The organism is Cellulosimicrobium cellulans (assembly GCF_006539945.1).
In the GTDB taxonomy this organism is placed as follows: domain Bacteria; phylum Actinomycetota; class Actinomycetes; order Actinomycetales; family Cellulomonadaceae; genus Cellulosimicrobium; species Cellulosimicrobium cellulans.
Genome location: NZ_BJNZ01000004.1, coordinates 1 through 230,686, shown reverse-complemented (window position 1 = coordinate 230,686; position 230,686 = coordinate 1). Strand labels below are relative to the sequence as shown.

Annotated in this window: 200 protein-coding genes, 4 tRNA genes and 2 riboswitches; of the genes, 62 read left to right on the top strand and 142 right to left on the bottom strand. The window is 73.5% G+C overall.

The annotated features are described in order from the left end of the window. Positions 1-213: 213 nt before the first annotated feature. The 5 genes from CCE02nite_RS05035 to CCE02nite_RS05015 form a co-directional block, all read right to left on the bottom strand. A complete protein-coding gene (locus CCE02nite_RS05035; RefSeq protein ID WP_255318640.1) occupies positions 214-705 on the bottom strand; it encodes a GNAT family N-acetyltransferase in 492 nt (163 codons plus the stop codon). Between the two features lie 157 nt (positions 706-862). Further along, entirely contained in the window at positions 863-7,054 is a 6,192-nt protein-coding gene (gene pulA, locus CCE02nite_RS05030; RefSeq protein ID WP_176599506.1) for a pullulanase-type alpha-1,6-glucosidase, read from the bottom strand. A 282-nt stretch (positions 7,055-7,336) separates the two neighbouring features. After that, positions 7,337-10,981 (bottom strand): ATP-binding cassette domain-containing protein, encoded by a 3,645-nt coding sequence (locus tag CCE02nite_RS05025; RefSeq protein ID WP_141388569.1) that lies wholly within the window; start codon positions 10,979-10,981, stop codon positions 7,337-7,339. 159 nt (positions 10,982-11,140) lie between these two features. Further along, positions 11,141-12,127 (bottom strand): malate dehydrogenase, encoded by a 987-nt coding sequence (locus CCE02nite_RS05020; RefSeq protein WP_141388568.1) that lies wholly within the window; start codon positions 12,125-12,127, stop codon positions 11,141-11,143. Positions 12,128-12,235: 108 nt separating this feature from the next. Further along, positions 12,236-13,453: an NADP-dependent isocitrate dehydrogenase gene (locus CCE02nite_RS05015; protein WP_141388567.1), complete on the bottom strand. Its 1,218-nt coding sequence runs from the start codon at positions 13,451-13,453 to the stop codon at positions 12,236-12,238. 370 nt (positions 13,454-13,823) lie between these two features. On the opposite strand from CCE02nite_RS05015, the gene CCE02nite_RS05010 reads away from it, so the two are divergent. Continuing rightward, complete coding sequence (locus CCE02nite_RS05010) at positions 13,824-14,906, top strand: MIP/aquaporin family protein (protein ID WP_255318639.1); 1,083 nt, start codon at positions 13,824-13,826, stop codon at positions 14,904-14,906. 70 nt (positions 14,907-14,976) lie between these two features. On the opposite strand, the gene CCE02nite_RS05005 is transcribed toward CCE02nite_RS05010, so the two are convergent. Next, positions 14,977-15,402: a DUF3017 domain-containing protein gene (locus CCE02nite_RS05005; RefSeq protein WP_141388565.1), complete on the bottom strand. Its 426-nt coding sequence runs from the start codon at positions 15,400-15,402 to the stop codon at positions 14,977-14,979. Between the two features lie 54 nt (positions 15,403-15,456). Between CCE02nite_RS05005 and CCE02nite_RS05000 the strand changes: the two genes are divergently transcribed. Next, positions 15,457-16,812 (top strand): NAD(P)/FAD-dependent oxidoreductase, encoded by a 1,356-nt coding sequence (locus CCE02nite_RS05000; RefSeq protein ID WP_141388564.1) that lies wholly within the window; start codon positions 15,457-15,459, stop codon positions 16,810-16,812. Positions 16,813-16,874: 62 nt separating this feature from the next. On the opposite strand, the gene purH is transcribed toward CCE02nite_RS05000, so the two are convergent. Together purH and CCE02nite_RS04990 are read right to left on the bottom strand one after the other, a co-directional pair. After that, entirely contained in the window at positions 16,875-18,557 is a 1,683-nt protein-coding gene (purH, locus tag CCE02nite_RS04995; protein WP_141388563.1) for a bifunctional phosphoribosylaminoimidazolecarboxamide formyltransferase/IMP cyclohydrolase, read from the bottom strand. A 62-nt stretch (positions 18,558-18,619) separates the two neighbouring features. After that, positions 18,620-18,708: riboswitch (ZMP/ZTP riboswitch) on the bottom strand. 3 nt (positions 18,709-18,711) lie between these two features. Continuing rightward, positions 18,712-20,121 (bottom strand): MFS transporter, encoded by a 1,410-nt coding sequence (locus CCE02nite_RS04990; RefSeq protein WP_141388562.1) that lies wholly within the window; start codon positions 20,119-20,121, stop codon positions 18,712-18,714. A 103-nt stretch (positions 20,122-20,224) separates the two neighbouring features. On the opposite strand from CCE02nite_RS04990, the gene CCE02nite_RS04985 reads away from it, so the two are divergent. Then, positions 20,225-20,815 carry an ArsR/SmtB family transcription factor gene (locus tag CCE02nite_RS04985; protein ID WP_141388561.1) on the top strand — a complete coding sequence of 197 codons (591 nt, stop codon included), beginning with the start codon at positions 20,225-20,227 and terminating at the stop codon, positions 20,813-20,815. Here the strand turns inward: CCE02nite_RS04985 and purN are convergent. Continuing rightward, complete coding sequence (gene purN / locus CCE02nite_RS04980) at positions 20,812-21,453, bottom strand: phosphoribosylglycinamide formyltransferase (RefSeq protein ID WP_047233091.1); 642 nt, start codon at positions 21,451-21,453, stop codon at positions 20,812-20,814. The genes CCE02nite_RS04985 and purN overlap by 4 nt on opposite strands. 138 nt (positions 21,454-21,591) lie before the next feature. Here purN and CCE02nite_RS04975 point away from each other — a divergent pair, with 138 nt between their 5' ends. After that, a complete protein-coding gene (locus CCE02nite_RS04975) occupies positions 21,592-22,215 on the top strand; it encodes a hypothetical protein (protein WP_141388560.1) in 624 nt (207 codons plus the stop codon). Between the two features lie 13 nt (positions 22,216-22,228). On the opposite strand, the gene manA is transcribed toward CCE02nite_RS04975, so the two are convergent. The 6 genes from manA to CCE02nite_RS04945 all read right to left on the bottom strand — a co-directional run bounded on the left by manA (position 22,229) and on the right by CCE02nite_RS04945 (position 29,246). After that, a complete protein-coding gene (gene manA, locus CCE02nite_RS04970) occupies positions 22,229-23,398 on the bottom strand; it encodes a mannose-6-phosphate isomerase, class I (RefSeq protein ID WP_141388559.1) in 1,170 nt (389 codons plus the stop codon). A 2-nt stretch (positions 23,399-23,400) separates the two neighbouring features. Beyond that, on the bottom strand, positions 23,401-24,900 hold the full coding sequence (locus CCE02nite_RS04965; protein ID WP_255318638.1) for a phosphohexomutase domain-containing protein: 1,500 nt from the start codon (positions 24,898-24,900) through the stop codon (positions 23,401-23,403). Between the two features lie 10 nt (positions 24,901-24,910). Then, on the bottom strand, positions 24,911-25,990 hold the full coding sequence (locus CCE02nite_RS04960; protein WP_371861897.1) for a glycoside hydrolase family 130 protein: 1,080 nt from the start codon (positions 25,988-25,990) through the stop codon (positions 24,911-24,913). 76 nt (positions 25,991-26,066) lie between these two features. Then, on the bottom strand, positions 26,067-26,957 hold the full coding sequence (locus tag CCE02nite_RS04955) for a carbohydrate ABC transporter permease (RefSeq protein ID WP_141388556.1): 891 nt from the start codon (positions 26,955-26,957) through the stop codon (positions 26,067-26,069). Further along, complete coding sequence (locus CCE02nite_RS04950) at positions 26,957-27,928, bottom strand: carbohydrate ABC transporter permease (protein ID WP_141388555.1); 972 nt, start codon at positions 27,926-27,928, stop codon at positions 26,957-26,959. Before CCE02nite_RS04950 ends, CCE02nite_RS04955 begins: the two co-directional genes overlap by 1 nt. Positions 27,929-27,953: 25 nt before the next feature. Next, on the bottom strand, positions 27,954-29,246 hold the full coding sequence (locus CCE02nite_RS04945; RefSeq protein WP_255318637.1) for an ABC transporter substrate-binding protein: 1,293 nt from the start codon (positions 29,244-29,246) through the stop codon (positions 27,954-27,956). A 346-nt stretch (positions 29,247-29,592) separates the two neighbouring features. Here CCE02nite_RS04945 and CCE02nite_RS04940 point away from each other — a divergent pair, with 346 nt between their 5' ends. Beyond that, entirely contained in the window at positions 29,593-30,684 is a 1,092-nt protein-coding gene (locus CCE02nite_RS04940) for a LacI family DNA-binding transcriptional regulator (protein ID WP_141388553.1), read from the top strand. Between the two features lie 25 nt (positions 30,685-30,709). Here CCE02nite_RS04940 and CCE02nite_RS04935 read toward each other — a convergent pair whose 3' ends face one another. Both CCE02nite_RS04935 and CCE02nite_RS04930 read right to left on the bottom strand, forming a co-directional pair. After that, positions 30,710-32,416 (bottom strand): endonuclease/exonuclease/phosphatase family protein, encoded by a 1,707-nt coding sequence (locus CCE02nite_RS04935; RefSeq protein WP_176599505.1) that lies wholly within the window; start codon positions 32,414-32,416, stop codon positions 30,710-30,712. Positions 32,417-32,541: 125 nt separating this feature from the next. Beyond that, positions 32,542-36,648 carry a polysaccharide lyase family 8 super-sandwich domain-containing protein gene (locus tag CCE02nite_RS04930; RefSeq protein ID WP_141388552.1) on the bottom strand — a complete coding sequence of 1,369 codons (4,107 nt, stop codon included), beginning with the start codon at positions 36,646-36,648 and terminating at the stop codon, positions 32,542-32,544. 546 nt (positions 36,649-37,194) lie between these two features. Here CCE02nite_RS04930 and CCE02nite_RS04925 point away from each other — a divergent pair. Together CCE02nite_RS04925 and CCE02nite_RS04920 are read left to right on the top strand one after the other, a co-directional pair. After that, positions 37,195-38,535 (top strand): M20/M25/M40 family metallo-hydrolase, encoded by a 1,341-nt coding sequence (locus CCE02nite_RS04925; protein WP_141388551.1) that lies wholly within the window; start codon positions 37,195-37,197, stop codon positions 38,533-38,535. A 59-nt stretch (positions 38,536-38,594) separates the two neighbouring features. Further along, positions 38,595-40,085 (top strand): MFS transporter, encoded by a 1,491-nt coding sequence (locus CCE02nite_RS04920; protein WP_141388550.1) that lies wholly within the window; start codon positions 38,595-38,597, stop codon positions 40,083-40,085. Between the two features lie 795 nt (positions 40,086-40,880). Here CCE02nite_RS04920 and CCE02nite_RS20395 read toward each other — a convergent pair. Continuing rightward, positions 40,881-42,155, bottom strand: coding sequence for a cell division protein PerM (locus CCE02nite_RS20395; RefSeq protein WP_170227219.1), 1,275 nt, complete (start codon positions 42,153-42,155; stop codon positions 40,881-40,883). Positions 42,156-42,236: 81 nt separating this feature from the next. On the opposite strand from CCE02nite_RS20395, the gene CCE02nite_RS04915 reads away from it, so the two are divergent. Continuing rightward, entirely contained in the window at positions 42,237-43,082 is an 846-nt protein-coding gene (locus tag CCE02nite_RS04915; protein WP_141388549.1) for a patatin-like phospholipase family protein, read from the top strand. Further along, positions 43,079-44,137 carry a 1-acyl-sn-glycerol-3-phosphate acyltransferase gene (locus CCE02nite_RS04910; RefSeq protein ID WP_255318636.1) on the top strand — a complete coding sequence of 353 codons (1,059 nt, stop codon included), beginning with the start codon at positions 43,079-43,081 and terminating at the stop codon, positions 44,135-44,137. Before CCE02nite_RS04915 ends, CCE02nite_RS04910 begins: the two co-directional genes overlap by 4 nt. Before the next feature lie 103 nt (positions 44,138-44,240). Here CCE02nite_RS04910 and sucD read toward each other — a convergent pair whose 3' ends face one another. The 3 genes from sucD to CCE02nite_RS04895 form a co-directional block, all read right to left on the bottom strand. Then, positions 44,241-45,131, bottom strand: a complete 891-nt coding sequence (sucD, locus tag CCE02nite_RS04905; RefSeq protein ID WP_047233084.1) for a succinate--CoA ligase subunit alpha — start codon at positions 45,129-45,131, stop codon at positions 44,241-44,243. Positions 45,132-45,168: 37 nt separating this feature from the next. After that, a complete protein-coding gene (gene sucC / locus CCE02nite_RS04900) occupies positions 45,169-46,338 on the bottom strand; it encodes an ADP-forming succinate--CoA ligase subunit beta (protein WP_087471387.1) in 1,170 nt (389 codons plus the stop codon). Between the two features lie 175 nt (positions 46,339-46,513). Beyond that, the gene (locus CCE02nite_RS04895) at positions 46,514-46,960 is read right to left on the bottom strand and encodes a hypothetical protein (protein WP_141388548.1); all 447 of its coding nucleotides are present in this window, start codon (positions 46,958-46,960) and stop codon (positions 46,514-46,516) included. Between the two features lie 43 nt (positions 46,961-47,003). Between CCE02nite_RS04895 and CCE02nite_RS04890 the strand changes: the two genes are divergently transcribed. The 3 genes from CCE02nite_RS04890 (at position 47,004) to CCE02nite_RS04880 (ending at position 48,636) form a co-directional block, all read left to right on the top strand. After that, complete coding sequence (locus tag CCE02nite_RS04890) at positions 47,004-47,225, top strand: helix-turn-helix domain-containing protein (protein ID WP_141388547.1); 222 nt, start codon at positions 47,004-47,006, stop codon at positions 47,223-47,225. Position 47,226: 1 nt separating this feature from the next. Then, positions 47,227-47,802: a Clp protease N-terminal domain-containing protein gene (locus CCE02nite_RS04885; protein WP_141388546.1), complete on the top strand. Its 576-nt coding sequence runs from the start codon at positions 47,227-47,229 to the stop codon at positions 47,800-47,802. 123 nt (positions 47,803-47,925) lie between these two features. After that, the gene (locus CCE02nite_RS04880) at positions 47,926-48,636 is read left to right on the top strand and encodes a DUF6518 family protein (protein WP_255318635.1); all 711 of its coding nucleotides are present in this window, start codon (positions 47,926-47,928) and stop codon (positions 48,634-48,636) included. Between the two features lie 59 nt (positions 48,637-48,695). Here CCE02nite_RS04880 and pcrA read toward each other — a convergent pair whose 3' ends face one another. After that, positions 48,696-51,476 carry a DNA helicase PcrA gene (gene pcrA, locus CCE02nite_RS04875; protein ID WP_141388545.1) on the bottom strand — a complete coding sequence of 927 codons (2,781 nt, stop codon included), beginning with the start codon at positions 51,474-51,476 and terminating at the stop codon, positions 48,696-48,698. A 118-nt stretch (positions 51,477-51,594) separates the two neighbouring features. On the opposite strand from pcrA, the gene CCE02nite_RS04870 reads away from it, so the two are divergent. Further along, entirely contained in the window at positions 51,595-51,975 is a 381-nt protein-coding gene (locus CCE02nite_RS04870; protein ID WP_141388544.1) for a VOC family protein, read from the top strand. Positions 51,976-51,981: 6 nt separating this feature from the next. On the opposite strand, the gene CCE02nite_RS04865 is transcribed toward CCE02nite_RS04870, so the two are convergent. From CCE02nite_RS04865 to CCE02nite_RS04850, 4 genes are all read right to left on the bottom strand, one after another. Next, the gene (locus CCE02nite_RS04865) at positions 51,982-52,464 is read right to left on the bottom strand and encodes a DUF456 domain-containing protein (protein WP_174774886.1); all 483 of its coding nucleotides are present in this window, start codon (positions 52,462-52,464) and stop codon (positions 51,982-51,984) included. Between the two features lie 73 nt (positions 52,465-52,537). After that, positions 52,538-53,368 carry an alpha/beta fold hydrolase gene (locus tag CCE02nite_RS04860; protein ID WP_170227218.1) on the bottom strand — a complete coding sequence of 277 codons (831 nt, stop codon included), beginning with the start codon at positions 53,366-53,368 and terminating at the stop codon, positions 52,538-52,540. Next, complete coding sequence (locus tag CCE02nite_RS04855; protein ID WP_141388541.1) at positions 53,365-53,925, bottom strand: PadR family transcriptional regulator; 561 nt, start codon at positions 53,923-53,925, stop codon at positions 53,365-53,367. The genes CCE02nite_RS04860 and CCE02nite_RS04855 overlap by 4 nt, the downstream gene beginning before the upstream one ends. Before the next feature lie 104 nt (positions 53,926-54,029). Next, on the bottom strand, positions 54,030-54,395 hold the full coding sequence (locus tag CCE02nite_RS04850) for a hypothetical protein (RefSeq protein ID WP_141388540.1): 366 nt from the start codon (positions 54,393-54,395) through the stop codon (positions 54,030-54,032). 446 nt (positions 54,396-54,841) lie between these two features. On the opposite strand from CCE02nite_RS04850, the gene CCE02nite_RS04845 reads away from it, so the two are divergent. The 5 genes from CCE02nite_RS04845 to cobA all read left to right on the top strand — a co-directional run bounded on the left by CCE02nite_RS04845 (position 54,842) and on the right by cobA (position 61,295). Beyond that, positions 54,842-56,590, top strand: a complete 1,749-nt coding sequence (locus CCE02nite_RS04845; RefSeq protein ID WP_141388539.1) for a nitrite/sulfite reductase — start codon at positions 54,842-54,844, stop codon at positions 56,588-56,590. 173 nt (positions 56,591-56,763) lie between these two features. After that, positions 56,764-57,477, top strand: coding sequence for a phosphoadenylyl-sulfate reductase (locus CCE02nite_RS04840; RefSeq protein ID WP_371861899.1), 714 nt, complete (start codon positions 56,764-56,766; stop codon positions 57,475-57,477). A gap of 8 nt (positions 57,478-57,485) precedes the next feature. Next, on the top strand, positions 57,486-58,496 hold the full coding sequence (gene cysD, locus CCE02nite_RS04835; protein ID WP_141388538.1) for a sulfate adenylyltransferase subunit CysD: 1,011 nt from the start codon (positions 57,486-57,488) through the stop codon (positions 58,494-58,496). Then, a complete protein-coding gene (locus CCE02nite_RS04830) occupies positions 58,496-59,884 on the top strand; it encodes a sulfate adenylyltransferase subunit 1 (protein WP_141388537.1) in 1,389 nt (462 codons plus the stop codon). Before cysD ends, CCE02nite_RS04830 begins: the two co-directional genes overlap by 1 nt. A gap of 10 nt (positions 59,885-59,894) precedes the next feature. After that, on the top strand, positions 59,895-61,295 hold the full coding sequence (cobA, locus tag CCE02nite_RS04825) for a uroporphyrinogen-III C-methyltransferase (protein ID WP_141388536.1): 1,401 nt from the start codon (positions 59,895-59,897) through the stop codon (positions 61,293-61,295). Between the two features lie 74 nt (positions 61,296-61,369). On the opposite strand, the gene CCE02nite_RS04820 is transcribed toward cobA, so the two are convergent. Further along, entirely contained in the window at positions 61,370-61,987 is a 618-nt protein-coding gene (locus CCE02nite_RS04820; protein WP_141388594.1) for a LuxR C-terminal-related transcriptional regulator, read from the bottom strand. A 77-nt stretch (positions 61,988-62,064) separates the two neighbouring features. After that, positions 62,065-63,495 (bottom strand): ATP-binding protein, encoded by a 1,431-nt coding sequence (locus CCE02nite_RS04815; RefSeq protein WP_141388535.1) that lies wholly within the window; start codon positions 63,493-63,495, stop codon positions 62,065-62,067. A 136-nt stretch (positions 63,496-63,631) separates the two neighbouring features. On the opposite strand from CCE02nite_RS04815, the gene CCE02nite_RS04810 reads away from it, so the two are divergent. After that, the gene (locus CCE02nite_RS04810; protein ID WP_141388534.1) at positions 63,632-65,461 is read left to right on the top strand and encodes a PspC domain-containing protein; all 1,830 of its coding nucleotides are present in this window, start codon (positions 63,632-63,634) and stop codon (positions 65,459-65,461) included. Next, positions 65,461-65,991, top strand: coding sequence for a hypothetical protein (locus tag CCE02nite_RS04805; RefSeq protein ID WP_141388533.1), 531 nt, complete (start codon positions 65,461-65,463; stop codon positions 65,989-65,991). The genes CCE02nite_RS04810 and CCE02nite_RS04805 overlap by 1 nt, the downstream gene beginning before the upstream one ends. 183 nt (positions 65,992-66,174) lie before the next feature. Here the strand turns inward: CCE02nite_RS04805 and CCE02nite_RS21210 are convergent, their stop codons facing one another. Further along, positions 66,175-66,948, bottom strand: a complete 774-nt coding sequence (locus CCE02nite_RS21210; protein ID WP_308463680.1) for a hypothetical protein — start codon at positions 66,946-66,948, stop codon at positions 66,175-66,177. A gap of 180 nt (positions 66,949-67,128) precedes the next feature. Here CCE02nite_RS21210 and CCE02nite_RS04795 point away from each other — a divergent pair, with 180 nt between their 5' ends. Next, positions 67,129-68,289 carry a glycosyltransferase family 4 protein gene (locus CCE02nite_RS04795; protein ID WP_141388532.1) on the top strand — a complete coding sequence of 387 codons (1,161 nt, stop codon included), beginning with the start codon at positions 67,129-67,131 and terminating at the stop codon, positions 68,287-68,289. A gap of 4 nt (positions 68,290-68,293) precedes the next feature. Here CCE02nite_RS04795 and guaA read toward each other — a convergent pair whose 3' ends face one another. Both guaA and thiE read right to left on the bottom strand, forming a co-directional pair. Beyond that, positions 68,294-69,907, bottom strand: coding sequence for a glutamine-hydrolyzing GMP synthase (gene guaA, locus CCE02nite_RS04790; RefSeq protein WP_304363325.1), 1,614 nt, complete (start codon positions 69,905-69,907; stop codon positions 68,294-68,296). Between the two features lie 43 nt (positions 69,908-69,950). Further along, positions 69,951-70,667, bottom strand: coding sequence for a thiamine phosphate synthase (gene thiE / locus CCE02nite_RS04785; RefSeq protein WP_141388531.1), 717 nt, complete (start codon positions 70,665-70,667; stop codon positions 69,951-69,953). A 52-nt stretch (positions 70,668-70,719) separates the two neighbouring features. After that, a riboswitch (TPP riboswitch) is annotated at positions 70,720-70,799 on the top strand. Positions 70,800-70,803: 4 nt separating this feature from the next. On the opposite strand from thiE, the gene thiO reads away from it, so the two are divergent. The 3 genes from thiO to CCE02nite_RS04770 are packed head-to-tail and all read left to right on the top strand — an operon-like array spanning position 70,804 to position 73,220. Then, complete coding sequence (gene thiO, locus CCE02nite_RS04780; protein ID WP_141388530.1) at positions 70,804-72,129, top strand: glycine oxidase ThiO; 1,326 nt, start codon at positions 70,804-70,806, stop codon at positions 72,127-72,129. Between the two features lie 5 nt (positions 72,130-72,134). Further along, positions 72,135-72,368 (top strand): sulfur carrier protein ThiS, encoded by a 234-nt coding sequence (gene thiS / locus CCE02nite_RS04775; RefSeq protein ID WP_141388529.1) that lies wholly within the window; start codon positions 72,135-72,137, stop codon positions 72,366-72,368. Positions 72,369-72,377: 9 nt separating this feature from the next. Beyond that, complete coding sequence (locus tag CCE02nite_RS04770) at positions 72,378-73,220, top strand: thiazole synthase (protein WP_255318634.1); 843 nt, start codon at positions 72,378-72,380, stop codon at positions 73,218-73,220. A gap of 441 nt (positions 73,221-73,661) precedes the next feature. On the opposite strand, the gene CCE02nite_RS04765 is transcribed toward CCE02nite_RS04770, so the two are convergent. Then, on the bottom strand, positions 73,662-74,930 hold the full coding sequence (locus CCE02nite_RS04765) for a ThiF family adenylyltransferase (protein ID WP_141388528.1): 1,269 nt from the start codon (positions 74,928-74,930) through the stop codon (positions 73,662-73,664). Continuing rightward, positions 74,927-75,367 (bottom strand): DUF3817 domain-containing protein, encoded by a 441-nt coding sequence (locus CCE02nite_RS04760; RefSeq protein ID WP_141388527.1) that lies wholly within the window; start codon positions 75,365-75,367, stop codon positions 74,927-74,929. The genes CCE02nite_RS04765 and CCE02nite_RS04760 overlap by 4 nt, the downstream gene beginning before the upstream one ends. Positions 75,368-75,491: 124 nt before the next feature. Between CCE02nite_RS04760 and CCE02nite_RS04755 the strand changes: the two genes are divergently transcribed. Genes CCE02nite_RS04755 through CCE02nite_RS04745 form a run of 3 tightly spaced genes read left to right on the top strand, consistent with a single transcriptional unit; the run spans position 75,492 to position 80,082 of the window. After that, positions 75,492-77,288, top strand: a complete 1,797-nt coding sequence (locus CCE02nite_RS04755) for an ABC transporter transmembrane domain-containing protein (RefSeq protein ID WP_141388526.1) — start codon at positions 75,492-75,494, stop codon at positions 77,286-77,288. Continuing rightward, entirely contained in the window at positions 77,285-79,018 is a 1,734-nt protein-coding gene (locus tag CCE02nite_RS04750) for an ABC transporter ATP-binding protein (RefSeq protein WP_141388525.1), read from the top strand. The genes CCE02nite_RS04755 and CCE02nite_RS04750 overlap by 4 nt, the downstream gene beginning before the upstream one ends. A gap of 26 nt (positions 79,019-79,044) precedes the next feature. Then, entirely contained in the window at positions 79,045-80,082 is a 1,038-nt protein-coding gene (locus CCE02nite_RS04745; protein WP_170227216.1) for a GNAT family N-acetyltransferase, read from the top strand. 63 nt (positions 80,083-80,145) lie between these two features. Here the strand turns inward: CCE02nite_RS04745 and CCE02nite_RS04740 are convergent, their stop codons facing one another. Beyond that, positions 80,146-81,003 (bottom strand): SURF1 family protein, encoded by an 858-nt coding sequence (locus CCE02nite_RS04740; RefSeq protein WP_141388523.1) that lies wholly within the window; start codon positions 81,001-81,003, stop codon positions 80,146-80,148. 270 nt (positions 81,004-81,273) lie between these two features. Between CCE02nite_RS04740 and CCE02nite_RS04735 the strand changes: the two genes are divergently transcribed. The 5 genes from CCE02nite_RS04735 (at position 81,274) to CCE02nite_RS04715 (ending at position 89,081) form a co-directional block, all read left to right on the top strand. Then, positions 81,274-83,775 (top strand): phosphoketolase family protein, encoded by a 2,502-nt coding sequence (locus CCE02nite_RS04735; RefSeq protein WP_141388522.1) that lies wholly within the window; start codon positions 81,274-81,276, stop codon positions 83,773-83,775. Beyond that, positions 83,772-85,985 (top strand): phosphate acetyltransferase, encoded by a 2,214-nt coding sequence (gene pta / locus CCE02nite_RS04730; RefSeq protein WP_141388521.1) that lies wholly within the window; start codon positions 83,772-83,774, stop codon positions 85,983-85,985. Before CCE02nite_RS04735 ends, pta begins: the two co-directional genes overlap by 4 nt. Continuing rightward, positions 85,982-87,241, top strand: a complete 1,260-nt coding sequence (locus CCE02nite_RS04725) for an acetate/propionate family kinase (RefSeq protein ID WP_141388520.1) — start codon at positions 85,982-85,984, stop codon at positions 87,239-87,241. The genes pta and CCE02nite_RS04725 overlap by 4 nt, the downstream gene beginning before the upstream one ends. Before the next feature lie 16 nt (positions 87,242-87,257). Further along, positions 87,258-88,235, top strand: a complete 978-nt coding sequence (locus CCE02nite_RS04720) for a DUF4031 domain-containing protein (RefSeq protein ID WP_141388519.1) — start codon at positions 87,258-87,260, stop codon at positions 88,233-88,235. 309 nt (positions 88,236-88,544) lie between these two features. Next, positions 88,545-89,081, top strand: coding sequence for a SanA/YdcF family protein (locus tag CCE02nite_RS04715; RefSeq protein WP_255318633.1), 537 nt, complete (start codon positions 88,545-88,547; stop codon positions 89,079-89,081). Between the two features lie 31 nt (positions 89,082-89,112). Here CCE02nite_RS04715 and CCE02nite_RS04710 read toward each other — a convergent pair whose 3' ends face one another. Genes CCE02nite_RS04710 through CCE02nite_RS04695 form a run of 4 tightly spaced genes read right to left on the bottom strand, consistent with a single transcriptional unit; the run spans position 89,113 to position 93,553 of the window. Further along, positions 89,113-90,756 carry a succinic semialdehyde dehydrogenase gene (locus CCE02nite_RS04710; RefSeq protein ID WP_141388518.1) on the bottom strand — a complete coding sequence of 548 codons (1,644 nt, stop codon included), beginning with the start codon at positions 90,754-90,756 and terminating at the stop codon, positions 89,113-89,115. 9 nt (positions 90,757-90,765) lie between these two features. Then, on the bottom strand, positions 90,766-91,830 hold the full coding sequence (locus tag CCE02nite_RS04705; RefSeq protein WP_141388517.1) for a GNAT family N-acetyltransferase: 1,065 nt from the start codon (positions 91,828-91,830) through the stop codon (positions 90,766-90,768). Continuing rightward, positions 91,827-92,420 (bottom strand): GNAT family acetyltransferase, encoded by a 594-nt coding sequence (locus tag CCE02nite_RS04700; protein WP_255318632.1) that lies wholly within the window; start codon positions 92,418-92,420, stop codon positions 91,827-91,829. The genes CCE02nite_RS04705 and CCE02nite_RS04700 overlap by 4 nt, the downstream gene beginning before the upstream one ends. 8 nt (positions 92,421-92,428) lie before the next feature. Beyond that, complete coding sequence (locus CCE02nite_RS04695) at positions 92,429-93,553, bottom strand: GuaB3 family IMP dehydrogenase-related protein (RefSeq protein WP_141388516.1); 1,125 nt, start codon at positions 93,551-93,553, stop codon at positions 92,429-92,431. Positions 93,554-93,698: 145 nt separating this feature from the next. Here CCE02nite_RS04695 and CCE02nite_RS04690 point away from each other — a divergent pair, with 145 nt between their 5' ends. Next, on the top strand, positions 93,699-94,400 hold the full coding sequence (locus CCE02nite_RS04690) for an exonuclease domain-containing protein (protein ID WP_141388515.1): 702 nt from the start codon (positions 93,699-93,701) through the stop codon (positions 94,398-94,400). Between the two features lie 159 nt (positions 94,401-94,559). Continuing rightward, positions 94,560-96,095 carry a helix-turn-helix domain-containing protein gene (locus CCE02nite_RS04685; RefSeq protein ID WP_141388514.1) on the top strand — a complete coding sequence of 512 codons (1,536 nt, stop codon included), beginning with the start codon at positions 94,560-94,562 and terminating at the stop codon, positions 96,093-96,095. 53 nt (positions 96,096-96,148) lie between these two features. On the opposite strand, the gene CCE02nite_RS04680 is transcribed toward CCE02nite_RS04685, so the two are convergent. Continuing rightward, the gene (locus CCE02nite_RS04680) at positions 96,149-96,787 is read right to left on the bottom strand and encodes a Rid family hydrolase (RefSeq protein WP_141388513.1); all 639 of its coding nucleotides are present in this window, start codon (positions 96,785-96,787) and stop codon (positions 96,149-96,151) included. 356 nt (positions 96,788-97,143) lie between these two features. Here CCE02nite_RS04680 and CCE02nite_RS04675 point away from each other — a divergent pair, with 356 nt between their 5' ends. Next, positions 97,144-98,757 carry a flavin monoamine oxidase family protein gene (locus CCE02nite_RS04675; RefSeq protein ID WP_141388512.1) on the top strand — a complete coding sequence of 538 codons (1,614 nt, stop codon included), beginning with the start codon at positions 97,144-97,146 and terminating at the stop codon, positions 98,755-98,757. Between the two features lie 132 nt (positions 98,758-98,889). Here the strand turns inward: CCE02nite_RS04675 and guaB are convergent, their stop codons facing one another. Both guaB and CCE02nite_RS04665 read right to left on the bottom strand, forming a co-directional pair. Then, the gene (gene guaB, locus CCE02nite_RS04670; RefSeq protein WP_141388511.1) at positions 98,890-100,419 is read right to left on the bottom strand and encodes an IMP dehydrogenase; all 1,530 of its coding nucleotides are present in this window, start codon (positions 100,417-100,419) and stop codon (positions 98,890-98,892) included. A gap of 82 nt (positions 100,420-100,501) precedes the next feature. Beyond that, positions 100,502-101,635, bottom strand: a complete 1,134-nt coding sequence (locus CCE02nite_RS04665) for a MerR family transcriptional regulator (RefSeq protein WP_141388510.1) — start codon at positions 101,633-101,635, stop codon at positions 100,502-100,504. 276 nt (positions 101,636-101,911) lie between these two features. On the opposite strand from CCE02nite_RS04665, the gene CCE02nite_RS04660 reads away from it, so the two are divergent. Beyond that, positions 101,912-102,202 carry a WhiB family transcriptional regulator gene (locus tag CCE02nite_RS04660; RefSeq protein WP_141388509.1) on the top strand — a complete coding sequence of 97 codons (291 nt, stop codon included), beginning with the start codon at positions 101,912-101,914 and terminating at the stop codon, positions 102,200-102,202. Between the two features lie 164 nt (positions 102,203-102,366). Here the strand turns inward: CCE02nite_RS04660 and groES are convergent, their stop codons facing one another. Beyond that, on the bottom strand, positions 102,367-102,663 hold the full coding sequence (gene groES / locus CCE02nite_RS04655) for a co-chaperone GroES (protein ID WP_047233053.1): 297 nt from the start codon (positions 102,661-102,663) through the stop codon (positions 102,367-102,369). 243 nt (positions 102,664-102,906) lie between these two features. Here groES and CCE02nite_RS04650 point away from each other — a divergent pair, with 243 nt between their 5' ends. Continuing rightward, a complete protein-coding gene (locus CCE02nite_RS04650) occupies positions 102,907-103,584 on the top strand; it encodes a JAB domain-containing protein (protein ID WP_174774885.1) in 678 nt (225 codons plus the stop codon). A gap of 15 nt (positions 103,585-103,599) precedes the next feature. Here the strand turns inward: CCE02nite_RS04650 and CCE02nite_RS04645 are convergent, their stop codons facing one another. The 5 genes from CCE02nite_RS04645 to hsdR form a co-directional block, all read right to left on the bottom strand. Further along, positions 103,600-104,736 (bottom strand): restriction endonuclease subunit S, encoded by a 1,137-nt coding sequence (locus CCE02nite_RS04645; protein ID WP_141388508.1) that lies wholly within the window; start codon positions 104,734-104,736, stop codon positions 103,600-103,602. Beyond that, the gene (locus CCE02nite_RS04640; protein WP_218027025.1) at positions 104,733-106,241 is read right to left on the bottom strand and encodes a class I SAM-dependent DNA methyltransferase; all 1,509 of its coding nucleotides are present in this window, start codon (positions 106,239-106,241) and stop codon (positions 104,733-104,735) included. Before CCE02nite_RS04640 ends, CCE02nite_RS04645 begins: the two co-directional genes overlap by 4 nt. Beyond that, the gene (locus tag CCE02nite_RS04635) at positions 106,238-107,113 is read right to left on the bottom strand and encodes a nucleotidyl transferase AbiEii/AbiGii toxin family protein (RefSeq protein ID WP_141388507.1); all 876 of its coding nucleotides are present in this window, start codon (positions 107,111-107,113) and stop codon (positions 106,238-106,240) included. Before CCE02nite_RS04635 ends, CCE02nite_RS04640 begins: the two co-directional genes overlap by 4 nt. Continuing rightward, a complete protein-coding gene (locus CCE02nite_RS04630) occupies positions 107,110-107,697 on the bottom strand; it encodes a type IV toxin-antitoxin system AbiEi family antitoxin domain-containing protein (RefSeq protein WP_141388506.1) in 588 nt (195 codons plus the stop codon). Before CCE02nite_RS04630 ends, CCE02nite_RS04635 begins: the two co-directional genes overlap by 4 nt. 68 nt (positions 107,698-107,765) lie before the next feature. Beyond that, the gene (gene hsdR / locus CCE02nite_RS04625; RefSeq protein WP_141388505.1) at positions 107,766-110,231 is read right to left on the bottom strand and encodes an EcoAI/FtnUII family type I restriction enzme subunit R; all 2,466 of its coding nucleotides are present in this window, start codon (positions 110,229-110,231) and stop codon (positions 107,766-107,768) included. Positions 110,232-110,357: 126 nt separating this feature from the next. On the opposite strand from hsdR, the gene CCE02nite_RS04620 reads away from it, so the two are divergent. Both CCE02nite_RS04620 and CCE02nite_RS04615 read left to right on the top strand, forming a co-directional pair. Then, positions 110,358-111,647, top strand: coding sequence for a class I SAM-dependent methyltransferase (locus CCE02nite_RS04620; RefSeq protein ID WP_141388504.1), 1,290 nt, complete (start codon positions 110,358-110,360; stop codon positions 111,645-111,647). Positions 111,648-111,652: 5 nt separating this feature from the next. Continuing rightward, positions 111,653-112,801 (top strand): glutamate--cysteine ligase, encoded by a 1,149-nt coding sequence (locus CCE02nite_RS04615; RefSeq protein ID WP_141388587.1) that lies wholly within the window; start codon positions 111,653-111,655, stop codon positions 112,799-112,801. 17 nt (positions 112,802-112,818) lie between these two features. On the opposite strand, the gene CCE02nite_RS04610 is transcribed toward CCE02nite_RS04615, so the two are convergent. Continuing rightward, a complete protein-coding gene (locus CCE02nite_RS04610; protein WP_141388503.1) occupies positions 112,819-113,871 on the bottom strand; it encodes a hypothetical protein in 1,053 nt (350 codons plus the stop codon). After that, complete coding sequence (tsaD, locus tag CCE02nite_RS04605) at positions 113,868-114,929, bottom strand: tRNA (adenosine(37)-N6)-threonylcarbamoyltransferase complex transferase subunit TsaD (RefSeq protein ID WP_141388502.1); 1,062 nt, start codon at positions 114,927-114,929, stop codon at positions 113,868-113,870. The genes CCE02nite_RS04610 and tsaD overlap by 4 nt, the downstream gene beginning before the upstream one ends. A gap of 100 nt (positions 114,930-115,029) precedes the next feature. Here tsaD and CCE02nite_RS04600 point away from each other — a divergent pair, with 100 nt between their 5' ends. Beyond that, the gene (locus CCE02nite_RS04600; protein ID WP_255318631.1) at positions 115,030-115,650 is read left to right on the top strand and encodes a malonic semialdehyde reductase; all 621 of its coding nucleotides are present in this window, start codon (positions 115,030-115,032) and stop codon (positions 115,648-115,650) included. Between the two features lie 112 nt (positions 115,651-115,762). Here the strand turns inward: CCE02nite_RS04600 and CCE02nite_RS04595 are convergent, their stop codons facing one another. The 7 genes from CCE02nite_RS04595 to CCE02nite_RS04565 form a co-directional block, all read right to left on the bottom strand. Next, positions 115,763-116,596: a sulfurtransferase gene (locus tag CCE02nite_RS04595; protein WP_218027027.1), complete on the bottom strand. Its 834-nt coding sequence runs from the start codon at positions 116,594-116,596 to the stop codon at positions 115,763-115,765. Between the two features lie 71 nt (positions 116,597-116,667). After that, a complete protein-coding gene (rimI, locus tag CCE02nite_RS04590; RefSeq protein ID WP_141388499.1) occupies positions 116,668-117,219 on the bottom strand; it encodes a ribosomal protein S18-alanine N-acetyltransferase in 552 nt (183 codons plus the stop codon). Then, complete coding sequence (gene tsaB, locus CCE02nite_RS04585) at positions 117,216-117,947, bottom strand: tRNA (adenosine(37)-N6)-threonylcarbamoyltransferase complex dimerization subunit type 1 TsaB (protein WP_141388498.1); 732 nt, start codon at positions 117,945-117,947, stop codon at positions 117,216-117,218. The genes rimI and tsaB overlap by 4 nt, the downstream gene beginning before the upstream one ends. A gap of 46 nt (positions 117,948-117,993) precedes the next feature. Beyond that, the gene (tsaE, locus tag CCE02nite_RS04580; RefSeq protein ID WP_141388497.1) at positions 117,994-118,545 is read right to left on the bottom strand and encodes a tRNA (adenosine(37)-N6)-threonylcarbamoyltransferase complex ATPase subunit type 1 TsaE; all 552 of its coding nucleotides are present in this window, start codon (positions 118,543-118,545) and stop codon (positions 117,994-117,996) included. Further along, positions 118,542-119,867 carry an alanine racemase gene (gene alr, locus CCE02nite_RS04575; RefSeq protein ID WP_174774884.1) on the bottom strand — a complete coding sequence of 442 codons (1,326 nt, stop codon included), beginning with the start codon at positions 119,865-119,867 and terminating at the stop codon, positions 118,542-118,544. The genes tsaE and alr overlap by 4 nt, the downstream gene beginning before the upstream one ends. A 79-nt stretch (positions 119,868-119,946) precedes the next feature. After that, positions 119,947-120,855 (bottom strand): pseudouridine synthase, encoded by a 909-nt coding sequence (locus CCE02nite_RS04570; RefSeq protein WP_308463679.1) that lies wholly within the window; start codon positions 120,853-120,855, stop codon positions 119,947-119,949. Between the two features lie 31 nt (positions 120,856-120,886). Beyond that, positions 120,887-122,626: a bifunctional ADP-dependent NAD(P)H-hydrate dehydratase/NAD(P)H-hydrate epimerase gene (locus CCE02nite_RS04565; protein ID WP_141388494.1), complete on the bottom strand. Its 1,740-nt coding sequence runs from the start codon at positions 122,624-122,626 to the stop codon at positions 120,887-120,889. Between the two features lie 110 nt (positions 122,627-122,736). Here CCE02nite_RS04565 and CCE02nite_RS04560 point away from each other — a divergent pair, with 110 nt between their 5' ends. Beyond that, positions 122,737-123,786, top strand: a complete 1,050-nt coding sequence (locus CCE02nite_RS04560) for a TIGR03560 family F420-dependent LLM class oxidoreductase (RefSeq protein WP_141388493.1) — start codon at positions 122,737-122,739, stop codon at positions 123,784-123,786. An 85-nt stretch (positions 123,787-123,871) separates the two neighbouring features. On the opposite strand, the gene CCE02nite_RS04555 is transcribed toward CCE02nite_RS04560, so the two are convergent. Both CCE02nite_RS04555 and glmS read right to left on the bottom strand, forming a co-directional pair. Continuing rightward, positions 123,872-124,222 (bottom strand): holo-ACP synthase, encoded by a 351-nt coding sequence (locus CCE02nite_RS04555; RefSeq protein WP_141388492.1) that lies wholly within the window; start codon positions 124,220-124,222, stop codon positions 123,872-123,874. 142 nt (positions 124,223-124,364) lie between these two features. Further along, positions 124,365-126,242, bottom strand: coding sequence for a glutamine--fructose-6-phosphate transaminase (isomerizing) (glmS, locus tag CCE02nite_RS04550; RefSeq protein WP_141388491.1), 1,878 nt, complete (start codon positions 126,240-126,242; stop codon positions 124,365-124,367). 126 nt (positions 126,243-126,368) lie between these two features. Here glmS and CCE02nite_RS04545 point away from each other — a divergent pair, with 126 nt between their 5' ends. Beyond that, positions 126,369-127,277, top strand: coding sequence for a DUF72 domain-containing protein (locus tag CCE02nite_RS04545; protein ID WP_141388490.1), 909 nt, complete (start codon positions 126,369-126,371; stop codon positions 127,275-127,277). Between the two features lie 141 nt (positions 127,278-127,418). Next, entirely contained in the window at positions 127,419-128,408 is a 990-nt protein-coding gene (gene coaA, locus CCE02nite_RS04540; protein ID WP_141388489.1) for a type I pantothenate kinase, read from the top strand. Between the two features lie 61 nt (positions 128,409-128,469). Here the strand turns inward: coaA and CCE02nite_RS04535 are convergent, their stop codons facing one another. The 9 genes from CCE02nite_RS04535 to CCE02nite_RS04495 form a co-directional block, all read right to left on the bottom strand. After that, a complete protein-coding gene (locus CCE02nite_RS04535; RefSeq protein WP_218027024.1) occupies positions 128,470-129,321 on the bottom strand; it encodes a DedA family protein in 852 nt (283 codons plus the stop codon). Positions 129,322-129,579: 258 nt separating this feature from the next. Beyond that, the gene (hrpB, locus tag CCE02nite_RS04530; protein ID WP_174774883.1) at positions 129,580-132,126 is read right to left on the bottom strand and encodes an ATP-dependent helicase HrpB; all 2,547 of its coding nucleotides are present in this window, start codon (positions 132,124-132,126) and stop codon (positions 129,580-129,582) included. 59 nt (positions 132,127-132,185) lie between these two features. After that, positions 132,186-132,821, bottom strand: a complete 636-nt coding sequence (locus CCE02nite_RS04525; protein WP_255318630.1) for a peptide deformylase — start codon at positions 132,819-132,821, stop codon at positions 132,186-132,188. Continuing rightward, a complete protein-coding gene (gene glmM, locus CCE02nite_RS04520; RefSeq protein ID WP_053369630.1) occupies positions 132,818-134,179 on the bottom strand; it encodes a phosphoglucosamine mutase in 1,362 nt (453 codons plus the stop codon). The genes CCE02nite_RS04525 and glmM overlap by 4 nt, the downstream gene beginning before the upstream one ends. A 146-nt stretch (positions 134,180-134,325) precedes the next feature. Then, the gene (rpsI, locus tag CCE02nite_RS04515; RefSeq protein WP_047234563.1) at positions 134,326-134,814 is read right to left on the bottom strand and encodes a 30S ribosomal protein S9; all 489 of its coding nucleotides are present in this window, start codon (positions 134,812-134,814) and stop codon (positions 134,326-134,328) included. A 45-nt stretch (positions 134,815-134,859) separates the two neighbouring features. Further along, complete coding sequence (gene rplM / locus CCE02nite_RS04510) at positions 134,860-135,303, bottom strand: 50S ribosomal protein L13 (RefSeq protein WP_047234564.1); 444 nt, start codon at positions 135,301-135,303, stop codon at positions 134,860-134,862. A 170-nt stretch (positions 135,304-135,473) separates the two neighbouring features. Continuing rightward, positions 135,474-136,418: an oxygen-dependent tRNA uridine(34) hydroxylase TrhO gene (trhO, locus tag CCE02nite_RS04505; protein WP_141388488.1), complete on the bottom strand. Its 945-nt coding sequence runs from the start codon at positions 136,416-136,418 to the stop codon at positions 135,474-135,476. Between the two features lie 46 nt (positions 136,419-136,464). Then, positions 136,465-138,159: an ABC-F family ATP-binding cassette domain-containing protein gene (locus tag CCE02nite_RS04500; RefSeq protein WP_141388487.1), complete on the bottom strand. Its 1,695-nt coding sequence runs from the start codon at positions 138,157-138,159 to the stop codon at positions 136,465-136,467. Positions 138,160-138,268: 109 nt separating this feature from the next. Beyond that, entirely contained in the window at positions 138,269-138,832 is a 564-nt protein-coding gene (locus CCE02nite_RS04495) for a DUF937 domain-containing protein (protein WP_141388486.1), read from the bottom strand. Between the two features lie 138 nt (positions 138,833-138,970). On the opposite strand from CCE02nite_RS04495, the gene CCE02nite_RS04490 reads away from it, so the two are divergent. Continuing rightward, the gene (locus CCE02nite_RS04490) at positions 138,971-139,372 is read left to right on the top strand and encodes a DUF5709 domain-containing protein (RefSeq protein WP_141388485.1); all 402 of its coding nucleotides are present in this window, start codon (positions 138,971-138,973) and stop codon (positions 139,370-139,372) included. Between the two features lie 19 nt (positions 139,373-139,391). Here the strand turns inward: CCE02nite_RS04490 and truA are convergent, their stop codons facing one another. After that, a complete protein-coding gene (gene truA, locus CCE02nite_RS04485) occupies positions 139,392-140,270 on the bottom strand; it encodes a tRNA pseudouridine(38-40) synthase TruA (protein WP_218027026.1) in 879 nt (292 codons plus the stop codon). A gap of 217 nt (positions 140,271-140,487) precedes the next feature. Here truA and CCE02nite_RS04480 point away from each other — a divergent pair, with 217 nt between their 5' ends. Then, a complete protein-coding gene (locus CCE02nite_RS04480; protein ID WP_141388483.1) occupies positions 140,488-141,258 on the top strand; it encodes an ROK family protein in 771 nt (256 codons plus the stop codon). Between the two features lie 5 nt (positions 141,259-141,263). Here CCE02nite_RS04480 and CCE02nite_RS04475 read toward each other — a convergent pair whose 3' ends face one another. The 43 genes from CCE02nite_RS04475 to CCE02nite_RS04265 all read right to left on the bottom strand — a co-directional run bounded on the left by CCE02nite_RS04475 (position 141,264) and on the right by CCE02nite_RS04265 (position 179,462). Continuing rightward, positions 141,264-142,091 (bottom strand): alpha/beta fold hydrolase, encoded by an 828-nt coding sequence (locus tag CCE02nite_RS04475; protein ID WP_255318629.1) that lies wholly within the window; start codon positions 142,089-142,091, stop codon positions 141,264-141,266. 228 nt (positions 142,092-142,319) lie between these two features. Next, positions 142,320-142,883: a 50S ribosomal protein L17 gene (rplQ, locus tag CCE02nite_RS04470; protein ID WP_141388482.1), complete on the bottom strand. Its 564-nt coding sequence runs from the start codon at positions 142,881-142,883 to the stop codon at positions 142,320-142,322. Positions 142,884-142,957: 74 nt separating this feature from the next. Continuing rightward, a complete protein-coding gene (locus CCE02nite_RS04465; RefSeq protein WP_021479760.1) occupies positions 142,958-143,977 on the bottom strand; it encodes a DNA-directed RNA polymerase subunit alpha in 1,020 nt (339 codons plus the stop codon). Positions 143,978-144,194: 217 nt separating this feature from the next. Continuing rightward, positions 144,195-144,599 carry a 30S ribosomal protein S11 gene (rpsK, locus tag CCE02nite_RS04460; protein WP_021479759.1) on the bottom strand — a complete coding sequence of 135 codons (405 nt, stop codon included), beginning with the start codon at positions 144,597-144,599 and terminating at the stop codon, positions 144,195-144,197. 113 nt (positions 144,600-144,712) lie between these two features. Beyond that, on the bottom strand, positions 144,713-145,087 hold the full coding sequence (gene rpsM, locus CCE02nite_RS04455; protein ID WP_021479758.1) for a 30S ribosomal protein S13: 375 nt from the start codon (positions 145,085-145,087) through the stop codon (positions 144,713-144,715). 237 nt (positions 145,088-145,324) lie between these two features. Then, positions 145,325-145,438, bottom strand: a complete 114-nt coding sequence (rpmJ, locus tag CCE02nite_RS04450) for a 50S ribosomal protein L36 (RefSeq protein WP_003956441.1) — start codon at positions 145,436-145,438, stop codon at positions 145,325-145,327. Between the two features lie 95 nt (positions 145,439-145,533). Beyond that, positions 145,534-145,755 carry a translation initiation factor IF-1 gene (infA, locus tag CCE02nite_RS04445; protein WP_012867920.1) on the bottom strand — a complete coding sequence of 74 codons (222 nt, stop codon included), beginning with the start codon at positions 145,753-145,755 and terminating at the stop codon, positions 145,534-145,536. A gap of 277 nt (positions 145,756-146,032) precedes the next feature. Then, the gene (gene map / locus CCE02nite_RS04440) at positions 146,033-146,869 is read right to left on the bottom strand and encodes a type I methionyl aminopeptidase (protein WP_141388481.1); all 837 of its coding nucleotides are present in this window, start codon (positions 146,867-146,869) and stop codon (positions 146,033-146,035) included. A gap of 40 nt (positions 146,870-146,909) precedes the next feature. After that, positions 146,910-147,521: an adenylate kinase gene (locus tag CCE02nite_RS04435; protein WP_255318628.1), complete on the bottom strand. Its 612-nt coding sequence runs from the start codon at positions 147,519-147,521 to the stop codon at positions 146,910-146,912. Further along, positions 147,518-148,816 carry a preprotein translocase subunit SecY gene (gene secY / locus CCE02nite_RS04430; RefSeq protein WP_047233820.1) on the bottom strand — a complete coding sequence of 433 codons (1,299 nt, stop codon included), beginning with the start codon at positions 148,814-148,816 and terminating at the stop codon, positions 147,518-147,520. Before secY ends, CCE02nite_RS04435 begins: the two co-directional genes overlap by 4 nt. A 308-nt stretch (positions 148,817-149,124) precedes the next feature. Further along, positions 149,125-149,691 carry a 50S ribosomal protein L15 gene (rplO, locus tag CCE02nite_RS04425; RefSeq protein ID WP_082141382.1) on the bottom strand — a complete coding sequence of 189 codons (567 nt, stop codon included), beginning with the start codon at positions 149,689-149,691 and terminating at the stop codon, positions 149,125-149,127. A 2-nt stretch (positions 149,692-149,693) separates the two neighbouring features. Beyond that, positions 149,694-149,876 (bottom strand): 50S ribosomal protein L30, encoded by a 183-nt coding sequence (gene rpmD / locus CCE02nite_RS04420; RefSeq protein ID WP_021480439.1) that lies wholly within the window; start codon positions 149,874-149,876, stop codon positions 149,694-149,696. Further along, positions 149,876-150,532, bottom strand: coding sequence for a 30S ribosomal protein S5 (gene rpsE, locus CCE02nite_RS04415; protein WP_021480438.1), 657 nt, complete (start codon positions 150,530-150,532; stop codon positions 149,876-149,878). The genes rpmD and rpsE overlap by 1 nt, the downstream gene beginning before the upstream one ends. Before the next feature lie 40 nt (positions 150,533-150,572). After that, positions 150,573-150,944 (bottom strand): 50S ribosomal protein L18, encoded by a 372-nt coding sequence (gene rplR, locus CCE02nite_RS04410; protein ID WP_047233819.1) that lies wholly within the window; start codon positions 150,942-150,944, stop codon positions 150,573-150,575. Positions 150,945-150,946: 2 nt separating this feature from the next. Beyond that, positions 150,947-151,483: a 50S ribosomal protein L6 gene (gene rplF, locus CCE02nite_RS04405; RefSeq protein WP_141388480.1), complete on the bottom strand. Its 537-nt coding sequence runs from the start codon at positions 151,481-151,483 to the stop codon at positions 150,947-150,949. A gap of 18 nt (positions 151,484-151,501) precedes the next feature. Then, positions 151,502-151,900, bottom strand: a complete 399-nt coding sequence (gene rpsH, locus CCE02nite_RS04400; RefSeq protein WP_021480435.1) for a 30S ribosomal protein S8 — start codon at positions 151,898-151,900, stop codon at positions 151,502-151,504. A gap of 82 nt (positions 151,901-151,982) precedes the next feature. Further along, a complete protein-coding gene (locus CCE02nite_RS04395; RefSeq protein ID WP_021480434.1) occupies positions 151,983-152,168 on the bottom strand; it encodes a type Z 30S ribosomal protein S14 in 186 nt (61 codons plus the stop codon). A gap of 1 nt (position 152,169) precedes the next feature. Further along, on the bottom strand, positions 152,170-152,739 hold the full coding sequence (gene rplE / locus CCE02nite_RS04390) for a 50S ribosomal protein L5 (protein ID WP_087471317.1): 570 nt from the start codon (positions 152,737-152,739) through the stop codon (positions 152,170-152,172). Then, positions 152,739-153,080 (bottom strand): 50S ribosomal protein L24, encoded by a 342-nt coding sequence (gene rplX / locus CCE02nite_RS04385; protein WP_021480432.1) that lies wholly within the window; start codon positions 153,078-153,080, stop codon positions 152,739-152,741. Before rplX ends, rplE begins: the two co-directional genes overlap by 1 nt. A 2-nt stretch (positions 153,081-153,082) precedes the next feature. Continuing rightward, on the bottom strand, positions 153,083-153,451 hold the full coding sequence (gene rplN / locus CCE02nite_RS04380) for a 50S ribosomal protein L14 (RefSeq protein WP_021480431.1): 369 nt from the start codon (positions 153,449-153,451) through the stop codon (positions 153,083-153,085). Positions 153,452-153,656: 205 nt separating this feature from the next. Next, positions 153,657-153,947, bottom strand: coding sequence for a 30S ribosomal protein S17 (gene rpsQ, locus CCE02nite_RS04375; protein ID WP_047233816.1), 291 nt, complete (start codon positions 153,945-153,947; stop codon positions 153,657-153,659). A gap of 11 nt (positions 153,948-153,958) precedes the next feature. Then, a complete protein-coding gene (gene rpmC, locus CCE02nite_RS04370; protein WP_021480429.1) occupies positions 153,959-154,195 on the bottom strand; it encodes a 50S ribosomal protein L29 in 237 nt (78 codons plus the stop codon). After that, on the bottom strand, positions 154,195-154,614 hold the full coding sequence (gene rplP / locus CCE02nite_RS04365) for a 50S ribosomal protein L16 (RefSeq protein WP_047233815.1): 420 nt from the start codon (positions 154,612-154,614) through the stop codon (positions 154,195-154,197). The genes rpmC and rplP overlap by 1 nt, the downstream gene beginning before the upstream one ends. 3 nt (positions 154,615-154,617) lie before the next feature. Continuing rightward, positions 154,618-155,463 (bottom strand): 30S ribosomal protein S3, encoded by an 846-nt coding sequence (rpsC, locus tag CCE02nite_RS04360; RefSeq protein WP_141388479.1) that lies wholly within the window; start codon positions 155,461-155,463, stop codon positions 154,618-154,620. Then, positions 155,463-155,834, bottom strand: coding sequence for a 50S ribosomal protein L22 (rplV, locus tag CCE02nite_RS04355; RefSeq protein ID WP_021479879.1), 372 nt, complete (start codon positions 155,832-155,834; stop codon positions 155,463-155,465). Before rplV ends, rpsC begins: the two co-directional genes overlap by 1 nt. A gap of 58 nt (positions 155,835-155,892) precedes the next feature. Then, positions 155,893-156,174, bottom strand: a complete 282-nt coding sequence (rpsS, locus tag CCE02nite_RS04350) for a 30S ribosomal protein S19 (RefSeq protein WP_021479878.1) — start codon at positions 156,172-156,174, stop codon at positions 155,893-155,895. Positions 156,175-156,189: 15 nt separating this feature from the next. Next, positions 156,190-157,026: a 50S ribosomal protein L2 gene (gene rplB, locus CCE02nite_RS04345; protein ID WP_087471313.1), complete on the bottom strand. Its 837-nt coding sequence runs from the start codon at positions 157,024-157,026 to the stop codon at positions 156,190-156,192. A 31-nt stretch (positions 157,027-157,057) separates the two neighbouring features. Continuing rightward, positions 157,058-157,348: a 50S ribosomal protein L23 gene (rplW, locus tag CCE02nite_RS04340; protein WP_021479876.1), complete on the bottom strand. Its 291-nt coding sequence runs from the start codon at positions 157,346-157,348 to the stop codon at positions 157,058-157,060. Then, positions 157,345-158,049, bottom strand: a complete 705-nt coding sequence (gene rplD / locus CCE02nite_RS04335; RefSeq protein WP_141388478.1) for a 50S ribosomal protein L4 — start codon at positions 158,047-158,049, stop codon at positions 157,345-157,347. Before rplD ends, rplW begins: the two co-directional genes overlap by 4 nt. 5 nt (positions 158,050-158,054) lie before the next feature. After that, entirely contained in the window at positions 158,055-158,717 is a 663-nt protein-coding gene (rplC, locus tag CCE02nite_RS04330; protein WP_141388477.1) for a 50S ribosomal protein L3, read from the bottom strand. 14 nt (positions 158,718-158,731) lie between these two features. Further along, positions 158,732-159,040: a 30S ribosomal protein S10 gene (gene rpsJ / locus CCE02nite_RS04325; protein ID WP_012867945.1), complete on the bottom strand. Its 309-nt coding sequence runs from the start codon at positions 159,038-159,040 to the stop codon at positions 158,732-158,734. A 490-nt stretch (positions 159,041-159,530) separates the two neighbouring features. After that, the gene (gene tuf, locus CCE02nite_RS04320; protein ID WP_053369624.1) at positions 159,531-160,727 is read right to left on the bottom strand and encodes an elongation factor Tu; all 1,197 of its coding nucleotides are present in this window, start codon (positions 160,725-160,727) and stop codon (positions 159,531-159,533) included. 128 nt (positions 160,728-160,855) lie between these two features. After that, positions 160,856-162,958, bottom strand: coding sequence for an elongation factor G (fusA, locus tag CCE02nite_RS04315; RefSeq protein WP_141388476.1), 2,103 nt, complete (start codon positions 162,956-162,958; stop codon positions 160,856-160,858). A gap of 117 nt (positions 162,959-163,075) precedes the next feature. Then, the gene (gene rpsG / locus CCE02nite_RS04310; RefSeq protein ID WP_047233808.1) at positions 163,076-163,546 is read right to left on the bottom strand and encodes a 30S ribosomal protein S7; all 471 of its coding nucleotides are present in this window, start codon (positions 163,544-163,546) and stop codon (positions 163,076-163,078) included. Beyond that, positions 163,546-163,920, bottom strand: a complete 375-nt coding sequence (gene rpsL / locus CCE02nite_RS04305) for a 30S ribosomal protein S12 (RefSeq protein WP_021479869.1) — start codon at positions 163,918-163,920, stop codon at positions 163,546-163,548. The genes rpsG and rpsL overlap by 1 nt, the downstream gene beginning before the upstream one ends. A gap of 453 nt (positions 163,921-164,373) precedes the next feature. Beyond that, a complete protein-coding gene (locus CCE02nite_RS04300; RefSeq protein WP_141388475.1) occupies positions 164,374-168,255 on the bottom strand; it encodes a DNA-directed RNA polymerase subunit beta' in 3,882 nt (1,293 codons plus the stop codon). 116 nt (positions 168,256-168,371) lie between these two features. Continuing rightward, positions 168,372-171,884: a DNA-directed RNA polymerase subunit beta gene (rpoB, locus tag CCE02nite_RS04295; protein WP_141388474.1), complete on the bottom strand. Its 3,513-nt coding sequence runs from the start codon at positions 171,882-171,884 to the stop codon at positions 168,372-168,374. 523 nt (positions 171,885-172,407) lie between these two features. Next, positions 172,408-172,797, bottom strand: a complete 390-nt coding sequence (rplL, locus tag CCE02nite_RS04290; RefSeq protein WP_021483444.1) for a 50S ribosomal protein L7/L12 — start codon at positions 172,795-172,797, stop codon at positions 172,408-172,410. A gap of 114 nt (positions 172,798-172,911) precedes the next feature. Then, positions 172,912-173,442 (bottom strand): 50S ribosomal protein L10, encoded by a 531-nt coding sequence (gene rplJ / locus CCE02nite_RS04285; RefSeq protein WP_021483443.1) that lies wholly within the window; start codon positions 173,440-173,442, stop codon positions 172,912-172,914. Positions 173,443-173,700: 258 nt separating this feature from the next. Continuing rightward, positions 173,701-176,307: a CHAT domain-containing protein gene (locus CCE02nite_RS04280; protein WP_141388473.1), complete on the bottom strand. Its 2,607-nt coding sequence runs from the start codon at positions 176,305-176,307 to the stop codon at positions 173,701-173,703. Between the two features lie 33 nt (positions 176,308-176,340). Next, positions 176,341-178,167: a S8 family serine peptidase gene (locus tag CCE02nite_RS04275; RefSeq protein ID WP_141388472.1), complete on the bottom strand. Its 1,827-nt coding sequence runs from the start codon at positions 178,165-178,167 to the stop codon at positions 176,341-176,343. A 165-nt stretch (positions 178,168-178,332) separates the two neighbouring features. Continuing rightward, positions 178,333-178,830 (bottom strand): hypothetical protein, encoded by a 498-nt coding sequence (locus CCE02nite_RS20390; RefSeq protein WP_170227215.1) that lies wholly within the window; start codon positions 178,828-178,830, stop codon positions 178,333-178,335. After that, complete coding sequence (locus CCE02nite_RS04265; RefSeq protein ID WP_141388471.1) at positions 178,827-179,462, bottom strand: RNA polymerase sigma factor; 636 nt, start codon at positions 179,460-179,462, stop codon at positions 178,827-178,829. The genes CCE02nite_RS20390 and CCE02nite_RS04265 overlap by 4 nt, the downstream gene beginning before the upstream one ends. A 453-nt stretch (positions 179,463-179,915) precedes the next feature. Here CCE02nite_RS04265 and CCE02nite_RS04260 point away from each other — a divergent pair, with 453 nt between their 5' ends. Next, entirely contained in the window at positions 179,916-181,166 is a 1,251-nt protein-coding gene (locus tag CCE02nite_RS04260; RefSeq protein WP_218027023.1) for a glycosyl hydrolase family 18 protein, read from the top strand. 100 nt (positions 181,167-181,266) lie between these two features. Here the strand turns inward: CCE02nite_RS04260 and rplA are convergent, their stop codons facing one another. The 5 genes from rplA to CCE02nite_RS04235 all read right to left on the bottom strand — a co-directional run bounded on the left by rplA (position 181,267) and on the right by CCE02nite_RS04235 (position 184,107). Further along, positions 181,267-181,983 (bottom strand): 50S ribosomal protein L1, encoded by a 717-nt coding sequence (gene rplA / locus CCE02nite_RS04255; RefSeq protein WP_141388470.1) that lies wholly within the window; start codon positions 181,981-181,983, stop codon positions 181,267-181,269. A 170-nt stretch (positions 181,984-182,153) separates the two neighbouring features. Beyond that, positions 182,154-182,585 carry a 50S ribosomal protein L11 gene (rplK, locus tag CCE02nite_RS04250; protein WP_047233799.1) on the bottom strand — a complete coding sequence of 144 codons (432 nt, stop codon included), beginning with the start codon at positions 182,583-182,585 and terminating at the stop codon, positions 182,154-182,156. Between the two features lie 113 nt (positions 182,586-182,698). Next, complete coding sequence (gene nusG / locus CCE02nite_RS04245; protein ID WP_141388469.1) at positions 182,699-183,529, bottom strand: transcription termination/antitermination protein NusG; 831 nt, start codon at positions 183,527-183,529, stop codon at positions 182,699-182,701. A 117-nt stretch (positions 183,530-183,646) separates the two neighbouring features. Continuing rightward, positions 183,647-183,874, bottom strand: coding sequence for a preprotein translocase subunit SecE (gene secE, locus CCE02nite_RS04240; protein WP_052877722.1), 228 nt, complete (start codon positions 183,872-183,874; stop codon positions 183,647-183,649). Between the two features lie 160 nt (positions 183,875-184,034). Beyond that, positions 184,035-184,107, bottom strand: a tRNA-Trp gene (locus tag CCE02nite_RS04235). A 206-nt stretch (positions 184,108-184,313) separates the two neighbouring features. On the opposite strand from CCE02nite_RS04235, the gene CCE02nite_RS04230 reads away from it, so the two are divergent. From CCE02nite_RS04230 to CCE02nite_RS04190, 9 genes are all read left to right on the top strand, one after another. Beyond that, a complete protein-coding gene (locus tag CCE02nite_RS04230; protein WP_141388468.1) occupies positions 184,314-185,327 on the top strand; it encodes an ABC transporter ATP-binding protein in 1,014 nt (337 codons plus the stop codon). After that, positions 185,324-186,196: an ABC transporter permease gene (locus CCE02nite_RS04225; RefSeq protein WP_141388467.1), complete on the top strand. Its 873-nt coding sequence runs from the start codon at positions 185,324-185,326 to the stop codon at positions 186,194-186,196. The genes CCE02nite_RS04230 and CCE02nite_RS04225 overlap by 4 nt, the downstream gene beginning before the upstream one ends. Continuing rightward, the gene (locus CCE02nite_RS04220; protein ID WP_255318627.1) at positions 186,183-187,508 is read left to right on the top strand and encodes a histidine kinase; all 1,326 of its coding nucleotides are present in this window, start codon (positions 186,183-186,185) and stop codon (positions 187,506-187,508) included. The genes CCE02nite_RS04225 and CCE02nite_RS04220 overlap by 14 nt, the downstream gene beginning before the upstream one ends. Then, positions 187,505-188,176 carry a response regulator gene (locus CCE02nite_RS04215; RefSeq protein WP_141388466.1) on the top strand — a complete coding sequence of 224 codons (672 nt, stop codon included), beginning with the start codon at positions 187,505-187,507 and terminating at the stop codon, positions 188,174-188,176. Before CCE02nite_RS04220 ends, CCE02nite_RS04215 begins: the two co-directional genes overlap by 4 nt. 101 nt (positions 188,177-188,277) lie before the next feature. After that, entirely contained in the window at positions 188,278-189,297 is a 1,020-nt protein-coding gene (locus CCE02nite_RS04210) for an adenosine deaminase (protein WP_141388465.1), read from the top strand. Positions 189,298-189,348: 51 nt separating this feature from the next. Further along, the gene (locus CCE02nite_RS04205; protein WP_141388464.1) at positions 189,349-189,681 is read left to right on the top strand and encodes a hypothetical protein; all 333 of its coding nucleotides are present in this window, start codon (positions 189,349-189,351) and stop codon (positions 189,679-189,681) included. Next, positions 189,678-191,372, top strand: a complete 1,695-nt coding sequence (locus CCE02nite_RS04200) for a sensor histidine kinase (RefSeq protein ID WP_255318626.1) — start codon at positions 189,678-189,680, stop codon at positions 191,370-191,372. Before CCE02nite_RS04205 ends, CCE02nite_RS04200 begins: the two co-directional genes overlap by 4 nt. Further along, complete coding sequence (locus tag CCE02nite_RS04195) at positions 191,369-192,037, top strand: response regulator transcription factor (RefSeq protein ID WP_141388463.1); 669 nt, start codon at positions 191,369-191,371, stop codon at positions 192,035-192,037. The genes CCE02nite_RS04200 and CCE02nite_RS04195 overlap by 4 nt, the downstream gene beginning before the upstream one ends. A 40-nt stretch (positions 192,038-192,077) precedes the next feature. Further along, positions 192,078-192,593, top strand: a complete 516-nt coding sequence (locus CCE02nite_RS04190) for a hypothetical protein (RefSeq protein WP_141388462.1) — start codon at positions 192,078-192,080, stop codon at positions 192,591-192,593. A 9-nt stretch (positions 192,594-192,602) separates the two neighbouring features. Here CCE02nite_RS04190 and CCE02nite_RS04185 read toward each other — a convergent pair whose 3' ends face one another. Beyond that, entirely contained in the window at positions 192,603-193,964 is a 1,362-nt protein-coding gene (locus CCE02nite_RS04185) for an aminoglycoside phosphotransferase family protein (protein ID WP_141388461.1), read from the bottom strand. Positions 193,965-194,093: 129 nt separating this feature from the next. Between CCE02nite_RS04185 and CCE02nite_RS04180 the strand changes: the two genes are divergently transcribed. The 3 genes from CCE02nite_RS04180 (at position 194,094) to CCE02nite_RS04170 (ending at position 196,682) form a co-directional block, all read left to right on the top strand. Continuing rightward, the gene (locus CCE02nite_RS04180) at positions 194,094-195,074 is read left to right on the top strand and encodes a hypothetical protein (protein WP_141388460.1); all 981 of its coding nucleotides are present in this window, start codon (positions 194,094-194,096) and stop codon (positions 195,072-195,074) included. Then, complete coding sequence (locus CCE02nite_RS04175) at positions 195,061-195,462, top strand: GntR family transcriptional regulator (RefSeq protein ID WP_170227214.1); 402 nt, start codon at positions 195,061-195,063, stop codon at positions 195,460-195,462. Before CCE02nite_RS04180 ends, CCE02nite_RS04175 begins: the two co-directional genes overlap by 14 nt. 359 nt (positions 195,463-195,821) lie before the next feature. Beyond that, positions 195,822-196,682, top strand: a complete 861-nt coding sequence (locus tag CCE02nite_RS04170; protein WP_304363323.1) for a L,D-transpeptidase family protein — start codon at positions 195,822-195,824, stop codon at positions 196,680-196,682. Between the two features lie 86 nt (positions 196,683-196,768). Here the strand turns inward: CCE02nite_RS04170 and CCE02nite_RS04165 are convergent, their stop codons facing one another. The 3 genes from CCE02nite_RS04165 to CCE02nite_RS04155 all read right to left on the bottom strand — a co-directional run bounded on the left by CCE02nite_RS04165 (position 196,769) and on the right by CCE02nite_RS04155 (position 201,048). Further along, positions 196,769-198,016, bottom strand: coding sequence for a UDP-N-acetylmuramate dehydrogenase (locus CCE02nite_RS04165; protein ID WP_371861898.1), 1,248 nt, complete (start codon positions 198,014-198,016; stop codon positions 196,769-196,771). Positions 198,017-198,094: 78 nt separating this feature from the next. Continuing rightward, positions 198,095-199,402, bottom strand: a complete 1,308-nt coding sequence (locus tag CCE02nite_RS04160) for an MFS transporter (RefSeq protein WP_141388459.1) — start codon at positions 199,400-199,402, stop codon at positions 198,095-198,097. Then, positions 199,399-201,048 carry an MFS transporter gene (locus CCE02nite_RS04155; protein WP_176599504.1) on the bottom strand — a complete coding sequence of 550 codons (1,650 nt, stop codon included), beginning with the start codon at positions 201,046-201,048 and terminating at the stop codon, positions 199,399-199,401. The genes CCE02nite_RS04160 and CCE02nite_RS04155 overlap by 4 nt, the downstream gene beginning before the upstream one ends. 72 nt (positions 201,049-201,120) lie before the next feature. Here CCE02nite_RS04155 and CCE02nite_RS04150 point away from each other — a divergent pair, with 72 nt between their 5' ends. Beyond that, entirely contained in the window at positions 201,121-202,263 is a 1,143-nt protein-coding gene (locus CCE02nite_RS04150) for a LacI family DNA-binding transcriptional regulator (RefSeq protein ID WP_141388458.1), read from the top strand. A gap of 19 nt (positions 202,264-202,282) precedes the next feature. Here the strand turns inward: CCE02nite_RS04150 and CCE02nite_RS04145 are convergent, their stop codons facing one another. The 7 genes from CCE02nite_RS04145 to CCE02nite_RS04115 all read right to left on the bottom strand — a co-directional run bounded on the left by CCE02nite_RS04145 (position 202,283) and on the right by CCE02nite_RS04115 (position 205,704). After that, positions 202,283-203,815, bottom strand: a complete 1,533-nt coding sequence (locus CCE02nite_RS04145) for a YyaL domain-containing protein (protein ID WP_141388457.1) — start codon at positions 203,813-203,815, stop codon at positions 202,283-202,285. A gap of 197 nt (positions 203,816-204,012) precedes the next feature. Next, entirely contained in the window at positions 204,013-204,459 is a 447-nt protein-coding gene (locus CCE02nite_RS04140) for a MaoC family dehydratase (protein ID WP_141388456.1), read from the bottom strand. Further along, complete coding sequence (locus CCE02nite_RS04135; RefSeq protein ID WP_141388455.1) at positions 204,456-204,917, bottom strand: FAS1-like dehydratase domain-containing protein; 462 nt, start codon at positions 204,915-204,917, stop codon at positions 204,456-204,458. The genes CCE02nite_RS04140 and CCE02nite_RS04135 overlap by 4 nt, the downstream gene beginning before the upstream one ends. A 28-nt stretch (positions 204,918-204,945) precedes the next feature. Then, entirely contained in the window at positions 204,946-205,116 is a 171-nt protein-coding gene (rpmG, locus tag CCE02nite_RS20385) for a 50S ribosomal protein L33 (RefSeq protein ID WP_021482899.1), read from the bottom strand. 86 nt (positions 205,117-205,202) lie between these two features. Beyond that, positions 205,203-205,279, bottom strand: a tRNA-Met gene (locus CCE02nite_RS04125). Positions 205,280-205,341: 62 nt separating this feature from the next. Then, positions 205,342-205,414, bottom strand: a tRNA-Thr gene (locus tag CCE02nite_RS04120). A 208-nt stretch (positions 205,415-205,622) separates the two neighbouring features. Then, positions 205,623-205,704, bottom strand: a tRNA-Tyr gene (locus CCE02nite_RS04115). Between the two features lie 128 nt (positions 205,705-205,832). Between CCE02nite_RS04115 and rarD the strand changes: the two genes are divergently transcribed. Genes rarD through CCE02nite_RS04100 form a run of 3 tightly spaced genes read left to right on the top strand, consistent with a single transcriptional unit; the run spans position 205,833 to position 208,384 of the window. Continuing rightward, a complete protein-coding gene (rarD, locus tag CCE02nite_RS04110) occupies positions 205,833-206,858 on the top strand; it encodes an EamA family transporter RarD (protein ID WP_141388454.1) in 1,026 nt (341 codons plus the stop codon). 57 nt (positions 206,859-206,915) lie between these two features. After that, on the top strand, positions 206,916-207,410 hold the full coding sequence (locus tag CCE02nite_RS04105; RefSeq protein ID WP_141388453.1) for a YajQ family cyclic di-GMP-binding protein: 495 nt from the start codon (positions 206,916-206,918) through the stop codon (positions 207,408-207,410). A gap of 14 nt (positions 207,411-207,424) precedes the next feature. Beyond that, on the top strand, positions 207,425-208,384 hold the full coding sequence (locus CCE02nite_RS04100) for an HAD family hydrolase (protein WP_255318641.1): 960 nt from the start codon (positions 207,425-207,427) through the stop codon (positions 208,382-208,384). Here the strand turns inward: CCE02nite_RS04100 and CCE02nite_RS20380 are convergent. From CCE02nite_RS20380 to CCE02nite_RS04025, 15 genes are all read right to left on the bottom strand, one after another. Continuing rightward, on the bottom strand, positions 208,356-208,742 hold the full coding sequence (locus CCE02nite_RS20380) for a hypothetical protein (protein WP_170227213.1): 387 nt from the start codon (positions 208,740-208,742) through the stop codon (positions 208,356-208,358). The genes CCE02nite_RS04100 and CCE02nite_RS20380 overlap by 29 nt on opposite strands. 69 nt (positions 208,743-208,811) lie before the next feature. Then, entirely contained in the window at positions 208,812-209,696 is an 885-nt protein-coding gene (htpX, locus tag CCE02nite_RS04090) for a zinc metalloprotease HtpX (protein ID WP_141388451.1), read from the bottom strand. Between the two features lie 197 nt (positions 209,697-209,893). Next, the gene (locus CCE02nite_RS04085) at positions 209,894-211,306 is read right to left on the bottom strand and encodes an FAD-dependent oxidoreductase (RefSeq protein ID WP_141388450.1); all 1,413 of its coding nucleotides are present in this window, start codon (positions 211,304-211,306) and stop codon (positions 209,894-209,896) included. Between the two features lie 219 nt (positions 211,307-211,525). Continuing rightward, positions 211,526-211,999, bottom strand: coding sequence for an LpqN/LpqT family lipoprotein (locus CCE02nite_RS04080; RefSeq protein ID WP_141388449.1), 474 nt, complete (start codon positions 211,997-211,999; stop codon positions 211,526-211,528). Between the two features lie 179 nt (positions 212,000-212,178). After that, a complete protein-coding gene (locus CCE02nite_RS04075) occupies positions 212,179-212,451 on the bottom strand; it encodes a WXG100 family type VII secretion target (protein WP_021482523.1) in 273 nt (90 codons plus the stop codon). A 135-nt stretch (positions 212,452-212,586) separates the two neighbouring features. Next, entirely contained in the window at positions 212,587-217,071 is a 4,485-nt protein-coding gene (locus CCE02nite_RS04070) for a type VII secretion EssC family protein (protein ID WP_141388448.1), read from the bottom strand. A gap of 125 nt (positions 217,072-217,196) precedes the next feature. After that, positions 217,197-217,898, bottom strand: a complete 702-nt coding sequence (locus tag CCE02nite_RS04065) for a hypothetical protein (protein ID WP_141388447.1) — start codon at positions 217,896-217,898, stop codon at positions 217,197-217,199. After that, positions 217,895-219,694: a serine/threonine-protein kinase gene (locus tag CCE02nite_RS04060; protein WP_141388446.1), complete on the bottom strand. Its 1,800-nt coding sequence runs from the start codon at positions 219,692-219,694 to the stop codon at positions 217,895-217,897. Before CCE02nite_RS04060 ends, CCE02nite_RS04065 begins: the two co-directional genes overlap by 4 nt. Beyond that, complete coding sequence (locus CCE02nite_RS04055; protein WP_141388445.1) at positions 219,691-221,352, bottom strand: FHA domain-containing protein; 1,662 nt, start codon at positions 221,350-221,352, stop codon at positions 219,691-219,693. Before CCE02nite_RS04055 ends, CCE02nite_RS04060 begins: the two co-directional genes overlap by 4 nt. Beyond that, positions 221,349-222,206, bottom strand: coding sequence for a PP2C family protein-serine/threonine phosphatase (locus tag CCE02nite_RS04050; protein WP_141388444.1), 858 nt, complete (start codon positions 222,204-222,206; stop codon positions 221,349-221,351). Before CCE02nite_RS04050 ends, CCE02nite_RS04055 begins: the two co-directional genes overlap by 4 nt. Then, on the bottom strand, positions 222,203-223,825 hold the full coding sequence (locus CCE02nite_RS04045; protein WP_141388443.1) for an RDD family protein: 1,623 nt from the start codon (positions 223,823-223,825) through the stop codon (positions 222,203-222,205). The genes CCE02nite_RS04050 and CCE02nite_RS04045 overlap by 4 nt, the downstream gene beginning before the upstream one ends. After that, entirely contained in the window at positions 223,822-226,323 is a 2,502-nt protein-coding gene (locus CCE02nite_RS04040) for a transglutaminase-like domain-containing protein (protein WP_141388442.1), read from the bottom strand. Before CCE02nite_RS04040 ends, CCE02nite_RS04045 begins: the two co-directional genes overlap by 4 nt. Further along, entirely contained in the window at positions 226,323-227,660 is a 1,338-nt protein-coding gene (locus CCE02nite_RS04035; protein WP_141388441.1) for a DUF58 domain-containing protein, read from the bottom strand. The genes CCE02nite_RS04040 and CCE02nite_RS04035 overlap by 1 nt, the downstream gene beginning before the upstream one ends. A gap of 109 nt (positions 227,661-227,769) precedes the next feature. Then, positions 227,770-228,744 carry an AAA family ATPase gene (locus CCE02nite_RS04030; RefSeq protein WP_170227212.1) on the bottom strand — a complete coding sequence of 325 codons (975 nt, stop codon included), beginning with the start codon at positions 228,742-228,744 and terminating at the stop codon, positions 227,770-227,772. Between the two features lie 51 nt (positions 228,745-228,795). Continuing rightward, positions 228,796-230,686, bottom strand: a 1,891-nt coding sequence (locus tag CCE02nite_RS04025; protein ID WP_141388440.1) for a fibronectin type III domain-containing protein, incomplete at its 5' end; no start/stop codon positions are given.

Genomic DNA, 230,686 nt, shown 5'->3' with positions numbered 1-230,686 from the left:
AGCGCCGTCCGAGCGGGCCCGACGTTATGCCGGTCGCGTTCTTGGCGTCAACTCCTGAACGCAAGGATCGGCAGAACCGTGACCAAACAGCGACCTTGGTCCCATGACAGCGCAGACATACGCCCTGTGATGTGAGCGCAAACACGCGGGAACGCTCCCAAGCGGTCACGACCTGAATACGTGAGAGCGCTCCAGTGCGGCGCCGCCCACGGACTAGCGGGGTGTGAGCGGGAGCTTGAAGCCCTCGTGCGACTGCTCGTAGCCGAGCGACCGGTAGAACCGGTGGGCGTCGGCCCGCTGCTTGTCGGAGGTGAGCTGGGCGAGCGTGCAGCCTCGCGCGACGCCCCAGGCGTGCGCCCACGCCATCATGGCGCGGCCGACCCCCTGCCCGCGGAGCCGGCGGTCCACGCGCACCGCCTCGACGACGAGCCGCGACGCGCCGTTCCGGGAGATCCCCGGGATCACGGTGAGCTGCATCGTGCCGACGACCTCGTCGTCGAGCTCGACCACGACGAGCGCGTTGTTCGGGTCGGCGTCGACCGCGGCGAACGCCGCCTCGTGCGCGGGCCCGACCTCCCCCGTCCGGGACCGCGCGATGGCGTCGTCCGCGATGAGCGCGACGACCCGGGGCAGGTCGGCGGCGACGGCCGTACGGAACGCGAGACCCGCCGTCGGGCCGACGGCGGGCAGGGGCGAGGTGGTCACGGCCCGCGACCGTAGCACCCGGCAGCCCGAGGGAGAACCCGATCCTGTCGGAGCAGAACCGGGCTGAGCCGAGGGAGAACCGGGGTAGGCCGAGGGAGAACCCTGGTCCTCCCAGGGTTCTCCCTCGGCGAACCAGGGTTCTCCCTCGGCGGTCGGCTCAGGAGCAGGTGAGCTCCTCGTGGGCGACGGTGAAGGTCGAGGTGACCTCGTCGCCGTCGACCACCGCGGTGGCCGTGACGACGGCCTCCCCCGCTGCGGCGGTCTTCGCCCGCGTCGCGAACGACTGGTAGGCGTTCTTCCCGGGCGCGACCTTCGAGAAGCCCTTCTCGCCGAACGGCGTGGAGAGCGTCAGGTCCACGGGGACGGCGCCGTCGTTCGTCGCGCGGACGGCGACGTAGGCCTTGCCGGCGAGGCAGCGGGGCTGCACCTCGACCGAGACGGGCAGCTCGCCGGCCGCCTGCGGCTCGACGAGCACCGCGACGGTGCGCGCCGGGAGCGTGACGGTCCCGGAGGCCGCGTCCCACGTGGTGCCCTGCACGACGGCGTCGCTCCCCTCGGCCTGGACCGGCGAGAGCACGTACTCGCGGCCCGCCAGCGCGGTCAGCGGGACGGTGACCTCGTCCGGCGAGGCGTTGAACACCGTGAGCAGGCCGTCGAGGGCCGGGTCGACGTCGGTGCCCACGGTGTCGTCCACCGACATCGCGACGACCCCCGGGACCTGGTCCGTCCCGGCACCCGGGAAGGTGACCTTCTCCCGGATGAGGTCCGCGTCGCCGAGCCGGAAGAGCTCGGTCGAGTGCCGCAGCCGCAGGAGGTCCTGCGCCTGCGCCGACGCGGTGGCGATGTCGTCGGGCGACGGCTCGAGCGCGGGGTCCGCGAGGAGCGGGGCCATGAGCGGCCACTTGTCCTCGTTGTCGGCCGCCATCGGCAGGCCCTTGCCGAAGCCGTTGTCCTGACCGGTCCAGTCGATCGCGTTGAACCAGTCGCCCGAGTCGTAGCTGTTGCGGTCGAGCGACTTGGACCGCAGCAGGTCCGTCCCCGCGTGCCAGAACGACGGCGTCTGGGAGAGCGCGGCGGTCGCGAGCGAGACCGTGTTCATCCGCACGCGCTCGTCCATCGGCGTGTCCGCCGGGAGCTTGAGCGTGAGCAGGTCGAACAGCGTCTCGTTGTCGTGCGCGTCGACGTAGGTCACGACCTCCTCGGGCGAGTCGGCGTAGCCCGCCGGTGCTCCGCGGTAGTCGATCTCGTCGCCCCGCTTCTCCTCGCCCGTGGACGTGAGGAGCGTGTAGTCGCGCAGGTTGCCGGCGAGCCCGAGCCGCACGAGGTCGGTCTGGTGGCCGAGGTCGGCGAGCTCGTCCGCGGAACCGTCGTTGACGGTGCCCGGCTCCCCCGCCCGGGCGGGCTGCCCGTTCGGGTCGGTCGCCAGGCCCGTGCCGAAGCCCTGCGTGAACGTCGAGGCGCCGTCGACGGGCGAGCCGCCGTGCACGGCGTCACGCAGCCGGTCGGAGAACGTCCCGATGCCCGTGCCGCCGAGCTGGCCCTGCGTGGCCTGCTCGAACAGCGCGTTGCCCGCGACCTCGCCGAAGTCCCAGCCCTCGCCGTACAGGTAGACGGACTTCCCGTCGACGCCGTCCTCGGCGAGCGTGAGCTCGTCGAGCGCGGCCCGCACGTCGAGCATGTTCTGCTTCGAGTGGTGACCCATGAGGTCGAAGCGGAACCCGTCGACCTTGTAGTCCTGGGCCCAGGTGACGACCGAGTCGACCATGAGCTTGCCCGCCATCGCGTGCTCGGTCGCGACGTTCTGGCAGCACGTGCTCGTCTCGACGGAGCCCGTGGTCGGGTTCAGCCGGTGGTAGTAGCCCGGCACGACCTTGTCGAGGACCGACTTCGCGTCCTGCCCGCTCGCCGCGGTGTGGTTGAACACCTGGTCGAGCACGACCTGGAGCCCGGCGTCGTGGAGCGATCCGACCATGGTGCGGAACTCCGCGACGCGCGCGCCGCCGTCCGCGTCGAGGGCGTACGACCCCTCCGGTGTGCTGAAGTGCCACGGGTCGTAGCCCCAGTTGAAGCCGTCCTCGCCCTGCACCGCCGCGACCGCGGCCTGCTGCTCGGTCGAGTCGGGCGCGAGACCGGTGAGGTCGCCCGTCGTCTTCTGGGCGGCCCGGTCCTCGGGGATCGACGCGATGTCGAACGTCGGGAGCAGGTGCACCGTGGTGAGGCCCGCGTCCGCGAGCTCGCGCAGGTGCGTCATCCCGGCCGAGTCCTGCTCGGCGAACGCGAGGTAGGTGCCGCGCCGCTCGGCGGGGACCGTCTCGTCGGAGATCGAGAAGTCGCGCACGTGCAGCTCGTAGATCGTCTGGTCCACCGCGCGCTCGACGACCGGGGCGGGCGTGCCCTCCCAGACGCTCGGGCGGAACGCGGGGTCGTCGAGGTCGACGGCCACCGAGTGCGTGGAGTCGAGCGTCAGCCCGACCGAGTACGGGTCGGTGACGACGTTCGTCTCGACCTTCCCCATGCTCGGGACGTAGACCCGCACCTCGTAGAGGTAGCGCGCGCCCTTCCACCCGACGTCCGCGCCGCCGAGCTTCTTGTCGGCCGCCTTGCCGTCGAGCGTCCACGTGCCGTCGGACTGGCGCGCGGCCTCGAACCGTCGCGGGTCGTCGTCGAGCGACGCCCCCGCGGGCCAGGCGAGCACCGAGACCGCCTGGGCGGTCGGTGCCCAGAGCGCGAACGACGCCCACTTCCCGTTGGCGTGCCACGAGACGCCGAGCTCGCGCTCGGCCGCGTCCTCGGCGAACAGGTCGTCGACGACGCCCGGCACCTGGACGCCGGTCGCGGCCGTGAGGACGCTCTCGTCGGCCCGGGTCACGAGGAGCTGGCCCGTGAGCGCGGCCTCGGCCGCGGCACGGTCGAGCGGTTCACCGTCGTCGAGCACGCGCAGCGCGGTGTGGCCGGCGAGCGCCGGGAACTCGGCGGCGACGTCGTCGGGCAGGCCCGCCGGGTCCACCTCGAGCGTGTACGACGCCGTCCCCTCCGGTGCCTGCACCTCGCCGTCCGCGCTGCCCGGGGCGACGGAGATCCCGCCGTCCGGCGCCGCCCACAGGGTCCACTCCGACCCGGCGCCGAGTTCCGCGGGCCAGGCGACCAGGTCCTCACGGACCCAGTGCGCGGCCTGCTGCCCGGTCCCCGGCAGCGGCGGGTTCGCCACCTCGACGGTCAGGACGTGGGTCGCGAGGTCGTAGGAGAACGTGACGTTCTCGCCGTCACCCACGGAGAACTGGTAGTTCGCGCCGTCGGGCGCGCCGCCCACGCCGTAGTTCTCGGCCCAGCTCAGCCCGTGCGCGACCTTGCCCTCGTACGCGCCGGCCGTGAGGCGGTCGGTCGACCAGGTGTAGGTGCCGTCGCCGTCGGGGTCCTTGAGCCAGGACGCGAGGCAGTCCGGGGCCCACGAGGCGGGGCAGCCGACCTGGTCCTGGAACGAGCCCGGGAGGGTGACGATCGGGCCCTGTGCGGTGCTCGAGAAGTCCTTGCTCACCGGGTCCCAGTAGAACGTCACCGGGCCCCCGGTCGTCGTGTACGTCGCGTTGCCGCCGTCCTGTACGCCGCCGACTCCGTAGTTCACCGTCCACGACCCGTTGAGCGCGACCTTGTACTCGTACGTCCCGGCCGGGACCTCGAACGTGCCCGCGTAGACGCCGTCGGCGCGCTGCGTGAGCTTGGCCGCCTCGCACGCCGGGGCCCAGTCGCCCGCGCAGCCCATGGCCGCGTTGTGGCTCCCGGGCACGGTCACGAGGTCGATCTCGGGCTCCGGCTCCTCGCCCACGACCCCGCTCACGTCGATCCCGACGCTCGCGAACGTCGACGCGGCGGCGCGGTCGCCGTCGGCGTCGGTCGTCACCGCGCGGTACTCGACGAGCGTGCCGTCCGCGAGGCCCGCGACGTCGTGGAAGACGCGCGGCGCGGTGTCCTCGGCGGTGCCGAGCGGGTGCCACTCGGCGCTCCCGACCTCGCGCCACGCGAACGACGTCTCGGCCCATGCGTCCGCGTCGACCGTGGCCGTCACGGGCGCGACCCCGGTGACCGCTGCGCCGGCGCGCGGCACGGTGACGGCGATCTCGCCCGACGAGTCCGCGCCGACCTCGCGGTCGGCCCGCAGCACGACGGTGCCCGTCGCCGGGACGGTCAGCATGACGACGCCGTCGGCGTCGGCCGTCACGGGCTGGGCCGACTCGCCGTAGAGCACCTCGTACGAGGCGCCGGGCGTGAGGGTCGTGAAGGTCGCCGTCCGCTCCTGCGCGGCGTTGTTCAGCGCGACGAGGTGCTCGACCTTCTCCGCGCGGTCCACGCGGCTGAAGGCGTACACGCCCGCGCCGTTCTCGACGTAGCGCTCGACCTGCGCGCCGTCGGCCAGCGCCGGGTGCGCCTCGCGCAGCGCGGCGAGCTCGGCGATGTGCGCGTAGAGCGGCGCGTCCGTGCCGAAGCGGTCGACGCTGCCCGCCTGCTCGCCGGTGACGAGAGGCTGGTCGGCGTACTCGTCGACCTGCGTCGCGAACAGGGTCTGGCGCGCGTCCTTGTCGCCGCCCGTCCCCGCGAAGCCCTGCTCGTCGCCGTAGTACACGACCGGCTGCCCGCGGGTCAGGTACATGAGGTCGTGCGCGAGCTCGTCGCGCGCGAGCGGGTCGTCCGTGCTCGCGAGCATGTACCCGACGCGACCCATGTCGTGGTTGCCGAGGAACGTCGGCAGCGCCTGCGCGTTCGTCGTGGGCGTCGTGTACATGTCGTCGCTCGCGAAGAGCGACGCGAGGCCCTTGGCGCTGTTGCCGCTCGCGAAGCTCGTCGCGGCGGACTGGAACGTGAAGTCGAGCGTCGAGCTCATGTCGGTCTTGCGCACGTAGGGCGAGAGCTTCGCCGCGTCGGCGTCGTACACCTCGCCGAACATGAAGAAGTCGTCCTTGCCCTGCGCGTGCGCGTAGTCGAGGACCTCGGTGGTCCACGTCTCCCAGAACTCGAAGTTCACGTGCTTGACGGTGTCGATGCGGAAGCCGTCGATCCCGAGGTCGATCCAGTCCTGGTAGACGTCGACGAACCCGTCGACGACCGTCGGGTGCTCCGTCATGAGGTCGTCGAGGCCGTCGAAGTCCCCGTACGTCACCGACTCCCCGGTCCACGTCGAGTTGCCGCGGTTGTGGTAGAGCGTCGGGTCGTTGAGCCAGGACGGGACCTTGAGGTCTTCCTTGTCCGCAGGGACGACCGGCGTGTACGGGAACGACGTCGCGGCGTCCAGCGCCGGGAAGTCTCCCGTGCCCGCGTGATCCGCCGGGTCGAACACGGTGCCCTCGGCGTCGCGGTACGGCGACGTGGCCTGGTCGACGTACGAGTACTGCTTCTCCTCGTAGTCGATCACGTCGGCCGTGTGGTTCGTGATGATGTCGAAGTAGACCTTGATGCCGCGGTCGTGCGCCTCGTCGATGAGCGCCTCGAGCTCGGCGTTGGTGCCGAGGTGCGGGTCGATCTGCGTGAAGTCGGTGATCCAGTAGCCGTGGTAGCCCGCCGACGCGTCGGCGCCCGTGCCCTGGACCGGCTGGTTCTTGAACGACGGCGTGAGCCAGATCGCCGTCGTGCCGAGGCCCTCGACGTAGTCGAGGTTCTGCCGCAGGCCCGCGATGTCGCCGCCCTGGTAGAAGCCCTTGTCCGTCGGGTCGTACCCGGAGACGAGCGGGTCGTCACCGAGCCCCGCCGTGTCGTTCGACGGGTCGCCGTTCGCGAACCGGTCGGTCATGACGAAGTAGAAGCGCTCGTCCGACCCGGGCTGGCGCACGGGGGGCACCACGAGGTCGGCGTCCTGCGCCTCGTCGTAGGCGCCTGCGAGCCCGAGCGGCGTGAGCGCGATGCGGTGGGTCGACTCGTCGAACGTGACGCGGACCGTCGCGTCGCCGCCGAGCACGAGCGGCGCGTTGTCCTGGCTGCCGTAGCGCCCGTACGCCTCGTCCCAGGCGTCGTCGAACGCGACCTTGTACTGGTACGTCCCGGCGGGCAGGTCGAAGTCGGCCGACCACACGCCCGCGGCGTCGGTGGGTGCGAGCTCGGTCGCGTCGCACGCGGGGTCCCAGTCGGCCGCGCAGCCGAGCTCGGACTGGAGGTCGCCCACGAGGGCGAGCGTGCGCTCGTCGGCCCCCGCCGCGGGGGCGGCGAGCGCGGCGAGCGTGACGCCCGCCAGGCTGGAGGTGGCGAGCGCGACGGCGGTGACCGACGCCGTCGTGCGGGACCCGCGCGAGCGACGGGCCGACGGGTCGGATGGGTGGGGCGACGGGGTGCGCGGAACGCGGCGACGTCGCGGCGTGGAGGTCATGAGGACTCCCTCGTCCGGTGGCTGGTGCGGGGCCGCAGGCATGAGCTGGCACGAACCGGTGGACGCGGACGACGGGGACCGACAGCGGACGACGTCGACCGCGGCCTCTCAGCGTACGGCTGAGCCGAACTGTACTGCTTGCAGAAAGTTGCAGCAAGGTTCGGTAACCAGGGCTCGGCGCACCTCCGCCGTACGGCCTCCTGGAGACGACGAACCCGGGGTCGCGCCTCACGGAACACGTCCGGTGAGGAGCGACCCCGGGTTCGACGGGGCGAGAGAAGGTCAGCCCGCCAGGTGACCCCAGCGCGGTGCCAGGTCGCGCCACGGCCCGACCTCGGCGACGCGGCCCTCGTCGAGCACGACGACGCGGTCCGCCCGCGCGAGCGCGGCCCGCTTCGACGTCGCGCCGATCACCGTGGTCCCGCGCTCCCGGAGCGAGGTCCACAGCTCGATCTCGGTCGCCGCGTCGAGTGCGCTCGAGACGTCGTCGGCGAGGAGGAGCTCAGCGTCGGTCGCGAGCGCTCGCGCGAGGGCGAGCCGCTGCACCTGTCCGCCCGAGAGCCGGACGCCGCGGTGCCCCACCAGGGATTCGTGGCCCCCGGCCTCGACGACGTCGCGCTCCAGGCGCGCGGCCGCGACCGGTCCGTGCACGTCGCGCTCGTGCCCGAGGCGCACGTTGTCGGCGAACGATCCCGAGAGCACGCGCGGGACCTGCGCCACGTGGGCGACCTGACCCGGCCGCAGGAACGTCTGGGCGTCGACGACGTCGGTCCCGTTCCACCGGATGTGGCCCGTGTGCTCCATGAGGCCCGACAGCGCCGAGAGCAGGCTCGACTTGCCCGCCCCGACCTGCCCGAGCAGGAGGACGAGCTCGCCGCGACGCACTGCGAGGTCGACGCCCTGGACGCCGATCGTGCCGTCGTCGTGCAGCGCGGTGACGTCGGCCAGCTCGAGCCGCTCGAGCGGCTGGCGCGGGCCCGGGTCGGGCACGGGGGCCTCGCCCGTGAGGAGGTCGACGCCGGGCGGCAGGTCCATGAGGTCGGTGCCCGCCGCGAACCGGCTCGTGGCGCGCTGCCACGAGCGCGTGCCGGGGGCCTCGGTCACGACCGCCCCCGCGACCACGCCGAACCAGCCGAAGCCGGTCACCGCGTTGGCGACCAGGAGCGCGGTCGCGAGGTCCCACGTGCCGGCGAGCAACCCGGCCCACGCCGCCACGACACCGAGCTGGATCATGACGAGCGGGACGCCGTCGAGCGCGGCCTGCACCCGGTGCTCGAAGATCGCGGCCCGCACGCGCCCCCCGTCGACGTCGCGCAGGTGCGCGTGCACCTGCGGCGTCCGGGCGGCGAGCTTGACCGTGCGCGCCGAGTCGAGCGCCGAGACGAGCGCACGCCCGAACCGGGCGCGCGCCGCCGACGACCGCGTGGCCGACCGCCCGGCGATCGGGCGCCCGAGCGCGGAGGCCGCGGCGGACACGACCATCACGGCGAGCAGCACCGCGCCCGCGAGCCACGACCCGCTGAGCAGCGCCGTGACCCCCGCGATGACGAGGCCGTTGACGAAGTCGACCCAGCGGTCCGCGTACCGGACGAATCGGTCGGCGTCCATGGCGCGCGCGACGACCTCGCCCGGGGGCGTCGCCGTGAGCCGGTGCTGGCGCGTCTGGCCGGCCATGACGGCCATGCGGACGCGCAGCAGCACCTCGATCCACCAGCGCGGGTAGACGTACAGCGCCCAGGCGAGGCACAGCGGCGCGAGGACGAGGAGCACCGCGAGCGGCACGAGCAGCTGCGCCGGGAAGCCGTCGTCGAGGTCCTGCACCGCGCGGCCCCAGAGGAAGCCCGTGACGGCGCCCTGCGCCGACACGAGGCTCGTCGCCAGGAACAGCAGCGCGCCCACGACGCCCCACGCGGGGCGCACGAACAGCGCGTGCAGCACCCCGCGCGCGAGGCTGGGCCCGTCGCCCGGGTCCGCGAGGACCGGCGGCGCGCCCCGCCGTCGGCGACCTCCGACGGACTCGGCCGCGCGGCCCGCGTCCGCGCCGTCGCCGGGTCCGTCCGACGCGCCCGGCCCGGGGGACGCGTCGCGCGCGCCGTCGCCGTCGAGCAGGGCCCCGCCGGCACCCGGGCGCGAGCCGGCGGCGCCCGTCGCGGCCTCCTCGGCGACGCTCGCCGCGAGGAGGTCGCGGTACGGGCCCGCGACGCGGGCGAGCGCCGCCCGCTCCCCCTGCTGCACGACCCGCCCGTGGTCGAGGACGGCGAGCAGCCCCGCGCGCTCGATCGTCGTCAGGCGGTGCGCGACGAGCACGCCCGTGCGCCCGGCGAGCAGCCGGTCCGAGGCCGCGACGACGCGCGCCTCCGTGAGCGGGTCCATGCGCGCGGTCGCCTCGTCGAGCACGACGACCTGCACGTCGCGGACGAGCAGTCGCGCGAACGCGACGAGCTGCTCCTCCCCCGCCGAGAGCGACGTCCCACCCGGGCCGAGCAGCGTGTCGAGGCCGTCGGGGAGTCCGGCCACCCAGTCGTCGAGCCGGAGCTCGCGTACGGCGGCCTCGACGTCGGCGCGCGGCACGTCGGCGAAGAGCGCGACGTTCTCGGCGAGCGTGCCCGCGAGGATCTCGGTGCGCTGCGTCACGACCCCCACCGCGGCGCGCAACGCCTGCAGGTCGAGGTCGCGCACGTCCACGCCGCCGACGAGCACCGCGCCGCGCGGCGGCTCGACCGCGCGCGAGAGCAGCGACGCCAGGGTCGACTTGCCCGACCCCGTCCGCCCCACGAGCGCGACCGTCTCGCCCGCGGGCACCCGCAGGCTCACGCCGTCGAGCGCGAACGTGCCCTCGGCGTACGAGAAGTGGAGGTCGCGCAGCTCGATCCCCACGGGACCTTCGGGCAGCGCCCTCCCGCCCGCGGGCTCCGGCTCGACGGCGAGCATCTGCCGGATGCGCGTGAGCGCCCCGATGCCCTCCTGGATGTCGGGCAGGTGGTGGACCAGGTTGTCCACCTGCCCGACGAACATCGCCGTCACGAGGAACAGGGTGACCAGGCGGTCCACGCCCAGGTCGCCGTCCGCGGCGAGCGCGGCGCCCGCGACGGCGACGCCGGCGAGGAGCGCCGCCAGCACGAGGCCCGCCCTGCGGAGCATGCGCGACTCGACGACGAGCACCGCCTGGAACTTTCGGTGCACCTGGGCCGAGCGCTCGGCGAGGCGCCGGACCGCGAACGACTGGCCGAGGCTCGTGCGCAGGTCGTCCCGCGCCGCGACCGACTCCTCGAACGCGGCGGCGTGGTCCGTCCACGCGGCCTCCTCGATCACCTTGCGGCGCGCGATCTCGCCCAGCATGGGACGCACGATCACCGCGGCGACCGCGCCGAGCGCCGGGAAGAGGATCCAGGCCGGCCACCAGGTCAGGCCCGCGACGACCCACATCGGCAGCACGCCGACGACGGTGCGGCCCGCGCCCCAGAGCTGGCGGCGCACCAGCGTGCCGACCGCGTGCGTGTCGTCGTCGACGCGGTCGAGCACCTCGCCGACCGCCTGCTCCGTGAGCGTGGCGAGCGGCTGGTGCAGGGCCGCCGTGAGCAGGTCGCCGCGCAGCCGGCCCTCGGCCCGGTCCACGACCCCGGCCCACACGACCTGGCCGGCGGTGTCGAGCAGCGCCGCGCCGACGACGCAGGCCGCGAGGAGCTGGAGCGTCGCCGTCGTCGGGTCGTCGGCGAGCCAGCCCGCGATGACGGTCCCGAGCGCGGCACCGACCGCACCGAGCGTGAGCGCGAGCAGTGCGACGACGGCCAGCGGCCCGCGCAGCCGCCGCCAGTCCAGGCGGCGGGCCGGGTCGGCGGGCGCGCGGGAAGCGCCCGCCGACGCCGTGGTCTCGGGGGCGGTCGGGGGGTTCGGGGGCTGCTCGGTCGGCAGGGTGGCGTCGATCATGGCGCGTCGACCCTACGGCGCCCCACCCCCGCGGGCGCAGCGATTTTCCGCCCGGTCACCCGCCCCCGAACGCCCCGCACCGTCGCTCCCGTCCGGCCCCCGGACCGTCCCCGGTCGCGCGGTCGGGACCGTGCCTCGGACCGCGCGACCGGAGTCGGCTCAGACGAGCCCGAGCTGTTCCACGGCCTGCCGCTCCTCCTGGAGCTCCGCGACCGACGCGTCGACGCGCCCGCGCGAGAAGTCCGACAGCTCCAGCCCCTGCACGATCTCCCACGCCCCGTCGCGGGACACCACCGGGAACGACGAGATGAGGCCCGTCGGGACACCGTACGACCCGTCGGACACGACGCCCGCACTCGTCCAGTCGCCCTCCGGCGTGCCGTGGACCCAGTCGCGCACGTGGTCGATCGCCGCGTTCGCGGCCGACGCCGCCGACGACGCGCCGCGCGCGTCGATGATCGCGGCGCCGCGCTTCGCGACCGTGGGGATGAACGTGCCCTCCAGCCACTCGCGGTCCTCGGCGAGCTGCGCACCCGGGGTCCCCGCGACGTCCGCCTGGAAGATGTCCGGGTACTGCGTCGCCGAGTGGTTGCCCCAGATCGTCACCTTGCGCACCTCCGACACCGGCACGCCCGCCTTCTTGGCCACCTGCGTCAGTGCGCGGTTGTGGTCCAGGCGCGTCATCGCGGTGAACCGCTCCTTCGGCACGTCCGGCGCGTTCGACGCCGCGATGAGCGCGTTCGTGTTCGCCGGGTTGCCGACGACCAGGACGCGGACGTCGTCCGCCGCACCCGCGTTGATCGCCTGGCCCTGCGGCTTGAAGATCCCGCCGTTGGCCTCCAGCAGGTCGCCCCGCTCCATGCCCGGACCGCGCGGGCGCGCGCCCACGAGCAGCGCGACGTTCGTCCCCTCGAACGCGGCGGTCGGGTCGTCGAAGATGTCGATGCCCGCGAGCAGCGGGAAGGCGCAGTCGTCGAGCTCCATCGCGGTGCCCTCCGCGGCCTTCACGCCCTGCGGGATCTCCAGGAGGCGCAGGCGCACGGGGGTGTCGGTGCCGAGCATCTGGCCCGACGCGATACGGAAGAGCAGTGCGTAGCCGATCTGACCGGCAGCGCCGGTCACCGTCACGTTCACGGGGGAAGTCATGCGCTCACTCTCCCACAACGCGGCCGGCACGGACGCCCCGGCGGGGACGACGACGGCGGCGTCCCCTGCGCGAGGGGACGCCGCCGTCGGGCGTGCGGAGCGGGCCGGTCAGCCCAGGCGCGCCTTGAGGTTCTCGTCGAGCGCGGCGAGGAAGTCCTCGGTCGTCAGCCACTGCTGGTCCGGGCCGACGAGGAGCGCGAGGTCCTTGGTCATCTGGCCGGCCTCGACGGTCTTGATGACGACGTCCTCGAGGGTCTGCGCGAACTCGGTGACCTCGGGCGTGCCGTCCAGCTTGCCGCGGTGCATGAGGCCGCGGGTCCAGGCGAAGATCGACGCGATCGGGTTGGTCGACGTCGGCTTGCCCTGCTGGTGCTGGCGGTAGTGACGGGTCACGGTGCCGTGCGCGGCCTCGGCCTCGACGGTCTGGCCGTCCGGGGTCATGAGGACGGACGTCATGAGGCCGAGCGAGCCGAAGCCCTGCGCGACGGTGTCGGACTGGACGTCGCCGTCGTAGTTCTTGCAGGCCCAGACGTAGCCGCCCTCCCACTTCATGGCCGAGGCGACCATGTCGTCGATGAGGCGGTGCTCGTAGGTGAGGCCCTTCGCGGCGAACGCCTCGGCGAACTCGGCGTCGAACACCTCCTGGAAGATGTCCTTGAAGGCGCCGTCGTACGCCTTGAGGATCGTGTTCTTCGTCGAGAGGTACACGGGGTACTCGCGCTGGAGGCCGTACGCGAACGAGGCGCGCGCGAAGTCGCGGATCGACTCGTTGAAGTTGTACATGCCCATCGCGACGCCGCCCTCCTCGGGCATGGTCACGACGTCGAACTTCTGCGGCTCGGAGCCGTCGGCCGGCTCGAACGTCATCGTGATCTTGCCGGGGCCCGGGACCTTGAAGTTCGTCGACTTGTACTGGTCGCCGTGGGCGTGACGACCGATGATGATCGGCTTGTTCCAGCCGGGCACGAGGCGCGGGATGTTCGAGATGATGATCGGCTCGCGGAAGACGACGCCGCCGAGGATGTTGCGGATCGTGCCGTTGGGCGAGACCCACATCTTCTTGAGGCCGAACTCCTCGACGCGCGCCTCGTCGGGCGTGATCGTCGCGCACTTGACGCCCACGTTGTACTGCTTGATCGCGTGGGCGGCGTCGATCGTGACCTGGTCGTCCGTCGCGTCGCGGTTCTGGATCGACAGGTCGTAGTACCTGAGGTCCACGTCGAGGTACGGGTGGATGAGGCGGTCCTTGATGAACTGCCAGATGATGCGCGTCATCTCGTCGCCGTCGAGCTCGACGACCGGGTTGACGACCTTGATCTTGCCCATGCGCAGATCGCTCCAACTGTCGGGGACTGGTGCCCCCGGGAGCCGGACGGCGACCGTGCGGCCCGTGGGGCCCGGTCCGTCGCACACAGGGGCGTTGCTGACCGCGGTCCAGGGTACTCGACTTCTCGACGTCAAGATACTTTCGCCACCCCTCTCGGCCGACCGCATGCTGAGACGACACGTCCGTTCTCAGGTGGAGCACCGCCGATTTCCACACTTCTCCCGGGTGGTGGTGGCAGGATGCCCCCAGATGCCGGAATGGCCGGGCACTCGGTCAGGCATCGTGCCGTCGTCCCGACCGCGCCCCGGTGCCGCACCGTGGCGGCCGGCGGGACTGCCCGACGTACCCACCGAACCAGACAGGATGATCATGTCCCAGGACACCACCGCTCCCGGCGCACCGGAGGGCACCGTCGACGACCCGCGCCTCGCGCCGACCGAGGCCGTCGCCGTCGTCCAGCCCAGCCTCCTCGCGCGCCTCGGCGCCGAGGTCTTCGGCACGTTCTTCCTCGTGCTCGCGATCGTGGGCGTGGCGCTGTACACCTTCGTCAGCCAGCAGAACGCGCTGGCCGTCGGCCTCGCCGGCGGTATCGCGGTGATCGCGGGCGCCGCGGCCGTGGGCAACGTGTCGGGCGGCCACTTCAACCCCGCCGTGACGCTCGGCGCCGCGATCGGTGGCCGCACCGCGTGGCGCGACGTCCTGCCGTACTGGGTCGCCCAGCTCGTGGGTGCGATCCTCGCCGGGCTCGTGCTGCTCGCGACCGTCCCGGCCTCGCTGCCCGAGCTCCTCGGGCAGGACGGCCGCGGGGGCGTGTTCGTCGCCACCGCGAACGGGTACGGCAGCTTCTCCTCGCTGGCGACGGCGTCGCAGGGCGGCACGGAGTTCGGCCTCGTGCAGGCGCTGCTCATCGAGACGATCGTCACCGCCGTGTTCGTGGGCGTGATCCTCGGCGTCACCGACAAGCGTGCGAGCGTCCAGTACGCGCCCGTCGTCATCGGCCTCACGCTGACCGCGCTCATCATCGTCGCCGCGCCGATCACCAACGCGTCGCTCAACCCGGCCCGTTCGATGGCCTCGGCGGTGTTCGCCGGCGACGGCGACCTGTGGAAGCAGCAGTGGGTCTTCTGGGTCGCGCCGCTCCTCGGTGCCGCGATCGCGGGCCTGTTCTACCGCGCCTTCGCGTTCGCCCCGAAGCAGGACGACCTCCTCGGCGAGGACCGCGTCGTCTCCCTGACCGACGCCGACGACGAGGCCACCGCCGCGTACGCCGCGACGGCCGGCGCCGCGGGTGCCGCCGGTGCGGGCGCGGTCGCCGCCGTCGTCGAGGAGGAGGTCGTCGTCACGGACGAGAACGGTGACGTCGTCGCGGTCGAGGAGGTCGTCGAGGTCCTCGAGGCGGACGAGCCCGAGGCGGGCGAGGCTCCCGGCACCGACGAGGCCCCCAAGGCCTGACGTCCGCACGCCCGACGGGCCCGGACCGCGACCGCGGTCCGGGCCCGTCGTCGTCTGCCCTACGCCGGGGTCAGATCTCGCCCTGGTCGAGGCTCAGCGCGAGGAACGCCATGACGACGGCGGGCGCGAGGAAGAAGAAGACGTCCAGGCCGCGCGAGCGCACGGTGATCCCGACGGGGCCGGGGCCCGGGATGGCCGCGCGGCACACCCCCGCCACGGCGAGCAGCCCGGCGAGCGTGAGGCAGCCGGCGCGCGCACCGACGAGCACCGCGACGAGCGTCGAGACCGCGACGCCCGCGAGCACGAGCCACATCGCGGGCTGGCGGGACGGGGCCAGGCTCGCGGGAGGCTCCGGCACCGGCGGCCGGGCCTCGTCGTCGGGAGCACCGGCCGAGGGCTCTTCGTCGCCCGGCTCGTCCTCGACGTGGTGCCACGCCGGCACGAGCGTCGGCGGCGGCCGGTGGCGCGTCCCCCCGTCCGCGGTGACGTCGGTCACGCTGCTGCACCTTCCACGCCCGGAAGCCTACCGTCGTGGCCTAGCGTGACGTGCATGTCGTCCGCCGAGCCGCCGGTCCTCCCACCCCCGTCTGCGCACCGTGGGGACCGCCCCGCCGCGGCCCCGGCGCCCCCCGCGTCGGTCGTCGTCGTGGGCGCCGGCCTCGCCGGCGCCCAGACCGTCGGCGCGCTCCGCCGCCGGGGGTACGCCGGGCGGGTGACGCTGCTCGGCGCCGAGGGTGTGCCTCCCTACGACCGGCCCCCGCTGTCGAAGGAGCTCCTGAGCCGCCCGCGCCCGGCGTGGCTGGCCGAGGACCTCGGCCTGGACGTCGAGGCCCTCGCCGACGAGGTCCGCCTCGCCGACGCGGCGGTGCGGCTGGAGCGTCGCTCCGCGCCCGAGGGCGGCTCGTGGGAGGTCACGACCCGGTCGGGCGAGCGCCGGACCGCCGACGCCGTCGTGCTCGCGGTCGGTTCCACGCCCGTGCGGCCCGTCGACTGGGAGCACGCCCGCGTCCTGCACACCGCGCGGGACGCCGAGGACCTGCGCGAGGCGTTGCGGCCGGGGATCCGCCTCGTGATCGTCGGCGCGGGCTGGATCGGTGCCGAGCTGGCGGGGGTCGCGACCGGCGCGGGCGCGCGCGTCACGGTCCTCGAGGCGGCGCCGACCCCGCTCCGGCGCCAGCTCGGACCGGCCGTCGGCGCGCACCTCGCGCCCTGGTACGCCGCCGTCGGCGCGGAGCTCGTGACCGGCGCGGCGGTCGCGGAGGTCCGTCCCGACGGCGTCCGGCTCGCCGACGGACGCGAGCTGCCGGCCGACCTCGTGCTGGCCGCCGTGGGCGCTCGCCCCGCGACGGACTGGCTCGACGGCGCGGTCCCGCGCGACGTGCGCGGCAGCGTCCCCGTCGACACGACCGGCGCCGTGCGCGGCCTGGACGGGCTCTGGGCCGTCGGCGACTGCGCGACCCGCGAGCACCCCGCGCTCGGTGCCGTCCCCGGCGGCCACTGGTCGGCCGCGCTCCACGACCCCGACGCGACGGTCGCCGCCATGCTCGGCGACGAGGACACCGGCCCGGGGCACGCCCCGTACGTGTTCTCCCAGCAGCTCGGCCACGACCTCGCCCTGTTCGGCGTGCCCGACGAGGCCGACGACGTGCTCTTCCGCGGCGACCCGTCGGGTGGGCCTACCGGCCACGAGGGCTGGGCCGCGTTCTACCTCGCCCCGGGGTCGCGCGTCGGCGCGACTCCGGGCGACGGCGACGGTCGGGTCACCGAGGTCCGGGCGGTCCTCCTGGTGGACTCGCCGCGCGACGTCGGCCCGGTCCGCAAGGCCATGAACCGCACCGGCCGTCTCCGCGTCGACCTCGACGTCGCGCTCGACCCGACCCGCCGCCTGCGCGACGCGCTCGCCTGACGCCCGGTGCACGACGGCCCCGCCGGTCCGAGGACCGGCGGGGCCGTCGAGCGAGGGTCGTGTCAGTGCGCGAAGTGGCGCGTCCCCGTGAAGTACATCGTCACTCCCGCCGCCCGCGCCGCCTCGATCACCTCGGCGTCGCGGATCGACCCTCCCGGAGCGACGACGGCGCGCACGCCCGCGTCGAGCAGGATCTGGAGGCCGTCGGCGAACGGGAAGAACGCGTCGGACGCCGCGACGGCGCCGCGTGCCCGCTCCTCGCCCTCGGCGAGCGTGTTGGCGCGCTCGACCGCCAGACGGCACGAGTCGACACGGTTGACCTGCCCCATCCCGACGCCGACGGCGGCGCCGTCGTTCGCGAGGAGGATCGCGTTCGACTTCGCGGCGCGGATCGCGCGCCACGCGAACGCGAGGTCGGCGATCGTCGCGTCGTCGGCGGCCTCGCCGGTCACGAGGTTCCAGTGCTGCGGGTCGTCCCCGCCGGTGACGTTCCCGTCGGCGTCCGTCACGACGGCGTCCACCCGGTCGGCGCTCTGCACGAGCAGTCCCCCGCTCACCGGGCGGGTCTCGACGGACGTCGTCGGCGGGGTGTCGACGACGAGGAGGCGGATGTTCTTCTTCGCCTGGAGGACCTCCAGCGCCTCGGGCTCGAAGCCCGGCGCGACGACGACCTCGGTGAACACGGGCGCGATCTGCTCCGCGGCCGCCCGGGTGACGACGCGGTTCGCCGCGATGACGCCGCCGTACGCGGAGACGGGGTCGGTCGCGTGGGCGCGCGCGTGCGCCTCGGCGACGTCGGCGCCGACGGCGATGCCGCACGGGTTGGCGTGCTTGATGATCGCGACGGCGGGCGCGTCGTGGTCGTGCGCGGCGCGCCACGCGGCGTCGGCGTCCACGTAGTTGTTGTAGCTCATGGCCTTGCCGTGGAGCTGCGTCGCCTGGGCGAGGCCGCTCGCGCCGTGGCCGTCGGTGTAGAGCGCGGCACGCTGGTGCGGGTTCTCGCCGTAGCGCAGCACGTCGGCGCGGTCCCACGTGGCGCCGATCCAGGCGGGGAACCCGGTGCTCACGGTCTCGCCGTCGGTCTCGACCTCGTCCGTCGGTGCCACGACGTTGCCCATCCACGACGCGACGGCGACGTCGTACGTCGCGGTGTGCACGAACGCGGCGGCCGCGAGCGCCTTGCGCTGCGCGTAGGTGAAGCCGCCCGCCTGCACGGCCGCGACGACGTCGTCGTACCGGCCCGGGTCGACGACGACGGCGACGCTCGGGTGGTTCTTCGCCGCCGCGCGGACCATCGAGGGCCCGCCGATGTCGATCTGCTCGACGACCTCGTCCGGGCCCGCACCCGACGCGACGGTGGCGGCGAACGGGTAGAGGTTGACGACGACGAGCTCGAACGGCGCGATGCCGAGCTCGTCGAGCTGCGCGAGGTGGTCGGCCTTGCGCGAGTCCGCGAGGATGCCGGCGTGCACGCGCGGGTGCAGCGTCTTGACCCGGCCCTCGAGGCACTCGGGGAACCCGGTGAGGTCCTCGACCTTCGTCACGGGCACGCCCGCGCCGGCGATCGTCGACGCGGTGGAGCCGGTGGAGACGAGCTCGACGCCCGCCGCGTGGAGCGCCGTGGCGAGCTCGACGAGGCCGGTCTTGTCGTAGACGCTCAGGAGCGCACGCCGCACGGGGCGCTGGGAGTCGTCGGCGAGCTGGACGTCGGGGGCGGCGGGGACGTTCGGGGCCGGGTGGGACATGACGAGGGGCTCCTCTGGGTCGCGGTCGCGGTCCGGCGGTGCACCGGTACCGAGTGGCTGAACCCAGGCGCCCAGGCGGTCGACGCACCAGCAGGTTGATCCGGCCGCTCCCCGGTGGTCGTTCCCACCCTCGCCAGTCGCGGCCGGGACGAGTCTACCGGCCCGGCCCGGCCGGCACGGGCTCGCCCGGCACGACGCCCGACGCGGCGAGGGCGGTCGCGTCGTCGGCCCAGGTGTCCGGGGTGCCGACCCGCCAGAGCGACCGGACCGTGCTGAGGACCGCGACGGTGACGACGAGGAGCCCCGCGAGCACCACGAGCGCCGTCCCGAGCCCGAAGCGTTCGAGGAGCCCGCTCCCGACGAGCGGCACGAGGGGACCGGCGGCGAGGCCGGTGAGCCCCAGGACGGACGAGAGCCTCCCCTGGAGCTGCGGCGGCGTGATCGCGGCCGCGTACCCGGACAGGCAGGCGTTCGCCGCGGGGACCAGGAGGAGCGCCGGCGGGAGCAGGAGGACGTACCCGACGTACGCGTTCAGGGCCGCCATCGCGACGGCGCCCGCCGCCAGCGTGCCGAGCGCGCCGACGACGAGGGCGCCCGCCCGGAACCGTGCGACGAGCCGGGGCGCGAGGACCGCGCCGACGAGCACGCCCAGGCCCACCGCGAGGTCGACGAGACCGATGAGGAGCGGTGACGTGCCCGTGCGCACGAGCTCGAGGTTGATGCCGACCATGAGGCCGCCGAACGCGACGTTGATGACGACGAACAGTCCGAGCAGCGCCCGGAACAGCGGCACGGACCACACGAACCGGAGCCCCTCGCGCAGCGCCTCCGCGGGGCGGGTCGCGCGCGCCGCGGCGACGTCGCCGTTGAGCGGCTCGCGCACGAACCACGTGCAGACGGCGGTCGCCAGGTGCCCGATCGCGGCGCCGGCGAGCGGGACGGCGTGCGCGACGGCGTAGAGCACGCCGCCCAGGGGCCCGGCGAGGAGGCTCGCGACGGCGTCCCGACCCTGCACCGCCGCGAGCGCCGTCGGCAGCTGGGGCACGGGTACGACCGACCGGAACGCCCCGCTCGTGGCCGGGTCGACGAGCGCCCCGACGACCGACGCCCCGAAGAGCACGGCCGCGAGGTGCCAGGCGGAGAGCGACCCGAGCCCCGCCGCGAGCGCGACGGTCGCCCACAGCGCCGCCCCGACGCCCGCGGACACCGTGATGAGCCGGCGCCGGTCGACCCGGTCCGCGACGACGCCGGCGGGCAGGGTCGCGAGGAGCGCCCCGAGCTGGCCGACGGCGGCGACGACGCCCGCCTGCACGACCGAGCCCGTGATCCCGTAGGCGACGAGCGGCACGGCGAAGAGCGCGACGCCCGCGCCGAGCGACTCGGCGGTCATCCCCGTCATGAGCAGCACGTACGACCGGTTGCGCAGGAGCGACGGCGGGACGGCACCGCTGGGGGCGGCGACCGGCGCGACGGCGGCCGGGACGGCGGGGTCGGGAGCGCCCGCCGTCGACGACGGGCCGGTGGGCGGGTGGTCCTCGACCGAGGCGGGAGGCGGGTTCGTCATGGCACGAACCTAGGTGCGCAACTCGATTTGCGCAATAGTCGTTGCGCACTTTCTCCTGCGCACCTCCGCGTGCACGATCCCAGGGCGTTGCTAGCCTCGGCCTGTGCTCGAGACCTTTCGCGTCCAGGACCCCGCGGCGCTGCGGGCCATCGCGCACCCGCTGCGGCAGCGCATCCTCATGGAGCTCGCCGTCCTCGGGCACGCGCGCGCCGCGGACCTCGCCCAGGCGACGGGAGAGCCCGCGAACTCCGTGAGCTTCCACCTCCGCGTGCTCGCCAAGGCCGGGATGATCGTCGAGGCGCCCGAGCACGCGCGCGACCGCCGCGACCGGGTGTGGAAGAACGTGGCGCAGAGCTACGCCGTCGAGCCGGGGACGCCCGACGCGGTGCGCCATGTGGTGCGCCCGGCCCTGGCCTGGGCCGAGGAGACGTTCCGGCGCGGGAGCGAGACCGGGGCGCGCGAGGACCGGATCCTCGCGCTCAGCACGCTCGTGCTCACCGCCGAGCAGGCGGCGGCGATGTCCCGCGAGCTCGCGGAGCTGCTCGAGCGCTGGACCGCGCGCTCGCTCGAGGAGGGGCGCGCGAGGCCCCAGGAGCGTCGCGAGACCTACCAGGCCCTCGCCGTCCTCGCGCCGCGCGACCTCCCGCCCGTGGACGAGGCCACCGGCGAGGACACGGAGGAGCCCGGCGCCTAGCCCAGCAGGGCCCGGCGGCCCTCGACGCGCAGCCCCTCGCGCGCGACGCGGCCGACCGTCTCGACGAGCAGCGCGCGCTCCGCGACCTTGATGCGCTCGTGGAGCGACGACTCGTCGTCGCCGTCCTCGACCGGGACGGCGACCTGGGCGATGATCGGCCCGGTGTCGACGCCGTCGTCGACCACGTGGACGGTGCACCCCGTGACGCGCACCCCGTACGCGAGCGCGTCCCGCACGCCGTGCGCCCCGGGGAAGGACGGCAGGAGCGCCGGGTGCGTGTTGATCGTGCGGCCCGCGAAGCGCCCGACGAACGCCGGGCCGAGGATGCGCATGAAGCCGGCGAGCACCACGAGGTCCGGCCGGAAGACGTCGACCGCCTGCGCGACCGCCTCGTTCCACGCGGCCCGGTCGTCGAAGTCCCCCGGTGCCACGACGACGGCGGCGATCCCGGCCTCGCGGGCGAGGTCGAGGCCGCCCGCGTCGGCCTTGTCCGACACGACGCCCACGACGCGCGCCCCGTAGGCGGCGTCGTCGTGCGCGGCGAGGATCGCGGCCAGGTTGGAGCCGGCGCCCGAGACGAGGACGACGACGCGGGCGGCGGAGGTGGACTCGACGGGGTGGCCGGACGGCGTCTGCACGGTGCTCCTGCGGGTGTCGGGGTGGCTCGGGGTGGCTCGAGCGTCGGGCTCGGCGGGAGGGGCGGGGCACCCTCCCGGGCACCCGGCCTCCGATGGGAGAATGTACCGCGAGCCGCCCGACCGACCGAGGAGCTGCCCGTGGGCAACCCGTACGCACCGCCCCGTCCTGACGCGCCGCAGCAGCCTCGTCCCGAGCCGCAGCAGCCGCCGGAGGAGGGTGCGCGTCCGGACGCACCGGTCCCGCCCGGTGCCGGGCCCGGCCCGGGTGCCCCGCTCCCCCCGCCCCCGCCGGGGTGGCCCGACCTGCACGCGCCGGCCGACCGCCGACCTCCGGCGCCGCCCGAGCCGCCGGAGCCGGACCCCGAGCTCGCGCGGCAGGCGACGCGGCGCGTGCTGCACTTCGGCCTGCTCCTGCTCGCGGTGATCGTCGTGAGCACGATGCCGTTCCCGTGGCAGGCCGTGAGCCTCGCGCTCGCGCTCGGGGCGATCGTCGTGGGCATCCGCGCGCTCGTGGCCGTCTGGCGGGCGCGGGTGCGCGGAGCGCTCGTCCCGGCGCTGGGCATCGGGGTCGGCCTCTCCGCCATGCTCGCGCTCCAGATGGTGTCGACGCTCGTCACCTGGGACGTCGCCCTGGCGCACCAGCAGTGCCTCGACGGCGCCATCACGGTCTCGGCGGAGAAGCGCTGCGACGTCGAGCGGACCCAGGCGCTGGAGGAGAAGTTCGCGCGCTGGTTCCCCACGCCCGCACCGGCGTCGTCGTGACGACGGCCTGACCTCAGGCCCGCGCCACGACGGCCGTCCCGTGCCCTGACACGACGAGCGGTCCGTCCACGTGCGGGACGAAGACGGAGTCGCCGGGCAGGAGGCGTCGCGCGTCCGCCGCGACGACGCGCACCTCTCCCTCGACGCACAGGACGATCCGCGGGCCGTCCTCCGGCCCCGGCAGCTCGTCCCCCGCCCGCGGGGTGGCGACGCGCAGGCCCAGGTCGGCGGCCGGCGCGACGTAGTCCACGACGCCCGGCACCACGCGCACCGGACGCAGGAAGCCGGTGAGCCGCGGTGTGAAGTCCGTGATCGCCAGCAGCTCCGCCACGTCCACGTGCTTCGTCGTCAGGCCGGCGCGCAGGACGTTGTCGGACGCCGCCATCACCTCGACGGCCATGCCCCGCAGGTAGGCGTGCAGCGTCCCGGGGGCGGTGTAGAGGGCCTGGCCGGGCTCGAGCCGCTCGTGGTTCAGCAGGAGCGGAGCGAGGAGCCCGGGGTCGCCGGGGAACTCCTGCGCGAGGTCGTGCACGACGGCCAGCTCGGGCCGGGCACCCACGGCGTCACGCGCGGTCTCGGCGACGGCCTCCACCCACGGCGCCGCGCTCTCCCGCTGGCCGAGGAGCCACGTGAGCGCGCCCCGGTGGGCGTCGACGGACTGCTCACGCAGCAGCACGACGAGGTGGTCGAGCGCGCGCACCTCGAGCTCGGCGACGAGCTTTGCCGCCTGCTCCGGTTCCCGGAGCCCGCTGAGGAGCTCGAACGGCGTGAGGGCGTACACGATCTCCGGCTTGGCGGAGCGGTCTCGATACGTCCGCGCCGGGTCGGTGCGCGGGACGCCGCGCTCGTCCTCGGCAGCGAAGCCCGCCTCGGCCTGGGCGGTCGTCGGGTGCACCTGGACCGACAGCGCGCGGGCGGCGGCGAGGATCTTGGCGAGGAACGGCAGGCGCGGGCCGGCCTCGGCCAGCACGCGGGGTCCCAGCATCGCCTCGGGCTGGGAGGCCACGAGCGCGTCGAGAGCGACCCGGCGTCCACCACCGTCGGCGGTGGACGGGTCGTCGGGGTGGGCTCCCATCCAGACCTCGGCGACGGGACGACCGTCGACGGGACGACCGAGGAGCTGCTGCACGAGCGTGGTCGAGCCCCACGGGTAGCGGCGCACGGGGTTGTCGAGGAGGTACATCGTCAGCGCCCTCCTCCCCCGACCGCCGCGCGGCCGCTCGTCGGCCCGCCGCCCACTGCGGGCATCGTCGCGAGCGCGTCGAGGACGCGGTCCCGGACGGCGCGCATCGTCCCGACGTCGGCGGCCTCGACGTTCAGCCGCAGGACGGGCTCGGTGTTCGACGCCCGCAGGTTGAGCCACCACGGGTCGTCGCCGTGCCAGCGGCGGACGGTCATGCCGTCGAGCTCGTCGACGTCGAGCGACGCGGCGTCGTAGGCGTCCCCGAGGACGTCGAGCACCCTGGCCCTCGCGGTCTCCGGGTCCGCCACGGCGACGTCGACCTCCCCCGAGCGCACGTACGGGTCGAGGCCACCGACCACCTCCGAGAGCGAGCGGTCCTGTTCCGAGAGCGCCGCGAGGACGTGCATCGCGGCCAGGAGGCCCGAGTCGGCGCCGAGGAAGTCACGGAAGTAGAAGTGCCCGCTGTGCTCGCCCCCGAAGACGGCGCCCTCGGACGCCATGAGCTCCTTGATGAACGAGTGGCCCACGCGTGTGCGCACCGTCCGCACCCCTGCGGCGCCCAGGATCTCGGGCACCGCGCGCGACGTGATCGCGTTGTGCAGGACGACAGGGACGCCGCCCTCGTCCCGCACCCGGCGCGCCTCGCGGAGCCCGACGAGCGTCGTGAGCACCGAGGGGTCCACCCTCCGGCCCCGCTCGTCGACGACGAAGCACCTGTCGGCGTCGCCGTCGAACGCGAGCCCGAGATCGGCGCGCCGGCGCACGACCTCGGCCTGGAGCACCGCCGTGTTGGCCGGTACGAGCGGGTTGGCCTCGTGGTGCGGGAACGACCCGTCGAGCTCGAAGAACAGCGGGACGATCCCGAGCGGGAGCGGCGGCAGACCCGCTGCCATCCCCAGGACGGCGGGCACCGTGAGCCCTGCCATGCCGTTGCCGGCGTCGATGACCACGCGCAGACGGCGGCCCCCGGACAGGTCGACGAGTGAGCGCAGGCGCTCCGCGTAGGGGCGCAGGACGTCGACGGTCTCGTGGCCCCCGCGCGGCCCGGCGTCGACGGGATCGCCCGCGAGGAGCTCCTCGGCCCGGTCCCGGACGGCGCGCAGGCCCGTGTCCGGTCCGACCGGGCGTGCTCCGGACAGGCACAGCTTGATGCCGTTGTACCGGGCGGGGTTGTGGCTCGCGGTGAGCATCGCTCCGGCGGCGTCGAGGAGACCCGACGCGAGATAGAGCTCGTCGGTCGAGCACAGACCGGCGTCGAGCACGTGCGCGCCGGCCGCTCGGGCGCCGTCGACGAACGCGGCCAGCAGCCCGGGGCCGCTCTCGCGCATGTCACGGGCCACCACGACCCGGCGCACCCCGTCGGTGCCCGGCCGGACGACCGCCTCCACGAAGGCCGTGCCCAGCGCGCGCACGACGTCGTCGTTCAGCTCGTCAGGGACGACACCGCGCACGTCGTACGCCTTGACGACGCGCCGGAGCGCCTCGTGCGCAGTCAGGTCCACGGGCCCGCCCTCAACCATCGAGACGCACGAGCTCGGCGACACCGATCCGGGAGTCGGCCATGCCGTAGAAGACGAACCGGCGTCCCTCGATCTCCTCGACTGCCGTGGGAAAGACGACGTTGCCGAGCGTGCCTTCCAGCTCTGCCGCGGTCTCCGGGACGAGCAGCGGCTCGGGCGTCCGGGCCAGCACCCGGCGCGGGTCGACGGGGTCCAGGATCATCGCGCCCGCCGTGTACCGGGCACCGTGAGCCAGGGCGAAGCCGGAGAAGTCGGCGCCCGTCACGCCGTGGTGGAGGACGAGCCAGCCCTCGGGAACGCGCAGGGGCGCCGGGCCACCGCCGATCTTCGACGACTCGTAGGCCATCTCCGGCGCGGCGACCGGCGCGGAGCTCTCGACGTGCGTGAGCGCTCCGAGATCGCGCGTCACGGCCTCGAGATCGACGTACCCGATCCAGATGGACGGCCGCGGGTCGTCGACCCCCGCAGGCGGACGAGCTCCCTCGCCGGGGCGGAGCCAGTCGAGGTCCCACATCGGCCGGTGCAGCAGCGCGAGCGCGGGTCGGCCGTCGGGACCGGGCACGGCCTCGGGGAAGAACACCACGTCCTTGTTCGGGAAGAGGTTGAGGTCGGTGTCCAGCTCGGGCTGGTAGGCGAACCGCAACGGCCCGAGCCGGCGCCACGACACGGTGTCCCGAGAGACGGCCAGCGCGGGCTTCGGGCCGAGCGGCCCGTACGCGACGTAGGTCATGACGTGGAGGTCCAGGGGCTCGACGAACGTGATCCGGGGGTCCTCGACCCCCGCGTTCTGCCGCCCGTGCTCCCAGCCCTCGTCGGGGGCGAGCACCACCCCGAGCCGCTCGACGCCCACGGGCACCCCGTCCTCGAGGACGACGCGCGCCCGACCGATGCGCGAGACGTTCCCCTCGGCCACGAGGCGGGGGTAGAGGTACAGCGTGCCGTCGGACCCCCACGCGGTGCCGGGGTTGAGCACGCCCTCGACCTCGAGGGGCTCGCCGGGCAGGGGCGACATGATCGTCCCGAGCCGACGCAGGGCGTACGGGACCGTCATGAGGGACTGAGAGTGGTTCACCTGGGTCATTTCCTAGCCTTGGAAGGTCGGGGCGGGGGCCGACGCGGTCTCGCGCCGGCCCCGCACGGTGACGGGGTCAGCCCTTGACGGCCGAGCCGAGGTTCGCGGACGTGAAGTGCCGCTGGAACAGCAGGAACAGGACGACGGCGGGCACCGCGAGGACGCACGCGCCCGCCAGGACCGCGCCCATCGGGTTCGCCTGGAACGACGAGTTCGCCTGCGAGAAGTTCGCGAGGCTCACCGCGAGCGGCTGCATCGACGCGTCCTTCGTCACGAGGAACGGCCACAGGAACTCGTTCCACGGACCGATGAACGTCACGAGCATCGCGGTGAGGACCGCCGGGCGGACCAGGGGCACGGCTATCGACCGCAGGATCCGCAGCTCGCTCGCGCCGTCGATGCGCGCCGCGTCGAACACGTCGCGCGGGATCTGGAGGAAGTACTGCCGGAAGATCAGGACGGCGACCGAGTTGACGGCGAACGGCAGGATCATGCCGAGGTAGCTGTCCGCGAGGTCGAAGTACCGCACGACCATGACGTAGAGCGGGATCATGAGCAGCTGGAACGGGATCGCCTGGACGAGCAGGACGAGCGCGAACACGAGCCCCTGGCCGCGGAAGGACAGCACCGACAGCGCGTACCCGACGAGCAGCCCGAACACGAGCGTGCAGCCCACGACGCCGGCCGTCATGATCAACGAGTTGAGCAGCGACCGGGCGAGGTCGATCGACTCGTTGACCCCCGCGAAGTTGTCGAGGGTGAGGTTCCGCGGCAGCGGGAGCAGGCCCAGGACGCTCGTGTCCCGCTCCCTCTGCAGCGCCCCGAGCAGCATGTAGTAGAACGGCACGAGCGCGAGGAACGCACCGAGGAGCAGCACCGCGAAGCGCAGCACGCGCAGCAGCCGGCCCCCGCCGGAGCCGCGTGCCCGGGTCGTGTCCCGTCGCGTGGTCGAGGTCGTGGAGGCCATCAGCCCTTCCTCTCCGTGAGCCGGCGCGAGGCCAGCGACAGGAGCATGACCGCGAGCACGAGGATCATGCCGATCGCTGCGGCGATGTCGGGCTGCCCCTGCTGGATGCCCTTCTGGTACATGAGCAGCGCCGGGGTCATCGAGGCGCCGTTCGGCCCTCCTCCGGTGAGGAGGTACGGCTCGGTGAAGATCTGTCCGGTGGTGATGACGGAGAGCAGCACCACGAGCGAGGTCACCGGCCGGACGGCAGGGAGCGTGACGGCCCGGAACCGGCGCCACGGCCCGGCGCCGTCCATCGCAGCCGCCTCGTGCAGCTCCTTCGGCACGTTCTGCAGCGCGGCGAGGTACAGCAGGACGTAGAAGCCGAGGTTCTTCCAGGTCACGTAGACCGCGATCAAGGGCATGATCAGGCTCGGGTTCGCGAGCCAGGTCGGCTCCGGCGCGAGGCTTCCCAGAAGCCGGTTCACGACCCCGTTGCCGTTGAACATGAAGATCCACACGGCGAGCGTCGCGACCGACGCGGTCACGTACGGGATGTAGTACGAGACCCGGAAGAAGCCCTTCCAGTGCACGACGGCGTCGAGGCCCGACGACAGGAGGAGCCCGAGCACCACCGTGAGCGGCACGTTGATGAGGCCGAACACCGCGAGGTTGCCGAACGCCTGTCGTACCGCCGGGTCCGCGAGGACCTGCCGGAAGTTGTCGAGCCCGACGAAGGGGTGCGGGACCTGCACGCCGGGTGCCGTGAAGAAGAAGTCGTGGAACGACATCCACACGCCGAACCCGAACGGCACGAGGAACACCACGACGACGAACGCCATGTACGGGGCGCTGAGAAGGATGCCGAGGGGGTTCTCCCCGAGCCAGCGCTGGAGTCGCCGACCGCGGGGGCGCGGCCGGTCCTGGCGCGGGCCACGGAGCGCCGTGGCCCGCGCGGACGGCTGCACGTCCTCGTCATGGAGGGTGACCATGAGTGCTTCGCCTCGTCGCTCTCGGTCAGCCCGCCAGGCCGTCGATCGTCGTCGCGGCCTCGCCGAACGTCTTCTCGAGGTCGCCGGACCCCGACTGCACGGACCCGCTCCACGCGTCGCGGAAGACCTGCATCTTCTCGGCGAGCCCGTCCACGGTCGGGACGTCGACCGCGAGGGGCACGGACGCCGCGAACGGCTCGAAGAAGGGTTCCTCGGCCAGGAAGTCGGCCGCCAGGTCGGTGACGTCCGTACGGGTCGGGAACTGGCCGGTGACCTCGAGCAGCGCGAGATCGTTCTCGTCGTTCGTCGCGAACTTGAGGAAGTCCCACGCGGTCTGCTGGTTCTTGCACGAGGAGTACAGCCCGACGTTCTTGGAGTCGGCGAACGTCGAGGTCTCCTCGGCGGGCGCTCCGTCGGCGGTCGGCAGCGGGACGACGCCGAAGTCCACCTTGCCGTCGAACTGCCCCTTGCCCCAGGGGCCGGCGACGCCCATCGCGGCGACGCCGTCGGCGAACGGGCCGGCCCACATGTCCCCGCTGTACGCCTCCGCGGAGGAGAAGCCGTCGGCGTAGAGCGTCTGCCAGAACTCCAGGGTCTCGAGGCCCTCGTCGCTCGTGAACGTCGCCTTCCCGTCCTCGACGAACTGCGTACCGCCAGAGTTGGCGAGGAAGAACGGGTAGAAGTCGAAGTTGACGTTCGTGTAGTCCGCGGTCGCCGGCGGGTAGATCGCGAAGTCCGCCGCCCCGGCGTCCTTGATCGCCTGCGCCGCCGCGAGCACGTCGTCGTACGTCTCGAGCTGCGGGTCCTCGGCGTCCAGGCCGGCGGCCGTGAACACGTCCTTGTTGTAGTAGAGCATGAAGGGGTTCGTCTTCCAGGGAAGCTGGTACAGGTCCCCGTCAGCGCTGCGGAACCCGTCCGCCGCGGCGCCCGAACGACCCGTGACGTAGTCCTCCGCGTCGTCGAAGGTCGTCGACAGGTTCACCAGGCCACCCTGCTTCTGGAACGCGGGCACGGCCGCCGGGGCGGTGTTGAACACGAGGCACGGCGTGTTCCCCGCCGTGATCGAGGCGCCGATGACGTCCTCGGACGAGCTCCCCGCGGGGATCGCCTGAGCACTCACCTTCTCGTCCGGGTGCTCGGCGTTCCACGCCTCGACCACCTGCTCGCCCCAGGCGACCTCCTGCTCGTTGGTCGAGTACCAGACGTCGATCGGTCCGCTCGTGAGACCTCCGTCGGACCCGCCCGTACCGCTGTCGCCGCCCGACCCGCACGCCGCGAGCGGCAGGACCACCGCGGCCGTCGTCGCCAGCGCTGTCATCCGTGCGCCACGCTTCATTGCGCCCAACTCCTCATCCGGGCTCGTCACCCGCTCGTCGCTCCGGCCCCGTCCCTCGGTCCCCTGCACGGCGGCCTGCCGTCGCCGTCGTCCTGACAGTGTCGACGCGACGATTAAACCGGTTTGAACGAAGCACGTCAAGATCGCGTGGACATCCGGACGGCGCACGCACGCACGGTGGGCACCTGCCGGCGGTCGATCCCTGCGGATGCCCGGACTTCCAACGCTCACAGCGCCTCAAGACCGGGGTGCGGTCGAGGCTCGCCCCGGCGGCGTCGCGTGCAGCGACGACTAAACAGCGGGTCAAACCGTGCGCTATCCTGACGAGGTGAACGCAGCGGAGCACTCGACCCTCACCCCCGGCGACCGGACCACCCGGGCAGCCGGCGCCAAGCGCGTGACGATCGGTGACGTCGCGGCGCGCGCCGGGGTCTCGAAGAGCGCCGTCTCGTTCGTGTTCAACAACCGACCCGGCGTCAGCGCAGCGGCCCGCGAGCGCATCCTGCGCGCCGCCGACGAGCTCGGCTGGCAGCCCAGCGCCCGTGCGCGCGCGCTCTCCCGGTCGCGCACCCAGGCCGTGGGCCTCGTGATCCGGCGCGAGCCCGAGCTCCTCAGCACCGACCCCTTCTTCCCGCTCTTCATGGCGGGCGTCGAGATCGGCTTGTCCGAGCAGAACTACTCGCTGGTCCTCCAGGTGGTCAAGGACCAGCACGGCGAGCGCGACGCCTACGAGCGGCTCGCGCGCGAGTCGCGCGTCGACGGCGTGTTCCTCACCGACGTCCGGGCCGGGGACACCCGCCCCCGGGACGTCGGCGCGCTCGGCCTGAGCGTCGTCGTCGTCGCGCCCGAGGAAGCGGACACCGAGGCGGACGTCGTCATCGGGATGGACGACGCAGCCGGGGTCCGCCGCGCGGTCCACCACCTGCACTCGCTCGGCCACCGGCACATCGGCCACGTCATGGGCGTGCCGGGCTACGTCCACACCGAGGCGCGGCGCCGCGCCTGGGAGGACACGCTCGACGAGCTCGGCCTGCCCGTGGGCCCCGTCGTGACCGCCGACTTCACGGGCAGCTCCGGCGCGCGCGCGACGCACGAGCTCCTCGACCTGCCGCGGCCCCCGAGCGCGATCGTCTACGGCAACGACCTCATGGCGATCGCCGGGATCTCCGCGGCCACCGACCGCGGCATCCGCGTCCCGGAGGACCTCTCCGTCATCGGCTTCGACGACATCCCGCTCGCCCCGTACATCGTGCCGCCTCTGACGACGGTGCGGCAGAACGTCGTCGCGTGGGGCACTGCCGCGGCCCAGACCCTGGTGGCGCTCGTCGAGGGGAAGGAGCCGCCGGAGATCCGGTTGCCGTCCGTCGAGTTCGTCGTGCGCGGCAGCACCGGGCCGACGCGCCACCGACGCCCGTCCTGAGACGGGCGCCGGTGGGCGCGGTGTGTCAGCCGCAGCTCTTCGCCGCGTACTCCTCATGAACCGTCACCGGTGCTCGACCGGCCACGGTCGCCGTCACCGTCACGGCGCCGGCGTCGACCCGTGCGACTCGTGAGCTGAACGCCTGGTACGCATGACGTCCCGGCGCGACGTCCGCGCTGGTGCGCTCGCCGAACGCGGTCGACAGCCCGACGACCGCCGCGGTGTCGCCCGTGTTCGTCGCCCGCACGGCCACGTGCGCCGTCCCGGCCAGGCACCGCACGACCGCCCCGACCTCCGGCGCCGCGCTCGGCAGGCACGCCTCGTCGCAGACCCGCAGCGACGCCAGGACCGCCTTGTGGTCGGAGGGCCAGACGGCGTCGGGCGTGAGGATCACGTCGGCGCTGTCGTCGTCGACGCGCTCGTCGCGCACGATCGTCGACTGCGGACCGACGACCTGGGCGCTGCGGACCGCCACACGGTCGTCGGGTGCCACGAAGACGTAGTCGATCCGGTCTCGCTCGTCGGCCTCCGGCGCCCATGTCAGCTCCGACGTCGGGAACGCCGCGTTGTCCGCGGGCCACGTGAAGCCCGGGTTCGCCACGGGGTCCGGGTGGACCTCGCGGAAGGCGTCGACGAGACCGCCGTCGAGCAGGGTCTGCGTCGTCTGCCACGGGACGACGACGCCGTGGTGGTCGAACAGTTCGGCTGTCGCCTCGGTCCAGTCCTGTGCGGACGGCTCGTTGAAGTCGCCGCCCACGACGACCAGGCGACCGGCCGCGCGCTCTGCGCGGACGTCCTCGAGGAGCGCGGCCGCCGATGCGGGGCGACCCGACTGGAGGTTCGCCGCGAGGATCGCGTCGACGTCCGTCACGGGCGCGTCGAGCCGGTCCCACGTGTCCCATCCGGCGGGCCAGTCGCCGAGGACCGCCCCGCCGTACCCGCGCGGCAGGTACGTCGTGTACCAGCGGTACTCGAGATGGCCGCCGTAGGCCACCACCTCTGTGCCATTGACGTCGAGCACGGCCTTCGACCACCGGTCACCCACCGTCCCGGTCTCGAGGATCGGGTAGCGCGACACGATGCCGGTGCCGGTAGCCAGGAGGTGGTCGTAACCCAGGAGCGCCGCCACGTCCGCCGGGGTGTCGTTGCGTTCCGGCATGAACGTCACGTCCGCATCGGTCTCCCGCAGGATGTCGGCGATCTCGCGTGCGCCGTCCGGGATCCGCGAGCCGCCGTGCCAGATGTTGAACGTGAGCACGTTCAGCTCGCTGACGCCGTCGACCTCGGGCTTGGGCTCGGCGGGCTCGACCGGCCGGACCGCCTCCACGGTGAGGTCGACCGGCCCGGCGAGCACGTCGTACCCGTCGTCAGCGAGCAGGTAGACGTCGTAGTCACCCGGACCGATCGAGGCAGCACCGCGCGTCCAGCCCGCGCGGTGCTCCGGGCCCCAGGTCACGCTGCCGGAGGCGTCCGGCACGTAGCGCCAGTCGAGCGACGGCGGCCCGCCCGGCCGCACGCCGTCGCGATAGACACCCAGCCAGTTCTTCGCGTGGACCGCCTCACCGGCGGCATAGGTGATCGTCACGGACCCGTCGGCCGTGATCCGCGGGGTGTCGAGGCCGAGCGCGGGCTCGGCGGCCACGGCCGCCGGCGCGACGGCGAGCGCCACGAGCGCGGCGCCGGCGACCGCCGCCGCGGCCCGGCGACGGAGTCGTCTCAGGTGGGAAGGCATCGGTGGTTCCTCTCCGGGGTGGGTGACCGCGAGAACGCGGTCGGGGACCTCAGACGGAGCGGACCGGACCGCCGCGGCAGTGTCCGGTGACACCACCACGGCGACCCGGCCGCGCCCGCCGCGGCTCAGCCGCAGCGCTTGGCCTCGTACGGTGCCTGGACCGTCACCGGCTCGCGACCCGGTGCGGTGGCCGTGACGCTCGCCGCTCCGGCGTCCACCGCGGCCGCTCGGGAGCTGAACGACTGGTAGGCGTTCCCTCCCGGCGCGACCGCGGCGTACGTCCGGTCGCCGAACCGTGTCGACAGCACGATCTCCGCCGTCTGCTCGTCCGTGTTCGTCGCGCGCACGGCCACGAAGGCCGTGCCGGCCAGGCAGCGCGCCGTCACCTCGACGGTCGGCGCCGTGGTCACCGGGGCCCGCTCCACGAGACCCTCGAGCGCCCCCGCGAGGGCCGTCGTCTTCTCGTCGACGTCACCCTGCGTGGCGCCCTCCGCGCGGGCCGCGGCCTTCGCCGCCTCGAGCGCGGGCAGCAGGGGCGCCCAGCTCGCGGGCGTGTACTGCCTGCTGTCCAGCGCGTCGGCCTGCGCGACGAGCCGGTCGAGCTCGGCCGTGTCGACCGCGACGACCACGTCGCACCACGCGATCTCGTCACCCTTCGCGTGCGTGACCAGGACGGCGGTCGTCCCGGCCTGGCCGGTGGCCAGGTCGAGCTCCACGCGCCCGTCGCCGACGCGCGGGTCGCCCACGACTGAGGCCACCGACTCGTCGAGCGAGAACGCGGTGAACTCGTCGTCCGGTTCGAGGGGCGTGACGCTGGCCGTCGCCACCGCGCTGGACGCGGGGTCCGCGGCCACGGGCGACGCGTCGCACCGCAGGTTGTACCCGCCGTACACCTCGAGCTCGAAGATCGAGAGCCCGTACTTCGTCGCGGGCAGGCCGATCACCCGGACGTAGCGCACGTCGGACTCGGGCAGGTCCACGACGTTCCGCAGCTCTGCCGAGGTCTTCTGGACCCGGGCCAGCTGCTCCCAGGTCCGGCCGTCGAGCGACCCTTCGACGCGGAAGTCGTTCGACGTCGCCGCCTCCCAGGTGACGACGGCCTGGTTGATGCTGCGGGTTCCCTCGAGGTCGACCTGGAGCCAACGCTCGATCGTGTACGGCGCGTCCTGGCGCTGGGAGGACCAGCGCGTCGTGAGGTTGCCGTCGTTGGCGTTGCGGGCGTCGGCGGTCGCGTTGTAGGTCGAGTCCGCCTGGACCGGTCGGGCGAGGGCCAGGTTCTCCCGTCCCGCCGGCACGGTCGGCGCGTCGATGACCGCGGCGTCGGCGAACACTTCGAGCTCCCACAGCGAGACGCCGTACTGGGTCGTGCTGCGCTGGACCGTCTGCATGCGCACGTAGCGCGCCCGCTCGTCGACCGCGACGGCGTCCGTCCCGCCGTCGCTGCCCGCGCCCGTCGTGGCGTAGGCGTCGCGCCAGGCCGTGCCGTCGTCGGAGACCTGGATGCGGTACTGGCGGGCGAAGGATGCCTCCCACCACAGCCGCACGGCGCCGATCCGCTGCACGGAGCCGAGGTCGACCTGCGCCCAGGCGCTGTCCGAGAGGTTCGCGCTCCAGCGGGTGTCCATGTTGCCGTCCGTGATGCTCGCGGCGGCCCCGCCCGACGAGCCGGACGCGGTGACCGGCCGACCGAGCGCGAGGTTCACGCTCGAGTCGACGTCGAGCTCCCGGACGGCGTACCCGTCGTCGCCCGGGCCGTCCAGCATCACGAGGCGGACGAAGGCGGCCGCGGTCGGCGTCAGGTCGAGCCGGGTGCGACCCCCGGCGCCGTCCTGCACGAACCGGTGGTCGGTCCAGGTCGCGCCGTCGAGCGACGTCTGCAGCAGGAACCGCGACGCGTGCTGCTCGCCCCACGCCACCGTGGCGCCGCTGACGAACGACCCCGGCGCGAGACGCCTCGTCAGCCACGCCGTCCCGTCTCCGTCGGAGCGCCAGACCGTGGCGTCGTTCCCGTCGCCCGCAAACGCCGCTTCCTGGCCCTCCAGCGCGCTGCTCGCGGTGAGGTCCGAGTCCGTCCCGGCGTCCGACGAGAGGGGGGCCGTGACGGTCTTGCCCAGGCTCGCGCCGGAACCTAGGGCGAACGTGCCGCGGTGCTCGCCGTCCGGACCGCCGAGCGCGACGGAGACGACGAGGCCCGGTCGGTCGGGGTTCGCGACGCTCGCCACCGGGACCTCGCCCGACTCGTCCACGAGGACGATCGCGGGCTGGTTCACCTCGAGCGTCCGCCCCGCACCGAGGTCGAGGGCCCCCGCCTGGTAGAACGTCGCCATCGTCCGCCCGAGCCCGGCGTGCCGCACCGCCTGCACCGCGGCGTCGTTGCGGAGCACCTGGACCGCGGGCGCCGCGGCGTAGGCCTCGACCTCCTGCGGGGAGGCGGCGGGGAGCACCACGTACTCGTAACCGGCGTCGCTCGGGCGCACGCCGTGGTCCACGTAGAGCGTGAAGGCGTCCCGGCTCACCGGGTCCTGACCGACCCAGCTTCCCGTCTGCGCCGTGTTCGAGACGAGCACGCGCTGACCGGCCGGGAAGACGTAACCGACCTCGTCGTTGTAGGCCCACGCGGGGCCTTCCAGCGGGGCGCCGACGGTTCCGGGCTCGACGGGTAGGCCGTCGGCCGAGGCGTTGTCCTTCGCGACGGCCTGGTTCACCGTCGTGTGGACCGGCGCGTCGGACCCCGAACGGATGCCGGCGCCGAGCGCGACCATCTCGTCGTCGAGGTAGAAGTAGCTCTTCCTGCCCTGGGTGTCGGCACGGTCGAGGCTGTGCACGCTCACTCCGTAGGTGCCGTCCGAGACACCGCCCGTGAAGCTGCCTCCGTTGCCGGTGCGACCGGCCGTCCCCCGCGTCTGCTCCTTGACGTAGGGAGCGGTGACGCCGGGGTAGTGGAACCAGTCGAACGCCGGACCGAGGTCGAGGTACTCCCGGTTGGTCACCTGGATCGCGGTGGCGCCTGCCGCGTTCCACACGATCTCGTTGCCGACCTCCGGGCGGAAGGTGGAGCGGTACTCGCTGCCGACGGTGCGGCTCGAGTTGAGCCGCGTGAAGATCCCGTACCCGTCGCGCAGGTGGGACGAGAACTCCGATCGCCAGAAGTACTTGTTCCCGGTGACACCGTTGTTCCGGGTCGTGCCCCTGATGCTGTCGATCAGCTCCTGGTAGTCGGTCGCGTACAGCGGGTCCGTGCGTTCCATCTTGGCGAGCGGCTCGAGGAACTCGGCTGCGTACCCCGTGACGCCGTCGACGGTCTTCGGCTCCCTGTAGCCGAGGTACAGCATGCCGACCTCGCCGCGGATCATCCACCGCGTGCCGTTGACGACGTAGAACGCGATCGTGTCCAGGTGCTCCCGGGTGAACGCGAGGCCCGTGCCGCGCGCCGCGTCGGCCCACAGCGCCACGTTCGTGAAGAGCGCCATGCCGTACCCCTCGCTGTACAGCTGCGCCCCGTGCGCCCAGAAGCTCCCGTCAGGCTGCACCGCCTCGTTGGTCCCCCCGGAGCGGTCGACGGCGACGGTCTGGACCATGGTGTCGAAGCCGGACACGATCTTCTCGTGGTCGCGGGTCGCGAGCGCCTCGAAGAGGTAGTTCGTCGTGCGCCACGCACCGTTGGCGCCGACCGGGTCGAGCCTGCCGGTGTTGTGCTCGAGCGCGACGGCCTTCGCCTCGGGGCTCAGCTCGTCGCCGAGGAAGACGGTGAGGCGCCCCATCGCCATGGACTCGCCGATCTCGGTCTCCCACCAGTTCGTGTTGCCCGGGTCGACCGCGTCCCAGTGCACGAGCGCGCGCTCGACCGTGGCGAGGACGGCGGGATCCTCGAAGCCCGCGGCGTCCGGGTCGCGGTAGGCCTGGGCGAGCGCGAGCATCCGGTAGAGCGCGATGTACGCGGACCAGGTCGCGCCGTTCGCGGAGCTCGTCCGGTCGGCGTAGTCGACGTCCGGCCACGACCCGTCGGCCCCCTGCGACGCGACGTAGTCGAGAGCCTCGGAGGTACGTGCCAGGTAGATGCCGTTCGCGATGATGACGTCGTCCCCCTGCCCCAGGTAGTACTCCCGGAGGCGCGACGTGATCGTGTCGACGTCGTCGCCGGGCGGTTCCGCGCCCGCGGGCGCGACGACGAGTCCGACAGCGCTCAGGACGAGTGCCAGGAAGGCGGAGATCAGGGCTCTGACGCTTCTCATGGGGTGCTCCCTTGTGGTGGTCCGTGGCGCACGCACGGTGCGGTCGGGGCGGCGCGGGCCGGCCTGGGTCGTCGTCCGTCGAGAGCAGCGCGGGGCAGGGCGCCCCTCGGCACGGGTGCCGACGGCGGTGACGGACGTCTGACGCGTCATCGCGCAGGTGCTCCTTCACGGCGAGGCGGCCCGTTCCGGCCTCTGACGGACGGTTCGGCCGCCGGCGAGGCGCCAGGCGGGCCGCGTCCTGCCTCGCCTCCTGGTGGCGAGGTCGCCGGCCGTGCGCCCACGGGTGGCGCCTCCCTGCGCCGGCGGTGACGTGCGCTAGTAAACCGGTTCTTGACAGCGCAGTCAAGAAGGCACCCAGACCTCCTGACCACGTCGCCGCTCCCGATCCACCGGGATCTTTCTGCGCAGGCGCGGTGCACCGCGCGCTCCGCGAGCATCCCTTCCACAGGGGTCACGGCGCCCCACTAAATCGGTACAGGCGCGATGGGGCCCTGGTGAAGAGGTCCTCCTCGCCCGCTCGTGACATCGAGTCTCTAGGGTGTGCTCATGACGACCACGACCGTGATCCCCCGTCCGGGCGTCGACGAGCGGCTCGCCCGCCTCGTCCGGATTCCCACGGTGTCCGCCGAGCTGGAGGAGCGAGGCCTCGCGCCCTTCGACGAGCTCGTCGACCTCCTGCCCGAGCTCTACCCCCTGGTCCACGAGCACCTCGACCGCGAGCGCATCACCGACCTCGGTCTGCTCTACCGCTGGCGCGGGCTCTCCGACGAACCGCCGGTGGTGCTCATGGCGCACTACGACGTCGTCCCGGTCGACGAGAGCGACGACTGGACCTACCCGCCCTTCGACGGGCGCGTCGCCGACGGCTGGGTCCACGGGCGCGGGGCGCTCGACGACAAGGGGCCGCTCGTCGTCGTGCTCGAGGCGGTCGAGAACCTGCTCGCGGCGGGCTTCACGCCCGCGCGCGACGTCTACCTGTCGTTCGGCGGCAACGAGGAGTCGCACGGCGCTGCCGCCGCCGCGATCGCGACGACGCTCCGCGACCGCGGCGTGGTCCCGTGGCTCGTGCTCGACGAGGGCGGCGCGGTCACGGACTCCCCGCTCCCCCTCGTCCCCGGGAGCGCCGCGATGATCGGCGTCGGCGAGAAGGGCGTGCTGACGCTGCGCCTCACCGCGCGCGGCGAGGGCGGGCACGCGTCCGCCCCACCTACGACGACGGCGGTCCGGCGCGTCGCGCGCGCCGTCGAGCGCCTCGGCCCGCGCACCTTCCCCGCGCGCACGCCCGTCGCGATCTCGCGCATGCTCCGCCTCTTCTCGGACCGCGCCACCGGGCCCGCCCGCACCGCGCTGCGCGCCCTCGCCGCCGCGCCGCCCGTGTCCGCGCAGACCTTCGCCGCGATGGGCGGCGAGGCCGCCGCGATCGTCCGCACGACCGTCGCACCGACGATGCTCTCCGGCGGCACGGCCGCGAACGTGCTGCCGTCGCAGGCGTGCGCGACCGTCAACCTGCGGATCGCGCTCGGCGAGACCGTCGCGGGCACCGTCGAGCGCGTCCGGCGACGCGTCGACGACCCGCAGGTCCAGATCGAGGTCGTCGAGGGCAGCGAGCCCTCCCCCGAGTCCCCCGTCGACGACGACCGGTTCGCCCTCCTCGCCGCGTGCGTCGGCGTCTCGCACCCCGACGCGCTGCCCGCCCCGTACATCACGATGCAGGCGACCGACGCGCGGCACTTCCACCGGTTCTCGCCCGCCGTGTACCGGTTCGCGCCGCTCGCGATGTCCGCCGAGCTGCGCGCCACCATCCACGGCGTCGACGAGCGCGTCGAGGTCGCCGAGCTCGAGCGGGGCGAGCGGTTCCACCGCGCGCTCCTCGAGCGGCTACCCTGACGCTCCCCCACCTCCGGGGCGCGCGACGACGCGCGCCTCCCCACGCAGAAGGAGCAGCGATGGCTCGCTCGCTCACCGGGCGCCTCGCCGGTTCGACCCTCGCCGGCGTCGTCGGGTTCCTCGCCTTCGTCGAGCTGACGAGCGGCGTCCTCCAGGGCTACTACACGCCGATGCTCACGGACATCGCGCGGCACCTCGGCGTGCACGACGCCGACGTGAACTGGCTCGAGGGCTCCCAGCTCATGCTGTCCGCGCTCGTCGTGCCCGCGCTGGCCAAGCTCGGCGACATGGTCGGCCACCGGCGCATCCTCCTGTGGTCGACGGCGGTCACCGCGGCCGCGTCCCTCGCCCTGCCGTTCACGGACTCGTTCGCGGTGTTCCTCGTGGCATGGGCCGTGCAGGGGTTCTACGTCGTGTGGCTGCCGCTGGAGATCGCGCTCGTCTGGTCGCGCGCCCGACGCCTCGCGCACCCCGCCGCCGTCACCGCGCGGGCCGCGGGCGTCCTCGTCGCGGCGCTCGAGACCGGCGCCATCGTCGGCGCGCTCGCGGGCGGTGCGCTGGTCGACACCCTCCCGCTGCGCGTCGTGCTCCTCGTCCCCGCGCTGCTCGTCGTCGTGTGCTTCGTCGTCGTGCTCCTCGGCGTGAAGGAGTCGCCCGACCCCGCGGGCGGACGCTTCGACACCGTCGGCCTCGTGCTCGTCTCGCTCGCGCTCCTCGCACTCACGGGCGGCCTCAGCCTGCTCCGCCTCGAGGGCGTCGTCGCGTTCGCGCCGTGGGCGCTCGTCGTGCTCGGTGCGGCGCTGCTGTGGCCGTTCGCCCGGTGGGAGCTGCGCCAGGACGACCCGCTCGTCGACGTGCGCATGTTCCGCTCCCCCGCGCTCGGCCCGGTGTTCCTCACGGCGGGCCTGTTCGGCGTGTCCGTGCTCGGTGCCCAGGCACCGCTGTCCACGTTCGCCCGCACCGACCCCGCCGAGCACGGGTACGGCCTCGGCACGACGGGGTTCCAGACGTCCCTGCTCATCGGCGTCTACCTCGTCGGCATGATCGCCGGGGCGCTGTCCTACCCCCGCGTCGCCCGCCGTGCGACGCCGCGCCTCACCCTGGTCGGCGCGTCCACGCTCGTGGGCGTGGGATTCCTGCTCTTCCTGCCGTTCCACGGGACGTACGCGAACGTGCTCACCAACATGGTCGTCGTCGGGCTCGGCTCTGGCGCTCTCGTGGCCGCGCTGCCCGCGGCCGCCGCGGCGGCCGCGCCCCCGACCCTCACGGGCGTCGCGACCGGCCTGACCAACTCCGTGAAGACCGTCGGCGGCGCGATCGCGTCGTGCGTCTTCGGCATCGCGCTCGCGGGCGCCGCGCTCCAGGGCGGCGCCACCGAGAGCACGGCCGGCTCGTTCGGCGGGTACGTCACCGTCTGGGTCGTGTGCGGCGCGACGGCGCTCGTCGCCGCGGTCCTCCTGCTCGCCGTCGTGCCGCGCCAGGCCTTCACCGACCCCGCCACCGCAGCCCCCGTCGGCGGCGCGCCCGCCATCACGTCACCGACCGCCTGAACCTACCGAGACAGAACCCTCGCTCGGCCGAGGGAGAACCGCAGTCCGCCGAGGTAGAACGCTGGTTGGTCGAGGTAGAACCGTGGTTGGTCGAGGTAGAGCCGTGGTTCTTGTGCTCGACGGCGTGTGGTTGCGTGGGGTGGTCGGGGTGGGTGGTGGTGCCGCGTCTACCATCCGCCGCTCGTTCCTCGCGGCTCCCGCCAGGCCCGCCACGACGCGGCACCACCACCCACCCCGCCCTGCTCCGTCTCGCCCCGGTCGTCGCTCATTCCGGGCGACTGCCCGCGGTGGTCGGTCTGGCGATCCCGGTTCCCGTTGCCGCATCCGGTCTCGGCACGACACCGCCGCACCGCCGCGCGGCCGCCCAGGACCGCCGCCGCGCACCGCTGCGCCGCGGCTGCGGGTCGTGGGTCGCGTCGCGGTCGCGACGCGACCTTGTCGTCGCAACGTCGCGCCGAGCCGTCGCAACATCCCGCCGAACGGGTGGTCTCGGTTCGTCCTGGGTGTCTGACGAGCCGCGGTCGCCTGTTCGGCCTGCCAGGACCGCCTGGTCGCCGAGCCATGGCGAGAAGACGGCCGAGCGGTGGGGGTGGGCTCGGATGCGAAGGGGCGTCAGAGTGGCGCTCCTCAGACCCACGGCCGAAGGACCGGGGTGACGGCGCCGCAGCCCCGAGCACCGAGGCCACCCGCACCGCGGACTGAACCACGCGGGCCTGAGACCCGACCACGGTTCTACCTCGACCAGCCAGCGTTCTACCTCGGCCAACCACGGTTCTACTTCGGCGGACCGGGGTTCTACCTCGGCAGGTCAGCCTCGTCGTCGAGGGGGTCGCCGTGGCGGCGGCCCAGCACGTCGAGCCGCGCCCAGAGGATCGCGAGCGCGGCGCCGCCGCCGATCTCGGCCGCAGCGAGCGCCCCGACGACGAGCGCGTCGGCGCCGACGACCTCGAGGCGCCCGGGCCCGACCGCTCCACCCGCGAGCCAGCTGACGACCCCGACGAGCAGTCCCGCGCCGAGCGCGACCCCGCCCACGGCGAGGCCGACGTCGAGCCACCGGACGTCGTCGTCCGGGTGCGTGCCGGTCACGTCGCGCAGGCGGCGCCACACGAAGGTCCCCGCCACGACGCCGAGCACGACGACGACGGCCGGCACCCAGGGCGTCAGCGGGTTGGTCCAGTCGTCGCCGGGCAGCGCGCCGAGCAGCGGGATCGCGGGAAGCGCCCCCGGCGCCGACCCGGTCGGTGCGAACGTGCTGCCCTCGCCCACGGCGAAGCCCGGCCCGACGAGCCAGGCTCCCGCCCAGGCGACGACGTTCGGCAGGACGGCGAGCTGCGCGAGCGCGAGGACGATACCGCCGACGGTCCCGGGCACGAGCCCGGCGACGATGTCGCCCGACGTCGCGCGCCCGGCGACGAGCCACGCCCCGACGACGACGGCGGAGACGCCGGCCAGCAGGCTCGTGCCGAGCAGGCCGCCGCGCAGCCCCAGCCGCACCGACGACGGGAGCCACCCGTCGAGCCGCTGCGTGAGGTCGCCGACGAGGGGTGCGTCCGGTCGCGCGAGGATCCCGGCGCCGAGCCCGAGCCCGCCGACGAGCGCGCCCCCGACGACCGCGACCGCGAGGCCCCAGGGCGGGGTGGACCCGGCGAGGAGCGCGACGCCGAGCGTCGCGAGCGCGTAGGTCACGGTGCCGGCGACCCATGCGGACGTCGTCGTGTGCGCGGAGCGACGCGCGGACGCGAAGCAGCAGAAGAGTGCGAGAGCGGTGAGCCCGAGCGGGACGAGCGTGACGGTCGTCCCGCTCGCGACGAGCGGGACCCCGTGGCCGAGGAGCCAGAAGCCCGCGGCGATCGTCACGGACTGGCCCCACCCCGTGCCCTCGGAGGACCCGGTGGACGACGCGAGGAAGGCCACGACGCCCGGCAGGACGACGACCGCGAGGGACAGCGCGAGCGCCTGGAGCGCGGCGAGCACGCCCGACGGCCCGCGCCGGACCACGACCGGTGCGGGGGCCGGGCTGCCGTCCACGGTGCGCGTGCGCGCACCACGCGTCGTGCTGGTGGTGCTCATGGTGCCCATCGTCGTCGATCGAGTGGTCGGTACGTGGCATTCGCCCCGGCGCGCCAGCCTACCCGCGCCTACGATCGGTCCATGACGACGGCGCCCGCCCCCACCGCGTTCGTCCTGGGTGGCGGTGGCGTGCGCGGCGCGGTCCAGATCGGCATGCTGCGCGCCTTGCTGGAACGCGGCATCACGCCCGACCTGGTGGTCGGGACGTCGATCGGCGCGATCAACGGGGCGGCTCTCGCGGCGGACCCGACGCCCGCCGTCGTCCCCCGCCTCGAGTCCGCCTGGTCGTCGCCCGCGGCCGCGCAGGTCTACGGCGAGGCGTGGTACCGGCAGGTGCACCGGCTCGCGACGACGCGCACCCACCTCGCCAGCCCCGCACCCCTGCGCGCGCTCCTGCGCCAGGTGCTCGGGGAGCGCACGACGTTCGCCGACCTCGCCGTGCCGCTCGTCGTCGCGGCGGCGTCGATCGAGCGGGCGGCCGAGCGCTGGTTCAGCGACGGCCCGCTCGTCGAGGCCGTGCTCGCCTCGGCGTCCGTGCCGGGCGCGCTGCCGCCCACGCGCATCGGGGACGAGCACTACGTCGACGGCGGCGTGGTCTCCTCGATCCCGCTGGGCGAGGCCGTGCGCCGCGGCGCACGGACGGTCTGGGTGCTCCAGGTCGGCCGGATCGAGGAGCCGCTGCGGCCGCCGCGGACCGCGGTCGAGGTGGCGAAGGTGACGTTCGAGATCTCCCGCCGGCACCGGTTCGCGCGCGAGCTCGCCGAGGTCCCCGACGACGTGACCGTCCACGTCCTGCCGAGCGGCGGGCCGCTGCCCGGCGACGACCGCCTCTCGTCGTCGCGCCGGCTGGACACGACCCGCGCCCGGGTCGCCTCGTCGTACGCGGCGGCGTGCCGCTACCTCGACGATCTGGGGGGCGGCGCGTGAACGTCGCGCCGCCGCCGCGCTGGGTCCGCCGGCTGCTGCTCGCGCCGGCCGTCGTCGTCCTCGCGGTCCTGCTCGTCCCGACGAGCGTCATGCTCGTCCTGCTCGTCGGCGGCATCGTGAGCTGGGCGCTGCCCGGCCGGCTGCGCGCGCCGCGCGTCCTGTGGCTCGCGAGCTTCTACGTCGTGTGGGACGCCGCCGCCCTCGTCGCGCTGTTCGGCCTCTGGGTGGGCTCAGGCTTCGGACGGGCCCTGGACCGTCCGGCGTTCCGGCGCGCGCACGTCCGTCTCGCCGGCACGATGCTCTCGGTGCTGTTCTGGCAGGTGCGCTGGACGCTGCGGCTGCGGATCGACGTCGACCTCAGCGAGGCCGACGGGCTCGACGGGGCGCCGGTGCTCGTGGTGAGCCGCCACGCCGGGCCCGGCGACTCGTTCGTCCTCATGGACCGCATCGTCAACGCGGCGGGACGCGAGCCGCGCGTCGTGCTCAAGGACACCCTCCAGTGGGACCCCGCGATCGACGTCCTGCTGCACCGCGTCCCGGCGTACTTCGTGGTGCCGCGCTCGCGGCGTCCGCACGGTGCGCCGTCGGGCAGCGAGGCGGTCGCCGCTCTTGCCACCGACCTCGCGCCGGACTCCGCCGTGCTGCTCTTCCCCGAGGGCGGGAACGTCACGCCGCGTCGCCGCGACGCGCGCATCGCGGCGCTGCGCTCCACCGGGGAGGACGACCTCGCCGCGCTGGCCGAGGGGATGCCGCACGTCATGGCACCGCACGTCGGCGGGTTCCTCGCCGCGCTCGACGCGTCGCCGACGACGGGCGTGGCGGTCGTCGCGCACACCGGCCTCGAGCGGCTGGTCACCGTGCGCGACATCTGGCGCGAGCTGCCGATGGACAAGCGCCTGACGCTCAAGATCTGGGCGACGCCGCGCGCGGCGCTCCCGGCGGGCGACGAGGAGCGCGCCGCGTGGCTCTACGCGCAGTGGGCGCGCCTCGACGCGTGGCTCGCCGCCTCGGGGGCGCCGACGGTCCCGAGCGGCGACCGCGACCCGGCCCCCTGACGTCGGGCACCGGCCCGGACGCACGACGCCCCGCGGCCGGCGGAGCGGTCGCGGGGCGTCGGGTGCGTGGACCCGGGTCAGGGGTCCTGCGGTGGAGCCAGGGTCAGGCGAGGACCTCGCGCAGGAGCGCGGCGGTCTCGGACGGCGTCTTGCCGACCTTGACGCCGACGGCCTCGAGGGCCTCCTTCTTGGCCTGCGCGGTGCCCGCGGAGCCGGAGACGATCGCGCCGGCGTGGCCCATCGTCTTGCCCTCGGGGGCGGTGAAGCCCGCGACGTAGCCGACGACCGGCTTCGTGACGTGCTCCTTGATGTACGCCGCGGCACGCTCCTCGGCGTCGCCGCCGATCTCGCCGATCATGACGATCGCCTTGGTCTCGGGGTCGTTCTCGAACGCCTCGAGCGCGTCGATGTGCGTGGTGCCGACGATCGGGTCGCCGCCGATGCCGATGGCGGTCGAGAACCCGAGGTCCTTGAGCTCGTACATCATCTGGTAGGTCAGCGTGCCCGACTTCGACACGAGACCGACCGGGCCCTTGCCCGTGATGGTGTGCGGGGTGATGCCGGCGAGCGACTCGCCCGGCGTGATGATGCCGGGGCAGTTCGGGCCGATCATGCGCGTCTTCTTGCCCTGCAAGTAGGCCCAGACCTCGGCCGTGTCCTGGACGGGGACGCCCTCGGTGATGACGACGATGAGCGGCATCTCGGCGTCGACGGCCTCGATCGCGGCGTCCTTGGTGAACGCCGGCGGGACGAAGAGGACCGACACGTTCGCACCGGTCTCGGCCATGGCCTCGGCCACGGTACCGAACACCGGGAGCGTGACGTCGTTGCCCTCGTGGTCCTTGTGCGTGACGGTCGTGCCGGCCTTGCGGGCGTTGACGCCGCCGACGATCTGCGCGCCCGAGTCGAGCATGAGGGCGGTGTGCTTGGCACCCATCCCGCCGGTGATGCCCTGGACGATGATCTTGGAGTCGGAGTTCAGGTAGATCGACATGGTGTTCTCTGTCTCAGCTTTCCGCGTCTTCGGGCGATCAGGCGTTGGCCAGCTCGGCAGCCTTGTCGGCCCCGCCGTCCATGGTCTCGGCGAGGGTCACGAGCGGGTGGTTCGCCTCGCGCAGGATCGCGCGGCCGAGGTCCACGTTGTTGCCGTCGAGGCGCACGACGAGCGGCTTGGACGCCTCGTCGCCGAGGATCTCGAGCGCGCCCACGATGCCCTTGGCCACCTCGTCGCACGCGGTGATGCCGCCGAAGACGTTGACGAACACCGACTTGACCTGCGGGTCGTTGAGGATGACATCGAGGCCGTTGGCCATGACCTGTGCGTTGGCGCCGCCGCCGATGTCGAGGAAGTTGGCCGGCTTCACGCCGCCGTGGGCCTCACCGGCGTACGCGACGACGTCGAGCGTGCTCATGACGAGCCCCGCGCCGTTGCCGATGATGCCGACCTCGCCGTCGAGCTTGACGTAGTTGAGGCCGTTCGCCTTGGCCTTGGCCTCGAGCGGGTCGGTCGACTCCTTGTCCTCCAGCGCCTCGTGGTCCGGGTGACGGACCTCCGACGCGTTGTCGTCCAGCGTGACCTTGCCGTCGAGGGCGATGATCGAGCCGTCCTCGGTGCGGACGAGCGGGTTCACCTCGACGAGCGTCGCGTCCTCGGCCGTGAAGACGGTCCAGAGCTTCTGGATGACCGCCGCGACCGGGGCCTTGAGCTCCTCGGCGAAGCCGGCGGCGTCGACGATCTCGCGCGCCTTGGCCTCGTCGATGCCGACGATCGGGTCGACCGCGACCTTGGCGAGCGCCTCGGGGCGCTCGACCGCCAGCTGCTCGATCTCCATGCCGCCCTCGACGGAGCACATGGCGAGGTAGTTGCGGTTCGACCGGTCGAGGAGCACCGAGAAGTAGAACTCCTCGGCGATCTTGGCGCCCTGGGCGACCATGACGCGGTGGACCGTGTGGCCCTTGATGTCCATGCCGAGGATCTCGGACGCCTTCTCGGCGGTCTCCTCGGGTGAGTGGGCGAGCTTGACGCCGCCGGCCTTGCCGCGGCCGCCGGTCTTCACCTGGGCCTTGACGACCACGGTGCCGCCGCCGAGCTTCTCGGCGCCCGCGCGGGCCTCCTCGGGCGTCGTCGCGACGACCCCGCCCAGCACGGGCACGCCGTGCTTCTCGAAGATGTCGCGCGCCTGGTATTCGAACAGGTCCACCCTGCTGCGTCCTTCCGTCTGATGCGCCGTGTGCGGCATGACCGATGTCTCGACATCAAGACATCCCCGTACAGGGTAGCCCGGGAAGGCCGGGGCTCCTATCGCTCGGCGACGGACGACGGCTGCCGCCGCGTGTTCCGTTCGTCACGCGGCGCGCGTCCGGGCGGTACCGGGGTCAGCCGGTGACGGGCACGTCCACGAACCGCACCGGCGTGCTGCCGTCCGTGACCTCCGTGGATCCGTCCGGCACGTCGACGACCACGGTGTCGGCGCCCACGTCCGGCCAGACGACCGTCACGCGTGCCGTGGTTCCCGACTCCAGCGAGCCCACCTGAAGATCGGCGAGCGTGCTGCGCTGCTGGTCGGTGTAGACGTCGGGGTCGACGAGGTAGTCCACCGGGTAGACGCGCACGCCGCCGTCGAGCAGCGTGACGTTGTTCGCGCCGAGCATGCCGGCGCCGAGGTCACCGCGGCCGTCGCGGACGGACCCGAGGACGCTGACGAACGCCGTGCACTCCGACCCGACGTCGCGCACGTGGATCGACGTGCCGCGCGCTCGTGCCGCGCGGCGGCACGCCAGTAGTCGACCGGTCGCGGCGACCGGGCCGGCGTCCGCCGTCAACGTGTGTTGACAGCCCTGCGCTCGTCAACCTAGATTGACATCCATGGAACCCGTCGACATGGACGCCGCGAGCAGCACCGATCCCGACACGGGACTTCGCGCCGTGCGGTCGCTGCGCGTGCTCGCCGAGCGCCTCGAGGCGCTGCAGGTCGAGCACGCCCGAGCGCTCGGCTGGTCGTGGCAGGAGATCGCCGACCGGCTCGGCGTCTCGCGTCAGGCCGTGCACAAGAAGTACGGGGCGCCCCGGACCACGAGGAGGTCATGACATGTTCGAACGCTTCGCCGCCGACGCCCGCGAGACGGTGGTCGGCGCCCAGGAGATGGCACGCTCGCGCGGCGACGACGCCATCGACGCCGTGCACCTGCTCCTCGCCCTCGCCCGTCAGGACGGCGGCGCGGGCGCGGCCGCGCTCGCGACGGTCGGCGTCGACGCCGACTCGCTCGAGCGGCACGCCGACTCCGCGCGCCGCCACGACACGCTCGACGGCCCCGCGCTCGCGGCCCTCGGGATCGACCTCGACGAGATCCGTGCGCGCACCGACGCCGCGTTCGGGCCCGGCGCGCTCGACCGCGCGGGCGACGACGGACGCCGGCGCGGGCGGCGCAAGCGCCCGTCGCACATCCCGTTCACGCCCGAGGCGAAGAAGGCGCTCGAGCTCTCGCTGCGCGAGGCCGTGCACGAGGGGTCGCGCACCATCGACTCCGGCCACGTCCTCGCCGCGGTCGCCCGCGCGAAGGGCTCGACGGCGCACCGAGCGCTGGTCGACGCGCTCGCGGAGGCGGGCTCCGACGTCGCAGGCCTGCGCGCCGCGCTCGCAGCGCGGCACCGCCAGGCCTCCTGACCCCGGCGCGACCGGTCCCCTGCACCTCGGGGCTCGGTCGTCCTGCCACGGTAGGACGCCTCGCCCGCCCGTGCCCGACGACGGGGTGACGCCTCGCCGCGACCACGCGCCTACCGTCGAGGGGTGCCTGACGTGACCTCGCTCCACGACCGCCCCGACGACCGCTCCCGCTCCGAGCTCCGCGCGCGCTCCGACCTCGGCCGCGCCGCGGGGTCCCCGACCCTCGTCGGCCAGCCCTGGGCGAGGGGCGCCGTCGTGCTCGCCGCGAGCTTCCTGCTCGGCGGGCTGACCTCGTACGCCCAGGGCTTCCTGCCCGACGCCGCGGCACCCTTCGCGAACTCGGCGAGCGGCTGGACCCTGCTCACGGCGCTCCTCGTCGCCTGGGCAGCCCGCGACCTGAGGACGCGGACCTGGCACGCCGCCGTGCTGGGCGCGGCGAGCTTCGTGCTGCTCACCCTCGGGTACACGGTCGCCGCCGACCTGCGCGGGTTCTTCTACGACCCGACGCTGTTCGGGGTGGTCGGCCTCGTCGTCGGCCCGTTCGTCGGAGTCGCCGCGGCGTGGCTGTGGCGCGCGGGAGCGCGCGCGGCCCTCGGCACGGCGGTGCTCGCGGGCATCGGTCTCGGCGAGTCCGTGTACGGGCTCACGGCAGTCGTCGAGACGACGGGCGCCACGTACTGGGTCGTGATCGGGCTCGCGTCGCTCGTGCTGCTCGCCGCCGTGCTCGCCCGGCGACTGCGCGGCACCGCCCCGGTCGCGCTCGCCGCGGGAGGCACCGCCGTCGTCGCGACGGCGTTCGTCCTCGCCTACCGCGCGCTCGGCACGATCGGCTGAGACCGCGGAAGCCCGAGACGCGCACGGGCGCTCGACCGGCCGGGCGAGCGCCCGACGCGTCAGAGCTTCGTGACGGGCGAGTACCTCAGCAGCAGCCGCTTGGTCCCGTCCGCGCCGAAGTCGATCTTCGCGACGGCGTTCGGTCCCGCCCCCTCGAGCGAGACGACCGTCCCGAGCCCGTAGGCGTCGTGCGTGACCTTGTCACCGACGGCGAGGTTCGGCACGTCCCCGTCGGCGCGCGGCGTCGCCGACCCGAACTTCGCCCCACCGGCGCCGGACCCCGAAGGTGAGCCGAACGCGGCGCGGGCCGGGGCCGACGACGACGGGTCGTGGCGGGTCTGGCGGGAGCGGCCCGAGGAACGAGGGCCGCGGATGGCAGACCCGTCGTCGTCGGCCCCGGACCGTGCCCCCGACCACGACCCGGACCGCGACGCGGACCACGAGCCCGAACCCGAGCCGCGGCCCCAGACCGACCCGCCCGCGCGCAGGGTCGCCATCGACGACTCGCGCCGCCGCCAGTCCCACAGCTCCTCGGGGATCTCCTCGAGGAACCGGCTGGGCGGGAACTCGTTGGCCATGCCCCACGCGGACCGCACCGCGGACCGGGACACGTAGAGCCGCTCGCGCGCGCGGGTGATGCCCACGTAGGCGAGGCGGCGCTCCTCGGCGAGCTCGGCGTCGTCGTGCAAGGACCGCATGTGCGGGAACGTGCCGTCCTCCATGCCGGTGAGGAACACGACGGGGAACTCGAGGCCCTTGGCCGTGTGGAGCGTCATGAGCGTGACGACGCCCGGGTCCTCCTTCTCCTCGCCCTCGGCGTCCTCGTCGTCGCCGTCGTCCGCGGGGATCTGGTCGGCGTCCGCGACGAGCGAGACGCGCTCGAGGAAGTCGGACAGCGTGCCCTCGGGGTCGAGCTCCGTGAACTCCGTCGCGACGGCGTGCAGCTCGGCGAGGTTCTCGACGCGCGTCGCGTCCTGCGGGTCGTCGCTCGCGCGCAGCTCGGCGAGGTAGCCCGTGCGGTCGAGGACGGCGCCGAGGATCTCGGACGGGCTCGCGCCGGAGTCCGCGAGCTCGCGCAGCCCGGTCATGAGCTCGACGAAGGCGCGCAGGGGGTTGAGCGTGCGGTTGGTCAGGCCGGGGATCTCGTCGATCCGGGCGAGCGCGGCACCGAACGAGATGCGCTCGCGGTCCGCGAGCGCCGCGACGGCGCCCTCTGCCCGGTCCCCCAGGCCCCGCTTGGGCGTGTTGAGCACGCGGCGCAGGTTGACGTCGTCGTCGAGGTTGTCGATCGCGCGCAGGTACGCGACGGCGTCCTTGACCTCGCGCCGCTCGTAGAAGCGCGTGCCGCCGACGACCTTGTACGGCAGGCCGACGCGGATGAGCACCTCCTCCAGCGCGCGGGACTGCGCGTTCGTCCGGTAGAACACCGCGACGTCGCCGGGGCGCACGCCGTCGGAGTCGCCCAGGCGGTCGATCTCCTCGGCGACGAACCGCGCCTCCTCGTGCTCGTTGTCCGCGACGTAGCCGATGACCTTCGCGCCCGCGCCCGAGTCGGTCCACAGGCGCTTGGGCTTGCGGTCGGGGTTGCGCGAGATGACGGCGTTGGCGGCCGAGAGGATGTTCTGGGTCGAGCGGTAGTTCTGCTCGAGCAGGATGGTGCGGGCGTCCGGGTAGTCGGCCTCGAACTCGAGGATGTTGCGGATCGTGGCACCACGGAACGCGTAGATCGACTGGTCGGCGTCACCGACGACGGTGAGCTCGGCCGGGTCGAGCGCGGGGACCTGCGCCTCGCCCGTGCCGCTCGTCGCGGCGTCGGTCGCGGCGGAGTCCTCGCCGACGCCCGCGAGCTCGCGCACGAGCACGTACTGCGCGTGGTTGGTGTCCTGGTACTCGTCGACGAGCACGTGGCGGAACCGGCGGCGGTAGTGCTCCGCGACGGCGGGGAACGCCTGGAGCAGGTTGACCGTCGTCATGATGATGTCGTCGAAGTCGAGCGCGCTCGCGGCGACGAGCCGGGCCTGGTAGCGCGTGTAGACGTCGGCGAGCACCTGGTCGAACTCGGGCACGTTCGCGCCGTGCTGGCCGGCCCGCGCCGCGAGACCGTCGTCCGTCGCGTGGGCGCCGGAGTCGCGCGCGTAGGTCTCGGGGTCGATGAGCTCGTTCTTGAGGTCCGAGATCTTGTTGGCGAGCGACCGCGCCGGGTACTTCTTGGGGTCGAGGTCCAGCTCGCGCGTCACGAGCGTGATGAGCCGCTGGGAGTCCGCGGCGTCGTAGATGGAGAAGCTCGACCGCAGCCCGAGCGTCTTGGCCTCGCGCCGCAGGATGCGCACGCACGCGGAGTGGAACGTCGAGACCCACATGTTCCGCGCCGACGGCCCGACGAGCGTCTCGACGCGCTCGCGCATCTCTGCCGCGGCCTTGTTGGTGAAGGTGATCGCGAGGATCTGGCCGGCGTTGGACCGGCGCGTGGCGAGCAGGTACGCGATGCGGTGCGTGAGCACGCGCGTCTTGCCCGACCCGGCGCCCGCCACGATGAGCAGCGGCCCGCCCGCGTGCACGACGGCCTCGCGCTGCTGCGGGTTGAGCCCGTCGAGCAACGCGTCGGGGTCGAGGTGCGCGTACCGGCCCGTGCGCTCCCCCGTTCCCGGTGACGAGCCGGCGCCCCCCGACCTGCTCCCACCGTCCTCGGCGGGCGAGCCCGCGCCGTCGGGCACGGCCGGGTCGTCGGTCCAGCGCGGGGCGGTCCGCGGGAGGCGGGACTCGCCGCCGTGGTCGACGCGCGGGCCGTCGAACAGCGTGTCGAGGCCGGGCAGCGGGAGGTTCTCGAAGAGCGAAGCCATAGCCCCACCAGCCTAGGCGCCCCCGCCCACACCCGGCGCCGCCCCGCCGATGAGTCCGGTCGCCCGCGACGGTCTCCCCGTTCGTCCGCAGCACCTGCCGCACCACGAAGGAGCCACCATGGCGACGACCCATCTCACCGGAGTGCACACCGTCGCGATCCCGGTCACGGACCAGGACCGCGCGCTCGCCTACTACACCGGGACGCTCGGCTTCGAGGTCCGCATGGACGGCGATCTCCAGGAGGGGTTCCGCTGGATCGAGGTCGCGCCCTCGGGCTCGGCGACGTCCGTCGCCCTCGTCGCCGCAGGGGATGGCCTCCCCGCGGGCGTCGACACCGGCATCCGCCTCACGACCTCCGACGCGGCCGCCGACCACGCGACGCTCACCGACGCCGGCGCGAGCACCGGAGAGCTCCTGCGCTGGGAGGGCGTCCCGCCGATGTTCTCGCTGCGCGACGTCGACGGGAACACGCTCTACGTGATGGAGATCCCCGGCTGACGCACGTCAGGTGATCGCGAGCCCCACGCCCCACGCCGCCGCCGCGAGGAGCCCGCCCAGGAGCTGGACGAGGATCGTGATGCCCGTGGCCTGCATCGCGGCGACGGTCGCGCGCCACGCGGCGCGACGGTCGCGGCGGCGCAGGAGCTCGGCGACGAACACCGCGAGCACGAACCCGATGAACAGGCCGATCACGGGGATGACGAAGAACCCGACGACACCCGCGATCCCGCCCCACACGAGGGTCGACCAGGGAACGTCCGCCCGGCGCATGTGCCGGCCGGCGAGGACGTACTGCGACACCTCGGCGGCGACCACGAGGACGGCGGCGACGGCGAACACGACCCATGCGGCAGGGCCGCCCGTGACGATCGCCCACACGAGGATCGCGCCGAGCACGAGCACGTTCCCGGGCAGGATCTGCACGACGATCCCGATCAGCCCGACCAGGATCGCCAGCCCGACGAGGACCTCTCCACCGACGCTCACGGCGCCCACCTTCGCACAGGGGCGCCGAGAAGTGACCATGCGCCCTCGATTCGACCAGCTTGGGGGCAGATAGTCACTTCTCAGCGGGCTTGCGGCGCTGCCTGGCGGGAGCGAGCGGGACCAGGGCGGGGGGCGCGACGCCGTCGACGGCCCAGGACCGGATCATCGCGCTGAACAGGTCCGGGTCCTCCGCGCTCCACTGGTGGTGCATCCCGGGCGCCAGGCGCACGACGGCGTCCGGCACGCGACGCTGGATCGTCGCCAGGGCGCGGCGCGCGGGGCGCAGGTCCCGACCGCCCGCGACCGCGAGCACGCGGGCTCCCGACTCCGCGAGGCCGTCGGGCCAGCGCCCGCCGTAGACGTCGGGCAGCAGCCGCGCCATGGTCTCGCGGCGGATCGCGAGCCCCGAGCGCACGAACAGGTCGCGTGCGTCCGCCGGGATGCCCATGGCGACGGCCTGGCCCCGCCAGTACCAGGGCCGGTCCCAGACCCGGAGCTGCGCGCGGCCGAACGCGCCGGCGAGGCCGGGCACGCCGTCGACCACCGCGCCGGACGCGAGGACGGAGCGCACGAGTCCCGGATGCTGCGCGGCGAGACGCAGCGCGACGATCCCGCCGAGCGACAGCCCGACGACGTGCACCTCCCGCCCGGCGGGGATCGCGGAGACCGTCGCGGCGACGTCGTCGACGACCGCGTCGAGGGTTGCCGGAACCTGGTCGCCACGGCTCCCGAAGCCGAGCAGGTCGGGGGTCCACACGTCGAGGTCGTCCAGCGCCTCCACCTGCGGCTCCCACATCCACGACGCCACGTTGCCCCCGTGCAGCAGGACGACGGAGACGGCGTCCGTGCCCGGCGCGCCAGGGCGGGTGGCGGGGTGGTGCACGACGACGTCCGGCGCGGTCACGCGAGCACCTCCCGCTCGGTCTCGTCGAGCCATGCGAGCTCGGTGCGGGCGTGCGCGAGCCCGTGGCGGAGCGTCGCGAGGCGCAGGGCGAGGCCGCGGGTGCCCCGGACGCGGTCCGCGTCGGGGCCGCCACCCGCGAGGACCGTCGCGACCCGCTCCTCCTCGGCAGTGAGCGTCGCGACCGTCTCCTCGGCCAGGGCGCGCCGGGACGCGAGGAGCGCCGCCACGCCCTCGTCGTCGAGCTGGTCGGCGAAGAACAGCCGCCCGAGAAAGGGCTCGCGCGAGTCCTCGGGCCCGAGCGGCGAGGCGAGCCAGTCGCGCAGCGCCGCGCGGCCGGCGTCGGTGATCGTGTGGACCTTCCGGTCGGGGTAGCTCTCCTGGGGCACGACCTCCACCTCGGCCAGCCCCGCGTCCACGATCGCGGCGAGCGTGCGGTAGAGCTGCGAGCGGTCGGCCGCCCAGAAGTGTCGGACGGAGGAGTCGAACGCGCGCTTGAGGTCGTAGCCGGTCATGGGCCGGATCGTGAGGAGCCCGAGCACGAGGTATCGAAGGACCATGCGACTAGTGGACCATGCACCTAGTCAGTCGTCAACGCCCCAAGAGGACGACGAAGGCCCGCCGACGGACGATCCGTCGACGGGCCCCGGCCGGGTCGCTGCGGTCAGTTCCAGAAGACCGCGACGAGGATGTTCACGAGGGTCAGGCCGCCGATGGCGTGCTTGACGCCCGGCGCGACTGCACCGTCGGCCGCCTTGGCCCCCTGGCGCTTGGCGACGAACGCGAGCACGGCGATGACGAGCGCGATGACCAGCTTGACGCCGATCTTGGCCATGTCGGGGCCACCGTCACCCCAGACGGACGCCTCGCCGATGCCCACCATGGCGATCCCCGCGACGAGCGCGGTGAGCGCGCCGTGGAAGACGCCCTGGTACAGGCCCGGCGAACGCAGGGACGCGAGGTAGCCGCCGAGGACGATGGCCCACCCGATGAAGTGCAGCGCGACGAAGACGTTGTAGAGGAACTCCATGGCGCCATCCTATTTGCTGACGACCGTGTCGTGAAAGTTTGCACAAAGTGAGATGCACCCCGGTCGCACGCGGTGGTCGCACCACCTGGCCACGACGAACACCGAGGGCTCGACAAACCAGACCGGATCGGTCTAGTATTTCCGGTTTCCCACCATGCGGACCAGGGCTGTCCACGTGGCTGGACCGCCGCTATCGTTCAGGGCATGACCACGGCAGCCCGCACCCTCCTCGTGACCTCGCGTCACGGGATGCCGGCGTGCGCGCACACGTGTCTCAGCTGTTGTCGCTGAACCGCGCCCGACTCAGCGCGAGCCCGCAGGCTCGCCCCTCTCCCCGGAGAACCCCTGAGAACCGGCGCGCGCCGTCGGTCCTCAGCCACTCGCACCCTCGCTGAGCGCTCGCCGTCGCGCGTCCCCGCCCCCGAACGAGGACACGAGGAACACCGATGACGCAGGTCACGACGGTGCCGGACGCCACCCCGGCCCGACCTGAGCGCCCGGCCCGGGCCGGCGAGCGGCCCGCCCGCCCGGCGCGCGCCGCCCGGCCGAACGGGCAGTGGAAGGTCGACGGCACCGAGCCGCTCAACGGCAACGAGAAGTGGAAGCAGGAGGACGGCGGGCTGTCCGTCCGCGAGCGGATCGAGACGATCTACGCGCGGGACGGCTTCGACTCCATCACCGGGGACGACCTGCACGGGCGGTTCCGCTGGTGGGGCCTGTACACCCAGCGCAAGCCCGGGATCGACGGCGGCAAGACGGCGACGCTCGAGCCGCACGAGCTCGAGGACCGCTACTTCATGCTCCGGGTCCGCATCGACGGCGGCGCCCTGACGACCGAGCAGCTCCGCGTCATCGCGGACATCTCGAAGGACTTCGGTCGCGACAGCGCCGACATCACCGACCGCCAGAACATCCAGCTCCACTGGGTCGAGGTCGAGAACGTCCCGGAGATCTGGCGGCGCCTGGAGGCTGTCGGCCTGCAGACGACGGAGGCGTGCGGCGACGTCCCGCGCGTCGTGCTCGGCAGCCCGGTCGCGGGGATCGCCGCCGACGAGCTCATCGACATCGGTCCGGCCGTCGCCGGGATCACCGAGAAGTACATCGGCGTCCCCGAGCTGGCGAACCTTCCCCGCAAGTTCAAGACCGCGCTCACCGGGCACCCGAGCCAGGACGTCGTGCACGAGATCAACGACGTCGCGTTCGTCGCGCACCGCCACCCCGAGCTCGGCATCGGGTTCGACCTGTGGGTCGGCGGCGGGCTGTCCGCGAACCCGCGCCTCGGCGAGCGCCTCGGGGCGTTCGTCACCGAGGAGCAGGTGCCCGACGTCTGGCACGGCGTCGTGCAGATCTTCCGCGACTACGGCTACCGCCGACTGCGCAACAAGGCGCGCCTCAAGTTCCTCCTCGCCGACTGGGGACCCGAGAAGTTCCGCGAGGTCCTCGAGACCGAGTACCTCGGGTACGCGCTGCCCGACGGCCCGCCCGCGCCCAAGCCGCCCGTGCCCGGCGACCACGTGGGCGTGCACAAGCAGAAGGACGGGCTCAACTACGTCGGTGCGGCGCCGTACGTCGGCCGCGTGTCCGGGACGATCCTCGCGAACGTCGCCGACCTCGCCGAGTCCGTCGGCTCGCACCGCGTGCGGCTCACCCCGCACCAGAAGCTCCTCGTGCTCGACGTGCCGGACCAGCACGTCGAGCACGTCGTCTCGACGCTCAAGGCCAACGGGCTCGACGCCGACCCGAGCCCGTTCCGGCGCAGCACGATCGCGTGCACGGGCATCGAGTACTGCAAGCTCGCCATCGTCGACACCAAGGACACCGCGACCGCCACGATCGACGAGCTCGAGAAGCGGCTCGGCGACCTGTCGCACATGAAGCCGCTCTCGCTGCACGTCAACGGGTGCCCCAACTCGTGCGCGCGCATCCAGACGGCGGACATCGGGCTCAAGGGCCAGCTCGTGATGGACGACGACGGCGAGCAGGTCCCGGGTTTTCAGGTCCACCTGGGCGGGGGGCTGGCGTCCGACGACCGCGAGCTCGCCGGCATGGGCCGCACCGTGCGCGGACTCAAGGTCACCGCGACCGACCTGCCCGACTACGTCGAGCGGGTCGTGCGCCGGTACGAGGCCGACAAGGACGGGACCGAGACCTTCGCCGAGTGGGCGCACCGAGCCGACGAGGAGGCGCTCCAGTGAGCGAGGACCACAGCGGGACGACGACCACCGCCACCCCGCCGTCGGGCACCACCGACCCGCTGGCCGCGCTGCGCGCCGCGGCGAGGGCGAAGGCCGAGCAGCGCGAGAGCGCGAAGGCCGCGCACCACGCGGAGCGTGCGCAGCACGGCAGGCCCAAGCGGTCCCTCGACGAGCTGCGCGAGATCGCGCGGCGCGGAGCGGAGCTGCTGCACGGCGCCGGCACGCCCGGCGTCGAGGGGGCGACCCGCCCGGAGGCGACGGCCGAGGAGGTCATCGCCTGGGCGGCGCGCGAGTTCGGGACGTCCGTCGCGGTCGCGTGCTCCATGGCCGACGCCGTGCTCCCCCACGTCGTGGCGGCGCAGATCCCGTGGGTCGACGTGCTGTTCCTCGACACGGGCTACCACTTCGCCGAGACGGTCGGGACGCGCGACGCCGTCGAGCAGCAGATGGACGTGACGATCGTCGACGTCAGGCCCGAGCTCACGGTCGCCCAGCAGGACGCGGCGCACGGCAAGGACCTGTTCGGCCGCGACCCGGCGCTGTGCTGCCAGATGCGCAAGGTCGAGCCGCTGCACCGCACGCTCGCGGGCTACGAGGTGTGGGTCACGGGCGTGCGCCGCGACGAGGCGCCGACCCGGACGAGCACCCCGCTCGTGACGTTCGACGAGAAGAACGGGCTCGTGAAGATCAACCCGCTCGCGGCGTGGTCGTTCGACGACCTGCTCGCGTACGCCGCGCGGCACCAGGTGATCCTCAACCCCCTGCTGAACGACGGCTACCCGTCGATCGGCTGCCAGCCGTGCACCCGGCGCGTCGCGCCGGGCGAGGACCCGAGGGCCGGCCGCTGGGCGGGGCTCGACAAGACAGAGTGCGGACTCCACGTATGAGGACGGGCATGACGACCATCGACCTGACGACCGACGCACCGGGCTCCCCCGCCGGTGCTCCCGCCGGCGCCTCCGCAGAGGCTGCGCCGGTCCCCGCCACGGCGCTGCCCGGCGGGCGCCGCCTCGCGCAGCTCGACGCGCTGGAGAGCGAGGGCATCCACATCATCCGTGAGGTCGTCGCCGAGTTCGAGCGGCCCGTGCTGCTGTTCAGCGGCGGCAAGGACTCCGTGGTGATGCTGCACCTCGCGGTCAAGGCGTTCGCGCCCGGCCCGGTGCCGTTCCCCGTGCTGCACGTGGACACGGGCCACAACTTCCCCGAGGTGCTCGCCTACCGCGACGCGACCGCGGAGCGGCTGGGCCTGCGGCTCGAGGTCGCGAGCGTGCAGGACTACCTCGACGACGGCCGCCTGCGCGAGCGCGCCGACGGGACGCGCAACCCCCTCCAGACGCAGCCGCTGCTCGACGCGATCTCGGGCCATCGGTTCGACGCCGTGTTCGGCGGCGGGCGCCGCGACGAGGAGAAGGCGCGCGCCAAGGAGCGCGTGTTCTCGCTGCGCGACGAGTTCGGTCAGTGGGACCCGCGCAACCAGCGCCCGGAGCTGTGGAACCTCTACAACGGGCGCCACCGCCCGGGCGAGCACGTGCGCGTGTTCCCGCTGTCGAACTGGACCGAGCTCGACGTCTGGCGCTACATCGCGCGCGAGCGCATCGAGCTCCCCGAGCTCTACTACGCGCACGAGCGCGAGGTGTTCGACCGCGACGGCATGCTGCTCGCCGTCGGGCCGTACTCGGAGCCCCGCACCGACGCCGAGGCCGCGTCCCTGCGGACCGAGACGGTGCGCTACCGCACCGTCGGCGACATGTCGTGCACCGGCGCCGTGCGCTCCGACGCGACGGGCGTCGAAGACGTCATCGCGGAGGTCGCCGCGACGCGCATCACCGAGCGCGGCGCGACCCGCGCCGACGACCGCCTCTCCGAGGCCGCCATGGAGGACCGCAAGAAGGAGGGGTACTTCTGATGGGCACCCAGACCAGCACCGGCACCATCGCCGAGGACGCGGCGCTGCCGCTCGACGACGCGCGCCGCGGGACGCTGCTGCGCCTCGCGACCGCCGGCTCGGTCGACGACGGGAAGTCCACGCTCGTGGGCCGCCTGCTCTTCGACTCGAAGTCCGTGCTCGCCGACCAGCTCGACGCGGTCGAGCGCGTCTCGCGCGACCGCGGCCTCGAGACCGCCGACCTCGCGCTGCTCACCGACGGCCTACGGGCCGAGCGCGAGCAGGGCATCACCATCGACGTGGCGTACCGGTACTTCGCGACCGCGCGCCGGTCGTTCATCCTCGCCGACTGCCCCGGGCACGTGCAGTACACGCGCAACACGGTGACGGGCGCGTCGACGGCGGACGTCGTCGTGCTGCTCATCGACGCGCGCAAGGGCCTGCTCGAGCAGACGCGCCGGCACCTCGCGGTCGCGAGCCTCCTGCGCGTCCCGCACGTGGTCGTCGCGGTCAACAAGATCGACCTCGTCGACTACAGCGAGGCGCGCTACGAGGAGCTGGCGGCGGACATCCGCGCCGCGGCGGTCTCGCTCGGCGTGGGCGACGTGCACACGATCCCGGTGTCCGCGCTCGTGGGCGACAACGTCGTGGACCGGGCGAGCGCCAACACGCCCTGGTACGACGGCCCGAGCCTGCTCGAGCTGCTCGAGGAGCTCCCGACGGGCGACGACCCGGAGGCCGAGTCCTTCCGGTTCCCCGTGCAGGTCGTCATCCGGCCCCAGGCCGCGGCCGACGAGCGCTACCGCGACTACCGCGGGTACGCCGGTCAGGTGGCGTCGGGCGTCGTGACGGTCGGGGACGAGGTCGTGGTGCTGCCGTCCGGTCGCCGCACGACCGTCGTCGGGATCGACACGGCCGACTCGCTCGCGTCCGGCGAGGAGCTCACGGACGCGTTCGCGCCGCAGTCCGTGACGATCCGCCTCGCCGACGACGTGGACGTCGCGCGCGGCGACCTCATCGCGTCCGCCGCGGAGGCTCCCGAGGTCACGCAGGACGTCGAGGGCACCGTCGCGTGGCTCAGCGGCCGCCCGCTCCTGCCCGGCGCGCGCGTGCTGCTCAAGCACACGACCCGCACGGTGCAGGCCGTCGTGCGCGACGTCGTCGGTCGGCTCGACCTGGACACCGCCGAGCTCGAGCCCGCCGAGCGGCTCGACCTCAACGACATCGGCCGCGTGACGCTGCGGCTCGCGTCGCCCGTCGCGGCCGAGGAGTACGTCGTCGCGCGCCGCACGGGCGCGTTCCTGCTCGTCGACGCCCAGGACGGTGGCACGCTCGCCGCCGGCATGGTCGGCGACGCGCTCGCCGCCGCGCGCCGTCCGGCGTCCAGGCCCGGCTCGTACGCGATCTAGGCTGGACGCCGTGACCGCACCCGAGCACGAGACGTACCCCCTGGGCCTGCGTCTCGACGGCCGCCGGACCGTCGTCGTCGGCGGTGGTCCCGTCGCCGCGCGGCGCACGCGCGGCCTCCTCGACGTGGGCGCCGTCGTGACCGTCGTCGCGCCGTTCGTCTGCGAGGACCTCGCGGAGCTGGTCGCGGTGCACGGGACCGAGGACGCGGGGGGCGCCCACGGTCACGCGGGCGCGCCCCGGGAGCGCGGCGCGCGGCTGTCGTGGGTGCGGCGCGACTACCTCACGGGCGACCTCGACGGCGCGTGGCTCGTCCACACCGCGACCGGTGACCCGCACGTGGACGCCGACGTCGCGGCCGACGCCGAGGCCGACCGGGTCTTCTGCGTCGCCGCGGGCGACGCGGACCTCGCGACCGCGTGGGTGCCCGCCGTGGCGCGCACGCGCGTCCCGAGCACGGTTCCGGACGACGCTCCGGACGACCCTGCTCGCGACGTCTCTCCCGGCCGGGCCGCAGAGGTCACGGTGTCGGTCAACGCGGGCCGGGACCCGCGCCGTGCCCAGCGCGTGCGCGACGCCGTCGCCGCGCTGCTCGAGGCGGGTGAGCTCCCGCTCCGGGCCGTGCGCCCGGCTCGGTCCCCGGCCGACGACGACGCGCACCTCGCCGGCGCCGTCTCCGGACCGCTCGTGCGGCCCGTGGGGTCGGTCGCGCTCGTCGGGGGCGGCCCCGGCGACCTCGGTCTGATCTCCGTGCGCGGTCGCCGGCTCCTCGCGGAGGCGGACGTCGTCGTGGTCGACCGGCTCGGGCCGCGCGGCCTGCTCGCCGAGCTCGGCGACGAGGTCGAGGTCGTGGACGTCGGCAAGACGCCCGGCCACCACCCGGTGCCGCAGTCGGAGATCAACCGGATCCTCGTCCACCACGCGCTCGTCGGGCGACGGGTCGTGCGGCTCAAGGGCGGCGACCCCTACGTGTTCGGGCGCGGCGGCGAGGAGCTCGACGCGTGCCGCGAGCACGGCATCCCGGTGGAGGTCGTGCCGGGCGTGACGAGCGCGGTCTCGGTGCCCGCCGCGGCGGGCATCCCGGTGACGCATCGCGGCCTGTCCCGCGGGTTCACCGTGCTCACCGGGCACGAGGACGTGGGCAAGATCCCGGCCGCGAGCGACCACACGGTCGTCCTGCTCATGGGGGTCTCCCGGCTCGCGGAGACGGCGGACGCGCTCGTCGCGCAGGGCCGCTCGCCCGAGACACCCGTCGCGGTCGTCGAGGACGGCTACGGCCCGCGCCAGCGGACCACGGTCGGCACGCTCGCGACCATCGCCGCCCGCGCCCGCGAGGCCGGTGTCCGCCCCCCGGCGGTCACCGTCGTCGGCGACGTGGTCACCCTCTCCCCCGCCTGGCCACCGACCCCCTGAAGCGTTGTGGGCATGGAATGGGCTCGGTTCTCACCCGAGAACCGAGCCCATTCCATGCCCACAACGCCTTGGGGTTACAGGAGGCGGCGCTGGGCCGCCCAGCGGGTGAGCTCGTGGCGGGACGAGAGCTGGAGCTTGCGCAGGACCGCGGAGACATGGGTCTCGACCGTCTTGATCGAGATGAACAGCTCCGACGCGACCTCTCGATAGGTGTAGCCGCGCGCGATGAGGCGCATGACCTCCTGCTCGCGGGCCGACAGCCGGTCGAGCTCGTCGTCGCGCACCGCGACGTCGCCCGCCCCCGTGCCGAACGCGTCGAGGACGAAGCCCGCGAGGCGCGGGGAGAACACCGCGTCGCCGCCCGCTACCTGCCCGACGGCGGCCGACAGGTCCGGCCCGGAGATCGCCTTGGTCACGTACCCGCGCGCCCCGGCGCGGATCACCGCGACGACGTCCTCCGCGGCGTCGGAGACCGACAGCGCGAGGAACCGGACGTCGCCGAGCAGGTCGGTGCAGCGCTGGATGACCTCCGCGCCGCCGCCCCCGTCGCCGCCGGGCAGGTGCACGTCGAGCAGCACGACCGGCGGGCGCAGCTCGTGCACGCGCGCGACCGCGGACTCGACGTCGTCCGCCTCGCCCACCACGGTGACCAGAGCCGGATCGAGGCTCGCGCGCACGCCGGCCCGGAACATGTGGTGGTCGTCGACGAGCACCACGGGGACCGGGCCGGTCGCAGGGATGCCGTCGGCGGGCGTGCTGGGGATGGTCGTCACGGGTCCTCCTGGTTCGACGGTGCGCTCGACGGGGTGCCCGACGACGGGCGGGAAGGCTCGGGCTCTGCCGTCACGGCGCGCGGCACGCGCAACCGTACCTCCGTGCCCCAGCCCGGCCTGCTGATGATCTCGGCCTTCCCACCGCGGCGCTGGACCCGGCCGAGGATCGACTCCCGGACGCCGAACCGGTCGGGCGCGACGTCCTCCATGTCGAAGCCGTCTCCGCGGTCGCGGACGAAGACCTCGACCGCGGCGTCGCTCACCTCGAGGTAGACCGAGTAGGGCGGCCCGCCGTGCGCGACGGCGTTGACGAGCGCCTCGCGCGTCGCCTGGAGCAGCGCCGCGGTCTCCTGCGTGGGCGTGCAGTCACCCACCACGACGACGTCGACGACGACCGGCCCGGGGTCGGTCTCGCCGATCGACCCGCCGGGTGCCCCGATGGGCTCCGCACGCCGGCCCACGCGTCCGTCCTCGACCTCCGCGACGAGCCCCCGGAGCTCGGCGGCGAGCGACGTCCCCGGCGAGGGGCGGTCGTCGTAGAGCCACTCGCGCAGCTCACGCTCCTGGGCGCGGGCGAGGCGCGCGACGGTGTCGGCGTCGGACGACCGCGCGCGGATGAGCGCGAGCGTCTGGAGCACCGAGTCGTGCAGGTGCGCGGCGATGTCGGCCCGCTCGGCCTCGCGGGCGCGCGCCGCGCGCTCGTTCCCGAGCTCGCGCACGAGCTTGAGCCACCACGGGGCGAGCACGATCGCGACGCCGGCGAGCACTGCGACCGCCGCGACGGCCGCGCGCACGATCTGCGTGGGCCGCGCGTCCTGCCCCACGAGCAGGACGATCCCGACGAGCACCAGGACCACACCGCCCGCGATGCGCAGCGCGCCCGCCGGCGTGCGTCCGCCGGCCCGGGTGAGCAGCCGGCCGCGCTCGACGGCGTCGAGCTGGCTCCACGCGAGCGCCGCGCCCGCGAGCGCGATGAGGACGGGGATGACCCAGGAGACCTCGACGTCGACGCCGGTCCGCAGCGCCACCAGCAGCGCGGCGCCGCCCAGCAGGACGACGCCGATCGCGACGTCGCGCACGGGGAGCCGGCGCACGCTGCCCTGCAGGCGCGGCGCGAGGCGCGACAGCGACGCGGGGCGCTGCTCGTCGCGCGCCGCGGCCGGGTCGCCGGACGGGACCGTGAGCCACCAGAACACGTAGAGCGCGACGCCGGCGCCGCCCGCGAGCCCGAGGAACGCCATCACGAGGCGCACGACCCCGACGCTCACACCCAGGTGCGCCGCGAGCCCGGCGCACACGCCCGCGACCCAGCGGCCGCGCTCGGGGCGGCGCAGCGGCAGGTCACGCGGCCGGGCGCCGGGCCGGGTACCGGGCCCGGCACCGGTCGGCGCTCCGGGTCGCGGAGCGGGGCGGGCAGGAGTGGTCACCCTCCGATCGTCACACGTCCCGGGCGCCCGGAGTGCCCCCGGACCGGGAAACCAGGGTCGCGCGGCGGCCGGTTCAGGGTCGGGTCAGGGTGGCACCCGATACCGGCGGCACGGCTCCCGGGCCAGCATGGTGGACATGAGCACTCCCGACCTTCCCGGACCCGGCACCCAGCCCGGGCCCTCCGGCGGCGCCGCCGACGCGTCCGGCGCGCAGCCGGGCACTGTCCCTCCCGGTGCTGGCGGACCCGACCCCGCGTGGGGCGGCCCCGCCGGCCCGACCGACCCCGGCCAGCGTCCACCGCAGGGCCCATCGCAGGGCCCCCCGCAGGGTCCGCCGCACGCCCCTGGCGCGACCCGCCCGAACGGCACCGACGGCTTCTTCGACGCCGTCCGCCGCGTCGGCATCTACCGCTCGGACGACCGGTGGATCGGCGGTGTCGCGTCCGGCGTCGCCGAGCGGTTCGGGATCGACCCGCTCATCGTGCGCGGGCTCCTGTTCGTGACCTTCTTCCTGTCGGGCGCCGGGCTCGTCCTCTACGGCGCGGCCTGGGCCCTGCTGCCGGAGCGTCGTGACGGGCGTATCCACCTCCAGGAGGCGCTCCGCGGCAACGTGGACGTCGCGCTGCTCGGCGCGGCCGCTTTCGTCGTCGTCGGGTTCTCCTGGGGCGGCGGCTGGTGGTCGTGGTGGGACGCGCTCCACCTGGGGTGGCTGACCGGCCTGTTCTGGGTCGCGGCGTTCGTGACGGTGGCCGTCGTCGTGGTCTCCGCGCTCACGCAGCGCGGCCCCCGGGGACCTCAGGGCGCGCCGCCGCAGCCGCCGTCGTGGGCAGGCGGCCCGGATGCTCCCGGCGCCGGTGGTCCCGGGACTCCCGGGTACGGCCCCGGCGGACCGGGCAACGGTCCCGCCGGACCTGGCTACGGTCTCGCCGGACCCGGCTACGGTCCCGCCGGACCCGGCTACGGTCCCGCCGGACCCGGCTACGGTCCGGGCGGAGCGGGCCACGGCCCGGGTGGTGCCGGTGGCGGCACCGCACCGACCGACGCCTCCTGGGGCTCCCCCGGGACGCCGTCGGGCACCGCGCCGTCGGGGCCCCAGGACCGGGTGACCTGGTCCGCCGAGGCGAGCCCGTACGCCTCGACCGCGCCGGGCGTCACCGCGCCGCTTCCCCCGTACTCCCCGGGCGCACCGCTCGGCGCGACCACCGCTCCGCAGCGGGCGCACCAGGGACCGCGGAACCCGTCCGCGCAGCAGCCCCCGAGGCCTCCGCGCGCCCCCCAGCCGCCGAAACCCCCGCGTCCTCGGGGACCCGGCGCGACCACGACCGGGGTCGTGGTCGGCCTGAGCCTCCTGCTCGGCGCGCTCCTCCTCGTCGTCGAGCGTCAGGGCGAGCTCCCCTGGCCCGTGTTCCTCACCTGGGCGGGGCTGTCCGGGATCCTGGCGGGCCTCGCGATCGTCGTGAGCGGCCTGCGCGGGCGCACGAGCGGCGGCCTCGGCTGGCTCGCGGTCCTCCTGCTGGTCGTCGCGCTCCCCACCTCGGCGTGGCGGTCCGCACCGTTCACGTTCTTCCTCGACGACTCGGTACGGAACGTCACCGACGGCACGCACCGCGTGACCGACCCGGACGTCGCCGAGGAGGGGTTCGGCGTGACGTTCGGCGACCCGACGATCGACCTCTCCGGGCTCGACCTGTCCGACGCGTCCGGCACCTCTCCCGTGGAGGTCCCGATCCAGCTCGGCGCCGGGGACGCGACCGTCGTCGTGCCCGACGGCGTCCCGGTCCGCGCGGAGGTCCAGGTGCTCGCGGGGAACGCCCGCTGGCTCGTCGACGACGACCGGCGGGAGATCGGCGGCGTCAGCACGCAGCCGGTCACGTTCGACAACGACGAGGTCCAGTCCGGTGACGACCCGCTGCTCGTGCTGCGGGTCGAGGTCGGGGCCGGCCAGATCACGATCGAGGAGGACTGATGAACGACTCAGCACGCCGCGACGACGACACGCGGCCGCTCGGCGACGAGCTGTTCGACACCCCGCAGGCCGGCGCCGCGGAGGCGGACGCCCACCCGACGGTCCCGCTGTCCACGGAGCCGCCGGCCACGGAACCGCTCGCCGCGCGGGCGCGGGACGGTGAGACCTTCGTCCTGGACGTGCCCGGACCGGCAGCCCCCGCGCACCCGCTCGCCGCTCCCGGTGGCACGACGACGTCCGGCCCGACCTCCGGCGCAGTCCCGCCCGCAGGGCCGTCCCGGCCGGCGACGCCCACGACGCCCACCGCGCCCGCCGCTCCCGCCGAACCCCCCTCGCCCGCCCGGCGCGGTCCCCGCGTCTCCACGATCGTGTGGGGCTTCGTCATCGTCGCGTTCGGCGTCGTCGTCCTCGCCGCCGCGCTCGGCGCGCAGGTCGACCTCGGCCTGGCCACGATCGTCGTGCTCGCCGCGGCGGGGATCACGCTCGTGGTCGGGTCCATCGTCTCGGGAGCCCGGCGCCGGCGAGGCTGAGCCCGGCCCGGGCTCCCGCGAGGTGCGCTGCGGGTCGAGACGCGGCGGGCCGAGACACAGCGAGGGGCCGTGGCACGTGTGCCACGGCCCCTCGTCGTGTCCGAGCGACGCCGCCCCGCACGCTCTCCCCGGTGCGACCCGGCGGGAACGGGTCCTCGGCGTCCGGACGGACGGCCGGGACGATCAGGGGGTGGGCTCGTCACCCCGGCGCTCGGGCGGGGTGCCCGCGGGGCCGGTGGTGGGCGTCGTGGTGTCGGGAGACGCGGCCGGCGACGCCCCCGGGGCGGACGGGGTCCCCGTCCCCGGCCCGCCGGTCGGCTCGACCGGCGTCGCGGCCGCGCGGGCCTCCGCACCCGGTGTCGAGAGCGCGGACGTGCGCCCCGGCGCCTCGACCGGGCGCGTGGGCTCGGGACGGACGGGCGGCGCGGTCGGCGCGGGCTCCGCGTGCGACGGGGCGGCGTGACGCCCGGCGTCCGACAGGTCGCCCGACGAGGTGTACGCCGCCGGCGTCTCGACGGCGACGCTGGGGCCGCCCGCGAGCCGCCGGAGCGCGATCCCGACGAGGATGAACAGGACGCCGAGGCCCATGACGAGCAGGCACACCCCGAACGCGACGACGGACGTGAACAGCGACGCCCGCAGGAACGACGCCGTCATGACGGTCTGCCGCGTCGGGTCGTCCTGGTCGAGCTCGGCGTACGTCTGGCCACCGCTCGCCTCGAGCGCGTGCTTGTTGATGACCTCGGCCTGCGCGTACGCGGTGAGCGGCCCGTTGACGTGGCGGCCCGCCAGGAACGACGCGTCGTCCGAGACGGTGATCTCCTCGGCGGACAGCTGGTTCGCCACCACGATCCAGGTGCCGATGCCCGCGAGGAGGAGGACGATGCCGGCGATGATCGACACGAGGCCGATGCCCCGCGCCCCCTTGGCCGGAGTGACGGTGACGGTGCTCGACATGGCGCGTTCTCCCCTTCGTCAGGACCCACCTGCTGCCGCACCGCGGACCGTGACCCGCGGGCGCGGGTCCGCCGCAGGGCGGTCGAACCACCCATACGGGACCCACGGTAGCGACGACGACGACGGACCGCGCGGCGAACGCGCACCTCGGCGCCGCGCCCGGATGGGAGGATGCGGTCCGTGCGCATCACCCACCTGACCGACTGCTACCTGCCGCTGCTCGGCGGGATCGAGACCCAGGTCGCGCGGCTCGCGCAGCAGCAGGCGGCCGCCGGTCACGACGTGGCGGTCGTCTGCACGACGCCCGCGCGCCCCGGCGCGCGCGGCATCTCCATCGAGCAGGACGGGGACGTCACGGTCCACCGCCTCGCCGCGCGGGTCCCGGGCGGCTACCCCGTGCACCCGCGCGCGCCGCACCACGTGGCGCGGCTCCTGCGCGCGGACCGGCCCGACGTCGTGCACCTGCACATGGGCGTCCTCACGCCCTCGACGCAGGCGTCCCTGCGCACGGTCGTCCGGTCCGGGCTGCCCGCGGTGCTCACCGTGCACAGCGTGTGGGGCGGGGCGGAGAAGGCGTTCGCGGGGCTCGACCGCGTCGTGCGGTGGTCGCGCTGGCCCGTGCTGTGGTCGGCGGTGAGCGAGCTGACAGCCGCTCCCCTGCGCCGGATCGTCGGCGACCACGGCGAGGTCGTGGTGCTCCACAACGGCCTCGACCTCGACGCGTGGCGCGTCCCGCGCACCGAGCGCGCCGAGCGCATGGAGGGCGCCGCCGTCCACGTCGTCGCGGCGACGCGGTTCGCGCCGCGCAAGCGCGTGCTGCCGCTCCTCGAGGTCGTGCGCGACGCCGTCGCGCGCCTTCCCGAGGGCGCGCTCCACGTGACGCTCGCCGGGGACGGCCCCGAGCTGGCCGACGCGCGGCGCTTCGTCGCGGAGCACGGGCTGGGGTCGGTCGTGTCGCTCCCCGGCCGCCTCGACGCGACGGGGCTCAAGCGGCTCTACGCGCGCGCCGACGTGTTCGCCGCGCCCGCCGTCGAGGAGGCGTTCGGGATCGCCGCGCTCGAGGGGCAGGCCGCCGGTCTGGCGGTCCTGACCCGTTCGCAGTCGGGCGTCGCGGAACGCCTCACGGACGGCGTCGACGCGCTCGTCGCGGACGACGACGCCGGACTCACGGACGCGCTCGTGCGCCTCGCGACCGAGGACGGCCTGCTCGACCGGATCGTCGCGCACAACCGCGACGTGCCCTCGACGGCGGGCTGGCCGCGCGTGCTCGCCGACGTGGAGCGGGCATACGAACGGGCCGCGACGATCGCCGTGGATCGTCGGGCCCGTCCGTCCCGCTAGGGGGTCACTCCCACTCGATGGTGCCCGGGGGTTTGCTCGTCACGTCGAGCACGACCCGGTTGACCTCCGCGACCTCGTTGGTGATGCGCGTCGAGATCACGGACAGCACGTCGTAGGGCAGGCGCGTCCAGTCGGCCGTCATCGCGTCCTCGGACGAGACGGGGCGCAGGACGATCGGGTGACCGTAGGTGCGGCCGTCGCCCTGGACGCCGACGGAGCGCACGTCGGCGAGCAGCACGACCGGGCACTGCCAGATCTCGTTGTCGAGACCCGCCTTCGTCAGCTCCTCGCGCGCGATCGCGTCGGCGGCGCGCAGCGTCTCGAGGCGGTCCGCCGTGACCTCGCCGACGATGCGGATGCCGAGGCCGGGGCCCGGGAACGGCTGGCGGGCGACGATCTCCTCGGGCACGCCGAGCTCGCGACCGACGGCGCGGACCTCGTCCTTGAACAGGGTGCGCAGCGGCTCGACGAGCGAGAACTGCAGGTCGTCGGGCAGGCCGCCGACGTTGTGGTGGCTCTTGATGTTCGCCGCGCCCTCGCCGCCACCGGACTCGACGACGTCCGGGTACAGCGTGCCCTGGACGAGGAACTTGACCTCGGCGCCGTGCTCGCCCGCGTCCTCGACGATCTGGCGCGCGGAGTCCTCGAACACGCGGATGAACTCGCGGCCGATGATCTTGCGCTTGGTCTCGGGGTCGCTGTGCCCGGCGAGCGCGGTGAGGAACCGCTCCTTCTCGTCGCGGATCACGAGGTTGACGCCGGTCGCCGCGACGAAGTCGCGCTCGATCTGCTCGACCTCGCCGGCGCGCATGAGCCCGTGGTCCACGTGCACGCACGTGAGCTGGTCGCCCACGGCCCGCTGCACGAGCGCCGCCGCGACCGCGGAGTCCACGCCGCCGGAGAGCGCGCAGATGACGCGGGCGTCGCCGACCTGGGCACGGATCGCCGCGACCTGGTCCGCGATGACGTTGCCGGGCGTCCAGTCCGGGGCCAGCCCCGCACCCTCGTAGAGGAAGTGCTCCAGCACGGTCTGGCCGTGCGCGGAGTGCTTGACCTCGGGGTGCCACTGCACGCCGTAGAGGCGGCGCGACGTGTCCTCGAACGCCGCGACGGGAGAGCCTGCCGACGTCGCGAGGACCTCGAAGCCCTCGGGCGCGCGGTGCACGGCGTCGCCGTGGCTCATCCACGTGGTCTGGTTCTGCGGCGTCCCGTCGAGCAGCACGCCCGCGGCGCACACCTCGACCTCGGTGCCGCCGTACTCGCGCAGGCCCGTCTGGGCGACCTCGCCGCCGAGCGCCTTCGCCATGGCCTGGAAGCCGTAGCAGATGCCCATGACGGGCACGCCGGCCGTGAACAGCGCCGGGTCGACGAACGGGGCGCCGGTCGCGTACACCGACGACGGACCGCCGGAGAGGATGATCGCCACCGGGTCCTTCGCGAGCATCTGCTCGACCGTGAAGGTGTGCGGCACGATCTCGGAGTAGACCTTGGCCTCGCGCACACGGCGCGCGATGAGCTGCGCGTACTGGGCGCCGAAGTCGACGACGAGCACGGGGCGCGGGGTCGCGGCGACCTCGGCGGTGGTGGGGGTGTCGGGAGCGGTGGCGGGTGACGTCACCGCTCCAGGATAGTCGCCGCGCGGCGCGGTCCCGTCCCGCGTCTCAGGCGCCGGCGCGCTCGGTGGCGCGCTCGACCACGCGTCCGGTGAGCCGGTCGCGCAGCGCGCGGGCCGCGGCCTCGGGGTCGCTCGCCTGCGTGATCGCCCGCACGACGACGACGCGCGTCACCCCGGCGTCGAGCACCGTGTCGAGCCGGTCCGCGTCGACCCCGCCGATGGCGAACCACGGGGTCGTCGGCCGCGTCGCGGCGACCGCACGCAGCAGCTCGAGCCCGACGGCGGCGCGGCCGGGCTTGGTCGGCGTCGCCCACAGCGGGCCCACGCAGAAGTAGTCGACGTCCGGGTCGGCCTCGGCGGCGGCCGCCTGGTCCGCCGAGTGGGTGGACCGGCCGAGCACGGGGCCCGGGCCCAGCAGGGCTCGTACCGCGGGGACGGGCAGATCACCCTGCCCCATGTGCACCACGGGCGCCCCGGTCAGCCGTGCGACGTCGGCCCGGTCGTTGACGGCCCACAGCGCGCCGTGCTCCGTCGCGACCTGCGCGACGAGCTCCTGGAGCTCGAGCTCGCGCGCGACGTCGAGGGTCTTGTCGCGGAGCTGCACGACGTCGACCCCGCCCGCGAGCGCTGCCCGGAGGAAGTCCTCGAGGTCGCCGCGCTCCTCGCGCGCGTCGGTGCACAGGTAGAGGCGCGCGTCGGCGAGGCGGGTGCGCGCGGCGTCCGGAGCCTGCGGGGCGGGAGTGGCGAAGGTCTCGGTGCTCACCCGCCGGAGCCTAGCGGCGGCCCGTCCGGAGCAGGCGGTACTGTGGCCGACAGCACGGGAGCCCCGCACGGGGCTGAGAGGGCGTCGGAGCCGACCGTCGAACCTGATCTGGGTCATGCCAGCGAAGGGAGCGCGCATGCACACCCCTGTCCGTCCTGGGTCCCGCTCGCCGGGAGCCGGTCCTGCCGTGCCCGACGGCGCGCGCGACGTCGTCGTCGTGGGCGGCGGGATCGTGGGGCTCGCCGTGGCGTGGCGGGCGGCGCGCGCGGGGCTGACCGTCACGGTGCTCGACCCGTCGCCGGGCGACGGCGCGACGCACGCCGCCGCCGGGATGCTCGCCCCGGTCACGGAGGCCGACTTCGGCGAGGACGACGCGCTGCGCCTGCACCTCGCCGCCGCCGCCGCATGGCCCGGCTTCGCGGACGACCTGCACGCCGCGACCGGTGCCGACGTCGGCCTGCGCACCGCGGGCACCCTCACCCTCGCGTACGACGCCGACGACCTCGCGTCGCTCCGACGCGTCCTCGCCCTCCACGCCGCGCACGGTCTCGCGTCGCACGAGCTCACCGTGGCCGACGCGCGCCGGCTCGAGCCCTACCTGGGCCCGCGGGTCGCGGGTGCGGCCTGGGCGCCGGCAGACCACGCGGTCGATCCGCGCGCGACGCACGCGGCGCTGCTCGGCGCGCTCGACGGGGGCGCCGGGCCGGAGACGCTCGCGGGCGCCGGTGCCGAGGCGCGCGCCGCCGTCGTGCGGGCCTCGGCGAGGCGGCTCGCGCTCGACCCGTCCGGGCGCGTCGTGGGTGTGCACGACGACGCAGGTCGGCTCCACGCGGCGGGCGCGGTCGTCGTCGCGGCGGGCTGGGAGTCCGGGACGCTGCTCATGGACGTGCCGGGTGTCGTCGTGCCGACGCGGCCGGTCAAGGGGCAGACGCTGCGCCTCGACGCCGGACCGGACCTCGCGCTGGAGCACGTCGTGCGCGGGGTCGTGCAGGGACGGCCGGTGTACATCGTGCCGCGCGACCCCGTACCCGACGGGCAGGGTCACGACTGCGCGGGGCACCGGGAGGTCGTCGTCGGCGCGACGACCGAGGAGAACCCCGACGACCGTCGCGCGACCGCGGGCGGGGTCTTCGCCCTGCTGCGCGACGCGCGCGCCCTGCTGCCGGGGATCGACGAGGCCGCGCTCGTCGACGTGACGCCCCGGGCGCGCCCCGCGACCCCGGACAACCTGCCGCTCGTCGGCCCGACCGCCGTCCCGGGACTGCACGTCGCGACGGGGCACGGCCGCAACGGGATCCTGCTCGCACCGCTCACCGCCGACGCGGTCGTCGCCGGCCTCACCGGCACCCCGCTCCCCGCCGACGTCGCCGCGGCCCTCTCCCCGACCCGCACCGACCGCTTCGCCGAACCCGGGTTCGACGCCCGCCGGTCGGCCGCCTTCTCCCCCACGACACCGAGGTGATCCCCGTGACCGCACCTGCTCCGACCGCGCTCGTCAACGGCGAGCCGTACCCGCTCGACGCCCCCGTGCACCTCGAGCAGCTCGTCGCGGCGCTCGTGCCCGCGTACGTCGCCGACGGGACGCCGCAGGGGGTCGCCGTCGCGGTGAGCGACGCCGTCGTGCCGCGCGGCTCCTGGGCGACGACCGTCGTCGCACCCGGCGACCGCATCGAGATCGTGACCGCCGTCCAGGGCGGCTGAGGAGGACCCGTGACCACGACCGACATCTCCCCCGCACCCGCGCGCCGGCCGTCGGACGGCGACGACCCGCTCGTCGTCGCCGGCACGACGATCGGGTCGCGCCTCGTCATGGGCACCGGCGGGGCGGCGAACCTGCTCACGCTCGAGGACGCGCTCGTCGCGTCGGGCACCGCGCTGACCACCGTCGCGATGCGACGCGTCGCCGTCCGCGCCGGCGGGGAGGCGAGTCCCGACTCGGGGATCTGGGCGCTCCTCGCGCGCCTCGGCATCCGTGCGCTGCCCAACACGGCCGGGTGCTTCTCGGTGCGCGAGGCAGTCCTGACCGCGCACCTCGCGCGCGAGGCGTGCGGCACCGAGTGGGTCAAGCTCGAGGTCGTCGCCGACGACGTCACGCTCCTGCCCGACCCCGTCGGCCTCGTCGAGGCGGCCGAGCAGCTCGTGCGGGACGGGTTCGTCGTGCTGCCCTACACGAACGACGACCCGATCCTCGCGCGCCGGCTCGAGGACGTCGGGTGCGCCGCCGTCATGCCCCTCGGCGCGCCGATCGGCACCGGACTCGGCATCCTCAACCCCCGCAACATCGAGGCGATCGCCGCCGCCGCCCGCGTGCCGGTGATCCTCGACGCCGGGATCGGGACGGCGTCCGACGCCGCGCAGGCGATGGAGCTCGGGTGCGACGGCGTCCTGCTCGCCACCGCCGTCACGCGCGCCGCCGACCCGGTCCGCATGGCGCACGCGATGCGTCTGGCCGTCGAGTCGGGCCGCCTGGCCGCCGGCGCCGGCCGCATCCCCCGCCGCGAGGGTGCTCTCGCGAGCTCGTCCCCCGAGGGCCGCCTCGACCTCGCCCTCTGACCACGAGGTTGAACCCTGGTAGGCCGAGGCAAGCCCTCGTTGCGCGAGAGAAAACCCTGGTCCGCGAAGGAGAACCGTGGTCGTGCCTGACGGCGTCCACCAGGCGGGCGGTCAGGTCGCCGACATCGAACGACCACGCGGGCGGTCGCCGGGTGAGTGGGGACCAGGGTGGGACGACGCCGGGCGGGGTGGGTGGTGGTGCCGCGTCGTGGCGGGCCTGGAACGAGGGATCGTCCGGAGTGAGCTGGCGAACGCAGGACGATCCCGACCGAGAACACGGAGCCGCGAGGAACGAGCGGCGGATGGTCGACGCGGCACCACCACCCACCCCGACCACCCAAGGCGACCAGACCGCCGTCGGGCAACGTGACCACGGCTCTACCTCGCGCAACCACGGCTCTACCTCGCGCGACCACGGCTCTACCTCGCGCGACCGGGGTTCTACCTCGGCGGGACGGCGGCCGCGAGGGCGTCGAGGAGGGCGGGGACGCCGCCGACGACGGAGCGGGCGTCGATCCCCGCCGCGCGGGCGACGTCGGCGACGCGGGCCGAGCGGGCGCCGACCGCGCACAGGACGAGCACGGGCCGGTCCGTCGGGAGGTCCGCGAGCGCCGCGGCAGGGTCGCCCGTGAGGAACGTCCCGCTCGGCACGAGCGTCGACCCGAGCAGGGGACGCACCTGCGCCTCCCAGTCCTCGCGCACGTCGAGCAGGTACGGCGCCGCGCCGTCGTCGGCCAGCAGGGCCGCCGCGTCGCGTGCGGTGACGTCGCGCTCGCCCGCGACGGGCCCCGCGCCCGGCGTCGCCGGGGCGAGCCCGCAGAACGCGGCGTAGGCGTCGTCGCCCGGCAGGAGCGCGGTGACGGGCTCGCGCGTCGGGTCGGCGCGCACGGTGAGCTGGCGCCAGGACAGGTCGAGCGCGTCGTAGACGGCGAGACGGCCCAGCAGCGTCGTGCCGGCGCCGGTGACGAGCTTGATCGCCTCGGTCGCCATGACGGATCCGACGGTCCCGCACATCGCGCCGAACACCCCGCCGGTCGCGCAGTCGGGCGCGGCACCGGGCGGCGGCGGGACGGGGAACACGTCGCGGTAGGTCACGCCGCGCGCCTCGCCGTCCCCGGGACCGAAGGGAGCCGCGCCGCCCGGGACCGGGACGTCGTCGGGCACCGCGAACCGCGGCGCGCCCCAGAAGACGCTGACCTGCCCCTGGAAGCGGTAGATCGAGCCCCAGACCACGGGCAGGCCGAGGACCTCGGCCGCGTCGGAGACGAGGTAGCGCGTCGGGAAGTTGTCGGCGCCGTCGAGCACGACGTCGTAGCCGCGCAGCACGTCGAGCGCGGTGTCGACGTCGAGGCGCAGCGCGTGCTCGACGACGCGCACGTGCGGGTTGACGTCGGCGATGGCGTCGCGGGCGGAGTCGACCTTGCGACGGCCAACGTCGGGCCCGCCGTGGATCACCTGGCGCTGGAGGTTGGACGTGTCGACGACGTCGTCGTCGACGATGCCGATCGTGCCGACGCCCGCGGCGGCGAGGTAGAGCAGGGCGGGGCTGCCGAGGCCGCCCGCACCGACGACGAGCACGCGCGCGGCCGCGAGGCGGCGCTGGCCCTCGGGGCCGACGCCGGGCAGCGCGAGGTGGCGCGCGTACCGCTCGAGCTCCGCGGTGGTCAGCTCGGGACCGGGCGCGACGAGGGGCGCGAGGGCCGCCGTCATGACGCGTACTGCTCCTCCAGGACGGCGAGCTTGGCCTCGGCCTCGGCGTGCACCTTCTTCTCGAGGATGAACGACATGACCGGGACGACGCCGGCGAACACCATGGTCGCGAGGCGGCCCCAGCCCCAGCGCATCTTGGTCCACAGGTCGAGCACCGTGACGAGGTAGACGACGTAGATCCAGCCGTGCGCGAACGGGATCCAGGAGACGTACCGCATGATCCCGTCGACGTCGACGAACTGGCCCACGCCGTACTTGACGAGCATCTCGACGCAGAGGATGAGGAGCATCACACCGGTGATGATCGCGAGGACCCGGTAGCGGGCGAGCGCGCCGCGCGCCTTGCGGATCGCGGTGCGCGCGGCCTCCGTGCTCGGCGTCGCCACGTCGGCGGGCGCGTCGGTCGGGGTGGGCGTGGCCGGGTCCTGCGTGGTCATGGGAGAGGTCCTCGTTCCGGGCGAGACGGCCGCCGCGGTCCCTGCCGCGCGCGGTGGCGTGCGACGCGGTCGCAGCGGTTAAAGCGTCGCCGCGTGTCGGACGCCGAACCTAGGGTAGATCACCGTGCGACCCCTCCCCCTCCCCGACCCGGGGACCCCTGACCTGCGTGGACCGACGCGCTACCTGCTCTGGCTGGCCCGGCGCCAGTGGACCGTGCTCACCGTCTCCGTGCTGCTGGGCCTGGCCAACTTCGCATGCCAGGCGTTCCAGCCGTACATGCTCGGCCGCGCGCTCGACGAGGGTCTCGCGGAGGGGTTCGGGCCGGAGCTGTGGCGGTGGGCGGGCCTCCTGCTCGCGCTGGGCCTGGGGATCGTCGTCACGGGAGTGACGCAGCACCGGTTCGACATCGCGAACTGGCTGCGCTCCGCGCTCACCACGTCCCAGCTCGTGGGTGACGTCACCGCGCGCTCCGGCGACGCGATCACGGAGGAGCTGCCCACGGGCGAGGTCGTGTCCACCGTCGCGAGCGACGCCATGCGCGTCGGCCAGCTCTTCTCGATGATGGGCCAGTTCCTCGGCGCGCTCGGTGCGTACGTCGTGGTGGCCTTCATCATGCTCTCCACGTCGCTCCAGCTCGGGCTCGTCGTCGTGCTGGGCCTCCCCGTGGTCGCCGCGGTGCTCGCCCTGCTCGTCAAGCCGCTCCAGCAGCGCCAGGCCGCGCAGCGCGAGGCCCAGGGCCGCCTGACGACGCTCGGCGCCGACACCGTCTCCGGCCTGCGCATCCTGCGCGGCATCGGCGGCGAGGGCGTGTTCGTCGGCCGCTACGCGCGGCAGTCGCAGCAGGTGCGCGAGGCCGGCGTGAAGGTCGCGCACACGCAGGCCACCCTCGACGCGCTCCAGGTGCTCCTGCCCGGCCTCCTCGTCGTGCTCGTCGTCTACCTGGGCGCGACGGCGGCGCTGGCCGGCGACATCACGCCCGGGCAGCTCGTCGCGTTCTACGGGTACGCGGCCTTCCTCGGCTGGCCCCTCCAGGTCGCGACCCAGATGCTCAACATCGCCACGCGCGCGCACGTCGCGTCGCGCAAGATCGTGCGCGTCCTCGCGGTCGAGCCCGCCGCGGGCGCGACCCCGGCCACCGCGCCCATGCCGACCGAGGGCAGTCCCCTCGTCGACGAGACGAGCGGCCTGGTCCTCGAGCCGGGCCGCGTCGTCGCGCTCGTGTCCGCGGACCCCGACGCGTCGGCGGCCGTCGCGACGCGCCTCGGCCGGTTCGACGACGCCGCGGAGGTCGCGACCCCCGTGCGGCTCGGCGGGACGCTCCTCGCCGACCTGGACAAGCACGCGCTCCGGCGGCGGGTCGTGGTCGCCGAGGCGACACCCCAGCTCTTCTCCGGCGCGCTGCGCGACGAGCTCGACCCGCGGGGTTCCGCGACCGAGGCCGACGTGCTCGCCGCCGTCACCGTCGCCGACGCCCACGACGTGCTCGACTCCGTCCCCGACGGCCTCACGGGCGAGCTGCCCGAGAAGGGCCGGTCGCTCTCGGGCGGCCAGCGCCAGCGCGTCGCGCTCGCACGCGCCCTGCTCACCGAGCCCGAGGTCCTCGTGCTCGTCGAGCCGACGAGCGCCGTCGACGCCCACACCGAGGCCCGGATCGCGGCGAGCCTCGCCGACGCCCGGCGCGGCCGCACCACGCTCGTCGTCACCGCGTCGCCGCTCGTGCTCGAGCACGTCGACGAGGTCCTGCTCCTCGAGGGCGGTCGCGTCACCGCGCGCGGCACGCACCGCGACCTCGTGGACCGCGCCCACGCACCCGGTACGACGCCGGACGACGACGCGGCCCGTTACCTGCGCGTCGTCGGGCGCTCGCTCGACGAGTCCCCCGTCCTCGCCCGCACCGCACCCGAAGGAGGAGAGTCGTGAAGCTCCCCGTCGCCGACGGCCCCGCCGTCCGCGCCGCCGCCGGGCGGCTCTTCGCCCGTCACCGTGGCACGTTCGTCCTGATCGCCGTGCTGCACACGCTGGCCGCCGTCGCCGGGCTGGTCGGCCCCTGGCTGCTCGGCCGGCTCGTCGACGCCGTCACCGAGGGCACGACCTCGTCCTACGTGACGACGGTCGTCGCCGTCGGCGCGGGGGCCGTCGTCGCGCAGGCCGTGCTGCGCCGGTACGCGCAGCGCCTGTCCATGGTGTTCGGCGAGACGGTGTTCGCCGAGCTGCGCGAGGACCTCGTCGAGACGGTGACCTCGCTCCCGCTGTCGACCGTCGAGCGCGCCGGCACGGGCGACCTCGTCGCGCGCACGACCAACGACGTCGACCGCATCCAGCACGCGGTGCGGTTCGGCGTGCCGCAGCTCCTCGTGGCGGTCGTGACGCTCGTCCTCACGGTCGTGGCGTCGGTCGTCGTCGCCCCGCTCGTCGCGATCGCGCTGTTCGTCGGGGTCCCGCTGCTCGTCGTCGTCTCGCGCTGGTACCTCAAGCGCGCGTCGGCCGGCTACCAGCGGGAGGCCGCGGCGTACGCGACGCTCAACGGCACCATCACCGAGAGCGTCGAGGGTGCGCGCACGGTCGACGCGCTCTCGCTCACCGAGCGGCGCCAGGCCCGCGTGCGGGCCGACCTCACCGAGGCGTACGAGTCCGAGCGGTACACGCTCGGGCTGCGCACGGTGCTCTTCCCGGGCATCGACCTCGCGATCGCGATCGCGCCGGTCGCCGCGCTCGTGTGGGGCGCCTGGCTGCTCTCGCAGGGCCAGACGACGCTCGGTGCCGTCGCCACGGTGACGACGTACGCGTTCCAGCTCGCCGGGCCGGTGTGGAACCTCATCTTCTGGCTCGACGAGATCCAGGTCGCGGCGGCGTCCTACGCGCGCATCGTCGGCGTCGCGCAGGTCCCCGGCGACCGCACCGCGACGGGCGACGTGCCCGACGGCGACCGGCTCGTCGCGCGCGACGTCGAGTACGCCTATCGCGAGGGCCACCCCGTGCTGCACGGCGTCTCGCTGGACCTCGAGCCCGGCGAACGGCTCGCCGTCGTCGGTCCGTCCGGCGCGGGCAAGTCGACGCTCGGGCGCATGCTCGCCGGCATCCACCCGCCCACGGCCGGATCCGTCCGCTCGGGCGGCGTCCGCCTCGTCGACCTGCCGTTGGAAGACCTGCGCCGCGAGGTCGCGCTCGTCACGCAGGAGCACCACGTGTTCGTCGGCACGCTCGCCGACAACCTGCGGCTGGCCAAGGTCGACGCGAGCGACGCCGAGCTCCGCGACGCGCTCGACGCCGTGGACGCACGCGGGTGGGCGGAGTCCCTGCCCGACGGGCTGGAGACGACCGTCGGGTCGGGCGGGCACGTGCTCACGCCCGCGCAGGCGCAGCAGGTCGCGCTCGCGCGGCTCGTGCTCCTGGACCCGCACACGCTCGTGCTCGACGAGGCGACGTCGCTCCTCGACCCGCGCGCGGCCCGGCACCTCGAGCGCTCGCTCGACGCCGTGCTCGCCGGCCGGACCGTCGTGGCGATCGCGCACCGCCTGCACACCGCGCACGACGCCGACCGCGTCGCCGTGGTCGACGGCGGGCGCATCAGCGAGATCGGCCCGCACGACGAGCTCGTCGCGGCGGGCGGCGACTACGCCCGGCTCTGGCACTCCTGGCAGCAGGAGTAGAGCCGGTCGGTGTCAAGATGGTGCAGATGTCTGACACCACGAGCGACGCCCCGCACGACCTCCCGACCCTCCCGGCTCCCTGGCGGGCCCGCGTCCCCGGCTACGCCGACATCGACGCGCTCGTCGGGCTGCGACGTCTGGACGAGATCCAGGGGACGGGCTCGACGCACGTCGACCCCGCCGGGATCGAGTCCGAGGTCGCGGGGCTGGCGTCGTGGACGCGGCGCCAGCTCGTCGCCGTCGGTCCCGACGACGTCCCCCGCGCCTGGGTGACCGTGCACGACCGCGCCGCCGGGCGGGCGACCGTCTGGGGCTACTTCGACCGGGACGTGCCCGAGGTCGACGCGATCGCCGACGCGTTCTACCGCTGGGCGGAGCGCACGGCGGTCGCGATGGCGCGCCTGCGCGGGGTGACGGCGACGCGCCTCGACGAGAGCCCGTTCGCCGACGACACGCGGCAGGCCCAGTGGCTGACGCGCGCCGGGTACGCGCGACGGCGCAGCTGGCTGCACATGACGCGCCCGGTCGTCCCGGAGGAGGCCGCGCTCGCGCCGCGCGCGGGCGTCACGGTGCGCCCCGTCGAGCGGCACGCGAACGGGATGCCCGTCGCGACGGACCTCCAGGTCGTGCACCAGATGCTGGAGACGTCCTTCCAGGACCACTTCAACTCGTACCGGGAGAGCTTCTCGGAGTTCGTGCAACGCCTCCGCGAGGACCCGGGCCACAGCTGGGACCACTGGTGGCTCGCGTACGTGCAGACCGACGACGGCCGCCGCGTGCCCGCCGGCACCGTGGTGTGCTCGTCCCTCGCCGCGCCCGAGGGCGGGGCGCGCGGCACCTACGTCGAGTACATCGGGGTGACGCGTGCCGCCCGTGGCCGTGGTGTGGCGAAGTCGCTCCTGGCCACCGTCGTCGCCGACGCCGCACGGGACGGTCGCGACCGCGTGGCGCTCGAGGTCGACGCGGACTCCCCGACCAGCGCCGACCAGCTCTACCGCTCGCTCGGCTGGGAGACGGACTACGTCACCGAGTCGTGGTTCAAGGACCTCGACCTCGACGACTGACGCCTCGCTCGGCGGCCGAGGCACCCCGCGACGTCCGAGGGACGGCGGTCGGGGCGCCGCCGCTCAGTCGCCGGGAAGACCGGCGATCCCGGCGTCCTCGCCGCGCGCGCGGCGCGTGCCCCCGGACGCCTCGTCGCGCACGAGGCGGACCCAGAGCAGCACCGCGAAGCCGCCGAACACCCACCACTGCAGCGCGTAGAAGAGGTTCTGCAGGTTGAGGCCCGTGCCGCCCTCGATCGTCGGGCGCGGGAGCTGAGCCGGACCGCCCTCGGTCGCCGACGGCTGCTCCGGGTCGGACGACAGCAGCACGAGGTACCCCGAGTACATCGGTCCGCCCCACTCGTTGACGAGCGCCCCGGTCGAGATGGCGTCCGTGAGCCCGGGCGCGGTCCCGCCCTGGCCCGCGGCCTCCGAGGCCTGGAGGTACCCGGTGAGGCGCACGACGCCGTCCGGCGGGTCGAGCGCGGCGCTCTCCTCGGGCGTCTCGACCCAGCCGCGGACGACGGGCAGCACAGGTGCGCCGGAGAGCTCGGCCCACGACGCGCCCTGCGTCCCGTCGTCGGTCACGTGCAGCGGCGTGAGGACGAGGTAGCCCACCCGGCCGTCGAGAGCACGGTTCTCCACGAGGAGCTGGCCCTCGGGGTCGTACTCCCCCTCGACCCAGGCCTGCCGACCGACGAGCTCGCCCGGGAAGGAGGACTGCGGCGGGAGCAGCACCCCGACGCCCTCGGGTCCGGCGGCCTCGAGCTCCGCGGCCTCCTGCTGCGCCGCGAGCTCGGCGCGCTGCTGCGCGCGGTCGAGCTGCCAGACGCCCAGCCGTGCGCACACGGCGGCGGCCAGGAGGAACAGCACGAGCAGGCCGACCACGCGGGGCTGGCGGGCGACCGCCCAGAACGAACGGGGGGCGGTGGGCTCGGGCACGACCCCACGGTATCCGGGGCCCGGGCAACTCCCCGCATCCGCGGACCGGGGCGGGCGAACGTCACACCGGGTGCGGGCGGGCGCTCCGGATGCCGGCGGGTGACCGACGTCCCGGGCACCCGTCGCGGCGCCCGGGACCTTCGACCCTTTGTGGCCCTGCGGGCACACGTCACACCTCTCCTCGCCGTCACGAACCGTGCAGCGCCTCGGTCGATGCGGTTGTATGAAGCCGTAGTCGTTCACGAACCCTTCCCCCTGCAGGAGCGTGAGATGAGCACGACCACCGCCACCGAGTCCACCGCCTGGCGACCCGCCGAGGTCGCACCGCTCGACGACGACACCCTGCGCCGCGTCGACGCGTGGTGGCGTGCGGCGAACTACCTGTCCGTCGGCCAGATCTACCTGCTCGACAACCCGCTGCTGCGCACGCCGCTGGACCGCGAGGACGTCAAGCCGCGCCTGCTGGGCCACTGGGGCACGACGCCCGGCCTCAACTTCCTCTATGCGCACCTCAACCGCGCGATCGCGCAGCGCCGTCAGTCGACGATCTACGTCGCGGGTCCCGGCCACGGCGGTCCCGGGCTCGTCGCGAACGCGTACCTCGAGGGGACGTACTCGGAGACCTACACGGACATCACGCAGGACGCCGAGGGCCTGCGCCGGCTGTTCCGCCAGTTCTCCTTCCCCGGCGGTATCCCGAGCCACGTCGCGCCGGAGACCCCGGGGTCGATCCACGAGGGCGGCGAGCTCGGCTACGCGCTCTCCCACGCGTACGGCGCCGCGTTCGACAACCCCGACCTGCTGGTCGCCGCGGTCGTGGGCGACGGCGAGGCGGAGACGGGCCCGCTCGCGACGAGCTGGCACTCCAACAAGTTCGTCAACGCGCGCAACGACGGCGTCGTGCTGCCGATCCTGCACCTCAACGGGTACAAGATCGCCAACCCCACCGTGCTCGCGCGCATCAGCGACGACGAGCTGCGCGACCTCATGATCGGCTACGGCCACACCCCGTACTTCTTCACGGGCGGGTTCGACGGCGAGGACCACTTCGAGGTGCACCGGCGCTTCGCGACGCTCCTCGACGAGGTGCTCAACCACATCGCGCAGATCAAGGCCGACGCCGCGGCGGGGAACGACGAGCGCCCCGCGTGGCCCATGATCGTCTTCCGCACCCCCAAGGGCTGGACGTGCCCGCCCGTCATCGACGGCAAGAAGACCGAGGACTCGTGGCGCGCGCACCAGGTGCCGCTCGCGAGCGCGCGGGACACCCCGGAGCACCTCGACGTGCTGCGGGGCTGGCTCGAGTCGTACCGGGCCGACGAGCTGTTCGACGAGGACGGCCGCCTGCACGACGACATCGCCGCGCTCGCGCCCGAGGGCACGCTGCGCATGAGCGACAACCCGCACGCGAACGGCGGGCTCCTGCTCAAGGACCTGCGGCTCCCGGACTTCCGCGACTACGCGGTCGACGTCTCCGGCCCGGGCGGCAACGTCGCCGAGGCGACGCGCGTCCTCGGGCAGTGGCTGACCGACGTCGTGCGGCTCAACCCGGACAACTTCCGCATCTTCGGCCCCGACGAGACCGCGTCGAACCGGCTCCAGGCCGTCTACGAGGTCACGGACAAGCAGTGGAACGCCGACTTCTTCGGGCCTGACGTCGACGAGCACCTCGCGCGCGCCGGCCGGGTCATGGAGATGCTGTCGGAGCACCAGTGCCAGGGCTGGCTCGAGGGCTACCTGCTCACCGGGCGGCACGGCCTGTTCACGAGCTACGAGGCCTTCATCCACATCGTCGACTCGATGTTCAACCAGCACGCGAAGTGGCTCAAGGTCACGAACCACATCCCGTGGCGCCGGCCGGTCGCGAGCCTCAACTACCTGCTCTCGAGCCACGTGTGGCGCCAGGACCACAACGGCTTCAGCCACCAGGACCCGGGCTTCATCGACCACGTCGTGAACAAGAAGGCCGAGATCGTCCGCGTCTACCTGCCGCCGGACGCCAACACGCTGCTCTCCACCTACGACCACTGCCTGCGCTCGCGCCAGTACGTGAACGTCGTCGTGGCGGGCAAGCAGCCGGCACCGCAGTTCCTGTCCATGGAGCAGGCGATCGCCCACTGCACGCGCGGTCTGGGCATCTGGGAGTGGGCCGGCACCGAGGTCGAGGGCGAGGACCCGGACGTCGTCCTCGGCTCCGCGGGCGACGTCCCGACGCTCGAGGTGCTCGCCGCGGCGGACATCCTGCGCCGCCGCATCCCCGACCTCAAGGTCCGGGTCGTCAACGTCGTGGACCTCATGCGGCTCCAGGACGAGAAGGAGCACCCGCACGGGCTGTCGGACAAGGACTTCGACACGCTGTTCACCACGGACAAGCCCGTGATCTTCAACTACCACGGCTACCCGTGGCTCATCCACCGCCTCACGTACCGCCGCACCAACCACGCGAACATCCACGTGCGCGGCTACAAGGAGGAGGGCACCACCACCACCCCGTTCGACATGGCCATGCTCAACGACATCGACCGCTACCACCTGGTGATCGACGTCATCGACCGCGTGCCGTCCCTGCGCTCGACCTACGCGGGTCTGCGCCAGGAGATGGTCGACGCACGGCTGACGGCCCGGCAGTACACCCGCGAGCACGGGGAGGACATCCCCGAGGTGCGCGACTGGGTGTGGCCGGACGTCGGCGAGACGGCGACCGAGGAGGGTGGCCCGCAGTACAACGGCGCGAGCGCCGCCGTGCAGGACACCGGAGGAGACAACGAGTGAGCGACACCGCTCGCAGCATCTACATCACCTCGCCCGAGGGCGAGACGGGCAAGTCCACGGTCGCGCTGGGAGTCCTCGACCTGCTGGTCCGCAAGGTCCAGCGGGTCGGGGTCTTCCGGCCGGTCACCCGGGCCGTCGGCCCGGACGTGCAGGACTACGTGCTCGAGCTCCTGCTCGCGCACGACGGCGTGGACGTCACCGCCGAGCAGGCGATCGGCGTCACGTACGAGGACGTCCACGCCGACCCCGAGGGCGCGCTGTCACAGATCGTGGCGCGGTACCACGAGGTCGCGCGCCAGTGCGACTTCGTCGTGGTCGTCGGGACGGACTACACCGACGTCGCAGGCCCGACCGAGCTGTCGTTCAACGCGCGCGTCGCGGCGAACCTCGGCGCGCCGGTCCTCCTCGTCGTCTCCGGCAAGGGCCGCACGCCCGACGCCGTGGGCAACCTCATCGAGGTGAGCGTCGCCGAGCTGCGCTCCCAGCACGCGCAGCCCATCGGCGTCGTCGCGAACCGCGTGCAGCCGGACGACCTCGACGCGGTGCGCGCGCTGCTCGGCGCGCTCGGCCCGGACGGCGAGCCGCTCGCGGGGGCGCCGTCGGGCACGACGGCGGAGGCCGCCCCGGGCGCCCGCCTGCCGGGGTGGGCGGTGCCCGAGGACCCGTTCCTCGACGCCCCGACCGTCCGAGTGCTCATGGAGGCCGTGGGCGGGACGCTCGCCTTCGGCGAGGAGGAGCTCCTGGGTCGCGAGGCGACGGACCTGCTCGTGGGTGCCATGTCGTTCGAGCACCTGCTCGACCGGCTGACCGACGGCGCGGTCGTCATCACGCCCGGCGACCGCGTCGACATCCTCATCGGGCTGCTCGCCGCGCACTCGGCGTCCGGCTTCCCGTCCCTCGCGGGCGTCATCCTCAACGGCGGGTTCTTCCCGCCCGAGTCGACCGCGCGCCTCGTGGCCGACCTCGACCCGAGCCTGCCGATCATCCGCACCGACCTCGGGACGTTCCGCTCGGCGAGCGCCGCCGCGAGCGCGCGGGGCCGCGTGACCAAGGAGTCGCAGCGCAAGGTCGACACGGCGCTCGCGCTGTTCGAGCAGAGCGTCGACGGTGCGGCGCTCCTCGCGGGGCTCGACGTGCCCCGCCCCGAGGTCGTCACGCCGCTCATGTTCGAGTACGAGCTGCTCTCGCGCGCCCGCGCGGACCGCAAGCACGTCGTGCTGCCCGAGGGCGACGACGACCGCATCCTGCGCGCCGCGTCCACGCTGCTCGGCCGTCAGGTCGCCGAGCTGACGATCCTCGGGGAGGAGCAGAAGGTCCGCGCCCGCGCGGCCGAGCTCGGCCTCGACATCGACGCCGCGCACGTGGTCAGCCCGCACGACCCGGAGCTCGTCGAGCGCTTCGCGACGGAGTACGCGCGTCTGCGCGCCCACAAGGGCATCCGGCTCGAGGACGCGCGCGAGCGCGTCCAGGACGTGTCCTACTTCGGCACGATGATGGTCCACCTCGGCCTCGCGGACGGCATGGTGTCGGGGGCGAAGCACACGACGGCGCACACCATCAAGCCGTCGTTCGAGATCATCAAGACCCAGCCGGGCGTGTCCGTCGTGTCGTCCGTCTTCCTCATGTGCCTCCAGGACCGCGTGCTCGTCTACGGCGACTGCGCGGTCATCCCGGACCCGACGGCCGAGCAGCTCGCGGACATCGCGATCTCCTCCGCGGCGACGGCACAGCAGTTCGGCGTCGACCAGCGGGTCGCGATGCTGTCGTACTCGACCGGGGAGTCCGGCTCGGGTGCCGACGTGGACAAGGTGCGCCGGGGAACGGCGCTCGTCCGCGAGCGCCGCCCCGACCTGTTCGTCGAGGGCCCGATCCAGTACGACGCGGCCGTGGACGCGTCCGTCGCGGCGTCGAAGATGCCGGGCTCGGACGTCGCGGGCCGCGCGACGGTGTTCATCTTCCCGGACCTCAACACGGGCAACAACACCTACAAGGCCGTGCAGCGCTCGGCGGGCGCCGTCGCGGTCGGCCCGGTCCTCCAGGGCCTCAACAAGCCGGTGAACGACCTGTCGCGCGGCGCGCTCGTGCAGGACATCGTCAACACCGTCGCCATCACCGCGATCCAGGCCCAGGGCTCCACGGGACCCGCGTCCGCCGCCCCCACCGCTGACTCCACCCACGACTCCGTCCACTCCCGAGGAGCCACCTCATGACGATCCTGCCCGAGGGCGAGCGCCCCAACCCCTACAGCGCCTACGGGGCGCACGGGTCCGTGCTCGTCATGAACTCGGGGTCGTCCTCGCTCAAGTACCAGCTCGTCAACCCCGTCGGCGGCGAGGCGATCGCGGCCGGCACGATCGAGCGCATCGGCGAGGACACCGGCATCATCAAGCACCGGTTCGCGGGGAACACGACGACGCGCGAGGAGCCCGTCGCCGACCACGGGGTCGCCCTGCGCATCGCGCTCGGCCTGTTCGACGAGGTCGGCCCGACGCTCGCCGACGCGGACGTGTACGCGGTGGGCCACCGTGTGGTGCACGGCGGCGCCGTCTTCTCCGCGCCGGTCCTCGTGGACGACGAGGTCGTCCGTCAGATCTCCGAGCTCTCGCCGCTGGCTCCGCTGCACAACCCGCCGAACGTCAAGGGCATCGAGGTCGCGCGCGAGCTGCTGCCCGACGTGCCGCACGTCGCGGTGTTCGACACCGCGTTCTTCTCCACGCTGCCGGACGCCGCGTCCACGTACGCGCTCGACCGGGAGGTCGCGCAGGCGTACGGCGTGCGCCGGTACGGCTTCCACGGGACGAGCCACCAGTACGTGTCGGGCAAGGTCGCGCGCGTCCTCGGCCGCCGGATCGAGGGTCTCAACACGATCGTGCTGCACCTCGGCAACGGCGCGTCCGCCTCCGCGGTCCGCGGCGGGGTCGCGGTCGACACCTCGATGGGCATGACCCCGCTCGAGGGCCTCGTCATGGGCACCCGCACGGGCGACATCGACGCGGCCGTCGTGTTCCACCTCGCGCGCAACGCGGGCATGAGCATCGACGAGATCGACGTCCTGTTCAACAAGCGCTCGGGCGTCAAGGGCTTGTCGGGGGTCAACGACTTCCGCGAGCTGCGCCGGCTCATCGACGCCGGCGACGAGGACGCGCGCCGCGCCTTCGACGTCTACATCCACCGCCTGCGCAAGTACGTCGGTGCCTACACCGCCGTGCTCGGCCGGGTCGACGTCGTCGCGTTCACCGCGGGCGTCGGCGAGAACGACACGGACGTGCGCGCCGCCGTCGTCGAGGGACTCGAGCCCCTCGGCCTCGCGGTCGACCCGGAGCGCAACGCCGTGCGCTCCGGCGAGCCGCGCGTCATCTCCCCCGACTGGACGAGCACGCTCGTCATGGTCGTGCCGACGATGGAGGAGCTCGCGATCGCCCGTCAGTCCGTCGAGGTCGTCGAGGCGGCGTCGCGCGCGTCGTAGGTGGGATGCTCGGTCGGTGACCGTCCTCATCGACCCACCGGCGTGGCCCGCCCACGGGACGCTGTTCAGCCATCTCGTGTCGGACGCCTCGCTGGCGGAGCTGCACGCGTTCGCGGCCTCGATCGGCGTGAGCCGCCGCGCGTTCGACCTCGACCACTACGACGTCGCCGCCGAGCGGTACGACGTCGCCGTGGCGGCGGGTGCCGTGCCCGTCGGCGGGCGCGAGCTCGCCCGGCGGCTCGGGGCGTCCGGGCTGCGCGTGCCGGGGCGGGCGCGGCGCGCGGCGAAGGCCGACGCGCTGCTCGCCCGCTGGGACGCGCTGCTCCCCGGCGCGCGCGAGGTGGGCGTCGAGCTCGTCGAGCGCTGGCACGAGCCGCACCGCGTCTACCACGGGCCCGAGCACCTGGTGCACGCGCTCGACTCGCTCGCGCTCCTGGAGGGGCGCCCGCCCGGGGTGCCCGACGACGTCGCTGCGCCCGCGCGGGCGGGCGGCGGCGCGGCGTCGGACGGGCCGACGGGTGGCGGCTCGGGAGCCGCACCGGGGAGCGCCGCGGCGACCCAGCTCGCGCTGTGGTTCCACGACGCCGTGCACGACGGCGAGGCGGGCCGCGACGAGGAACGGTCCTCCGACCTCGCGGACGCCCGGCTCGCCGGCCACCTCGACGCCGCGGCCGTGGCGGAGGTCGTCCGGCTCGTGCTCGTGACGACGGACCACTCCCCCGCGGCCGGCGACGGGCCGGGCGCGCTCGTGTCCGACGCCGACCTCGCGATCCTCGGCTCCGCGCCGGACCGGTACGCGCGGTACGCCCGGCAGGTGCGCGCGGAGTACGCCCACGTGCCCGACGACGCCTTCCGCGCCGGCCGCGCCGCCGTCCTGCGCGGCCTGCTCGGAGACGGGCCGCTGTTCCGCACCCCGCAGGGCGCGACCCTCTGGGAGCACCGGGCCCGCACGAACCTCCTCGACGAGCTCGCCGAGCTCGACGCCCCCGCCTGAACCGTCCACACGGGCCGTGAGCTTGCCGACCGTCCCGGCCGCCCGACGGGCCACCGACTCATGATCGACGGGTCACCACCACGTGCTCGGCGTTAGGGTCGGGCCGTGACCGACGATCCGGCGTCGCCTGCGGCCGCCACACCCCCCGCGCCCTCCGCACCAGCGGACGAACCACGGCCGATCCCGGCGCCGACCCCGGTCCCCGCCCCGACGCCGGAGTCTCCCGCGCGTCCGGCCCGGGCGCTCCGGGCCCGCGGGTCCCGACGCCGACGCGCCACTCTGTGGACGGCCGTCGGGCTGGCGGTGCTCGTGCTGGCGCCGTTCGTCGTCGTGCAGGGCGTCGGGCGCGCGCACGTCGCCGACCCGGCGGACGTGCCGCCGAGCGACGCGATCGTCGTCCCGGGTGCGGGGCTACGACCCGACGGGTCGCCGTCGACGTACCTGCGGCGCCGGCTCGACGCGGCCGCGGAGCTCTACGGTCGGGGCGTCGCGCCCGTCGTCCTCGTGAGCGGCGACGCGCACGACGACTACGACGAGCCCGGGTCCATGCGCGCGTGGCTGCTCGACCGGGGCGTGCCGGACGACGCGATCCTGCTCGACCGCGAGGGTTTCGACACGCACGCGACGTGCACGCGCGCGGTGTCCGAGTTCGGCGTCGGCACGGCAGTGGTCGTCACGCAGGGCTACCACCTGCCGCGCACCCTCTTCTCGTGCCGCGTCGCGGGCCTCGACGCCGTCGGGATCGGGGTCAGCGCGGCGAGCGTGGAGCCGTGGAAGGCCGTGCTCTACCGCGTGCGCGAGGTCCCCGCGGCGACGAAGGCCGTGCTCGACGCCGTGCGCCGCTGAGGACGCACCGCGCCGGGCACGGGCGGTGCGGTCAGGGCAGGCGCAGGCGGCGCATGACGTCGAGCGCGGTCGTGAGCACCGTGCTGGGGAGCTCGCCGCCGATCCCGTAGAGCGTGTCGAGCGTGAGGCCCTGGTTCGCGCCGCGCTGCACGGAGATCGTCTGCGCCTCGGTGAGCGCCTCGATCCCCTCGCGGCCGTGCCGACGCCCGAGGCCGGACGCCTTGAACCCGCCCATCGGTGCGCCGACCGAACCCCAGGCGGCGGAGTACCCGTCGTTGACGTTGACCGTGCCTGCCTCCACGCACGCCGCGATCCGGCGGCCCCGCGCGACGTCGCGCGTCCACACGCTCGCGTTGAGCCCGAACTCGGAGTCGTTCATGACCCGCACGGCCTCGTCGTCGCTCGCGACCCGGCGCACGGACACGACCGGACCGAACGTCTCCTCCCGGGCGCACGCCGCGTCGTCGGGCACGTCGTCCAGCACCGTGGGCGCGTAGAACCACGGGCCGATGTCCGCGCGGTGCACGCCGCCCGCGAGGACGCGCGCGCCGCGCGCGATGGCGTCCTCGACGTGCGCGACGACGCGGTCGAGCTGCGCCTGCGACGTGAGCGACCCCATGTCGGCGGAGTAGTCGAGCCCGGACCCGAGCCGCATCTCGCGGACGAGCGGCACGAACTCGTCGAGGAAGGCGTCGGCGACGTCCTCGTGCAGCACGATCCGCTCGATCGAGACGCAGAGCTGCCCCGAGTTGGAGAAGCACGCGCGGACCGCGCCGCGCGCAGCGGCGCGCACGTCGGCGTCGGCCGCGACGTAGAGGGGGTTCTTGCCGCCGAGCTCCAGGGTCGCCCCGATGAGCCGCTCGCCCGCGCGCGCGGCGACCTTGCGACCCGTCGCCGTCGAGCCGGTGAACGCGATGTGGTCCACGTGGTCGGTCACCGCCGCGCCGACGTCGCCGCCGCCCGCGACGACGAGGAACAGGTCGGCGGGCAGCCCCGCCTCCTCGAGCAGCTCGGCGCCCCACAGCGCGCTGAGCGTCGTCTGCGGGTCCGGCTTGAGCACGACGGCGTTCCCGGCGACCAGCGCCGGCACGGCCTCCGCGAACGCGAGCGTCAACGGGTAGTTCCAGGGTGCGATCACGCCGACGACCCCCACCGGGCGACGGTGCACGCGCGTACCCGTCAGCACGGGCAGCATGCCCGGCGCGCGGCGGTCGGCGAGGTAACGAGGCCCGCGCCGGGCGTAGTGGCGCGTGAGGATCGCGACGTCCGCGACCTCCTCGAACGCGCTGCGGCGCGACTTGCCGGACTCCATCTGGATGAGGTCGAGCCCGTCGGACTGCCGCGCGAGCACGAGCTCGCCGAACCGGCGGAGCACGGCCGCGCGCTCCCGGACGGAGCGCGCCGCCCAGGCGGGCTGGGCCGCGCGCGCCCGGTCGACCGCCCGCGCGACGTCCTCGACGGAGGACACCGGGAACGCGGCGAGCGGCGCACCCGTGAACGGCAGGACGGAGCGGTGCATGCCCGCCTCGTTGCTGGTGACGACGCGCTGCGCGAGCGGGGCGACGACCTCGGGCTCGAGGACGTAGGTCGCGGCCGGGTTCTCGGGGTCGATCGGGCCGTCCAGCGCGGCGCCCTCGCCAGGACCGGTGCCGGGGGTGCCGGATGAGCTCGTCATGGGGACAGGCTACGTCGTCGGACCGACAGTGCCCGCGACGGGGAGCTCCCAGGTCGTCAGCACGGGGCGGAAGCCCTGACGCGCCCAGAAGGGTGCCGAGAGCGGATTGAGGACGCCGTGGTGCAGGAGCACGGCCGCGTCCTCGTCGACGCGTTCCCGGACGCGCGCGAGCGCCGCGTCGACGAGCGCTCCGCCGACCCCGGCGCCGCGCGCGGCGCCTGTCACGTGCAGCAGCACCAGGTAGGCGACCGGGCCGGTCGTGACCGCCCCGGCGACCGCACCCGACCGCTCGGGCGGCTCGACCGCGACGACACCCAGCACCTCCCCGTCCCGGTCCGCGGTCCCGCCACCGTCCGACGGCGGCGCCGTCGCGACGAGGAACGTCGTGGCCCGGTTCGCCACCGCGCCCGCGACCTGGGTCGCGAGATGCTCCCGTGCTCCGGGCCGCACCCGGGCGGCGCCCACGAGCTCGTCGTACGCGAGCTCGGCGAGCTGGTGCTCGACGAGCGCCGGGACGTCGTCGGGCGTCGCGTCGCGCACGACCAGGCCTGCCGGACCGTGTCCTGCCGCACCACCCGGTGCGGTCCCACGGCGCGCGGCGAGGTGCACGGTCGGGCGCATGCCGTGCGCGGCGAGCGCCGCGGCCGCCCCGACGTCCCGGCTCGGCCAGAGCACCACCATCCCGTGGTCGCGCGGAGCAGGTCCGACCTGGGGGACGCCGTCGCCGTCGGGCGGCGTGCCGGGGTCCCGCGCGACGCGTGCGGACCACGCCGCGAGGAGCGCCGCCACCGCGCCCGGGACGTCCGGGCCCGCCGCCCGGGCGCGCAGTCGGTGCTCGCGCAGCGGGCGGAACAGCGCGGCCGAGGAGTCCGCGCCGACGGCGCCGACCGTGACGAGGCCTGCGGCCCTCGACCCGTCGGGGAGCCGGACGGCGAGCAGGCGCTCGTCCTCCGGGGCCGCGCCCAGCTCCGGGACCGCGACGAGCGGGTCGAGCGCGCGGACCCGCGCGCGGTGCTCGGCCTCCAGGGCGACCAGGTCGTCGCCGTCAGGAGCCCAGGCGGGGCCGGGCGTCATCGCCCGGCGTCGCGCGCGTCCGGCGCGCCGAGCGGTCGGCCGAGCACGACGCACTCCTGGTCGGTGTAGCCGAGGCGCTCGTAGAAGCCGCGGACGGCGTCGTTGGTCGCGCGCACCATGAGGCGCACCGCCCGCGCGCCCTGCGCGGCGAGCCACGCCTCCGCCGCGACGACGGTGGCACGCCCCGTGCCGCTGCCCTGGAGACGCGGGTCGACGGCCACGTAGTAGAGCCAGCCGCGGTGCCCGTCGACGCCGGCCATCGCCGACGCGACGACCTCGCCCGCGCGGACCGCGCCGCCGGCCTCGCCGTCGTCGGACGCCGGTCGCGGGAGGTCGCGCGTCACCCGGCCCACGAGCACCGTCGACGTCTCCCCCAGGCGCGCGTCCGCGAGGTCGCGGTACGGGTCGTTCCACGGCCGGGTGAGCCCGCACGTGCGCCACAGCGCGACGACGGCCTCGACGTCGCCGTCCGCGACCTCCGCGAACGTGACGTCCGCGCCCGTCCCGGCACGGCCGTCGTCGGGCACCTCGTCCGGCGCGCCGTCGCCCGCGCGGCTCAGCCGGGGTCCGTCCGCGACCCGTCCCGTCACGGCGCGGCTCAGCGGGGCTGGTACGGCGAGACGACGACCTCGACGCGCTGGAACTCCTTGAGGTCGGAGTAGCCGGTCGTCGCCATCGCGCGCCGCAGCGCGCCGACGAGGTTGAGCGTCCCGTCCGCCTGGCGGCCCGGGCCGAAGAGGATCTCCTCCAGCGTGCCGGCGGTGCCGACACGCACACGCTCGCCGCGCGGGAGCTGCGCGTGGTGCGCCTCGGAGCCCCAGTGCCAGCCCTGGCCCGGCGCCTCCTCGGCGCGCGCGAGCGCCGCGCCGATCATCACGGCGTCCGCACCGCACGCGACGGCCTTGACGAGGTCGCCCGAGCGGCCGACGCCGCCGTCGGCGATGACGTGCACGTAGCGGCCGCCCGACTCGTCGAGGTAGTCGCGGCGAGCGGCCGCGACGTCCGCGACCGCCGTCGCCATGGGCGCGTGGATGCCGAGCGAGACGCGCGTGGTGTGCGCGGCCCCACCGCCGAAGCCCACGAGGACGCCTGCGGCGCCCGTGCGCATGAGGTGCAGCGCCGCGGTGTACGTGGACGCACCGCCGACGACCACCGGGACGTCGAGCTCGTAGATGAACCGCTTGAGGTTCAGCGGCTCCGCGACGCCCGAGACGTGCTCGGCCGAGACGGTCGTGCCGCGGATGACGAAGAGGTCGACGCCCGCGTCGACGACGGTCTGGTAGTGCTCCTGGGTGCGCTGCGGCGAGAGGGCGCCGGCGACGGTGACGCCCGCCGCGCGGATCTCCTTGAGGCGCTGCGTGATGAGGTCGGGCTTGATCGGCTCGGCGTAGATCTCCTGCATGCGCCGTGTCGCCTCGAGCGGCTCGAGGGTCGCGATCTCCTCGAGCAGGGCGGTGGGGTCGTCGTAGCGGGTCCACAGGCCCTCGAGGTCGAGCACGCCGAGGCCGCCGTGGTTGCCGAGCGCGACGGCCGTGGCCGGGCTCATCACCGAGTCCATGGGCGCCGCGAGGATCGGCAGCTCGAAGTGGTACGCGTCGATCTGCCAGCCGACCGACACCTCCTTCGGGTCGCGCGTGCGCCGGGAGGGCACGACCGCGACGTCGTCGAAGGAGAACGCGCGCCGACCGCGCTTGCCACGTCCGATCTCGATCTCGTTGCTCACCGGGCCAGCCTACCGGCGGGCCGAACCCGCCACCGGCACGACCGCCCTGTGGGTGGGCGCTGGCAGGGTGACGCTCGTCGCCGGGGCGTCCGGCGGCACCGGGCGCGACGCGCACCGGGACCCGAGCGAGACCCCGAGGTGGACCATGACGACGACGCCCTGGACGGCGGGACCGCTCCTGGGTCTCGACACCGAGACCACGGGCGTCGACGTGGACGTCGACCGGATCGTCACCGCCGCGCTCGTGCTGCGCGAGCCCGGGTCGACGCACGTGCGCACGTGGCTCCTCGACCCGGGCGTCGACATCCCTGCCGAGGCGACGGCGATCCACGGTGTCACGACGGCGCACGCGACCGCCCACGGGGTCGCGCCCGCGACCGCGCTGGAGGAGATCGCGACGCTCGTCGTCGACGCCCTGCGCGACGGGGTGCCGCTCGTCGCGTACAACGCCGCGTTCGACCTGTCGCTCCTCGACGCGGAGCTCGTCCGCCACGGCCTGCCGACGCTCGCCGTCCGGCTCGGGCGACCCGTGCGCCCCGTGCTGGACCCGCTCGTGCTGGACCGCGCGTGGGACCCGGCCCGCGAGGGCAAGCGGCGCCTCGTCGACCTCTGCGCGCGCTACGAGGTGCTCGACGTCGGCCCGCTGCACACCGCGGACGCGGACGTGCTCGCCACGCTCGACCTCCTCGACGCCCTCGCGCGCGCCTTCCCGGACGTCGGCGCCCTGGGCCCCGACGCCCTCCACGACCTCCAGGTCGCGGCGCACCGACGCTGGGTCGACGCGCTGGACCCCGAGCGCGAGCCGCCCTACGTCGGGGCGGGCGCGGACGGCCGCTGGCCCTCGTAGCGGACGTGCCCCATGGCCGACCCGGCACGAGCCGTCAGGCCCGACCGGTCGTCACCTATCTCACGACACGGATGGAGATCGTGTGATGAACCCGTGATCCCGCCATCGCTGCGCGGCGTCGTCGCGTGAATATCTCATCCATGAGTTATCGTCGCTCGCATGACAGTGATCGACGACGCCCCTCTCACGCAGGTCGGCGCGCTCATCCGCGGCGCACGCCAGAACCGGGGCCTCACGCAGACCCAGCTCGCCGAGCGGCTCGGCACGAGCCAGAGCGCCGTGCACCGCATCGAGCAGGGCGCCCAGAACCTCAGCCTGGAGATGCTCAACCGCATCAGCCTCGCGCTCGACTCCGAGATCATCAGCCTCGGCGGGCCCAAGCACGCGCACCTGCGCGTCCAGGGCGGCCACACCCTGTCCGGGCGCATCGAGGTCAACTCCTCCAAGAACGGCGCGGTCGCGCTCCTGTGCGCGTCGCTGCTCAACCGGGGGCGCACCACGCTGCGCGGCGTCGCCCGCATCGTCGAGGTCGACCGGATCGTCGACGTGCTCCGCTCGATCGGCGTCCGGGCGACCTGGACGACCGGCGGCCGTGACCTCGAGATCGTCGTGCCGGACCAGCTCGACCTCGCCGCCATCGACGTCGACGCCGCGCGCCGCACGCGTTCGATCATCATGTTCCTGGGCCCGCTGCTCGGGCTCCGGGACACGTTCGAGCTCCCGTACGCCGGCGGCTGCGACCTCGGGACGCGCACCGTGGAGCCCCACATGATCGCCCTGCGGCCGTTCGGCCTCGCGGTCACCGCGACGGGCGGCAACTACCACGCGACGGTGGCCCCGGCGTCGGGCACGGACCTGTCGGTCGTGCTCACCGAGCGCGGCGACACCGTCACGGAGAACGCGCTCATGGCCGCGGCCCGGCGCGACGGCGTCACGACGATCCGCAACGCGAGCCCCAACTACATGGTCCAGGACCTGTGCTTCTACCTCGAGCTGCTCGGCGTCCGGGTGGAGGGCATCGGCACGACGACGCTGCGCGTCCACGGCCGCACCGACATCGACGTGGACGTGGAGTACGCCGTCTCGGAGGACCCGGTCGAGGCGATGAGCCTGCTCACCGCGGGCATCGTCACCGGCTCCGAGATCACGGTGGCGCGCGTCCCGATCGAGTTCATGGAGATCGAGCTCGCGACCCTGTCCGAGATGGGGCTGCGCTACACGCTGAGCCCTGAGTACCTGGCGCGCAACGGTCGGACCCGCCTCGTGGACGTCACCGTGCACCCCAGCGAGCTCCGGGCGCCGATCGACAAGATCCACCCCCTGCCGTTCCCGGGGCTCAACATCGACAACCTGCCCTTCTTCGCCGTCATCGCGGCGAACGCGCACGGCACGACGCTCATCCACGACTGGGTCTACGAGGGCCGCGCCATCCACCTCACCGACCTCACGCGCCTCGGGGCCGACGTGCGGCTCCTGGACGCCCACCGGCTCCAGGTCACCGGCCCGACGCGCTGGTCCGGCGCCGAGGTGAGCTGCCCTCCGGCCCTGCGCCCCGCCGTCGTCATCCTGCTCGCGATGCTCGCGGCGAAGGGCACCTCGGTCCTGCGCGGCGTCGACATCATCGCGCGCGGCTACGAGGGCCTGACGGAGCGCCTGCGCGAGCTGGGCGCCACCATCGAGACCTTCCGCGACTGAGTCGACGACCCCACGACGGGCCGGCACCCTCCAGGGCGCCGGCCCGTCGGGCGTCACTTCGGGTAGACCGCGTCGACCTCCACCTCGACGAGCCAGCCGTTCACGGGGAGGTTCTCGATCTCGAGCGCGAACCGCGACGGCCGCGCGGCGTTGACGACCATCGGGGCGGTCGTCGCCGAGCCGAGCTGGACGTCGATCGGCTTCCCGGTCGCGAGGTTCGTGTTGGCGAAGAACTGGCGGTAGGCGCGGTTCCAGCCGGCGAAGTCCATCTTCTCCTGGCCTGCGGGGTTCTGGAGGAACACGCGCATGGACACGACGTCGTCGTAGGACAACCCGGCGCGCTCGAGGTTCTCGCCGATCCGCATGAGGACGTTGATCCCCTGCGCCTCGGTGATCGTGACGCCCGCCGGCAGCACCCCGCCGGGGAAGACGTCGGTGGGGATGTAGCGCTCCTCGGCACCGACCCCCGGCGCCGTGTTCATCGCGGAGGGACCGAGGCCCGAGGACTTGTACCAGGCGACGTTCTTGCCGAACGCGACGCCGTCGGCGATCGACGGGGTGTCGCCCGTGACGAACGAGAAGGACTCGGTGGGCTTCGGCTCGAAGAGCTTCCCTGCGGCGACGGCGGTGCCGGGGACGGCAACGGCGGCGGTGACGGCGACGGCGACGACGACCTTCGTGCGGTTCTTCATGCAGGCCTCCAGGCGGGGACGGCGGGCGCCGCCCTGGCGCCCGCTCCGGCAGGCCACGACGGCCGCCGGAGCCGCGACGCTAGACGCCGACCGTTTCCGGGTCGTGACGGCGGCGTGTCCGCTCGTCGCCCGCGCCCTCGGGCGCGCGACGCCCGTGCCGCACGGTCCCGCGACCCCGCACCACGCAGACGTCACGAGACGTTTACGCGAACCGCCGCGCGTTGACGGACGCGAAACGTCCCGGACCCGCGTTCGCGACGACGCGTCCCTAGCGTCGGCGGCGGTGCTGACGGCGGCACCCGGCATCGTGGGCCGGGCACTCCGTCCGTCAGGCCGTGGACGAGAGGCTCAGCCACATGGTCACTGACGAGAAGACGTCCGGCGTCTCGCGCCGCAACTTCCTCCAGGCCGTCGGGGTCGGCTCCAGCGCCGGCGTCATGTTCGCGACGATGGGCGCCGTCGGGCTCGCGCCGACGGCCGCCGCCCAGCCGCGGAACGAGTCGTGGACACCGCCGCGGGGCAGCGACTTCAACCTGACGGGCCGCTCCGCGAAGAAGGTCGTCGTCGTGGGTGCCGGACCCGCGGGCCTCGCCTCCGCGTACGAGCTGAAGAAGGCGGGCTACCGGGTGACGGTGCTCGAGGCGCGGCACCGGCCGGGCGGGCGCACGCTGACCATACGTGGGGGCGACTCCGAGACGGACGTCAACGGCGTCACGCAGAAGGCCCGGTTCTCCGACGGCGTGTACATGAACGCGGGCGCCGGACGCATCGCGCAGTGGATGGTCACCATGGACTACCTGCGCGAGCTGGGCGTCCCCTACGAGGTGTTCACCAACGCGAACGCGGACGCCTACCTCTACAACGAGCGCACGGGAGCCACCCCCGGCAACCCCGTCCGGTACCGCACGGCCAAGGCGGACGTCTTCGGCTACACGTCCGAGCTGCTGAGCTACGCGACCGACCAGGGCGCGCTCGACCAGAAGCTCACGGCTGCGGACAAGGAGAACCTGCGCGCGTTCCTCCGGTCCTGGGGGTCGCTGCAGTCCGACGGCAGCTACCGCGGCGGCGACAACCGGGGCTACTCCGTCTACCCGTCCGCCTGGAACGAGCACGGCACGCCGCTCCCCGGCCCGGGCACGGTCTCGGAGGTGCTCGCGTCGAAGGTGGGGCAGTACTTCCCGTTCGAGATCAACTGGGAGCAGTCGATGCTCATGTTCCAGCCGAAGGGCGGCATGGACACGACCTACGACTACTTCGTCCGGGCCATCGGCAAGCAGAACGTCCACCTCAGCTCGCCGGTCACCGGGGTGCGGAACACCACGAGCGGCGTCACGGTCACCTACACCGCGCCGAACGGCAAGGCCCGCCAGGTCGACGCGGACTTCGCGATCGTCGCCGCTCCCGCGGGCCTCATGCGGCGGTGGGACACGAACTGGGGCGCGGACGTCGACGCCGCCCTCGGCGAGTTCGCCGTCGGGTCCCCGGCGGGCAAGATCGGGCTCGAGTACCGCTCGCGGTTCTGGGAGGACGACCACCGGATCTACGGCGGCATCACGGAGACCGACATGGACCTCGCGCACGTCTGGTACCCCTCCTACGGGTACGGCGAGCGTCGTGGCCTCGTCGTCGGCTACTACAACACCGGCGCGAACGCGCGCTCCTACGCGGACATGACGCCGCGGCAGCGCGAGATGCGCGCCGTCGAGCAGGGCGTGAAGATCCACGGCGAGAAGTACCGGACCGAGCTCGAGAGCTCGTTCTCCATCGCGTGGCACAAGGTGCCCTACATCGAGGGTGCCTGGGCCTACCCGAACACGCAGTCCTCGCGCTTCAAGCAGCTGCAGCAGGGGGCGGGGAACGTGTACTTCGCGGGCGACTGGATGTCGGAGATCTCGGCGTGGCAGCACGGCGCGTTCTGGGCGGCCCGGTACGCCGTGCAGGCCCTGCACACCCGTGTCATGGCCTCGTGAGGCGCTCGGCGCACCCCGGCGCGTCGTCCTGACGGGACGCCGGCCTGACGGCGTGCCCTGGCACGACGACGGCCCGGAGCCCGGCCCCGCCAGGGGCCGGACGCCGGGCCGTCGTGGTGGTGGCGGGCCGCCTCAGAAGCCGGTGTAGTTCGGGGCCTCGACGGTCATCTGGACGTCGTGCGGGTGGCTCTCCTTGAGCGACGCCGACGTGATGCGGATGAAGCGGCCCTTCTCCTGGAGCTCCGGGACGGTCCGCGCGCCGACGTAGAACATCGTCTGGTGCAGACCGCCGACGAGCTGGTGCGCGACGGTGCCGAGCGAGCCCTTGTACGCGACCTGGCCCTCGATGCCCTCGGGGACGATCATGTCGTCGCTCGTGACCTCGGCCTGGAAGTAGCGGTCCTTCGAGTAGGACTTCTTGCCGCGCGAGGACATGGCACCCATGGAGCCCATGCCCCGGTACGCCTTGTACTGCTTGCCGTTGACGAGGATCGTCTCGCCCGGCGACTCCTCGGTGCCCGCGAGCATCGAGCCGAGCATCACCGACTCCGCGCCCGCGACGATCGCCTTGCCGATCTCGCCCGAGTGGCGCATGCCGCCGTCCGCGATGACGGGCACGCCCGCCGGGCGCGCGGCGAGCGACGCCTCGTAGACCGCCGTGACCTGCGGGACGCCCACGCCGGTGACGATGCGCGTCGTGCAGATGGAGCCCGGTCCGACGCCGACCTTGACCGCGTCCGCGCCCGCGTCGACGAACGCCTGGGCGCCCTCGCGCGTCGCGACGTTGCCGCCGATCACCTGCACGCCGCGCGTCGCCGGGTCGGACTTGAGTCGCGCGACCATCTCGATGAGCATGCGCACGTTGCCGTGCGCCGTGTCGGCGACGAGCACGTCCACGCCGGCGTCGATCAGGGTCGTGGCACGCTGCCACGCGTCGCCGAAGTACCCGATCGCGGCACCCACGAGCAGACGGCCCTGGCCGTCCTTCGAGGCGTTGGGGAACTGCTCGGACTTGACGAAGTCCTTGACCGTGATGAGCCCGGTGAGGCGGCCGTCGGCGTCGACGAGCGGGAGGCGCTCGAGCTTGTGCTGGCGCAGGAGCGCGGTCGCCTCCTCGCGCGAGATGCCCGCCGGGCCCGTGATGAGCGGCTGCGGCGTCATGACCTCGTCGACCTTGGTCGTCGCCCACTCCGCGACGGGCGTGAAGCGCAGGTCGCGGTTGGTGACCATGCCGATGAGGCGGCGCTCGGCGTCGAGGACGGGGAAGCCGGAGATGCGGTACTCGCCGGCCGTCTTGTCGAGCTCCTCGAGCGTCGCGTCCGGGCCGATGGTCACCGGGTTGTCGATGATCCCCGTCTGCGTGCGCTTCACCAGGTCCACCTGGAGCGCCTGGTCCTCGATGGAGAGGTTGCGGTGCAGGACGCCGATGCCGCCCTGGCGCGCCATCGCGATCGCCATGCGCGACTCGGTGACGGTGTCCATCGCCGCCGAGACGAGCGGCACGCGGATCGAGATCTCGCGGGTCAGGCGCGTCGTGGTGTCGATGTCCGACGGCGCCAGGTCCGAGTAGCCGGGCTGCAGCAGCACGTCGTCATAGGTGAGACCCAGGAAACCGAAGGGGTCGCGGTCGGGAGCGGCGGCGGGGACGGGCGAGGCGGTCACACCAGGATTCTACGCCGCGGGGCCCTCCGGTATTCCCGGCGCGATCCGCGCCCGGCACCCCGTGGGCCGCCCGCCCGAGACCTCAGCGGACGACCGCGAGGAGCTCGTGCAGGAGGCCGGTGAAGCTGCGCACGCGGTGCACCGTGGCGGCGAGCGGGAGGTCCCCGGCGGCCTCGTCGCTCGGCAGGCCGACGAAGAACGGCAGGCTCGGGTTCGCCTCGTGCGCCGCGTGGACGATCCCGAGGTCGGGGCGCGCCTGGGTCGTGACCATCGCGACCGCCGAGGGCCGCACCATCGTGACGATCTCCAGCGTGCGGTGGACGTTCGCCGGGCCGGTGACGATCCGGGCCATCGCGCCGTGCGACGCGAGCGACGCCGCGAGGGCGTGCGCGGCCAGCGGCAGCGGCTCGTCCGGCGCCGCGAACACGAGGACGATCCTGCGCATGCGGCTCGGGTGGTTGCGGGGCGGCCCCCCCGCCGCGACGATCGCGTCCTCGCTCGCCTGCGTGTACTCGCGCAGCGCGCCCAGCGTCGCGTTCGCGAGCACGACCTCGGGGACCTCCCCCGGGCCGGCGAGCACGGTGCGCTCGGCGAGGCGCTCGAGCGCCGGCTCGACGAGGTCGGACCACCAGGTGGAGGGGTCACCACCGGCAGGGATGCGCAGGAGCCGGTCGCAGGTGCGCTGGTCGTAGGCGATCGCGGCGTCGACGACGTCGGAGACGCGGGTCGGGCGCGGCGCCTCCCGCACGCCGAGGGCACGCGGCCCGCTCCCCCGCGCGGGCTCGCCCCCGGGCACGGCCCGCAGGAACGGGCGCGACGGCGGGGCCGGCTCGGCAACGGCGTCGTCCGCGTCGAGGTCGTCGTCGAGGTCCGACCCCTCGTCGGCACCGTGCTCGTCGAACGAGACGGAGCCGCGGTGCGCGTCGAGCTCGTCGGCGCCGGCCGCCAGGGCCGCGCGGGCCGCGTCGGCGGGTGCGACGCCGTCGAGCGTGAGGCGTCGCATGACGACGAGCCGCGCGACGTCGTCGTCCGTGTAGCGCCGGTGGGATCCCGCGCGGTGCTGCGAGGGGCCGAGCCCGTAACGGCGGTCCCACGTCCGCAGGGTCGCGGGCGCGACGCCGAGCCGGCGCGCGACGGCGGCGACGGCGAGGCCGGGGTTCGAGGACATGCTCGGTCGGGCTCCCTCGTGGTCGGGGGCGGACCGGACGGAGGTCATGGATCGATTCTGCCGACCGGCCTCGCGTCTCGCCACCTCGTCCAGGTCACAGTCGTGCACCCTTCGCTTCAGACTTGTGCAGAGTTTGTTCGCCACTCGCGCAAACGCGCCATCGAACCGACATCGCGCCAACCGAGGTCGGGCAGGGCCGCGGCCATGGATCGTTTTGGCCGGATGGCCCCGGGGCAGCGCGCCGGGAATCGCCGTGACCTGCCCGTTCACTTTTTCCCCACAAGGGACTTGAAAAACTTCTGCAACGCTTGTAGGTTGTTCGCCATGGCAGAGATCTCGAGGCTCCCAGGGCCCGTCATGGAGTTGTGGGAATGGCAGTACCAGGGTTCGTGCCGCGACACGGACGACACCCTGTTCTTCCACCCCGAGGGCGAACGCGGTTCGACGCGACGACGGCGCGCGGAGGCCGCGAAGGCGATCTGCCACTCGTGCCCCGTCATGATGCAGTGTCGCGAGCAGTCGCTCCGCGTGCGCGAGCCGTACGGGGTGTGGGGCGGACTGAGCGAGGACGAGCGGGCGGCGATCCTCGCCGGCGGCGCTCGCCGCACCGGCTGACCGGCACCCCGCGGCACCACCAGCAGACCTGCACGGCACCGGTCCGACGTCGTACCGGGAGCGCGTGCGCACGACCCGTGGGAAACGGTGGGGCGACCGGCCACGGAACGCAGCAGGGCCCGCGACCGGACGGTCGCGGGCCCTGCTGCTGGAACGGGTCGGCGTCAGCCGACCACCACGGCGAGGATGTCGCGCGCGGACAGGACCAGGTAGTCCACGCCGCCGTACTTGACCTCGGTGCCGCCGTACTTGCTGTAGATGACCTTGTCGCCGACGGTCACGTCGAGCGGGACGCGGTTGCCGTTGTCGTCGACACGGCCCGGACCGACGGCCAGGACCTCGCCCTCCTGGGGCTTCTCCTTGGCGGTGTCCGGGATGACCAGGCCGGATGCGGTCGTGGTCTCGGCCTCGAGGGCCTTCACGACGATCCGGTCCTCGAGCGGCTTGATGGGGACCGACACGTCGGACCTCCCCTTTCGCGGTGAGAACTGCAACGGATGGGTCGAGCGCACCGGCTGGCCGTCGTCGCGGGTGCCGGACAGCCTGGTCGCACGTGGTGCCGCCTCCGCGAGCGGTGGCGGCACGACCTCAAATCTAGGTCGCCGTTAGCACTCGGTCAAGGCGAGTGCCAACGTGTCCGCCGAACGCGTACCGGGGTTGTGGATACGAGGCTCATGGCCCCGACGACCTGCGAGGGTGAGAAGATGACCTCGCCGCCGACGATCGCCGAGCTGCCGGCCGATCAACGTCCCCGCGAACGACTCGCGCGACACGGTGTCACCGGGCTGTCCGACGCCGAGCTGCTCGCGATCCTGCTGGGCTCCGGCCTCAGGGGCGTGAACGTCGTCGACCTCGCCGCACGGCTCCTGGCGTCCTACGGCGGTGTCGGCGGGCTGCGTCAGGTCGACGTCGCCGCGCTCTCAGCGGAGCCCGGGGTCGGGCCGGCCAAGTCTGCTCGGGTCGTCGCCGCGCTCGCCCTCGCCGCCCGCGCGGAGGTGTCCGTCGACGACCGTGCTGTCGTCGCGCGGTCGTCCGACGTGGCCCGGCTCGCGACGCCACACCTCGCCGGGGCTCGGCGCGAGCGCGTCGTCCTCGTCGTGTGCGGGGCGGGGAACCGTGTGCTCGCCACGGTCGTGGTGTCCGACGGCGGAGCGCACCACGCGTCGTTCCCCGTCCGCGAGGTGCTGGCGGAGGTCCTGCGACGCGACGGTGTGGCCTTCGCGCTCGCGCACAACCACCCCGGCGGCGACCCGGCGCCGAGCACCGCCGACCGTGTGGTCACGCGTTCGTTGCGGGACGCCGCCGCCGGGGTCGGCCTACGGTTCCTCGACCACGTCGTGCTCGCGGGCAGTGCCTGGGCGTCCGCCATCGACCCGACATGACCGACCTGCCGCGCGTCACGTCGCGAGCAGGCGCGCGAACTCCTCGTTGCGGGCAGCCGGAAGAAGTGCATTCACCAACACCTGCCGCCGCGAGGCAAGCCCTCGCAGTTGTTCGACGGACTCCATCCGGCGAACCAACTCGTTCTGAGCACGGAGCGAAGGCACCGGTATCCGCAGATCTTGAAGACTCCTGATCGCAAGGGTTCTGTTGCGCCCCGCTGATCCGGGTGACGCGTCCCGCAGCTTTTCAACCCCGCCAACCGACGTCAGATAGAACCGTGCGAACGCCGCTGAGAGCCCCTTCGAACGCGGGATCCAGGTCATGAAGCGGTGCGATCCCAGCAGGCCGTCGTGCTCACTGCGCGCGAGCCCGACCGCGCCCTCCCACGCGAAAATGTTGCTGATGACGAGGTCGCCGTCCACCACCTCGAAGACCCGTTTTGCTCCGATCTCCTGCGCCGTCACGGGTTCCTTGACGAACAGGCCACGCCCGAACGACCTTACGCCGATCTCGCGGTACGACCTGCCTTCCTCGAGCCTTGCTGGTCGGCGGACAAGTTCGAACAGCTCACCGAAAGGACGGATCGGAGCCTGCAGGCACGCACCCTCGACGAGCTGTCGAGCGACGTCTCCGAGCCCGCCCGACTTCGGGGCAATGACCGAACTTGCGACTGCGTCGAGGCGGGCGGCGATGGCGCGCTGGGTGGGGAGATCCGGAACCGGGATCTCGATCTCCTCGAGGGCTCGCACGCCGAGGGTCCGATTCCTCCCAGCAGATCCCGGTGATGCCTTGCTAACTGCATCCAGCCCACGCGTGGAGAGCAGATACTCCCGCACGAACGAAACGTTGACGGAACTGCTCGTCGGAGTCCACGTCATGAACCGGTGCGAACCGATGAGCCGGTCGTCGCCCTGCCCGGCGACCGCGATCGCGCCTTCCCAGGCGAAGATGTTGGAGATCAGCAGGTCCCCCTCACGGATCTCGAAGACTCGCTTTCCCCCGAGCTCCGCCGTCGAGACGGGCGGCTTGTGAAACGTTCCCCGCCCGAAGGACCGGATCCCGATCTCCGCCCGCTCCTCCCCCATGCGGAGTCCAGGATCACGGCGCTCGAGCTGGAAGAGGTCACCGAACCGCCGCCAGCGCACGCTCATCGCCCAGCCTCCGCCGACACTTCGGCACGAAGGCCGCGCAGGAGATCGAGGATCTGTTCCTCGACCTCGACGAGCTCGTCGAGGATCTCGGCGACGGGACGGTTCTCCAGCGCGTCGCCCACGTGGGGGTTGCGGAGGTCGAGGTCGTACCCGCGCTCGACGATCTCGCCGACCGGGACCTTCCACGCGTGCGCGTCCTCGACGCGCGCCTTCCGACGCTCCGCACCCGGTCCGGACTCGCCCCACCACGCGGCCAGGTCGGCGAACTCCTCGTAGCGCAGCGGCTTCGTCTTGGTGTACTTCTTGCGCCCCTCGGGCAGGGGCAGCTCGTAGAACCACACGTCCGTCGTCGGGCGCCCCGCCTCGAAGAACAGGAGGTTTGACGGGATCGCGGTGTAGGGCTCGAACACGCCGTTGGGCAGCCGGACCACGGTGTGCAGGTCGAACTCCTCCAGCAGCTTCTTCTTGATTCGCCCACCGACGCCCTTGTCGAACAGCGTGCTGTTCGGCACCACGACGGCCGCCCGACCGCGCTTGCGCGCGATGCGCGCCATCACGGCCTGGAGGAACAGCCACGACGTCTCCGCCGTCTGCATCCCCGCGGGGAAGCCCTTCGCGACCTCGGCCTCTTCCTCGCCACCGAAGGGCGGGTTGGTCAGCACCACGTCGACGCCGTCGTCCCGCTGCTCGCGCAGCGGCGCCAGCAGGGAGTTCCCGCGCACCACGTCCGGGCCGTGCGCGCCGTGCAGGAGCAGGTTCATCTGGCACAGCAGGAACGGCTGCGGCTTCTTCTCGAACCCGCGCAGCGTTCCGTGCGTGCGCTCGCGCTCGGCGACCGTCGTCGTCTGCCGTGCAACGTGCTCGTGCGCCTCGACGAGGAACCCGCCGGTCCCGGTCGCGGGATCCATCACGGTCTCGCCCACCTGCGGGTCGACCATGTCGACCATGAACCGCACCACGGGGCGTGGCGTGTAGAACTCCCCCGCGTCACCGGCCGAGTCCCGCATCTCCTTGAGCATCGACTCGTAGACGAGCGCCATGGTGTGCAGGTCGTCAGACGAGTTGAAGTTGACGCGATCGATCTCCTCGGCCAGCTCCGCGAGGAGGTAGCCGGAGAGCATCCGGTTGTGCACGTCGGCGAAGACCTGCCCGATGACGTCGCGTTCGCCGCCCTGCGCCCCGGTGTCCGCGACTCCTGCCAGGTGCGGGATGAGGTTGCCGTTGACGAACGTGACGAGCGCGTCACCGGTCCGGGGCGTCCCCGCGCTGGGTCCCGCCCAGTCGCGCCACCGGTAGGGAGCGTCGAGCAGAGGGACGTAGTCGTCCTCGACCAGCTCACGCCGGACTTCGTGATCGTCGAGCGACTTGAGGAAGAGCATCCAGGAGAGCTGCGGGATGCGGTCGGCGTCACCGTTCAGGCCCGGGTCCTTGCGCATGATGTTCCGCGCTCGTTTGATCACCGTCGTCAGCTCGGCGCGGGACGACGTGGGACGAGCGGCGTTCACGGGGACTCCTGTCGGGAAGGGTGGTCGCTGAGGGCGGCGGAATACAGGTCGTGCGCGAGGGCGAGCGCATCGCTCAACGTCCGGGCCGACACGTCGTACGGCGCGGCGAGCAACTCGTAGTCGGTCTGCCAGGCGGCAGGCGGCTCGGGGAGCCGCTGTGGCGGACTCGCACCGTCGCGCACCTGGAAGACGGCACTGAGCCGTTCGCCGAGCCGCGGGCCGTCCAGCGTGCCGGACTCCACCAGCAGCACGACGTCCAGGAGGTCCTTGACCCGCGTGGAGGGACGTGGGTGCACGTCGACGGCGCTCAGCGCATGGAGCTTCTCTGCCGCGTGCTGCGCCGTGTCGACGGCGATGACGGTGATCGGCTCCCAACCCGGCTCGGCGACGAGCACGGGCAGGGTGATCCGCTCCGTCCCGCCGTCGACCTCGTCGGGCCGCGCGACCACGTCGACCCGGAGGTTGACGAAGTCGCGACCGGCAAGGAGCACGGTCACGGACAGGCGCGCGCCGGCGCCACCGAGCTGCTCGGCGTCCGCCAGGTGCGCTCGTGCTGCGACCACGCGGAAGACGAAGCCGTCACGGTCGACGTCGTGCTCCAACGATTCGGCGAGCAGCTCCGCGAGATCGTCCGCACCCCCGGCGGGAACCGCGACCAGGTCGAGGTCCTTGGTCGCGCGAGCACGAGCGCCGAGGCGCGCCTCGAGCAGGTAGCCGCCCTTGAGCACCCACCCGTCGTCGAGACGACGCAGCAGCCGTTGGAACGCGAGGTGGCGCCGCAGCCGGTTCACGTCTTGGGCGCGCTCGCGGGCGAGGAGCTGAAGGCGAGCATCCAGGCTCGCGCGCAGCGCTGAGGGCTCCCGTGGCGTCATCGTCCGACCGCCGCGAGCGCGCGCTCGATCCGCAGCGCGGCACGGTCGCCCGCCTCGTCGGCGCGGCGTCGCAGAGTGCGGGCGGACACGAGTCCGCGGTCGAGCGCGTCGGCGACCGCGTCATCGACGATCTCCTGCCCGGACGTCGACGCCACGTCGAGCAGCGTCCGGACCGGTGCCGTCACGCGGAACGCGCCGCGGTCCTCGACGTCGGCGTCCGGTACGGTTCCCGCCACGGTGCGCACCGCGGGATGGCGCGCGCGAAAGCCTTGCGGCACGGTCATCGTCACCTCGGCCGGGTCCAGCGTGCCGAGGTCGTGGACCGCGAGCGCCGTCGCGTGCGAGAGAACCCCCCGACCCCGGCTCCACAGCGACCACAGCACGTAGACGTCCTCGATCTCACCCGGCCAGTCCCGCAGCCGAAAGATGCCCCGCTCCACCCGCACCCAGTTCCCCGCGTCGACGTGGTACTTCTGCCCCTGGTGACTGAACCCGAGGCTCACGGCCTGCGCCGCGGTGAAATACCCGGACTGGCGGTACGCGAGCGCGTGCAGTGCCTGCTGGGCATCACGGCGTTGCGTCACGGACCGAGCCTACCAGGCGCAGATAATCAAACTTTCCTTCAGTTTCGCGTCGATTCCAGTCGTCAACATCAAGACGCCTTGTCGTCCTCGTACAACCACTGCTGGAGGTCGTCGACCCACGACCGGATCGACGGCCCGCCACCGAAAGCCTCTGCGAGCTCGACGACCGTGCCCCGTTCGCTCAGCGGGCGGACGTGGAGAGCGGCGAGCGTCACCTCCCCGATCCCCTCCTGCGCGTAGCGGTCCAGCAGGACGTCGATCACCTCGCGGGCGACCGCACCGAGCCGTTCGATCTCCTCACCGTGGGCGATCCGCACGCGCTCCGCGCGCTCCCGACGCGTCTGCGGCTCGAGGTCCCAGGCGACCGCCGACAGCACGTCGAACGCATCGGCGTCGGTCAGCCGGACGTGCTCCGCGAGCAGGTCTACGTCGACGCCGCGGCGATCCAGCTCCGCGGCGAGCTCTCGCCTCGCCTCCGCCTGTTTCCAGGCCACCCTCAGGTCGTCGGCCGACGGGAAGAGGGAGCGGACCCGGTCGCGGACGAACGCCCGGTACTCGAGCGTCGTGAGTCGACCCGTGCCGGGATCGATCAGCTGAAGCCGCTCACCGAGCAGCCGCACCGCCTCGCCCTGGACGGTGAGGATCCGCACCGGAGCCGCCGAAGGCCCGGCATCGTCGCCGGCGCCGTCACCATCGCCACCGAGGTCACCACCGGCCTCGCGCCGGAACTCCGGATCGGGTTCCTCCACGCGGAGGAACCCGACCTGCTCGACCGGACCCAGCGGGTCCTCTGCCTCGTCGGTGACGAACGTCTCGCCGTCGACCACCAGTTCCGTGCGCGGTGCCGGCAACGGCCCGTCGAACTCGGGGTCGCGAAACTTGGCCGAGGCACCGACGTAGTCGACGACCTCGAAGTACTGCTTGCCCTTCGGCGGGTACAACCGTGTGCCGCGCCCGACGATCTGCTTGAACTCGACCATCGACCCCACCGGCCGGCACAGCACGACGAAGCGCAGGTCCTCGATGTCCACCCCCGTGCTCAGCAGGCGAGCAGTGGTCGCGACCTGCGGCGAGTCCGTCTCGGGGTCGGTGAACGCCTGGAGGAAGCGTGCTCGGTCCGGCTCGTTCCCCACGATCCGCACGGCCCACTCCGGGTCGTTCCGGGTCTTGTCCGGGTCCGCTGCCAGCAGTGCGGCCTTCATCTCGTACGCGTGCTGCGCGCTCACGCAGAAGGCGACCGCACGGTCCCCCGGGTGTTCGCGGAGCAGGCCCACGAGGTGGTCGGCCATCGCCGCCGTCCGGTCGGGCAGGGACAGGCGCCGTTCGAAGTCCGGCGTCGCGTAGATGCCCTCGGGGATCTCGCGCCCGTCGACGTCCAGCCGCCCGGGCTCCGCTTCCCAGCCGAAAGCGTCCACGTCGAGGATCACGCGGCGCACCCGGTAGGGCGCGAGGTACCCGTCCTCGATGCCCTGCGCGAGCGAGTACTCGTAGACCGGGTCGCCGAAGTACTCGTACGTGTCGACGTTCGTGTCCCGCTTGGGCGTCGCGGTGAGGCCGACCTGGACCGCGGCGTCGAAACGGTCGAGGATCCCGCGCCACCGGGACCCGCTCGACGCGCTGCCACGATGACACTCGTCCACGACGACCAGGGAGAAGAAGTCACGCGGCAGGGACTCGAAGACGCTGGGCGGCGTCTCACCCTCGCCCAGCTCGGCGGACTCGCCGTCGAGCCCCTGGTAGGTCGCGAAGTACAGGTCTCGGCTCTGCGAGGTCGAGTGCTTGGACAGTCGCGCGACCGGCTCACGCCCGAACGCCGCGACGAAGTCCGCCATCGGCGTCGACACGAGCAGGTCGCGGTCCGCGAGGTAGAGCACGCGGTACGTACGCCCCTCGTCCAGGCGACGGCTGGCCTCGCGCAGCTTGTGCACGAGCTGCAGCGCCGTGAACGTCTTGCCGGTGCCGGTCGCCATGAGCAGGAGGACCCGGGTGCGCCCGGCGCCGATCGCCCCGATCGTTCGGTTGATGGCCGTGCGCTGGTAGTACCGCGGCACCTTCACCTCGCGCCCCCCGTGCGAGCGCAGCACCCGGTTGCACGGGACACGCGACGCGACCTCGCCCCGGGTGCCCAGGCCGCGCCCGGCCGCGTACGCGGCCCACATCTCGTCCGGGCCTGGGAAGCTCGCGACCCTGGTCTCGGTCCCGGCGTTCCGGTCGTGGAGCAGCACGTCGCCACCGTTCGACGCGAAGGCGAACGGCACGTCGAGGCGGACCGCGTAGTCGATCGCCTGCCCCATCCCGTCCGCGGCTGACCGGTACCCACGCTTCGCCTCGACCACGGCGACGGGTACCCCGTCCACCTCCAGCACGTAGTCGGCGACGCGCGGCCGCCCCTTCGCCTGGCGCATCGCGTGCTCGGAGTCCCGGTTCTGGAGCGGGTACTGCTCCACGATCTGGTCCTCGGTCCATCCGGCCGCCCGAAGGGCGGGCAGGATCACGTCCCTGCACGTCGTCGACTCGAGCGGCCCCTGCACCATGCTGCAGATCGTACGAGCCTCCACCCACACGGGCGCACGCTCGACTCCTCGCGCCGCCGTCCGCCCCTCGGACGATCGCCGTCCCGGCTGCGCGTGGTCCCCGTCCCCCGTGGAAGGATCGACGCCATGGACGCCGCCACGCTGACCAAGCTGCTCAGCCCCGAGGGCTGGGCACTGCTCGGCGCGCTCCCCCCGTACGACGAGCAGCAGGCGCTCGTGCTCTCGGCGGGGCTGCGCGCGAAGGGCGTCGACCCCGACCTCGCCGCCGCGGCTCTCACGCAGTCGCGGCTGCGCGCGGCCGCCCGCGGCAAGCTCGGCGCGTTCGCCGACGGCATGCTCTTCACGCAGGCGGGGCTGGAGCAGGCGAGCCGGCTCGTCGTCGCGGGGCTGCACGCCCGGCGGTACCAGGAGGCGGGGATCCGGCGCGTCGCGGACCTCACGAGCGGGATCGGCGTCGACGCGCTCGCCTTCGCGGCCGCGGAGCTCGAGGTGCTCGCGACCGACGTCGACGAGCTCACCGCGGCGATCGCGACCGTCAACCTGCGCCACTTCCCCGAGGCCGAGGTGCGCCACGGCGACGGGCTCGCGCTCGACCTGGAGGGCGAGCGGATCGAGGGCGTGTACGCCGACCCTGCCCGACGGACACGGGGCGGCAAGCGCGTGTTCGACCCGAAGGCGTACGCCCCGCCGCTCGACGCGGTGTGGGCGCTGCGCGAGCGCGTCCCCGCCGTGGGCATCAAGGTCGGTCCCGGGATCCCGCACGACGGCCTGCCCGAGGACGCCGAGACGGAGTGGGTCTCGGTCGACGGCGACGTGGTGGAGGCTGGCCTCTGGTTCGGGCCGCTCGCGCCCGAGGGCCCGGGCCGCTCCGCGCTCGTCCTGGCGACGTGGAGCGGACCGGACGGGATCGAGCGCACCACGACGCGCCGGATCGCCCATCGTCCCGGCGACCACGACGTCGTCCCCGACGTGGGCGGCGTCGGGCAGTACCTCTACGAGCCCGACGGCGCGGTCATCCGCGCGGGGCTCGTCGCCCACGCCGCCCGTGGGCTGGGCGGGCGGCTGCTCGACCGGACGATCGCGTACGTGACGACCGACTCCCCCGCGCCCCTCGACGCGACCGGGCTCGCGGACGGCCTCGCGCGCGGCTACCGCGTGCTCGACACGATGCCGTTCGGCCTCAAGCGGCTGCGCTCGTACCTGCGCGAGCGCGGCGTGGGACGCCTGACGATCAAGAAGCGCGGCACGGCCGTCACGCCCGAGCAGCTCCGCCGCCAGCTCGCCCTCACGGGCGACGCGACCGCCACGATCGTCCTGACGCGTGTGGGCGGGTCCCAGCAGGTCCTCGTCGTCGAGCCGCTCGGTGCCACCTCGACTGGCGCCCCGCAGAGCGGTGTCCAGGAGGGTCCGCGGTGAGCGTCCTGCCGCGGCGCACCGCGATCCCGTTCGCCCGGTCGGAGCGCTCGACCGTCGGGCTGGAGTGGGAGCTCGCGCTCGTCGACGCCGACTCGGGCGACCTGCGCCAGGTCGCGCAGACGGTCCTCGACGCGGTGCGCCCGGAGGGCGGGGGCACGCACCCGTCGATCAAGCAGGAGCTGCTGCTGAACACGGTCGAGGTCGTGAGCGGCGTGTGCCGCACCGTCGGGGAGGCGGGTCGCGACCTCGAGCGCTCGATCGAGGAGCTCCGGGCGGTGACTGACCCGCTGCGCGTGGAGCTCATGAGCGCGGGCACGCACCCGTTCGCGCGCTGGGCGCAGCAGAAGGTCACCGACAAGCAGCGCTACAACACCCTCATCGACCGCACTCAGTGGTGGGGCCGGCAGATGCTCATCTACGGCGTGCACGTGCACGTCGGCATCGAGGACCGCGCCAAGGTGCTGCCGATCCAGCGCGCGATGCTCACGACGTTCGCGCACCTGCAGTCGCTCTCGGCGAGCTCGCCGTTCTGGGGCGGCAAGGACACCGGGTACGCGTCGAACCGCGCGCTCATGTTCCAGCAGCTCCCCACCGCGGGGCTCCCGTTCCAGTTCGCCACGTGGGAGGAGCTCGAGGGCTACGTCGCGGACATGCTGCACACGGGGGTCATCGACGCGTTCGACGAGATCCGCTGGGACCTGCGCCCCGCCCCGCAGTTCGGCACGCTCGAGACCCGCATCTGCGACGGCGTCACGAACATCTCCGAGCTGCTCGCGCTCGCCGCGCTCACGCACTGCCTGGTCGAGCACTTCTCCACGCTGCTCGACGAGGGCCGCGAGCTCCCGAGCATCCCCCCGTGGTTCGCGCAGGAGAACAAGTGGCGCTCCGCGCGCTACGGCATGGACGCGATCATCATCCTCGACCGCGAGGGCAACGAGGAGCTCGTGACCGACGCCGTCGGGCGCCTGCTCGTCGAGCTCGAGCCCGTCGCCGCACGGCTCGGGTGCCTGGACGAGCTCGACGGCGTGCGCACGATCGTGCGGCGCGGTGCGTCCTACCAGCGCCAGCGGGCGGTCGCGCGCCGCAACGGGGGCGAGCTGGACGCCGTCGTGCGCTCGCTCGTCGCGGAGATGCGGGCGGGCCGCCCGCTCTGACGGTCCACCGGGGACGGTCAGTAGTCGCGCAGGACCACGCCGAGGTCCGCGGCGCGGTCGGCGAGCCACGTCGGCGACCAGTCGTCGGCGTCGCACGGCGACGACGTGCGGTCCGCCGCCGCCTCCGAGTACCCGCCCCACGACAGCACGCGGCACGTCGCGTCGGTCTCGACCGCGTGCTGCCACTCCTCGTCCTCGGCGAGGCCGGAGTCGACGGCGGACTGCATCAGGTCGAACTCGTGCCACCACTGGAGCATGTGCGACAGCTCGTGCGCGAGGAGGACCTGCTTGGTCGCCGGGTCGGAGTCCTCGCCCCACCACACGAACAGCACGGTCGGGTGGGCGGGCTGGAAGCAGCCCGCCGAGCCCGCGGCGTACGCGTCGTGCTCCGCGACGTGCTCCATGCCGCAGTTGAGCGTCGGGTCGTCGGTGAAGACGACCTGGACGCCCTCGTTGGCGGGGTTGAGCGCGAGCAGCCAGGCCGTGGGGTCGGGATGGTCGGGCAGGAAGGGCGTGGTCTGCGCCGCGCCCGGCACCGGGTCGGGCAACGGCTCGGCGTACTCGCCCGCCTTCCACGCGGCCTCGGTGCCGGTCGCCGACGGCGCCGCGTCGGGGCTCGTGTCCTCCCAGACCGTCGGAGGCGGCACGGCGCCCTCCTGCTCGGTGGGCAGGACCGCTCCGTCGTCCCGCGCCTCGCGCACGTCGTTGACGAGGTACGCGACGACGGCCACCACGAGCACGAGGACGAACATCACGACCCGCGCGGCACGACCCCGACGCCGGCGCGGCACCTCCCACGAGACGGTGGACGCCCCGTACGGGGCTGCGGTCCCCGCCGGAGCCCCGTACGCGGGCTGGGTCGCGGGAGCGCCGGAGGGCTGACCGTACGGCGCGGCCGACCCGTAGGCCGGCACGGTCACCAGGAGCGCCCGGTGCTGCGCCGCCCAGTACGCCGCGGCGTGCTCGGCGTGGGCGCGCTCGGGACCGGGCGCCGCCGACGCGGCCGCGTGCGCCCATGCGTGGGCGCGCCGCAGCGCCTCGTCAGGCGTGAGACCGGCCTCCGGGGTCACACGTGCGTCACGGTCAACGGCATCGACGAGTCCACGCCGATGTCGAGGCTCGACGGCGCCACGCCGGCCCGCACGACGGCGGACCCGAGCGCGGCGATCATCGCGCCGTTGTCCGTGCAGTAGCGGATCGGAGGGATGCGCAGCTCGATGCCCGCCTCGGCGCAGCGCTTCGCGGCCATGTCCCGCAGCTGCGAGTTCGCGCTGAAGCCGCCGCCGACGACGAGCGTCGACACGCCGTGCCGCTCGCACGCCGCGATGGTCTTCGCGGTGAGCACGTCGGCGACGGACTCCGCGAAGGAGGCGGCGACGTCGTGCACGGGGATCTCCTCCCTCGCGTCCTGCCGGGCCTCGACCCACCGCGCGACGGCCGTCTTGAGGCCGGAGAACGAGAAGTCGTACGCGTGCTTCTCCTGGTCCTTGCGCGCCGTGAGGCCACGCGGGAAGCGGATCGCCGTCGGGTCGCCCTCGCGCGCGAGGCGGTCGATGTGCGGCCCGCCCGGGTACGGGAGGCCGAGCAGGCGCCCGACCTTGTCGAACGCCTCGCCCGCCGCGTCGTCGAGCGTCGAGCCGAGCTCGGTGACGGACGTCGCGACGTCGTCGACCAGGAGGAGCGAGCTGTGCCCTCCGGACACGACGAGCGCCATGACGCGCTCCGGGAACGCGCCGTGCACGAGCTCGTCCACGGCCGCGTGGCCGATGACGTGGTTGACGCCGTAGAGCGGCTTGCCGAGCGCGAGCGCGAGCGCCTTGGCGGCCGACGCGCCGATCGTGAGCGGGCCGACGAGACCCGGCCCGGCGGTCACGGCGATCGCGTCGACCTCGGACAGGTCGACGTCGGCCGTGCCGAGGCTGCGCTCGATCGTCGGGATCATCGCCTCGAGGTGGGCGCGCGACGCGACCTCGGGGATGATGCCGCCGTAGCGCGCGTGCTCGTCCATCGAGCTCGCGACCGTGTCGACGAGCAGCTCGCGACCGCGGACCAGCGCGACGCCGGTCTCGTCGCAGGACGTCTCGATGCCGAGCACCAGGGGCTCGCCGGAGCTCGCAGAGGAAACCATGGCGTCCAGGGTAGTCGCGCGCGCGTCCGGTCCGTGTCGTGTCGCGCACGTCACACCGCCTGTCGGGAAGATGGTTCAATGCTCAACCGTTGCCCCGGTCATGAGCACCGACACCCTGGCTCCCACGAGCCTGCAGATCGACGAGACCACGGCCGACCGCCTCTTCCGCGAGGCGCGCACGACCGCGCAGTTCACCGACGCGGAGGTGACCGACGAGCAGCTCGCCGCGGTCTACGACCTCGTCAAGTGGGGCCCGACGGCCATGAACACCGTCCCGCTGCGCATCCTGGCCGTGCGCACGCCCGAGGCCCGCGAGCGCCTCGTCGCGCACATGAACGACGGCAACAAGGAGCGCGTGGCGAACGCGCCGCTGTCGCTCGTCGTCGCGTACGACCCCGCGTTCCACGAGCACCTCGACACGCTGTTCCCCCACGTGCCCGGCATGCGCGACAACCTCCACGGCGTCCCCGAGGTCCGCGACGGCATGGCGCGCGACAACGCCCACATCCAGGCGGGCTACCTCGTCGTCGGCCTGCGCGCCGCCGGGCTCGCCGCGGGCCCGATGAACGGCATGGACCGCGCCGGGATCGACGCCGAGTTCTTCGCCGACAACGGCTGGAGGTCGATGCTCGTCATCAACGTCGGCGTGGCCGACGGCACCGGCACGCCCTACCCGCGCTCGCCGCGCCTCGCGCCCGAGCAGGCCATCGCGACCGTCTGACACCCGCGGCCCCGCCGCGAGCGCACGTCCGCCGAGGCGGCACCCCACCGCGGTGCCGCCTCGCGGCGGCTGCGGCGCGGTGCCGCCTCGCGGCGGCTGCGGCGCGGTGCCGTCAGGTCGCGGCGGGTCGTGCCGGGTCGTTCGACCACTGCGACCACGAGCCGGCGTAGAGCGCCGCCTCGACGCCGAGCGTCGCGAGGGCAGCGACCTCGTGCGCCGCGGTCACGCCCGAGCCGCAGTAGACGCCCACGGCCGGGGGCGCGTCGTGCGCACCGTTCAGCGCCCCCAGGCCCGCGAACCGCGCACGCAGCGCGGCCGCGTCCAGGAACGTCCCGTCGGCGGCGAGGTTGTCCGTGGTCGGCGCGCTCACCGCGCCGGGGACGTGGCCCGCGCGCGGGTCGACCGGCTCGACCTCGCCGCGGTAGCGCTCGCCCGCGCGCGCGTCGAGCAGCACGCCCGACGCCGCGAGGTCGGCCGCGCCGTCGGCGTCGAGGACGGGCATCCCGCCCGGCGTGACGACGACGTCGCCCGGCTCGGGCCGCACGTCGCCCTCGTCGAGCGCGTGCCCGGCGGCCTGCCAGGCGGCGAGCCCGCCGTCGAGGATCCGCACGTCGTCGTGACCCGCCCAGCGCAGCAGCCACCAGGCGCGCGCGGCGGACGTGCCGCCCACGGCGTCGTAGACGACGACCGGTCGGTCCCCGAGCACGCCCCAGCGCCGCGCCGCGGCCTGGAGGTCGGCGGGGTCGGGGAGCGGGTGCCGGCCCGCCGCGGGCGACGGCGGCGCCGCGAGCTCCGTCTCGAGGTCCACGTACACGGCGCCCGGGACGTGCCCCGCGCGGTGCTGCTCGCGCCCGTCGGTGAGGCCGAGCGCCCAGCGCACGTCGAGCACGACGGGCGGGCGCTCCCCCGCGAGCGCCGCCGCCAGGTCGGGCGCGGCCACGAGCACCCGGTCACGGCGCGCGGCGTCCGGCCCGCGGTGGTCCGTGCCGAGGACCGGGCCGCGCGGCGCGGGCGCGCTCACGCGAGGACGCCGGTGTCGGGCGCGGTGCCGTAGTCCGGCGCGTCCGGCCCGCCGGGCGCCCCGGTCGTGCCGAGCTCGAGCCGCATCGTGTAGGCGTCGACGTCCTCGGGCTGGTAGTAGCGCTTGCGGATGCCGAGCTGCTCGAACCCGTACTTCGCGTAGAGCGCGAGCGCCGGGTCGTTGTCCACCCGCACCTCGAGGAGCACAGCGTCCGCGCCGAGCTCGCGCGAGCGCGCGACGAGCGCCTCCAGGAGCGTGGAGCCGACGCCCTGGTGCTGGAACGCCGGGTCGACGCCGAGGGTCATGACCTGGGTGACGTCGCCGTCGAACCACAGGCCCGCGTAGCCGACGACGGGCTGCGGGCCGGCGGCGTAGAGCCGCACGGGCTCCGCGGCGACGTACCAGCGCCCGAGGCCCGCGAGCTCGTCCGCGAGCATCCCGTAGGTCCAGGCGCCGCGCCCGAACAGCTCGCGCTCGAGCTCGACGACGCGGTCGAGGTCGGCGGCCTTGAGCGGCCGCAGGCGGATCTCGTAGCGGCGCGCGCTCATCGGGACCCCTCGGGCGCCGCGGCGGGCGCGGTGTCGCTCACGCGCTTGCGCGCGGCAGCCTCGTGGACGTCCGGGCGACGCAGGTACAGCGGCTCGGTCGGCTGGTCCGTCCCCGCGGCGCGGCGCGCGATCGCGAGCCGCGCGAGGACGGCGGCGTCAGGCACGAGCGGCGCGTCGTCGGCGCCGTCGAGGGCGTCGGGGTAGAGCTCGCCGCCCTCCCCCACGACGACCGCGCCGGCGGCGTGCTCGGCGACGGCGGACGCCGGCCCGACGTCGGGACCCGCGACGGTCTCCAGGACCGGCACGGCGTGCGGTCCCTCGTGCGCGACGACGCGGTAGCGCGCCCAGTACACCTCGCGGCGGCGGGCGTCGGTCGCGACGAGCAGCTCGTCGTCGGGCTCGAGGCCGAGGTCGCTCACGGCCTGTGCGGCGATCGCGTCGAGGCTCGGGACGCCGAGCACGGGGATGCCGAGCGCGAAGCCGAGCGTGCGCGCGGTGACGAGGCCGACCCGCAGGCCCGTGAAGGGCGCGGGGCCCGTGCCGACGGCGACGGCCGTGAGGTCACGGCGGTCGATCCCCGCGTCGGCGAGCGCCTCCTCGACGAGCGGGGCGAGCGCCTCGGCGTGCCGGCGGCGCTCCGGGGCGTCGCGACGGGCGAGACGGGCGCCGTCGTCGGAGACGACGGCGACGGTGACGGAGGCGGAGGTGTCGAGCGCGAGAACAGCCACGGCCCCCAGCCTACGGCCGGGACCGGGACTGTTCTCCTCGCGGGCGCTACCGGGCCAGCGCGGCGACGTCGAGGCCGGACCAGCGCACCCCGACCCCGCGCACGGACACGCGCCGCTCCCCGGCCTCCGGGGCGTCGTCCGACCGAGGGTCGACGCCACCGCGGGGGCGCTCGAGCACGATCTCGAGGCGGTCGCCCGCGAGCGCCTCCACGAGCCCGCTGCCCCACTCGACGACGGTCACCGACTCGTCCAGGCTCGAGTCGAGGTCGAGCGCGTCGACCTCGTCGAGCGAGCCGAGGCGGTACGCGTCCACGTGCACGAGCGCCGGGCCGTCACCGAGCGAGGGGTGCTCGCGCGCGACGATGAACGTCGGCGACGCGACCTGGCCGCGCACGCCGAGCCCCGCGCCGATGCCCTGCGTGAGCGTCGTCTTCCCGGCGCCGAGGTCGCCCGTGAGGATCACGAGGTCGCCCGCGCGCAGGACGCCCGCGAGGGCGCGGCCGAACGCGCGCGTCGCGTCGGCGTCGGGCAGCACGACGACGCCGTGCGCGTCGGCCACGTCGGCGGAGGGCGTCGAGGGGGTCGGGTCGTCGCTCATGCGCGGACCGTCCTTTCCGTGCTCTGCTGGTTCGGGTCGTGCGCGAGCAGCGCTCGCGCGCCGTCGTCGAGCACGTGGGTCCCCACGTGCTCGCGTGGCACGCGCGCGCCGAGGCGCGTCGTGATCTCGTAGCTGATGGTCCCGGCGGCCCGGGCCCAGTCCTCGGCGGTGGGGACGCCGTCGTGCTCGACGCCGTCGCCCGCGCCGAACAGCGTGACGACGTCGCCCGCCCGCTCGGCCGCGTCCGGGCCGAGGTCGAGCACGAGCTGGTCCATGCACACGCGTCCCGCGACGCGCAGGACCCGCCCGCCGTCTCCGGGACGCGCGCCGACGAGGACCGGACCGCCGGGCGCCCCGGCGGGCCCGCCGCCCGAGGCGTGCCGCGGGATCCCGTCGCCGTAGCCGAGGGGGACGACGCCGAGCGTCGTGTCCTGCGGGGTCGTGTAGTGGTGCGAGTAGGAGACGCCGTGCCCGCCGGGCACGCGCTTGACCGTCGCGAGGCGCGCCTCGAGCGTCATCGCGGGGCGCAGCCCGTACCGCGACGGCGGCCCGAGCTGCGGCACGGGCGTCATGCCCCACACCGCGAGGCCGGGCCGGACGAGGTCGTAGTGGGTGCGCGGCGCGGTCAGCGTCGCGGCCGAGTTCGCGAGGTGGCGCAGCTCGGGCGCGATGCCCGCGCGCTCGGCGAGGCGGACGGCCTCGTCGAGCACGTCGGCCTGCGCCCCGACGCTCGGGTGCCCGGGCTCGTCCGCGAACGCGAGGTGCGACCACAGCCCGACGACGCGCACCGCGCCCTCGGCCTGGGCGCGCGCGACGGCGTCGAGCACGTCCGGCAGGTCGGCGGGCATGATCCCGTTGCGGCCGAGACCCGTGTCGACCGCGAGGTGCACGCGCGCGGTCCTTCCCGCGGCCCGAGCCGCGGCGACGACCTCGTCGACCGCCCAGCGCGCGGCGAGCGAGACGTCGACGTCCGCCTCCACGAGCGCGCGCAGCGGGGCGCCGGGCGGGTACAGCCACGTGAGGACGCGCGCGCGGTCGACCCCGACCCCGGCGGCGCGCAGCGCGAGCGCCTCGCTCGGCTGCGCGGTCCCGAGCCACGTCGCGCCGCCCGCGAGCGCACCCAGCGCGCTCGCCACGAGGCCGTGCCCGTAGGCGTCGGCCTTGACGACGGCCATCACCTGGGCCGACGGCGCGTGCCCGGCGAGGGCGCGGACGTTGTCCCGGATCGCGGCGAGGTCCACGACGGCGCGGGCCGGGTACGCGTGGGGGTCAGGGGCGCCGGCGGGTGCGCCGGGCGGGGTCGTGCGCTGGGTGTCGCTCACGGTGGACGATTCTCTCACCCGCCCCCGGCGGACGGTCGAGCGGTCGCCGGTCGGCCGGGCCGGGGCGTCACCGCTCCGCTCACCACGAGCCGAGCACGCGGTCCGTCTCGAAGCGGCGCTCGCGGCCCGTGAGCGGGTCGGCGAACGCGAGCGAGCGCGAGACGAGCTGGAGCGGGCGGGTGTAGTCCTCCGGGGCGACGTCGTACGGCTCGGGGTAGAAGTTGTCGTGCACGATCGGCACGCCGAGGCGCGCCATGTGCAGCCGGAGCTGGTGCGTCTTGCCGCTGCGCGGCTCGAGCCGGTAGCGCGCGAGCCCGCGGGACGGGTCGGCCTCGATCACGTCGACGCGGCTCTCCGCGTTGGGCTCGCCGTCGACCTCCTCGGCGCGCATGACGCCGCGCCGCTTGACGATGCGGCTGTGCACGGTCGCCGGCAGCTCCAGCGCCGGGTCCCACGGCGCGACCGCCTCGTACGTCTTGCGCACCTCGCGCCGCGCGAAGAGCTCCTGGTACGCGCCCCGCACCTGCGGGCGCAGCGTGAGGAGCAGGACGCCGGCGGTCACGCGGTCGAGGCGGTGCGCGGGGCTGAGGTCGGGCAGGTCGAGGTCGCGCCGCAGCCGCACGAGCACCGAGCGCGCCACGTACGAGCCGCGCGGGATCGTCGCGAGGAAGTGCGGCTTGTCGACGACGAGCAGGTCCCGGTCGCGGTGCAGCACGCGGACCTCGAACGGTACGTCGGGCTCTACCGGCGGGTCCCGGTAGAGGAACACGAAGCCGCGCGGCTCGTACGGGGTGGTCGCGTCGACCGGCCGGCCGCGCCCGTCGACCACCTCGCCCGCCGCGACCTTCTCGGCCAGGCGGGTCGCGTCGTCGGGGAAGCGGTGGCGCACGTAGTCGAGCGTGCGCGGGTACCGCGCGACGCTCTCGGCGTCGTGCGGCAGCACGAGGCGCGTCGGGTTGAGGCCGTCGCGCACGGGGAGGGGGACCACGTCCACCACGGTACCGGCGTGGGTCCCGCGCTCAGCGCGCGGCGAGCAGCTCCGCGACGACGGCGGGGACCGCGTCGGCGACGTCGAGCGCCGCGACCGGACCGCCCGGGTTCGCCCGCTCCGCCGCGAGCCCGTGCACGACGGCAGCCACCGCAGCGAGCTCCGCGGCCAGCCCCGGTTCCCGGACGACCCGCGCGGCGTGCGCCGCCAGCACGGTGCCGAGGATCCCCGCGAGCACGTCCCCCGCCCCCGCCGTCGCGAGCCAGGCCGGCGCGTCCGCCTGGGACCACGCGCCCTCCGGCCCGACGACGACGGTCGCCGACCCCTTGAGCAGCACCGTCGCACCGGTGGCCTCGTGCGCGCGCCGCGCCCACCGCAGCGGCTCGGCCTCGACGTCGGCGCGCGTCAGGTCGTCGCCGCGCGACCGCAGCAAGGTCGCGAGCTCCCCCGCGTGCGGCGTGAGGACGACCGACGGCGGGCAGCGGTCGGGCAGCAGGGACAGCGCCCCGGCGTCGACCACCACGGGCACCCGCTCCCCCACGACGTCCGCGGCGAGCTCGCCCGTCGCGGCCGCGAGCGCGGACCGGACCCGCTCGTGCTGGCCGCCGTCGTCCACGGGGTCGTCGTCCGGTCCGGGCACGGGCGGCACGCCGGGTCCGAGCACCCAGGACTGCACGCGTCCGGCGGCGGGCACCACCTCGGGCCGGGCCGCGAGCACCGCACGCGTGACGTCGTCGGGCCCGCGGTAGCGGACCATGCCCGGGCCGGTCCGGACCGCGGCGTCCGCGACGAGCACCGCGGCGCCCGGGAAGGTCGGCGTACCCGCGACGACGCCGACGACGCCGCGCGTGTACTTGTGGTCGGTCGGCCCCGGCACGACCCAACGAGCCGCGACGTCTGCACGCTCGAGGCGTCGCACGACGGGCCGCGGCGCGCCGCCACCCTCGGCCGGAGCGCCCAGGCGCAGCCCGATGTCCACGACCGCGCCGTGCCCGGCGAGGTGCGTCGCGGGCGGCAGGAGGAGCCCGGGCTTGGCCGCACCGAACGTCACCGTGCGGTCGGCCCGCAGCACCGGTCCGGGGACCGTGCCGTCGTCGACGCCCACCCCGCTCGGCGCGTCGACCCCGACGACCCAGGGGCGCCCGCGCGCGCCCGACCCGGAAGAGCGCCCGCCGCCGTCCCCGGGCACGCCGTCGCCGCCGGGCTCCCCGCCCGCGTGCGCGTCGCCGTCGAGCACCGCGGAGACGTGCCGCACGAGGTCCGCCGCGACACCGCGCAGCGGTCCACGGGCGCCGATGCCGACGAGGCCGTCCAGCACGACGTCGGCGCGCGCGACCTGCGCGGCGACCCGGTCGGCGACGTGCGGGTCCAGGTGGTCGTGCGGCCCGCCGGCGCGCGTCGTGTCGTCGGGACTGCCGACGAGCACCTCGACGCGGCCGCCCGCGTCGAGGAGCGCGGCGAGCCCGCCCGCGTGCGCGTGCTCGCCGGTGAGGACGGCCAGCACGTCGACGCCGCGGCGCGCGAGGTACGCACCCGCATGGAGCGTGTCCCCGCCGTTGTTGCCCGACCCCACGAGCAGGACCGCCCGCGCCCCCGTCACGCGCCCGTCCCGACGTCCGCCGTCGGGCAGGGCGACCGAGCGCCGTCGCGCCAGGTCGCGCGCGACGATCGTCGCGAGCGCGAACGAGGCACGCTCCATGAGCGGGACGCCCGAGGCGAGCAGCGGTTCCTCGGCGGCACGCACGTCGGCCGCGGACCAGGCTTCGATCATGACCTCATCCTGCCGACCCCGTACCCGGGTCGCCTCCGCGGACCGCCGCAGGGTGAGACGGCGGACGGCGCAGGGCGGCTCTCCGCGTGGCCCCGCATAGGGTGACGACCATGCGATTCGGACTCTTCATCCCCCAGGGCTGGCGCTACGACCTCGTCGACGTCGCGCCCGAGGACCACTGGAAGACCATGCTCTCCCTCCTGCACTACGCCGACAACGCCGCGGCGGGCGAGCCCCTGCCGGGCGGCGAGTTCGCGTGGGACGGCGTGTGGGTCTACGACCACTTCCACACCACGCCGACCCCGAGCACCGAGGCGACGCACGAGGCGTGGACGCTCATGGCCGCGTTCGCGGCGGCGTCGCAGCGCGTGCGCCTCGGCCAGATGTGCACGTGCATGGCGTACCGGGACCCGACGTACTTGGCGAAGGTCGCCGCGACCGTCGACCACGTCTCCGGCGGCCGGCTCGAGATGGGCATCGGCGCGGGCTGGTACGAGCACGAGTGGCGCGCGTACGGGTACGGGTTCCCGAGCGCGGGCGAGCGCCTGCGCGCGCTCGACGAGGGCGTCGAGATCATGGCGCGCATGTGGCGCACGGGGTCGTCGGGCACGTTCGAGGGCCGGCGCTACCAGGTGGACGGCGCGCTGTGCTACCCGCAGCCCCTCCAGCGGGTCGTCGTGGACGGCGAGGGCGCGAAGCCGAGCATCCCGCTGTGGATCGCGGGCGGCGGCGAGAAGAAGACGCTGCGCATCGCGGCCCGGCACGCGCAGTACACGAACTTCGACGGCTCGCCCGAGGGGTTCGCGCACAAGTCCACGGTGCTCGAGCAGCACTGCCGCGACCTCGGCCGCGACTTCGGCGAGATCACGCGCTCGGCCAACTACAACGTCGTCATCGGCGAGACCGAGCAGGACGTCGCGGACCGGCTGGACCGGATCGAGGAGCACGCGCGGCGCTGGTTCCCCGAGAAGGCGGACGACAACGTCGCGTCGTGGCGGAACGGCCCGCTCGTCGGGACGCCGGAGCAGATCGTCGAGACGCTCACGGGTCTGCGCGACCAGGGCCTCGGCTACGCGATCGGCTACTTCCCGTTCGCCGCGACCGACCGCGACCAGCTCGAGCTCTTCCAGCGCCAGGTCGTCCCGGCCCTCCAGTCCTGACCGCCGCACCGTGTGGGCGTGAGAAGGGCCCGGTTCTCGGCCGAGAACCGGGCCCTCTTCATGCCCACAGCACGCTTCGAGGCGGTCAGCCCTCGGCGACGACCATGGCCGAGGCGATGCCGGCGTCGTGGGAGATGCTCAGGTGCCAGGCGGTGATACCGAGCGCGTCCGCGCGCGCCGCGACCGTGCCCGAGATCTCGACCTCCGGCGGGCCTCCGACGACCCGATGGACGGTCGCGTCGTGCCAGCGCATGCCCGCGGGAGCCCCCAGCGCCTTGGCGATGGCCTCCTTCGCGGCGAACCGCGCGGCGAGCGACGCGGGCGGCAGGTCGCGCTCGGCGGCCGTGAACAGCTTCTCCCGGAGCCGGGGGGTCCGCTCGAGGGTCTCCATGAACCGCGCGACGTCCACGACGTCGATCCCCACGCCCTTGATCATGGGCCCACCCTACGACCGGGCGCCCGCCCTGCCGGCCTCCCGACCAGGCGACCGAGGCACCACGGCCAGGTGGTCCTGGCTCGTCCGGGAGACCGGACGAACCAGGACCACCTGAACGGCGTGCGACGGGTTCGGCGGAGGGTTACTCGACCGTGACCGACTTCGCGAGGTTGCGCGGCTGATCGACGTCGAGTCCCTTGGCGGTCGCGAGCGCCATCGCGAAGATCTGCAGCGGCACGACGGCCAGCAGCGGCGAGAGCAGCGTGGGCGACTCGGGGATCCAGAAGATCTCGTCCGCGTAGGGGCGCACGGCGTCGTCCCCGTCCTCGGCGATGACGAGCGTCCGCGCCCCGCGGGCCCGGATCTCCTGGATGTTCGAGATGACCTTGGAGTGCAGGCCCTCGCGGCCCTTCGGCGACGGTACGACGACGAACACCGGCTGGCCCTCGTCGATGAGCGCGATCGGCCCGTGCTTGAGCTCGCCCGCCGCGAATCCCTCCGCGTGGATGTACGCGAGCTCCTTGAGCTTGAGGGCACCCTCGAGCGCGACGGGGAACCCGACGTGCCGGCCCAGGAACAGCACCGACGAGGCGTCCTTCATCGACCGGGCGGTCGCGCGCACGTACTCGCCGCGCTCGATGACGGTCTGGATCTTGCGCGGCATGTCGCGCAGGTCCTCGAGGATGGCCGAGATCTCGTCGGGGAACTTGTTCCCGCGCAGCTGCGCGAGGTAGAGGCCCAGCAGGTACGCGGCGGTGATCTGCGACAGGAACGCCTTGGTCGAGGCGACCGCGATCTCCGGCCCGGCGTGCGTGTAGAGCACGGCGTCGGACTCGCGCGGGATGGTCGACCCGTGCGTGTTGACGATCGAGACGACCTTGGCGCCCTGCTCGCGCGCGTGACGCACGGCCATGAGCGTGTCCATGGTCTCGCCGGACTGGGTCACGGCGACGACGAGCGTCTTCTCGTCGACGATCGGGTCGCGGTAGCGGAACTCGTGCGCGAGCTCGACCTCGACCGGGATGCGGCACCAGTGCTCGATCGCGTACTTCGCGACGTGGCCCGAGTACGCCGCCGTGCCGCACGCGACGACGATGATCTTGTCGACCGAGCGGAGCACGGCCTCGTCGATGCGCAGATCGTCGAGCACGAGCTTGCCCGACGGGTCCGTCCGGCCGAGCAGCGTGTCCGCGACGGCGTGCGGCTGGTCGTGGATCTCCTTGTCCATGAAGGACGAGAAGCCGCCCTTCTCCGCCGCGGCGGCGTCCCAGTCGACCGTGTAGCGCTTGGCCTCGGCCGGGTTGCCGTCGAAGTCGGTCACCTCGACCGACGTCGGGGTGATCGTGACGATCTGGTCCTGGCCGAGCTCGAGCGCCTCCTTGGTGTGGGAGATGAACGCCGCGACGTCGGAGCCGAGGAAGTTCTCCCCCTCGCCGAGCCCGACGACGAGCGGCGAGTCGTGCCGAGCGCCCACGACCGTGTCGGGCGAGTCGGCGTGGACGGCCAGGAGCGTGAACGTGCCCTCGAGGCGGCGCGCGACCCGTCCCATCGCGAGCGTGAGGTCCTTGGTCTCGCGGTAGGCGCGGGCCAGGAGCTGCGCCGCGACCTCGGTGTCCGTCTCCGACCGGAACTGCACGCCCTCGGCGAGCAGCTCGGACTTGAGCGTCGCGAAGTTCTCGACGATCCCGTTGTGGATGACCGCGAGGCGGTCGTCGTCCGCGAGGTGCGGGTGGGCGTTCGTGTCGGTCGGGCCGCCGTGCGTCGCCCACCGCGTGTGCCCGATCGACGCGGTCGCCGCGGGGAGCGGGTGCAGGTCGATCTCCTCGACGAGGTTCGCCAGCTTGCCCGACTTCTTGGCGAACGCGACGGCGTCGATCCCGGGCGCGACGAGCGCGACCCCGGCCGAGTCGTAGCCGCGGTACTCGAGCCTGCCGAGTCCTTCGAGAGCGACGTCGAGGGGTCGCCCCGAGGCCTCTCCGACCATGGTTCCAGGGCCTACGTAGCCCACGATTCCGCACATGGTGATCGAGTCTAGCCACCGACGTGCGCCACTCCGGAGCCGCACGAACCCGCGGTTTTTCGTGAGGTCCGCTGCCTAAAGCGCCCCCGCGGGCGAACGACGCCCGACCCGGTGAGGGTGGACCTCGTGCCCACCGTACGGATCGGTCTCTCAGGATGGCGGTACGCCCACTGGCGCGGCCCGTTCTACCCGCCCGGCCTCCCCCAGCGCCGAGAGCTCGAGCACGTCGCGTCCGTGTTCCCCGCGGTCGAGCTCAACGGGTCGTTCTACTCGCTGCAACGCCCGTCGTCGTTCGTCGCGTGGCGCGAGCAGACGCCCCAGGGGTTCACGTTCGCGGTCAAGGGACCGCGCTTCGTCACCCACATGAAGCGGCTGCGGGACGCGCGCACGCCGCTCGCCAACTTCTTCGCGAGCGGCGTCCTCGCCCTCGGCGACCGCCTCGGGCCGGTGCTGTGGCAGCTCCCGGCGCGCACGACCTTCGACCCCGAGCGGCTCGACGAGTTCCTCGCCCTCCTGCCCCGCACGACGGCCGAGGCCGCCCGCCTCGCCGGCGACCACGACGACCGCCTGCGCGCACCCGCCTGGACCGACGCGGACGTCGACCGTCCGCTGGTCCACGCGCTCGAGCCACGCCACGAGTCCTTCGCGCGCGACGAGGCGCTGGACCTCCTGCGCCGGCACCGGGTGGCCTTCGCGATCTCGGACGGTGCGGGCCGCTGGCCGCTCGTGGAGGCGGTCACGAGCCGCCTCGTGTACGTGCGGCTCCACGGCGACCAGGAGCTGTACACGAGCGGCTACCGGCCACGCGTCCTCGACGCGTGGGCCGAGCGCATCCGGGCCTGGTGCGAGGCCGGTCACGACGTCGAGGTCTACCTCGACAACGACGTCGACGCCCACGCCCCGGCCGACGCTCTCGCCCTCATGACGCGGCTGCCGGACCTCGCGCTCGCCGGCCCCGGCCCCGCCGTCGAGCCCGCGCCGCGTCGTCGTCGTGCCACGCACCCGGAGCGCGGCGCTGGAGCCGGTGCGCGCTGAGCACCCCTCCCGCGACGTTCGCGAGGCCGGGCGTGGCGCGACGTGTCCGAGGTCGACCGCTCGCGCTCCTCCGGGCTGCCGGTACCGGAGTCGAAGGCCCTCGTGCACCAGCACCGCCGCGGATCCGGCAGAATCGGCCGGGTGTCCTTCCCCGTCGACGACCCGTCCGACCTCCTGCCGGCCCATCTCGCGGCACCGTCGTCCTCGCCGTACGTCGACCTCGACCGCGCGGTGTGGAGCCGCCTGTCGGAGTCGACGCCGCTCCCCCTGACGGACGACGACGTCACCCGGCTGCGCGGTCTCGGCGACCCCATCGACCTCGCGGAGGTCGACGCCGTCTACCGCCCGCTCTCGCGCCTGCTCAACCTCTACGTGACCGCGACGTCGGGGCTCCACGAGGCGACGTCGACGTTCCTCCGGGAGGAGACGGGCAACACGCCGTACGTCATCGGCGTCGCGGGGTCGGTCGCGGTGGGCAAGTCCACGACCGCGCGCGTCCTGCGCGAGATGCTGGCCCGCTGGCCAGAGACGCCGCGCGTGGAGCTCATCACGACCGACGGCTTCCTCTACCCCAACGCGGAGCTGGCCCGCCGCGGTCTCATGGACCGCAAGGGCTTCCCCGAGTCCTACGACCGCCGGGCGCTCATCCGGTTCCTGTCCAAGGTCAAGGCGGGCCACGCCGAGGTCAAGGCACCCGTGTACGACCACCTCACGTACGACATCGTGCCCGGGGCGGAGGCGGTCGTGCGCAAGCCCGACGTGCTGGTCGTCGAGGGGCTGAACGTCCTCCAGCCGGCCCGGCCGAGCGCGCACGACGAGTCCACGGTCGCGGTCTCCGACTTCTTCGACTTCTCGATCTACGTCGACGCCCGCACGCGCAACATCCGGCAGTGGTACGTCGACCGGTTCCTCGCCCTGCGCCGCACGGCGTTCGCCCGGCCCGAGTCGTACTTCCGCCGCTACGCCGACCTCACGGACGAGCAGGCGGTCGAGAAGGCCAGGTCGATCTGGGACGCGATCAACGCCCCGAACCTCGAGCAGAACATCCTGCCGACGCGCGGCCGCGCGACGCTCGTGCTCACCAAGGGCTCGGACCACTCGGTCCAGCGCGTCCGGCTGCGCAAGCTCTGAGCCTGCGCGACGCCGTGGCGGGCGGCACCCGTCACGGGGATCCGGCGGGCGGCCGCTCGGCTCAGGCGCCGGGTGCCGCGCCGGGCGTGCGCGGCGTGCCCGGTCCGCCCGCGCTCCCCGACGGTGACGGCCCCGGCGCGCCGGACGACACGCCCTCCTCGGCGCCGGTCGCCTCGACCCCGGTCACCTCCGTACCGGTTCCCACCGTGCCGGTCACGTCCGCGCTCGTCCCCTGCAGGGCCCGGTCGCCGCTCGTCGGCGCCGCGGGCACGGGGACCACCACCGGGAGCTCGCCCCGGTGCCGCGCGCGCATCATGAGCACGCGGTCGATGACGAAGCCGGTAGCCACCCCGAGGACGACGCCGACGACCATCGCGAGGAGCGGCTCGTGGCCCAGCCACTGGGCCGCGACGAGACCGATGAGGACCGAGTACACCGCCCACGTGACGGCCGCGATCCCGGAGAACGCCATGAAGCGGCGGCGCGGGTACCCCACGGCGCCGGCCGTCATGTTCACCGCGACGCGGCCGATGGGGATGTAGCGCGCGGCGAGGATGAACGACGCCCCGCGGTGCGCGAGCGCCCGCTCCGCCCAGGCCACGGCCTTGCGGCCCCGCGGTGAGCGCAGGAACCGGACGCGGTCGGTGCCGATGGCACGGCCGATCGAGAACGCGATCTGGTCGCCCGTCCACGCGCCCGCCGCGGCGACCAGGAGCACGAGCAGCAGGTTCGGCTCGCCGGTCGCGTGCGCGGACACGGCGAGCGTGATGACGACGGACTCGCTCGGGATGGGCGGGAAGAACCCGTCGATCGTCGCGAAGCCGAACAGCGCGGGATAGATCCACGCGGACGCCGCGAGGGCGAGAATCCAGGTCTCCAGATTCTCCAGGAAGGTCGACACGGCGTCGGGCAACGGCGTCCTCGTTCGTCGGCTGGCGGGGAGGCCAGGCTGGCGGCGGCGGCAGGTCGGGCGTCCTGCGCCATGACTAGCCTACGGAGCGCGACGACCTCGACCATCAGGGAAACCCCCGGTTCACCCCTGAGGATTCCCGCCCGGCAGCGCCGCGCCCGGTGACGAGTCTTCCGTGCCGCGGCCGACGACGTCGTCATCCCGACGAACGACTTCTCGCGACGAGAGCGTACGTCGTGAGGACCAGGGCCCTCCGCCCGCTCAGACGTCGCGCCGGCGCGGGCGTGGCGTCCCCCGCAGCGGCTGGGCGGTGCCCGGGTCCTGCGGCCACGCGTGCTTGGGGTAGCGGCCCCTCAGCTCGGCGCGCACCTGCGGGTAGCCCTGCACCCAGAACGAGGCCAGGTCTGCCGTGACCGCGGCCGGGCGGCCCGCCGGGGAGAGCAGGTGCAGCAGCACGGGCACGCGCCCGTCCGCGACGCGCGGCGTGCTCGCCCAGCCGAACGTCTCCTGGAGCCGGACGGCCAGCACCGGCTGGTCCTGCGCGTAGTCCACCGCGACGCGCGACCCGCTCGGCACCTCGAGCCGCTCGGGCGCGAGCGCGTCGAGGCGGGCGGCCTCGGGCCACGGCAGCAGGCGGCGCAGCGCGCCCGCGAGGTCCGTGCTCCTGCCCCGCGCGACGGCAGGGACGTCAGGGCCGAGCCAGGCGTCGAGGCCGTCGAGGAGCGCGTCGTCTCCCACGTCGGGCCACGGGTTCCCCATCGCGCGGCGCAAGAACCGCAGGCGGTCGCGCAGCCGGAGCGCGCCGTCGGACCACGGGAGGCTCTCGAGACCGTCCCGGCGCAGCCCGTCGCGCACGGTCGCCACCAGGAGGGCCGCGGGCGGGTCGCGCCACGGCTCGCGCGCGAGCTCGATCGCGCCGAGCGCGGTCACCCGGGCGGCGCGCACGCGCCCGCCCGACCACTCGGCGACGCCGGTCGACCGCAGCTCGGACGCGGCGGCGGCCCGCGCCGTCGCCTCGTCGACCGGCGCGGCGGACCGCACGACGGCGTCGGCCCGGCCCGCCGTCCGGTCCACGTCGGCGACCGCGAGCCACGGCGAACCCTGCAGCGGCGACCCTGGGGGCAGCCGTGCGCCGGCCCCCGAGACCAGGAGGTACGTCTCTCCGCCCGGCCGCAGGCGGGCCAACCGGTCGGGGTGCGCGAGCGCGACGACGTGCCCGACGGCGGCGTCGTCGGCCGGCCCGCGCCGTCCACCCCGCTCCGCTCCCCCGACGGCGTCGTCCTCGGACGTGGCGGCACGCGCCACCCGCTCGAGCCGGTCCCGCTGCGCGGCCCACGCGCCGGAACCCGGACCGCCGCGGCGCAGCGCGCGCAGCGCGGCCGGCAGGTCGGCCCCCGGCACGCGCACGTCCTCCGAGAGCAGCGCCACGACCTCCGCGGCGCGCTCCGCACCCACCTCGGGGACGGCGTCGAGCAGCGCCCGCGCGCGCCGCGGGTCGGCGGGGACGGCGGCGATGCGGCGCCCGAGCGGCGTCACCCCGTCCGGCCCGACGGCCCCCAGCCCGTGCAGCACGTCGCGCGCGGCGGCCCAGGCGGCCGCGGGCGGCGGGTCCAGCAGCGCGAGCCCCGCGCCGTCGGGGCTGCCCCAGCACGCGAGCTCGAGCGCGAACCCGGTGAGGTCCGCCGTGCGGATCTCCGGCTCCGGGTGCCGCGCGAGCCGCGCGTGGTCGCCCTCCGACCAGCACCGGTACACCGCCCCCGGCCCCTCGCGCCCGGCCCTGCCGGCGCGCTGCTCGGCGCCCGCCCGGCTGACCGCCACCGTCACGAGGCCGGGCAGCCCTCGGCGCACGTCCGTACGCGGCTCGCGCGCGAGCCCGGCGTCCACCACGACCCGCACGCCCGGGACGGTGAGGGACGACTCCGCGACCGCCGTCGAGACCACGACCCGGCGCCGTGGCCCGGGTTCGAGCGCGCGGTCCTGCTCGCGCGGGGGCAGGCGGCCGTGCAGCGGACGCACGTCCACGTCGGACAGCCCGCGTGCCAGCAGGCCCGCGACGGTGTCCACCTCGCGCGCGCCCGGGACGAACACGAGGACGTCGCCCGTCCGCTCGCCCAGCGCGCGGCGCGTGGTGGCGACCACGTGGTCGAGCAGCGCCGGCGCAGTGCCGCGGGCGTCCGTGCGCGAGCCGCGCCCGGGGCACCAGACGACGTCGACCGGGTGGAGCCCGCCCTCGACCGCGACGACCGGCACGGCCCCCGAGCCCGTGGCGAGCGCCTCCGCCGTCCTCGCCGCCTCGACCGTCGCGGACATCGCGACGAGCGCGAGGTCGTCGCGCAGGTTCTCGCGCACGTCCGCCAGGAGCGCGAGCGCGAGGTCGTCCTCGAGGTGGCGCTCGTGCACCTCGTCGAGCACGACCCCGGCCACGCCCGGGAGCTCGGGGTCGCGCTGGAGCCGGCGGACGAGCGTGCCCGTCGTGACGACCTCGACCCGGGTACGTCGCGACGTCCGCGACTCGCCTCGCACCGTGTAGCCGACGGTGCCGCCGAGGTCCTCGCCGAGCAGCGACGCGAGCCGCCGGGCCGCCGCCCGGGCTGCGAGCCGCCGGGGCTGCGTCACGACGACACGCCCGCCCGGGGCGTCCCCCAGGGCGACGGCGAGAGCCGGTGGCACCAGGGTCGTCTTGCCCGTGCCGGGCGGTGCCTGCACGACGACGGCCCCCACCGTCCGCACCGCGGCGACCACGTCGGCGAGGTGGTGCCCCACCGGCAGGTCGGGCGGGGCGGCGAGGAGTCGGGTCAACGGGTCCACCCCCGTAGTCTCCCGCGCCGACGCTCCCGTCCCGCGCCGCTCAGGGCCGCGTGGCCCGGTCAGCCCGCCTCGCGCGAGGCGCCCGGGAGCCGCGCGACCCCGAGCGTGGACGAGAGGGTGCGCAGGTCGGCTCCGTCGACGTACAGCTCGCCGCGCAGGTGGTCCGTCTCGTGCTGGACGATCCGCGCCGCCCACCCGGTGAGCACGTCGTCGAACGGCTCGCCCGCCTCGTCCTGCCCGGTGAGGCGCACCGAACGGGCGCGCGTCCGCTCCGCCTGCCAGCCGTGCACGGAGAGGCAGCCTTCGAAGAAGGTCCTGGTCTCGTCGCCGACGGCCTCGTACCGCGGGTTGACGAGCACCCGGAACGCGAGCGGCGGGCGCTCGCGCTCGTCGTCCGCGTCAGGGGTGCCCGGGTCCTCCACGACGGCGACCGCGAGCCCGATCCCGACCTGCGGCGCCGCGAGGCCCACCCCGGGCGCCGCGTGCATCGTCGCGCGCATCGCCTCGAGGAACCGTGGCAGCACGTCGCCGAGCTGCCCGGCGTACGGCACCGCCGGCGTACGCAGCACGGGCTGACCCGCCTGCACGATCGGCAGGACGCCGTCGTCGTACGCGTCGAGGAGCGCGACCACGTGCTCGCGCAGCGCCTCGTCGACCCCCTGCCGCACGCCCGCCGCCCGCCCTGTGGCGCTCACAGCGCGAGCCGGTCCCGCACGACGCCCGCGAGCCGTGCGGCGACCGCGTCGGCCTGCTGCTGCGTCGCGGCCTCGACCATGACGCGCACGAGCGGCTCGGTACCCGACGGGCGGAGCAGCACGCGACCCGTCTCGCCGAGGGTCCGCTCCGCGTCCGCGACGGCGGCGAGCAGCGCCTCGTCGCTCGACGCGCGCGCCTTGTCCACGCCGGAGACGTTGAGGAGGGTCTGCGGGAGGCGCTGCACGACGCTCGCCAGGTCGGCGAGCTTCTGGCCCGTCGCCCGGACGCGCGCCGCGAGCTGGAGGGCCGTGAGCACGCCGTCACCCGTGGTCGCGTAGCGCGACAGCACGATGTGCCCCGACTGCTCGCCCCCGAGCCCGTAGCCGTGGGCCCGCATCTCCTCGAGGACGTACCGGTCCCCGACCGCCGTCTGGACGGTCGTGATCCCCGCGTCGCGCATCGCGAGCAGGAGGCCCAGGTTGCTCATCACCGTCACGACGAGCGTGTCGTGCGGGAGCTCGCCCTCGTCCTTGAGCGCGAGCGCGAGGACGCCCATGATCTGGTCGCCGTCGACGACGGTACCGCCGTGGTCGACCGCGATGCAGCGGTCGGCGTCGCCGTCGAACGCGACGCCGAAGTCCGCCTCGGACGCCACGACGACGGCCTGGAGCTGCTCCGGGTGGTTCGAGCCGCACGCGGCGTTGATGTTGCGGCCGTCGGGGCTCGCGTTGATGACGACGACGTCCGCGCCGGCCGCACGCAGCGCCGCGGGGCCGACGTCGCTCGCCGCTCCGTTCGCGCAGTCGACCGCGATGCGCAGGCCCGCGAGCGGCTTGTGGTCCTCGTCGGCGCCGATGCTCGCCATGAGGTGCTCGACGTACGCGCCGCCCGCGCGACCACGGTCGGGCGAGATGCGGCCGACCGTGCCGTGCGTCGGGCGCTGCCACTCCTGCCCGAGCAGGCTCTCGATGCGGTCCTCGACCGCGTCGTCGAGCTTGACCCCGCCGCGCGCGAGGAACTTGATCCCGTTGTCCTGCATCGGGTTGTGCGAGGCCGAGATCACGACGCCGAAGTCGACGTCCATGGTGCTCGTCAGGTACGCGACGGCCGGGGTCGGCAGCACCCCCACGTCCTTCACGTCGACGCCCGCGCTCGCGAGCCCGGCGATGAGCGCCGCGCCCAGGAACTCGCCCGAGACCCGCGTGTCACGCCCCACCACCGCGCGCGGACGGTGCCCCTCCTCCTGCCCGCTCGCGAGCACGCGAGCCGCCGCGACGCCGAGGTCGAGCGCGAGCTCGCCCGTCACGTTGCCGTTCGCCAGCCCGCGCACCCCGTCGGTGCCGAAAAGCCGTCCCATGGAAAGTCCTTCCTCGACCGGCCGTACGTCGACCGTACGACCGCCTGCCCTGCCACGCCCTCCACGGGGCTTGGTCACCGTCCCTCACAAACGACGTCGGCCCCGGTGGACGAGGTCCACCGGGGCCGACGAGCGCACAGCGCGGATCAGCGCTTGGAGTACTGCGGTGCCTTACGAGCCTTCTTGAGACCGGCCTTCTTGCGCTCGACGACGCGGGCGTCGCGAGTGAGGAAGCCGGCCTTCTTCAGCGCGGGGCGGTTGTGCTCGGCGTCGATCGCGTTGAGCGCACGCGCGATGCCGAGGCGCAGCGCACCGGCCTGGCCGGAGGTGCCGCCGCCGCTGATGCGGGCGACGACGTCGAAGCGACCCTCGACGTCGACCAGCTTCAGCGGGGAGTTCACGAGCTGCTGGTGAACCTTGTTCGGGAAGTAGTCCTCGAGCGAGCGCCCGTTGATCTTCCACTGCCCGGTCCCGGGGACGAGGCGCACGCGCGCCACGGCCTCCTTGCGGCGGCCCAGGGCCTGGCCGGGGGCGGTGATGCTCTGGCCGCGGCCCGTGGGGGCGGCGGACTCAGAGGTGTAGGTGCTGGGCGTCTCGTCGCCCAGGGTGTCGGTGTCGACGGTGGTCTCGGCCACGGGTGGTGTCCTCGCGTCTCTCTGTGCGCTACGCCTGGGCGGCGATTACTGCGCGACCTGGGTGATCTCGAACGGCTTCGGCTGCTGCGCGGCGTGCGGGTGCTCGGCACCCGCGTAGACCTTGAGCTTGCCGAACTGGGCGCGACCGAGGGTGGTCTTGGGGAGCATGCCGCGCACGGCACGCTCCACAGCACGCTCGGGGTGCTTGTCGAGCAGGTCGCCATAGGCGACGGCACGCAGACCACCCGGGTACCCGGAGTGGTTGTAGGCCATCTTCTGCTCGCGCTTGTTGCCGCTCAGGGCGACCTTGCCGGCGTTGATGACGATGACGAAGTCACCGCCGTCGACGTGCGGAGCGAAGGTCGGCTTGTGCTTGCCGCGCAGCAGGGTGGCCACGTGGGTGGCCAGGCGGCCCAGGACGACGTCGGTCGCGTCGATGACGTACCAGTCGCGCTGGACGTCGCCGGGCTTCGGGGTGTACGTACGCACGGTCGTAGCCTTCGTTTCTGTCTCAGAATGTCTTCTTCGGCCGCTGAAGCGTGCGGCCGAGAGGGCAGGTCGTTGCGCGGCGGGCTCGGTCGACACCCGCTCCTTGGCCGGCAGCGAGTGGGCGCGCTAGCGACACGGGTGTCGTGAGATGAGCACAACGACTCACCAGACTACCCGCGAGGCAGGCCACCGGTCAAAGCGGCGGGAGCGGTGGGCAGGCCGGTGGCCGGGCGCTCGACCACGCACGTCGCGCAGCGGGTCGAGCGCGCGACGTGCACGCAGTCCGGGCAGTACAGGCGCAGCGTCCGGCAGCTCGGGTCGGCGCAGTTCTCGTACTTCGCCGTCGCCGCCCCGCACCCCGTGCACGCGCCGAGCGGGGCCGACCCCGGGCCGAGGTCGACGTGCATGCGCTCGTCGAACACGTAGAGGGATCCCTCCCACAGCCCCTGCGACCCGAACGCCTCGCCGTACCGCACGACGCCGCCGTCGAGCTGGTACACCTCCTCGAAGCCGCGGGCGGTCAGGAGCGCGGACAGCACCTCGCACCGCACGCCGCCGGTGCAGTACGTGACGACCGGCCGCTGCTTGAGGTCGTCGTAGCGGCCCGAGTCGATCTCGGCGACGAAGTCGCGCGTCGTGGCGACGTCCGGCACGACCGCCCCGCGGAACCGCCCGATCTCCGCCTCGAACGCGTTCCGGCCGTCGAACATCACGACGTCGTCTCCCCGCTCGGCCACGAGGTCGTGCAGGGCCTGAGGGCTCAGCCGCGTGCCGCCCCCCACGACACCGCTCTCGTCGACCACGATCTCGCCCGGGACGCCGAAGGCCACCAGCTCGGGACGCACCTTCACGGACAGGCGCGGGAAGTCCCGTCCCGTGCCGTCGGACCACTTGACGTCGATGCCCTCGAAGCCGGGGTACTGCCGGGTGGTCTTCACGTACTGCTTGAGGTCCTCGACCGTCCCGCCCAGCGTCGCGTTGATCCCGTGCTCCGCGACGATCACGCGGCCCGTGAGGTTCCACCGCTCCCCCAGCGCCCGCTGCCAGAGCTGCACCGCGCGCGGGTCGGGCAGCGGCGTGAAGGCGTAGAAGAGCACGATCTTGTGGACGGCCATGCCCACCAGGATAGGGACGGCGGCGCCCGCCCCCAGCACGCGGCGGCTAGCGCGCCCGCTGCACGCGCTCGACGTCCCAGACCGGCTCCGGCGCCTCGACGACCTCGCCGTCGCCGCGGAACACCAGGTAGCGGTCGAACCCGCGCGCGAACCACCGGTCGTGCGTCACGGCGAGCACCGTGCCCTGGAACGCCGCGAGGCCGGCCTCGAGCGCCTCGGCCGAGTGCAGGTCGAGGTTGTCCGTCGGCTCGTCGAGCAGCAGGAGGGTCGCGCCGTCGAGCTCGAGCAGGAGGATCTGGAACCGCGCCTGCTGCCCGCCCGAGAGGGTCTCGAAGCGCTGCTCCGCCTGGCCGACGAGCTCGTAGCGGTCGAGCGCGCGGCTCGCGCCCTCGCGCCCCATGCCCGCCCGGTGCCCGTCGCCGCGGTGGAGGATCTCCAGGAGGGTCCTCCCGCGCAGCTCCGGGTGGTCGTGGTTCTGGGCGAACCAGCCCGGCCGCACGCGCGAGCCGAGCACCGCGCGGCCCGTGTGCGCCACGGGGTCGGGCCGGACGCCGTCGGAGGTCGCGGGATCGGGCACCACCCCGGGCTCGGGGTCGCTCCCGCCGGCCGCGAGCAGCCGCAGGAAGTGCGACTTGCCCGACCCGTTCGAGCCCAGCACCGCGACGCGCTCCCCGAAGAAGACCTCGAGGTCGAACGGCCGCATGAGGCCGGTGAGCTCCAGCTCCTCGCACGTCACGGCGCGCTTGGCGGTGCGACCGCCCGTGAGGCGCACGGTGACGCGCTGCTCGCGCGCGATCACCTCCGGGGGGCCCGCCTCCTCGAACTTGCGCAGGCGCGTCTTCGCCGCCTGGTACCGGCTCGCGAGCCCGTCGTTGTAGGCGGCCTTGGTCTTGAGCGTATGCACGAGCTCGCGCAGCTTGGCGTGCTCCTCGTCCCAGCGCCGCGCGAGCTCCGCCAGGCGCTCGCGCCGGTCCGCGCGCGCCTGCGCGTAGGTCGCGAACCCGCCGCCGTGCACCCAGACCGTCCCGCCGCCGGGCGTCGGCTCGAGCGTCGCGACCTGCGTCGCCGTGCGGGACAGCAGCTCGCGGTCGTGCGAGACGTACAGGACCGTCTTGGGCGACGCGACCAGCCGCTCCTCGAGCCAGCGCTTGGTCGGCACGTCGAGGTGGTTGTCCGGCTCGTCGAGCAGCAGGACCTCCTCGGGCCCGCGGAGCAGCGCCGTGAGCGCCAGGCGCTTCTGCTCGCCGCCGGACAGCGTGCGCACGTCGCGCCACTGCGCCTTCTCGAACGGGACGGAGAGCACCTCGTCGGTCACCTCGTCCCACGCCGCCTCGGCGTCGTAGCCCCCGACGTCGGCCCAGTCCGCGAGCGCCTGGGCGTACCGGAGCTGGGCGGGCTCGTCGTCGACCGTCATGATGCCGTGCTCGGCCTCGGCGAGCTCGAGCGCCGCCTCCTTGACCGCGGCCGGCGCGAGCTCGACGAGCAGGTCGCGCACCGTGCGGTCGTCGTCGATGCGCCCCACGTCCTGCCGCATGACGCCGAGGCCGCCGCTGCGCACGACCGCCCCGCCGTGCGGCGCGACGTCGCCCGTGACGATGCGCAGCAGCGTCGACTTGCCGACGCCGTTCGGCCCGACGAGCGCGACGCGCGCGCCGTCCGCGACGCGCAGGCTCACACCGTCGAGGAGCGTGCGCCCGTCGGGCAGGTGATACGTGACGTCGCTGAGGTCGAGGTGTCCCACGAGGCCATCGTCCCCCGGCGGGACCCGCCAGGTCACGCGGATTCCGCGCACCCCCACCCGCTCCGGCGTCGGCCCGCCCCGAGCGGGACGACCGGCGTCGGCCCCGGGCTCAGCGCCGGCCGCCCCCGAGGAGGCCGCCCAGGCCGCCCAGCAGGTCCCCGAGGCCTCCCCCGGAGCCACCGGAGCCGCCGCCCAGAAGGCCGCCGAGCAGGTCGCCCAGACCGCCACCGCCCGCGCTCTCCTGCGCCGTCGACGAGGAGCCCGCGCCGGAGCCCTTGCCCCCGAGCTGCTTCGCGAGGAACGCCAGCGCGATCGGGGCGAGCGCGGGCAGCACCTTCGACAGCAGCCCCTGCTGCGTGCCCGTCGAGTCCGCGAGCTGCGCGACGACGGCCTCCTCGTTCGACCCGAACACGTGGCGGACGATCTTCTCGCCGTCGGCGGTGTCCACGTCGTCGAGGTTCACCCCGCCCTCGACGAGCGACGGGTCGTGCTGCGTGAGGGCCTTGCCGAGCGACGCCGCGCCCGCAGGGTCCTGCGCGTTCGCCTGGAGCCCGCCGAGCAGGGCGGGGAGCGCCGCGCCCACGGCCTGCTGCGCAGTCGCCTCGTCGACGCCGAGCCGACCGGCGAGCTGGTCGAGCGGGATGGTGGACAGGATGTCGTCGATGCCGGCCATGGTGGTCCTCGGTTCTCGGGCTCGTTCACGGGGTGGCCGCGACGCGCACGACCCGTCCCACGGTATCGCCGGCGGCACGTCGGTGCAGGTCGGGGCGCAGATGCTGCGTCCGACCGCACGAGGTGACACTGTGGACGCATGAGCGAAGACACCACCGGCACCAGCCCGGACCCGGAGACCGGCGCCGAGGGCGACAACGACCAGCTCCAGGCCGAGGACACGCTGCTCGACCGCGGCGTGGACGACGTCCTCGACGAGGGCTACTCCCCGCCCGACCGCCCGCGGAAGAACCACTTCGGCGAGACGCCGTGGGAGGAGGTGCACGGCGAGACGCTCGACCAGCGCCTCGCCGAGGAGGAGCCCGAGGAGTGGGACCGGGACCCGCTCGAGCGCCCCGACGACACCCGCTCGGGCCGCCTCGTCGCCGACCCCGACGCGCTCGACGGGCGCCAGAACGACACCTACGCCGACGACGAGGGGATCTCCGGGGGCGCCGCGGGCGCCGAGGAGGCCGCCGTGCACGTCGTCGAGGAGCCGTGACGGCGTAGCCCCACGGTGCTCAGCCCGGGTCGCGCGACGCGCCCTCGTCCCAGACGTCCTCCTCGTTCCGGACGGCGCGGATCCGGTCGGCGCGGGCGGCCAGCTCGTCGTCGGGCGGGTACGTGACCTCCTCGAGCACGAGGCCGTGGGCCGGGACGACGCCGGCGCCCGCGTCGCGCCGTCGGCTCGCGAGGAGCTGCGCGGGCCAGTCGACGCCGCGCCGGCCCTCGCCCACGGCGAGCGACGCGCCGACGAGCGCGCGCACCATGTTGTGGCAGAACGCGTCCGCGCGGACGTGCGCGACGACGAGGCCCGCGTCGGGCCCGTCCGCGGGACGCGACCACGACAGGTGCTGGAGCTCGCGGATCGTCGTCGCCCCGGGCCGGGGCTTGCAGAACGCGGCGAAGTCGCGCACGCCGAGCAGCGGCCGCACGGCGGCGTCCATCGCGGCGACGTCGAGCGGGCGCCGGTTCCACAGGACCCACGCCCGCCGCAGCGGGTCGCGCTGCACCGGGTCGTCCGCGACCCGGTACGTGTACGCACGGTGCAGGGCCGAGAACCGCGCGTCGAACCCGACGGGGGCCGGCGCCGCGCGGTGCACGACGACGTCCCCCGGGAGCACCCCCCCGAGCCGCGCGACGAGCGCGTCGCCGGGGGTGCGGTCGGAGCGCCCGGGCAGGGCGTCCCACTGGTCCCGCGTGAGGTCGACGTGCGCGACCTGGCCGCGCGCGTGCACCCCCGCGTCGGTGCGTCCCGCCACCGTCAGGCGGGGCGCCGGGCCGCGCAGGAGCGTCGCCAGACCGTCCTCGATCGCACCCTGGACGGTCCGCAGCGCGGGCTGGCGGGCCCAGCCGGCGAAGTCCGTCCCCTGGTAGGCGAGGTCGAGGCGGACGCGCACGACGCCGTCGGGCGGCTCGTGCCGGTCCGTCGCCGCGGCGTCCGGTGCGGTGCCTGACGAGGTGCCCGACGAGGCGCCCGACGAGGTGCCCGGTGCTCCGGCGGGGGTGGCAGGCCGGGCGTCGGGACGTGCGTCGGGGGGTGGGGCGTCGCTCACGGGAGTTCACCGTAGTCGCCCGGCCGTGCGGTGCGCGCGCCGTCTGCCTACGCTGCCGCACATGACCGGCGACCGCGCTGACGTCCGCACCCTCGCCGTCGACTGCGGCGGCGGGGGGATCAAGGCGAACGTGCTCGACGCGTCGGGCACCGCGCACGCCGCCGCCGTCCGCGTCCCCACGCCCTACCCGCTGCCGCCCGGGCTGCTCGTCGAGACGATCGCCGAGATCGCGGCCACGCTGCCCCGCGCCGACCGGGTCACCGTCGGCATGCCCGGCATGATCCGGCGCGGCGTCGTCGTGCACACGCCGCACTACGTCACGCGCAGCGGCCCGCGCTCGCGCGTGGACCCCGCCCTCGTCGAGGCATGGACGAGCTTCGACGTCCAGGCCGCGGTGGTCGCGCGCCTCGGCGTGCCCGCCCTGGTGCTCAACGACGCCGAGGTGCACGGCGCCGGCGTCGTCGCGGCGTCCGGGCTGGAGCTCGTGCTGACGCTCGGGACGGGGCTGGGCTCGGCGCTCTTCGACGGCGGACGGCTCGCGCCGCACCTCGAGTGGTCGCGCGCGCCGGTGCGCCGCGGCACCACCTACGACGAGTACGTCGGCGAGCCCGAGCGGCGCCGGCTCGGCAACGGGCTGTGGTCGCGGCGCGTCCTCACGGTCGTGGAGGGTCTGCGGCCCGTCTTCTGGTGGGACCGGCTGTACCTGGGCGGCGGGAACTCGCGCCAGATCACCCCGAGCGTCCTCGACCGCCTGGGCGACGACGTCGTCGTCGTGCCCAACTCCGCGGCGCTCGTCGGCGGGGCACGCGCCTGGGCCCTGACGCCCGCCTGACCGCGTCAGCGCGCGACCGTGCGGCGCGGCCCGAGGTGCGGCCGCGCGGCCCCACCCTCCTCGGCCGCCGGTCCGTCCCTCACGACCACGCGGTGGGCGTCGAGCAGGACCCGGTTGAACGCGACGGGTGCGTCGAGGCTCACGAGGTGCCGGGCGCCCGGCACGACCACGAGCCGCGCGGGCGCTCCCCCGCGCCGCGCCGCCTCCACGAAGCCGCGCTCGCCGAACCGGAAGTGGTCCCACCGGCCGTTGACCAGCCACACGGGCGAGTCCGTGGCGGCGAGGGCGGTCACGGGGTCGACCGCCTCGACCTCGCGCAGGATCGCGCTCATCACGTCGAGCGCGAAGCCGCCCGCCGCGAGGTCGGCCGCGCCCTGCGGCGTGAGCGCGCGGTCGACGAGCGCCCGGTTGAGCCCCGCTCCGCCGTCGGGCAGCCGCTCGATGCCGCGCGCGAGGAGGAGCCAGCCCCCGCGCAGCCGCGTGGCGGGCGGGGTCGAGCACGCGGCGGCCACGAGGCCGACGACACGCTCGGGGTGCCGCGCCCGCGTCTCGATCGCGACGTAGCCGCCCAGCGACAGGCCGACGACGAGCGCGCGGCCGCCCACGTCGTCGATCCCGGCCGTGACGGCCTCCACGGCACCGTCCAGGGTGAACGGCTCGCCCCGCCGCGCCCCGTGCCCCGGCAGGTCCACGGCGAGCGCGTCGACCCCCGCACGGCGCAGGGCCGCGAGCTGGTCACGCCACATCGACCGCGACGTGCGCGAGCCGTGCACGAGGACGACGGGCGGCCACGCCGCCCGCCCCGTACCGGCGGTGGTGTCATCAGGAGGCACGCGTCGACCCTAGGTCGCGGCGCGGCCGTGCGCTCGACCGGGGGCCTGCTGTCGGGCAGACCGCGCCTCGGACGACACCATCCCGCTCGGTGTCGGGGGACGTCGCGGACCCCGCGAGGCGCGGACCACGGGACCGCGGACCCGGGGACGGCGCAGGGCCCGGGACCATACGGTCCCGGGCCCTGCGGCGTGGGGTCGCGGAGGACCCCGAGAGTCGATCGAGGAGGCTCAGGCCTCCTTCTTCTCCTCGGCGGCGTCCTCGACGGGCGCGTCCTGGACGTCCTCGACGGGAGCGTCCTCGACGGCGGCGGGAGCGTCCTCGACGGGCGCGTCCTCGACCTTGTCGGCCTTCTTGGCCGGCTTGTCCGCCTTCTTCTTGCTCGCCTTCTCCGCGGCCTTCTCCGCCTCGCGGACGACGGCCTGCTTGGGGCTGACGGGCTCGGTCACGAGCTCGATCACGGCGAGGGGCGCGTTGTCGCCCTTGCGCGTGCCGACCTTCGTGATGCGCGTGTAGCCGCCCTCACGCTCCGCCATCTGCGGGGCGATCTCGGTGAACAGCGTGTGCACGACGGACTTGTCGCGCACGACGCGCAGGACGCGACGACGCGCGTGCAGGTCGCCACGCTTCGCGAACGTGATGAGGCGCTCGGCCACCGGGCGCAGGCGCTTCGCCTTGGTCTCGGTGGTCGTGATGCGGCCGTGCTCGAACAGCTGGGTGGACAGGTTCGCGAGCATCAGGCGCTCGTGAGCCGGTCCGCTGCCGAGCCGGGCGCCCTTGGCGGGGGTAGGCATGGGATGTGCTCCTTGGGAAGTGTTCGCGCCGCAGGTACCGACCCGGACGCGCTGAGGTGTCTAGAGCCGCAGGCTCAGTACTGCTGCTCGGTGTCCGAGAACGTCGCCTCGTCGTCGTCGCCGTCGTAGTACGCGGCGGCCGACGGGTCGAAGTCGAGCGGCGAGTCCTTGAGGGACAGGCCGAGCTCGGCGAGCTTCTCCTTCACCTCGTTGATGGACTTCGCACCGAAGTTGCGGATGTCCAGCAGGTCCGCCTCGCTGCGTGCGACGAGCTCGCCCACCTGGTGGATGCCCTCGCGCTTGAGGCAGTTGTACGAGCGGATCGTGAGGTTGAGCTCCTCGATCGGCAGCGCCAGGTCCGCGGCGAGAGCCGCGTCCGTCGGCGACGGGCCGATCTCGATGCCCTCGGCCTCGACGTTGAGCTCACGGGCCAGGCCGAAGAGCTCCACCAGCGTCTTGCCCGCCGACGCGAGCGCGTCGCGCGGCGAGATCGCCGGCTTCGTCTCGACGTCCACGACCAGCTTGTCGAAGTCCGTGCGCTGCTCGACGCGCGTCGCCTCGACCTTGTAGGTCACCTTGAGGACCGGCGAGTAGATCGAGTCGACCGGGATGCGCCCGATCTCGGCGTCGAACGACTTGTTCTGCGAGGCCGAGACGTACCCACGGCCGCGCTCGACGGTGAGCTCGATCTCGAGCTTGCCCTTGTCGTTGAGCGTGGCGATGTGCAGCTCGGGGTTGTGGACCTCCACACCCGCGGGCGGGACGATGTCCGCCGCGGTGACCGCACCAGCACCCTGCTTGCGCAGGTACATCACGACGGGCTCGTCGTTCTCCGAGGAGACGACGAGGTTCTTGATGTTGAGGATGACCTCGGTCACGTCCTCCTTCACACCCGGCACGGTGGTGAACTCGTGGAGCACACCGTCGATGCGGATGGAGGTGACCGCCGCGCCCGGGATGGACGACAGCAGCGTGCGACGCAGCGAGTTGCCGAGCGTGTAGCCGAAGCCGGGCTCCAGCGGCTCGATGGAGAAGCGCGAACGGTTCTCCGAGATGACCTCTTCGGTCAAGGTGGGGCGCTGTGCGATCAGCACTGGTGGTTTCCTTTCGGCGAGCGTCCGCCATATGACGCTGCACGGTTCAAGGCGAGGTGCGTGCCTGCGGCACGCGGCCCCGGCCGGGACTCTGTCCACCCGGCCGGGAAGGGTACGTCGACCCCGTCAGGAGGCGTCTGCCCCGTGACGGGCGCCGTCGACGGGCTCGGCCGGTCGGTGACCGGGCGGCCCGTCGACGGCACGCCGACGACGAAGGTCAGACGCGACGACGCTTGGGCGGGCGGCACCCGTTGTGCGCCTGCGGCGTGACGTCCTGGATCGAGCCGACCTCGAGGCCGGCCGACTGCAGCGAGCGGATCGCGGTCTCGCGACCGGAGCCCGGGCCCTTGACGAAGACGTCGACCTTCTTCATGCCGTGCTCCTGCGCCTTGCGGGCAGCAGCCTCGGCCGCGAGGCCCGCGGCGAAGGGGGTCGACTTGCGCGAGCCCTTGAAGCCGACGTCGCCGCCGGAGGCCCACGCGATCACAGCACCCGACGGGTCCGTGATCGACACGATCGTGTTGTTGAACGTGCTCTTGATGTGCGCCTGGCCGGCGGGGACGTTCTTCTTGTCCTTGCGGCGAGGCTTGCGCCCAGCGGCGGCGCGAGTCTTGGGAGGCATCTTTCGTTTCTCTCCTGGTCTGAGGTGGTCTGACCGCGGGGATCTCCGACCGGGACGACGTGGACCGTGCGGCCGACGTCAGCACCCGAGCGGGGCCCGCCCTGCGGACTGGCTCAGCGGGCCTTCTTCTTGCCGGCCACGGTGCGCTTGGGTCCCTTGCGCGTACGCGCGTTGGTCTTGGTGCGCTGGCCGCGCACGGGCAGGCCGCGGCGGTGACGCAGGCCCTGGTAGGTGCCGATCTCGACCTTGCGGCGGATGTCGGCGGCCACCTCACGACGGAGGTCACCCTCGAGCTTGTAGTTGCCCTCGAGGTAGTCGCGCAGCGCGACGAGCTCGGCGTCGCCGAGGTCCTTCACGCGCGCGTCCGGGCTGATGCCGGTCGCGGCCAGCGTCTGCTGGGCGCGGGTACGGCCGACGCCGTAGATGTAGGTGAGCGCGACCTCGAGCCGCTTGTCGCGGGGGAGGTCGACGCCGATGAGACGTGCCATGTGCCTTTCGGCTCCTCGTGCTTCGTCGGAGGTCTGTCGCACCGCCCTCCCACGGGGAGCTCCGTGGGCCCCGGCCTCCGAGCCGGGGGTTCCCCTGCCTGTGGCGTTCTCCTCCCGGACTCGCGTCCGGGGTGCCGAGCAGGTTCGTGGTGGTGCGCTGGTGGCCGGCCGTCGTCGTGACGGGCGGCCTGGTGACCGCGGTCCCGAGGGACCGTCACCCGTGGCGCAGGCGCGGGCTCAGCCCTGGCGCTGCTTGTGCCGCAGGTTGTCGCAGATCACCATGACGCGACCGTGCCGGCGGATCACCTTGCACTTGTCGCAGATCTTCTTGACGCTGGGCTTGACCTTCATCTTCGTTCCCTCAGTGGTGCCCCGCTCCGGGCGCGACCGACGAGCGGTCCCGGGATCCGGGTGGCGAGGCGGGTGAGTGGGTGGACGCGTGGCGACTACTTGTAGCGGTAGACGATCCGGCCGCGGGACAGGTCGTACGGGCTCAGCTCGACCACGACCCGGTCCTCGGGGAGGATCCGGATGTAGTGCTGGCGCATCTTGCCCGAGATGTGCGCGAGAACCTTGTGACCGTTGGCCAGCTCCACGCGGAACATCGCGTTCGGCAGGGCCTCGACCACGCTGCCCTCGATCTCGATGACACCGTCCTTCTTTGCCATGTCCTCCGCTAACTCTCGTCTGAACTGCTGGTACTCCCGCGCACGCCCGACCCGCGGGTCGTCCGTTCGTGGGAGGTGCGTGGAGCCGCGTGCGGGGACGGTCGCCCGGGTCCCGAGGGACGGGGGCCGGTCGAACGACGTGCACGGACTACACCCGACGGACCATCCTACGGCATCCGACAAGAGTCGCGAAACCGGGGCGCGCGTCGGGGACCGTGCGACGCGTCACTCCCCCGCCCGACCCGGACGGGCCGACGCGTCGGGGCGCACCGAGAGCTCAGGCAGCGAGGGGTGCGACGCGGACGCCGAGCTCCGCGAGCTCGGCCGCCCCGCCGTCGGGTGCGGTGAGGACCCAGATCCCCTCGTCGAGGATCGCGACGCTGTGCTCCCAGTGCGCAGCACGAGCGCCGTCGTCGGTCACGACCGTCCAGTCGTCCTCGCAGACCTCGGTGAACCGGTCGCCGAGCGTCAGCATCGGCTCGATCGCGAGGCACATGCCCGGGCGCAGCCGCGGGCCCTTCTCGCGCGTGCGGTAGTTCGGGACGTCGGGCGGCTGGTGCATCGCGGAGCCGATCCCGTGACCCACGTACTCCTCGACGATCCCGTAGGAGACGCCGTCGGCCTCCCCCGAGACACGGACCGAGTCCTCGATCGCGGCGCCCACGTCGCCGAGCCGCTCGCTCGTCGCGAGCGCGGCGATGCCCGCCCACATCGCGCGCCGCGTGGCCTCCACGAGGGCCTCGTCGCGCGGCTCGCCCTCGCCGAGGACGAAGGACACGGCCGAGTCGCCGTGCCAGCCGTCGACGATCGCCCCGCAGTCGACGGAGACGATGTCACCCGGGCGCAGCTCGCGTGGGCCCGGGATGCCGTGCACGACCTCGTCGTTCACCGACACGCACAGCGACGCGGGGTAGCCCTCGTAGCCGAGGAACGACGGCGTCGCGCCGGCGTCCGCGATCACCGCCGCGGCGAGCGCGTCGAGGTCGGACGTGGTCATGCCCGGACGGACCGCCTCGCGGACCGTGTCGAGCGCTCGCGCGACCACGAGGCCGGCACTGCGCATGGACCGTACCTGGTCGTGCGTCTTGTACTCGATGCGCTCGCGACCGAACACCCTGCTGCTCCCCAGAACCTGACGAACGGACGACCGGCGCTCAGCCGACGAGCGCGGTCAGCGCCGAGACGATGCGCCCGGTGATCTCGTCGACGTCGCCGATGCCGTCGACACGGACGAGAAGGCCGCGCTCGTCGTACGCCGACGTGAGCGGTGCCGTCTGCTCGGCGTAGATGTCGAGGCGGCGCGCGATGGCCTCCTCGGTGTCGTCCTCGCGGCCCTCGATCTCCGCGCGCTTCGCCAGGCGAGCGAGGAGCTCGTCGCGGTCCGCCGTGAGCTCCACGACGCCGTCCAGCGCGACACCCAGGTCCGCGAGGATCGTGTCGAGCTCGACGACCTGGGCCGCGTTGCGGGGGTAGCCGTCGAGGATGAACCCCTGCGCCGCGTCGTCCTGGGCGAGGCGGTCGCGCACCATCGCGTTCGTCACCGAGTCAGGGACGAGGTCACCCTTCGCGGTGTACTCCTGCGCGAGCCGGCCGAGCTCCGTGCCGCCCTTGATGTTCGCCCGGAAGATGTCTCCGGTCGAGATCGCGGGGATGGCGAGCTGCTCGGCGAGCCGGGCGGCCTGCGTCCCCTTGCCCGCGCCCTGCGGGCCCATGATGACGAGGCGCGCGGGACGCGAGGCGGACTGGCCGTCGGTGGCGTTGCTCAACGGAGGAACCCTTCGTAGTGGCGCTGCTGCAGCTGGGAGTTGATCTGCTTGACCGTCTCCAGGCCGACGCCGACGACGATGATGATCGAGGAGCCACCGAACGGGATGTTCGTGCTCACGCCGAGCCCGATGAGGACCAGCGTCGGCAGCAGGGCGACGAGCGCGAGGTAGATGGAGCCCGCGGACGTGATGCGGGTGATGACGTAGTCGAGGTACTCGGCGGTCGGCCGGCCGGCACGGATGCCGGGGATGAAGCCGCCGTACTTCTTCATGTTGTCCGCGACCTCGTCCGGGTTGAACGTGATCGACGTGTAGAAGAAGCAGAAGAACAGGATCATGAGCACGTAGAGCACGATGTGCAGCGGCGCGGCCGGGTCGGCGAGGTTCGTGCTGACCCAGATCACCCAGTCGGCGCTCTGGTCGCCGAACTGCGCGATGAGGCCCGGGACCGCGAGCAGCGAGGCCGCGAAGATCACCGGGATGACGCCGGCCATGTTGATCTTGATCGGGATGTAGGTGCTCGAGCCGCCGTACATGCGGCGCCCGACCATGCGCTTGGCGTACTGGACCGGCACGCGGCGCTGGGACTGCTCGACGAACACGACCAGGCCGATGACGACCACGATGACCGCGATCATGATGATGAAGTTCGTCGCGCCGTTCGCACCGCCGGCGATCGACCACAGCGCGGTCGGGAAGCTCGCGGCGATCGACGTGAAGATGAGGAGCGACATGCCGTTGCCGACGCCACGCTCGGTGATGAGCTCGCCGAGCCACATGATGAGGCCGGTGCCCGCGGTCATGGTGATGACCATGAGCGCCATCGTCACGAAGCTGCCGTCGGGGATGACGTCCACGGAGCAGCCCTGGAAGAGCAGGCCGTTGCGCGCGGTCGTGATGACCGTCGTCGACTGGAGGATGGCGAGCGCGATCGTCAGGTAGCGCGTGTACTGCGTCAGCTTCGCCTGGCCCGACTGGCCCTCCTTGTGGAGCGCCTCGAAGCGAGGGATCACGACGCGCAGCAGCTGGACGATGATGCTCGCGGTGATGTACGGCATGATGCCGAGCGCGAAGATCGACAGCTGGAGCAGGGCACCGCCGCTGAAGAGGTTGACGAGGCCGAGCAGGTCGTTGCCGTCGGCGGTCTCCGCGATGCACTGCTGCACGTTGGGGTAGTCCACACCCGGCGTGGGGATGAACGACCCCACCCGGAAGATCGCCATGATCGCGATCGTGAACAGCAGCTTGCGCCGCAGGTCGGGCGTCCGGAAAGCCCGGGCGAATGCGCTGAGCACCTATCCTCCTGGCCCGCCGAGGCGGGATGTCGTGTCGCCGGGAGGCCCGGCGAGGTGTGACGCACGGCACCGGCGCCAAGAGGCACCCTAGCCGTAGCGCCGCGTCGAACGGCAAGTCGGTCCCGACGACCGGACGGACCGACCGCGGACCTGCGAGTGACGGCGGTCACCCCGGGGTGCGGGGAGACAACCGTCGGAGAGTCTAACCGTGGCGCGCTGCCGGACGGACCACGGGTCGTGCGGGAGAGCCTCCCCAGACGCGGACAGGGCCGACGGCGCGAGCGCGCCACCGGCCCTGTCCGGGGGTGTCAGTCCTCCGAGACCGAACCGCCGGCCGCGAGGATCTTCTCGCGAGCGGCGCCCGAGAGGGCGTCGACCGCGACCTCGAGCTTGACGGTGATCTCGCCCGTGCCTAGCACCTTGACGAGCTGGCCCTTGCGGACCGCGCCCTTCGCGACGAGGTCCTCGACGGTGACCTGGCCACCCTCGGGGTACAGCGCCGCGAGCTTGTCCAGGTTCACGACCTGGTACTCGGTGCGGAACGGGTTCTTGAAGCCGCGCAGCTTCGGGAGGCGCATGTGCAGAGGCATCTGCCCGCCCTCGAAGCGCTCGGGAACCTGGTAACGAGCCTTCGTACCCTTGGTACCGCGGCCCGCCGTCTTACCCTTCGACGCCTCACCACGACCCACGCGGGTCTTGGCCTTCTTGGCGCCGGGAGCCGGACGCAGGTGGTGGATCTTGAGCGTGCCGCCGGCACCCTCGGTCTGCTTGCCCGACTGCTTCGCAGCAGTCGCGGACTCCGCCTTCGCGGGGGCCTTCGCAGCAGCCTTCTTCTTCGGAGCCTCGGCGGTCTCCTTGGTGGCCTTCTCAGCCATGGTCACTCGACCTCCTCAACGGTGACGAGGTGCGCCACCGTCGCGACCATGCCGCGGATCTCCGGGCGGTCCTCCTTCACGGCGGTGTCGCCGATCCGCTTGAGGCCCAGAGTGCGCAGCGTGTCGCGCTGGTTCTGCTTGCCGCCGATGGCGGACTTCGTCTGGGTCACCTTGAGCCTGGCCATCAGGCGTTCACCCCCGCAGCACGGGCACGCAGGAGCGCGGCCGGGGCCACGTCCTCGAGCGGGAGACCACGGCGCGCGGCGACAGCCTCAGGCTGCTCCAGGTTGCGCAGGGCCTCGACGGTCGCGTGCACGATGTTGATCGCGTTGGACGAGCCGAGCGACTTGCTCAGCACGTCGTGGATGCCCGCGCACTCCAGCACGGCGCGCACCGGACCACCGGCGATCACACCGGTACCGGGAGCGGCCGGACGGAGGAACACGACGCCGGCGGCGGCCTCACCCTGGATGGGGTGCGGGATGGTGCCCTGGATGCGCGGGACCTTGAAGAAGTTCTTCTTGGCCTCCTCGACACCCTTGGCGATCGCCGCGGGCACCTCCTTCGCCTTGCCGTAGCCGACACCGACGGTGCCGTCGCCGTCGCCCACCACGACCAGCGCGGTGAAGCTGAAGCGGCGGCCGCCCTTGACGACCTTGGAGACGCGGTTGATGGTGACGACGCGCTCGACGAAGGCGTTCTTCTCGGCTGCGTCGCCACGGCGACCGTCGCGACGGTCACCGCGACGGTCGTCGCGGCGCCCCCCGCGCGCGTTCTGGTCGCTCGACTCGTTGGCGGCACCCGTGGGGGCGCCGGTGTTGCTGCGCTGCCCTGCAGCCATCAGAGAATCCTTTGCTTCCGTGTGGGGATGGTCGGCGTCGTCACAGGGACAGACCGCCCTCGCGGGCGCCGTCGGCGACCGCAGCGACCCGACCGTGGTACTTGTTGCCGCCACGGTCGAACACGACCGCGTCGACGCCCTTGGCCTTCGCACGCTCGGCGACGAGCTCGCCGACCTTGCGGGCCTTGGCGCTCTTGTCGCCGTCGAGCGCACGCAGGTCCGCCTCGAGCGACGAGGCCGACGCAACCGTCTGACCGATCGTGTCGTCCACGACCTGAGCCGTGATGTGGCGCGTGGAGCGCGTCACCACGAGGCGCGGACGAGCGGCGGTCCCCTTGATCTTCTTGCGCAGGCGCAGGTGGCGGCGCTGACGCGCGACGGCCTTGCCCTTGCCGAGAACCTTCAGAGCCATCGTTACTTACCAGCCTTTCCGACCTTGCGGCGGACGACCTCGCCGGCGTAACGCACACCCTTGCCCTTGTACGGCTCGGGCTTGCGGATCTTGCGGATGTTCGCTGCGACCTCGCCGACCTGCTGCTTGTCGATGCCGGAGACCGAGAACTTCGTCGGGCTCTCGACCGCGAACGTGATGCCCGCGGGCGGCGTCACGACGACCGGGTGGCTGAAGCCGAGGGCGAACTCGAGGTCCGAGCCCTTGGCCGTCACGCGGTAACCGGTGCCGACGATCTCGAGCTTCTTCTCGTAGCCCTGCGTCACGCCCTGGACGATGTTCGCCAGGAGGGTGCGCGTGAGGCCGTGCAGCGCGCGGGACTCGCGCTCGTCGTCCGGGCGCGACACCACGAGGGTGGCGTCCTCCTGGGCGACCTGGATGGGGGCGGGCACGTTGTGCTCGAGCGAGCCCTTGGGGCCCTTCACGGTCACGAGCGCACCGCTGATGGTGACGTCCACTCCGGCGGGAACCGGAACGGGGATCTTGCCGATTCGAGACATGGCGTATCTCCTTTCCGATTACCAGACGTAGGCGAGGACTTCGCCGCCCACGCCCTTCGTGGCGGCCTGCTTGTCGGTGAGCAGGCCGGAGGACGTGGACAGGATCGCCACGCCCAGACCGCCGAGAACCTTCGGCAGCTCGGTGGACTTGACGTACTTGCGCAGGCCCGGCTTGGACACGCGGCGCACGCCGGCGAGGCTGCGCTCACGGTTCGGGCCGAACTTCAGCTGGATGGTGAGGTTCTTGCCCACCGTCGCGTCCTCGACGCTCCAGCCGGAGATGTAGCCCTCGGCCTGGAGGATCTCGGCAATGTGCGACTTCAGCTTCGAGTACGGCATGGTCACCGTCTCGTGGTAAGCCGAGTTCGCGTTCCGCAGACGCGTCAGCATGTCTGCGATCGGGTCGGTCATCGTCATCGGGCTCTAGCCCTTCCTCGACGTGGTATCCGGGCGGAGGCGCGCCGTGCGGCGCGCTCCGCCAGGACCTACGACGTAGTTGTTACCAGCTGCTCTTGGTGACGCCCGGAAGCTCACCACGGTGGGCCATCTCGCGCACGCAGATGCGGCACAGGCCGAACTTGCGGTACACCGAGTGCGGACGACCGCACTTCTGGCACCGGGTGTAGGCGCGGACCGCGAACTTGGGCTTGGCGGCCGCCTTGTTGATCAGGGCCTTCTTCGCCATGTCAGTTCTCCTTGAAGGGGAAGCCGAGACGGCGCAGCAGGGAGCGGCCCTCGTCATCGGTCGTCGCCGTGGTCACGATCGTGATGTCCATACCGCGGACACGGTCGATCTTGTCCTGGTCGATCTCGTGGAACATCGACTGCTCCGTGAGGCCGAACGTGTAGTTGCCGTGCCCGTCGAACTGCTTGGGCGACAGGCCGCGGAAGTCGCGGATACGCGGCAGGGCGATCGACAGGAGACGGTCCAGGAACTCCCACATGCGGTCGCCGCGCAGCGTGACGTGCGCGCCGATCGGCATGCCCTCACGCAGCTTGAACTGCGCGATGGACTTGCGGGCCTTGGTCACCTGCGGCTTCTGGCCGGTGATCGCGGACAGGTCGCGGATGGCGCCCTCGATGAGCTTCGAGTCCTTGGCGGCGTCACCGACACCCATGTTCACGACGATCTTCGTGACGCGGGCGACCTGGTTGACGTTCTCGTGCCCGAACTCCTCGCGCAGACCGGCGACGATCTCCTCGCGGTAGCGCTGCTTCAGACGGGGCACCTCGGGGGCGACGATCTCGGTGCTCATCAGATGTCCTTCCCGGAGCGCTTGGCGACGCGCACGCGCACGGTGCGCTTGCGGCCGTCACGCTCGACCTCTTCGGTGCGGTACCCGACGCGGGTGCCCTTCTTGGTCTCCGGGTCGACGACCATCACGTTGCTGATGTGGATCGGGGCCTCGACGGTCTCGATCCCACCGGTCCGCGTGCCGCGCTGCGACTGGCCGACCTTGGTGTGCTTGGTGACGCGCTGGACGCCCTCGACGATGACGCGGTCACGGTCGGTGAGCACCTCGAGGACGCGCCCCTGCTTGCCCTTGTCCTTGCCCGCGATGACGACGACGAGGTCGCCCTTCTTGATCTTGGCCATGGTCAGAGCACCTCCGGAGCCAGCGAGATGATCTTCATGAACCGCTTGTCGCGCAGCTCGCGCCCGACCGGGCCGAAGATGCGCGTCCCGCGCGGCTCGCCGTCGTTCTTGAGGATCACGGCGGCGTTCTCGTCGAACTTGATGTAGGAACCGTCCGGACGACGGCGCTCCTTGGCGGTGCGGACGACGACGGCCTTGACCACGTCGCCCTTCTTCACGTTGCCGCCCGGGATCGCGTCCTTGACGGTTGCGACGATGACGTCGCCGATTCCGGCGTAGCGACGGCCCGAGCCACCGAGAACACGGATGCAGAGAATCTCCTTGGCACCCGTGTTGTCGGCGACACGAAGTCGCGACTCCTGCTGGATCATGTAATGAACTCCTGTCGTCGAGCCGGTTCTCGCGCGAGGCGAGCCTTGCCGAACGGATAGCTGTCAGTGCCGGGTCCCTCGCGGGTGAACCGGCCAGGACCGGGCGGTGGACCCGCCCGACCTGTCCTCACTGGTTGCCGCACCGCGGTGCGGCACGAGAGCGGTCGTGACGAGCGAGCGGGGCCCGCCCGTCACGACCGGTGGATCACTTGGCCTTCTCGAGGATCTCCGCGAGGCGCCACCGCTTGGTCGCGGACAGCGGGCGGGTCTCCATGATGAGCACCAGGTCGCCCACGCCGGCAGAGTTCTGCTCGTCGTGCGCCTTGACCTTGCTCGTGCGGCGGATGACCTTGCCGTAGAGCGGGTGCTTGACCCGGTCCTCGACCTCGACCACCACGGTCTTGTCCATCTTGTCGCTCACGACGTAGCCGCGGCGCGTCTTGCGGTTCGCGCGCTCCTCGGCCGCCTCGGGCGCGTTCGTTGCGTTCTCGCTCATTCCAGCCTCACTCACTCGGCACTCGGCGCGGTACGGATGCCGAGCTCGCGCTCACGCAGGATCGTGTAGATCCGCGCGATGTCGCGGCGGACGGCCTTGAGGCGCCCGTGGCTCTCCAGCTGGCCGGTGGCCGACTGGAAGCGGAGGTTGAAGAGCTCCTCCTTGACCTTCTTGAGCTCGGCGACGAGCGTCTCGTCGTCCATGGCGTCGAGGTCGACGGGGGCGAGCCCCTTCGTTCCGATTGCCATCAGTTGCCACCACCCTCGCGCACCACGAAACGGCACTTCATCGGGAGCTTGTGGATCGCGCGGCGCATCGCCTCGCGAGCCAGGTCCTCCGGGACACCGGCCAGCTCGAAGACGATCCGGCCCGGCTTGACATTGGCGACCCACCACTCGGGCGAACCCTTACCGGAACCCATGCGGGTCTCGGCAGGCTTCTTGGTCAGGGGACGGTCCGGGTAGATGTTGATCCAGACCTTGCCGCCACGCTTGATGTGGCGGGTCATCGCGATACGAGCAGCCTCGATCTGGCGGTTCGTCACGTACGCCGGCTCGAGAGCCTGGATGCCGTACTCGCCGAACGCGATCTGCGTGCCACCCTTCGCCGCGCCGGAACGCGACGGGTGGTGCTGCTTGCGGTGCTTGAGCCTGCGCGGGATCAGCATGACTCAGGCCTCCGTTCCGGTCTCAGGGGCCTTCGCCTCTGCGGCGGGAGCGGACTGCTCGGGCGCCGCCGGCGACTCGGACGCGGGGGTCCGCTCGGCCGAACGCTCGGGACGACGGCCGCCACCACGACGGTCGCCGCCGCGCTCACCGCGCGGGCCACCACGGCCCTGGCGCGGAGCGGCCGTGGCCTGCTGCGCGGCGAACTCCTTCTCGGTGACGTCGCCCTTGTAGATCCAGACCTTCACGCCGATGCGGCCGAAGGTCGTGCGGGCCTCGAAGAAGCCGTAGTCGATGTACGCACGGAGCGTGTGCAGCGGCACACGACCCTCGCGGTAGAACTCCGACCGGCTCATCTCGGCGCCGCCGAGGCGGCCGGCGACCTGCACGCGGATGCCCTTGGCACCGGCGCGCTGGGCCGACTGGATGCCCTTGCGCATCGCACGGCGGAACGAGACGCGGCTCGCGAGCTGCTCGGCGATGCCCTGCGCGACGAGCTGCGCGTCCGTCTCGGCGTTCTTCACCTCGAGGATGTTGAGCTGCACCTGCTTGCCCGTGAGCTTCTCGAGCTCGCCGCGGATGCGGTCGGCCTCGGCGCCACGGCGGCCGATGACGATGCCCGGGCGTGCCGTGTGGATGTCCACGCGGACGCGGTCACGGGTGCGCTCGATCTCGACCTTGGAGATGCCTGCGCGCTCGAGACCGGTGCTCATGAGCTTGCGGATCTGGACGTCCTCGCGGACGTAGTCGCGGTACCGCTGTCCGGGCTTGGTGCTGTCGGCGAACCAGCGCGACCGGTGGTCGGTGGTGATGCCGAGGCGGTACCCGTGCGGGTGAACCTTCTGTCCCACTATCGGGCACTTCCCTTCGTGTTCTCACGCGGAGCGACGACCACGGTGATGTGGCTGGTGCGCTTGAGGATGCGGTTCGCACGGCCCTGGGCCCGCGGGCGGAAACGCTTGAGCGTCGGGCCCTCGTCGACGAACGCCTCACGCACGACGAGCTCCTGCTCCTCGAACGCCTCGCTCGCACGGTCTGCCTTCACCCGGGCGTTGGCGATCGCGCTCTCCACGACCTTGCGGACGGGCTCGCTCGCCGCCTGCGGTGCGAACTTCAGCACCGCGACGGCCTCGGAGGCCTGCTTGCCACGGATGAGGTCCACGACGCGCCGGGCCTTCTGGGGCGTGACACGGACGAACCGCGCCTGCGCCTTGGCTTCCATTGCTGTCCTGCCTTCTTGTCTCTTGACCGTCCAGGTCGTCACCAGACTGACCCGGGGGTCAGCGGCGACGACCCTTCTTGTCGTCCTTCACGTGGCCGCGGAAGGTCCGCGTGGGAGCGAACTCGCCGAGCTTGTGGCCGACCATCGACTCGGTGACGAACACCGGCGTGTGCTTGCGACCGTCGTGCACGGCGAACGTGTGACCGAGGAAGTCGGGCGTGATGACCGACCGACGGGACCAGGTCTTGATGACGTTCTTGGTCCCCTTCTCGTTCTGAGCGTCCACCTTCTTCTGCAGGTGGTCGTCGACGAAGGGGCCCTTCTTCAGGCTACGAGGCATGTCTCCAGGCTCCTATCAGCGCTTCTTGCCGGTACGGCGACGACGCACGATCAGCTTGTCGCTCGGCTTGTTGGGACGGCGGGTACGACCCTCCGGCTGGCCCCACGGGCTCACCGGGTGGCGACCACCGGAGGTCTTGCCCTCACCACCACCGTGCGGGTGGTCGATCGGGTTCATGGCGACACCGCGGACGGTCGGGCGCTTGCCCTTCCAGCGCATGCGGCCGGCCTTGCCCCAGTTGATGTTCGACTGCTCGGCGTTGCCCACCTCGCCGACCGTCGCGCGGCAGCGCAGGTCGACGTTGCGGATCTCGCCGGAGGGCATGCGCAGCTGCGCGTACGGCCCGTCCTTGGCGACGAGCTGCACGGACGCACCGGCCGAGCGGGCGATCTTCGCGCCGCCACCGGGCTTGAGCTCGATGGCGTGGATGACCGTACCGGTCGGGATGTTGCGCAGCGGCAGGTTGTTGCCGGGCTTGATGTCCGCGCCCGCGCCGTTCTCGACGACGTCGCCCTGCTTGAGCTTGGCCGGCGCGATGATGTAGCGCTTCTCGCCGTCCGCGTAGTGCAGGAGCGCGATGCGCGCGGTGCGGTTCGGGTCGTACTCGATGTGCGCGACCTTCGCCGGCACGCCGTCCTTGTCGTGACGACGGAAGTCGATCACGCGGTACGCACGCTTGTGGCCACCACCCTTGTGACGGGTGGTGATACGACCGGAGCTGTTGCGGCCGCCGCTCTTCGAGAGCGGGCGGACCAGAGACTTCTCCGGCTGCGAGCGCGTGATCTCGGCGAAGTCGGCGACGCTCGAGCCGCGGCGGCCGGGCGTCGTCGGCTTGTACTTACGGATTCCCATGGGGATCTGTCCTCAATCTGCTCTCGTCGGCTCAGCCGAAGATGTCGATCGTGCCCTCGCGGAGGGTGACGATCGCACGCTTGGTGTCCTTGCGCTTGCCCAGGCCGAAACGCGTGCGACGCGTCTTGCCCTTGCGGTTGATCGTGTTCACCGAGGCGACCTTGACCGAGAAGATCTGCTCGACGGCGATCTTGATCTCGGTCTTGTTGGCCCGCGGGTCGACGACGAACGTGTACTTGCCCTCGTCGAGCAGGCCGTAGCTCTTCTCGGAGACGACCGGCGCGAGGATCACGTCACGGGGGTCCTTGGTCACGGTGGTCACTTCGCGGCCTCCTCGGCAGCAGTCTCGTCCGCCTCGGTGGAGGTGGCGACGGCCTTCGCGGAGCGACCCGTGGCCGGGCCCGTCAGGAACGCGTCGAGCGCGCCCTGCGTGAAGACGACGTCGTCGGAGACGAGCACGTCGTAGGTGTTGAGCTGGTCGGCCACCAGGAGGTGGACCTGCTCGACGTTCCGCAGCGACTTGATCGTCAGCTCGTCGCCACGCTCGGTGACGACCAGGACGTGCTTGCGCTCGGAGAGCTTGGCGAGCGTCGAGACGGCGGTCTTGGTCGACGGCAGGCCGTCGACGCCGAAGCCGGTCACGACGTGGACACGGCCGTTGCGGGCGCGGTCCGAGAGGGCACCGCGGAGCGCGGCGGCCTTCATCTTCTTGGGCGTCCGCTGGTCGTACGAGCGCGGCGTCGGGCCGTGGACGGTGCCACCCCCGGCGAACTGCGGCGCACGGGTCGAACCCTGGCGGGCGCGGCCGGTGCCCTTCTGCTTGTACGGCTTGCGACCACCACCGCGGACCTCGCCGCGGCTCTTGGTGTCGTGGGTGCCCTGGCGTGCGGCGGCACGCTGGGCGACGACGACCTGGTGGATCAGCGGGACGTTGAGCTCGACGTCGAACACCTCGGCGGGGAGCTCGGCGGTGCCGGCCTTCTTGCCCTTGGGGTCCAGCACGTCAACGGTCAGAGCGGACATGGTGTTCACGCTCCCTTCGCGGCGCTGCGCACGAGGACGACGCCGCCCTTGGGGCCGGGAACCGCGCCCTTGACGAGCAGCAGACCCTTCTCGGCGTCGACCGCGTGGACGGTCAGGTTCTGGGTGGTCTGGCGGGCGTTGCCCATGCGACCGGCCATGCGCAGGCCCTTGAACACGCGCGACGGGGTCGAGGCCCCACCGATCGAGCCCGGCTTGCGGTGGTTGCGGTGCGCACCGTGCGAGGCGCCCACGCCGGAGAAGCCGTGGCGCTTCATGACACCGGCGGTGCCCTTGCCCTTGGTCGTTCCCGAGACGTCGACCGTCGCGCCGGCCTCGAAGGCCTCCGCGGTGATCTCCTGGCCGAGCGTGTACTCGGCGGCGTCCGTGGTGCGGACCTCGGCCACGTGACGGCGCGGCGTGACGCCGGCCTTCTCGAAGTGGCCCTTGAGGGGCTTGGTGACCTTGCGCGGGTCGATCTGGCCGTAGGCGAGCTGCACGGCGGCGTACCCGTCGGCGTCTGCCGTGCGCACCTGCGTCACGACGTTCGTGCCGACGGCGACGACGGTCACGGGCACGAGGCGCCCGGCCTCGTCCCAGAGCTGCGTCATCCCGAGCTTCGTGCCGAGCACCGCGGTGACCGGACGCGCGTTCTGCTGGGGAATAGTCATGATGTCCTCCAGCCTCAGAGCTTGATCTCGATGTTCACGTCGGCAGGCAGGTCGAGACGCATGAGCGAGTCGACGGCCTTCGGCGTGGGATCGATGATGTCGATCAGCCGCTTGTGCGTGCGCATCTCGAAGTGCTCGCGGCTGTCCTTGTACTTGTGAGGCGACCGGATGACGCAGAAGACGTTCTTCTCCGTCGGCAGCGGCACCGGACCCACGACCGTTGCACCAGCGCGCGTCACCGTGTCGACGATCTTGCGCGCCGAGCTGTCGATGACCTCGTGGTCGTAGGACTTGAGCCGGATGCGGATCTTCTGTCCCGCCATGGCGTCGTCTGACTCTCTCTCTCGAACCGCTAGCTGTCCGACCCCCGCGCTCGGGCGTGTCGCGTAGTCGCGACGCACCTGGGCGCACACGCCGAGAGGCGCAGGGCCGTTGGATATGTGATCCACCGTCCGCACCGTGCTGACGCACGGCTCCGCGGAGCGGACCACAACGTTTGTGCGAGCCTGGTCGGAACGTGTGTTCCGCGGGGTACTCGATCCATGGCGACAGAGAGCTCAACCCGCAGACCCGGGACGAGGTCCCGGGGTCCTGGTCCTCCTCGAGAGGACCGGTTCAACACACTGTTCGACACGTGAAAGGGCGCACCCGTAACAGGCAACCTGAACAGTCTGCCACACGAAGGCCGTCCGGGCCAAGTCGAGACCGGGACGGAACCTGTGACGGTGACCGCAGGGGCGGTGGTGCAGGCCGAAGGCCCGGTCCCGCGGACGGGACCGGGCCTTCGACGAGTGCTGCGGAGGCAGCGTCAGATCACTTGAGGATCTTGGTGACGCGGCCCGAGCCGACGGTGCGGCCACCCTCACGGATGGCGAAGCCGAGGCCCTCCTCCATGGCGATCGGCTGGATGAGCTCGACCGTCATCTCGGTGTTGTCGCCGGGCATGACCATCTCGGTGCCCTCGGGCAGCGTGATGACGCCGGTGACGTCCGTCGTACGGAAGTAGAACTGCGGACGGTAGTTCGAGTAGAACGGGTTGTGACGGCCGCCCTCGTCCTTGCCCAGGATGTAGACCTGCGCCTCGAACTGCGTGTGCGGGGTGATCGAGCCCGGCTTCACGACGACCTGGCCGCGCTCGACGTCCTCGCGCTTGATGCCGCGCAGGAGCAGACCGGTGTTGTCGCCGGCCTGAGCCTGGTCCATCTGCTTGTGGAACGTCTCGATGCCCGTGACCGTGGTCTTCTGGGGCGCGCGGATGCCGACGATCTCGACGTCCGAGTTGAGGTCGAGCGTGCCACGCTCCACCTTGCCGGTGACGACGGTGCCACGACCGGTGATCGTGAAGACGTCCTCGACGGGCATGAGGAACGGCTTGTCGAGCTCGCGGACGGGCTCCGGGACGTTCTCGTCCACGGCCTCCATGAGCTCGAGGATCTTCGCGGTCCACTCGGGGTCGCCCTCGAGCGCCTTGAGACCCGACACGCGCACGACCGGCGCGTTGTCGCCGTCGAACTCCTGCGAGGAGAGGAGCTCGCGCACCTCCATCTCGACGAGCTCGAGGATCTCCTCGTCGTCGACCATGTCGGACTTGTTGAGCGCGACGAGCAGGTACGGCACGCCGACCTGGCGGGCGAGCAGGACGTGCTCGCGCGTCTGGGCCATCGGGCCGTCGGTCGCGGCGACCACCAGGATCGCGCCGTCCATCTGGGCGGCACCGGTGATCATGTTCTTGATGTAGTCGGCGTGACCCGGGGCGTCGACGTGCGCGTAGTGGCGCTTCGGCGTCTCGTACTCGATGTGCGCGATGTTGATCGTGATACCGCGCTGCTTCTCCTCGGGAGCCGCGTCGATCTCGTCGAAGTTGCGCTGCGTGTTCGCCGGCAGGTCCGGGTACGTGTCCGCGAGCGTCTTCGAGATCGCCGCCGTGAGCGTCGTCTTACCGTGGTCGACGTGACCGATGGTGCCGACGTTGACGTGCGGCTTGGTCCGCTCGAACTTGGCCTTAGCCACTGGGGTCCTCCTGGGACTTGGGTAGATGTGCCGAACGTTGCGAATGTCGACCGAGAGATCCTACATCCGCGGGGCGTTGCGGTTTTCCTACAGGTTGATGGTTGTGCGGGTCTTCGACCTGTGGGGACTCACTCGCCCCGGGTCTTCTTGATGATCTCTTCGGCAACGTTCCGAGGAACCTCGGCGTAGCTGTCGAACTGCATCGAGTACACGGCACGACCCTGGGTCTTGGACCGGAGGTCACCGATGTACCCGAACATCTCTGACAACGGTACTTGGGCCCGGACGACCTTCACACCCGTCGCGTCCTCCATGGACTGGATCATTCCACGACGTGAGTTCAGGTCGCCGATGACGTCGCCCATGTACTCCTCGGGCGTACGCACCTCGACCGCCATCACCGGCTCCAGCAGAACCGGGTCCGCCCGCTTGACGCCCTCCTTGAGGACCATCGAGCCGGCAATCTTGAACGCCATCTCCGAGGAGTCGACCTCGTGGTAGGCGCCGTCGAGCAGCGTCGCCTTGACCCCGACCAGCGGGAAGCCGGCGAGCACGCCGAGCTCCATCGCGGACTGGATACCGGCGTCGACGCTCGGGATGTACTCGCGCGGGATGCGACCACCGGTGACGGCGTTGGCGAACTCGTAGAGCTCCCCCTCGGCCGTGTCGAGCGGCTCGAAGGTCACCTGGACCTTCGCGAACTGCCCGGAACCACCGGTCTGCTTCTTGTGCGTGTAGTCGATCTTCTCCGCCTTGCGACGGATCGTCTCGCGGTACGCGACCTGCGGCTTGCCGACGTTCGCCTCGACCTTGAACTCGCGACGCATGCGGTCGACGAGGATGTCGAGGTGGAGCTCGCCCATGCCGCCGATGACGGTCTGGCCGGTCTCGTCGTCCAGCTTGACGCGGAACGTCGGGTCCTCCTCGGCGAGCTTCTGGATCGCCGTCGAGAGCTTCTCCTGGTCGGCCTTCGTCTTCGGCTCGATCGCCACGTCGATGACGGGCTCGGGGAAGGTCATCGACTCGAGGATCACGGGCGCGTCGAGCGCGCTCAGCGTGTCACCCGTCGTGACGTCCTTGAGGCCGATGAACGCGTAGATGTGCCCCGCGCTCGCCTCCTCGACCGGGTTCTCCTTGTTGGAGTGCATCTGGAAGAGCTTCCCGATGCGCTCCTTCTTGCCCTTGGTCGAGTTGAGCACCTGCGCGCCCTGCGCGACCTTGCCCGAGTAGACGCGGACGTAGGTGAGCTTGCCGAAGAACGGGTGCGACGCGACCTTGAACGCGAGCGCGGAGAAGGGCTCGGTGGCGTCGGGGTGACGCTCGACGATCTTCTCCTCGTCCTTGACGTCGTGGCCCTCGATCGCGGGGACGTCGAGCGGCGACGGCAGGTAGTCGATGACCGCGTCGAGCATGGGCTGCACGCCCTTGTTCTTGAACGCGGACCCGCACAGGACCGGGAAGGCCTCGCCGGCGATGACGAGCTTGCGGATCCCGGACTTGATCTCCGCGATCGTCAGCTCCTCGCCACCGAGGTACTTCTCGAGCAGCTCCTCGTCGGCCTCCGCGACGGCCTCGATGAGGTCGCTGCGGTACTGCTCGGCCTTCTCGAGAAGGTCGGCCGGGATCTCCTCGGTGTCGTACGCCTCGCCGAGCTTGGTCTCCCCGTGCCAGACGAGGGCCTTCATCTCGAGCAGGTCGACGACGCCGGTGAAGTCGTTCTCCGAGCCGATCGGGAGCTGGATGACCAGCGGCTTCGCCTTGAGGCGGTTGATGATGGTGTCGACGGTGAAGTAGAAGTCCGCGCCGAGCTTGTCCATCTTGTTGACGAAGCAGATGCGCGGCACGTTGTACTTGTCCGCCTGGCGCCACACCGTCTCCGACTGCGGCTCCACGCCCTCCTTGCCGTCGAAGACGGCGACGGCGCCGTCGAGCACGCGCAGGGAGCGCTCGACCTCGACCGTGAAGTCGACGTGGCCGGGCGTGTCGATGATGTTGATCTGGTTGTTCTTCCAGTAGCAGGTCGTCGCGGCCGACGTGATCGTGATGCCGCGCTCCTGCTCCTGCTCCATCCAGTCCATCGTCGACGCGCCGTCGTGCGTCTCACCGATCTTGTAGTTCACACCCGTGTAGAACAGGATGCGCTCGGTGGTCGTGGTCTTCCCGGCATCGATGTGGGCCATGATGCCGATGTTGCGGACCTTGTTCAGGTCGGTCAGCACGTCAAGTGCCACGGTCTGTTTCCCTCGCTAGGTGGGTTGAGTCGGGGGCGCTGCTCGGACCGGGGTGGCCGGCCGGAGACCCGCCGACGGCCCCGGGGACCGTGAGGTCCCCGAGGCCGGTCGGGCGGACTACCAGCGGTAGTGGGCGAAGGCCTTGTTGGACTCCGCCATCTTGTGCATGTCCTCGCGACGCTTGACCGCGGCGCCGAGGCCGTTGCTCGCATCGAGGATCTCGTTCATGAGGCGCTCCGTCATCGACTTCTCACGACGAGCGCGCGAGTAGTCCGTGAGCCAGCGCAGCGCGAGCGTCGTGGCACGCGCGGGACGCACCTCGACGGGGACCTGGTAGGTCGCACCACCGACGCGGCGCGAGCGGACCTCGAGCGCGGGGCGGACGTTCTCGAGCGCACGCTTGAGGACGACGACCGGGTCGCCGTCGGTCTTCGCACGGACGCCCTCGAGGGCGCCGTAGACGATCGACTCGGCGGTGGACTTCTTGCCGTCGAGCAGCACCTTGTTGATGAGCTGCGTGACGACGGGCGACCCGTAGACGGGGTCGACGATGAGCGGCCGCTTCGGGGCCGGGCCCTTGCGAGGCATCAGCTCTTCTCCTTCTTGGCGCCGTAGCGGCTGCGGGCCTGCTTGCGGTTCTTCACGCCCTGCGTGTCGAGCGCGCCGCGCACGATCTTGTAGCGCACACCCGGGAGGTCCTTCACACGACCGCCGCGCACGAGCACGATGGAGTGCTCCTGGAGGTTGTGGCCGACGCCGGGGATGTAGGCCGTGACCTCGACCTGGGAGGAGAGCTTCACGCGAGCGACCTTGCGCAGCGCGGAGTTCGGCTTCTTCGGGGTGGTGGTGTACACGCGCGTGCACACACCGCGCCGCTGCGGGGAACCCTTGAGGGCGGGCGTCTTCGACTTCCCCACCTTCGAGGTCCGCCCCTTGCGGACGAGCTGCTGGATCGTAGGCACTACGTCTCCGTGTCTTCTCGAGCTACCGGGGCTATCCCCGATGGTGGTCGTGCTGGCTGCTGGAGCCGATCGCACGAGGCACCCGCAGCGCGAGAACGCTGCAGCAGCCACCTACCACCGGCTCGATGGTCCGTCCCCCGTCCACGGGCACGAGGCGCCGTCAGGACCGGGATCCGGAGTGCCCGGGCACTCACATCGGCCCGTCCGGAGCCCGCTGCGCGGAGGTGGGAGCGATCAGCTCGCTGACACCGCCCCGCCAGGGACATCACGGAGGGCCCGACGGCGCGGGCACGGTTTACCAGGTTACCTGCCACCCGGCAGGTAGTCAAAGGAGCAGGTCACCTCCCGCCGTCGGCGGGTGGCACGCTCCCCCGGGACGCCGGACGGGTGCCCAGCGGCGCCCGCACCGAGGTGCGGGACGCCGACGGGCACCCGTCCGGCTGTCGAGGAACGTCAGCGGTAGTCGCCGAAGTCCAGGTCCTCGAGCGGGATCGCCTCGCCGGAGCCCATGCCGAGCGCCGGGAAGTCGATCTCGTCGTAGCCGAAGCTCGGGTAGAGCTCCGTCTTGGCCTGCTCGGTCGGCTCGACCTGGACCTTGGTGTACCGGGGCAGACCGGTACCGGCCGGGATGAGCTTACCGATGATGACGTTCTCCTTGAGGCCGAGGAGCGGGTCGCGACGACCGCTCATCGACGCCTCGGTGAGCACGCGCGTCGTCTCCTGGAACGAGGCCGCCGACAGCCACGAGTCCGTCGCGAGCGACGCCTTCGTGATGCCCATCAGCTCGGGACGGCCGGAGGCCGGCTGGCCGCCCTCCGCCACCGCGCGACGGTTCGCGTCCTCGAAGCGGCCGCGCTCGGCGAGCTCGCCCGGCAGGAGGTGCGAGTCGCCCGAGTCGAGCACGGTCACGCGACGCAGCATCTGCCGCACGATGACCTCGATGTGCTTGTCGTGGATGTCCACGCCCTGGGAGCGGTAGACCTCCTGGACCTCGTCCACCAGGTGCTTCTGCGTGGCGCGCGGGCCGAGGATGCGCAGGACCTTCTTGGGGTCTACCGCACCCTGGACGAGCTGCGTGCCGACGTTCACGTGGTCGCCGTCCTGCACGAGCAGGCGGGCACGCTTCGTCACCGGGTACGCGATCTCCTCCGAGCCGTCGTCCGGCGTGAGGACCAGACGGCGCGAGCGCTCCGAGTCGTCGATCGCGATGCGGCCCGAGAACTCCGCGATGGGCGCCTCACCCTTGGGGGTGCGGGCCTCGAAGAGCTCCGTGACACGCGGCAGACCCTGCGTGATGTCGTCCGCGGAGGCCACACCACCGGTGTGGAAGGTACGCATCGTCAGCTGCGTGCCCGGCTCACCGATCGACTGGGCGGCGATGATGCCGACCGCCTCGCCGATGTCGACGAGCTTGCCCGTGGCGAGCGAGCGCCCGTAGCACTTGGCGCACGTACCGACGCGCGACTCGCACGTGAGGACCGAACGCACCTTGGCCTCGCGCACGCCCGCGGCCACCGCGGCGTCGATGAGGACGTCGCCCGCGTCGTCGCCGGCCTTGCCGACGACGTTCCCGTCGGGGTCGACCAGGTCGGCCGCGAGGGTGCGCGAGTAGACGCTCGTCTCCACCTTCGGGTGGCGCACGAGGATGCCCCCGAGCTCCTCCGCGATCGGCAGGGTCAGGCCGCGCTCGGTGCCGCAGTCCTCCTCGCGCACGATGACGTCCTGCGACACGTCCACGAGACGACGCGTGAGGTAGCCCGAGTCGGCGGTCCGCAGCGCGGTGTCCGCCAGACCCTTGCGGGCACCGTGCGTCGCGATGAAGTACTCGAGGACGGACAGGCCCTCGCGGTAGTTGGACTTGATCGGGCGCGGGATGATCTCGCCCTTCGGGTTCGCCACGAGACCGCGCATACCGGCGATCTGGCGGACCTGCATCCAGTTACCACGGGCACCCGAGCCGACCATGCGGTACACGGTGTTGCGGTCGTTCGCCTCGAGGTTCTCGCGCATGACGGAGGCGACCTTGTCCGTCGCCTGGGTCCAGATCTCGATGAGCTCCTGACGGCGCTCGTCGTCCGTGATGAGACCACGGTCGTACTGCTGCTGGACCTTGAGCGCGCGCTCCTCGTGCTGCTCGAGGATGACGGCCTTCTCCTTGGGCGTCGCCACGTCGGAGATCGCGATCGTGACGCCCGAGCGGGTCGCCCAGCGGAAGCCGGCGGCCTTCAGCGCGTCGAGCGACGCCGCGACCTCGACCTTCGGGTAGCGCTCCGCGAGCTCGTTGACGATCGCCGAGAGGCGCTTCTTGTCGACGACCGAGTTCACGTACGGGTAGTCGACGGGGAGCGTCTCGTTGAACAGCGCGCGACCGAGCGTGGTGTCGAAGAGGATCGGCTGACCCTCCTCCCAGCCCTCGGGAGCCTCGAAGCCGGAGACCGGCGGGACGAGGTCCGTCGTGCGGATCTTCACCTCGGCGTTCAGGTCCAGGGTGCCCTGGTCGAACGCCATGATCGCCTCGGCGACCGAGCCGAAGGCACGGCCCTCGCCCTCGGCGCCCTTGCGGTCGCTCGTCAGGTGGTACAGGCCGATGATCATGTCCTGCGAGGGCATGGTCACCGGACGACCGTCCGACGGCTTGAGGATGTTGTTGCTCGAGAGCATGAGGATGCGGGCCTCGGCCTGCGCCTCCGCGCTCAGGGGCAGGTGGACGGCCATCTGGTCACCGTCGAAGTCCGCGTTGAACGCGGCGCACACGAGCGGGTGCAGGTGGATCGCCTTGCCCTCGACGAGCTGCGGCTCGAACGCCTGGATGCCCAGGCGGTGCAGCGTCGGCGCACGGTTGAGCAGCACGGGGTGCTCGGTGATGACCTCCTCGAGCACGTCCCACACGACGGGACGGGCACGCTCGACCATGCGCTTGGCGCTCTTGATGTTCTGCGCGTGGTTGAGGTCCACGAGCCGCTTCATCACGAACGGCTTGAACAGCTCGAGCGCCATCTGCTTCGGCAGGCCGCACTGGTGCAGCTTGAGCTGCGGGCCGACGACGATGACCGAACGGCCCGAGTAGTCGACACGCTTGCCGAGCAGGTTCTGACGGAAACGACCCTGCTTGCCCTTGAGCATGTCCGAGATGGACTTCAGCGGACGGTTGCCCGGGCCCGTGACAGGACGACCACGACGGCCGTTGTCGAACAGCGAGTCCACGGCCTCCTGGAGCATCCGCTTCTCGTTGTTGACGATGATCTCCGGGGCGCCCAGGTCGAGCAGACGCTTGAGGCGGTTGTTCCGGTTGATCACGCGGCGGTACAGGTCGTTCAGGTCGCTCGTCGCGAAGCGGCCACCGTCGAGCTGCACCATGGGGCGCAGGTCCGGCGGGATGACCGGGACGGCGTCGAGCACCATGCCGGTGGGCGAGTTCGTCGTCGTGAGGAACGCGTTGACGACCTTCAGGCGCTTGAGGGCACGCGTCTTGCGCTGCCCCTTGCCCGAGCGGATGGTCTCGCGCAGGGACTCGGCCTCCGCCTCCAGGTCGAAGTCCTGGAGACGCTTCTGGATCGCCGCGGCGCCCATCGAGCCCTCGAAGTAGGTGCCGTAGCGGTCCTGGAGGGCGCGGTAGAGCATCTCGTCGCCCTCGAGGTCGGCGACCTTGAGGTTCTTGAAGCGGTCCCACACCTGGTCGAGGCGGTCGAGCTGGGCGTCCGCGCGCTTGCGGATCTGCGCCATCTCGCGCTCGGCCGAGTCGCGGACCTTGCGGCGCGCGTCGGCCTTGGCACCCTCGGCCTCGAGCTCGGCCAGGTCGGCCTCGAGCTTCTGGGCACGGGAGTTGATGTCGTTGTCGCGGGCGTCCGCGATCTCCTTCTTCTCCAGGTCGATCTCGTTCTGGAGGTTGGGGAGGTCTTCCTGACGACCCTCGTCGTCGACCGACGTGATCATGTACGCCGCGAAGTAGATGACCTTCTCCAGGTCCTTCGGGGCGAGGTCGAGCAGGTAGCCGAGGCGCGAGGGCACACCCTTGAAGAACCAGATGTGCGTGACGGGCGCGGCGAGCTCGATGTGGCCCATGCGCTCACGACGCACCTTCGAGCGCGTCACCTCGACGCCGCAGCGCTCGCAGATGATGCCCTTGAAGCGCACGCGCTTGTACTTGCCGCAGTAGCACTCCCAGTCCCGGGTGGGGCCGAAGATCTTCTCGCAGAAGAGTCCGTCCTTCTCGGGCTTGAGGGTGCGGTAGTTGATGGTCTCGGGCTTCTTCACCTCTCCGTGCGACCACGCACGGATGTCGTCGGCCGTGGCCAGGCCGATGCGCAGCTCGTCGAAGACGTTGACGTCGAGCAAGTTGTCCTACTTCCTTCGTCTGCCGGGACCGGCCGGGGCCGGTGCCGACGCCATAAAGACGGTTGGTGTGGGGGTCGTCGGCGGGAGCGGGGTGACCCGCTCCCGCCTGCCCGAGATCAGATCTCGTCGACGCTGGACGCCGCGTTGGGGCGGCGCGACAGGTCGATGCCGAGCTCTTCTGCTGCGCGGTACACGTCGTCGTCCGACTCCCGCATCTCGATGGAGACGCCGTCGCTCGAGAGCACCTCGACGTTCAGGCACAGGGACTGCATCTCCTTGAGGAGGACCTTGAAGGACTCCGGGATGCCCGAGTCGGGGATGTTCTCGCCCTTGACGATCGCCTCGTAGACCTTGACGCGGCCAGGGACGTCGTCCGACTTGATGGTGAGGAGCTCCTGGAGCGTGTAGGCCGCGCCGTACGCCTCGAGGGCCCACACCTCCATCTCGCCGAAGCGCTGTCCGCCGAACTGCGCCTTACCACCCAGCGGCTGCTGCGTGATCATCGAGTACGGGCCGGTCGAGCGCGCGTGGATCTTGTCGTCGACCAGGTGGTGCAGCTTGAGGATGTACATGTAGCCCACCGACACGGCCTCGGGGAACGGCTCGCCGGAGCGGCCGTCGAAGAGGCGCGCCTTGCCGTCGGCGCCGACCATGCGGTCGCCGTCGCGGTTCGGGATCGTCGTCGAGAGCAGGCCCGTGAGCGCGTCCTCGTGGACGCCGTCGAACACCGGGGTCGCCACGGGGCGACCGGGCTCGGACGTCGCGGCGATCTCCGGGACGTTCTCGCGCCAGGAGAGGTCCTTGCCCTCGGCGAGCGAGATGTCCCAGCCCTGCTTCGCGACCCACCCGAGGTGCGTCTCGAGGACCTGGCCGACGTTCATACGGCCGGGGACGCCCAGCGGGTTGAGGACGACGTCGACCGGCGTCCCGTCCGCGAGGAACGGCATGTCCTCGACGGGCAGGATCTTGGAGATGACGCCCTTGTTGCCGTGACGGCCGGCGAGCTTGTCGCCGTCCGTGATCTTGCGGCGCTGCGCGATGTAGACGCGCACGAGCTGGTTCACGCCCGCGGGCAGCTCGTCGCCGTCCTCGCGGTTGAACTCGCGCACGCCGATGACCGTGCCGGACTCGCCGTGGGGCACCTTGAGGGACGTGTCGCGCACCTCGCGCGCCTTCTCGCCGAAGATCGCGCGGAGCAGGCGCTCCTCCGGGGTCAGCTCGGTCTCGCCCTTCGGGGTGACCTTGCCGACCAGCACGTCGCCCGCGCCGACCTCGGCACCGATGCGGATGATGCCGCGCTCGTCGAGGTCCGCGAGGACGTCCTCGGAGACGTTCGGGATGTCCCGCGTGATCTCCTCGGGGCCGAGCTTGGTGTCGCGCGCGTCGACCTCGTGCTCCTCGATGTGGATCGAGGAGAGCACGTCGTCCTGCACGAGACGCTGGCTGAGGATGATCGCGTCCTCGTAGTTGTGGCCCTCCCACGACATGAACGCCACGAGCAGGTTGCGGCCGAGCGCGAGCTCGCCCTCGTCCGTCGCCGGGCCGTCCGCGAGGACGGAGCCGGGCTCGATGCGCTGGCCCTCGTCGACGAGCACGCGCTGGTTGTAGCTCGTGCCCTGGTTGGAGCGGCGGAACTTCGCGATGCGGTAGCTGCCGGTCGTGCCGTCGTCGTTCGCGACGAGCACGAGGTCCGCCGAGACCTCGGTGACGACACCGGGCTTCGTCGCGACGACGACGTCGCCCGCGTCGACCGCCGCGCGCCACTCCATGCCGGTCCCGACGAGCGGGGCCTCGGAACGGACCAGCGGCACGGCCTGGCGCTGCATGTTGGCACCCATGAGGGCGCGGTTGGCGTCGTCGTGCTCGAGGAACGGGATGAGCGCGGTCGCGACCGACACCATCTGGCGCGGCGAGACGTCCATGTAGTCCACCTGCGCGCCGGGCACGATCTCGACCTCGCCGCCCTTGGTGCGCACGAGCACGCGCTCGTCCGCGAAGGAGCCGTCGACGTTGAGCACCTGGTTCGCCTGCGCGATGACGTGGCGGTCCTCGTCGTCGGCCGTGAGGTAGACGACCTCGTCGGTGACCTTGCCCGCCTCGACCTTGCGGTACGGCGTCTCGATGAAGCCGAACGGGTTGATGCGCCCGTACGACGCGAGCGAGCCGATCAGACCGATGTTCGGGCCTTCAGGGGTCTCGATCGGGCACATGCGGCCGTAGTGCGACGGGTGGACGTCACGGACCTCCATGCCGGCGCGGTCGCGCGACAGACCACCCGGGCCGAGGGCCGAGAGACGACGCTTGTGCGTCAGGCCCGCGAGCGGATTGTTCTGGTCCATGAACTGCGAGAGCTGCGACGTGCCGAAGAACTCGCGGATGGACGCCACGACCGGGCGGATGTTGATGAGCGTCTGCGGCGTGATCGCCTCGACGTCCTGCGTCGTCATGCGCTCGCGCACGACGCGCTCCATCCGGGACAGGCCCGTGCGGACCTGGTTCTGGATGAGCTCGCCGACCGCGCGGATGCGACGGTTGCCGAAGTGGTCGATGTCGTCCGTCTCGACGCGCACCTCGACGGCCTCGCCGTTCCGGGTGCCCGGGATGGACGCGTGGTCGGCGTGCAGGGCCGCGAGGTACTTGATCGTCGCGACGACGTCCGAGACGGAGAGCGTGGAGTCCGTGAGCGGCGCGTCGATGCCGAGCTTCTTGTTCGCCTTGTAGCGCCCGACCTTCGCCATGTCGTAGCGCTTCGGGTTGAAGTAGAAGTTCTCGAGCAGCGCGCGGCCGGCCTCGACGGTCGGCGGCTCGCCCGGGCGGATCTTGCGGTACAGGTCGACCAGGGCCTCGTCCTGGGTGTGGACGTGGTCCTTCTCGAGCGTGTCGAGCACCGACGGGAAGTCGGCGAACTGCTCGCGGATCTCCGACTCGGTCAGGCCGAGCGCCTTGAGCAGCACCGTGACGGACTGCTTGCGCTTGCGGTCGACGCGCACGCCGACGGCGTCGCGCTTGTCGATCTCGAACTCGAGCCAGGCGCCGCGCGAGGGGATGATCTTCGCGGAGAAGATGTCCTTGTCGCTCGTCTTGTCGGCCGCGCGCTCGAAGTAGACGCCGGGCGAACGGACGAGCTGGGAGACGACGACGCGCTCGGTGCCGTTGATGATGAACGTGCCGCGCTCGGTCATGAGCGGGAAGTCGCCCATGAAGACCGTCTGGCTCTTGATCTCACCGGTGTTGTAGTTGACGAACTCCGCGGTGACGAACAGCGGCGCGGCGTACGTGAAGTCCTTCTCCTTGCACTCGTCGGCCGTGTACTTCGGCGGCTCGAAACGGTGGTTGGAGAACGACAGGGACATCGAAGAACCGAAGTCCTCGATCGGGGAGATCTCCTCGAAGATCTCCTCGAGGCCCGACGTCGAGGGCACGTCCTGGCGGCCGGCCTCGGCCGCGGCGGCGACACGCGCCTGCCAGGCCTCGTTGCCGAGGAGCCAGTCGAAGCTCTCGGTCTGGAGGCCCAGCAGGTCGGGGACCTCGAGGGGCTCGTAGATCTTGGCGAAGGAGAGGCGACGCGATGCGGTGCGGTTCGCGATGGCGTCGGCGGTCGGAGCAGAAGGGGTGCGCGAGGCAGCCAAGAGGGGTCCTTCCCTGCAGATCGAAAGAACGCTGCACCGCCGGGCTGGACACGATCACCGCCGCCACGACACCTCGCGGACGCGCACGTACGTCGGCGAGGGGGTCGGGGGTATATGAGATCGGGGGCACAGGACAGCGCAAAGCGTGAGCATAGCCCAACACGCATCGCAACACAACCCCGGGGCGTGCGACCCCGCCCGGAACCGGACGCCTGCGCGTCCCACCGGTACTCGTGCGGGCCTCGTCGCCCGCCTCCGACCCGTCTCGCGGGTCGCGAACCTGCTGCCGTCGACCTCGCTGTCCTGCGTCGTCGACCCGCACATGGTGGCACACTCGTGGCCGTTCCGTGAAGCCGGTGCGCCCGCCCGGGTGCTCGACGACGCGCTCGCCCACGTCTGCGCCGCGCTCCCCCGCCCACCCGCGCCACCGGGCGGCGGGAACGACGACGAGGCCCGCACCCCGGTCGGGGTGCGGGCCTCGTGCGGCGTGCTGACCGGTCCCGTCAGGACGGGACCGGCGAGATCACTTGAGGGTGACCGTGGCGCCGGCGCCCTCGAGGGCGGCCTTGGCCTTCTCGGCCGTCTCCTTGTTCGCGCCCTCCAGGACCGGCTTCGGGGCACCGTCCACGAGGTCCTTGGCCTCCTTCAGGCCGAGGGACGTGAGCGCGCGCACCTCCTTGATGACCTGGATCTTCTTGTCGCCGGCAGCCTCGAGGATGACGTCGAACTCGTCCTTCTCCTCCTCGGCCGGGGCGTCGCCCGAGCCACCCGCGGGGGCGGCGACCGCGACGGCGGCGGGGGCGGCGGCGGTGACCTCGAAGGTCTCCTCGAAGGCCTTCACGAACTCGTTGAGCTCGATGAGGGTGAGCTCCTTGAACTGCTCGATGAGCTCGTCGGTGCTGAGCTTCGCCATGATGGCGTTCCTTTCGGTCGGTGCTCGGCAGCGGCCCGGTGCGGGCCTGCCAGAAGCGGGGTGTGTGCTTGCGCTGCGTGGATCACCGGTCCGGGGCGAGCCCCGGGCGCGGGATCAGGCGGCAGCGCCCTCCGATTCCTGCTTCTGACGCAGGGCATCGATGACGCGGGCGGCCTGGGCGGTGTTCGCGGTGAAGACGTAGGCAGCCTGGAAGAGCTTGGCCTTCATCGCGCCGGCCGCCTTGGCCAGCAGGACCTCGCGGGACTCGAGGTCCGCGAGCTTCGTGACCTCCGCGGCGGTCAGGGGGCGCCCGTCGAGGACACCACCCTTGATGACCAGCGCGGGGTTCGCCTTGGCAAAGTCACGCAGACCCTTGGCAGCCTCGACCGGGTCCCCGGTGACGAAGGCGATTGCCGACGGGCCCTGCAGGTCGGCGTCGAGTCCCTCGACACCGGCCTCCTTGGCCGCGATGGCGGTCAGCGTGTTCTTCACCACGGCGTAGGTTGCGTTGCCGCTGAGCGACCGACGCAGCTGCTTGAGCTGCGCGACGGTGAGCCCGCGGTACTCGGTCAGCACGGCAGCGTTCGAGTCGCGGAACTTGTCCGAGATCTCGGCGACTGCGGCTGCCTTGTCCGGCCTCGCCATGGCAATCCTTCCGGTGGTGGTACCACCGGCGTCCGTCCCGGAACGAGAAAGAGCCCCGCGCAGGCGCGGGGCTCGTGGTCGCACGCACGGCGGGGCCGGGCGGACGTCGTCGATTCGCTACCTGCGCTGGCCTCCACCTCGTGGTGGGACTTCGATCCGTCACGTCCCGCAGACGGAGTCTGCGGGCAGCGTCGGACGACCGGCGGTCTTGGGTACACGTCCATGGTACGGGACGACGGCGGGTGCTCCAAACCGCGGTCACCCACCGGGAGCGCCTCCGCTCCCCCGCTCGGTCAGAGCACCAGCGGGCCGAAGCAGACGAGCGGGACGGGCTCGGGCTCGTCGGCGACCGCGCGGGCGAGCGCCGAGCCGGGCATCGCGCCGTCGCGCAGCTCCGCGTGGAGCGACGGCATGACGCGCGCGGCGACGTCGTCGCGCAGCGGGGCGACGCTCGCGATCACCGCGCGCGCCCAGGCGCAGCAGCACGCTCGTCAGGCCGAGCGACTCGCCGCCGATGCGCGGCGTCGACAGGCCCACCTCGCACGCCGACAGGACGACGACGACCCCGTGCAGGTCGATGCCGTCCAGCTCGTGCGCGAACAGCGGGCCGTCCGCGAGGCGCAGCGACGAGAAGAGCGGGTTGTCGGTCTCGTGCGTCCCGTGCGCCGCGAGGTGCACCACCCCCGCCGACCGGAGCCCGTCGACCACGGCCTCACAGGTGGCGTCCTCCCCCACGAGGGCCTCCGCACCCTCCCACACCGATGCGACGAGCTTGGCCTCCGCACCCGAGAACCGCAGCCCAGGGCCGGCGACGACGAGCGCGTCGTCCGCTCGGTGGACGGGTTCCCCGCGGCGCAGGTCGACCCAGGAGTTCGCCCACGTCCGTCGCCCGCGCCGTGACGGCAGAGAGGCCCACGGGAGCGCGAGCAGGAGGTCGCGCGCGGCGAGGTGCAGGTCGCCGTCGGCCTCCAGAGGGACGACCAGCGCGTCGTCGAGCGCGGTCAGCGTCCGCGTGAGCGACGCGACCGCCGCCTCGCGCATCGGGACGGGGATGAGCACGTTCGAGAGGACCGCGAAGTCGGCCCGCGCGCGGCGCACCTGCTCCGCGACCGCCGCGCGCGGAGCGAGCCGCACGAGCCGCGTCGCCGCCGCGGACACGCGGACGGCCAGCACGTCGTCGCCCTCGATCACGAGGTCGGCGACGACCGCGTCGGAGCCCGCCACGGCGAGTGCGGCCCGGAGCCGGCGCTCCGTCGTGGCGAGCGGGGTGGCGGCCTCTCCCCCGTGCTGCCAGGCGCGGCGCCGCGCTTCGTCCTGGAGCCGACGCGCCGACCGCAAGTGGTCCTGGCGACGGGCGAGGTGCGAGGGGTCCGAGGGCGCGCCGAGCGCGCGGGCGGCCTCGACCTCGCGGCGCGCCGAGGCGAGGAGACCCGCGAGGACCGGGTCCGACGGCGGTCGCACGCGACCCGTTCCCGCGAACGCCGCGCGACCGCGCTCGACGGCGTCGAAGATCGTCGCGGGCCGGCGCGTGCGCAGCGCCGCGTCGACGTCGACGTTGCCGAGCCGTACCCCGTGCACGGCCGACGCCGTCACGGCGTCCACGGATCCGAGCCGCGCGCGGTGCTCCGCGAGGGCCGACTGGCCGCGTCGCACGGCCCGGACGCCGCCTCGACGGTCCCCGGCCACGAAGGCGAGCTGGGCACGCACCGCCTCGTGCTGCAGGCGCACGGGTAGCGGTGCACGGTCGAGCCGTCCGGGGACCCGCGCGAGCACGGCCCGCGCAGCAGGCACGTCACCGGCGGCCACGAGCCACTCGGCCGCGAGGAGCTGCGCCGGGATGGTCACGCCGAGGCCGGCGACGCCGCCGAGCTCGTCGCCCTGGTGTGCGAGGTCGAGCGACCACGTGGCGTGCCGACGCGCCGTCGTCGGAGCCACCCCGTCCGACCTGTGCTCCGTGAGCGCCGCCTGCAGCTCGGCGACGCGGGCCCGCAGCATCCACGGGGCGTTCCCGAGCCGGTCGAACCGGCGCGACGCCGACCGGGCCAGACGGCGGGCGTCGGCGTACCGTCGCAGGCCGAGCACGACCCGCGACCGCACCAGCTCGACCTCCGCGAGGTCGCGCAGCATGCGGTAGCGCGAGAGGTGCTCGCGCGCCTCGCGCAGCGCGTCGTCGGCCTCGGTCAGCAGCCCGGCGTCGAGCAGCACCTGCGCACGGTCGATCAGACCGACGGCAGCGTGCCGGTCCGGCGCCTGCTCCGCGGCCTCGTCCATCGCACGCAGCGCCGCCGGGAGGTCGCCCTGCAGGTACATGACCCAACCGAGGTTGTGCGCCGCCATCGACGCGTACATCTCGTTCTCGATCTGGCGCGCCAGCTCGAGGCACGTGGCGAAGTCGGCGGCGGCCGCCGTCAGTCGGCCGAGGTCCGAGTGGAGGCTCCCCCGGTTCATGTGGAGGACCGCGCGGTCTCGTTCGTCCTCCGGCGGGACGAGCCCGACCGCCTCGTCCATCGCTCGCAGCGCCGCGTCGAGCGAGCCGGTGCGGTGCAGCACGAGCCCTCGCTGGCCGAGCACGACGGCACGAAGGGCACCGTCGTGCTCGACGACCGACGCCGCGTCCGACAGCAGGTCGAGCGCCTGCTCGACGTCGCCGCGCGACTCGAGGTGGCACACCGCCAGGCCGATCCTCGCCCGGACGACGAGGTGCGTGACCTCCGAGCTGCCCGAGGTCACCGCTCCCGCCGCACCTGCGCACCACTCGAGCACGGCGTCGAAGTCCCGGCGCGCCGCGTCGTGCCTCCCTCGGGCGTTCAGGCCGAGCGCACGATCGAGCCGGGCGGACGCCTCCTCGATCGTGGAGACACCCACCGCACGCACCTCCGTCCCGTCGGGACGGACGACTCACTCCTCGTCGTGCGCTCCCGGTCGCTCGATCCCCACCGTCGCCGTGACGGCCTTCCAGGCCGCATCGACACGGGCTGCGACCCGGTCACCGAGGGTACCGCTCCCACCGGTCAACGGCCCGGTCTCCAGGATCGCGCCGATCTCGGCCGCCAGCACCGGTGCCGCGAACGACGTCCCGCTCCACGTGCCGAAACCCCCCTCGAAGCTCTCGGGGTCGATCGTCCCGCGCACTCCCCCGAACCGGGTGTCGGGAAGCTGGAGCGACGGGGTCGTCGGGCCGTTGAGCGTCGTCGGGAACGTGCTGACGATCGCCGCGCCCGGCCGCAGCGTCGTCACCCACGGCCCCTCGTTGGTGAAGAGCGCGGTAGAGCCGTCCGGGTTGTGCGCCCCGACGGTGAGGATGGGCACGTAGTCGTGCGCCAGCTGCTCGTCCTCGACCACGACCGTGCTCGCGGTCCCCGAGACCTGCGGCGCGAAGGCCGCCGGATACATCGGTCGCGTCGAGCCGTCGTTGCCCGCGGCCACGACGACGACCACGCCCGCCTGGCGCAGTGCACGAAGGAGCGCGCGGAGCGGGACGTCGTAGGCCACGTCCTCGGGCTCCTCGTGGTAGTAGCCCATCGAGAGGACGGCGACATCGACGGGGAAGTAGCCGTCCACGCCCCGCAGACCGCGCAGGTGGAACCGCAGGAGCCGCCGCAGCGACTGGAGCACGTCCCACTCGGGCACCGTCCCGGAGCCGCCGAAGATCCGCACGGGCAGGATCGCGGCGTCTGGCGCGATCTGGTGGACCACGCCGGCGATGAACGTGCCATGACCGGCGATCGGGTCCAGCGGTCCGGTCAGCGGCGCCGACGACGCGCCCCCGTACTCGGCGTCATCCGCCGGACGCGGAGCGATCGGGAAGGTCCCGATCGGCTGACCGTCGAGCGTCGCGGAGCGCAGCACGACACCGTTGCCGTCGCCACGCGTCGGGTCCTCCGGGAAGTACTCGCCGAACCACGGGTGCGATCCCACGCCCGTGTCGAGCACGGCGACGACCGGTCGACGACGACCGGTGTCGTCCACGAGCGGGGAGTCACCGGCCGGCTTCCGGGGCGGGGCGCCGCCGAGCCGGCGCACGGGCGAGCGGCCACCGGTACCCGCCTGGCCGTACTCCGCGAGCCCTCGGACGGGGAGCGGGGTCGAGTAGGGCAAGGGGGTCGAGTAGGGCAACGGCGTCGAGTAGGGCAACGGGGTCGAGTAGGGCAACGGCGTCGAGTAGGGCAACGGCGTCGAGTACGGCAACGGCGTCGAGTACGGCGTGGCCGTCATGACGTGGTCGAGCGTGATCGTCGGCCCCTCCGGGTCGCTCGGGTCGAGAAGTCCGCCGAGCTCCTCCACGAGCTTCCACGCATCAGGGACCTCGTCGTGGTCGTCCGGGACGAGGCGCAGCGCGAACCCGTACCTGTCGTCGTCAGCGTGCTCCGGTCCCTCCGCGGCCACGTCGCCCAGTGCGCGGGCGACGGAGAGCGGGGCGCGGTCACCTGCCGTGTCGAGGGCCACCGACCACCCACGTCCTCTGGCCGCCTGCTCGACGGGCTGCAGGCCGCCGTCGCTCTCCGCGAACGCGACGAGCTCGTCGACGTCGGTGCGTCCGGAGACACGCTCGCGCAGGGCGCGGGGCGGCGGGCCCTGCACGATCAGGCGGTCCGCGACGTACCAGGTCGGGTTGAGCGGTCGTCGGCCGCGTCGCGGTCGCACGTCGATCGGGTCGAGGAACCGCATCGCGCGGCCGGCGTACGCGTCTGCGCCGGGAGCGGGAACATCGGGGGACTGGCTCACAGGAGGGCTCCAAACTCGTGGTTGAGGAAACACGCCGGGCGCGTGACGACGGCGTCACGGTCCTGGCGTCCGCGCGGCAGGGCACCGTCGCGCGGAGGGGCGAGGGGCGTGGTGAGGACGGACGGTCGTGCCGCGGGCTGCAGGGCGCCCGCGGCACGAGGTCGGCTACAGCTCGACGACCGGGGTGCTCACGGCGCCGCCGGCGCCGTCGGCGCGGCGCACGACGAGGCTGGCCGGGCCGCGGTCGACGGCGTCGAAGACGAAGCGGCCGTCGTCGTCGCTCGTCGTCTCGCTCACGGTGCCGGGGCGGTGCAGCTCGACGCGCAGCGCCGTGGCCGGCGCGGCCCAGCCGTCGATCCGGATGCGCCCGTCGTCGGTCGCCGACAGCGAGATCATGACCGTGACGGACTCGGACGTGAACGTGATGGTGCGCGCCTCGACGGGCGGTGCGTCGCCCCGCACGGACATCTCGGGGACCTGGACGTACTCCAGCTCCATGACCTCGGCCTCGAGACCCGCGAGGGTGATCGCGAAGAGCGACCGCTCCACGAGGCCGTCCGGCACGGGATCGATCTCCTCGGCGATGCGCGCCAGCTCCGCCAGCAGCGCGAGGTCGACGGCGTCGAGCGGCTCGTCGGGGCTGTGCGTCGGCTCGGTGCTCATGATGCTTCCCACGATTCCCCCTGGTCGTCGATGATGTCGCGCAGCTTGGCGAGGCAGCGGCCACGCGTGGAGCCGATGCTCCCGACCGGCATGCCGATCGCGGCCGAGATGGCCTTGTAGTCGGGGCGGTCGGCGAGCGACACCAGCCGCAGGAGCCGCCGGCAGCGGTCCGGCAGCTGGTCCAGCGCGGCCCACAGCGTGCGGTCGCGCTCGTTGCGGAGCACCTCGACGTCCGGCGTCGGATCTCCCGAGGGCAGCTCCGGCACGCCCTCCTCCGTGTCGTCGGGGAGCTCCGTGCGGCGCTTCGCCTCGTCGCGGTGCTTGCGCACGGCCTCCCATGCGGCGCGCTTGGCCGTGATGAGCAGCCACTTCAGGACGGCGTGCGGTTCCTTGATCGTCATCGCGTTGCGCACGAGCGCGACCCACACGGTCTGGACGATGTCGTCCGCCTGCTCGCGCTCGACGCCCTGGGCCCGCACCGTGTGCCACAGCAGCGGCGTCGCCTCGCGGACGAACTCGCCGAGGGCGTGGGGGCGACCGTCCCGGTACTCGAGGAGCGCGAACGCGCCCCGGTCCCCCAGGCTCAGGCCCGGTTCGCCGGTGTCGGCCACCTCGTCGGTCGTTCTCGTCATGGGGGGCACCGTCCTCGGCGCGCTCGTCCGGTCAGGCATCCGCGGGGGGCCCCCGGAAGCGCCTGATTCTAGGGCCGGGCCGGTGGGGTCGACAACCATCGTCACTGGTCACACCCCTCCTGGCTCGTGCGGCTGCGTCCCATCTCGCTCCTTCGACACGCGGGTCGGAGCGTCGGGCCGACACTCCTCCACCCGGACAAGAGGGACGGGTCGCCCGTCTGATACCTCCGTCGCCCACGGGTCCGCGCGACGCCGCCCACGGGCTCAGGATCGCCGTCGGGCCGGGTCGCCGTCTAGGTGTTCCCCCGTATGCGAGGCCCGGGAACTGCCGGGGAATCCCTCATGCCACAGCACGGCGCGGGCTCTTAGCGTGCAGACGACCCCTGCACCCACCGCGGGTGCGGACCGGCGGGCTGCGACGTCGCGACCCGCCCGAGCACGAGGAGCACTTCCGTGACACCAGTCCTCTCCCGCCGCACGCGCGGCCGCACCGGGCGCGCGCTGCGCGCCCTCGCCACCGTCGTCGCCGCCGCGACCGTCGCCGCGGGCGGCGCCCTCGCCGCCGCGCCCGCGACCGCGGCGCCCGCGCCGGCCGTCGCCGCACCTGCCGCCGCATCCGCGGGCAGCACCCAGTGGCTCACCGGCTACTGGCACAACTTCGACAACGGCTCGGTGACGATGCGCCTGTCGGAGATCCCGCAGGCGTACAACCTCGTCGCGATCGCCTTCGCCGACAACCTGACCGGCACGCCGGGCGGCATCACGTTCAACCTCTCGAGCGCCGAGCTCGGCGGCTACACCGAGGCGCAGTTCAAGGCCGACGTCGCGACGATCCGCTCGCAGGGCCGCAAGGTCGTGCTCTCCGTCGGAGGCGAGAAGGGCAACGTCATCGTCTCCAACGCGACGGAGGCCAAGAACTTCGCGGACACCGCGTACGGGCTCATGCAGGAGTACGGCTTCGACGGCGTCGACATCGACCTCGAGCACGGCATCAACGCGACGTACATGTCGAGCGCGCTGCACCAGCTCTCCGCGAAGGCCGGCCCGAGCCTCATCCTCACGATGGCGCCGCAGACCATCGACTACCAGGCGACGAGCATGGGGTACTACCAGCTCACCCTGGCGATCAAGGACATCCTCACGATCGTCAACACCCAGTACTACAACTCGGGCTCGATGATGGGCTGCAACCAGCAGGTCTACTCCCAGGGCACGGTCGACTTCCTCACCGCGCTGTCCTGCATCCAGCTCGAGATGGGCCTGCGCCCCGACCAGGTCGGCATCGGCGTGCCCGCGGTCCAGAAGGCCGCCGGGGGTGGCTACCAGCCGCTCGCCAACGTCGTGAAGGCCGTCGACTGCCTCGAGGTCGGCACCGGCTGCGGCGCCTTCAAGCCCGCGACGCCGTACGGCAAGATCGGCGGCGTCATGACGTGGTCGATCAACTGGGACAAGACGAACAGCTACCAGGTCGCGTCCGTCATCGGCTCGCGCCTCGCCAGCGGCCCGACCACGCCGACCGACCCCACGGACCCCACGGACCCGGGCACCTGCACCGCCCCGGCGTGGTCGGCGTCGGCCGTGTACACGGGTGGGAACCGCGTCTCCCACCAGGGCCGCGCCTACGAGGCCAAGTGGTGGACGACGAACGAGAACCCGACGCAGAGCGGACAGTGGGGCGTCTGGAAGGACCTCGGCGTCTGCTGACCCGATCGTCCGCCTGAGACGACGACGGCGCGGCACCCTCGCAGGGTGCCGCGCCGTCGTGCGTGGTGCGGGTGGTGGACCGCCCGCGGGAGGACTGCCGTCAGGCGGCGTCGTCCTCGAGCAGCTTCGTCGTCTTGGACTGGTCCAGCGGGATGCCGGGGCCCATCGTCGTCGTCAGAGTGGCCTTGGTGATGTAGCGGCCCTTCGAGGACGACGGCTTGAGACGCAGGACCTCTTCGAGGGCCGCCGCGTAGTTCTCCACGAGCGACTTCTCGTCGAACGAGACCTTGCCGATGATGAAGTGGAGGTTCGCGTGCTTGTCGACGCGGAACTCGATCTTGCCGCCCTTGATGTCGGACACGGCCTTCGCCACGTCCATCGTCACGGTGCCGGTCTTCGGGTTCGGCATGAGACCACGGGGGCCGAGCACCTTGCCCAGGCGGCCGACCTTGCCCATGAGGTCCGGCGTCGCCACGGCGGCGTCGAAGTCGGTGTAGCCACCGGCGACCTTCTCGATGAGGTCGTCGCCGCCGACCTCGTCGGCACCGGCCGCACGGGCCTCCTCCGCCTTCGCAGCGTTCGCGAAGACGATGACGCGGGCCGTCTTGCCCGTGCCGTGGGGCAGGTTGACCGTGCCACGGACCATCTGGTCCGCCTTGCGCGGGTCGACACCCAGGCGGAACACGACCTCGACGGTCGCGTCGTACTTCACGGTCGACGTCTCCTTGGCGAGGCGGATCGCCTCGAGCGGCGCGTAGAGACGCTCGCGGTCGATCTTCTCCTCGGCGTTGCGGTACGCCTTGCTGCGCGTTGCCATCTGCTTCTCCTTCTGCAGTCGTGGTCAGCGGGTCCGCGCGGACCCTGCCACCGTCGTCCGCGAGGTGCGGATCGACGTCGTGCCCGAGGCCGGCACGCGGTGCGTGCCGGCCTCATTCCGTTCCCGGGCGGCCGTGAGGCGCGCCGGGGACGAGGTCGTTCGTGGGCTGTTCAGCCCTCGACGGTGATGCCCATCGAGCGGGCCGTGCCGGCGATGATCTTCGACGCGGCGTCGAGGTCGTTCGCGTTGAGGTCCTCGAGCTTGGTCTGGGCGATCTCGCGCACCTGGTCGGCGGTGATCTTCGCGACCTTGACGGTGTGCGGCGTGGCCGAGCCCTTCTGCACGCCCGCGGCCTTCTTGATGAGCTCCGCGGCCGGCGGGGTCTTCGTCACGAACGTGAACGAACGGTCCTCGTAGACCGTGATCTCCACGGGGATGACGTTGCCGCGCTGCGACTCGGTCGCCGCGTTGTAGGCCTTGCAGAACTCCATGATGTTCACGCCGTGCTGACCGAGCGCGGGGCCGATCGGCGGGGCGGGCGTCGCCGCACCGGCCTGGATCTGGAGCTTGATGAGGCCGGAGACCTTCTTCTTGGGAGGCATGACTCTTCCCTGTCTTTCTTCTCGTGGACCGACGCCGTGGGCGATGACCCGGTTGCAGTGTTTCCTGAGGTGCTGCGCTCACGAACCGCACGGCCTGTGCCGTGCGGTTCGCGTCAGATCTTGGCGACCTGGTTGAACGACAGCTCGACCGGGGTCTCCCGGCCGAAGATGGAGACGAGGACCTTGAGCTTCTGGTTCTCGACGTTGATCTCGGAGATCGTGGCGGGCAGCGTGTCGAACGGGCCGTCCGTGACGGTGACCGACTCGCCGACCGTGAAGTCGACCTCGACGGGAGCCTTCGCGGTGGCCTGGGCAGGCTTGCCGGGCTCCGGGGCGGGTGCCAGCATCGGCGCGAGCATCGAGAAGACCTCGTCGAGCGTCAGCGGCACGGGCTGGTGGGTGTGGCCGACGAAGCCGGTGACACCGGGCGTGTGGCGCACGGCGCCCCACGACTCGTCGGTGAGGTCCATGCGGACGAGGACGTAGCCGGGGATGCGCACGCGTCGGACGATCTTCTTCTGCGCGTTCTTGATCTCGGCCACCTCCTCCATGGGCACCTCGATCTGGAAGATGTAGTCCTCCATGTTCAGGCTCTGGATGCGGTTCTCCAGGTTGGCCTTCACACGGTTCTCGTAGCCCGCGTAGGAGTGGATGACGTACCAGTCGCCGAGCTGCGTGCGCAGCGTGCGCTTGAACTCCGCGACCGGGTCCTCGATGACGTCGCCGTCCTCGTCGACCGGGCGCTCGTCCTCGGACGCCTCGTCCTCCGACACCTCGTCGTCCGACGCGTCCTCGTCCGCCTCGTCGTCCGAGGCGTCCTCGTCGACCGTCTCGTCAGCCTCGTCGACCGCCGGGACGTCCGTGGTCTCCTCGACGTCGTCCTGGGCACCCTCGGGCTGCGTCGGGTCGACGTTCTCCGTCTGGTCCAGCGACTCCTGGGACACGAACGAACCTGCTTTCTGACGAACTGCTCGATGACTTCTTCTGGAAGCGCCGACGGCGCCCCGAGGGGCGCCGGCTGCCGTGGTGAGGCCCGGCGTGACCGGGCGGAGGTGCGCTCGCTAGCCGAAGACCCACATGACGGCCTTGCCGATCCCGAGGTCGAGCACGGTCACGAAGGCCATGACCACGACCACGAAGACCAGGACCACCGTCGTGTAGGTGATGAGCTCCGAGCGCGTCGGCGTGACGACCTTGCGGAGCTCGGCGACCACCTGGCGCACGAAAAGGGCGATGCGCGCGAAGATGTTGGGCTTCTTGTCCGCGGACGGACCGCCCTTCTTCTTCACCTCGTCGGCGCGTGCGCCGCCTGCACCCACGGCCTCTGACGGCGATTCGCTCACTCGTTCTTCCCCATCGCTCACGTACGGGACCTGCTCGAACCCTCGGTGCGACCCGGTGCCGGGCCGCGCGCGGTTCCCGGGAAGGTCCCACGAGAGCCACGCCGTGCAGGGTAGACAGGACTCGAACCTGCAACCTGCGGTTTTGGAGACCGCTGCGCTACCAATTGCGCCACTACCCTTCGTGTCGACGACGCCGTACGAGCCCCCGGCACCGAGAAGGAAACACGTCTCTCGGGCGCGGACCAGCGTGGCGGGCGTCAACCACCGAGGGATCACTGTACGCGACGCGGGGCCCCTGGTCGAACCACCGTCCACCGATCGGTGGACACGGGGTCCGGACGAACGGCCGTCGCGGACGACGGGACCCTGCCGACAGGCTGGTCCCATGACGACGACACCCCTCTCCACCGGCTCCCGCGCCACCGGTCCCGGGTCGAGCGGCCCCGCCGTGGACGTGCGCGGCCTGCGCAAGCGCTACGGCGCCAAGCAGGCGGTCGACGACGTCGACCTGCGGGTCGAGCGCGGCGAGATCTTCGCCGTCCTCGGACCCAACGGCGCCGGCAAGACCACGACCGTCGAGATCCTCGAGGGCTTCCGGCGGCGCGACGCGGGCGAGGTCCGCGTGCTCGGCGAGGACCCGCAGACGGCGGGCCGCGCGTGGCGCTCGCGCATCGGGGTCGTGCTCCAGGACTCGCGGGACCAGGCCGAGCTCACGGTCGCCGAGATCGTCCGGCACTTCGCGACGTTCTACCCCGCGCCGCGCGACCCGGACGAGGTGATCGACGCCGTCGGGCTCCGGGAGAAGGCCCGGACCCGCACGCGCCAGCTCTCCGGCGGCCAGCGTCGGCGCCTGGACGTCGCGCTCGGCATCGTGGGGCGCCCGGAGCTGCTGTTCCTCGACGAGCCGACGACCGGGTTCGACCCGCAGGCGCGCCGCGCGTTCTGGGCGCTGGTCCGCTCGCTGCGCGAGGACGGCACGACGATCCTGCTCACCACCCACTACCTGGACGAGGCCGCCCAGCTGGCAGACCGTGCCGCCGTCGTGCGCGCGGGCCGGGTCGTCGCGCTCGACGCGCCCGACCGCCTCGGTGGCCCGGACGCGCGCCGGCCGGAGGTCCGTTGGCTCGACGACGGCGCCTGGCGGTCGGAGCGCACCGACTCCCCCACCGCGCTCGTCGCGTCCCTCGCCGCGCGGTACGCCGGGCCCGACGGCGAGGTCCCCGGCCTCGCGGTGACCCGCCCGAGCCTGGAGGACGTCTACCTCGAGCTCATCGGCGAGCCGGCCACGACGCCCGCCGCACCTGCCCGCCCGACCGCACCCGGTCCCCTCGACGCACCCGCCGAGGACCCCACGCCCGACGGCACGTCCGCCGTCGTCCCCGAGGAGGCCCGCCCGTGACCACCGCCCCGACCGCCGCCCGGTCCACGCGCTCCGGCCGACCCGCCGCCCTTCCCGGCGCCGGCCGGCTGGGGGTCGAGCGCACCCGTGCCGAGCTGCGTGCGTTCTTCCGCGAACGCGACGCCGTGATCTTCATCTTCACCTACCCGCTCATCATGCTCGCGATCTTCGCGACGGTGTTCGACGGGCAGGACCAGGGCACGGCCGCCTACTCCGTGCCGTTCGCGCAGTACTTCCTGCCCGGCATGATCGCGACCGGCGTCATGCTCACGAGCTTCCAGTCCCTCGCGATCTCGATCGCGGTCGAGCGCGACGACGGCTCGCTCAAGCGCCTGCGCTCCACCCCGCTGCCGCCGTCCGCGTACTTCTACGGCAAGATCGGGCTCGTCCTGCTGACGTCGGTCGTGCAGACCGGTCTGCTCCTCGTGCTCGCCGCGACGGTCTACGACGTCCCCATGCCGTGGGAGATGTCCGACGGCGGTGCGCGCCTCGCGACGTTCGCGTGGGTGTTCGTGCTCGGGTGCGCCACGGGCGCGGTGTGCGGCGTGGCCTTCTCGTCGCTGCCGCGGTCCGGCAAGTCGGCGACGGCGGTCGTCACGCCGGTCGTCCTCGTCCTGCAGTTCATCTCGGGCGTGTTCTTCGCGTTCTTCGCGCTGCCGTCCTGGATGCAGACCGTCGCGTCGCTGTTCCCCCTCAAGTGGATGGCGCAGGGCATGCGCTCGGTGTTCCTCCCCGAGCAGGCGGCGGCGCTCGAGCCGTCGGGGTCGTGGCAGCACGGCGCGACCGCTGCTGTACTGGTCGCATGGCTGGTCGTGGGGCTCGTGGTCGGTGCACGCTCGTTCCGGTGGCGGCGCCGTGACGACGGCTGAGACGCCGTCTCCGGGCGGGGCGGTCGCGGGGGTGGCCGACGGGACGTCCGCCGACGCCGCGACCGCCCAGCTCGACGGCACGTGGGCCCGCGACGTGCGCTGGTGGGACGTGGCGTTCTACGTCATCGTCGTGCTCAGCGGCCTCGCGCTGCTCGCGGCGGGCGTCAGCGGGAGGGCGCTGCTCGTGTCCCTGGCGGCGGTCGCGACGATCCTCGTGACCTACCTCGCCTGGGGGCGGCGGGCGGCGCGCACCCGCGACCAGGTGCCGGCCCACGCCTACCTCGTCGTCGCGATCGCGTGCACGCTCGTCGTCGTCGGGCAGGACGCTCTCGGCACGCTCCTGCTGTTCGCGGTGTTCACGCAGATCTGGATGCTGTCGGAGCACTTGTGGGCCCAGGTCGTGCTGTGCGTCGCGCTCGCGGCCGGCACGGCGCTCGCGCTCGCGTTCGACCCGCGGACGGGGCGGGTCGAGCCCGAGGAGCTCGCGAGCGCCGCGCCCCAGATGGGCGTGGCCCTGGCGTTCGCGCTGAGCCTCGGCCTGTGGACCGCGCACACGCTGCGGCAGTCGGAGCGCCACGCGCGGCTCGTCGACGAGCTGCGCGCCACGCAGGCCGAGCTGGGCCGCGCCTCCCACGAGGCGGGGGTGCTCGCCGAGCGCGCGCGCGTCGCCCAGGAGATCCACGACACGCTCGCCCAGGGGTTCACGAGCGTGGTGATGCTCGCCCAGGCCGCGAGCGCCGACCTCGACCGGGACGCCCCGGACGCGGCGCGCGAACGCCTGGCCCTCGTGGAGTCGACGGCGCGGGACAACCTCGCGGAGGCCCGCGCCCTCGTCGCCGCCTCCGCCCCCGCCCCGCTCCAGGGCGGCACCCTCAGCGAGGCGCTGCGCCGGCTCGCGGACCGGTTCGCGGAGGAGACCGGGACGCGCGTCGAGCTGACGGCGCCGGAGGCGTCGCGCCTGTCGAGCGCCGACGACGTCGTGCTGCTGCGCTCCGCCCAGGAGGCGCTCACGAACGTCCGGCGCCACGCGGACGCGTCCGCCGTGCGCGTCGACCTCCGGCAGGACCACGCGGGGACGGTGCTCGAGGTGACCGACGACGGGCGCGGCCTGCCTGCCGACGCGTCCGGCTTCACCGAGGGCTACGGCCTGCGGGGCATGCGGGAGCGCGTGGCCGCGGAGGGCGGGAGCCTCGAGGTGGGTCCGGCCCCGGGTGGCGGGACGCGCGTCGCGGTCCGCCTGCCCGCCGGCGCGTCGCCGGACCGACCGTCCACCGGCACGCGGGTGGCGACGCGGGCGGGGGACGCCCGATGAGCCCGGCCGGGAACGGCGTCGTCCGGGTGCTCGTCGTGGACGACCACCCGGTCGTGCGTTCGGGCATCATCGGCATGCTGGCCGCCGAGCCCGACCTGGAGGTCGTCGGCGAGGCGGGCGACGGCGAGCGGGCGGTCGCGCTCGCGGGCGAGCTGGCGCCCGACGTGGTGCTCATGGACCTGCGCATGCCCGTGCTCGACGGGGTCGGCGCGACGGCCGCCATCGTCGGCGCGCCGGGCCGCGGCGCGGGGCGCAGCGGCGCGGCGAGCCCCCCGCGGGTCGTCGTGCTCACGACGTACGAGACCGACGCGGACATCCTGCGCGCGGTCGAGGCCGGGGCGACCGGCTACCTGCTCAAGGACACGCCGCGCGACGAGCTCGTCGCAGGGGTGCGTGCCGCGGCGCGCGGGCAGACCGTGCTCGCGCCGAGCGTCGCGACCCGGCTCGTCACGTCGGTCCGCGGCACGGACCGGCTCACGGACCGGGAGATCGAGGTGCTGCGCCTCGTCGCGCGCGGGCTGTCGAACGCGGCCGTCGGGAGCGAGCTGTTCATCACGGAGGCGACGGTGAAGACCCACCTGCTCCGCGCGTTCGCCAAGCTCGGCGTCGACGACCGGACCGCCGCGGTCACGGTCGCCATGCAGCGCGGGTTCCTCACCGGGACCTGACCGGCGTCCGGCGTGACGGGGCCCGTGCAGGGGGCGCGCCGCCGTCGGGATCCCGCCCGTGCGCGACGGCGCGGGCCGGGTCCGCGTGACAGACTCCCGGTGTGCGAGACCTGGCGACGCTTCCCAAGGCCCACCTGCACCTGCACTTCACCGGGTCGATGCGCCCGGAGACGCTGCGCGACCTCGCCGCGCAGTACGGCGTGCGGCTCCCCCACGCGCTCGTCGACGGCGACCCGCTCCGGCTCCCCCCGACCGAGCGGGGCTGGTTCCGGTTCCAGCGCCTCTACGACGCCGCGCGCGCGTGCGTGCGCTCCGAGGCCGACATGCGCCGCATCGTGCTCGAGGCCGCGCAGGACGACGCCGCGGAGGGGTCGGGCCGGCTCGAGATCCAGGTGGACCCGACGTCGTACGCGCCGTTCGTCGGCGGCATCACCCCGGCCGTGGAGATCGTGCTCGACGCGGCGCGGTCCGCGAGCGCCGCGACGGGGACGGAGGTCGCCGTCGTCGTCGCGGCGTCGCGCATGCGGCACCCGCTGGACGCGCGCACGCTCGCGCGCCTCGCGGCGCAGTACGCGGGCGAGGGCGCGGGCGAGGTCGTGGGGTTCGGCCTGAGCAACGACGAGCGCCGCGGGGACACGGCGGAGTTCGCGCGCGCGTTCGCGATCGCGCGCCGGGCGGGGCTCGCGTCCGTGCCGCACGGCGGCGAGCTGCTCGGGCCGGCGCACGTGCACGAGGTGGTGCGCGAGCTCGTCCCCGACCGGCTCGGCCACGGCGTGCGGTCCGCGGAGGACCGGCGCGTGCTGGACGACGTCGTGGACCGCGGGATCGCGCTCGAGGTGTGCCCCGCGTCCAACGTCTCCCTCGGGGTCTACGAGGACGCCGGGCAGGTGCCGCTCGGGGCGCTCGTCGACGCCGGCGCCCGCGTCGCGCTCGGCGCCGACGACCCGCTCCTGTTCGGGTCGCGGCTCGTCGCGCAGTACGAGGCCGCACGCCATGAGCACGGGTTCGCGGACGACGAGCTGGCCGCGCTCGCGCGGTCGTCGATCCGGGCTAGTCGCGCGTCGAGCGGCACGAAGCAGCGTCTGCTGGCCGGCGTGGACGACTGGCTCGCGGCGGGCTGACGGCCGCCCTCTTCTCATGTGCGTCTCATCCTGCTCTCCGATACTGGCCTCATGACTCGTCGGACCGTCGCGTGGCTCGTGGGGGCGCTCGTGCTGGTGCTCGGGGGTGCGGCCGCCGCCGGCGCGCTGGCTTCGCGCCCGCAGGACCGCGAGGTCGGGGGCGCCGTGGTCGTGACGCCCGCACCCACGACCCCCGCCCCGACGACCACCGGCGACCCGTCGCCGACCTCCTCGCCCGACGACGATGACGACGAGGACGACGACCGTGTGACGCCCGCCCCGCCGTCGAGCGACGACGATGACGACGATGACGACGACCACGACGACGGGTCGGGCGACGACGACGGGGACGACCGCAGCGGCTCCGACCAGGGCGACGGATGAGCCCCCGGGCGCGCCGCGCCGGGCTGACCGTCCGCACCCGCATGCTCGCGGCGTTCCTCGGCCTCTCCGCCCTGGCTCTGCTGCTCGCGGGCGGCGCCGCCTGGTTCCTGCAGCGCGGCCAGATCGACGCGCGCATCGACGAGAGCCTCCACCGCAGCGCGACGGAGCTGAAGCGGCTCGCCGACTCCGGCGTCAACCCGGTGACGGGCGAGCCGTTCACGTCCGCCGAGGACGTGGTCGTCGCCTCGATCCAGCTCACCGTCCCGGCGCACAACGAGGGCATCCTCGGGCTCCGCGAGGGCCGCACGCCGCTCGTCTCGCAGCAGGACGTGCGGCTGCGGCTCGAGGACGACCCGGAGCTCGTCGCCGCGCTCGCGCCGCTCGTCGCGGGGGACGACGTCGTGCTGCGCTCCCCGCGGACCGCGACGGCGGACTACCGCGCCCTCGTCGCTCCGGTGCAGTCCGTCGGCGGTGCGGGCGCCGCCGCGGACCAGGCGCCCGCGGCGCTCGTGCTCGCGTACGACCGCACGGCCGAGCACGCCGAGTTCGCGCAGGTCTTCCGGACCTACGCCGTCGTCGCGCTCGGGGCGCTCGTGCTCATCGGCGTCGTGGGCTGGGTCGTCGCGGGGCGCCTGCTCCAGCCGATCCGGACGCTCTCGCGCACCGCGCAGCGCATCGGCGACACGGACCTGTCCGCCCGCATCCCCGTGACCGGCAACGACGACCTCTCGGACCTGTCGCGCACCGTGAACGGCATGCTCGACCGGCTCGAGGGGTCGTTCGATTCGCAGCGACGCCTCATCGACGACGTCGGGCACGAGCTGCGCACACCGCTCACCGTGGTGCGTGGCCACCTCGAGCTCATGGACCCGCGCGACGCCGCCGACGCGGCCGAGACGCGCGACCTCGCGCTCGACGAGCTCGACCGCATGAACCGCCTCGTGGACGACCTCGTGACGCTCGCGACCGCCGGCCGCCCCGACTTCGTCCGCCCCGGCGACACCGACCTCGGTCGTCTCCTCGACGACGTGCACGACAAGGTCCGCACCCTCGGCGACCGCCGCTGGCTCGTCGACGCGCGCGTCGACGTCGCGGTCCTCGCGGACGGGCAGCGCCTCACCCAGGCGCTCCTCCAGCTCGCGGCGAACGCGGTGAAGTTCTCGGCGCCCGGCTCGGTCGTCGCGCTCGGCTCGGCCGTCTCCGACGACGGCGCGCACGTGCGCGTGTGGGTCCGCGACGAGGGCGTCGGGATCGCGCCCGAGCAGCAGGAGCGGATCTTCGAGCGCTTCGCCCAGGCGACGACGCCGGGCTCGACCCACCCCGAGGGCGCGGGGCTGGGGCTCGCGATCGTCGCGGCGATCGCCGCGGGGCACGGCGGCCGGGTGCTCGTCGCGTCGACGCCCGGCGTCGGGTCGACGTTCACGCTCGACCTCCCGCTCGCCCCGGTCGCGGGCCCGTCCTCCGGGGTACCTGCGGACACCGTCGGGCCGCACGCTCCCGCGCTCGACGGGCGGCACGGACAGGCACCGGGGGCGCTCACCGCGCCGACCGTGCCGAGCGCACCGTCAGCCGCGACCCCCTCGCTGCCCCCGCCGGCCTCCGGGCCCGCGCCGGGCGCGCCGCCCGCCGTCGGGCCGGACGACCAGCACCCACCCGCGCACCCCGCCCCCGACGGAAGGACCACCCGGTGAGCCAGATCCTCGTCGCGGAGGACGAGACCCGCATCGCGTCGTTCGTGGCGAAGGGCCTGCGCTCCGCGGGCTACGCCAGTACGACCGTCGCGACGGGGCGGGAGGCGTTCGACCTCGCCAGCACGGGCGACTTCGCGCTGCTCGTGCTCGACCTGGGCCTGCCCGACCAGGACGGCTTCACCGTGCTGCGCCGCCTGCGGGAGACGGGCAACCCGATCCCCGTCGTCATCCTCACCGCGCGCACGTCGGTCACGGACACCGTCGCGGGGCTCGAGGGCGGCGCCGACGACTACATGGCCAAGCCGTTCCGGTTCGAGGAGCTGCTCGCGCGCATCCGGCTGCGCCTGCGCACCGAGCCCACCGGTGAGGTCACGACGCTCACGCACGGCGCTCTCAGCCTCGACCTGCGCACGCGCCGCGCGCGCACCGCGGACCGCGAGGTCGATCTCTCGGCGCGCGAGTTCGCCCTCGCCGAGGCGTTCCTGCGCAACCCGGGCCAGGTGCTCAGCCGCGAGCAGCTCCTGTCGCGCGTGTGGGGGTACGACTTCGACCCCGGCTCCAACGTCGTCGACGTCTACGTGCGCTACCTGCGCAACAAGCTCGGCGCCGAGCACTTCGTCACCGTGCGCGGCATGGGCTACCGGCTGGCCGACGCCACCCGCTGACGCGACGAACCCGGGCCTGCGGGTCACGAGGTGGTCCCTCGTGACCCGCGGACCCGGGTTCGGGCCGTCGCGCGGCTCGACAGCCGGGCGCCGAGGTCAGTCGGCCGACTGCGGCGACGGCGGCGTGACCGGGCTGGGCGGCGTGTTCGGCGTCTGCGGCGTGTTCGGGGTGTTCGCCGTCGGCGGCGTGTTGGGCGTGTTCGGCGTCTGGCTCGTCACGGCCGAGCCGGACGTGTTCGCCGAGCCGGCCGTGTTCGGGGAGGCGGACGTGTTCGCCGTGACCGTCGTGATCGACGACCCGTTCTGCACGTCGGTCGGGCTCGGGGTCGCGGACGTCGCCGGCGCGTCGGTCGGCGTGCTCGACGACGTGCTCACCTGGACCGACGGCGAGACGGTCGCCGGCTCCGGGGCGTCGAACGCGCCCTGCGCGGTGGCCACCGTGGCCCCGAGACCGACCGCGCCGAGCGCCCCGGTGACGATCCATGCGCTGCGTGCCTTCATGATCCTTCTCCTTCGTCCGATGGTGCGCACGACCCCTCGGCCGTGCATGTTCTGAGCCTCGCGCTCACGCGTGAGATGCCGAGGAGGCGCCGATGAGAGTGCTCTCAGGAACGGGGACGGGCTCGTCGGCGACCGTCCCGGGGGCCGCGTCCAGCAGCCCCTCCGCGACCCGCAGCCACGCGTCGGCGAGGTCGTGCGACGCCGCGCCCGTCGTGAGGGACAGCACGACGCCGGCCGCCCGCGTCCGCAGGGCCGCCGCGTCGACGCTCTCGTCGAACACGGCCAGGCACCGCTCGACGAGCGCCCCCACACCGCCGTACACCGTCGGCGCGAGGGACGGCAGCACGGCCAGGTGCGCGACGAGGCACGCGAGGTCGTCCACGCGGTGCCCCGGGCCGAGCGTGTCGACGTCGAGCAGGACGCCGACCCGGACGCGTCCCCCCGAGGCAGGGTCGCCGGGTGCCGCCAGGACGTCGAGCAGGACGTTCGCCTCGTAGAAGTCGCCGTGGGTCGCGACGACCGGACCGGCGTCGCGCGTCGCGACGGCCGTCCGGACCGCGCGCGCGACGCGGTCCACCCGGGCGGCGTCGAGCCCGTGCACCGCGAGCGCCGACGCCGCGTAGTGCTCGACGCGCTCGGCCCACGCCGGGCGGCGGTGCAGGGTCGTCGCGCGCGCCGGGAGGGCGTCGAGCGCTCGGAGGAGCTCGCGCGGGTCGATCGCGCCGGGCTGGTCGTGCGGGTCGAGCGCCGCGAGGTGCTGCGCGAGCGACGGGCCGTGCGCCTCCTCGAGGACGACCACGCCGTCGTCGTCCCACGCGAGGCAGCGCGGGGCGCTCACGATGGTGGTCCGGAACAGGTCGTGCCGCCGGACGAGCGCGCGCGCCCTGTCCGGCCGGACCACCTTGACGTAGACCGTGCGCGAGGACGTCCGCGCGCGCAGCACCGCGCGCCGCAGCGGGCGGTAGGCGACCATCGTCACCGACTCGACGGCCTCGCCGGGCGCGAGCGCCCCGGCGTCCGTGAGGCGGCGCGTGAGCTCGCCCGCGTCGCACGCCGCGACGAGGCCGGGCAGCATCGGGTCGGCGGGGTGCCGCCACACGTGCACGGCGCGCGGGCCGTCCGCGAGGCGGACCACGCCGGGTCCGACCGCGTCCGGCGAGAGGGGCGCCGTCGTCGCGAGCAGGTACTCGGCGGCGCCGACCGTGGCGGGCCCCGCGTCGGGCCGGGCCGGGAGCGCCCGGCGCGCGACGACGTCGTACCCGACGGTGACCTCCGCGCCGGGACGTGCGTGCACCTGGTGGACGCGCCACGTGTCGAGGCTCGCGCCGTCGGCGCCGAGCGCCACGGCCAGCAGCTCCCCCGCCTCGGGGGCGGTGAGCAGGTCGAGCCAGTCGCGCTGGTCGGGCGCGGGAGGGGCGAGCGTCATGAGCCCAGCGCACCGCACGCACGTGGACCGGCGGTGAGACGTGCATGAGAGACCTCTCATGCGCGGCACCGGACGGCTCGGCGCCCGGCGGGTCTTGACCGGGCCGGGCCGCCGTGGGAATGTACTGACGTGTTGATACAAACATCGTCCGAGGAGCCGCAGGGCGTCGACCTCTTCCTCCCGGCGGGCTACGACCTGCTGTGGAGCGGTGCCGTGCTCGTCGGGCTCGTGGGGCTCGGCGTCGCCGTCGTGCTGATCGTCCGGGCGGCGACTCGCCCGACCGAGCCCTCGATCCACGGGCTCGCCCGGGAGGACCCCGTACGCCGCGCCGCCCGTCGGCACGCGACCACGGTGAGCGCCGCCGCCGTCACGGCGGCGCTCCTCGTCGGCGCGGTCGTCGCCCAGGCCGCCGCGACCGCGGTCGGCGGTCTCGCCGAGGGCGTGCTCGTGGGGCTCTCCCCCGCGGTCGTCGGCCTGACCTTCCTCGGCGCGCACGCCGTCGGCGAGCGCACCTGGCCGCGCCAGCGGACCGCCGTCCGCGCGGCCACGCTGCGGCCGCGGACCGTCGCCGACGTCGCACCCCGGGGCCTGCGTCGCCTCACCGGGTCGCTCGGGGCGCTCGTCGTGCTGCTCGCGGTGGTCGGCGCGCTCACGGCGGGCGACGACGGGCGGTCGGTGACGCGCGTCGCGGTCGACTCGGCCTCGACCGCGAGCCCCTACCCCGGCGCCTTCTACGGCGTGTGGCTCGCGCTCGCGGCCGTGCTGGTCGTCGCGGGCGCCGAGGGCGTGCTGCGCCTCGTCGCGCGCCGCCCGGCGGTCGCGCAGGTCGACGAGGCGTGGGACGTCGCCCTGCGACGCGCGTCGGCGCACCGCGTCCTGCGTGGCGCGCAGCTCGCGCTCGGGCTGACGGCCGCGGGGATGCTCGGCGTCGGTGCGAACGCCGCGGCACGCGTGGGCTACCCGGGCGCGGTCGTCCTCGTGGTCGTCGCGGTCGGGCTGGCGCTGGCGGCGATCGCGGTCGCCGTGCGGGCCGCCCCGGACCCGGACGCCTGGGCGGACGGGCACGCGAGCGCGCCGACCGGGGCGGGGCGCGGCCGTGCCACCGGCTGAGCTGCGCGTCGAGATCGACCTGCGGTCGGGTCTCGCGCCGTACGAGCAGATCCGCCGCCAGGTCGTCGCGCACGTCGCCGCGGGGCGCCTCCGCGTGGGCGACCGGCTCCCGACGATCCGTGCCCTCGCCACCGACCTCGGGCTCGCACCGGGGACCGTGGCCCGCGCGTACCGCGAGCTCGAGGCGGCGGGGGTCGTGACGACGCGGCGCCGGGCCGGGACCGTCGTGTCCGACGGCGTCTCCCCCACCGACGTCGCAGCGCGCCACGCCGCGCACGAGCTCGTCCGCGCCGGCCGCGAGGCCGGGCTGTCCGACGACGAGATCCTCGACGTCGTGCGCGGGGCGCTGCTCCACGAGCAGCCCGGGGGCGGACCCGCCGCGGGCTGAGCCGGCGCGAGGCTGCGCCGCCGAGGGACCGCCCGCGCGGGCGACCTCGCCGTGCCGGCCGTCGCCGGCGTCGGGACGGGCTGCACGGCGCGCGCGTCACGACAGGGTCACGATCCCACGACAGGCGCCGACGTCGGGCATCCTGCCGCGGAGCGGGGCGCATGATGGTGCTCCGCGGCGGACGCCGCAGCACACACGAGGGGGACCAGGTGGAGGACGGAGCTTCGGCGGGCGCACGGACGGGCGCGGAGGCGCGCGCGACAGCAGGACCCGTGACGGGCGCCGCGACCGCCGCGCGGGGTGGCGGCCGGGGACGGAACCCGGTGGGTCGCCGTCCGCGGACGACGGCGCGGGCGGCGGTGGGCGCACTGGTGGCGGCGCTGGTGCTCGCAGGCTGCCAGGCCGGGCTGCCGGACCTCGAGCCGGGCCGGACGCCGTCGGCCACCGCCGACGGGCCCACGACCACCGAGCCCGCGAGCCCCAGCCCGACGCCGACCGCTCCCGAGCCGACCGAGACGCCGGAGCCCGAGCCGACCCCGGACCCGACACCGACCGAGGCACCCGCGCCGAGCGCGCCCCCGCCCGCCCCGGAGCCGACCCCCGAGCCGCCGCCCGCACCCGTCGAGCTGGCTCGCGGCGCGACCGGCGAGCGCGTCGTCGCGCTCCAGCAGCGCCTCGCCGACCTCGGCTACTTCATCGGCGCGCCCGACGGCGACTTCGGCGGTGGCACGCAGCAGGCCGTGTGGGCTCTCCAGAAGGCCGCCGGGCTCTCGCGCGACGGCGTCGTGGGCCCCGCGACGCAGGCCGCGCTCGACGAGGGCGTCACGCCCCAGCCGCGCAGCGGGTCGGGCAAGGTCATCGAGATCGACCTCGACCGTCAGCTCCTGCTCGCCGTCGAGGACGGCCGGGTCGTCACGGTGGTCAACGCGTCGTCGGGCAACGGCGAGTCGTACGAGGCGAAGGGCCGCACCTACCGTGCGGGCACGCCGCGCGGCGAGTTCCGCGTGGGTCGGCAGGTCGACGGCAACCACTCGTCGAGCCTCGAGCTCGGCGACATGTGGCGCCCCAAGTTCTTCACGGGCGGCATCGCGGTGCACGGCTCGGGCTCGATCCCGCCGTGGCCCGCGTCCCACGGCTGCGTGCGCGTCGCGAACTCGGCGATGAACTGGCTCTGGGACTCCTGGCACGCCGACCCGGGCACGACGGTCCTCGTCTACTGACCTCTCCCCGCCCAGCGCTGAGTGCATGAAATAGTCGCGCCGGACGCGCCCGGACCCGACTATTTCATGCACTCAGCGCGGCACGGTCAGAGGGAGACGCCGACGAGGACGGGCTCGGGGACGAGCTCGACGCCGAACGCGTCGAGGACGCCGTCGCGGACCGCGCGCGCGAGCTCGACGACGTCCTCCGCGCTCGCGCCGCCGCGGTTGGTCAGCGCCAGGGTGTGCCTGGTCGACAGGCGCGCGAGGCTCGACGGGCCGTGGACCCCGAAGCCCTTGGTGAACCCCGCGTGCTCGATGAGCCACGCCGCGGAGGTCTTGACGAGCGTCGGGTCGATCTCGCCCAGGCTCGGGCCGGTCGTGCTCGACGGCGTCGCGGAGCGCACCGGGTAGCGCGGGGCCTGTGCCGGGAGCAGGTCGGCCTGATCGGCCGGGACGACGGGGTTCGTGAAGAACGACCCGGCGCTCCAGCGGTCGTGGTCCGGGCCCGTCTCCCCCGGCGCGGCGTCCCCCGCCGCCACGGGCGCGACGCCCGGGCCGACGCCGTCGAGCAGCATGCCCTTGCGTGCCCGGAGCGCGAGGACGGCGTCGCGCACGTCCGCGCTCGGAGCCCGGTCACCCACCTGCACGCCGAGCGTCCGGGCGAGCTCCGGGTAGCCGACCGGGGCGGACAGCGAGCCGAGACGGGACTGGAAGCCGACGTCGAGCACGACGTAGCGCGGCGACGGGTACCACGGGCCGCTCGCCGCGCCGTCGCCGCCCGGCTCGCCCGCGTGCATGCTGCGCTTGAGCAACGACGTGCGGTACCCGAACGCGAGCTCGCCCAGCGCGAGCGTGCGCACGCGCGACCGCTCCCGGTCCCAGACGCGCACGGTCGAGATCACGCCCGCGACCTCCTGCCCGTACGCGCCGATGTTCTGGACGGGCGCGGCACCGACCGTCCCGGGGATGCCGGAGAGCGCCTCGACGCCCACCCACTCCTCCGCGACCGCGCGCGCGACGAGCTCGTCCCAGTCCTGCCCGGCCGGCGCGTGGAAGCTCGCGCCGCCGCACGAGTCCTCCGCGTCCACGGTGATCCCACGCCGCAGGTCGCGCACGACGACGCCACCGAAGCCCTCGTCCCCGACGAGCAGGTTCGACCCGCCGCCGATCACGAGCAGCGGCTCGCCGACCTCGTCCGCCGCGCGCACGGTCTCCACGAGCTCCGCCTCGCTGTGCGCCTCGACGTACCGGTCCGCCGGGCCGCCCACGCGCAGCGTCGTCAGCTCCGCCAGGGACGGCGCGCCGACGGCGTCAGGGCGCAGGCCCGGGGCGGTCCGGACGATCTCGGGCAGGTCACGGTCGACGGGGGCAGCAGGTTCGCACGTCACCGCCCCAGCGTAGTTCGCCCCCACCCGGGCTCGCGGACCGGGTCAGCGGTGGGGGGTCTCCTCGGAGCGCTGGGCCGCCTGCTGGCCCGCCGAGCCGGCGGCGGTGGGGAGGGGGCGCGTGGCGCCGACGACGAGCAGGCCGACGACGACCGGGATCGCGATCACGAGGAGCGCGCCGCGGTAGCCGACGTGCTCGGCGAGGAACCCGATGAGGGGCGGGCCCATGAAGAACGCGGAGTAGCCGATGGTCGCGACGACGCTCACGCGCACGGCGGCGCGCGCCGGGTCGTCGGACGCGGCGCTCATCCCGACGGGGAACCCGAGCGCGGCGCCCATGCCCCACGCGACCACGCCGAGCAGCGCGAGCCAGAGGTTCGGCGAGAGCGTGAAGAGGAGCAGGCCGACGAGCGCGAGCGCCGCCCCGAGCCGCAGCACGGTGACGCGCCCGTACCGGTCGAGCAGGCCGGTGCCGAGCAGGCGCATCCCGGTCATGGCCGTGAGGAACACGGCCAGGCCGACGGCGCCCATGGCGTCGGACGTCCCGAAGCCGTCGACGACGGCGAGGCTCACCCAGTCGTTCGCGGCGCCCTCGGTGAGCGCGGCAGCGAGGACGACGAGCCCGATGAGGAGGGTGCGGGGCTCGGTCCACGCGCTGAGCGCGCCGCGGGCGTTCTCCGACGCGGTGACGGGCGCGCCGCTGCCCGCCGCGGCGGCCGGGTCGGACCCGGCGGCATCCTCGGCCGCGTCGACGACGTGCTCCACCTGGCCGGCGGGCAGGAAGAACCGCACGCACCACAGGACGCCGAGGAGGCTCAGCACGACGGCGGCCGTGAGGTGCACCTGGACCGGGACGTGCAGCGCGGCCATGAGCGCCCCGACGCCCGCTCCGGCCATGGTGCCGAAGGAGAACCCGGCGTGGAAGCGCGGCATGATCGCCTTGCCGAGCCGCTGCTCGACGGCGGCGCCCTCGAGGTTCATCGCCGCGTCCCAGACGCCCGTGCCGATGCCCGCGAGAAAGAGCCCGACGCGCACGACGACGTCCTCCCCCGTCGCCACGCCGGTGACGGCCGTGACGAGGCCGACGACGTTCGCCACGGCGAACAGGGTGACCGCCTTCGACGCGCCGAGCCGCTGGACCACCATGCCGGAGAGGGGCAGCGCGAGCAGCGACCCGACGGCCATGAAGAGCAGCAGCAGGCCCATCTGCGCCTCGGTGAACCCGAGCGAGTCGCGGACCGCGGGCAGCCGCGACGCCCAGGTCGCGAAGTTGAACCCGTTGAGGAAGAAGACCGCGAAGACGGCCCAGGTGGCGAGCGCGACGACGCGACGGTCGGTGCGGGCGGTGGTCATGCGGAGGTCTCCTCGCGGCGGTGCGACGGGCGGGTTCGAGGGCGGCGTGCCGAGGCACGGTGGGCGGAGGCGGACGTCCCGGTGCGGGCCGTCGCGCGGGGCCGGCGCGAGCGGCGGGGGCGGCGCGCGTCGTCGATCCCGTCCGCGACGGCACCCGCCGCAGCGTCCCGGTCGAGGCCGACCATCCGGTCGCCGGCCACGACGGCCACCGCGACGGTCTCGGGTCCATCCTCCACCCCGGACGGCGCACCCTGCGCCGGACCCTGCGCCGGACGGGGCGTGCGGGCCGCGAGCGCGGCCGGCGTGCGCAGGGGCGTGACCTGGCGTGCCAGGAGGACGCTGAGGACCATCGCGGCGACGATGAGCACGAGCGCGTGACGCGCGCCCATGGCCTCGGCGGCGAGCCCGAGCAGCGGCGGGGCGGCGAGCGACGCCATGGAGGAGAACGCGGAGACGACGGACACGCGCCCGGCGGCGCGCAGCGGCTCGTCGGACGCGGCGGCGATGCCGACCGGCACCGCGAGCGCCGCGCCGAAGCCCCAGAGCACGACCCCGACGCCGGCGAGCTGGAGCGTCGGCGCGAACCCGAAGAGCAGCAGCCCGGCGATCGACGCGACACCCGACGCGCGGAGCACGGTGACGCGCCCGAAGCGGTCGATGAGGCGGGTGCCCGCGAGGCGCATGACGGTCATGGCGGCGACGAACGTGCCGAACACGACGGCACCGACCGCCTCGGTCTGCGCGAACCCGTCGACGACGGCGAGCGAGAGCCAGTCGTTGGCCGACCCCTCGGACAGCGCGGCGGAGAGGATGACGAGGCCGATGAGCAGCGTGCGCGGCTCGCGCCACGCCGAGAGCGCCGCCCCGAGCCGGGCGCCGCGGCGGGCGAGACGGGAGCGGGGCCCGGCCGTCTCGACGTCGACGACGGCGTCGCCGAGCGCGTCGACCGGAGCGGGGGCCTCGGCCGGGACCGGGGTCCGCGACGGGAGCGTGTCATGGACCGTCGCAGGGATCGCGGCGAGGCGCCACACCGTGGCGACGGCGCCGGTCGCGACGAACTGGACGAGCACCGGCACCTGTGCGTGGGCGCACGCGGCACCGACGAGCGAGCCGACGACGGCGCCGACGGAGAACGCGGCGTGGAACTGCGGCAGGATCGTGCGCCCGACCCGTCGTTCGATGCCCGCGCTCTCGACGTTCATGGGGACGTTGCCGAGCGAGAACGCCATGCCGTTGACGAAGATGCCCGCCGCGAGCAGCGGGACGGAGCCCGTCGCGGGGCCGAGGCCCAGCAGGAGGAACGCGACGCCGAACAGTACCGCGGAGACCCCGAACGCGACCCGCCCGCCGAAGCGCGTGACGAAGGGTCCGGCGGCAGTGACGGTCACGAGCGCGCCGACGGCTCCGGCGAGGAGCACGACGCCGAGGTCCGCGGGGGTGAGGCTGAGCGCGTCGCGCACCGAGGGGATGCGCGCGAGCCAGCTCGACATCATGACGCCGTTGAGCGCGAACACGCCGAGGAGGACCCAGCGCGCCCGGGCCAGGGCGCGGGGGTCGGACAGGAGGTCGGTCGGTGACTGCGCAGCACCTCCTCGAATCGATTCGATCCGACGGCCGAGGGTGCGCTTCGAATCGATTCGAGGCATGGTCACCAGTGTGCGGGTACGCTGGCCGCGCGTCAATCGAGAATCCCGCGCGCGCGGGAGGCAGGGAGCGTGATGAGCGACACCCCCGGGAACCGGGAGCCCGCGGCGACCACCGCGCCGGCCCACCGGCCCACGCTCGCCAAGGTCGCCGAGCTCGCGGGGGTCTCCGTCTCGACGGCGTCGCTCGCCTTCTCCGGCGCGGGGCCGATCACCCCGGAGACCCGGGCCCGCGTGCTCGACGCCGCGAAGGAGCTCGGGTACACCGGGCCCAACCCGCTCGGTCGGCAGCTCCGGTCGGGGCGGTCGGGCGTGGTCGGCGTCGTCGTCGGCGACCAGCTCCGCCGCGCCTTTCGCGACCCCGTCGCCGTGCAGGTGCTCGACGGCCTCGTCTCGACGCTCGGCGAGAACGGCCTGGGCGTCCTCCTCATCCCCGGCATCCCGTCCGACGACCCGGCCCGCGCCGTCGACCCCCTCGTCGAGAGCGCGGCGATGGACGTCGCCGTGCTCGTGTGGGGCGTCGGCTCCGACGACGCGACGCTCGCCGCGCTCCAGCGCCGCGGCGTGCCGGTCGTCATCGGGGAGGGGCGCGCCGTCGAGGGCACCCCGCTCGTCGCGATCCGCGACCGCGCCGGGACCGCCGACGTCGTGCGGCACCTCGTCGACCTCGGCCACACGCGCGTCGCGGAGGTCTCGCTCCCCCTCGACAACTCCGACCGCAGCGGCCCGATCGACGCGCAGCGGCTCGCCCAGGTGGACCGCACGCCGACGGCCAACCGGCTCGCGGGCGTGCGCGACGTCGTCGAACCCGTCGCGAGCTGGGAGACCGAGGCGTCGCTCGTCGAGCACGGCCGCTCCGCCACGCTCGCCCTGCTGGGCAGCACCGCCGCGGACGGGACGACCGAGGCCGCCGACCCCGCGACGCGCCCGACCGCCGTCATCGCCCACTCCGACCTGCTCGCCGCGGGTGCGCTCCTCGCCGCGCGCGAGCTCGGCCTGCGCGTGCCCGACGACGTCTCGGTCGCCGGGTTCGACGGGCTCGACCTCCCGTGGCTCGCTCCGGACGTCCTCACGAGCGTCCACCAGCCGCTCGCCCGCAAGGGCTCCGAGCTGGGCCTCGCCGTGATCCGCCAGCTCGCGGGCGACGCCCCCACGACGGTCGAGCTCGACGTCGAGCTGGTGGTGGGGACGACGACGGGCCCCGCCCCCACCACCTGACACCGGCCGCTCGGACCGGTCAGCCGAGCCGGCCCGGCTGCAACGGGTTCGCCCGCGCGGCCGCCATGAGGTACCACGACGTCGCGCCGAGGTGCTGCACCTGGAAGTACCCGAACCCGAAGCCCGAGTCGATGAGGCTCGACGCCGCGACGACGCCTCCGCGCTCCGGCAGGGCCGCCCCGCCGATCGTCTGACCGGCCCCGACGCTCTCCTGCGCGCCCTGTACCTCGCGCAGCAGGCCCTCCGCGCGCACCCGGTCGTCGTCCCGCTCGCAGCCCCGGCGCCCCCGCCGCCGGTCGTCGCGGTCCCCGCGCCCTCGTGCCCCGCGGTCCGCGAGCGCCGACGCGAGCTGCGCCGTCCCCTCGAGCCACACCCCCTGCTGGTGCACCGGCAGCCCGTTGTACGACGCCGTCGACGTGAGGCTCGCGCTCGAGAACGTCACGCCCTCGACGACCGTGCCCGCGGGGAGCTGCGACACCCCCTCGCCCGCGACGTCGCGCGCGGCCAGCGCGTCGTCCGCCCAGTCGAGCGCGCGGGCGTAGCGCCGCTCGCGCAGCGCGAGCCACCCCCACGTCTGCGGGTCCAGCGGGAGCGGGTCCCGGTTGATCTCGGTGCCGTCGTTCGTGCCGGTGTACAGGTAGCCGCCGTCGGGCTCCCACATGCGGTCGACGAACGCGCGCGCGTGCTCGGCGGCGCGGCTCCAGCGCCGGTCACGGGTCACGGACCCGAGCTGGCGGAAGAACGCGACGCAGTCGACGTTGTGCTCGGTCGAGCCGTTGGGGATCGGAGCGTTCGCGCCGTCCACGCCGAACGAGAACCCGCCGAGGGGTGCCTGCGACCACGTGTTCGCGACGATCCACTCGCCGATCCGCCGGGCGGCGTCCAGGTAGCGGCGCTCGCGCGTCACGGCGTGGAGGTGCAGCAGGGCGATGCCCGGCCAGGCCATGTCTCCCACCGCCGTCCCGAGGAAACCGAACTGCCACCCGACGTTCGCCGTGCCGTCCGGCAGCACGAGCCCGTGCTCCTGCGGCGTGCCGTCGTAGAAGGTGTACGGCCCGACGTTGTAGGCCTGACGCAGCCGGCCGTCGTCGTGGTCGGGGTCGTTCTCGAGGGCGAACACGAGCCCGTCGCCGAGCGCCCGCGCGCGGTCGAGGTAGCGTCGGCCGGCGGTGAGCGTCGCGAGGACGGCGAGGGCGTTGTCGTAGACGAACGCCGTGGAGAACAGGCCGAGCTGGTCGGCGTAGGACTGCGCGAGGCGCGGGCCGGGGTTGACGTCGGGGTAGGCGTCGGTCGCCGCGGCGAGGAAGCCGTGCGCGCGCCGGAGGGACGCCGCGCGGCCCCGGGCCGAGCCGCCTCCCCCGCCCTGCCCGACGGCGCCCGTCGCCCCGCGCAGGGCGCCGTCGCCGGCCGCGGCGGCGGGGGCGGCGGTGAGGCCCGCGAGCGCGAGCGCGCCACCGAGGGCGAGGACGGTGCGTCGGTCGACGCCGCGGGCGGAACCAGGGTCGTGCGCGGGGAGGTCGGGCCGTCCAGAGCGGCCGCCGTGCTGGGTCATGAGCGTCTCCTTCGACGTCGTGAGTGGCGCGACCCACCATAGTGGGAGCGCTCTCACGGCGAAAGGGGGCGGGCCGTGGCGAACGATGTCGAATCGAGCGCGCCCGTGGGCCCGCACGACGACGAGGGCGCCGCACCCGGCCGGGTGCGGCGCCCTCGTGGCGTCAGGAGCTCGTGGTCGCCGAGGGCGACCGCGGGTCAGAGGCGGACGACCGCCTGGGTCTTGCCGAGCACGCGCGCGCCCTCGAACGTGACCGTGAGGTCGACGCGGACGGTGCCGGCGTCGGCGTCGATCGCGCCGACCGTCCCGGTGACCTCGAGCGTCGCGACGCCCGGGTTCGGCACGGGCACGGGTCGCGTGAAGCGCGTCTGGTAGTCGACGACGGCGCCCGGGTCACCGGCCCAGTCCTCGACCAGCGCGACGGCGGCGCCCATGGTGAACATGCCGTGCGCGATGACGCCCGGCAGGCCGACCTCGGCCGCGAAGGCGTCGTTCCAGTGGATGGGGTTGAAGTCGCCGCTCGCGCCGGCGTACCGCACGAGGCGGGCGCGGTCGACCTCGACCGTGCGCGTGCCGATCACGTCGCCGACGGACAGGTCAGTGAGAGCCGGGCGCGTGGGCGTCGGGATCGCGTCGGTGCTCATGCGCCCTCCCCGCGGACGGCGAGGGTGGAGGTGACGGTCGAGACCGGCTCGGTGCCGCCGTCGGGCAGGAGCGCGGCGATCTCGCAGCGCGTGGTGACCATCGCGAGGCCGGCCCGCTCGACGATCGAGTCCACGTGCAGCACGGTCACGAGCTCGTCGCCCGCGACGATCGGCCGGTGGTGCGTGAAGCGCTCGTCCGCGTGGACGACGCGCGAGAAGTCGATGCCCGCCTCGGGGTCCTCGATGAGCTGCCCCTCCGCCCGCTGGGCGACGACGACCGCGAAGGTCGGAGGTGCGACGAGGTCCGGATAGCCCGCACCCCGCGCCGCCACGAGGTCGTGGTGCACGGGGTGGGTGGCGCCGACGGCGCCGGAGAACTCCCGCAGCTTCTCGCGTCCCACCGAGTACGGCGCGTTGGCGGGGTACTCGCGGCCGACGTAGGCCAGGTTGACGCTCACTGCGGTGCGCGGGCGCGGAGCCGGAGGCTCAGCGGGTCTCGCGGTGCGCGGTGTGCTTGCCGCAACGCGGGCAGAACTTCGCGAGCTCCAGGCGGTCCGGGTCGTTGCGACGGTTCTTCTTCGTGATGTAGTTGCGCTCCTTGCAGTCCACGCAGGCCAGCGTGATCTTGGGGCGAACGTCAGCGCTCTTGCTTGCCACGGTTGTGAGCCACCTCTCGCGCCTCCGGAGGGCGCATGTGCTGTGCAGGTCGCACGACGCCGGCCGCCGTACGAGGTTGTCGAAAGTGGTAGCGGAGGCGGGGATCGAACCCGCGACCTCACGATTATGAGTCGTGCGCTCTAACCATCTGAGCTACCCCGCCGCGTGACTGAACGCGAGGCCGTCTCGCCAGTATTCCAGCAAGACGACCCCGCGTCACCACAGAGCCCCGAAAGGGAATCGAACCCTTGACCTTCTCCTTACCATGGAGACGCTCTGCCGACTGAGCTATCGGGGCAGCGCGGAAAACTTTACACGGAACACGGCGTCGAACGAAATCGGCGCCGTTCCGCCGTTCCTGGGCCCTTCCACACCGCTCCCCACCGCGTCGCGCACCATCCGAGGACACCCTCGTCGTGCGGCGCGCCGGGAGACGTGGTGACGACACGGGGCCCCGGGCAGACGACGACGGGGCGCCACCCGTGGGTGACGCCCCGTCGCTCCGGTGGCAGGTGAGGGATTCGAACCCCCGAAGGCTGAGCCGTCTGATTTACAGTCAGATCCCTTTGGCCGCTCGGGCAACCTGCCGTGTGGAGCTGTCGCTCGCCGGAACGACTGCACGTGGTGCAGCCCTGCCGTGCGGGCGAGCCAACGATACAGCCCCGCCCGACCAGGTGCGAAATCCGGGTCCCGGCGGCCGTCCGTACAGTGGTGCGGTGACCCACCCCTCCCCCGCGCCGGACCACCTCCCCGGCACCGGGAACCCCGGCCCCGCGCCCACCGGCGCACCGTCCTCGCCCGCCCCGCCCGCGCCGTCGGGCAGCCCGCGCGGCGCGACCGCCCCGACCGACCGCTGGGGCCTCCTGCTCGGCGCCGGAGCGTTCTTCCTGTGGGGCGCGATGCCCCTCTACTTCCCGCTCCTGGAGCCTGCGGCGCCGCTCGAGATCATCGCGCACCGGGTCGTGTGGAGCCTGCTCTTCTGCCTCGTGCTCCTCGCCGCGACGCGCCAGCTCGGCGGGTTCGTCACCGCGCTGCGCACCCCGCGCACGCTCGGCGTGCTCGCCGTCGCCGCCGTCCTCATCGTCACCAACTGGACCGTGTACGTGTACGGCGTCCTCAGCGGTCACGTGCTCGACGCCGCGCTCGGGTACTTCATCAACCCCCTCGTCACCGTCCTGCTCGCCGTCGCCGTGCTGCGCGAGCGGCTGCGACCCGCGCAGTGGGCGGCCGTCGGGATCGGTGTCGCGGCCGTCGTCGTCATCAGCACGGGCTCGGGCGGCCTGCCGTGGATCGCGCTCGTCCTCGCGGCGTCGTTCGGCCTGTACGGCCTCGTGAAGAACCGCGTCGGGCGCACGGTCGAGGCGCTCCCCGGCCTCGCCGTGGAGACCGCCGTGCTCACGCCGCCGGCCCTCGTGTACCTGGCGTGGCTCGCGGCCACAGGGGTGGGCACGTTCGGCGCCGAGGGCGCCGGCCACGCGCTCCTGCTCGCGTCGGCCGGGATCGTGACGGCCCTGCCCCTGCTCCTGTTCAGCGCCGCCGCGCGGCGCCTCCCGCTGAGCGTCGTCGGGCTCCTCCAGTACCTCGGCCCCGCGCTCCAGTTCCTCTTCGGCCTCCTCGTCTTCCACGAGCCCATGTCGCCCACCCGATGGGCCGGATTCGGGCTCGTCTGGCTCGCACTCGTCGTGCTCTCGGTCGACGGGCTCCGCGCGGCCCGTGCGACGCGCCTCGCGAGCCGTCCCTGAGCCTGCTCGACTACGGTGGGACCCAGCACCCGTTCCCGGCCCAGAGAGGACCTACCCATGGCCGACTCCTCGTTCGACATCGTCAGCAAGGTCGACCGACAGGAGGTCGACAACGCGCTCAACCAGGCCGCCAAGGAGGTGGCGCAGCGCTACGACTTCCGCAACGTCGGCGCCTCGATCGCCTGGAGCGGCGAGAGCATCCTCATGGTCGCGAACTCGGCCGAGCGCGTGCTCGCCATCCTCGACGTCCTCGAGACCAAGCTCGTCAAGCGCGGCATCTCCCTCAAGTCGCTCGACACGGGCGACAAGGAGCCCAAGGCGTCGGGCAAGGAGTACCGCCTCGCGGCGACCCTCAAGGAGGGCCTGTCGAGCGAGAACGCGAAGAAGATCACCAAGATCATCCGTGACGAGGCCCCCAAGGCCGTCAAGACGCAGATCACGGGCGACGAGGTCCGGGTGACGAGCAAGTCGCGCGACGACCTCCAGACCGTCATCGCGCTGCTCAAGGCCGCCGACCTCGACGTCGCGCTGCAGTTCACCAACTACCGGTAGCGCTCGCCGTGACCCTGCCCGACGGCGGCCCGCGCCCGGTCGCGCCGGGGCGTCCTGCCGCGTCGTCGAGCGCGCTCCCGCGCGTCGTCGCGACCGACCTCGACGGCACGCTCCTGCGGCCCGACGGGACCGTCTCGGAGCGCACGCGCGCAGCGCTGCGCGCCGCCGAGGACGTCGGGGTCGAGGTGGTGTTCGTCACCGCGCGGCCGCCGCGCTGGCTCGGCCAGCTCGCGGACGTCGTGGGCGGGCACGGGCACGTCATCTGCCTCGGCGGCGCCGCGGTGTGGGACCTGGCCACCGCGAGCCCGCTCGACGTGTGCGGCTTCACCGCGGACGAGGCCGCCGCGCTCGTCGCCGACCTGCGCGTCGCGGTCCCGGGCGTGGCGCTCGCGTTCGAGCGCGTCGACGGGCCGACGTTCGACCCGGGCTTCCGCTCCACCCCGGACGACGACGCGGACGTCGTCGCCGTGGTCGAGTCGACGCTCGCCGTCCCCGGCGCTTCTCGTGAGGCCGGCCACGGGCAGCCCGTCGGCAAGATTCTCGCGCGGGACCCCGGGGCGCCGGTCGAGGACGCTCCCGCGACGCAGCCCGTCGTCGTCGCGGACGGGCAGACGACGGCGCAGGAGTCGTTCTTCGCTCGCGTGCGCGACGCCGTCGGGGACCGCGCCCACCTCGCCTACTCCGGCGCGGCGGGGCTCGCCGAGCTGCTCGCACCCACGGTCACCAAGGACGCCGCGCTCGCGCGCTGGTGCGCTCGCCTCGGTGTCGAACCGCGCGACGTCTGGGCGTTCGGCGACATGCCCAACGACCTGCCCATGCTGCGCTGGGCGGGGCGCTCGTTCGCCGTCGCGAACGCGCACCCCGACGTGCTGGCCGCCGCGACGGACCGGGCACCCGCCAACGACGACGACGGCGTCGCGCGCGTCCTCCTCGACGCGCTGGACGTCAGCGCGGCGGGCGCCTCCGCGCCGTGACCGCGAGCCCGACGTGGAGGGCGCCCGCGGCGTACGCCGCGAGCAGGCCGAACCACGCCGCCGCGAGCGCCTGCTCGTCGAGCACGCGCCACGTCGCGACGCCCGCCCCGACGGCCGTGAAGGCCCCCACGACGACGTAGAGCGCCCTCTCGCGCGCGACCGGGCCGGGCGCGCGCCGCGTCAGCGCGAGACCGACGGCCGCGACCAGGCACACGAGCCCGGAGACCGTCACGGCCGTCACGACGTCGTCGACGACCCACCCCCGGCCGTGCCGCTGCCGCAGGACGAGCGCGGGCCCTCCGAGAGCGAGGAGGACGAGCGTGAGGTCCCGGGCGATGTGGGTTCGGCGGCGCGGCACGCGGTCATCGTGCCACCCGGACCGTGCTCCGTCGTCCCGCGGGGCGCGCCGACTCCGTGGCGCGCCGGCTCAGTGGTACGTGATGCCGCCGTAGCCCGGGCCGTGACCGGCCATCGTCTCGAGCCGCTTGATGCGCTCCGCCATCGGGGGGTGGGTCGCGAACATCTTGCCGACTCCCGCGCCGCGGAACGGGTTGGCGATCATCAGGTGCGAGACGTCGACGAGGTCGCGGTTCTGCGGGAGCGGGGCCCGCTGCGTGCCGGCGTCGAGCTTGCGCAGCGCGGACGCGAGCGCGAGCGGGTCGCCGGTGAGCTTGGCACCGTCCTCGTCGGCGTCGTACTCGCGCGTGCGGGAGATGGCGAGCTGGACGAGCATCGCCGCGACGGGCGCGAGGACGACCATCGCGATGGCCGCGAGCGGGTTGCCGCCGCGGTCGCGGTCGCCGCCGAAGATCAGCAGGAACTGCGCGAGCGACGTGATCACGCCGGCCAGGGCGCCCGCGACCGACGACGTGAGGATGTCGCGGTTGTACACGTGCATGAGCTCGTGCCCGAGCACCCCGCGCAGCTCGCGCTCGTCGAGGAGGCGCAGGATGCCCTCCGTGCAGCACACGGCCGCGTTCTTGGGGTTGCGGCCCGTCGCGAACGCGTTGGGCGCCTGCGTCGGCGAGACGTAGAGGCGGGGCATCGGCTGGCGCGCCTCGGTCGAGAGCTCGCGCACGATCCGGTACATGGCGGGCTGCTCGAGCTCGCTCACGGGGCGCGCGTGCATCGCGCGGATCGCGATCTTGTCCGAGTTCCAGTACCCGTAGAACGTCGTCACGAGGCCGATGCCGACGAACACCCACAGCAGGTTCGCCCTGGCGCCGAACAGCGCCCAGAGGCCCAGGACGATGGCCCACATGACGCCGAACAGGCCGGCCGTCTTGAGACCGTTGAAGTGCTGACGCCCCACGCTGTGCTCCCTTCCGCGCCTCGGGCACCCGCGTGGTCCGCCGGGCGCCCGACGGGCGCCGACCCCGTCGACGCCCACCCTGATGAACGCCCGAGGCGACCGTCCCGTTCCCGGGACGACGACGGCGCCCCACCCGCGGAGGGTGGGGCGCCGTCGGACGTGCTCAGGTGCTCACGTGCTCAGGGGCGGCCGCCGGGTCAGCCGACCTGCGACTCGCCGCGGGCCACACGGATCATGTCCTCGCGCGGCACGACCTTGATGCGCTCGCGGCCGTGCGGCTCGCCGAGCGAGCGCTCGTACGCGTCGAGCAGCTCCCACCCGGACCACTCGATGTGGTCGACCCCGCGCTCGCGCAGGAAGTCCACGACGGCCTCGGGGTCGCCGAACGGCGCGACACGTCCTGCGGCGAGGTCCGCCGCCGCGACGTCGCCGCCGTCGCCGGCGCCGGTGACGTCCTCGACGAGGTGGCGGATCGTCTCCGAGGCGTCCGACTTGGTGTGCCCGATGAGACCGACCGGGCCGCGCTTGATCCAGCCGGTCGCGTACACGCCGGGGATGTGCTCGCCGTCGATGTCGATGACCCGGCCCTCGCGGTTCGGGATGACGCCCTTGAGCTCGTCGAACGGGATCTCGGGCAGCGGCGAGCCGAAGTAGCCGACCGCGCGGTACACGGCCTGGACGGGCCACTCGTGGAACTCGCCCGTGCCGGAGACGGTGCCGTCGCCGTTGAGCTGCGTGCGCTCGGTCCGCAGCGCCTCGACCTTGCCGTCGCCGAGCACGGCCGCCGGGGCGTGGAGGAAGTGCAGGTGCAGGCGGCGCGACGCCGTGTTCTCGGCCGGGTCCTTGAGCGTCCAGTCCGTGAGGGTCTTGACGACCTGCTTGGTCTGGTTCGAGGAGCTGATCGCCGCCATCGAGCCCTCGTCGAACTCGAAGTCCTCCGGGTAGACGATCACGTCGACGTCGGGGACGTGCCCGAGCTCGCGCAGCTCGAGCGGCGAGAACTTGGCCTGCGCGGGCCCGCGGCGGGCGAAGACGTGCACGTCGGCGACGGGCGACGACTTGAGGATCTCGTAGACGTTCTGCGGGACCTCGGTCGGCAGCAGGTCGTCCGCGTGCTTGGCGAGCACGCGCGCGACGTCGAGCGCGACGTTGCCCGCGCCGAGGACGGCGACCTGCTGCGCCTCGAGCGGCCACGTGCGCGGGACGTCGGGGTGGCCGTCGTACCAGGACACGAAGTCGGCCGCGCCGTACGAGCCGGGCAGGTCGATGCCCTCGATCGGCAGGGCCGCGTCGCGGATCGAGCCGGTCGAGAAGATCACGGCGTCGTAGTACTGGCGCAGGTCGTCCAGCTTCAGGTCGACGCCGTAGTCCACGTTCGCGAGCAGGCGGATGTCGCCGCGGCTCAGCACCTTGTGGAGCGCCACGATGATCTGCTTGATGCGCGGGTGGTCCGGCGCGACGCCGTAGCGCACGAGGCCGAACGGCGCGGGCAGACGCTCGAACAGGTCGATGCTCACGTCGAGGTCGGTCTTGGACAGGATGTCCGCGGCGTAGATCCCGGCGGGACCAGCGCCGACGATCGCGACGCGCAGTGGACGGATGCTGCTCACAGGACGGTGCGCCTTCCGGTCGAGGACGGGGGTCTCTCCCGCGCGGCCGACGGGCCGTTCCGCGTCGACCGGTGTGGGTACCGGCCGCAGGAGACCTCTCGATTGTACGACTGGGGTGAGGGTCGCCTCACTCGGGCCCTCTCCTCCATGACCAGGGTCTCACCGGTCTCGCCAGGTGGATACCTCGTCTTGTGATCCGGGCGAATGTAACGCCGCGGGTCAACGGTCGACGCGAAGGCTCTCCTGCACGGCGCGGATCTCCGCGGCGGCCCACGGGTGCTGGAGGAGCGTGCACGTCCCCGTCGTCTGGACGAGGTCGGCCACCGGCCCGCGCGGGACGACGACCGTCCGCACCGACTGCACCAGCACCGCTCCCCCGCCGCCCTTGAAGGACGCCTCGACCCACCGCCCCGGCAGGCCGTCCACGTCCACGTCACCGCCGTCGAGCTGACGCAGCCGCGGCATCGGCTTGAGCTTGCGCAGCACCTCGGCGTGCGCGTCGTCCAACGTCTGCTCGGCCCGGATGCGCGAGACCACGACGATGACGTTGGGGTTGAACTCCCCCTCCTCCACCTCGCGCCCGAGCGCGAGCGGCAGGGCGACGTGGGGCAGCGGGACCCAGCGGTCGGGCGCGTCGAGCCGCACCCCCACGGGCGCGGGGAAGTCGTCGCTCGGGTAGCGCAGCTCGGCCATGCGTTCAGGTCCTCTCGGTCGCTCGTCGCGCTCCGGCGGTACGGGGCGCGCCAGCAGTCTCGCAGACCGGCAGGTCCCCGACCGCCCGTCCGGGCCGCCTGCGGGCCACGCCCGGCCCTGGACACACCGAGGGCGCGGGACCCGTCCCGGGTCCCGCGCCCTCGGTGGAGCTCAGCGGATCAGCTGTTCGAAGCCTGCTCCTGCTGCTGCGCGTTCTGCGTGGCCTTCTGGCCCGCGTCCGTCAGCGTCTGCGCGACGTTGTTGAGCTGCGTCTGCGCGGCCGGCCAGTCGCTGCCCTTGAACTGCTGGGCGTCGGGGCCCTCCCACGGCACGCTCTGGATCTGCGAGTTCAGGTTCTGCATGGTCGTGCGGATCTCGTCCGCCTTCTGCTGCAGCGTCTGACCGAGCCCACGCAGCTCCTCGACGTTCGCGCCCCACATGCCACCAGCCATGGTGTTCTCCTTCTGTGTCTCGACCCCCACCCTGCGTGGACGTCGTCCCGTTGTCGATGGCCCTACTCAACCATCGGCCCGCGCGCCCCGTCGATGGGGAGGTGTCCCCATGAGGTCCCCGCGGGCGTCACGTCGCTACCGCGGGAGCGCGACGTGCAGCTTGCGCGCCCTCCCGGAGACGACGAGGAAGCCGCGCCCCGGCGGGAAGTCCGCGCGCCGGATCCGGCCGAGACCGGTCCCGAGCAAGGTGTCGCCGTCGAGGTCGCCAGGGGTGAGGAGCAGGCCGCTGCGGCCGGCCTTGAACGGCTGCGCGATCGCCCACGCCTGCCCCCAGGTCGACGACTCGGCCTCGCCCACGACGAGCTGCTCGGCACGCGTGGCGGCCCGGACGAACGCGACGAGCGGCTGCTCCGCCGGCGTCCCCGTGAACTCCGTCACGGACTCGACGAGCACCGTGAGCGCACCCGGGCGCAGGGACCCGCCGTCGAGCGCCTGCGTGAGCGACTCGAGGAGCGTCACGACCTCCTCGGGCGACGTCGCCGCCGTGTCCCAGGCGTCGAGCGCCGAGATGCTCGTGCGGCGCGGCGAGAGGTACACGACCCGGCCCGCGCGCGCCCGGCGCACGGCCTGGGCGATGGTGACGAGCGCCGTCGTCCGACCGCCCCCGGGCGGGCCCGAGAGCATGAACGTCCCCCGGGCCGGCAGCGCGACCGGGGCGATGTCGAGGTCGTCGAGGCCGATGGTCGGCCGGCCGCCCGTGACCTCGGGCAGCGCGTCCAGCGTGAAGCTGTCCGGTAGCCGCTCGACGCCGGGCGCCTGCTGGATGCCGAGGCGCGTCATCGCGTCGCGCAGCTTGCCCAGCTCGCGCGCCTGGAGCGCGACGTTCGGGTCGCCGCCCAGGACCGCGATCTGGACCTCGTTCTCGTCGAGCACGCCGCGTCCGGGCGGGGACGTGAGCGACAGGACGTCCTTGGGGACGCCGAGCGTCAGGTAGTCGTCCTCGCTCGCGAGGCGCAGCACGAGCCGCTTCTGGATCGTCGAGCCGAGCGACGTCGGGACCGACGCCGCCCGGTCGCCCGCGACGACGACGTGCACGCCGACCTGGCGCCCGTCCGTCGCGATCGCGGTGAACGCGCCCCACACGGGGAACGCGTGCGCGGGCCGGAACTCGTAGGACTCGCGGAACGCGCCGATGCCGTCGACCAGCAGCAGGATGCGCGGCTCGGCGGGGGCGTTCGCGAGGCGCCGGTACTCGTCGAGGCTGCCGGCACGGACCGCGGCGTAGCGGGCGGAGCGCTCGTCGACGAGGTCGCGCAGCGTGCGCAGCACGCGCTGGACGCGCTCCTCGTCGTCGCCCGAGATGACCGCGCCGACGTGCGGCAGGTCCTCGAGCATCCGCAGACCGCTCGCGCCGGCGTCGATCGCGTAGACCTGGACGGGGCCGCCGCGCGCCGTGATCGCCGCGGACACGGCGATCGTCCGCAGCGTCGCGCTCTTGCCCGAGCCACCCGTGCCGTAGATCGCCATGTTGCCGTCACGGTCGGGCTCGTAGAAGACGGTGGGCTGCGCCTGGGTCGTCGGGTCGTCCTCCACGCCGAGCAGCAGCATCGTGTCGGTGCGGGGGTTGGGCAGGCGGGCGAGGTCGTACGTCGGGGCGAGCTCGGCCAGCCACGGCTTGCGCGGCACCGGGACGGCGGCCTCCGTCGCGGCCCGCGAGATCGTCGCGACCACGCGCGCGATGTCGTTGGGGCCCGGGTCGGTGACCTCCTCCACCTCGGGCTCCGGCAGCTCCCAGCGGATGTCCGAGCCGAACGCCATCTCCTGGATGTCGATGCGCGACCGCTCGGGCTGCGCCGTCGTCCAGCCCCCGGCGTAGCCCGTCTGGAACGGCGTGATCCGACCAGGGCCGGTCTTCACCGCGCCGCGGCCCGGGATCGAGGGGTCGAAGTGCGCGGCCATGGGGATGCCCAGGATGTCCGTCGAGTCGTCCTCGTCGGCCATGCGCAGCGCGACGCGCAGGTTCGTGTTGGCGCGCAGGTTGTCCTTGATGACGCCCGCCGGGCGCTGGGTCGCGAGGATGAGGTGCAGCCCGAGCGAGCGACCGCGCTGGGCGACGTCCACGACGCCGTCGACGAACTCCGGGACCTCGTTGACCAGGGCCGCGAACTCATCGACCACGATGAGCAGGCTCGGCGGTGCGTCGGGGTCGCCCGTGCGCTCGAGGGACGCGAGGTCCTTCGCCTTCTTCCGGTTGAGCAGGTGCTCGCGGTAGCGCAGCTCGGCGCGCAGCGACGTGAGCGCCCGGCGCACGAGGTGGGGCGAGAGGTCCGTGACGAGCCCGACCGTGTGCGGCAGGTTCACGCAGTCCGCGAACGCGGCGCCGCCCTTGTAGTCGACGAAGAGGAACGTCACGCGGTCCGGGCTGTGCGCCGCGGCCATGCCGAGCACCCACGACTGGAGGAACTCGGACTTGCCCGCGCCCGTCGTCCCGCCCACGAGCGCGTGCGGGCCCTGCGTGCGCAGGTCCAGGTAGAGCGGCTCGGTGCCCGAGTGCCCGACCAGCCCGCGCAGGTTCGTCGGCGCCTTGCGCCGCACGGGCGGCGAGCCGTCCCGCGGCGTCAGGGAGCCGTTCTCGCGCCACGCGTCGATGAGACGGCCCGGGTCCTCCGCCAGCGCGGTGCCGGCGAGCGTGAGGTAGGAGACCGAGCGCGGGAGGTCGGAGTCGTCGTCGACGGGCGCGCCGACGTCGACCACGGGGGCCAGGATGCGCGCCACCTCGTGGGCGGTCGCGAGGTCCACCGTCTCGCACGCCACCGGGAACGACAGCCGACCCACCCGGACCTCGCCGCTCGTGGCGCCCGCGGTGGCCCCGGGTGCACCCGCGCCCGCGGCATCGACCGTGTCCACGAGGACGAACGTGCGGCACGCGGCCGGGAGCTGCTCGACCGACGGCGCGACCCACACGACGTGCACGCCCGCGTCCGCGCCACGCTCCACGAGGCGCGTGAGGCGCGAGCGGTCCACGGGCGCGTCGTCCTCCACGAGCACGACGACCGTCGGCAGCACCGGCTTGGGCGTGTCCTCGCCCTCCTCGGGGTCGATCGGCCCGCGCAGCTCGGCGTGGGTGTCGAGGTCGGCCCCGCGCGCCTCGACCAGGTCCTCGAGCTGCGACAGGAGCGCCTGGGCGGCGCCGGGGTTGTCGGCCAGGTGGTCGCCGCCCAGCGGGCTGTGGGGCGAGCCGGTGTGCGGCAGCCACTCGAGCCACTCCCAGTCGGCGCGCGACCGTTGCGACGTCACGGCCGCGAGCACGAGCTCCGACGGCGAGTGCAGGCCCGCGAGCTGGACGAGGATCCCGCGCGCGACGGCGTCGACCGCGGCCCCCGCGCCGGCGACCCCGAGCGCGCCGTCCGTGCGCAGGCGCGCGACGACCGGGACGCCGGAGATGGTCGCGCACTGGGCGTGCAGCTTCTCCAGCTCGTTCCAGTACTCCGGCAGCGTGTTGTTCTCGCCCGGCTGGTCCAGCTGGGTGCGCGACGGCGCGGCGCCGAGCCCGATCCGGACCGTCAGGAACGCGTCGTGCTCCGGGCGGTGCGTCCACATCAGCCCGCCGAGGCGACGGACCGCGTCGACCGTGTCGCCCACCGACGGGGCCTCCGAGAGGCGCACGGCGCGCTCGACGGCGTGCGTGCGGTCGATGGTCTCGCGCATCGCGACGACCCCCGCCTCGAACTGCTCGCGCTGCGCCTTGAGCTTGCGCTTGGCCTGGACCTTCTGGTCGAGGTAGTTGCCGAGCATGAGGATCGGGCTCAGCCCGACGAAGACGATCGACAGGACGTTCCGCGTGACGGAGTACAGGATCGCGCCCATGAGCAGCGGCGCGACCATCGCCAGGTAGGGGAAGCGCTGCGGCTCCGGCGGCTGCGGCGGCTTGGGCGCCTTGAGCTTGCGCTCGGGGAAGCGGGCGACGACGCGCGGGGAGCGGTTGAACTCCACGACCGGGCTCGTCGGCGCGAGGCTCGTCGTGCGGTGCAGCGCGACGACGGACACGACCGTGCTGCCGATCGTCACCGTGTCCGACGACGTGAGCGTCGAGCGCATCATGCGCTGGCCGCCCATGACGAGACCGTTCGCCGAGTTCGTGTCCGTGATCTCGATCGTCTCGCCGACCGTGAGGCGGGCGTGCCGCTTGGAGATCTGCGGGTCGCTCAACCGGATGTCCATGTTGCGGTCGCGGCCGAGGTAGCTGGTCCCCACGGGCAGCGGGAACTCGCGGCCGGCGTCCGGCCCCTCGAGCACGCGCAGGACGGCGACGGCCGCGCCGCGGTCCTGCCCGGGGGCGTCGAACTGCTCGGAGACGCGCACGATCGACACCGTCGACCCGGACCGCAGCCCCGCCTCCGTGAGGTCGCTCGTCGGCGACAGCACGCGCCCCTGCCCCGACCCCGACGGCGCGGTGCCGACCTGGAGCGTGAGCCGGTCCGGGACCGCCGCGCCCGACCGGGTGGGGTCGCCCGCGAACAGCGCCTCGGCGACGTCGCGCACCGTGGCCGTCGCGTCGGCCGTGACGGCGACGTTGGTCGTGCTGGCGTCCGGGCGGTGCAGCGTGAGCTTGATTCGCACGAAGGTTCCTGTTCAGGTCCGGGGAAGGGGACGGGCAGGCCGGGGGGCTCCGACCGTCGGGCGGCGGTACCGACGGCGCGACCGGTCGGGGCACGCGTCGAGCGCGCCCGCCACGGCCGGTGCCGTCAGCCGTCGTCGGTGAGGTCGAGCAGGGGCAGGTCGGCCGAGGTCACGAGGCGTGACGCCACGGCGTACTCGACGAGGCGCGCGCGACGGTTCGTCGCGAGCGCGCCGGGGCCGCCGCGCAGGCCCTTGACGCCGATCCGGTCGAGCTTGTCGCACACGTTGTCGAGCTTGCGGTTGAAGCGCGTCGTCGCCCAGCCCAGCCGGGCCGCGGCCGCGGCCGACGACGGGATCTCGGACAGGCCCGTGCCGTCGCGGCGCAGCATCGGCTCGGCCAGCGCGACGATGAGCTGCTTCTGGCTCGTGGTGAAGGTGATCATGCCGATCGTCGTCGCGCCGCCCGACTCGGTGTCCTCCGAGCGGATCTCCTGGTACGGCGCGCCGCGCAGCTGTGCGGTGAGCTCGTACGTCGTCGGCCCGGCGGTGAAGACGATCGACGTCGTCGGGAAGACGATCGGAAGGCGGTTGCCCGGCGAGAGCCAGGACTGGACCCCGCCGCCCGAGTCGCACACCGTCGCGGAGATGAGCGTCCCGACGTTGGCGAGCCACCAGATGCCGCCCTCGTGCGAGATGCGCAGGAAGCGGCGGTGCAGGTACGGGTTGTCCTCGATCGCGAGGTCGCCGTCACGTCCGATGTCGAACGGGTCCCCGTCCACGGACGGGCGGAACCACTCCCCGCAGAACTCGACCGCGAGCTCGCTCACGCCGCCTCCCCCGTCACGCAGGCCTTCTGGGGCGCCGCGGAGAACTTGCCGTCACGGTCCACGATCACCTCGATGCAGACCTGCTCCCCCGGCTTGGCCCGCAGCTCGACGGTCGTCTCGTCGAACGCGTCCTTGTACGGCGAGTCCTCGATCGGGTCGAGCTTCTTCCAGGCGAACATGTCGCCCTCCTGCGCCTTGTCCGAGTCGTAGGCCCACGTGAACGTCGCGACCTCGCGCGCCGGGTCGTACGTGCCGACCAGGTCGTTCACGGGCGGCACGAGATCGCCGAGGTTGTCCGACGGCACGAAGTCGTCGTCCGTGGCGGACGTCTGCTCACCACCCCCACCGGTGTCCGTGTCGTCCACGGTGGCGTCCGGACGCAGCAGGAAGAACCCGCCGACGGCGACCGCGACCCCGACGACGCCGGCGAGCGTGGCCCACAGCGCGCCACGACCGGACCGTTCCTCCGTGGGCGCGGCGGCCGGCCCGCCGTCCTCCGTCCCGGAGGGCCGGTGGACCGTGTCCTCGACCGGCGGCTGGCCCCAGGCGCCCGGGCGCCGGGCGCCGGGGTACATCCGGGAGGGGTCCGTGAGCTCCGCGACGGGCGCGTGGCCGCCCGGGCCGACGGCGGACGTCGGCGTGGTGCCCGCGGGCGCGCCCTGGCTCCAGGCCGCGGGCACGTAGGGCTGTTGCGGGGCGCGCGGTCCGGGCTGCTGCGGCGGGGCGGCTGCTCCGGGCGCGACGGTCTGGCCGGGCCACGGACCGCTCTGCGGCCCCGGCCGCAGCGGCGTCGTGGGCTGGGTCGGCCGGCTCGGCGCGACGGGTCCCGACGACGTCCCCCCGGGCCCCGACGGGTCGATCGACACGACCTGGCGCAGGCGGGTCCCGGCGTCGTCGTCCGGCTCCTCCTCCTGCACGTGCCCCGTGTCGTCGAGCAGGTCGATCGGGGTGACGGCGTACGACAGCTCGTTCTGCACCTGCTGGAGCGCGCGGGCGAACGCGAGGACCGTCGGGTAGCGCGACCCGGGGTTCTTCGCCATCGCCGTCGCGAGCACGCGCTCGAGCGACGCCGGCACGTCGGTGCGGCCCGTCGGGGGCAGCGGCGAGGTCTCGATGCGGGAGATGAGGTTGGCGCTCGAGTTCGAGCCGCCGGGTACCTCGAACGGCGTCCGGCCCGCGAGCAGCGTGTACGTCGTCGCGGCGAGGGCCCACACGTCCGTCGCGATGCCGCTGCGCGGCGGCTCGGCGAACGACTCGGGCGGGGACCACGGGATCGACATGCCCTCGGCCCGGGCGGCGTCGTCGACCGTCGAGGAGATGCCGAAGTCCGTGAGCGCCGGGTGGCCGTACTCGGTCACGAGGATGTTCGCGGGCTTGATGTCGCGGTGCAGGATCCCCGCGCGGTGCGCCGTCTCCACGGCACCGGCGATCTGGACCGCGGTGCGCAGCGCCTCGGCGACCGAGAGCCGCTCGGTCCGGTACCGCGCGCCCAGGTTGGGGCGCGAGCAGTACTCCATGGCGAGATACGGGCGCCCGTCGTCGGCGATGTCCGCCTCGTACATCGTGACGATCGACGGGTGCGTCGAGAGCGTCGCCATGAGGTCGGCCTCGGCGTCGAACGCCGCCCGCTGCGAGTGGCTGGACCACTCGTGCAGCAGGACCTTGACGGCGACCCGCCGGCGGGGGCGCTGCTGCTGGTAGAGGAAGACGTCGGAGAACCCGCCCGAGCCGACCAGCGAGACGTACTCGAAGCCCTTGATCTCCGGCGGTGGGGACGGCGCGCGCTTGGTGCTCACCTGATCCCCTCGAAGACGAGGGTCACGCCGTCACCGAGGTCGGCGACGTCGCCGTCGACGACCAGGACCGGCTCCGACGGGTGCAGGCGGCGCGGCGGCTGACCAGCGCGCAGGAGCGTGGTCCCGTTGGTCGTCGCCATGTCGCTCACGAGCACGTGCCACCCCTCGAGCGTGATCTCGAGGTGCGAGCGCGAGATGTCCTGCTGCGGGCTGGGCACCGTCACCAGACGGGGCAGGTCGGCCGCCTGCGACCGGGGCGTGCGCGGGCGCCGGCCCACGACGACGGGACGGTCGAGCTCGACGGTCTGCCCCGTCGAGACGAGGACCCTCCCGAGCGGCGGACGGATCGCGAGCTCGGCGTCGCCCTCGAGGGGCCCGCCGCAGACCGCGCACGCGTCCCGCGACGGCGGGTTCGCGTGCCCCTGGGCGCACGTGCGCGCGAGGATCTGCTGCTGGCCGGGCCCGGGCGGAGCGCTGAACGACGGCGGAGGCGGCACCGGAGCGGAGGCTCCGGCGTCCTGCGCGGCCGCACGCAGGTCCGCGATGGCGGACGAGTGCACCGTGTGGCCGTCGTGGTCGAGCCCGGAGGCGGGCCCGCCCTCGGCCTCGGTGGGCTCGCCGTCGGGGTCGACGACGGTCGCGGCGCGGTGCGCCGCGGCGGGCGTCGCACCCGTCCACTCCCGCGGGACGCCCGCGATGAGCCCGTCACCGGACGGGGCGGGCAGCGGCTGGGGTGGCTCCTCGGCGACGGGCGCCGGGGGGACGGGCGGCGTCACGGGGCTCGACGGCGCGGGCTCGTCGTGCTCCTCGTCGTCCTCCGTGCGCACGGCCGCGTCCTCGACGGTCCGCAGGATGGTCGACCCCCACAGGTGGGCGTAGTCGTCGTCGGCGTCCTCCTCCGGCGACGCGGGCGCCTCGGGCTCCTGCGTCGCCGCCGCGGGCTCGTCCGCGAGCACCGGCGCGACCGGGGCGTCGGACTCCGGCGCGGGCGCGATGGTCTCCTCCGGGAGGCGGATCGTCGCGCCGAGCGGCGCCGCGGTCACCACGGCGGGCGCGGCCTCCACGATCGACGGCTCGACGGTCGTGCCCCAGGAGGGCCGGTCCGTCGGCGCGGGGTCGACAGCGGGTCCGTCGTCGTCCAGGGGGTCCTCGACGGCAGCCGGGGCGGGACGCTCGGCGAGGGGCCACGCGACGGCGCCCGCGAGGACCACGCCGGAGACGAGCGGCAGCGTGGCCGCGCCCCCGAGCAGGGGCTCGCCGACGGGCGCCTCGTCGAGCGTGCCGACGACACCGGTGTCAGAACGCACGAGAAGCTCGACGACGCCGTCCAGGACACGCTCGGACCAGGTCGTCACGCCCTCGCCCTCGACCCGCACGCGCTCGCCGCCGTCGAGCTCGAGCGTCACCGTGACCCGGCCGCGCGCGGCGACGTGGACGCGACGGTCCGCGACCACCGCCACCACGAACGGCGGCACGGTCCGCAGGCTCGAGCCGAAGGCCCCGGTGAGGACCTGGAGGACCTCGACGACCCCTGCGTCGGTGCCGAGCTGGTCCCAGACCTGCTCGACGAGCGAGGCCTCCACCGGACCCGGCAGCACGACGACCGTGCCGCCTCGCACGACGGCGCGTGCGGTTCCCGTGACGTAGCGCAGCGTCACGTCAGACCCCCGATCTGGAGACGAACATCCCTGGGCAGCGTGTCCTCGTCGACGACCGGACCCGGTGCCGCGGCGTGGTCGCGCGGTGTCGTGCTCCCGCCGCTCGTGTCGTCGGACACGCCCGTCGCGTCGACGACGACGACTGTGATGTTATCCCGGCCACCGGCCGCGATGGCCTCGTGGACCAGCCGCTCGGCGGCGGCCTGCGGGTCGGGCGTGGACAGCAGGACCTCCGTGATCCGCTCGTCCGTGAGCTCGCCCGTCAGCCCGTCCGAGCAGACCAGGACGCGGTCGTGCCGCTCGATCGGCAGGTACCAGAAGTCCACCTGCGGGGCGTTGCGCGAGCCGAGCGCGCGCGTCACGACGTGCCGACGCGGGTGGGTGAGCGCCTCCGCGGGCGTCAGCAGCCCGGCGTCGACCATCTCCTGGACCTCCGAGTGGTCGACGCTCACCTGCTCGAGCTGCCCGCCGGCGAGGTGGTAGGTCCGCGAGTCGCCCACGTTGACGACGAGCCAGTAGGGGTTCCCGTCCTGCTCCGAGACCACCACGCCGGTGACGGTGGTGCCCGCCCCCCGGCCGGGCTCGGTGACGATGGCCTGCACGTTCTCCTGCGCGACCGCGATCCGGTCGCGGACCTCGTCCGGGGTGACGACGTCGAGGTCGGCGAGGGGCCGGAGCGCCTCGACGGCCGTCGCGCTCGCGACCTCGCCCGCCTCGTGGCCGCCCATGCCGTCGGCGACGAAGAAGACGGAGCGCGAGACGAGGAACCGGTCCTCGTTGAGGAGCCGGCGCGCGCCGCGGTGCGAGGCCGCGCCCCAGGCCAGGTGGACCTCGGCCGGCAGCTCGGCCGTCATGCGGCACCGGGGTGGACGACGATGCGGCGGTCGCCCACGTGGATCGTCGCGCCGACGGGGACGCGCACGCGGGTCCCCGGCTCGGCGACGCGCGGCGGCGCGCCCGGCACCGACACCACGGTGCCGTTGGTGGAGCCGCGGTCCGTGAGCCACAGGCCGCTCGGGTCCGCCCGGAGCTCGGCGTGGGTCTTGGACACGGACCGCGTGGGGTCGTCCACCGCGACGAGGTTCCACGGCCCGTCGTCGGGCGCCTGCGGGTTGCGGCCGAGCAGCGTCGGACGGTCGACGGCGCGGCGCTCCCCCGACTCGAGCTCGATGACGACCGACACGTCGGGCGCGGGGTCCATGGCGCGGACGTCGCGCGCCGTCATGCGCGTGCTGTCCCACTCCGCCTCGGCGGGCTCGGGCGCGGGTGCGGCGGCGGGTGCTGTGGCTGCGGGCCTCGCGGCGGGCGCCGCCGGAGCCGCCGTCGTGGACGGCTCGGGCGCCGCGGGGGCGGGCGGCGTAGGGGCGGCGACGGGCTCCGGGCCTCCCCCGACGCCGGGGACGCCGGTGATCAGGCCGTCGCCTGCGGGTGCCGCGGACGACGGGAACGCCCAGGGGTCCGGCACGGGTGCGGCCGCCGCCGGCGCCGCCGGGGCGAACGCGCCCGGGGCGGCCGGCGGGGCGGGGGTCGCGGCGCCCTGGCTGCCGAGCGGCGCGGTCGGGTACGGCGCGTAGCCGGCCTGGGCAGGTGCGGGGGCGTACCCGGGCTGAGGCGCCGGTGCGTACCCCCCGGCCGGGCCGTACCCGGCGCCCGCGGGCGCGCCGCTCACGAGCGAGGCGACCCCCTCGTAGCCCCCGGCCGACGAGGACGCGGGGGCGACGCCACGCACGTCGAGCACGAGGGAGCGGCCGGCCTTGTCGTGCCACCCCTGCGACCGGCCGGAGGAGTCGAAGCCCGGGCTGAGCAGGACCACGAGGATCCCGCCCGCCGGCACGACGCCGACGATGATCCAGCGCAGCGCGGCCCGGCCGAAGCCGATCGGCTCGCGCGTCCCCGCGTCGACCGTGCGGATGCCCGTGAGGAGGTTGCCGAGCGTCTTGCCCGTCGAGCCCTCCCAGAACCACACGCCGACCCACCACGCGAGGGCCAGGACGCCGGCCACCACGTAGACGACGAGCATCTTGCCGATCAGCGCGGCGGCCTCGTCCTGCGTCACGACCTGGACGCTGCCGAGCGGCGCTCCGACGATCGCGAGACCCGCGACGACGACCACGAGCGCGACGAGGCCCGGGACGGCGACGTCGACCACGTAGGCGAGGAAGCGTCGGCCTCGTCCGGCGAACGGTGCGGACGCCAGCGACGACGACGGTGCGGGCGCGGGCTGGCCGAAGGCCTTCTGCGTCGCCGCGTACACCTCGGGCTCCGTCGTGGTGTCCGGTGCCGAGTGCGGGGCCCCCGCGTACGGCAGGTCCGCCCCTGCGCGCGCGGCGACGGCCTGGACGCTGCCGACCGGGCCCGTCGCCGGCACGGCGACCGGGCGCCCCGTCCGGGGGAACGGCTGCCCGCACACCGCGCAGAACGCGGACCCCGAGGACTGCGCGGACCCGCAGGCGGCGCACGTCACGTCGCTCATGACTCGTCTCCCTGTCGTCTCGTCGGCTCCGACGACGCCCCTGTCGCCGGGGGCACGGCGCCACCCCTCGTGCCGGCGCGGCGGCCGGGCAGCCACCGACGCAGACCCGAGGAACCGGAGGCCGCGCGCACGGACCGCAACGAGAGTGCGGCACGGACGCGGGCGCGGCGGTTCACGGAGGAGCGTAGCCCCCCGACGACCGTGTCCACGTCCGCCCAGAAGGCGTCGATCTCCTGCTCCGTCGGCTCACCCTCGCCGAAGACGGTCGCGTCGGCCCGGTGCGCGAGCGGGATCGTCGCGGTCGCGCCGTACGCCTGGGTGAGGAGGCCGGCGCCCTCGCGCCGCGTGGAGCCCGCGGGGACGGGCGTCCCGAGGTCCGTCGCGGTGTCGAGGACCTCGCGCCAGCCGCCGCTCACCCGGTCGACCGGACGTGCCGCCGCGCGACGTCGGGCCCGGCGGCGTGCCTTGTAGGCGAGCACGAGGACCACGGGCAGGGCGAGGAGCGCGAGGGGCACCACCACGGCCACGGCGACGAGGGCCGCCTGGCCCCAGTCGAAGCCGTCGCTCTCGGCCTTCTCCTTCTCCTCGTCGTCGACCTTCCCCGCCTCGGCCTCGGCAGGCTCCTCCGGCGGCTCCGGGTCCTCGAGGATCGGGGGCTTGGGTACCTGGAGGCTCTTGGGCTCCGGCTGGATCTTGTTGTCCTCGTCGGGGATCGCCGTGACCGGCACCCACCCGTAGCCGACGAAGGGCACCTCCGCCCAGGCGTGCACGTCGGTCCCGGTGGCCGTGAACGGCTCGCCCGGCTCGAGCGGGTTCTTCTCCGTGTCGGGGTAGAAGCCCATGACGACCCGCGCCGGGATGCCGGCCTGGTTGGCCATGAGGGCGAGCGCGACGGCGAACTGCTCGTCGTCGCCCACCATCTCCTCGTCCGCGAGGAGGGTGTCGATGCGCTCCGCCGAGTGACCCGGCCGCGAGGGCGGCTGGGTGTCGAGCCCGCTGGAGAACACACCGCTCGCCACGAGGCCGTCGCGGAGCGCGAAGAGCTGGTCGACGGGCTCGGTCTCCTCCCCCATGAACTGGGCGGCCTTGCCCGCGAGGGACGCGGGCAGCGCGTCCTTGGGCGGGGTGGGGACCTCGATCGACTGGTCGATCGCGCCCGCCCGCAGGTCGTCCTCGGTGGGCTCGACCGTGACGAGCGTGTCGAGCGTGTACGAGTCGCCGGGGCGCAGCCCGGCGGTCGTCAGCGCGGTGCCCGTCGTCGAGTTGTAGTACGTCGTCTCGCCGAGCTCGCGCGCGCGGTCGCCCGTGTAGGTGATGCCCTCGAGCGTGCCGACGTCGGGCACCCACACGCCGGTGTAGTCCCCGACCTGGACGTCGACGCGCGTCGGCGTCCCGGACGCGACCGTGGCGATCTCCTCGCCCGCGCGCGTGTAGACGCCCGAGCCGGGCAACCCGCTGGAGACGTCGTAGACGACGCCGTTGTAGGTGTCGAGACCGGCGAGGCGGACCTTGGCGCCCGCCGGGAGCCCCTGCACGGTGAACAGCTCGTCCTCGCGCATGTCCTTGGCGTACTTGCGGAACGCCGTGAGCGGGCTCACGTACTCGTGCAGGTCGAGCGGCGGCACGACCGTCTCGCGCAGCACGGTGCGCGGCTCGTCCGGGAGCAGCACGGGCGCGGCGAACGCGGCCGCGACGCCGCCGACGACGAGCATCGCGGCGCCGGTGCGCACGCGGTGCCACCAGAGCCGCCGCGTCGCGGCCTTGCTCGCCTCGGTCGTGATCTGGTGCGCGCCGAGCCGGGAGGCGGTGACGCGCCACCCGGCCCACAGCAGGCCCACGCCGCCGACGACGAGACCCTGCGCCACCGGGAACGCCGCGATGACGGTCCCGAGGAGGATGACCCCGACGAACGCGACCACGACGGGCACGAGCGCCCATTCGGCGCGGCGCGCACGCCACGCGATCGTCCCCGCGAGGAGCGCGGTGGCGAGCATGAGGAGGTACGGGACGACCGCGAGCTCCGGGAAGGAGTGCAGCGGCGGGACCGTGGTGACGAACTCCTTCCAGCCCGTGACGGCGCCGCGGAGCAGGTCGGTGATCGTCTGGAGCGACGGGACGACCCTGCCGATCGCGTCGGCCGGCAGCGCGAGCGCGCCGCCGAGGAGCAGGTAGGCGACGACCGCGACCACGAGGACCGTGGCGGCCGACCATCGGCGCCAGGCCCCGAGCCAGGCGACCAGGAGCCCGACGACGGCGCCGCCGACGGCCGGGACGAGGTACCCGGTCGAGCCCCAGACCGGCCCGAACCCGACCGCAACCGCGCCGAGGACGAGGACGAGCGCGAGCGCGTCGACCCCGCCGAGGGCCGTGAGCGCCCGCGGGGCGTCGGCGCCGCGCAGCCGGGTCGTGTTGCGCTGCGAGGTGCCGGAGGACGGGACGGGCGTACCGACAGGGGTGGCGCGGCGCGAGCCGCGCGTCGTGGTGCTGGGAGCGCTCATCAGTCGTTCAGCCTCCGCAGGGCGAGGGGGAGCTCACCGAGCTCGCCGATGGTGAGGACGACGAGCTCCGCGATCGCGTGCCGGCTGAGCGAGGCCCCGGGGACGCACTGGATCGCCATGACGCGGACGTCCTGGGGAAGCCGGGCGGACGCCGCCCGCAGCTCGGTGGGCGTCACCTTGCTGCCGACGATGAACGCCACGACCGACGCGTCGCTGATCGTCAGCCCCGCGACGCGGGCGACGTCGACGAGCGACGTGCGCTGCGCGCGCGTCTCGACGCGCGCGAGGTCGTCGAGCAGGCGGGTGCGGTGGTCGCCGCGCAGGTTGCCGTCGTTGACGAGGACCGTGACGCCACGGTCTTCCTTGATCGCCTGCAGCCCGAGCGACCCGCACGCGCTCACGGCGAGCTCGAACTCGTCGTCGTGCGCGTAGTCCTCGGCACGCGTCGACAGGAGCACGGCGAGGTGCGACCGGCGCGTCTCCTCGAACTGGCGGACCATGAGCTGCCCGGTCCGGGCCGTCGTCTTCCAGTGGATGTGCCGGCGGTCGTCCCCCGGGACGTAGTCGCGCAGCGCGTGGAACGAGACGTCCGAGTTGGAGATGTCCGTCGTGACGCGGCCCTCGAGGTCCTTGAGGAACCCGGTGGAGGAGCCCGAGAGGTTCTTCACGCGCGGGTGGACGAAGAGCTCCTCGGGCTCGGTCCAGACGACCTCGCGGCGCAGCAGGCCGAGCGGGTCCGCCCGCACGGAGCGGACCGGTCCCACGGAGATCACCGAGCGCCGGTGCGTCGGCACCGTGAAGATCTCCTCGTGGCTCGCCTGGGGACGCAGGCGCGGGACGGGGAACGTCGCCATGCCCTGCCCCACGGGGAGCTCCATGACCGACGGGAGCAGCGGCCGCCCCGAGTCGTTGCGCACGTCGAGCCGACCCACCGCGCGGTCGCCGACCGTGACGCGCTGCTGCGCGAGGTCGAGCACGACGGCGTAGCGGAAGCGGCCCAGCACGAACGCGACCGCGGCGAGCAGCGACACCGTGAGCAGGATCGCCACCACCAGAAGCTCGAGCCACGAGAGGGCCAGCCCGGCCCACCACGCCCCGACGGTGACGACGAGCGCCGCCCAGCCGAACGGGCTGACCGCCGAGGTCACCGGCTCGACCGCGCGCGTCACCGGCGCCAGCGCGCGACCGATCGGCGCGGCGACCCGGGCGAGCGGCGCCGCGAGGGGTCGGAGCAGGCCGGCGAGGGCCGACGACGCCGGTGGCGTGCCGGTCCTGCCGCGCGGGCGGCCGGAGCGGGCGCTCGGGCGGCCGGTCGAGGGGCCGTGTGAGGCGTTCATGCGATGTGCTCTCGATCGGTACGGGGGAGGACGGTCCGCCGGTCGGTGGTCCGCACGGCAGCGCGGACGGCGGGATGGGCGGGCGGCGTGGGGAACGCCGCGCGTCCGGTCAGGCGGAGCGCCGCTCCTGCGGCGCCGCGACGTCGGCGAGGAGGCGGCCGAGCACGGCCTCGTTCGTCGCGCCGGCGAACTCGGCCTCCGGGTCGAGCACGAGACGGTGCGCCCACGCGGGCTGCGCGAGCTCCTTGATGTCGTCCGGCAGCACGTAGTTGCGCCCGTGGGCGGCGGCCCACACCTTCGCGCAGCGCACGAGCGCGAGCGCGCCACGGACGGACACACCGACCCGGACCTCGGGCGCGTTGCGCGTCTCCTCGGCGAGCCGGGACACGTACTCGAGCACCGCACCGTCGACGTGCACCCGCGCGGCGAGCTCGGCCATCTCCGTGACGGCCTGCGTCGTGATGAGCGGCTGGAGCGTCTTGCTGCGGTCGCGCACGGACGCGCCCGAGAGGATCTCCACGGTCGACGCGTGGTCCGGGTACCCGATCGACGCCTTCATGAGGAAGCGGTCGAGCTGGGCCTCGGGCAGCCGGTAGGTCCCGGCCTGCTCGATGGGGTTCTGCGTCGCGATGACCATGAACGGGCGGCCGACCTCGTGGCCGACGCCGTCGACGGTGACCCGACCCTCCTCCATGACCTCGAGCAGAGCGGACTGCGTCTTGGGCGACGCACGGTTGATCTCGTCCGCCAGCACGATCGAGGCGAAGATCGGGCCCTGGTGGAACTCGAACTTCCCGGTCTTCTGGTCGTAGATCGTCACGCCGGTGACGTCCGAGGGGAGCAGGTCCGGCGTGAACTGGATGCGGTTGTTCGTGCCCTGGACGCTCGCCGCGAGGGCGCGGGCGAGCGACGTCTTGCCGGTGCCCGGGGCGTCCTCGAGGAGGATGTGGCCCTCGGAGAGCATGCAGGTCAGCGTCAGGCGCACGACGTGCGCCTTGCCCAGGACGGCCTGGCCCACGTTGCCGACGAGGCGGTCGAAGGTCTGAGCGAACCAGGTGGCCTGCTCGGGGGTCATGGTGGTCATTCGTCGCTTTCCGTTCGCTGTGCTGGAGGCGTTCTCGGGGTCGTCGAGCCGCTAGTACCAGGTCATGGAGTTCGTGTTCCCGATGGTCGTGTCGATCCGGACCGCCGTCCCCGGCCCGCCCCACACGCACTGCTGTCCGCCGGAGTAGTTCCCGTTGCCGTCCGTGCGCAGGGCGCGGCCCTGGGCGTCGTAGCTGTAGTTGCCCGAGCCGATCCGGTTGCCGCCGGCGTAGCAGGTGCTGCGGAACGCCGTGTTCGGCGGCCCGTCCTTGATCGTCAGGTACAGCTCGGCGCACGAGGAGTGCGAGCAGTAGCCGGGCCAGTTCCCGTCCGGGAGCTTGTGGTTGCTCCCCTTGCTCACCGTGAACACCGGCTCGGGCTTCTTGTCGGACGTCGCGGACCGGCAGGTCTCCTTCGCCGCGCCCTCCGTGGGCGTGACCGTGACGCAGATCTCGCGCGTCGCCGAGTACCCGACGCTCAGGGTCCCCGAGCCCGACTTCGCGCTGGACTGCACCGCGCCGCGGACCGAGACGCTGTAGTCGCGGCCGTTGTCCGAGGTGGACCAGCGGTAGGAGATGCTCTGGTCGCCGCCGGTCATGGTCACGTCCGGCGCCGGGATCGGGCCGTACGGCGACTCCCGGTTGGCGGTCGCCGCCGCCCCGGGCTCGCGTGCACCGTCGACGTCCGCGACCGCGCGCACCTTGATCGAGTACGCCGTGCCGTTCGAGAGGCCCCCGACGATCTTGTTGCCGCCGAGCGCCTGCCAGCCGCTGCCCGCGTCGTACTGGTAGGAGATCTCCTCCGCCCGGACGCCGTTGCCCGACGCCGCGCCGAACGAGAGCTGGATCTGGCCGTTGGTCCCGTTCGCGTCGGCGCTGAGGTTGGACACCGTGCCCGGGGTCGCGAACGCGCGGACCGGGTCGGACGCCGGCGAGAACTCCGCGTCGCCGAACTTGTCGGTGGCCTTGTTGTGCGCCCTGACGCGGAAGGTGTAACCGGTGGTGTCGGCGGGCACGCCGAGGGTGGCCGACGTGGCGCCTCCGGCAGCGGTCGCGGTCCTGACCACGGAGCCGCCCTGCACCGCCTCGACGGTGTAGGAGGTGATCGCCGCACCGTTGTCGTCCGGCGCCGCCCACGAGACCTGCATCTGCGACGTGTCGCCGATCGAGGTGCGCTGCGCCGCGGGCTTGCCCGGCGCCGCGGGCTTGCCCGCGGGCGTCTCCGCCGCCGAGTACTCGCCCCAGTCCGAGGGGTCCGGGGCGAGGTTGTTCGCCCGGACGCGCACCTTGTACGCCACGCCGTTCTGCAACCCGTCCCAGGTCGCGGACGTGCCGGTGAGCGCGGTCCTCTGGACGGCCCCGGCCGGTGGCGCCGGCGAGATCTCCAGGTCGACGGTCTCGATGGCAGAGCGGTCGGTGTAGGTCTTGTTGGTCCAGGTGACGGTGAGGGACTGGTCGCCGAACTCGAGGGTGGGCGCGGCGGGCGGGTCGGGCTTCTCGTCCGGACGCGCGACGGCGGAGGCCGGAGAGGCGGGGCCGTCGCCGACGGCGTTGGTCGCGAACACGGTGAAGGTGTACTCGACGTTGTTGGTGAGGCCGTCGAGGGTGCAGGTGGTGGTGCCGCAGGCCTTCTCGTAGCCGTTCTGGGAGCGCACGGTGTAGCCGGTGATCTCGGCGCCGTTGTTGTTCGGCGGGTCCCAGGACAGCACGACCGTCTTCGACCGGACCTCCTCGACCTGTGGCGTCGCCGGAGCGTCCGGCTTGCCGAGCACCGTGAGCTGGATGCGGCCCTCGACCTCACGATCGGGATCCTTGGTGGCGTCCTGCACCCGGTACCGGACGACCATGACGCCGATGAAGTTGTCGCGAGGCGTCACGGTGACCTGGTCACCCGCCACGCTCGGTGTGCCCTGACCGGTCTCCACGACCGCGTCGACGAGCTTC

Excerpts from the sequence above, each read along its gene's own strand:
- trhO (WP_141388488.1), bottom strand. The coding sequence starts at position 136,418 with ATGGCCGTCCACAAGATCGTGCTCTTCTACGCCTTCACGCCGCTGCCC.
- CCE02nite_RS04805 (WP_141388533.1), top strand. The coding sequence starts at position 65,461 with ATGAACGACTCAGCACGCCGCGACGACGACACGCGGCCGCTCGGCGAC.
- CCE02nite_RS05025 (WP_141388569.1), bottom strand. The coding sequence starts at position 10,981 with ATGATCGACGCCACCCTGCCGACCGAGCAGCCCCCGAACCCCCCGACC.
- CCE02nite_RS04560 (WP_141388493.1), top strand. The coding sequence starts at position 122,737 with ATGCGATTCGGACTCTTCATCCCCCAGGGCTGGCGCTACGACCTCGTC.
- CCE02nite_RS04665 (WP_141388510.1), bottom strand. The coding sequence starts at position 101,635 with ATGACCTCCGTCCGGTCCGCCCCCGACCACGAGGGAGCCCGACCGAGC.
- rplA (WP_141388470.1), bottom strand. The coding sequence starts at position 181,983 with ATGGCAACGCGCAGCAAGGCGTACCGCAACGCCGAGGAGAAGATCGAC.
- hsdR (WP_141388505.1), bottom strand. The coding sequence starts at position 110,231 with ATGGTGCAGGGGCCGCTCGAGTCGACGACGTGCAGGGACGTGATCCTG.
- CCE02nite_RS04920 (WP_141388550.1), top strand. The coding sequence starts at position 38,595 with ATGGCTCGCTCGCTCACCGGGCGCCTCGCCGGTTCGACCCTCGCCGGC.
- CCE02nite_RS04725 (WP_141388520.1), top strand. The coding sequence starts at position 85,982 with ATGACGATCCTGCCCGAGGGCGAGCGCCCCAACCCCTACAGCGCCTAC.
- CCE02nite_RS04710 (WP_141388518.1), bottom strand. The coding sequence starts at position 90,756 with ATGACGAGCTCATCCGGCACCCCCGGCACCGGTCCTGGCGAGGGCGCC.
- CCE02nite_RS04160 (WP_141388459.1), bottom strand. The coding sequence starts at position 199,402 with ATGACCACCGCCCGCACCGACCGTCGCGTCGTCGCGCTCGCCACCTGG.
- rplJ (WP_021483443.1), bottom strand. The coding sequence starts at position 173,442 with ATGGCGAGGCCGGACAAGGCAGCCGCAGTCGCCGAGATCTCGGACAAG.
- pcrA (WP_141388545.1), bottom strand. The coding sequence starts at position 51,476 with ATGGCTTCGCTCTTCGAGAACCTCCCGCTGCCCGGCCTCGACACGCTG.
- CCE02nite_RS05015 (WP_141388567.1), bottom strand. The coding sequence starts at position 13,453 with ATGGGCAAGATCAAGGTCGTCAACCCGGTCGTCGAGCTCGACGGCGAC.
- rpmD (WP_021480439.1), bottom strand. The coding sequence starts at position 149,876 with ATGGCCAGGCTCAAGGTGACCCAGACGAAGTCCGCCATCGGCGGCAAG.
- tsaD (WP_141388502.1), bottom strand. The coding sequence starts at position 114,929 with ATGGTTTCCTCTGCGAGCTCCGGCGAGCCCCTGGTGCTCGGCATCGAG.
- CCE02nite_RS04035 (WP_141388441.1), bottom strand. The coding sequence starts at position 227,660 with ATGAACGCCTCACACGGCCCCTCGACCGGCCGCCCGAGCGCCCGCTCC.
- CCE02nite_RS04030 (WP_170227212.1), bottom strand. The coding sequence starts at position 228,744 with ATGACCACCATGACCCCCGAGCAGGCCACCTGGTTCGCTCAGACCTTC.
- CCE02nite_RS04745 (WP_170227216.1), top strand. The coding sequence starts at position 79,045 with ATGTCTGACACCACGAGCGACGCCCCGCACGACCTCCCGACCCTCCCG.
- CCE02nite_RS04810 (WP_141388534.1), top strand. The coding sequence starts at position 63,632 with ATGAGCACTCCCGACCTTCCCGGACCCGGCACCCAGCCCGGGCCCTCC.
- CCE02nite_RS04395 (WP_021480434.1), bottom strand. The coding sequence starts at position 152,168 with ATGGCGAAGAAGGCCCTGATCAACAAGGCGGCCGCCAAGCCCAAGTTC.
- CCE02nite_RS04040 (WP_141388442.1), bottom strand. The coding sequence starts at position 226,323 with ATGAGCGCTCCCAGCACCACGACGCGCGGCTCGCGCCGCGCCACCCCT.
- CCE02nite_RS04205 (WP_141388464.1), top strand. The coding sequence starts at position 189,349 with ATGACTCGTCGGACCGTCGCGTGGCTCGTGGGGGCGCTCGTGCTGGTG.
- rplC (WP_141388477.1), bottom strand. The coding sequence starts at position 158,717 with ATGACTATTCCCCAGCAGAACGCGCGTCCGGTCACCGCGGTGCTCGGC.
- CCE02nite_RS04185 (WP_141388461.1), bottom strand. The coding sequence starts at position 193,964 with ATGACGCTCGCCCCTCCCGCGCCCGACCAGCGCGACTGGCTCGACCTG.
- CCE02nite_RS04990 (WP_141388562.1), bottom strand. The coding sequence starts at position 20,121 with ATGACGAACCCGCCTCCCGCCTCGGTCGAGGACCACCCGCCCACCGGC.
- CCE02nite_RS04600 (WP_255318631.1), top strand. The coding sequence starts at position 115,030 with ATGAGCACCGACACCCTGGCTCCCACGAGCCTGCAGATCGACGAGACC.
- CCE02nite_RS04705 (WP_141388517.1), bottom strand. The coding sequence starts at position 91,830 with ATGACGCCCGGCCCCGCCTGGGCTCCTGACGGCGACGACCTGGTCGCC.
- manA (WP_141388559.1), bottom strand. The coding sequence starts at position 23,398 with ATGTACCTCCTCGACAACCCCGTGCGCCGCTACCCGTGGGGCTCGACC.
- CCE02nite_RS04690 (WP_141388515.1), top strand. The coding sequence starts at position 93,699 with ATGACGACGACGCCCTGGACGGCGGGACCGCTCCTGGGTCTCGACACC.
- CCE02nite_RS04075 (WP_021482523.1), bottom strand. The coding sequence starts at position 212,451 with ATGGCTGGTGGCATGTGGGGCGCGAACGTCGAGGAGCTGCGTGGGCTC.
- CCE02nite_RS04935 (WP_176599505.1), bottom strand. The coding sequence starts at position 32,416 with ATGCCTTCCCACCTGAGACGACTCCGTCGCCGGGCCGCGGCGGCGGTC.
- CCE02nite_RS04265 (WP_141388471.1), bottom strand. The coding sequence starts at position 179,462 with ATGACGAGAACGACCGACGAGGTGGCCGACACCGGCGAACCGGGCCTG.
- rpmJ (WP_003956441.1), bottom strand. The coding sequence starts at position 145,438 with ATGAAGGTCAAGCCCAGCGTCAAGAAGATCTGCGACAAGTGCAAGGTG.
- rplP (WP_047233815.1), bottom strand. The coding sequence starts at position 154,614 with ATGCTGATCCCGCGCAGGCTCAAGCACCGCAAGCAGCACCACCCGTCG.
- pulA (WP_176599506.1), bottom strand. The coding sequence starts at position 7,054 with ATGACCTCCACGCCGCGACGTCGCCGCGTTCCGCGCACCCCGTCGCCC.
- rplB (WP_087471313.1), bottom strand. The coding sequence starts at position 157,026 with ATGGGAATCCGTAAGTACAAGCCGACGACGCCCGGCCGCCGCGGCTCG.
- CCE02nite_RS05010 (WP_255318639.1), top strand. The coding sequence starts at position 13,824 with ATGTCCCAGGACACCACCGCTCCCGGCGCACCGGAGGGCACCGTCGAC.
- CCE02nite_RS05000 (WP_141388564.1), top strand. The coding sequence starts at position 15,457 with ATGTCGTCCGCCGAGCCGCCGGTCCTCCCACCCCCGTCTGCGCACCGT.
- CCE02nite_RS04080 (WP_141388449.1), bottom strand. The coding sequence starts at position 211,999 with ATGGCCGAGCTGCGCTACCCGAGCGACGACTTCCCCGCGCCCGTGGGG.
- rpsK (WP_021479759.1), bottom strand. The coding sequence starts at position 144,599 with ATGCCTCCCAAGACTCGCGCCGCCGCTGGGCGCAAGCCTCGCCGCAAG.
- CCE02nite_RS04230 (WP_141388468.1), top strand. The coding sequence starts at position 184,314 with ATGACGACGACACCCCTCTCCACCGGCTCCCGCGCCACCGGTCCCGGG.
- CCE02nite_RS04155 (WP_176599504.1), bottom strand. The coding sequence starts at position 201,048 with ATGCCTCGAATCGATTCGAAGCGCACCCTCGGCCGTCGGATCGAATCG.
- purH (WP_141388563.1), bottom strand. The coding sequence starts at position 18,557 with ATGTCCCACCCGGCCCCGAACGTCCCCGCCGCCCCCGACGTCCAGCTC.
- CCE02nite_RS04045 (WP_141388443.1), bottom strand. The coding sequence starts at position 223,825 with ATGAGCGACGTGACGTGCGCCGCCTGCGGGTCCGCGCAGTCCTCGGGG.
- rimI (WP_141388499.1), bottom strand. The coding sequence starts at position 117,219 with ATGAGCGCGCGCCGCTACGAGATCCGCCTGCGGCCGCTCAAGGCCGCC.
- CCE02nite_RS04495 (WP_141388486.1), bottom strand. The coding sequence starts at position 138,832 with ATGGCCGGCATCGACGACATCCTGTCCACCATCCCGCTCGACCAGCTC.
- CCE02nite_RS04885 (WP_141388546.1), top strand. The coding sequence starts at position 47,227 with ATGTTCGAACGCTTCGCCGCCGACGCCCGCGAGACGGTGGTCGGCGCC.
- rpsQ (WP_047233816.1), bottom strand. The coding sequence starts at position 153,947 with ATGAGCGAGAACGCAACGAACGCGCCCGAGGCGGCCGAGGAGCGCGCG.
- thiO (WP_141388530.1), top strand. The coding sequence starts at position 70,804 with ATGCACACCCCTGTCCGTCCTGGGTCCCGCTCGCCGGGAGCCGGTCCT.
- rpsE (WP_021480438.1), bottom strand. The coding sequence starts at position 150,532 with ATGGCTGCAGGGCAGCGCAGCAACACCGGCGCCCCCACGGGTGCCGCC.
- rplR (WP_047233819.1), bottom strand. The coding sequence starts at position 150,944 with ATGGCTCTGAAGGTTCTCGGCAAGGGCAAGGCCGTCGCGCGTCAGCGC.
- CCE02nite_RS04760 (WP_141388527.1), bottom strand. The coding sequence starts at position 75,367 with ATGACCACGCAGGACCCGGCCACGCCCACCCCGACCGACGCGCCCGCC.
- rplE (WP_087471317.1), bottom strand. The coding sequence starts at position 152,739 with ATGAGCACCGAGATCGTCGCCCCCGAGGTGCCCCGTCTGAAGCAGCGC.
- rplN (WP_021480431.1), bottom strand. The coding sequence starts at position 153,451 with ATGATCCAGCAGGAGTCGCGACTTCGTGTCGCCGACAACACGGGTGCC.
- CCE02nite_RS04680 (WP_141388513.1), bottom strand. The coding sequence starts at position 96,787 with ATGAAGAACCGCACGAAGGTCGTCGTCGCCGTCGCCGTCACCGCCGCC.
- rplQ (WP_141388482.1), bottom strand. The coding sequence starts at position 142,883 with ATGCCTACCCCCGCCAAGGGCGCCCGGCTCGGCAGCGGACCGGCTCAC.
- infA (WP_012867920.1), bottom strand. The coding sequence starts at position 145,755 with ATGGCAAAGAAGGACGGTGTCATCGAGATCGAGGGCAGCGTGGTCGAG.
- rpmC (WP_021480429.1), bottom strand. The coding sequence starts at position 154,195 with ATGGCAATCGGAACGAAGGGGCTCGCCCCCGTCGACCTCGACGCCATG.
- CCE02nite_RS04145 (WP_141388457.1), bottom strand. The coding sequence starts at position 203,815 with ATGACCCAGCACGGCGGCCGCTCTGGACGGCCCGACCTCCCCGCGCAC.
- CCE02nite_RS20395 (WP_170227219.1), bottom strand. The coding sequence starts at position 42,155 with ATGAGCACCACCAGCACGACGCGTGGTGCGCGCACGCGCACCGTGGAC.
- CCE02nite_RS04950 (WP_141388555.1), bottom strand. The coding sequence starts at position 27,928 with ATGGTCACCCTCCATGACGAGGACGTGCAGCCGTCCGCGCGGGCCACG.
- CCE02nite_RS04925 (WP_141388551.1), top strand. The coding sequence starts at position 37,195 with ATGACGACCACGACCGTGATCCCCCGTCCGGGCGTCGACGAGCGGCTC.
- rpsJ (WP_012867945.1), bottom strand. The coding sequence starts at position 159,040 with ATGGCGGGACAGAAGATCCGCATCCGGCTCAAGTCCTACGACCACGAG.
- sucD (WP_047233084.1), bottom strand. The coding sequence starts at position 45,131 with ATGTCGATCTACCTGAACTCCGACTCCAAGATCATCGTCCAGGGCATC.
- CCE02nite_RS04675 (WP_141388512.1), top strand. The coding sequence starts at position 97,144 with ATGGTCACTGACGAGAAGACGTCCGGCGTCTCGCGCCGCAACTTCCTC.
- CCE02nite_RS04660 (WP_141388509.1), top strand. The coding sequence starts at position 101,912 with ATGGCAGAGATCTCGAGGCTCCCAGGGCCCGTCATGGAGTTGTGGGAA.
- CCE02nite_RS04955 (WP_141388556.1), bottom strand. The coding sequence starts at position 26,957 with ATGGCCTCCACGACCTCGACCACGCGACGGGACACGACCCGGGCACGC.
- rpsH (WP_021480435.1), bottom strand. The coding sequence starts at position 151,900 with ATGACGATGACCGACCCGATCGCAGACATGCTGACGCGTCTGCGGAAC.
- glmS (WP_141388491.1), bottom strand. The coding sequence starts at position 126,242 with ATGTGCGGAATCGTGGGCTACGTAGGCCCTGGAACCATGGTCGGAGAG.
- CCE02nite_RS04870 (WP_141388544.1), top strand. The coding sequence starts at position 51,595 with ATGGCGACGACCCATCTCACCGGAGTGCACACCGTCGCGATCCCGGTC.
- rplF (WP_141388480.1), bottom strand. The coding sequence starts at position 151,483 with ATGTCTCGAATCGGCAAGATCCCCGTTCCGGTTCCCGCCGGAGTGGAC.
- rplL (WP_021483444.1), bottom strand. The coding sequence starts at position 172,797 with ATGGCGAAGCTCAGCACCGACGAGCTCATCGAGCAGTTCAAGGAGCTC.
- rplX (WP_021480432.1), bottom strand. The coding sequence starts at position 153,080 with ATGGCCAAGATCAAGAAGGGCGACCTCGTCGTCGTCATCGCGGGCAAG.
- CCE02nite_RS04765 (WP_141388528.1), bottom strand. The coding sequence starts at position 74,930 with ATGACGGCGGCCCTCGCGCCCCTCGTCGCGCCCGGTCCCGAGCTGACC.
- CCE02nite_RS20390 (WP_170227215.1), bottom strand. The coding sequence starts at position 178,830 with ATGAGCACCGAGCCGACGCACAGCCCCGACGAGCCGCTCGACGCCGTC.
- CCE02nite_RS04650 (WP_174774885.1), top strand. The coding sequence starts at position 102,907 with ATGACCTCGCCGCCGACGATCGCCGAGCTGCCGGCCGATCAACGTCCC.
- CCE02nite_RS04565 (WP_141388494.1), bottom strand. The coding sequence starts at position 122,626 with ATGATCGAAGCCTGGTCCGCGGCCGACGTGCGTGCCGCCGAGGAACCG.
- CCE02nite_RS04890 (WP_141388547.1), top strand. The coding sequence starts at position 47,004 with ATGGAACCCGTCGACATGGACGCCGCGAGCAGCACCGATCCCGACACG.
- CCE02nite_RS04050 (WP_141388444.1), bottom strand. The coding sequence starts at position 222,206 with ATGACGGCCGAGCTGCCGGCCGAGGTCCACCTGGCCTGGGGCGCGGCC.
- CCE02nite_RS04645 (WP_141388508.1), bottom strand. The coding sequence starts at position 104,736 with ATGAGCGTGCGCTGGCGGCGGTTCGGTGACCTCTTCCAGCTCGAGCGC.
- CCE02nite_RS04915 (WP_141388549.1), top strand. The coding sequence starts at position 42,237 with ATGACGACGGCGCCCGCCCCCACCGCGTTCGTCCTGGGTGGCGGTGGC.
- CCE02nite_RS04845 (WP_141388539.1), top strand. The coding sequence starts at position 54,842 with ATGACGCAGGTCACGACGGTGCCGGACGCCACCCCGGCCCGACCTGAG.
- rplV (WP_021479879.1), bottom strand. The coding sequence starts at position 155,834 with ATGGAAGCCAAGGCGCAGGCGCGGTTCGTCCGTGTCACGCCCCAGAAG.
- rplK (WP_047233799.1), bottom strand. The coding sequence starts at position 182,585 with ATGCCTCCCAAGAAGAAGGTCTCCGGCCTCATCAAGCTCCAGATCCAG.
- CCE02nite_RS04930 (WP_141388552.1), bottom strand. The coding sequence starts at position 36,648 with ATGAGAAGCGTCAGAGCCCTGATCTCCGCCTTCCTGGCACTCGTCCTG.
- rplD (WP_141388478.1), bottom strand. The coding sequence starts at position 158,049 with ATGTCCGCTCTGACCGTTGACGTGCTGGACCCCAAGGGCAAGAAGGCC.
- rpsM (WP_021479758.1), bottom strand. The coding sequence starts at position 145,087 with ATGGCACGTCTCATCGGCGTCGACCTCCCCCGCGACAAGCGGCTCGAG.
- tsaE (WP_141388497.1), bottom strand. The coding sequence starts at position 118,545 with ATGAGCGACGACCCGACCCCCTCGACGCCCTCCGCCGACGTGGCCGAC.
- CCE02nite_RS04945 (WP_255318637.1), bottom strand. The coding sequence starts at position 29,246 with ATGACAGCGCTGGCGACGACGGCCGCGGTGGTCCTGCCGCTCGCGGCG.
- CCE02nite_RS04685 (WP_141388514.1), top strand. The coding sequence starts at position 94,560 with ATGACAGTGATCGACGACGCCCCTCTCACGCAGGTCGGCGCGCTCATC.
- rpsS (WP_021479878.1), bottom strand. The coding sequence starts at position 156,174 with ATGCCTCGTAGCCTGAAGAAGGGCCCCTTCGTCGACGACCACCTGCAG.
- CCE02nite_RS04735 (WP_141388522.1), top strand. The coding sequence starts at position 81,274 with ATGAGCACGACCACCGCCACCGAGTCCACCGCCTGGCGACCCGCCGAG.
- CCE02nite_RS04620 (WP_141388504.1), top strand. The coding sequence starts at position 110,358 with ATGGACGCCGCCACGCTGACCAAGCTGCTCAGCCCCGAGGGCTGGGCA.
- CCE02nite_RS04855 (WP_141388541.1), bottom strand. The coding sequence starts at position 53,925 with ATGGTCCTTCGATACCTCGTGCTCGGGCTCCTCACGATCCGGCCCATG.
- CCE02nite_RS04555 (WP_141388492.1), bottom strand. The coding sequence starts at position 124,222 with ATGATCAAGGGCGTGGGGATCGACGTCGTGGACGTCGCGCGGTTCATG.
- CCE02nite_RS04200 (WP_255318626.1), top strand. The coding sequence starts at position 189,678 with ATGAGCCCCCGGGCGCGCCGCGCCGGGCTGACCGTCCGCACCCGCATG.
- CCE02nite_RS04140 (WP_141388456.1), bottom strand. The coding sequence starts at position 204,459 with ATGAGCACCGACGCGATCCCGACGCCCACGCGCCCGGCTCTCACTGAC.
- CCE02nite_RS04820 (WP_141388594.1), bottom strand. The coding sequence starts at position 61,987 with ATGTTCCGGGCCGGCGTGCGCGCGAGCCTCGATCCGGCTCTGGTCACC.
- CCE02nite_RS04215 (WP_141388466.1), top strand. The coding sequence starts at position 187,505 with ATGAGCCCGGCCGGGAACGGCGTCGTCCGGGTGCTCGTCGTGGACGAC.
- cysD (WP_141388538.1), top strand. The coding sequence starts at position 57,486 with ATGACGACCATCGACCTGACGACCGACGCACCGGGCTCCCCCGCCGGT.
- CCE02nite_RS04105 (WP_141388453.1), top strand. The coding sequence starts at position 206,916 with ATGGCCGACTCCTCGTTCGACATCGTCAGCAAGGTCGACCGACAGGAG.
- CCE02nite_RS21210 (WP_308463680.1), bottom strand. The coding sequence starts at position 66,948 with ATGTCGAGCACCGTCACCGTCACTCCGGCCAAGGGGGCGCGGGGCATC.
- CCE02nite_RS04830 (WP_141388537.1), top strand. The coding sequence starts at position 58,496 with ATGGGCACCCAGACCAGCACCGGCACCATCGCCGAGGACGCGGCGCTG.
- CCE02nite_RS04490 (WP_141388485.1), top strand. The coding sequence starts at position 138,971 with ATGAGCGAAGACACCACCGGCACCAGCCCGGACCCGGAGACCGGCGCC.
- glmM (WP_053369630.1), bottom strand. The coding sequence starts at position 134,179 with ATGGGACGGCTTTTCGGCACCGACGGGGTGCGCGGGCTGGCGAACGGC.
- CCE02nite_RS04480 (WP_141388483.1), top strand. The coding sequence starts at position 140,488 with ATGACCGGCGACCGCGCTGACGTCCGCACCCTCGCCGTCGACTGCGGC.
- rplO (WP_082141382.1), bottom strand. The coding sequence starts at position 149,691 with ATGGCTGAGAAGGCCACCAAGGAGACCGCCGAGGCTCCGAAGAAGAAG.
- CCE02nite_RS04635 (WP_141388507.1), bottom strand. The coding sequence starts at position 107,113 with ATGACGCCACGGGAGCCCTCAGCGCTGCGCGCGAGCCTGGATGCTCGC.
- CCE02nite_RS04150 (WP_141388458.1), top strand. The coding sequence starts at position 201,121 with ATGAGCGACACCCCCGGGAACCGGGAGCCCGCGGCGACCACCGCGCCG.
- CCE02nite_RS04850 (WP_141388540.1), bottom strand. The coding sequence starts at position 54,395 with ATGGAGTTCCTCTACAACGTCTTCGTCGCGCTGCACTTCATCGGGTGG.
- rpsG (WP_047233808.1), bottom strand. The coding sequence starts at position 163,546 with ATGCCTCGCAAGGGCCCGGCCCCGAAGCGGCCGCTCATCGTCGACCCC.
- CCE02nite_RS05020 (WP_141388568.1), bottom strand. The coding sequence starts at position 12,127 with ATGACTTCCCCCGTGAACGTGACGGTGACCGGCGCTGCCGGTCAGATC.